191 protein-coding genes, 5 tRNA genes and 1 riboswitch (2 of these 197 running past the window's edge) are annotated in these 230,686 nt (G+C 72.1%); of the genes, 129 read left to right on the forward strand and 67 right to left on the reverse strand.

The features are described 5' to 3' along the window. Together OG392_RS25245 and OG392_RS25250 are read left to right on the forward strand one after the other, a co-directional pair. A protein-coding gene (locus OG392_RS25245; protein ID WP_329283166.1) for an ATP-dependent 6-phosphofructokinase crosses the window boundary here: on the forward strand, nt 1–580 show its 3' portion. Its footprint begins 446 nt before the window's first position; the window shows 580 of its 1,026 coding nt (coding positions 447–1,026); its start codon lies off the left edge, out of view; it ends in the stop codon at nt 578–580. Between the two features lie 339 nt (nt 581–919). Continuing rightward, a complete protein-coding gene (locus tag OG392_RS25250; protein ID WP_329283168.1) occupies nt 920–2,029 on the forward strand; it encodes an RICIN domain-containing protein in 1,110 nt (369 codons plus the stop codon). A 61-nt stretch (nt 2,030–2,090) separates the two neighbouring features. On the opposite strand, the gene OG392_RS25255 is transcribed toward OG392_RS25250, so the two are convergent. The 4 genes from OG392_RS25255 to OG392_RS25270 form a co-directional block, all read right to left on the reverse strand. Next, nucleotides 2,091–2,831 carry a tyrosine-protein phosphatase gene (locus OG392_RS25255; RefSeq protein ID WP_329283170.1) on the reverse strand — a complete coding sequence of 247 codons (741 nt, stop codon included), beginning with the start codon at nt 2,829–2,831 and terminating at the stop codon, nt 2,091–2,093. Between the two features lie 71 nt (nt 2,832–2,902). Next, nucleotides 2,903–3,514, reverse strand: coding sequence for a helix-turn-helix domain-containing protein (locus tag OG392_RS25260; protein ID WP_329287444.1), 612 nt, complete (start codon nt 3,512–3,514; stop codon nt 2,903–2,905). A gap of 190 nt (nt 3,515–3,704) precedes the next feature. After that, nucleotides 3,705–4,400, reverse strand: a complete 696-nt coding sequence (locus OG392_RS25265) for a response regulator (protein ID WP_329283171.1) — start codon at nt 4,398–4,400, stop codon at nt 3,705–3,707. Further along, a complete protein-coding gene (locus tag OG392_RS25270; RefSeq protein ID WP_329283173.1) occupies nt 4,397–6,271 on the reverse strand; it encodes a sensor histidine kinase in 1,875 nt (624 codons plus the stop codon). Before OG392_RS25270 ends, OG392_RS25265 begins: the two co-directional genes overlap by 4 nt. A gap of 144 nt (nt 6,272–6,415) precedes the next feature. Between OG392_RS25270 and OG392_RS25275 the strand changes: the two genes are divergently transcribed. After that, complete coding sequence (locus OG392_RS25275; RefSeq protein WP_443054865.1) at nt 6,416–7,831, forward strand: cation:dicarboxylate symporter family transporter; 1,416 nt, start codon at nt 6,416–6,418, stop codon at nt 7,829–7,831. A 485-nt stretch (nt 7,832–8,316) separates the two neighbouring features. Here OG392_RS25275 and OG392_RS25280 read toward each other — a convergent pair whose 3' ends face one another. Together OG392_RS25280 and OG392_RS25285 are read right to left on the reverse strand one after the other, a co-directional pair. Beyond that, nucleotides 8,317–9,186 carry an aldo/keto reductase gene (locus OG392_RS25280; RefSeq protein ID WP_329287446.1) on the reverse strand — a complete coding sequence of 290 codons (870 nt, stop codon included), beginning with the start codon at nt 9,184–9,186 and terminating at the stop codon, nt 8,317–8,319. A gap of 11 nt (nt 9,187–9,197) precedes the next feature. Then, nucleotides 9,198–10,121: an NAD-dependent epimerase/dehydratase family protein gene (locus OG392_RS25285; RefSeq protein WP_329283178.1), complete on the reverse strand. Its 924-nt coding sequence runs from the start codon at nt 10,119–10,121 to the stop codon at nt 9,198–9,200. A gap of 81 nt (nt 10,122–10,202) precedes the next feature. Between OG392_RS25285 and OG392_RS25290 the strand changes: the two genes are divergently transcribed. The 4 genes from OG392_RS25290 to OG392_RS25305 all read left to right on the forward strand — a co-directional run bounded on the left by OG392_RS25290 (nt 10,203) and on the right by OG392_RS25305 (nt 13,973). Beyond that, entirely contained in the window at nt 10,203–10,727 is a 525-nt protein-coding gene (locus tag OG392_RS25290; protein ID WP_329283180.1) for an Lrp/AsnC family transcriptional regulator, read from the forward strand. Nucleotides 10,728–10,769: 42 nt separating this feature from the next. Beyond that, nucleotides 10,770–11,204: a MerR family transcriptional regulator gene (locus OG392_RS25295; RefSeq protein ID WP_329283182.1), complete on the forward strand. Its 435-nt coding sequence runs from the start codon at nt 10,770–10,772 to the stop codon at nt 11,202–11,204. Further along, complete coding sequence (locus OG392_RS25300; protein WP_329283184.1) at nt 11,201–11,539, forward strand: thioredoxin family protein; 339 nt, start codon at nt 11,201–11,203, stop codon at nt 11,537–11,539. The genes OG392_RS25295 and OG392_RS25300 overlap by 4 nt, the downstream gene beginning before the upstream one ends. Before the next feature lie 187 nt (nt 11,540–11,726). Further along, nucleotides 11,727–13,973 (forward strand): HelD family protein, encoded by a 2,247-nt coding sequence (locus OG392_RS25305; RefSeq protein ID WP_329283186.1) that lies wholly within the window; start codon nt 11,727–11,729, stop codon nt 13,971–13,973. On the opposite strand, the gene OG392_RS25310 is transcribed toward OG392_RS25305, so the two are convergent. From OG392_RS25310 to OG392_RS25335, 6 genes are all read right to left on the reverse strand, one after another. Continuing rightward, entirely contained in the window at nt 13,951–14,838 is an 888-nt protein-coding gene (locus OG392_RS25310) for a ScbA/BarX family gamma-butyrolactone biosynthesis protein (RefSeq protein WP_329283189.1), read from the reverse strand. The genes OG392_RS25305 and OG392_RS25310 overlap by 23 nt on opposite strands. Nucleotides 14,839–14,982: 144 nt before the next feature. Then, complete coding sequence (gene glgB / locus OG392_RS25315) at nt 14,983–17,265, reverse strand: 1,4-alpha-glucan branching enzyme (RefSeq protein WP_329283190.1); 2,283 nt, start codon at nt 17,263–17,265, stop codon at nt 14,983–14,985. A gap of 205 nt (nt 17,266–17,470) precedes the next feature. After that, nucleotides 17,471–18,820, reverse strand: coding sequence for a maltokinase N-terminal cap-like domain-containing protein (locus OG392_RS25320; protein ID WP_329283192.1), 1,350 nt, complete (start codon nt 18,818–18,820; stop codon nt 17,471–17,473). 246 nt (nt 18,821–19,066) lie between these two features. Then, nucleotides 19,067–20,779 carry a maltose alpha-D-glucosyltransferase gene (gene treS / locus OG392_RS25325; RefSeq protein ID WP_329283194.1) on the reverse strand — a complete coding sequence of 571 codons (1,713 nt, stop codon included), beginning with the start codon at nt 20,777–20,779 and terminating at the stop codon, nt 19,067–19,069. Next, nucleotides 20,776–22,761 carry an alpha-1,4-glucan--maltose-1-phosphate maltosyltransferase gene (locus tag OG392_RS25330; protein ID WP_329283196.1) on the reverse strand — a complete coding sequence of 662 codons (1,986 nt, stop codon included), beginning with the start codon at nt 22,759–22,761 and terminating at the stop codon, nt 20,776–20,778. Before OG392_RS25330 ends, treS begins: the two co-directional genes overlap by 4 nt. A gap of 375 nt (nt 22,762–23,136) precedes the next feature. Further along, nucleotides 23,137–24,063 carry an SDR family oxidoreductase gene (locus tag OG392_RS25335; RefSeq protein WP_329283198.1) on the reverse strand — a complete coding sequence of 309 codons (927 nt, stop codon included), beginning with the start codon at nt 24,061–24,063 and terminating at the stop codon, nt 23,137–23,139. Between the two features lie 118 nt (nt 24,064–24,181). On the opposite strand from OG392_RS25335, the gene OG392_RS25340 reads away from it, so the two are divergent. The 6 genes from OG392_RS25340 (at nt 24,182) to glgP (ending at nt 33,590) form a co-directional block, all read left to right on the forward strand. Then, entirely contained in the window at nt 24,182–25,165 is a 984-nt protein-coding gene (locus OG392_RS25340; protein ID WP_329283201.1) for an AraC family transcriptional regulator, read from the forward strand. Nucleotides 25,166–25,382: 217 nt separating this feature from the next. After that, on the forward strand, nt 25,383–26,813 hold the full coding sequence (locus OG392_RS25345; protein ID WP_329283203.1) for a 4-hydroxyphenylacetate 3-hydroxylase family protein: 1,431 nt from the start codon (nt 25,383–25,385) through the stop codon (nt 26,811–26,813). Beyond that, nucleotides 26,810–28,252: an MFS transporter gene (locus OG392_RS25350; protein WP_329283204.1), complete on the forward strand. Its 1,443-nt coding sequence runs from the start codon at nt 26,810–26,812 to the stop codon at nt 28,250–28,252. The genes OG392_RS25345 and OG392_RS25350 overlap by 4 nt, the downstream gene beginning before the upstream one ends. A 123-nt stretch (nt 28,253–28,375) precedes the next feature. Next, nucleotides 28,376–29,482, forward strand: coding sequence for a monodechloroaminopyrrolnitrin synthase PrnB family protein (locus OG392_RS25355; RefSeq protein WP_443055098.1), 1,107 nt, complete (start codon nt 28,376–28,378; stop codon nt 29,480–29,482). 22 nt (nt 29,483–29,504) lie between these two features. Further along, nucleotides 29,505–30,884 (forward strand): FAD-dependent monooxygenase, encoded by a 1,380-nt coding sequence (locus tag OG392_RS25360; protein ID WP_329283207.1) that lies wholly within the window; start codon nt 29,505–29,507, stop codon nt 30,882–30,884. 129 nt (nt 30,885–31,013) lie between these two features. Next, the gene (gene glgP / locus OG392_RS25365) at nt 31,014–33,590 is read left to right on the forward strand and encodes an alpha-glucan family phosphorylase (protein WP_329283210.1); all 2,577 of its coding nucleotides are present in this window, start codon (nt 31,014–31,016) and stop codon (nt 33,588–33,590) included. Between the two features lie 64 nt (nt 33,591–33,654). Here the strand turns inward: glgP and OG392_RS25370 are convergent, their stop codons facing one another. From OG392_RS25370 to OG392_RS25385, 4 genes are all read right to left on the reverse strand, one after another. After that, nucleotides 33,655–35,199 (reverse strand): sensor histidine kinase, encoded by a 1,545-nt coding sequence (locus OG392_RS25370; RefSeq protein WP_329283212.1) that lies wholly within the window; start codon nt 35,197–35,199, stop codon nt 33,655–33,657. Then, the gene (locus tag OG392_RS25375) at nt 35,192–35,848 is read right to left on the reverse strand and encodes a response regulator transcription factor (protein ID WP_329283214.1); all 657 of its coding nucleotides are present in this window, start codon (nt 35,846–35,848) and stop codon (nt 35,192–35,194) included. Before OG392_RS25375 ends, OG392_RS25370 begins: the two co-directional genes overlap by 8 nt. Nucleotides 35,849–35,983: 135 nt before the next feature. After that, nucleotides 35,984–38,014 (reverse strand): M4 family metallopeptidase, encoded by a 2,031-nt coding sequence (locus OG392_RS25380; RefSeq protein ID WP_329283217.1) that lies wholly within the window; start codon nt 38,012–38,014, stop codon nt 35,984–35,986. 204 nt (nt 38,015–38,218) lie between these two features. Then, the gene (locus tag OG392_RS25385; RefSeq protein WP_329283219.1) at nt 38,219–39,139 is read right to left on the reverse strand and encodes a TetR/AcrR family transcriptional regulator C-terminal domain-containing protein; all 921 of its coding nucleotides are present in this window, start codon (nt 39,137–39,139) and stop codon (nt 38,219–38,221) included. A 124-nt stretch (nt 39,140–39,263) separates the two neighbouring features. Between OG392_RS25385 and OG392_RS25390 the strand changes: the two genes are divergently transcribed. Further along, complete coding sequence (locus OG392_RS25390; RefSeq protein WP_329283222.1) at nt 39,264–40,751, forward strand: MFS transporter; 1,488 nt, start codon at nt 39,264–39,266, stop codon at nt 40,749–40,751. A 48-nt stretch (nt 40,752–40,799) separates the two neighbouring features. On the opposite strand, the gene OG392_RS25395 is transcribed toward OG392_RS25390, so the two are convergent. From OG392_RS25395 to glgX, 3 genes are all read right to left on the reverse strand, one after another. Continuing rightward, nucleotides 40,800–42,635 carry an ABC transporter ATP-binding protein gene (locus OG392_RS25395; protein ID WP_329283225.1) on the reverse strand — a complete coding sequence of 612 codons (1,836 nt, stop codon included), beginning with the start codon at nt 42,633–42,635 and terminating at the stop codon, nt 40,800–40,802. Continuing rightward, nucleotides 42,632–44,527, reverse strand: coding sequence for an ABC transporter ATP-binding protein (locus tag OG392_RS25400; RefSeq protein ID WP_329283227.1), 1,896 nt, complete (start codon nt 44,525–44,527; stop codon nt 42,632–42,634). The genes OG392_RS25395 and OG392_RS25400 overlap by 4 nt, the downstream gene beginning before the upstream one ends. Nucleotides 44,528–44,986: 459 nt before the next feature. After that, nucleotides 44,987–47,188, reverse strand: coding sequence for a glycogen debranching protein GlgX (glgX, locus tag OG392_RS25405; RefSeq protein ID WP_329283229.1), 2,202 nt, complete (start codon nt 47,186–47,188; stop codon nt 44,987–44,989). Between the two features lie 143 nt (nt 47,189–47,331). Here glgX and OG392_RS25410 point away from each other — a divergent pair, with 143 nt between their 5' ends. The 6 genes from OG392_RS25410 (at nt 47,332) to OG392_RS25435 (ending at nt 53,796) form a co-directional block, all read left to right on the forward strand. Then, nucleotides 47,332–48,570 carry an Ig-like domain-containing protein gene (locus tag OG392_RS25410; RefSeq protein ID WP_443054869.1) on the forward strand — a complete coding sequence of 413 codons (1,239 nt, stop codon included), beginning with the start codon at nt 47,332–47,334 and terminating at the stop codon, nt 48,568–48,570. A 195-nt stretch (nt 48,571–48,765) separates the two neighbouring features. Beyond that, nucleotides 48,766–50,031, forward strand: coding sequence for a L,D-transpeptidase (locus OG392_RS25415; protein ID WP_329283234.1), 1,266 nt, complete (start codon nt 48,766–48,768; stop codon nt 50,029–50,031). 85 nt (nt 50,032–50,116) lie between these two features. Further along, nucleotides 50,117–50,884, forward strand: coding sequence for an enoyl-CoA hydratase/isomerase family protein (locus OG392_RS25420; protein WP_329283237.1), 768 nt, complete (start codon nt 50,117–50,119; stop codon nt 50,882–50,884). Nucleotides 50,885–50,964: 80 nt separating this feature from the next. Beyond that, nucleotides 50,965–51,471, forward strand: coding sequence for an ATP-binding protein (locus OG392_RS25425; protein ID WP_329283239.1), 507 nt, complete (start codon nt 50,965–50,967; stop codon nt 51,469–51,471). 391 nt (nt 51,472–51,862) lie between these two features. Continuing rightward, nucleotides 51,863–52,627 carry a polysaccharide deacetylase family protein gene (locus OG392_RS25430; RefSeq protein WP_329283241.1) on the forward strand — a complete coding sequence of 255 codons (765 nt, stop codon included), beginning with the start codon at nt 51,863–51,865 and terminating at the stop codon, nt 52,625–52,627. Then, on the forward strand, nt 52,627–53,796 hold the full coding sequence (locus OG392_RS25435; protein ID WP_329283242.1) for a YncE family protein: 1,170 nt from the start codon (nt 52,627–52,629) through the stop codon (nt 53,794–53,796). The genes OG392_RS25430 and OG392_RS25435 overlap by 1 nt, the downstream gene beginning before the upstream one ends. A gap of 35 nt (nt 53,797–53,831) precedes the next feature. On the opposite strand, the gene OG392_RS25440 is transcribed toward OG392_RS25435, so the two are convergent. Further along, the gene (locus OG392_RS25440) at nt 53,832–54,470 is read right to left on the reverse strand and encodes a GNAT family N-acetyltransferase (protein WP_329283244.1); all 639 of its coding nucleotides are present in this window, start codon (nt 54,468–54,470) and stop codon (nt 53,832–53,834) included. A 74-nt stretch (nt 54,471–54,544) separates the two neighbouring features. Between OG392_RS25440 and OG392_RS25445 the strand changes: the two genes are divergently transcribed. Together OG392_RS25445 and OG392_RS25450 are read left to right on the forward strand one after the other, a co-directional pair. Further along, complete coding sequence (locus OG392_RS25445; protein ID WP_329283246.1) at nt 54,545–54,760, forward strand: EF-hand domain-containing protein; 216 nt, start codon at nt 54,545–54,547, stop codon at nt 54,758–54,760. A gap of 650 nt (nt 54,761–55,410) precedes the next feature. Next, nucleotides 55,411–55,671 carry a hypothetical protein gene (locus tag OG392_RS25450; RefSeq protein WP_329283248.1) on the forward strand — a complete coding sequence of 87 codons (261 nt, stop codon included), beginning with the start codon at nt 55,411–55,413 and terminating at the stop codon, nt 55,669–55,671. 61 nt (nt 55,672–55,732) lie between these two features. Here OG392_RS25450 and OG392_RS25455 read toward each other — a convergent pair whose 3' ends face one another. After that, nucleotides 55,733–56,716 (reverse strand): helix-turn-helix transcriptional regulator, encoded by a 984-nt coding sequence (locus OG392_RS25455; RefSeq protein WP_329283251.1) that lies wholly within the window; start codon nt 56,714–56,716, stop codon nt 55,733–55,735. Between the two features lie 149 nt (nt 56,717–56,865). Between OG392_RS25455 and OG392_RS25460 the strand changes: the two genes are divergently transcribed. Further along, nucleotides 56,866–57,393, forward strand: coding sequence for a hypothetical protein (locus OG392_RS25460; protein ID WP_329283253.1), 528 nt, complete (start codon nt 56,866–56,868; stop codon nt 57,391–57,393). 105 nt (nt 57,394–57,498) lie between these two features. Further along, nucleotides 57,499–58,104: a response regulator transcription factor gene (locus tag OG392_RS25465; RefSeq protein ID WP_329283255.1), complete on the forward strand. Its 606-nt coding sequence runs from the start codon at nt 57,499–57,501 to the stop codon at nt 58,102–58,104. Nucleotides 58,105–58,199: 95 nt separating this feature from the next. Here the strand turns inward: OG392_RS25465 and OG392_RS25470 are convergent, their stop codons facing one another. From OG392_RS25470 to OG392_RS25485, 4 genes are read right to left on the reverse strand one after another with little or no spacing between them, the layout of a single operon-like run. Next, on the reverse strand, nt 58,200–59,315 hold the full coding sequence (locus OG392_RS25470) for a 3-dehydroquinate synthase II family protein (RefSeq protein WP_329283257.1): 1,116 nt from the start codon (nt 59,313–59,315) through the stop codon (nt 58,200–58,202). Beyond that, complete coding sequence (locus tag OG392_RS25475; protein ID WP_329283259.1) at nt 59,287–60,270, reverse strand: 2-amino-3,7-dideoxy-D-threo-hept-6-ulosonate synthase; 984 nt, start codon at nt 60,268–60,270, stop codon at nt 59,287–59,289. The genes OG392_RS25470 and OG392_RS25475 overlap by 29 nt, the downstream gene beginning before the upstream one ends. Then, on the reverse strand, nt 60,267–62,003 hold the full coding sequence (locus OG392_RS25480) for a class I adenylate-forming enzyme family protein (RefSeq protein WP_329283262.1): 1,737 nt from the start codon (nt 62,001–62,003) through the stop codon (nt 60,267–60,269). Before OG392_RS25480 ends, OG392_RS25475 begins: the two co-directional genes overlap by 4 nt. Nucleotides 62,004–62,047: 44 nt before the next feature. Next, nucleotides 62,048–63,508, reverse strand: coding sequence for a multicopper oxidase family protein (locus OG392_RS25485; protein ID WP_329283264.1), 1,461 nt, complete (start codon nt 63,506–63,508; stop codon nt 62,048–62,050). A 444-nt stretch (nt 63,509–63,952) separates the two neighbouring features. Between OG392_RS25485 and OG392_RS25490 the strand changes: the two genes are divergently transcribed. The 3 genes from OG392_RS25490 to OG392_RS25500 all read left to right on the forward strand — a co-directional run bounded on the left by OG392_RS25490 (nt 63,953) and on the right by OG392_RS25500 (nt 66,014). After that, nucleotides 63,953–65,488, forward strand: coding sequence for a SagB/ThcOx family dehydrogenase (locus OG392_RS25490; protein ID WP_329283267.1), 1,536 nt, complete (start codon nt 63,953–63,955; stop codon nt 65,486–65,488). Between the two features lie 142 nt (nt 65,489–65,630). After that, nucleotides 65,631–65,807 carry a thiazolylpeptide-type bacteriocin gene (locus tag OG392_RS25495; RefSeq protein WP_073912617.1) on the forward strand — a complete coding sequence of 59 codons (177 nt, stop codon included), beginning with the start codon at nt 65,631–65,633 and terminating at the stop codon, nt 65,805–65,807. A 36-nt stretch (nt 65,808–65,843) separates the two neighbouring features. Then, the gene (locus tag OG392_RS25500; RefSeq protein WP_015036315.1) at nt 65,844–66,014 is read left to right on the forward strand and encodes a thiazolylpeptide-type bacteriocin; all 171 of its coding nucleotides are present in this window, start codon (nt 65,844–65,846) and stop codon (nt 66,012–66,014) included. A gap of 156 nt (nt 66,015–66,170) precedes the next feature. Here the strand turns inward: OG392_RS25500 and OG392_RS25505 are convergent, their stop codons facing one another. Further along, a complete protein-coding gene (locus OG392_RS25505; RefSeq protein WP_329283269.1) occupies nt 66,171–66,734 on the reverse strand; it encodes a DUF7010 family protein in 564 nt (187 codons plus the stop codon). A gap of 234 nt (nt 66,735–66,968) precedes the next feature. Here OG392_RS25505 and OG392_RS25510 point away from each other — a divergent pair, with 234 nt between their 5' ends. The 6 genes from OG392_RS25510 to OG392_RS25535 are packed head-to-tail and all read left to right on the forward strand — an operon-like array spanning nt 66,969 to nt 77,172. Beyond that, a complete protein-coding gene (locus tag OG392_RS25510; protein WP_329283271.1) occupies nt 66,969–68,189 on the forward strand; it encodes a hypothetical protein in 1,221 nt (406 codons plus the stop codon). Continuing rightward, nucleotides 68,186–70,921, forward strand: a complete 2,736-nt coding sequence (locus tag OG392_RS25515) for a hypothetical protein (RefSeq protein ID WP_329283273.1) — start codon at nt 68,186–68,188, stop codon at nt 70,919–70,921. Before OG392_RS25510 ends, OG392_RS25515 begins: the two co-directional genes overlap by 4 nt. Next, the gene (locus OG392_RS25520) at nt 70,918–72,693 is read left to right on the forward strand and encodes a hypothetical protein (RefSeq protein WP_329283276.1); all 1,776 of its coding nucleotides are present in this window, start codon (nt 70,918–70,920) and stop codon (nt 72,691–72,693) included. The genes OG392_RS25515 and OG392_RS25520 overlap by 4 nt, the downstream gene beginning before the upstream one ends. Next, nucleotides 72,683–74,623, forward strand: coding sequence for a TOMM precursor leader peptide-binding protein (locus OG392_RS25525; RefSeq protein WP_329283278.1), 1,941 nt, complete (start codon nt 72,683–72,685; stop codon nt 74,621–74,623). Before OG392_RS25520 ends, OG392_RS25525 begins: the two co-directional genes overlap by 11 nt. After that, nucleotides 74,620–76,185 (forward strand): nitroreductase family protein, encoded by a 1,566-nt coding sequence (locus OG392_RS25530; protein WP_329283280.1) that lies wholly within the window; start codon nt 74,620–74,622, stop codon nt 76,183–76,185. Before OG392_RS25525 ends, OG392_RS25530 begins: the two co-directional genes overlap by 4 nt. Nucleotides 76,186–76,197: 12 nt before the next feature. Then, the gene (locus OG392_RS25535) at nt 76,198–77,172 is read left to right on the forward strand and encodes a thiopeptide-type bacteriocin biosynthesis protein (protein WP_329283282.1); all 975 of its coding nucleotides are present in this window, start codon (nt 76,198–76,200) and stop codon (nt 77,170–77,172) included. 80 nt (nt 77,173–77,252) lie between these two features. Here OG392_RS25535 and OG392_RS25540 read toward each other — a convergent pair whose 3' ends face one another. Then, nucleotides 77,253–78,086 (reverse strand): ABC transporter permease, encoded by an 834-nt coding sequence (locus tag OG392_RS25540; protein ID WP_329283285.1) that lies wholly within the window; start codon nt 78,084–78,086, stop codon nt 77,253–77,255. Further along, entirely contained in the window at nt 78,083–79,072 is a 990-nt protein-coding gene (locus OG392_RS25545; protein WP_329283287.1) for an ABC transporter ATP-binding protein, read from the reverse strand. The genes OG392_RS25540 and OG392_RS25545 overlap by 4 nt, the downstream gene beginning before the upstream one ends. A gap of 220 nt (nt 79,073–79,292) precedes the next feature. Here OG392_RS25545 and OG392_RS25550 point away from each other — a divergent pair, with 220 nt between their 5' ends. Next, nucleotides 79,293–80,615 (forward strand): FAD-dependent monooxygenase, encoded by a 1,323-nt coding sequence (locus OG392_RS25550; RefSeq protein WP_443054872.1) that lies wholly within the window; start codon nt 79,293–79,295, stop codon nt 80,613–80,615. Between the two features lie 239 nt (nt 80,616–80,854). Here the strand turns inward: OG392_RS25550 and OG392_RS25555 are convergent, their stop codons facing one another. From OG392_RS25555 to gcvT, 4 genes are all read right to left on the reverse strand, one after another. Beyond that, entirely contained in the window at nt 80,855–82,225 is a 1,371-nt protein-coding gene (locus OG392_RS25555) for an L-serine ammonia-lyase (protein WP_329283291.1), read from the reverse strand. A 166-nt stretch (nt 82,226–82,391) separates the two neighbouring features. Continuing rightward, entirely contained in the window at nt 82,392–83,660 is a 1,269-nt protein-coding gene (gene glyA, locus OG392_RS25560) for a serine hydroxymethyltransferase (protein WP_329283293.1), read from the reverse strand. A 24-nt stretch (nt 83,661–83,684) separates the two neighbouring features. Next, a complete protein-coding gene (gene gcvH, locus OG392_RS25565; protein ID WP_329283295.1) occupies nt 83,685–84,062 on the reverse strand; it encodes a glycine cleavage system protein GcvH in 378 nt (125 codons plus the stop codon). A 77-nt stretch (nt 84,063–84,139) separates the two neighbouring features. After that, nucleotides 84,140–85,264: a glycine cleavage system aminomethyltransferase GcvT gene (gene gcvT / locus OG392_RS25570; protein WP_329283298.1), complete on the reverse strand. Its 1,125-nt coding sequence runs from the start codon at nt 85,262–85,264 to the stop codon at nt 84,140–84,142. A 169-nt stretch (nt 85,265–85,433) separates the two neighbouring features. After that, nucleotides 85,434–85,532: riboswitch (glycine riboswitch) on the reverse strand. Between the two features lie 151 nt (nt 85,533–85,683). Between gcvT and OG392_RS25575 the strand changes: the two genes are divergently transcribed. The 11 genes from OG392_RS25575 to OG392_RS25625 all read left to right on the forward strand — a co-directional run bounded on the left by OG392_RS25575 (nt 85,684) and on the right by OG392_RS25625 (nt 97,970). Then, complete coding sequence (locus OG392_RS25575) at nt 85,684–86,346, forward strand: AAA family ATPase (protein ID WP_329283300.1); 663 nt, start codon at nt 85,684–85,686, stop codon at nt 86,344–86,346. A gap of 171 nt (nt 86,347–86,517) precedes the next feature. After that, nucleotides 86,518–87,258 carry an enhanced serine sensitivity protein SseB gene (locus OG392_RS25580; protein WP_329283302.1) on the forward strand — a complete coding sequence of 247 codons (741 nt, stop codon included), beginning with the start codon at nt 86,518–86,520 and terminating at the stop codon, nt 87,256–87,258. 84 nt (nt 87,259–87,342) lie between these two features. Then, entirely contained in the window at nt 87,343–88,134 is a 792-nt protein-coding gene (locus OG392_RS25585) for an enhanced serine sensitivity protein SseB C-terminal domain-containing protein (RefSeq protein WP_329283304.1), read from the forward strand. A 363-nt stretch (nt 88,135–88,497) separates the two neighbouring features. Further along, nucleotides 88,498–89,517 (forward strand): ABC transporter permease, encoded by a 1,020-nt coding sequence (locus OG392_RS25590; RefSeq protein ID WP_329283306.1) that lies wholly within the window; start codon nt 88,498–88,500, stop codon nt 89,515–89,517. 109 nt (nt 89,518–89,626) lie between these two features. Next, on the forward strand, nt 89,627–91,390 hold the full coding sequence (locus tag OG392_RS25595) for an ABC transporter substrate-binding protein (protein WP_329283308.1): 1,764 nt from the start codon (nt 89,627–89,629) through the stop codon (nt 91,388–91,390). A gap of 114 nt (nt 91,391–91,504) precedes the next feature. Then, nucleotides 91,505–92,503 (forward strand): ABC transporter permease, encoded by a 999-nt coding sequence (locus tag OG392_RS25600; RefSeq protein WP_329283311.1) that lies wholly within the window; start codon nt 91,505–91,507, stop codon nt 92,501–92,503. Continuing rightward, nucleotides 92,500–93,603 carry an ABC transporter ATP-binding protein gene (locus tag OG392_RS25605; RefSeq protein WP_329283313.1) on the forward strand — a complete coding sequence of 368 codons (1,104 nt, stop codon included), beginning with the start codon at nt 92,500–92,502 and terminating at the stop codon, nt 93,601–93,603. Before OG392_RS25600 ends, OG392_RS25605 begins: the two co-directional genes overlap by 4 nt. An 8-nt stretch (nt 93,604–93,611) precedes the next feature. Continuing rightward, entirely contained in the window at nt 93,612–94,781 is a 1,170-nt protein-coding gene (locus OG392_RS25610; RefSeq protein ID WP_329287447.1) for an ABC transporter ATP-binding protein, read from the forward strand. 164 nt (nt 94,782–94,945) lie between these two features. Continuing rightward, complete coding sequence (locus OG392_RS25615; protein WP_329283315.1) at nt 94,946–95,623, forward strand: trimeric intracellular cation channel family protein; 678 nt, start codon at nt 94,946–94,948, stop codon at nt 95,621–95,623. Nucleotides 95,624–95,646: 23 nt separating this feature from the next. After that, the gene (locus tag OG392_RS25620; RefSeq protein WP_329283316.1) at nt 95,647–96,528 is read left to right on the forward strand and encodes a thioesterase family protein; all 882 of its coding nucleotides are present in this window, start codon (nt 95,647–95,649) and stop codon (nt 96,526–96,528) included. Between the two features lie 278 nt (nt 96,529–96,806). Then, the gene (locus OG392_RS25625) at nt 96,807–97,970 is read left to right on the forward strand and encodes a cysteine desulfurase family protein (RefSeq protein ID WP_329283318.1); all 1,164 of its coding nucleotides are present in this window, start codon (nt 96,807–96,809) and stop codon (nt 97,968–97,970) included. Nucleotides 97,971–98,009: 39 nt separating this feature from the next. Here the strand turns inward: OG392_RS25625 and OG392_RS25630 are convergent, their stop codons facing one another. Continuing rightward, nucleotides 98,010–98,705, reverse strand: coding sequence for an N-acetylmuramoyl-L-alanine amidase (locus OG392_RS25630; RefSeq protein ID WP_329283320.1), 696 nt, complete (start codon nt 98,703–98,705; stop codon nt 98,010–98,012). A gap of 61 nt (nt 98,706–98,766) precedes the next feature. Between OG392_RS25630 and mnmA the strand changes: the two genes are divergently transcribed. Then, nucleotides 98,767–99,912 (forward strand): tRNA 2-thiouridine(34) synthase MnmA, encoded by a 1,146-nt coding sequence (mnmA, locus tag OG392_RS25635; protein ID WP_329283322.1) that lies wholly within the window; start codon nt 98,767–98,769, stop codon nt 99,910–99,912. 19 nt (nt 99,913–99,931) lie between these two features. On the opposite strand, the gene OG392_RS25640 is transcribed toward mnmA, so the two are convergent. Continuing rightward, a complete protein-coding gene (locus OG392_RS25640) occupies nt 99,932–100,720 on the reverse strand; it encodes an alpha/beta fold hydrolase (RefSeq protein ID WP_329283324.1) in 789 nt (262 codons plus the stop codon). Between the two features lie 97 nt (nt 100,721–100,817). Here OG392_RS25640 and OG392_RS25645 point away from each other — a divergent pair, with 97 nt between their 5' ends. The 9 genes from OG392_RS25645 to gatB all read left to right on the forward strand — a co-directional run bounded on the left by OG392_RS25645 (nt 100,818) and on the right by gatB (nt 111,412). Next, nucleotides 100,818–101,357 carry a TIGR00730 family Rossman fold protein gene (locus OG392_RS25645; RefSeq protein ID WP_329283326.1) on the forward strand — a complete coding sequence of 180 codons (540 nt, stop codon included), beginning with the start codon at nt 100,818–100,820 and terminating at the stop codon, nt 101,355–101,357. 7 nt (nt 101,358–101,364) lie between these two features. Next, nucleotides 101,365–102,063 carry an SDR family oxidoreductase gene (locus tag OG392_RS25650; protein WP_329283328.1) on the forward strand — a complete coding sequence of 233 codons (699 nt, stop codon included), beginning with the start codon at nt 101,365–101,367 and terminating at the stop codon, nt 102,061–102,063. 2 nt (nt 102,064–102,065) lie between these two features. Then, a complete protein-coding gene (locus tag OG392_RS25655; protein ID WP_329283331.1) occupies nt 102,066–103,082 on the forward strand; it encodes a methionine synthase in 1,017 nt (338 codons plus the stop codon). Nucleotides 103,083–103,114: 32 nt separating this feature from the next. Next, nucleotides 103,115–105,295 (forward strand): NAD-dependent DNA ligase LigA, encoded by a 2,181-nt coding sequence (gene ligA / locus OG392_RS25660; protein ID WP_329283333.1) that lies wholly within the window; start codon nt 103,115–103,117, stop codon nt 105,293–105,295. A 330-nt stretch (nt 105,296–105,625) separates the two neighbouring features. Continuing rightward, nucleotides 105,626–107,740: a putative bifunctional diguanylate cyclase/phosphodiesterase gene (locus OG392_RS25665; RefSeq protein WP_329283336.1), complete on the forward strand. Its 2,115-nt coding sequence runs from the start codon at nt 105,626–105,628 to the stop codon at nt 107,738–107,740. 106 nt (nt 107,741–107,846) lie between these two features. After that, complete coding sequence (gene gatC / locus OG392_RS25670; RefSeq protein ID WP_015036350.1) at nt 107,847–108,143, forward strand: Asp-tRNA(Asn)/Glu-tRNA(Gln) amidotransferase subunit GatC; 297 nt, start codon at nt 107,847–107,849, stop codon at nt 108,141–108,143. 5 nt (nt 108,144–108,148) lie between these two features. After that, the gene (gene gatA / locus OG392_RS25675) at nt 108,149–109,645 is read left to right on the forward strand and encodes an Asp-tRNA(Asn)/Glu-tRNA(Gln) amidotransferase subunit GatA (protein ID WP_329283339.1); all 1,497 of its coding nucleotides are present in this window, start codon (nt 108,149–108,151) and stop codon (nt 109,643–109,645) included. A gap of 5 nt (nt 109,646–109,650) precedes the next feature. Then, nucleotides 109,651–109,884 (forward strand): hypothetical protein, encoded by a 234-nt coding sequence (locus OG392_RS25680; protein WP_329287449.1) that lies wholly within the window; start codon nt 109,651–109,653, stop codon nt 109,882–109,884. A gap of 16 nt (nt 109,885–109,900) precedes the next feature. Next, nucleotides 109,901–111,412 carry an Asp-tRNA(Asn)/Glu-tRNA(Gln) amidotransferase subunit GatB gene (gatB, locus tag OG392_RS25685; RefSeq protein ID WP_329283342.1) on the forward strand — a complete coding sequence of 504 codons (1,512 nt, stop codon included), beginning with the start codon at nt 109,901–109,903 and terminating at the stop codon, nt 111,410–111,412. A 75-nt stretch (nt 111,413–111,487) separates the two neighbouring features. Here the strand turns inward: gatB and OG392_RS25690 are convergent, their stop codons facing one another. After that, nucleotides 111,488–113,362: a protein kinase domain-containing protein gene (locus OG392_RS25690; RefSeq protein WP_329283344.1), complete on the reverse strand. Its 1,875-nt coding sequence runs from the start codon at nt 113,360–113,362 to the stop codon at nt 111,488–111,490. Between the two features lie 239 nt (nt 113,363–113,601). Between OG392_RS25690 and OG392_RS25695 the strand changes: the two genes are divergently transcribed. The 6 genes from OG392_RS25695 (at nt 113,602) to OG392_RS25720 (ending at nt 122,765) form a co-directional block, all read left to right on the forward strand. Then, nucleotides 113,602–115,701, forward strand: coding sequence for a phosphocholine-specific phospholipase C (locus OG392_RS25695; RefSeq protein ID WP_329283346.1), 2,100 nt, complete (start codon nt 113,602–113,604; stop codon nt 115,699–115,701). A 202-nt stretch (nt 115,702–115,903) separates the two neighbouring features. Next, on the forward strand, nt 115,904–118,162 hold the full coding sequence (locus OG392_RS25700) for an MMPL family transporter (RefSeq protein WP_329283349.1): 2,259 nt from the start codon (nt 115,904–115,906) through the stop codon (nt 118,160–118,162). Beyond that, nucleotides 118,140–118,700: a GNAT family N-acetyltransferase gene (locus OG392_RS25705; protein WP_329283351.1), complete on the forward strand. Its 561-nt coding sequence runs from the start codon at nt 118,140–118,142 to the stop codon at nt 118,698–118,700. Before OG392_RS25700 ends, OG392_RS25705 begins: the two co-directional genes overlap by 23 nt. A gap of 48 nt (nt 118,701–118,748) precedes the next feature. Beyond that, a complete protein-coding gene (locus OG392_RS25710; protein ID WP_329283353.1) occupies nt 118,749–119,333 on the forward strand; it encodes a hypothetical protein in 585 nt (194 codons plus the stop codon). A 170-nt stretch (nt 119,334–119,503) separates the two neighbouring features. After that, nucleotides 119,504–119,701, forward strand: coding sequence for a hypothetical protein (locus tag OG392_RS25715; protein ID WP_329283356.1), 198 nt, complete (start codon nt 119,504–119,506; stop codon nt 119,699–119,701). Between the two features lie 7 nt (nt 119,702–119,708). Further along, the gene (locus tag OG392_RS25720; RefSeq protein WP_329283358.1) at nt 119,709–122,765 is read left to right on the forward strand and encodes a helix-turn-helix transcriptional regulator; all 3,057 of its coding nucleotides are present in this window, start codon (nt 119,709–119,711) and stop codon (nt 122,763–122,765) included. On the opposite strand, the gene OG392_RS25725 is transcribed toward OG392_RS25720, so the two are convergent. The 3 genes from OG392_RS25725 to OG392_RS25735 all read right to left on the reverse strand — a co-directional run bounded on the left by OG392_RS25725 (nt 122,649) and on the right by OG392_RS25735 (nt 125,254). Next, a complete protein-coding gene (locus OG392_RS25725) occupies nt 122,649–122,975 on the reverse strand; it encodes a DUF6191 domain-containing protein (RefSeq protein ID WP_329283360.1) in 327 nt (108 codons plus the stop codon). The two genes, OG392_RS25720 and OG392_RS25725, sit on opposite strands and share 117 nt — an antisense overlap. Before the next feature lie 8 nt (nt 122,976–122,983). After that, on the reverse strand, nt 122,984–124,120 hold the full coding sequence (locus OG392_RS25730) for a PQQ-dependent sugar dehydrogenase (RefSeq protein WP_329283363.1): 1,137 nt from the start codon (nt 124,118–124,120) through the stop codon (nt 122,984–122,986). Nucleotides 124,121–124,231: 111 nt separating this feature from the next. Continuing rightward, nucleotides 124,232–125,254: an aldo/keto reductase gene (locus tag OG392_RS25735; RefSeq protein WP_329283366.1), complete on the reverse strand. Its 1,023-nt coding sequence runs from the start codon at nt 125,252–125,254 to the stop codon at nt 124,232–124,234. Nucleotides 125,255–125,329: 75 nt separating this feature from the next. Between OG392_RS25735 and OG392_RS25740 the strand changes: the two genes are divergently transcribed. The 7 genes from OG392_RS25740 (at nt 125,330) to OG392_RS25770 (ending at nt 136,202) form a co-directional block, all read left to right on the forward strand. Next, nucleotides 125,330–126,295, forward strand: a complete 966-nt coding sequence (locus OG392_RS25740) for a 2-hydroxyacid dehydrogenase (RefSeq protein ID WP_329283368.1) — start codon at nt 125,330–125,332, stop codon at nt 126,293–126,295. An 815-nt stretch (nt 126,296–127,110) separates the two neighbouring features. After that, nucleotides 127,111–129,951 (forward strand): putative bifunctional diguanylate cyclase/phosphodiesterase, encoded by a 2,841-nt coding sequence (locus tag OG392_RS25745; RefSeq protein WP_443055099.1) that lies wholly within the window; start codon nt 127,111–127,113, stop codon nt 129,949–129,951. Between the two features lie 215 nt (nt 129,952–130,166). After that, a complete protein-coding gene (locus OG392_RS25750) occupies nt 130,167–132,017 on the forward strand; it encodes an acetolactate synthase large subunit (RefSeq protein WP_329283370.1) in 1,851 nt (616 codons plus the stop codon). A gap of 41 nt (nt 132,018–132,058) precedes the next feature. After that, nucleotides 132,059–132,586, forward strand: a complete 528-nt coding sequence (ilvN, locus tag OG392_RS25755) for an acetolactate synthase small subunit (RefSeq protein WP_266897003.1) — start codon at nt 132,059–132,061, stop codon at nt 132,584–132,586. A gap of 133 nt (nt 132,587–132,719) precedes the next feature. Continuing rightward, nucleotides 132,720–133,721, forward strand: coding sequence for a ketol-acid reductoisomerase (gene ilvC, locus OG392_RS25760; protein ID WP_189830848.1), 1,002 nt, complete (start codon nt 132,720–132,722; stop codon nt 133,719–133,721). A gap of 238 nt (nt 133,722–133,959) precedes the next feature. Continuing rightward, a complete protein-coding gene (gene serA / locus OG392_RS25765) occupies nt 133,960–135,549 on the forward strand; it encodes a phosphoglycerate dehydrogenase (RefSeq protein WP_329283375.1) in 1,590 nt (529 codons plus the stop codon). 77 nt (nt 135,550–135,626) lie between these two features. After that, nucleotides 135,627–136,202 (forward strand): TetR/AcrR family transcriptional regulator, encoded by a 576-nt coding sequence (locus OG392_RS25770; protein ID WP_329283376.1) that lies wholly within the window; start codon nt 135,627–135,629, stop codon nt 136,200–136,202. Nucleotides 136,203–136,252: 50 nt separating this feature from the next. Here OG392_RS25770 and OG392_RS25775 read toward each other — a convergent pair whose 3' ends face one another. Genes OG392_RS25775 through OG392_RS25785 form a run of 3 tightly spaced genes read right to left on the reverse strand, consistent with a single transcriptional unit; the run spans nt 136,253 to nt 139,746 of the window. Beyond that, a complete protein-coding gene (locus OG392_RS25775; protein ID WP_329283378.1) occupies nt 136,253–137,425 on the reverse strand; it encodes a DUF1266 domain-containing protein in 1,173 nt (390 codons plus the stop codon). Beyond that, nucleotides 137,422–138,570, reverse strand: coding sequence for a DUF1266 domain-containing protein (locus OG392_RS25780; RefSeq protein ID WP_329283380.1), 1,149 nt, complete (start codon nt 138,568–138,570; stop codon nt 137,422–137,424). The genes OG392_RS25775 and OG392_RS25780 overlap by 4 nt, the downstream gene beginning before the upstream one ends. Nucleotides 138,571–138,624: 54 nt before the next feature. Further along, a complete protein-coding gene (locus OG392_RS25785) occupies nt 138,625–139,746 on the reverse strand; it encodes a PucR family transcriptional regulator (protein WP_329283382.1) in 1,122 nt (373 codons plus the stop codon). Nucleotides 139,747–139,929: 183 nt separating this feature from the next. Between OG392_RS25785 and OG392_RS25790 the strand changes: the two genes are divergently transcribed. The 3 genes from OG392_RS25790 to OG392_RS25800 all read left to right on the forward strand — a co-directional run bounded on the left by OG392_RS25790 (nt 139,930) and on the right by OG392_RS25800 (nt 142,906). Continuing rightward, entirely contained in the window at nt 139,930–140,856 is a 927-nt protein-coding gene (locus OG392_RS25790; protein WP_329283384.1) for a proline dehydrogenase family protein, read from the forward strand. Between the two features lie 30 nt (nt 140,857–140,886). Further along, nucleotides 140,887–142,527, forward strand: coding sequence for an L-glutamate gamma-semialdehyde dehydrogenase (pruA, locus tag OG392_RS25795; RefSeq protein ID WP_329283386.1), 1,641 nt, complete (start codon nt 140,887–140,889; stop codon nt 142,525–142,527). Between the two features lie 142 nt (nt 142,528–142,669). Next, nucleotides 142,670–142,906: a hypothetical protein gene (locus OG392_RS25800; protein WP_329283388.1), complete on the forward strand. Its 237-nt coding sequence runs from the start codon at nt 142,670–142,672 to the stop codon at nt 142,904–142,906. Here the strand turns inward: OG392_RS25800 and OG392_RS25805 are convergent. The 3 genes from OG392_RS25805 to OG392_RS25820 all read right to left on the reverse strand — a co-directional run bounded on the left by OG392_RS25805 (nt 142,896) and on the right by OG392_RS25820 (nt 145,138). Next, nucleotides 142,896–143,789, reverse strand: a complete 894-nt coding sequence (locus tag OG392_RS25805; RefSeq protein WP_329283390.1) for an alpha/beta fold hydrolase — start codon at nt 143,787–143,789, stop codon at nt 142,896–142,898. The genes OG392_RS25800 and OG392_RS25805 overlap by 11 nt on opposite strands. A gap of 267 nt (nt 143,790–144,056) precedes the next feature. Next, nucleotides 144,057–144,800, reverse strand: coding sequence for a hypothetical protein (locus OG392_RS25815; protein ID WP_329283393.1), 744 nt, complete (start codon nt 144,798–144,800; stop codon nt 144,057–144,059). Further along, nucleotides 144,797–145,138, reverse strand: a complete 342-nt coding sequence (locus tag OG392_RS25820) for a PadR family transcriptional regulator (protein WP_329283395.1) — start codon at nt 145,136–145,138, stop codon at nt 144,797–144,799. The genes OG392_RS25815 and OG392_RS25820 overlap by 4 nt, the downstream gene beginning before the upstream one ends. 308 nt (nt 145,139–145,446) lie before the next feature. Here OG392_RS25820 and OG392_RS25825 point away from each other — a divergent pair, with 308 nt between their 5' ends. The 3 genes from OG392_RS25825 (at nt 145,447) to OG392_RS25835 (ending at nt 148,046) form a co-directional block, all read left to right on the forward strand. Continuing rightward, a complete protein-coding gene (locus tag OG392_RS25825; RefSeq protein ID WP_329283397.1) occupies nt 145,447–145,578 on the forward strand; it encodes a hypothetical protein in 132 nt (43 codons plus the stop codon). Between the two features lie 80 nt (nt 145,579–145,658). Continuing rightward, nucleotides 145,659–146,699 carry a 3-isopropylmalate dehydrogenase gene (locus OG392_RS25830; RefSeq protein ID WP_329283399.1) on the forward strand — a complete coding sequence of 347 codons (1,041 nt, stop codon included), beginning with the start codon at nt 145,659–145,661 and terminating at the stop codon, nt 146,697–146,699. Nucleotides 146,700–146,957: 258 nt separating this feature from the next. After that, entirely contained in the window at nt 146,958–148,046 is a 1,089-nt protein-coding gene (locus OG392_RS25835) for a branched-chain amino acid aminotransferase (RefSeq protein ID WP_329283401.1), read from the forward strand. A gap of 3 nt (nt 148,047–148,049) precedes the next feature. Here the strand turns inward: OG392_RS25835 and OG392_RS25840 are convergent, their stop codons facing one another. Next, nucleotides 148,050–149,471, reverse strand: coding sequence for a cytosine permease (locus tag OG392_RS25840; protein ID WP_329283403.1), 1,422 nt, complete (start codon nt 149,469–149,471; stop codon nt 148,050–148,052). Between the two features lie 371 nt (nt 149,472–149,842). Here OG392_RS25840 and OG392_RS25845 point away from each other — a divergent pair, with 371 nt between their 5' ends. From OG392_RS25845 to OG392_RS25865, 5 genes are all read left to right on the forward strand, one after another. Then, nucleotides 149,843–150,859 (forward strand): agmatine deiminase family protein, encoded by a 1,017-nt coding sequence (locus OG392_RS25845; protein ID WP_329283405.1) that lies wholly within the window; start codon nt 149,843–149,845, stop codon nt 150,857–150,859. A gap of 147 nt (nt 150,860–151,006) precedes the next feature. After that, a complete protein-coding gene (locus OG392_RS25850; protein ID WP_329287453.1) occupies nt 151,007–151,552 on the forward strand; it encodes a TetR/AcrR family transcriptional regulator in 546 nt (181 codons plus the stop codon). Between the two features lie 109 nt (nt 151,553–151,661). Then, nucleotides 151,662–153,011 (forward strand): MFS transporter, encoded by a 1,350-nt coding sequence (locus OG392_RS25855; RefSeq protein WP_329283407.1) that lies wholly within the window; start codon nt 151,662–151,664, stop codon nt 153,009–153,011. A 325-nt stretch (nt 153,012–153,336) separates the two neighbouring features. Continuing rightward, nucleotides 153,337–154,953, forward strand: coding sequence for a citramalate synthase (cimA, locus tag OG392_RS25860; RefSeq protein WP_329283409.1), 1,617 nt, complete (start codon nt 153,337–153,339; stop codon nt 154,951–154,953). A 63-nt stretch (nt 154,954–155,016) separates the two neighbouring features. After that, nucleotides 155,017–156,369 (forward strand): hypothetical protein, encoded by a 1,353-nt coding sequence (locus OG392_RS25865; protein ID WP_329283411.1) that lies wholly within the window; start codon nt 155,017–155,019, stop codon nt 156,367–156,369. 77 nt (nt 156,370–156,446) lie between these two features. Here OG392_RS25865 and dnaN read toward each other — a convergent pair whose 3' ends face one another. Further along, the gene (gene dnaN, locus OG392_RS25870) at nt 156,447–157,547 is read right to left on the reverse strand and encodes a DNA polymerase III subunit beta (protein WP_329283413.1); all 1,101 of its coding nucleotides are present in this window, start codon (nt 157,545–157,547) and stop codon (nt 156,447–156,449) included. Between the two features lie 127 nt (nt 157,548–157,674). On the opposite strand from dnaN, the gene OG392_RS25875 reads away from it, so the two are divergent. Continuing rightward, on the forward strand, nt 157,675–158,874 hold the full coding sequence (locus OG392_RS25875) for a serine hydrolase domain-containing protein (RefSeq protein WP_329283414.1): 1,200 nt from the start codon (nt 157,675–157,677) through the stop codon (nt 158,872–158,874). Between the two features lie 131 nt (nt 158,875–159,005). On the opposite strand, the gene OG392_RS25880 is transcribed toward OG392_RS25875, so the two are convergent. Beyond that, a complete protein-coding gene (locus OG392_RS25880) occupies nt 159,006–159,617 on the reverse strand; it encodes a YceI family protein (protein WP_329283415.1) in 612 nt (203 codons plus the stop codon). Nucleotides 159,618–159,884: 267 nt separating this feature from the next. Here OG392_RS25880 and OG392_RS25885 point away from each other — a divergent pair, with 267 nt between their 5' ends. The 4 genes from OG392_RS25885 to OG392_RS25900 all read left to right on the forward strand — a co-directional run bounded on the left by OG392_RS25885 (nt 159,885) and on the right by OG392_RS25900 (nt 166,506). Next, on the forward strand, nt 159,885–160,394 hold the full coding sequence (locus OG392_RS25885; protein WP_329283417.1) for a hypothetical protein: 510 nt from the start codon (nt 159,885–159,887) through the stop codon (nt 160,392–160,394). Between the two features lie 132 nt (nt 160,395–160,526). After that, nucleotides 160,527–164,426 carry an endo-alpha-N-acetylgalactosaminidase family protein gene (locus OG392_RS25890; RefSeq protein ID WP_329283419.1) on the forward strand — a complete coding sequence of 1,300 codons (3,900 nt, stop codon included), beginning with the start codon at nt 160,527–160,529 and terminating at the stop codon, nt 164,424–164,426. Nucleotides 164,427–164,704: 278 nt separating this feature from the next. Beyond that, nucleotides 164,705–166,288, forward strand: coding sequence for an acyl-CoA carboxylase subunit beta (locus OG392_RS25895; protein WP_078944794.1), 1,584 nt, complete (start codon nt 164,705–164,707; stop codon nt 166,286–166,288). Nucleotides 166,289–166,302: 14 nt separating this feature from the next. Then, the gene (locus tag OG392_RS25900; RefSeq protein ID WP_329283422.1) at nt 166,303–166,506 is read left to right on the forward strand and encodes an acyl-CoA carboxylase subunit epsilon; all 204 of its coding nucleotides are present in this window, start codon (nt 166,303–166,305) and stop codon (nt 166,504–166,506) included. A 202-nt stretch (nt 166,507–166,708) separates the two neighbouring features. On the opposite strand, the gene OG392_RS25905 is transcribed toward OG392_RS25900, so the two are convergent. From OG392_RS25905 to OG392_RS25940, 8 genes are all read right to left on the reverse strand, one after another. After that, a complete protein-coding gene (locus tag OG392_RS25905) occupies nt 166,709–167,290 on the reverse strand; it encodes a GTP-binding protein (protein WP_187623077.1) in 582 nt (193 codons plus the stop codon). Beyond that, entirely contained in the window at nt 167,271–167,825 is a 555-nt protein-coding gene (locus OG392_RS25910; RefSeq protein ID WP_319319729.1) for a DUF742 domain-containing protein, read from the reverse strand. Before OG392_RS25910 ends, OG392_RS25905 begins: the two co-directional genes overlap by 20 nt. 92 nt (nt 167,826–167,917) lie before the next feature. After that, nucleotides 167,918–168,331 carry a roadblock/LC7 domain-containing protein gene (locus OG392_RS25915; protein ID WP_026057603.1) on the reverse strand — a complete coding sequence of 138 codons (414 nt, stop codon included), beginning with the start codon at nt 168,329–168,331 and terminating at the stop codon, nt 167,918–167,920. Nucleotides 168,332–168,338: 7 nt separating this feature from the next. Further along, nucleotides 168,339–171,623 carry a sensor histidine kinase gene (locus OG392_RS25920; RefSeq protein ID WP_329283426.1) on the reverse strand — a complete coding sequence of 1,095 codons (3,285 nt, stop codon included), beginning with the start codon at nt 171,621–171,623 and terminating at the stop codon, nt 168,339–168,341. A 339-nt stretch (nt 171,624–171,962) separates the two neighbouring features. Beyond that, nucleotides 171,963–172,544: a GTP-binding protein gene (locus tag OG392_RS25925; protein ID WP_055602619.1), complete on the reverse strand. Its 582-nt coding sequence runs from the start codon at nt 172,542–172,544 to the stop codon at nt 171,963–171,965. After that, nucleotides 172,525–172,929, reverse strand: a complete 405-nt coding sequence (locus OG392_RS25930; RefSeq protein ID WP_017235980.1) for a DUF742 domain-containing protein — start codon at nt 172,927–172,929, stop codon at nt 172,525–172,527. Before OG392_RS25930 ends, OG392_RS25925 begins: the two co-directional genes overlap by 20 nt. A gap of 159 nt (nt 172,930–173,088) precedes the next feature. After that, nucleotides 173,089–173,502 (reverse strand): roadblock/LC7 domain-containing protein, encoded by a 414-nt coding sequence (locus tag OG392_RS25935; RefSeq protein WP_030325548.1) that lies wholly within the window; start codon nt 173,500–173,502, stop codon nt 173,089–173,091. 9 nt (nt 173,503–173,511) lie between these two features. After that, nucleotides 173,512–177,318 carry a sensor histidine kinase gene (locus OG392_RS25940; protein WP_329283429.1) on the reverse strand — a complete coding sequence of 1,269 codons (3,807 nt, stop codon included), beginning with the start codon at nt 177,316–177,318 and terminating at the stop codon, nt 173,512–173,514. A 571-nt stretch (nt 177,319–177,889) separates the two neighbouring features. Here OG392_RS25940 and OG392_RS25945 point away from each other — a divergent pair. The 10 genes from OG392_RS25945 to OG392_RS25990 all read left to right on the forward strand — a co-directional run bounded on the left by OG392_RS25945 (nt 177,890) and on the right by OG392_RS25990 (nt 182,600). Further along, the gene (locus tag OG392_RS25945) at nt 177,890–178,093 is read left to right on the forward strand and encodes a hypothetical protein (RefSeq protein ID WP_329283431.1); all 204 of its coding nucleotides are present in this window, start codon (nt 177,890–177,892) and stop codon (nt 178,091–178,093) included. A 128-nt stretch (nt 178,094–178,221) separates the two neighbouring features. Then, nucleotides 178,222–179,016 carry a fumarylacetoacetate hydrolase family protein gene (locus OG392_RS25950; protein WP_329283434.1) on the forward strand — a complete coding sequence of 265 codons (795 nt, stop codon included), beginning with the start codon at nt 178,222–178,224 and terminating at the stop codon, nt 179,014–179,016. After that, complete coding sequence (gene gltX / locus OG392_RS25955) at nt 179,009–180,484, forward strand: glutamate--tRNA ligase (protein ID WP_329283436.1); 1,476 nt, start codon at nt 179,009–179,011, stop codon at nt 180,482–180,484. The genes OG392_RS25950 and gltX overlap by 8 nt, the downstream gene beginning before the upstream one ends. 81 nt (nt 180,485–180,565) lie before the next feature. Further along, nucleotides 180,566–181,246, forward strand: coding sequence for a DUF4241 domain-containing protein (locus OG392_RS25960; RefSeq protein WP_329283439.1), 681 nt, complete (start codon nt 180,566–180,568; stop codon nt 181,244–181,246). Further along, nucleotides 181,243–181,965, forward strand: coding sequence for an HAD family hydrolase (locus OG392_RS25965; protein WP_329283440.1), 723 nt, complete (start codon nt 181,243–181,245; stop codon nt 181,963–181,965). Before OG392_RS25960 ends, OG392_RS25965 begins: the two co-directional genes overlap by 4 nt. 93 nt (nt 181,966–182,058) lie before the next feature. Next, nucleotides 182,059–182,130 (forward strand) — tRNA-Gln (locus OG392_RS25970). A 41-nt stretch (nt 182,131–182,171) separates the two neighbouring features. Beyond that, nucleotides 182,172–182,244 (forward strand) — tRNA-Glu (locus tag OG392_RS25975). A gap of 84 nt (nt 182,245–182,328) precedes the next feature. After that, nucleotides 182,329–182,401, forward strand: a tRNA-Glu gene (locus tag OG392_RS25980). Nucleotides 182,402–182,415: 14 nt separating this feature from the next. Then, a tRNA-Gln gene (locus tag OG392_RS25985) sits at nt 182,416–182,487 on the forward strand. A gap of 40 nt (nt 182,488–182,527) precedes the next feature. After that, nucleotides 182,528–182,600, forward strand: a tRNA-Glu gene (locus tag OG392_RS25990). Between the two features lie 125 nt (nt 182,601–182,725). On the opposite strand, the gene ndgR is transcribed toward OG392_RS25990, so the two are convergent. Next, a complete protein-coding gene (gene ndgR / locus OG392_RS25995) occupies nt 182,726–183,442 on the reverse strand; it encodes an IclR family transcriptional regulator NdgR (RefSeq protein ID WP_015036427.1) in 717 nt (238 codons plus the stop codon). 140 nt (nt 183,443–183,582) lie between these two features. On the opposite strand from ndgR, the gene leuC reads away from it, so the two are divergent. The 4 genes from leuC to OG392_RS26015 all read left to right on the forward strand — a co-directional run bounded on the left by leuC (nt 183,583) and on the right by OG392_RS26015 (nt 186,784). After that, entirely contained in the window at nt 183,583–185,007 is a 1,425-nt protein-coding gene (gene leuC, locus OG392_RS26000) for a 3-isopropylmalate dehydratase large subunit (RefSeq protein ID WP_329283442.1), read from the forward strand. Nucleotides 185,008–185,013: 6 nt separating this feature from the next. Then, nucleotides 185,014–185,607 (forward strand): 3-isopropylmalate dehydratase small subunit, encoded by a 594-nt coding sequence (gene leuD / locus OG392_RS26005; protein ID WP_329283444.1) that lies wholly within the window; start codon nt 185,014–185,016, stop codon nt 185,605–185,607. Nucleotides 185,608–185,711: 104 nt separating this feature from the next. Beyond that, nucleotides 185,712–185,939, forward strand: a complete 228-nt coding sequence (locus tag OG392_RS26010; protein ID WP_030325570.1) for a hypothetical protein — start codon at nt 185,712–185,714, stop codon at nt 185,937–185,939. Nucleotides 185,940–186,082: 143 nt separating this feature from the next. Next, entirely contained in the window at nt 186,083–186,784 is a 702-nt protein-coding gene (locus OG392_RS26015) for an HU family DNA-binding protein (RefSeq protein WP_329283446.1), read from the forward strand. Between the two features lie 90 nt (nt 186,785–186,874). On the opposite strand, the gene OG392_RS26020 is transcribed toward OG392_RS26015, so the two are convergent. Next, the gene (locus OG392_RS26020) at nt 186,875–187,084 is read right to left on the reverse strand and encodes a hypothetical protein (protein ID WP_329283448.1); all 210 of its coding nucleotides are present in this window, start codon (nt 187,082–187,084) and stop codon (nt 186,875–186,877) included. Between the two features lie 10 nt (nt 187,085–187,094). Continuing rightward, nucleotides 187,095–187,742, reverse strand: coding sequence for a 2-phospho-L-lactate guanylyltransferase (gene cofC, locus OG392_RS26025; RefSeq protein ID WP_329283450.1), 648 nt, complete (start codon nt 187,740–187,742; stop codon nt 187,095–187,097). A gap of 127 nt (nt 187,743–187,869) precedes the next feature. Here cofC and OG392_RS26030 point away from each other — a divergent pair, with 127 nt between their 5' ends. The 3 genes from OG392_RS26030 (at nt 187,870) to OG392_RS26040 (ending at nt 190,827) form a co-directional block, all read left to right on the forward strand. Then, a complete protein-coding gene (locus OG392_RS26030) occupies nt 187,870–188,622 on the forward strand; it encodes a lysophospholipid acyltransferase family protein (protein WP_329283452.1) in 753 nt (250 codons plus the stop codon). Beyond that, on the forward strand, nt 188,619–189,620 hold the full coding sequence (locus OG392_RS26035; RefSeq protein WP_329283454.1) for an NAD(P)H-dependent glycerol-3-phosphate dehydrogenase: 1,002 nt from the start codon (nt 188,619–188,621) through the stop codon (nt 189,618–189,620). The genes OG392_RS26030 and OG392_RS26035 overlap by 4 nt, the downstream gene beginning before the upstream one ends. 67 nt (nt 189,621–189,687) lie before the next feature. Continuing rightward, on the forward strand, nt 189,688–190,827 hold the full coding sequence (locus OG392_RS26040) for a D-alanine--D-alanine ligase family protein (RefSeq protein WP_329283456.1): 1,140 nt from the start codon (nt 189,688–189,690) through the stop codon (nt 190,825–190,827). A gap of 54 nt (nt 190,828–190,881) precedes the next feature. Here OG392_RS26040 and OG392_RS26045 read toward each other — a convergent pair whose 3' ends face one another. Both OG392_RS26045 and OG392_RS26050 read right to left on the reverse strand, forming a co-directional pair. Beyond that, the gene (locus OG392_RS26045) at nt 190,882–191,361 is read right to left on the reverse strand and encodes a DUF3515 domain-containing protein (protein WP_329287458.1); all 480 of its coding nucleotides are present in this window, start codon (nt 191,359–191,361) and stop codon (nt 190,882–190,884) included. Between the two features lie 23 nt (nt 191,362–191,384). Continuing rightward, nucleotides 191,385–191,618, reverse strand: a complete 234-nt coding sequence (locus tag OG392_RS26050; RefSeq protein WP_015036438.1) for an Lrp/AsnC family transcriptional regulator — start codon at nt 191,616–191,618, stop codon at nt 191,385–191,387. Between the two features lie 233 nt (nt 191,619–191,851). On the opposite strand from OG392_RS26050, the gene OG392_RS26055 reads away from it, so the two are divergent. Then, on the forward strand, nt 191,852–192,814 hold the full coding sequence (locus OG392_RS26055; RefSeq protein WP_329283459.1) for a thiamine-phosphate kinase: 963 nt from the start codon (nt 191,852–191,854) through the stop codon (nt 192,812–192,814). Further along, a complete protein-coding gene (thiD, locus tag OG392_RS26060) occupies nt 192,811–193,611 on the forward strand; it encodes a bifunctional hydroxymethylpyrimidine kinase/phosphomethylpyrimidine kinase (protein ID WP_329283460.1) in 801 nt (266 codons plus the stop codon). Before OG392_RS26055 ends, thiD begins: the two co-directional genes overlap by 4 nt. A 127-nt stretch (nt 193,612–193,738) precedes the next feature. On the opposite strand, the gene rpmB is transcribed toward thiD, so the two are convergent. Then, nucleotides 193,739–193,924 (reverse strand): 50S ribosomal protein L28, encoded by a 186-nt coding sequence (gene rpmB, locus OG392_RS26065; protein ID WP_015036441.1) that lies wholly within the window; start codon nt 193,922–193,924, stop codon nt 193,739–193,741. A 277-nt stretch (nt 193,925–194,201) separates the two neighbouring features. Between rpmB and OG392_RS26070 the strand changes: the two genes are divergently transcribed. The 9 genes from OG392_RS26070 (at nt 194,202) to mutM (ending at nt 203,207) form a co-directional block, all read left to right on the forward strand. Continuing rightward, entirely contained in the window at nt 194,202–195,818 is a 1,617-nt protein-coding gene (locus tag OG392_RS26070) for a DAK2 domain-containing protein (protein WP_329283462.1), read from the forward strand. 59 nt (nt 195,819–195,877) lie between these two features. Beyond that, entirely contained in the window at nt 195,878–198,085 is a 2,208-nt protein-coding gene (gene recG / locus OG392_RS26075; protein ID WP_329283464.1) for an ATP-dependent DNA helicase RecG, read from the forward strand. A 67-nt stretch (nt 198,086–198,152) separates the two neighbouring features. Further along, nucleotides 198,153–198,737, forward strand: coding sequence for a 16S rRNA (guanine(966)-N(2))-methyltransferase RsmD (rsmD, locus tag OG392_RS26080; RefSeq protein WP_319319774.1), 585 nt, complete (start codon nt 198,153–198,155; stop codon nt 198,735–198,737). Between the two features lie 26 nt (nt 198,738–198,763). After that, nucleotides 198,764–199,243: a pantetheine-phosphate adenylyltransferase gene (coaD, locus tag OG392_RS26085; protein WP_187284142.1), complete on the forward strand. Its 480-nt coding sequence runs from the start codon at nt 198,764–198,766 to the stop codon at nt 199,241–199,243. A gap of 110 nt (nt 199,244–199,353) precedes the next feature. Further along, the gene (locus OG392_RS26090; protein WP_329283467.1) at nt 199,354–200,415 is read left to right on the forward strand and encodes a cell division initiation protein; all 1,062 of its coding nucleotides are present in this window, start codon (nt 199,354–199,356) and stop codon (nt 200,413–200,415) included. Between the two features lie 88 nt (nt 200,416–200,503). Then, complete coding sequence (locus OG392_RS26095) at nt 200,504–201,220, forward strand: YceD family protein (protein ID WP_443055100.1); 717 nt, start codon at nt 200,504–200,506, stop codon at nt 201,218–201,220. A gap of 2 nt (nt 201,221–201,222) precedes the next feature. Then, on the forward strand, nt 201,223–201,396 hold the full coding sequence (rpmF, locus tag OG392_RS26100; protein ID WP_015036448.1) for a 50S ribosomal protein L32: 174 nt from the start codon (nt 201,223–201,225) through the stop codon (nt 201,394–201,396). Between the two features lie 20 nt (nt 201,397–201,416). Continuing rightward, entirely contained in the window at nt 201,417–202,229 is an 813-nt protein-coding gene (rnc, locus tag OG392_RS26105) for a ribonuclease III (protein WP_329283469.1), read from the forward strand. A gap of 117 nt (nt 202,230–202,346) precedes the next feature. After that, the gene (mutM, locus tag OG392_RS26110) at nt 202,347–203,207 is read left to right on the forward strand and encodes a bifunctional DNA-formamidopyrimidine glycosylase/DNA-(apurinic or apyrimidinic site) lyase (protein WP_329283471.1); all 861 of its coding nucleotides are present in this window, start codon (nt 202,347–202,349) and stop codon (nt 203,205–203,207) included. Between the two features lie 74 nt (nt 203,208–203,281). Here mutM and OG392_RS26115 read toward each other — a convergent pair whose 3' ends face one another. Continuing rightward, nucleotides 203,282–203,668, reverse strand: a complete 387-nt coding sequence (locus OG392_RS26115; RefSeq protein WP_329283473.1) for a winged helix-turn-helix transcriptional regulator — start codon at nt 203,666–203,668, stop codon at nt 203,282–203,284. Nucleotides 203,669–203,796: 128 nt separating this feature from the next. On the opposite strand from OG392_RS26115, the gene OG392_RS26120 reads away from it, so the two are divergent. Continuing rightward, nucleotides 203,797–204,381 (forward strand): flavodoxin family protein, encoded by a 585-nt coding sequence (locus OG392_RS26120; RefSeq protein WP_329283475.1) that lies wholly within the window; start codon nt 203,797–203,799, stop codon nt 204,379–204,381. 77 nt (nt 204,382–204,458) lie between these two features. On the opposite strand, the gene OG392_RS26125 is transcribed toward OG392_RS26120, so the two are convergent. After that, nucleotides 204,459–205,409 (reverse strand): CAP domain-containing protein, encoded by a 951-nt coding sequence (locus OG392_RS26125; RefSeq protein WP_329283477.1) that lies wholly within the window; start codon nt 205,407–205,409, stop codon nt 204,459–204,461. A 202-nt stretch (nt 205,410–205,611) separates the two neighbouring features. Between OG392_RS26125 and OG392_RS26130 the strand changes: the two genes are divergently transcribed. The 4 genes from OG392_RS26130 to OG392_RS26145 all read left to right on the forward strand — a co-directional run bounded on the left by OG392_RS26130 (nt 205,612) and on the right by OG392_RS26145 (nt 211,945). After that, nucleotides 205,612–205,893 (forward strand): acylphosphatase, encoded by a 282-nt coding sequence (locus OG392_RS26130; RefSeq protein WP_187623050.1) that lies wholly within the window; start codon nt 205,612–205,614, stop codon nt 205,891–205,893. Nucleotides 205,894–206,283: 390 nt separating this feature from the next. Further along, entirely contained in the window at nt 206,284–206,502 is a 219-nt protein-coding gene (locus OG392_RS26135; RefSeq protein WP_015036455.1) for a hypothetical protein, read from the forward strand. Nucleotides 206,503–206,747: 245 nt separating this feature from the next. After that, nucleotides 206,748–210,311 carry a chromosome segregation protein SMC gene (gene smc / locus OG392_RS26140; RefSeq protein WP_329283481.1) on the forward strand — a complete coding sequence of 1,188 codons (3,564 nt, stop codon included), beginning with the start codon at nt 206,748–206,750 and terminating at the stop codon, nt 210,309–210,311. A gap of 200 nt (nt 210,312–210,511) precedes the next feature. Continuing rightward, nucleotides 210,512–211,945, forward strand: coding sequence for a sugar porter family MFS transporter (locus tag OG392_RS26145; protein WP_329283483.1), 1,434 nt, complete (start codon nt 210,512–210,514; stop codon nt 211,943–211,945). A gap of 89 nt (nt 211,946–212,034) precedes the next feature. Here the strand turns inward: OG392_RS26145 and OG392_RS26150 are convergent, their stop codons facing one another. Together OG392_RS26150 and OG392_RS26155 are read right to left on the reverse strand one after the other, a co-directional pair. Beyond that, nucleotides 212,035–213,006 carry an LLM class flavin-dependent oxidoreductase gene (locus tag OG392_RS26150; protein ID WP_329283485.1) on the reverse strand — a complete coding sequence of 324 codons (972 nt, stop codon included), beginning with the start codon at nt 213,004–213,006 and terminating at the stop codon, nt 212,035–212,037. Between the two features lie 58 nt (nt 213,007–213,064). Next, nucleotides 213,065–214,531 (reverse strand): cytosine permease, encoded by a 1,467-nt coding sequence (locus OG392_RS26155; protein WP_329283486.1) that lies wholly within the window; start codon nt 214,529–214,531, stop codon nt 213,065–213,067. A gap of 85 nt (nt 214,532–214,616) precedes the next feature. On the opposite strand from OG392_RS26155, the gene ftsY reads away from it, so the two are divergent. Next, a complete protein-coding gene (gene ftsY, locus OG392_RS26160; protein WP_329283489.1) occupies nt 214,617–215,840 on the forward strand; it encodes a signal recognition particle-docking protein FtsY in 1,224 nt (407 codons plus the stop codon). Nucleotides 215,841–215,903: 63 nt separating this feature from the next. Here the strand turns inward: ftsY and OG392_RS26165 are convergent, their stop codons facing one another. Beyond that, entirely contained in the window at nt 215,904–216,557 is a 654-nt protein-coding gene (locus OG392_RS26165) for a bifunctional DNA primase/polymerase (protein WP_329283491.1), read from the reverse strand. A gap of 425 nt (nt 216,558–216,982) precedes the next feature. On the opposite strand from OG392_RS26165, the gene nsdA reads away from it, so the two are divergent. The 6 genes from nsdA to ftsH all read left to right on the forward strand — a co-directional run bounded on the left by nsdA (nt 216,983) and on the right by ftsH (nt 226,735). After that, nucleotides 216,983–218,458, forward strand: coding sequence for a transcriptional repressor NsdA (nsdA, locus tag OG392_RS26170; RefSeq protein WP_329287462.1), 1,476 nt, complete (start codon nt 216,983–216,985; stop codon nt 218,456–218,458). A gap of 324 nt (nt 218,459–218,782) precedes the next feature. Further along, on the forward strand, nt 218,783–220,129 hold the full coding sequence (locus OG392_RS26175; RefSeq protein WP_329283493.1) for an ammonium transporter: 1,347 nt from the start codon (nt 218,783–218,785) through the stop codon (nt 220,127–220,129). Further along, nucleotides 220,126–220,464, forward strand: coding sequence for a P-II family nitrogen regulator (locus tag OG392_RS26180; protein ID WP_015036464.1), 339 nt, complete (start codon nt 220,126–220,128; stop codon nt 220,462–220,464). The genes OG392_RS26175 and OG392_RS26180 overlap by 4 nt, the downstream gene beginning before the upstream one ends. A gap of 42 nt (nt 220,465–220,506) precedes the next feature. After that, nucleotides 220,507–222,972 carry a [protein-PII] uridylyltransferase gene (locus OG392_RS26185; RefSeq protein ID WP_329283496.1) on the forward strand — a complete coding sequence of 822 codons (2,466 nt, stop codon included), beginning with the start codon at nt 220,507–220,509 and terminating at the stop codon, nt 222,970–222,972. Nucleotides 222,973–223,090: 118 nt separating this feature from the next. Then, nucleotides 223,091–224,644, forward strand: coding sequence for a signal recognition particle protein (gene ffh / locus OG392_RS26190; RefSeq protein ID WP_329283498.1), 1,554 nt, complete (start codon nt 223,091–223,093; stop codon nt 224,642–224,644). A 168-nt stretch (nt 224,645–224,812) separates the two neighbouring features. Further along, nucleotides 224,813–226,735 carry an ATP-dependent zinc metalloprotease FtsH gene (ftsH, locus tag OG392_RS26195; protein ID WP_329283500.1) on the forward strand — a complete coding sequence of 641 codons (1,923 nt, stop codon included), beginning with the start codon at nt 224,813–224,815 and terminating at the stop codon, nt 226,733–226,735. A gap of 47 nt (nt 226,736–226,782) precedes the next feature. On the opposite strand, the gene OG392_RS26200 is transcribed toward ftsH, so the two are convergent. Continuing rightward, nucleotides 226,783–227,508 (reverse strand): class I SAM-dependent methyltransferase, encoded by a 726-nt coding sequence (locus tag OG392_RS26200; protein ID WP_329283502.1) that lies wholly within the window; start codon nt 227,506–227,508, stop codon nt 226,783–226,785. Between the two features lie 361 nt (nt 227,509–227,869). On the opposite strand from OG392_RS26200, the gene OG392_RS26205 reads away from it, so the two are divergent. The 5 genes from OG392_RS26205 to trmD form a co-directional block, all read left to right on the forward strand. After that, nucleotides 227,870–228,463, forward strand: a complete 594-nt coding sequence (locus OG392_RS26205; protein ID WP_073912906.1) for a hypothetical protein — start codon at nt 227,870–227,872, stop codon at nt 228,461–228,463. A 155-nt stretch (nt 228,464–228,618) separates the two neighbouring features. Then, nucleotides 228,619–229,062, forward strand: a complete 444-nt coding sequence (gene rpsP / locus OG392_RS26210; RefSeq protein ID WP_327164433.1) for a 30S ribosomal protein S16 — start codon at nt 228,619–228,621, stop codon at nt 229,060–229,062. Between the two features lie 2 nt (nt 229,063–229,064). After that, a complete protein-coding gene (locus OG392_RS26215; RefSeq protein ID WP_003980229.1) occupies nt 229,065–229,304 on the forward strand; it encodes an RNA-binding protein in 240 nt (79 codons plus the stop codon). A gap of 116 nt (nt 229,305–229,420) precedes the next feature. Next, on the forward strand, nt 229,421–230,035 hold the full coding sequence (gene rimM, locus OG392_RS26220) for a ribosome maturation factor RimM (RefSeq protein WP_329283507.1): 615 nt from the start codon (nt 229,421–229,423) through the stop codon (nt 230,033–230,035). Beyond that, nucleotides 230,032–230,686: the 5' portion of a tRNA (guanosine(37)-N1)-methyltransferase TrmD gene (trmD, locus tag OG392_RS26225; RefSeq protein WP_319319880.1), read on the forward strand. The gene runs 167 nt beyond the window's last position; the window shows 655 of its 822 coding nt (coding positions 1–655); it begins with the start codon at nt 230,032–230,034; its stop codon lies off the right edge, out of view. Before rimM ends, trmD begins: the two co-directional genes overlap by 4 nt.

Here is a 230,686-nt window from a genome sequence, read left to right on the forward strand (position 1 = left end):
GATGGACCGCCTCAAGACCACCGCCGAGTCCCACCAGCGGGTGATGGTCGTCGAGGTGATGGGCCGCCACGCCGGCTGGATCGCCCTGGAGTCCGGCATGGCCGGCGGCGCGCACGGCATCTGCCTCCCCGAGCGGCCCTTCGAGGTCGACGACCTGGTCAAGATGGTCGAGGAACGCTTCGCGCGCGGCAAGAAGTTCGCCGTCATCTGCGTCGCCGAGGGAGCCCATCCCGTCGAGGGCTCGATGGAGTACAAGAAGGGCGAGATCGACCAGTTCGGCCACGAGCGCTTCCAGGGCATCGGCAACCAGCTCGCCGTCGAGCTGGAGCGGCGCCTCGGCAAGGAGGCCCGCCCCGTCATCCTCGGCCACGTCCAGCGCGGCGGCACGCCGACCGCGTACGACCGGGTGCTCGCGACCCGCTTCGGCTGGCACGCGGTGGAGGCCGCGCACCGCGGCGAGTTCGGCAGGATGACGGCGCTGCGGGGCACGGGCGTCGAGATGGTCCCGCTGGCCGAGGCGGTCACCCGCCTCAAGACCGTCCCGGAGGACCGCATCCGCGAGGCGGAGTCCGTCTTCTGACGTCCGTGACCTGACGCCCGTCCTCTGACGCCCGTCCTCTGGCGTGCGTCTTCCGGCGTGCGTCCTCCGGCGTCCAGCGGGCTCGTCCTGCGCCGTCCGCGCGGGGCGGCCCGAACGGCCCCCCCGTCGGGACCTCCGTCCCGACCCGTCCCGGATTCCCTCCGGGACCCCGCACCACCCGAGTGGCCCCGACCGTCCCCCCGTGGACGGTCGGGGCCACTCCGCTGTGCTCGGCATCACCCGTGGAAATGCCGGGTTCCACTCTTGAGCCGGAGCCCGAGATCAACAAGGCTTGGGGCTTGTCCCGGACATGTCCCAACCCCCGTCCGGGAGAGTTCGGTGGGTTCGGTCGAAGGGGAAGAGGCGCGGATGGCACCGGGGCGGCACACCCCTGACCCACGGGAGGCACGCACCCCCGCCGAGTTCCTCGCGCTCCTCCAGGCCCTCAAGGACTGGTCGGGCCTCACCTATCGCGAACTCTCGTCCCGTGCGGAGACCGACGGGGACGTGCTGCCCCGGTCCACCGTGGCGAACATGCTGGCCCGCGCGACCCTGCCCCGCGAGGAACTGCTGACCGCCTTCGTCCGCGCCTGCGGGGTGACACCGGCCGAGCTGGAGGAATGGCGGACGGTACGGGCAGAGCTGGCGGGACGGGGGGCGTACGGACCCGCCGTCGCGGGCGCGGATCCGAGTGCGGACGCGGATGCCGGTCCCGAGACGGTGGGGCCGGAGGCGCCCGACGCTCCCGTGACGGCCGGTCCGCCACCCTCCTGGCCCGGGCACGGACACGGGCCCGAGGACGGGGGCGACGCTGGGACCGGGCCGCACGGCGACGGGGCCGGCACCTCGTCCCGCATACGGCGCGCGCTCGTCTCCACCGTCGCCGTGGCCGGGCTCGTCCTCGCCGGGGTGAGCGTGGTGGCCCTCCTCCGCGACGGCGGCACCGGACCCGCGGGTCACCCGCCCCGAACCCCCACCGCCGTGGCGCCCGCCGCCGGGGACGTACGCATCCGGGTGGCCGGCACCGACTTCTGCCTCGCGGAGCGGCGCGGGACCCGCACCGGGCAGGTCCATCAGGTCCCGTGCGCCGAAACGGACTTCCCGCTGTACTCCCTCGCCGAGGTGGGCGGCGGCCGGTGGAGGATCGTCTCCGACCACCCCGACTTCGGCCCCGGCTGCTCCGGCATACCCTCCGGCGGCCGGATACCCGGCTCCGCGTACGAGGACTCCGAGTGCGGGGACCCCAGCCGGGTCGAGGCCTTCGTCCTGGAGCCGTACGGCACTCCCGAGGGCCCGGTCCGCGGCTACCGGATCGTCCCGGTCGGCTCCGCGACCCCCGGCACCTGCGTCACCGTGGGCGGCGACCGGGAAGCCGCCTGGGCGAAGCTGGCCCAGGCGCCCTGTACGCCGGACGCGGCGGGCCAGCTCTTCTCCTTCGAGCGGCGCTAGAACGCTGTCGCCGACCTCCGTCCGCCCCGCGGGCGACGACGCGGGCCTGACGACAGGGCACCTAGTCCGTCTTCACCAGGCGGGTTCTGAGCGCCGTCACCACCGCCGGGTCGAGTCCGACGTGGCCGGTGACGTATCCGTCCACGGAGCCGTACCGCGCGCGCAGGTCCCCGAGGAAGAGCCGCATGATGTCGGCCGGGGCCCGGCCGTAGCCCGGCCAGCGGAGTTCGCGGCCGGGGTGGGAGGCACGCCAGTCGGCGATCAGCCGCTCGGTGGCCAGCTCGGTGAGCGCGAAGTCCGCGAGGATCTCCTCGTCGGGAACGCCCACGAGGGCGAGGACGACGGCGGCCAGCAGCCCCGTACGGTCCTTGCCGGACGCGCAGTGGAAGACGACCGGGCCGTCGGCGGCGGCGATGACCTCCAGGGCCGTGCGCAGTTCCACCGCGCCGTCCTCGGCGACCTCGGCGAACCGGTCGGCGAGGTAGCGCCAGGGGTCGAGCGCGGGGTCGATCTCCGCCTGGTCGTAGGGGCGGTGCTCGATGGAGAGGTTGTGCCAGGAGACGTCCTCGGTCTCCGGAAGGCGGCCCTTGGCGGCGATCTCCCACGGGTAGCGCAGGTCGATCACCGTGGTCACGTCGAGCGCCCGGAAGCGCTCCAGATCGACGGGGTCGGCGCCCGCGAGCTTGGCGAGGGAGTCGGAGCGGTAGAGGGTCTCCCACCGGACGGTCCCGCCGTCGGCGGTCCGATAGCCGCCCAGGTCACGGAAGTTGTGGAGCCGTTCGAAGGGTATGTGTCGTCTCACGGCGCCAGCGTACGGGCCGGAATGAGGTGGCCCGCGGACGACGCGGGTCATGCAGGATCGGGAAGAGAGACCTAGGCGCCGACGGCGGCCCAGAAGTGTCCGGTGATCTCGTCGAGGTAGGCGCGGCCTTCGTCGCCGGTCCCGGCCGAGGCGCCCCAGCTGCTGGTCGCCGCCATCCGTGCGTGGTACTCGGTGTGCAGTCGCTGCAGGGCGTGCTCCAGGGTCTTCCTGGGCAGCGGCAGCATCTTCACGGCCGGTTTCACGTAGGCCTGCCAGCGATGGGTGGTGGCGGCGTCCCGCAGCAGCTCCGCGAGGGGCTCGTCGCCGCCGGTGGCGGTGATCAGGGCGCGCGGGCCGAGACCGAGCACCTCGGCGAGGGCGGCCGTCTGCCGCTCGGTGCCGCGCCAGCGGCCCTCGTCCTCCATGCGCTGGTACGCCTGGGCCGAGACGCCGACCCGCCGGGCCAGCTCCTCGGGGGCGATGCCGCGTGCCATCCGGTGCTCGCGGAGGGTGGAGGCGGCGGCGATGAGCTCGGCCGGGGCGCACCACAGGACGCCCGCGAGGGCGGTGAGCTCCTGTTCGTCGGGGAGGGCCCGGCCGCGTTCCCAGGCGACGACGGTGTCCGGGGTGACGAGGAGGCTGTACTGCGCGCGCAGGCCGTAGGCGACGTGACCGGGGGTCATGCCGAGCCCCTCGCGCAGGCGCCGCGCGGCCAGGGCGTTGAAGGGTGGTGAGGGTTGGTGCACCCGGTCAACGTAGGTGCGGAGGGTGACGGCTGGATACGGTGCGTTCCCCCAACATGCGATGTTCGTAGGAACATGGGAACCGATCGGTAACCGCGGGTGCGGCGGGGAAGACGATCAGTGACCGCGATCAGTGACCGCGGGCGGTGCCGTCGAGCCAGCGGTACTGGAGCTCCGGCCGTCCGATCTGACCGTACTGCGGGGCGCGCACGGCCCGGCCCTCGGTCACCAGGTGTTCAAGATAGCGGCGCGCGGTGATCCGGGAGATCCCGACGGCCGTACCGGCCTCGGCGGCGGTGAGTCCGGCCGGGGTGGACCGGAGGGTCCGGGTGACCGACTCCAGGGTGGGCGCGCTCAGGCCCTTGGGGAGGGTGCTGGGGTGCGGGGCCCTCAGGGTGGCGAGCGCCCGGTCCACCTCGTCCTGCCCGGAGGCCTCGCCGGCGGTCGCCCGGAACTCGGCGTACCGGGCGAGCCGGTCCCGCAGGGTCGCGAAGGCGAAGGGCTTGAGGACGTACTGGACGACGCCGAGCGAGACGCCCTCGCGGACGACGGCCAGATCGCGGGCGGAGGTGACGGCGATGACGTCGGCGGAGTGCCCGGCGGCGCGCAGCGCGCGCAGCAGCTGGAGGCCGTGGCCGTCGGGCAGGTAGAGGTCGAGCAGGATCAGGTCGACGGGCGTCCGTTCGAGCAGGCGCACGGCGGCGGCCCGGGAGTGGGCGACCCCGACGACGGTGAAGCCGTCGACGCGGCCGGCGTAGAGGGCATGGGCGTCGGCGGCGACGGGATCGTCCTCGACGACGAGCACCCGCAGGGGAAGCGCGGTCACGAGACCACCTCGGAAGCGCCGATGGAGGGAGAGGTGCCGTCGCGCGGCCCGGAGGCCGGACGGCCGGGGGAGCCGGTGACGTGGACGGGGGCGGGGGCCGACTCGGCCGGGCCGCCGACCGGGGGAGGACCCGCCTCCGGAGTGCCCTCCCGCTGAGCCGGAGTCGGGGTCGGGGCCGCAGCCGGAGTCGGGGTCGGGGCCGCAGCCGGGGTCGGAGTGGACGTCGGGGCTGGAGTCGGGGTCGGAGTGGACGTCGGAGCCGGGGCCGGAGCTGGAATCGGCGTCGGCAGCGGCAGGCGCACCGTGAACGTCGCCCCGCCCCCCTCCGCGTCCGTGACGTCCAGCGTGCCCGTCGCGCGGGACACCGCCTGGCCCACCAGTGCCAGGCCCAGCCCTCGGCCCGGGCCCCGGGTCGTCCAGCCCCGGCCCAGGACCGCGTCACGGTCGGCCGGGCGGACGCCGGGGCCGGTGTCGGCGACTCGGAGGAGCAGTTCGCCGTCTCCTGTGCGCGCCGCGACCGTGACGGTCACGCGCGCGTGCGGGGTCCCGCCCACCGCCTCCACCGCGTTGTCGATCAGGTTGCCGAGGATCGTCACCAGGTCCCGGGACGGCAGCGCCGCCGGCACCAGGCCGTCGTCGATGCGGCTGTCCTCCGTCAGGACCAGCTCCACGCCCCGCTCGTTCGCCTGCGCCGCCTTGCCGAGCAGAAGCGCCGCGAGCACCGGCTCCCCGACGGCGTCCACGACGCGGTCCGTGAGCGCCTGGGCCAGCTCCAGCTCCGCCGTCGCGAACTCCACCGCCTCCGCCACCCGGCCCAGTTCGATGAGCGACACGACCGTGTGCAGCCGGTTCGCCGCCTCGTGCGCCTGGGAGCGGAGCGCCTCCGTGAACCCCCGCTCCGAGTCCAGCTCGCCCGACAGCGCCTGGAGTTCGGTGCGGTCCCGGAGCGTGGCGACCGTGCCGCGCCGCTCTCCGCCCACCACCGGACGGGTGTTGACCACAAGCACCCGGTCCGCCGTCAGATGCGTCTCGTCGACCCGTGGCTCCGAGGACAGCAGCGCGCCGGTCAGCGTCGCGGGGAGGCCGAGCTCCGCCGCCGGACGGCCGACGACGCCCTCGTCCAGGCCCAGCAGCTCCCGGGCCCCGTCGTTGATGAGCGCGATCCGCCGCCGCCCGTCGAGCATCACGAGCCCCTCGCGGACCGCGTGCAGCGCGGCCTCGTGGTAATCGTGCATCCGGCTCAGCTCCGTCGCGTTCATGCCGTGCGTATGGCGTCGCAGTCGTGCGTTGATCACGTACGTCCCCGCCCCGCCGAGCGCGAGCGCCGCGCCCGCCATGCCGAGCAGAGCGGTGACCTGCTCGCGTACCTGCTCGCTGATCTTGTCGATCGTGATGCCCGCGCTCACCAGGGCGACGACCCGGCCCCCGCCGTCGAAGACCGGGGCCACGGTCCGTACCGAAGGACCGAGCACGCCCAGATGGGTCTCGGAGTGCGTCCGGCCGGCCGCCGCCTCCTCGATGTGCCCGAGGTACGTCCGGCCGATCTGCTCCGGCTCGGGGTGGGTCCAGCGGGTGCCGTCCGGCGCCATGATCACCACGAAGGCGACGCCCGCGTGGCGGCGCAGCGCCTCGGCGTACGGCTGGAGCACCGCCGTCGGGTCGGCGGACCGCGCCGCGGCGACCACGGACGGGGAGTCGGCGACGGCCGCGGCGGTCGCGGTGGCCTGGCGCCGCGCGGTCTCCTCGGCCTGCACCCGGTCGGTGACGTATGCGAAGACCGCGCACCCGGCCACGACGACGGCCACGAGCACGACCTGCATCGCGAAGAGCTGGCCGGCCAGGCTGCGGGGGCGGGGGAGGTGGAGACGCATGCGGGTAAGTGTGCACGTGGGACGGTCCGGCGACGCATGCGCGTTCCCGAATCGTTCCCTCGCCGCCCGCCTCGTCCGGCCCCTCCGCACGCTTCGGTCGTGAACGAAACGTACGTAACGGTGACCCCGGTCACAGGCTGATGGATGCTCTCGGAGTCCACCGGGACGTGGACAACCCATCAGCACGAGGAGGACCCCGTGGCCGCACGACGGGACCGTACGCACTATCTGTATCTGGCCGTGATCGGAGCCGTGGTGCTCGGCATCGCGGTCGGATTCCTGGCGCCCGGCGTCGCCGTCGAGCTGAAGCCGCTGGGCACCGGCTTCGTCAATCTGATCAAGATGATGATCTCGCCGATCATCTTCTGCACGATCGTGCTCGGCGTCGGGTCGGTCCGGAAGGCCGCGAAGGTCGGCGCCGTCGGCGGTCTCGCCCTCGGCTACTTCCTCCTCATGTCGACCGTCGCCCTCGCGATCGGCCTCGTCGTCGGCAACGTCCTGGAGCCCGGCTCCGGGCTGCACCTCACCAAGGAACTGGCCGAGGCCGGCGCCAAGCAGGCCGAGGGTGCGAGCGAGTCCACGCCGGACTTCCTGCTCGGGATCATCCCCACGACCATCGTCTCCGCCTTCACCGAGGGCGAGGTCCTCCAGACCCTCCTCGTCGCCCTGCTCGCGGGCTTCGCGCTGCAGGCCATGGGTCCGACGGGCGAACCGGTTCTGCGCGGGATCGGGCACATCCAGCGCCTCGTCTTCCGCATCCTCGGCATGATCATGTGGGCCGCCCCGGTCGGCGCGTTCGGAGCGATCGCGGCCGTCGTCGGCGCGACCGGCGTCGACGCGCTGAAATCACTCGCCGTCATCATGATCGGCTTCTATCTGACCTGCGCGATCTTCGTGTTCGTGGTCCTCGGGACGCTCCTGCGGCTGGTCGCCGGGCTCAACATCTGGTCCCTCCTCAAGTACCTGGGCCGCGAGTTCCTGCTGATCCTCTCGACCTCCTCGTCCGAGTCCGCGCTGCCGCGGCTCATCGCGAAGATGGAGCACCTGGGTGTCAGCAAGCCGGTCGTCGGCATCACCGTGCCGACCGGCTACTCCTTCAACCTCGACGGCACCGCGATCTACCTCACGATGGCCTCGCTCTTCGTCGCCGAGGCGATGGGCGACCCGCTCTCCGTCGGAGAGCAGATCTCCCTCCTCGTCTTCATGATCATCGCCTCGAAGGGTGCGGCGGGCGTCACCGGTGCCGGTCTCGCCACCCTCGCGGGTGGGCTCCAATCGCACCGGCCCGAGCTGGTCGACGGGGTGGGCCTGATCGTCGGCATCGACCGCTTCATGAGCGAGGCGCGCGCCCTGACCAACTTCGCGGGCAACGCGGTCGCGACGGTGCTCGTCGGCACGTGGACGAAGGAGATCGACAAGGAGCGCGTGGCGGAGGTGCTGGCCGGGCGGGTTCCGTTCGACGAGAAGACGCTGGTGGACGACCACGCGCCCGCCGATGAGGCGCCGGTGCCGGACCAGCGGGCGGAGGAGGGCGAGGAGAAGGCGCGGGCGGGGGTCTGACGGCGCCGGGCCTGTTCTCCGGCCCGTCCGGCGCGTGACCACCGAGGTCCGGGGCGGAGCCCCGTTCGGGAAGGGGCGGGGCGGGGAAGAACCCACGGGGAGCGGCCCCACCCCGGGCCCGCCGCACCGCCTCGCACCGCCTCGCACCGCCTCGCACCGCCGCACCACCCGGGACCTGCCGCACCACCCGGGGCCCCTCGCACCACCCGGGACCCGTCGCACCACCCGGGACCCGGAACACCCCGGCCCGCCGCCCCACTCCGCACCCGTTCCCCCCACGCCCCCCCCACCCACCCCCGAACACCCCCACAGTCAGGTCCCGGGCCTTGAGCCGGATCCGGGGCCCGAGGGAAAGGCGCCTCCGCAAGGGGGCGCCCTTCCTGCGATGCCGGGCCCCCGGCCCCCCCCCGGATCTCCCGGCGCGCCCCGGACCTCCCGACCCCCATGCCCCCCCCGGATCTCCCGATCCCCACCCCTCCCGGACCTCACTCCCCGTCCAGCTCCGCCACCTCCGCCCCCGTCAGCACCAGAGCACCCGCCGCCGCCGAGTCCCGCACCGACTCCGGCCGGCTCGCTCCCGGGATCGGCAGGACGGTCTCCGTGCGGGCGAGCAGCCACGCCAGTGCCACCCGCTGCGGGCTCACCCCCCGCGCCCGCGCCACCCGGTGGAAGGCTCCGAACGCCGGGTCCTCCTCCTGGGCGGAGGCGCCGTCCAGGGAACTGCGCGAGATGCCGCCCAGGGGGCTCCACGGCAGGAAGGCCAGCCCCAGCTCCGCGCAGAGCCGCAGCTGCGCCTCGCTCGTGCGGACCGCCGGTGAGTAGCGGTTCTGCACGGAGACCAGCCGGTCGCCCAGGATCTCGCGGGCGAGCAGGATCTGTGCGACGTCGACGTTGGAGATCCCGGCCAGCCGGACCGTGCCCGCGTCGAGCAATTCCCTTATCGCGCCCAAGGATTCGGCGTACGGGACAGCCGGGTCCGGCTTGTGCAGCTGGTAGAGGCCGATCGGCGTCGCGCCGAGCCGGCGAGCCGACGCCTCCGCCGCCCGCCGCAGGTGCGCGGGCCGGCCGTCGACGGTCCAGCCGCCGTCCGGCGTGCGGCCCCGCCCGCCCTTCGTCGCCACGAGTACGCCGTCCGTGCCGCCCCCGTACGAGGCGAGCGCCCGGGCCACGAGCAGTTCGCCCTCGCCGGGCGTGCCGGTCGGCGGGTGGTAGGAGTCGGCGGTGTCGAACAGGGTCACGCCCGCGTCGAGGGCGGCGTGCACGGTGGCCACGGCCCGTGCCCCGTCGGGCCGGCCCTCGACGGAGAGCGGCATGGTGCCGAGCCCGACGGCCCCGACCCGCACATCGCCCAGCATCCGGAAGAGGGTCACTTCGACACCTCGCCGACCGTCTCGGCCACGGCGTCGGAGAGCCAGTCTGAGGAATGGGAGAACGGATAACCGAGGCCCACCGCGCGGGAGTTGTCCATTCCGTACGAGCGGGTGAACGAGAAAGGCGAGATCTCGCCGACCTCCACCTCCCGGAAGACGGTCCGGCCGCCGACGCGGCTCTCGATCGCGGCGCAGATCTCGGCCGTGGTCAGCGGTCCGTGGGAATGGGCGTTCACCGGGCCGGTGAAGTCGGACCCGACCGCGGCCCAGGCGAGAAACGCGGCGATCTCCTCGACGTACACATAGGTCGCCGGACGGTTCGCGACCGGTACGGCGATCGGTTCGCCCGCCCGGATGCGCCGCGCGTAGTGGTCGAGCCGGCCGGTGAAGTCGTCCGCTCCGCCCAGCACATGGGCCACCCGCACCGACGCCCACGCGAACGGCGGACCGGCGCCGTCGTCGGCCGCGCCCGCGAAGACCGCCTCGGCCTGCCGCTTGCCCTCCCCGTAGTGCGCCTCGCGGAACTCCGGGTCCTCCCAGGCCGCGCCGGTGTCGACGGTGACCGACCCCAGGTCGAGGGCGTCCTCGGCGACGGGCGTGACCGAGTCCTCGTACGCGTACACCTCCACCGTCGACGTCATCACATAGCGCCGGGTCCGCGTCGCGAAGACGCGCCGGGCGATCGCCGCCTGGCGCGGGGTGTAGCAGACCTGGTCCACGACGACGTCGAAGGACCGTCCCGCGAGGGCGGATTCCAGGGCGGCCTCGTCGTCGCGGTCGGCGACGAGATGCCCGATTCCCTCCGGCGCGCCGGAGGAGCCCCGATTGAGGATCGTCACCCTGTGCCCGGATTCTCTCAGGAGAGCGATGAGCCGCTTTCCGAAATAGCGATTCCCGCCGATGACCAGAACGTTCCGCATTTCCATCCCCGTCCCACTCCCAACTCCCTTGCGCTGCCCCCCAAGTGTTACGTTCGTCGTTCGCCGTATGAAGGGGGAGACATGGGAGTGCAGGCAGTCGGGCCGAAGGAACCACGGCATTCGCGCTCGGCCACCGAAGAAACCTCGGCGACCGTTTTCGACGCCGTCGACCGGCAGATCGTGGACCTCCTCCAGAGCGACGGCCGCATCAAGCTCAGCGAGCTCGGCCGCCGCGTCCGGCTCAGCCCGGCGGCCGTCACCGAACGGGTCCGGCGCCTGGAGGCGAGCGGCGCGATCACCGGGTACGGCGCCCATGTCTCACCGGCCCGCCTCGGGTACGGCATCCAGGCCTTCATCCGGGTGAACCCGCACGGCGGCTACACCTTGAAGCACCCGCGGACCCTGGAACTGATCGCGCGCCCCGAGATCCTGGAGGTCCACCACGTGGTGGGCGAGGACTGCTGGATCCTCAAGGCCGCCGTCACCGACACCGTCCACCTCGAGGACGTCCTGGAGCAGACGTCGGCGCTGGGCCGGACGACCACGTCGATCGTGCTCTCGTCCCCGGTGGAGCGGAAACCGCTGCTGCCGCACGCCCGCCCCTGACTCCTTGCCTTGACGTGGGCGTCAAGGCATACGGTCGCGGACATGCGCATCGGAGAGCTCGCCGAGCGGGCAGGAACGACCACACGGACTCTGCGCTACTACGAGTCCCGAGGCCTGCTGGCCGCCCGGCGCACGGAGAACGGCTACCGCACGTACGACGAGGACGACCTGCGCCTCCTCCAGCAGATCATGACCCTGCAGGACTTCGGGTTCGAGCTGGAGGAGACGCGGCCGTTCGTCGACTGCCTGCGCGCCGGGCATCCGGCGGGGGACTCCTGCCCGGCGTCGATCGCCGTCTACCGGCGGAAGGTCGCCGAGCTGGACGGGCTGATCGCGCAGCTCCAGGCGGTACGCGCGGAGGTGGGCGCCCAGCTGCTCCGGGCCGAGGCGGAGCTGCCGCACGGCCCGGAACCGCGGTGCGAGCTCGGTGCGGAGTGGGACACGGAAGCGGATACGACGGAGGGGCGGCAAAGATGAGGACGTACGCGGAGGGCGTGGCCGAGGTCACCGACGAGGACTTCGGAGCGAAGGTGCTGGCCGCCGAGCTGCCGGTCCTGGTGAAGTTCACGGCGGAGTGGTGCGGGCCGTGCCGGCAGCTGACGCCGGTGCTCGCCGCCATGGCCGCGGAGGAGGCGGAGCGGCTCCGGATCGTCGAGATCGACGTCGACCGGAACCCGGAGACGACGGTGCGGTACGGGGTCCTCGCGACGCCGACCCTCATGGTCTTCCGGGCGGGCGAGCCCGTGAAGTCGATCGTCGGCGCCCGTCCGAAGCGCCGCCTCCTGCAGGACCTGGAGGACGTCCTCGCCTAGGGCCTGTCTCGTCGATCGGCAAGACCCCCAGGCGGGGCCCGCGGCACTTCGCCAGGGCATACAGAAATACCCCGACTACAATTGACAGTCGGGGTATTTCATCGCGTATATTGATGGATTCTGCGCCCGGAAAGACCACGGACGCAGGGAAGTTCAATAAACGCACTGTATCGCGCCGGGAGTCGAATTGTCAACCGAGGAATTTCGGAACGAACAGCAATTCATCACCGATCTGTACACACGACTCGACGATCTGAGGGACCAGGCCGAGGCCGCCGTCGAGCGGGCCCTGCGTACCCCGGGGGTCGGCGGCAACCAGGGCCGGCTCGAACGCGACGTCATGGTCGCCGAACAGTCCGGGCTGCTCGCCGCGCTCAACGCGGGGGAGAGCGGGCTCTGTTTCGGCCGGCTCGTCTTCAAGGACGGGCGCGACCACCACATCGGCCGGCTCGGCATCCGAGAGGACGACCCGAACCGCACCCCGCTGGTCGTCGACTGGCGCGCCGAGGTCGCCCGGCCCTTCTACCTCGCCACCGGGTACGAACCCATGGGCCTCTCCCGCCGCCGGCACATCAGCACCCTCGGCCGGACGGTCACGGGACTCCACGACGAGGTGCTCGACCTCGGCGACGCCACCCGCACCGGGCACGAGAGCCGCGACGCCGACGAGGTGCTGCTCGCCGCGCTCGACGCCGCCCGCACCGGCCGGATGCACGACATCGTGCAGACCATCCAGGCCGAGCAGGACGGCATCATCCGCTCCCCGCACCGCGGGGTCCTGGTCGTCGAGGGCGGCCCCGGCACCGGCAAGACGGCGGTCGCCCTGCACCGCGCCGCCTACCTGCTCTACGCGCACCGCGAGCAGCTCGCCAAGCGGGCCGTCCTCATCGTCGGCCCCAACCCCGCCTTCCTCGGCTACATCGGCAACGTCCTGCCCTCGCTCGGCGAGACCGGCGTCCTCCTCGCCACCCCCGCCGAACTGTTCCCCGGCGTCCGCGCCACCGGCACCGACACCCCCCGCGCCGCCGCCGTCAAGGGCTCCGCCGCCATGGCCGGGGCGCTCGCCGCGGCCGTACGGGACCGCCAGCAGGTCCCCGAGCGCGGCGAGCCGCTGACCGTCCCGCACGAGGACGGCGACCTGGTCATCGACTGGGACATGGCCCTGGAGGCCCGCCACAAGGCCCGCGAGACGGCCCTCCCGCACAACCTGGCCCGCCCCTACTTCGTCTTCCGGATCCTCGACGCGCTCGCCGAACAGCTCGCCGACCGGATCGGCGCCGACCCGTACGGCGGCCCCAACTTCCTCGGCCCCGACGACATCGCCCTGCTCGCCAAGGGCATCGCGGGCAACCCCGAGGTGTACGCGGCGATCGACACCCTCTGGCCCGCGCTCACCCCGCACGACTTCCTCGCCGACTACCTGGCCGAACCCACCCACCTCGACGACCCGGACGACCTCGGGGCGATCCGGCGCGACGGCGGCGCCTGGACGCCCGCCGACGTGCCGCTGCTCGACGAGGCCGCCGAACTCCTCGGCGAGGACGACTCCGCGGCCCGCGCCGCCGAGGAGGCCGAACGGCAGAAGCAGATCCAGTACGCGCAGGGCGTCCTCGACGTCTCCTACGCCTCCCGCACCTACGAGTTCGAGGACAAGGAGGAGCAGGACAAGGACGCCTCCGAGGTCCTGTCGGCCCACGACATCATCGACGCCGAGCGGTTCGCCGAGCGTCACGAGGAGGCCGACCACCGGACGGCCGCCGAGCGCGCCGCCGCCGACCGCACCTGGGCCTTCGGCCACATCATCGTCGACGAGGCGCAGGAGCTCTCCGCGATGGCCTGGCGACTCCTCATGCGCCGGAGCCCCACCCGCTCGATGACCCTGGTCGGCGACCCCGCCCAGACCGGCGACCCGGCCGGCGTCGGAGCCTGGGAGCGGATCCTCGCCCCGTACGTCGAGGACCGCTGGGAGCTGGTCCGCCTCGGCGTCAACTACCGCACGCCCGCCGAGATCATGGCCGTCGCCGCCGAGGTGCGACGAGCCGCCGACCCGGGGTTCGAACCGCCGAGTTCGGTACGGTCCACCGGGGTGGAGCCCTGGGACCGCACGGTGGACGACCCGGTCAAGGAGGCCGCCGACGCGGTGGCGACCGAGCAGCGCGAGGAGGGCAGGATCGCCGTCATCGCCCCGCCGGAGCTGCACCCCGGACTGGTCGCGGCGCTGCCCGAGGCCGCGTACGGTCCGGCTCCCGACCTCACCCGGCCGGTCGTCCTGCTCGACCCCCGGCAGGCGAAGGGCCTGGAGTTCGACACCGTGCTCGTCGTCGACCCGGAGGCCATCGTGGCCGGGGCCGTGCACGGGACGAACGACCTGTACGTGGCGCTGACCCGGGCGACCCAGCGCCTCGGGATCATCAGGTCCGCAGCTCGCAGGTGAAGAGCCGCGCGCCGTCCTGGTGGCCGGTGACCTCGAACTCGCCCGCCGTGCGCCCGGGCTCCGCCCGGATCAGGCAGGGGCCGCCGTCGAACTCGGCGTACCGGTCGAAGACGATCCGCACGGCGGCGGGCAGCCAGGGGCGGGGCCAGGCGGCGGCGGAGGCGGCCTGCCGGGCCGCCTCCAGGAAGAGCATCCCCGGTATGTGGTCGTTGGGACGCTGGAAGAGGGTGGGGTGCCCGGTGTCGACGACCAGCTCCCACTCCCCCTCCCGCCCGCCGGGGGCCAGCAGGACGTCCTCGGTCCTGGCCCGGCCGGTAAGGGGCGCGGGCGCCCTGCGCACCCGGGGCCCGGGGCGTACGGACCCGGCCTGGACGTGCCCGCCGCGCAGCCGGAGGTAGGCGGCGGGGCCGGCGAAGCGGGCGCGGGCGGCGCCGGTGGCGACCGTGCGCGTCCCGCGCCGCACGGTCCAGTCCACCCGCATGGAGGTCAGCTGGCCCCCACGGCGGAGGAGCTCCGCGAAGCCGACCTCGATGTCGGCCCCCTCGCCGGTGACGGCCAGCCCCGAGGGGTCGCAGTCCAGGGAGATCTCGCCCAGCAGGATGTGCCGGTCGAGCGGCAGTCCGTGGGCGTCGTGGAGCAGCGCCATCGTGGACTGCCGCAGCGTCTCGACGATCAGGAGCGGGTCGTGACACCGTTCCCCGCCCCGGCGGACCGGGGCGAAGAACGGATGGTCGGCGGGCCAGGCCGCCCGCACCGCGAAGCGGTCCTTCCCGTCGAGCGGTCGCCACTCGACGGGAAAGGTGTCCTCGCCGCGCACCCGATGGCAGAGTTCCGGCGACAGGCGCCGCTCCACGGTGTCCCGCATGATGTCCCCGCTCGACTGGACCGGTCGGCTTGATCCGGAGAGCGAAGATATCCGAACGACGCGCGGACCGCCCGAACGGATGAACGGTCAATCTTTCGGGCGGCACTTATCGGACAGGTGAAGACCTCTGTCCGCCTCCCGGTCTCACGCGGGCCGCAGCCAGACCGTCGCGAGCGGCGGCAGCGTCATCCGGACGCTGGCCGAGCGCCCGTGGTGCGGAACCGACTCCGCCTTCAGCGGATCCCGCCCCACCACGTCCCCGCCGCCGTACCGGCCGGCGTCCGTGTTCAGGACCTCCGACCAGGCCACCACGTCGTCCGGCACACCGAGCCGGTAGTCGTGCCGGACGACCGGCGAGAAGTTCGAGACCGCGAGCAGCGGCGAGCCGAACGCGTCGAAGCGCAGGAAGGCGAAGACGTTGTCCTCGGCCGCGTCCCCGACCACCCACTGGAAGCCCTCCGGCGCGGTGTCCCGCTCCCAGAGCGAAGGCGTCGCCTGGTACACCGTGTTCAGGTCCCGGACGAGATCCCGCACACCGCGGTGGTCCGGCTCCGCCCCGTACGCCGGGTCGAGCAGCCACCAGTCCGGCCCGTGATCCGCCGACCACTCGGCGCCCTGTGCGAACTCCTGTCCCATGTAAAGCAGTTGCTTGCCCGGATGGGCCCACATGAAGCCGAGATAGGCGCGGTGGTTGGCGCGCTGCTGCCACCAGTCGCCCGGCATCTTCGACACCAGCGACCGCTTGCCGTGCACCACCTCGTCGTGCGAGATCGGCAGGATGTAGTTCTCGCTGTACGCGTACACCATCGAGAACGTCATCTCGTGGTGGTGGTACTTCCGGTGCACCGGCTCCTTCTGCACGTACTCCAGCGAGTCGTGCATCCAGCCCATGTTCCACTTCATGCCGAAGCCCAGTCCGCCGAAGCCGCCCGGCCCCACCTGGTCCGTCGCGCGTGTCACCCCGTCCCAGGCCGTCGACTCCTCCGCGAACGTCACGATCCCCGGGCAGCGCCGGTACACCGTCGCGTTCATCTCCTGGAGGAAGGCCACCGCGTCCAGGTTCTCCCGGCCGCCGAACTCGTTCGGCAGCCACTCGCCGTGCTCCCGCGAGTAGTCCAGGTAGAGCATCGACGCCACCGCGTCCACCCGCAGCCCGTCGATGTGGAACTCCTGGCACCAGTACACGGCGTTCGCCACCAGGAAGTTCCGCACCTCCTTCCGGCCGTAGTCGAACTCCAGGGTGCCCCAGTCGGGATGGTGCGAACGGCGCGGGTCCTCGTGCTCGTACAGCGGCCGCCCGTCGAACTCGGCCAGCGCCCAGTCGTCCTTCGGGAAGTGCGCCGGCACCCAGTCCATCAGGACTCCGATGCCGGCCCGGTGCAGCGCGTCCACCAGGAACCTGAAGTCGTCCGGGGTGCCCATGCGGGCCGTCGGCGCGTAGAAGCCCGTCACCTGGTAGCCCCACGAGCCGCCGAAGGGGTGCTCGGTGACGGGCATCAGCTCCACATGGGTGAAGCCGAGGTCACGGACGTACGCGGGCAACTGCTCCGCCAGCTGCCGATAGGTCAAACCCGGCCGCCAGGACGGCAGATGGACCTCGTAGACGGAGATCGGCGCCTCGTGCGGCGCACGCGTCCCGCGCCGCGCCATCCACTCGGCGTCGTCCCAGGTGTAGTGCGAGGCGGTGACGATCGACGCGGTGTTCGGCGGGCACTCGGTACGGCGGGCCATCGGGTCCGCGCGGACGGTGTGCGACCCGTCGGGCCGCGTGATGTCGTACTTGTAGAGGGCGCCCTCGCCGATCCCCGGCACGAACAGCTCCCACACACCCGTCGAACCCAGCGAGCGCATCGGCAGCCCCGTGCCGTCCCAGTGCGTGAAGTCACCGGTGACGCGGACACCGCGGGCGTTCGGCGCCCAGACCGCGAACCGGGTGCCGGCGACCCCGTCGTGGGTCATCGTGTGGGAGCCGAGGGCCGTCCACAGTTCCTCGTGCCGGCCCTCGCCGATCAGATGCAGGTCGAGGTCGCCGAGGGAGGGCAGGAAGCGGTACGGGTCGTGGACGGCGAGCTCGTCGGCGTCGGGGCCGTCGTCGTACCGCACGCGCAGCTCGTAGGCGGGAACCTTGCGGAGCAGGGGCAGGAGCCCGGAGAAGAACCCGTCGCCCTCGCTCCGGAGCGGGATCCGCCGGCCCTTCGCCAGGACGGTGACCTCCTTGGCCCAGGGGCGCAGCACCCGGACCACCACGCCGCCGCGCACCGGATGCGCGCCGAGCACGCCGTGCGGGTCGTGATGCTCCCCGGCGAGCAGGCGCGCCCGGTCACCGGGGTCCAGCGGCGGGGCCTCGCGGGGGGCGGGGGGCTTGGTGGGAGTCCTGCCGTTCTTGGTGCTGCTGCGGGCCGACTTGCCTGCGGGGCGGGCGGTCACCGGGATGCCTCCTGGGGGGTACGGGGGGTATGACTGCGCAACGGTGAGGTACGGGGCCGGGACACTCGGCCGAACGGGCGGTGCGTGGGGTGCCGCGCGGCGGCACGTGCGAGGGGTGCCGCCGCCGTGGCCGTTCGATCCGGGGCGGAGCCCGCTCCAGCGGCCGGCGGCCCTGCCCGTCGGCACCCGCTCCGCCGGGGCGGAGTCATCGGGAGGCCGACAGGCGCTCGATGGCGGACATGGGGACCGGGAGCCAGTCCGGCCGGTGCCGGGCCTCGTACACGACCTCGTACACCGCCTTGTCCGTCTCGTAGGCGCGGAGCAGCGCCGGATCCGTCCGGGGATCCGCGCCCGACGCCTCCGCGTACCCCGTGCAGAACGCCGCCCGGCTCCGCGCCGCCCAGTCCGCGTTCCACGGCCGGTGCGTGCGGGCCGCGTAGTCGAAGGAGCGGAGCATGCCGGCGACGTCGCGGACCGTGGGCTGCGGGCTGCGCCGTTCGTCGAGCGGTTTCGCCGGCTCGCCCTCGAAGTCGATGACGGCCCAGCCGCCGTCGGACCCCCGCAGCGTCTGCCCGAGGTGCAGGTCGCCGTGGATCCGCTGGACGAACCCGCCGCCCGACGTGCCGCTCGCCGCCTCGAAGACCGCGCGCAGGCCGGGGACGAACGGCAGCAACGCCGGTACCGCCTGCGCCGCCGCGTGCAGCCGGCGGTCCATCGCGGCCGCCAGCTGCTCGGTCTCGGCGCGGCCGAGCCGGCGGGTCGGCAGCGCCTCCGCGAGGGCGAGGTGGACCTCGGCCGTCGTCCGGCCTAGTGCCCGCGCCTCCGCGGTGAAGTCCCGTCCGTCGGCGAGCGCGTCGAGCGCGAGCCGCCATCCGTCGCGGGAGTCCCGGAGGTACGGCTGGAGGACGCCCAGGGTCGCCGCCCCGCTCTCGAACCAGGCGACCGGCGCCGGGACCCGGGAGCAGCCCGCTCCCGCGAGGGCGAGCGGCAGCTCCAGGTCCGGGTTGGCCCCCGGGCTGACCCGGCGGAAGATCTTGAGGATGAACGAATCTGCGTACACCAGGGACGTGTTGGACTGCTCGGCGTCCAGCATGCGGGGGGCCAGGGCGGGCGGGAGTGCCGTCGTGGCGTGGAAGTGCAGGGGGCCGGTCCGGCCCGGGGTGCGCAGTCGCTCGTAGAGGAGGCCGGCGAGCCGCGGGTCGCGCAGCCCTTCGTACACGGCCCGTCCGGCGAGCGGCCCCTGCCGGATCCGCCCGATCAGGGCGGGGGCGAGGCGGGGCGGGAGCTGGGTCCGTACGCCCAGGAGCAGTTGGTAGCAGTCGGCGGGCGTGTCGGCCGGGCGGCCCGGCTGTTCGACCCGTACGAGCAGATGGAGGAGGCCGGGGCCCGCGCCGTCCAGGGGCAGCAGCTCGGTGGCCGCGTCCAGCGTGAATCCGGTGACCCGGCGGCCCTTGCCCGCGAACCAGCGCTGCCGTGGCAGCCATTCGTGGAGCAGGGGGGCGAGGGACGGAAGGAGGGCGTCCGGGGCCCGGGTGGTGGATGCGGTCTCCGGCATGGCATCGCGTCCTTTCCCCGGGGCGCGCAGTTGGCTGTCGTATGCGTTCAAATGCGCAGAGTGTCCCGGATGGCGGCTGGGGCTGTCCGGATGTGCGGGACGTGTCGGAGGGGGAAGATCCGTATGGGCCCGGCAAGAAGGCCCGTATGGACCTGAATCGTGCGCTGGAAGGTGTGTGGGTCACAGTGCCCAGAGTGGGACGGGAGGAAACCGTCCCACCCCGGACGAATCCGAACCGACCGTCGGTCAGCCCTTCTTGAGACGGAACCAGTAGAAGCCGTGTCCCGCAAGGGTCAGGAGGTAGGGGAGCTGGCCGATGGCCGGGAATGTCACCCCGCCGATCAGCTCCACCGGCTGCGCGCCGTCGAAGCGGCGCAGGTCGAGTTCGGTCGGCTGCGCGAACCGCGAGAAGTTGTTCACGCAGAGGACGAGATCGCCGTCCATCCCCTCTTCGGGAGCGGTCTCCCTCAGGAAGGCGAGCACCGCCGGGTTGGACGCCGGGAGTTCGGCGTACGTCCCGGTCCCGAACGCCCGGTTCTGCTTACGGATCTCGATCATCCGCTTCGTCCAGTGCAGCAGCGAGGACGGCGAGGCCATCCCCGCCTCGACATTCGTCACCTGGTAGCCGTGGACCGGGTCCATGATGGCCGGAAGGTAGAGCCGTCCCGGGTCGCAGGAGGAGAAGCCGGCGTTCCGGTCGGGGGTCCACTGCATCGGGGTGCGGACGCCGTCCCGGTCGCCCAGCCAGATGTTGTCGCCCATGCCGATCTCGTCGCCGTAGTACAGCACCGGCGAACCGGGCAGCGAGAAGAGCAGCGCGGTGAACAGCTCCATCTGCTTGCGGTCGTTGTCCAGGAGCGGGGCGAGACGGCGCCGGATGCCGATGTTGGCCCGCATGCGCGGGTCCTTGGCGTATTCGGCGTACATGTAGTCGCGCTCTTCGTCCGTGACCATCTCGAGCGTGAGCTCGTCGTGGTTGCGCAGGAAGATGCCCCACTGACAGCCGGAGGGGATCTCCGGGGTCTTCGCCAGGATCTCGGAGACCGGGTAGCGCGACTCGCGCCGTACGGCCATGAAGATCCGCGGCATGACCGGGAAGTGGAAGGCCATGTGGCACTCGTCGCCGCCGGAGCGGAAGTCGCCGAAGTAGTCGACGACGTCCTCCGGCCACTGGTTGGCCTCGGCCAGCAGCACCGTGTCCGGGTAGTGGTCGTCGATCTCCTTGCGGACCCGCTTGAGGAAGGCGTGGGTCGCAGGGAGGTTCTCGCAGTTGGTGCCCTCCTGCTGGTACAGGTAAGGCACCGCGTCGAGCCGGAAGCCGTCGATCCCCAGGTCCAGCCAGAACTTCAGCGCGGACAGGATCTCCTCCTGCACCGCCGGGTTCTCGTAGTTGAGGTCGGGCTGGTGGGAGAAGAACCGGTGCCAGTAGTACTGCTTGCGGACCGGGTCGAAGGTCCAGTTCGAGGACTCGGTGTCGACGAAGATGATCCGGGCGTCCGCGTACTGCTTGTCGTCGTCGGCCCAGACGTAGTAGTCGCCGTACGGCCCCTCCGGGTCGCGGCGCGACTCCTGGAACCACTCGTGCTGGTCGCTCGTGTGGTTCATGACGAAGTCGATGACCACGCGCATGCCGCGCTGGTGGGCCGCGTCGACGAACTCCACGAAGTCGGCCAGGTCGCCGAACTCCGGCAGCACCGACGTGTAGTCGGCGACGTCGTAGCCGCCGTCCCTCAGGGGGGACTTGAAGAACGGCGGCAGCCAGAGGCAGTCCACGCCCAGCCACTGGAGGTAGTCCAGTTTGGAGGTGATGCCCTTCAGGTCGCCGACGCCGTCCCCGTTGCTGTCCTGGAAGGAGCGGACGAGGACCTCGTAGAAGACGGCCCGCTTGAACCAGTCGGGATCGCGGTCCTTGGCGGGGGTGTCCTCGAAGGTGTCGGGGACGGGCTCGTTGACAGTCATGATGTGGGTGACCCTCCGGTCTGCGGGGACGGTCGCAGGACGAGGACGTGCGCGGGTGTGACACCCGGCTCTAGGCGCACGTAGCTGGTCCTGCCCCAGTGATAGGTCTCGCCGGTGAGCTCGTCGCGCACCGGCACGGTCTCGTGCCAGTCGAGGCCGAGTTCCGGCATGTCCAACGAGAGCGTCGCCTCCTGGGTGTGGTGCGGGTCGAGGTTGACGACCACCAGAACGGTGTTCGAACCCGAACGCTTGCTGTACGCGATCACCTGCGGGTTGTCCGTGTCATGGAAGGTGAGGTTCCGCAGCCGGCGCAGGGCCGGGTGGCGGCGCCTGATCCGGTTCAGGGCGGTGATCAGCGGAGTGATCGTCGCCCCGGACCGCTCCGCCGACTCCCAGTCGCGCGGCCGCAGTTGGTACTTCTCCGAGTCCAGGTACTCCTCGCTGCCGTCCCGCAGCGCGGTCCCCTCGCACAGCTCGTACCCGGCGTACATGCCCCACGAGGGGGACAGCGTCGCCGCGAGCACCGCGCGCGCCTCGAACGCCGGCCGGCCGCCCTCCTGGAGGTAGGCGTGCAGGATGTCCGGGGTGTTCACGAAGAAGTTCGGCCGCATCTGCGCGGCCGTCTCGCCGGACAGCTCCGTCAGGTACTCCGTGAGCTCGTCCTTGGTGTTCCGCCAGGTGAAGTACGTGTACGACTGCTGGAAGCCGATCGCGCCGAGCGTCCGCATCATCGCCGGCCGGGTGAAGGCCTCCGCCAGGAAGATCACGTCCGGGTCGGCGGCGTTGATCTCGCCGATCACCCGCTCCCAGAAGACGACCGGCTTGGTGTGCGGATTGTCGACGCGGAAGATCCGGACCCCGTGGCCCATCCAGTGCCGGAGGATCCGCACGGTCTCCGCGACGATGCCGTCCATGTCGGCGTCGAAGGCGATCGGGTAGATGTCCTGGTACTTCTTCGGCGGGTTCTCGGCGTACGCGATCGAACCGTCCGGACGGTGGTGGAACCACTCCGGGTGCTTCTCCACCCACGGGTGGTCCGGGGAGCACTGGAGCGCGAAGTCCAGGGCGATCTCCAGACGCAGCTCCCGGGCCCGCGCCACGAAGGCGTCGAAGTCCTCGAAGGTCCCCAGGTCCGGGTGGAGCGCGTCGTGACCGCCCTCGGGCGAACCGATCGCCCACGGCACGCCCACGTCGTTCGGCGCCGCCGAGAGGGAGTTGTTGGGTCCCTTGCGGTGGGTCTCGCCGATCGGGTGCACCGGCGGCAGGTAGACCACGTCGAAGCCCATCGCCGCGACCGCCGGGAGCCGCTCCGCGGCGGTGCGGAAGTTCCCCGGGACCGTACGGCCCTTGACCTTCCGTACGCCCTCCGAGCGCGGGAAGAACTCGTACCAGGAGCCGAACAGGGCCCGCTCCCGCTCCACCTGGAGGGGCAACGCGGGCGAGGACGACAGGAGTTCCCGCAGCGGATGACGGTCGAGGGACTCGACGACCCGGGGGTTCAGGGCCGCCGCGAGCCGCACCGCGGCCGGCCGGGACGCGTCGCGCAGCGCGTCCGCGGCGGCGAGCACGGCCTCCCGGGCGCCGCCCTTCTTCGGGACGCCACCGGCGGCCCGCTCGTGCAGCGCCGCGCCCTCGGCGAGGACCGGCTCGGAGTCGATCCCGGCCGGGATCTTGATCTTCGCCGTATGGCGCCAGGTGGCCAACGGGTCGCTCCACGCCTCGACGGTGTACGTCCACAGGCCCTCGGCGTCCGGGGTGACCTCGGCCCCCCACCGGTCGGTGCCGGGGGCCAGTTCACGCATCGGGGTCCAGGGGCCGGGGCGGCCCGACGGGCCGTGCAGCACGACATTGGCGGCGACCGCGTCGTGGCCCTCGCGGAAGACGGTCGCGGTCACCTCGAAGGACTCTCCGGCCACCGCCTTGGCGGGGCGCCGGCCACATTCGACCAGCGGGCGTACGTCCAGTACGGGAATGCGTCCCATGAGCGGATTCACAGCATCACCTGACGGTTTACGGGGGTGCGGGTGGTGGTTGTGCGCTCTTTCTAGCTCCGTCGACGGCCGGCGGGTTGCGGGCATGGCCGCTCCTGTCCGCGTTCACTCGGATGGGGGGTCCACAGGGATGAACAAAGGGCACGGGGGGAGAGGTTCGAGGGGTACCGCAGGAGCCTTCCACGGTCTTCGGGCGGGCAATCCAGGCGCTTTGTTAACTACTAGGGCGTAGCCGAAGCGGCAAGCACAGGACCCGGACAAAGAAAAGGCCCCGCCCTTGTGGGGCGGGGCATGTCTCTCGTGGTGCGGACGGCTGTGCGGCGGCTGCGCCGACCCCGCCCGCCCGGTGCCGCGGACCGGCCGCGGTCAGTGCCGCGGCGAGGTGTCCGAGGACCAGACCTGCCAGGGCTGACGGGCCACCCACTCCTCCACCGGGGGCGGCTCCAGGGCCAGGACCTCCGTCGACACGCCGTCGTCGTCCGCCATCAGGAGCGGATCGGCGCCGCTCGCCATGAAGTGGTAGATCCCGGCCACCCCGGCCGCCGTCTCCGGACCGAGCAGCTGGGCGAGACTCCGCTCGAAAGCGGCCGGATCCAGCTCCTCGTACCGCACCGACCGGCCGAGCCCCCGGCCGAACGCCGCCGCCAGCTCACCGCCCGTCAGGGAGCGCTCGCCGCCGATGTCGAACGTCCGGCCCTCCAGGTCCTCCCGGGTGAGCGCCGCGAGCGCCGCGTCCGCCAGCCCCCGGTGCGACAGCCACGCCGTCCGCGCCGCCGCCGGCAGCGGATAGGCGAGCACGCCGTCGTCGACCAGGGCCGGCCCGTTCCACGGCGAGAACAGGTTGTCCAGGTAGACCGGCGGCCGGATCACCACCAGCGGCACCCCGCTGTCCCGCAGCACCCGCTCCGCCAGCCGGCGCGTCTCGAAGGCGGCGACGTCCGTCGGTCCCAGCGGGATCCGGGTGTTGGCGTTGAAGACCAGCCGCTCCGTGCCCGCGTCCAGGGCCGCCTCCGCGACGTTCCGCGCGTACGCCTCCACCCGCTCGCTCTCGTACACCAGCGGCATCGTCATGAACGCGTGCGTGGTGCCCTCGAAGAGCTCCCGCACATCGTCCGGCCGCCCCAGATCGCCGGCCAGGAAATAGGCCCCCGGAAGCGGCGGCCGGTCCGCCGACGGCCGCCGCGTCAGGGTACGCACCCGGTGCTGCCGCTCGGCCAGCAGACGGGCCACCGCACCCCCCTGGAACCCCGTCGCGCCCACGACCGCCACCCGCATCGGATTCTCACTGGACATGTGTGTCTGAGGCCCTTCGATAGACTTTCCCGGATGTCGTGTCGGCGTCCTTCCAGGCTCGCCGCCCCGGCTTCGGCCGTTCAATTAACAAACCGGGGCGGAAGTTGAAGGATCGTCCATGGCAATCGTGGGAACCGACCGTCACGCACTGCAGCCCGAGCAGGAAGAGCAGGACGACCTGCTGAGCGAACTGCTCAAACCCCTCAGGCTCACCGGCGTCTTCGACAGCCGCTGGCACGTCCGCGCCCCCTGGGCCATCGAGGGCGACGCCGAACGCAGCTGCGCCGTCCTCCACTACGTCGTCGAGGGCGACTGCTGGATCACCACCGAGGACGAGGCCCCGGTCGAACTGCACGCCGGCGACCTCGTCGTCTTCCCGACCGGCGCCGCACACCGCCTCTCCGACCGGCCCGAACGCCAGGGCCTCCCGCTCAAGGCCGTCCTGCCCGAGCGGCATCCCGGCACCTCCGGGGAGATCGTCATCGAGGGCAGCGGTCCCGAGAGCCGGCTGCTCTGCGCCGGGCTGCACTACGACGCCAGCGCCGCCACCGGCCTCTACACCTCGCTGCCCTGGGCACTCGTCCTCGACGGACCGCAGGTCGACCGCGAACCGCTGCTCCGCGACACCCTGCGGCTGCTCGCCGCCCCGGACCGGCCCGTCGGCCCCGGCGACCGGCTCATCACCCTGCGCGCCTTCGAGATGGCCCTGGTCCTGGCGCTCCGGCCGCTGCTCCGCGAACTCGCGGGCAACCCGGCCTCGCTGCCGCTGCTCCGGCACCCCGGGATCAGCCGGGCCGTCGTCATGATGGCCACCCGGTTCGCCGATCCCTGGACCATCGACTCCCTCGCCCGGGAGGTCGGCATGTCCCGCTCCGCCTTCACCGCCTCCTTCCGGGACCTGGTCGGCGAGTCCCCGGCCCGGTACCTCTCCGCCCGCCGGATGCAGGAGGCCGGCAGGCTCCTCACCGAGACCTCCCTCCCGCAGTCCGCGGTGCCCGCCCGCGTCGGCTACCAGAGCGCCGTCGGCTTCCACCTCGCCTTCCGCAAATGGTTCGGGGTGACCCCGGGGGAGTACCGCTCGGGAGCCGACCGGGCCGCCTGAGAGGCGGCCGAGCGGTCCTCCGGAAGGGCCGGCGGACGGCCGTCCGGGAGCGGCCCCCCGGACGTCCGCGCCGATCCGCGCCCACCGACCTGACATCTTCGGGATTCCCTGGCCGGTTCTTAAGGACCCCTGGACGGACGCTCATTGTCCGGACGGGCCGCCCCGGACAGGCTCGGGACCGGCACAGCCGTGACACCCGAGGAGAGGCGATACACCGGTGACGAGGTCCGGGCAGGAGTATCTGGAGGGGCTGCGCGACGGGCGCGAGATCTGGCTCGACGGGGAGCGGGTCGAGGACGTCACCGCCCACCCCGCCTTCCGCTCCACCGCGGCCTCCTTCGCCGGGCTCTACGACCTCGCCGACGACCCCGTCCACCACCCCGTCCTCGTCCAGGGCGGGGTGCGCCGCGCCTCCACCGTGCCCCGTTCGTACGAGGACCTCGTCGCCCGCCGCCGTGCCTTCCGCGTCACGGCCCGCGCCGGCTTCGGCTTCCTCGGCCGCACCCCCGACTACATGGCCGCCGGCGCGGCCGGGTTCGCCGCCGCGCCCGCCGTCTTCACCGGCGGGACCTTCGACGGCGCCGAGCACGCCCTCGCCTTCCACCGCCGCCTCTCCGAGGGCGATCTGCACTGCGCGTTCACCCTCGGCAACCCGCCCCCCGGGCACGGCGGGGAGGACCTCGCCCTGCGGGTCGTGGCGGAACGGGACGGCGGGATCGTCGTCCGCGGCGCCAAGACCGTCGGCACCGGCGCCGTCTTCGCCGACGAGATCCTCGTCGGCACCATCGAGCCGCTCGCCGCCGACGACACCGAGCACGCGCTGACCTTCGCCGTACGCCTCGACACCCCCGGCCTGAAACTGATCTCCCGCACCTCCTACGAGGAACGCTCCCGGTCCGTCTTCGACCACCCGCTGTCCTCCCGGTACGACGAGAACGACGCGACGCTGGTCTGCGAGGACGTCTTCGTGCCCTGGGAACGGGTCCTCACCCACCGCGACCCGGCCACCACCGGCGCCGTCTGGTGGCAGACCCCCGCCTACCTCAACTTCGTCCACCAGTCCGCGACCCGGTTCTGGACCAAGCTGGAGTTCCTCACCGGACTCGCGATCCTCCTCACCCGCTCGAACGGGACCGAGGACCTCCCGCCCGTCACCCAGGCCGTCGGCAGGCTCCTCGGCATGGTCGCCCAGGCCAAGGCCTTCGTGCTCGCCGCCGAGGCCTCGTACGAGGAGGTCGACGGCGGACGCGGCGGCGTCCGCCCCGGGCAGGACATCTCCTTCGCCCAGCGGATCATGGCGGGCGAGCTCTACCCGCGCGCCGTCCAGGACATCAGGCTCCTCGCGGGCGGCGCCCTCCTCCAGCTCCCCGCCAGCGGCCGTGACCTCCTCCACCCCGAACTCGGGCCCCTGGTCCGCCGCTACTTCGGCACCACCGGCCACCCCGCGGAGGACCGCGTCAAACTCCTCAAGCTCGCCTGGGACGCCCTCGGTTCCGAGTTCGCCGGACGCCACGAGCAGTACGAGCGCTTCTACCACGGCGCCCCGCACGTCTACCTGACCATGCAGACCTGGGCCGGCGCCGCCGACGACTGCGAGCACCTCGCCCAGGCGTGCCTCGACGGCTACGGCCTCGGGACGACCCGGTGACCACGGCACCGGCACCACGGCGCGGGGCGCTCGCCCTGCTCGCCGCCACCCAGCTGCTGCTCATCATGGACACCGCGATCGTCAACGTCGCACTGCCGACCGTCGGCGAGGACCTCACCACCGGCTCCGCGGGCCTCTCCTGGGTCGCCAACGCCTACCTCATCACCTTCGGCGGACTCCTCCTCCTCGGCGGCCGGATCGCCGACCTCCTCGGCCACCGGCGGGTCTTCCTCGGCGGCCTCGGCCTGCTCGCCGTCGCCTCCGCCGCCGGTGGTGCCGCCCCCGGCGCCGACGCCCTCGTCGCGGCCCGCGCCGCCCAGGGCGTCGGCGCCGCGCTGGCCGCGGCCGCCGCCTTCGCCCTGCTCCTGCTGCTCTTCCCCGACGGGCCCGTCCGGCACCGGGCCCTCGGCGTGTTCGCCGCGATGGGCGGCCTCGGCGGCGTCCTCGGCACGGTCCTCGGCGGCGTCCTCACCGACCTGCTCGGCTGGCGCTCCACGCTCTGGCTGAACGTGCTGCTCGCGGCGGTCCTCGCCGTCGCGGCCCGCCGCGCACTCGGCGGCTCCGACCGCCGCACCGGACCCGTCCGGCACGGCGGCTTCGACCTCGCCGGGGCCCTCACCGCGACCGCCGGCCTCGGACTCGTCGCCTTCGCGCTCGTCGGCGCGGCCGACGCCGGATGGCTGTCCGCCCGGACCCTCGGCGCCGCGGCGGCGGGCCTCGCGCTGCTGCTCGCCTTCGCCGCCGTCGAGGCCCGGGCCGCCGCGCCGCTCGTCCCGCCGTCCGTGCCGGCCCGGCCCGCGCTCCGGCTGGCCAACACCCTGGCGGCGCTCGCCCAGACCACCCTGTTCCCGATGTTCTTCCTGGTCAGCCTCCACCTCCAGAACGTCCTCGGGTACTCGCCCCTCGGCGGCGGCCTCGGCCTGCTGCCGCTGTCGCTCGTCGTCGTCGCGGTCGCCCCGCAGACCGGCCGGCTCATCTTCCGGATCGGCCTGCACCGGACGATGACCCTCGGGTTCGTCCTGCTGTGCGCGGGGACCCTGTGGCTGGCCCTGGCCCTCACCCCCGACGGCGGCTTCGCGAGCACCGTCCTCGCCCCGAGCCTGGTCCTGGGCGCCGCCCTGCCGCTCGTCATGGTCACCACCAACGTGGCCGCGACGGCGGAGGCCGCGCCCGAGGAGACCGGACTCGCCTCCGGACTCGTCAACACCAGCCAGCAGTTCGGCTCCGTCCTCGGCCTCGCCGTCCTGGTGGGCGTCGCCACCGGCCGTACCGAAGCCGTCGACGCGGCCCGCGCGACCGCCGAGACCTCCGGCCACCGCGCCGCCCTCCTCACCGGCGCCGCCGTCGCCGCCGCGGCCGCGCTGCTCTCCTTGCGCCTCCACCCGCCGAGACGGGCGCCGGAGGGCTCCCCCGCGAAACGGGTCCCGGACCGCCGCTGACCCGCCCCCGTACCCGACCGGACCCGAACCGGCCCGCACCCACCCGAACCACTGCCCACGACCACCGGCGAGTGAGCCGTGCCTCTTCGGCGAACCGAGCCCCGAACAAGAGGAGCCCCCGTGCTGTTGGGCGATCCGCGTCACCGCACCGAGGACATCCGCGCCGCCGACCCGCTCGGCGCCGACGGCCTGCTCGCCGCCGTACCCGCGATGAACGCCGACGCCGACGTCGCCGCGCTCACCGTCGCGCTGCGCGCCCTCGTGCCGGACATCGACCGGGCCGCCCAGTGGAGCGTCGGCCACGCCCTCGCCGCGATGCGGGACCTCGGCATCCTGCTGGGCTCGCTGAAACGGCACGGCGTACAGCCCCTCCACGCCGTGCCCGAGGCGCTGCCCGTCCTCGAACTCCTCGGCCGCCGCACCGACATGGTGCCGAGGGACACCGTGCACCACTACACGACCTGGAACCCGCCCGGCCCCCGCCGCCGCACCTACACCGGCGATCCGACGGAGGTCCGGCTCCAGGACGCGGTACGGATGGTCTTCCCCGGCCTCGTCGCCGCCCTCGACGACTGTGGCCGGGTCGCCCGCCTCGAACCGTACGACCCGGGCTTCGCCACCGCCCTCGACCGGGTGGCCCGTCATGTGCGGGCGATGGTCGACTCCATCGACCTCACGGTGGCGCAGGTGTCCCCGGAGTACTTCGCGGTCGTGCTGCGCCCCTACTTCGAGGAGGTCGAGGTGGACGGCCGGGACTATCTCGGCCCGGCCGCCGCTCAGGTGCCGCTCTGGCTGGTCGACCTGACACTGTGGCAGTGCGACCGCTCCGACTCGGCCTACGAGGCCTTCCTCGCCGAGTCCGTGCCGTACGCGCTGCCGGCCTGGCGCGCCTTCCACACCCGGCACCGGGGCGGGGTCTCGGCGGTGAGCAAGCTGTCGGCCGCCGTCAGCTGGGAGGGCGCGGACCGGCTGCCGCCCTCCCTGGCCGCGTCCGCGGAGGCCCTCGGCCGGGTGCTGCGCCTCCTGAAGACCTTCCGCGCCCGGCACCTCGGCATCGCCCGCAAGGCGTACAGCGAGGAGACCCGGCTGTACGAGGAGGGCAGCGGCGGGGCCCCGGTCGCGCTGCTGCGCTCGATCCTGGATCTGACCAGGGAGAACGAGACCATGGTGCGCCGCGCGACCGTGCGGCGCCGTCCCGCAGGGGCCCCCGTCGGGCCGTCGGCCGCGTAGCGGCGCCGAAGGAGCAGTCGTCATGTCCCCCCACACCCCCTCCGCGTTCCTCCCGGTCCGCCGCCGCCGTCCGGCGCCGGACTACGGGCAGAGCCCGCACGTCGTGATCGCCGGCGGCGGCATCGCCGGCCTCACCACCGCCCTCTCCCTGCACGCCGCCGGCTTCGAGCGGGTGACGGTCGTCGAGACGGCGCCCGCGATCCGCCCGGTCGGCGCCGGGCTCAACCTGATGCCGAACGCCGTCCGCGAACTGGACGCCCTCGGCCTGCTCGACGCCCTGGAGCCGGGCGCCCTGCGCACCCGCGAACTGCGCTACTACCACCGCTCCGGCGGGCTGATATCCCGGGAGCCGCGCGGCCTCGGCGCGGGCTACCTCTGGCCGCAGCTGTCGGTCCACCGGGGGCACCTCCAGCAGGTACTCGCCGGCGCGGTACGGGCGAGGCTCGGTCCCGCCGCCCTGGTCACCGGAGTCCGGGTGAGCGGCGTGGAGCCGACACCGGACGGGCGGCCCCGGCTGAGGCTCGAACACCGGGAAGGCGCCGTGCACGGCCGCGCCTCCCTCGAACCGGACGTGCTCGTCGGCGCGGACGGCATCCGCTCGACCGTACGAGCCGCCCTGCACCCAGGGGAGGGCGGGCCGCCGTGGAACGGGATGCTGGTGTGGCGAGGAGTGTCCCGGATGCCGGCCAAGGCGGTCGGCTCGTTCATGCTCATCGCCGGCGACGACCGGCAGAAGGCCGTCGTCTACCCGATGGGCCGGCCGACCGGGCCCGACCGGGAGGTCCTGGTGAACTGGGCGCTCGCCCGCCCCGCCGAGCGCACCTGCGCGTCCGGCACGGTGGCGGAGGAGGAACGGTTCCTCGGCGACTGGAACCGGTCCGTCCCCGTCGAGACCTTCCTCCCGTTCTACGAGGGCTGGGAGTTCGACGGCGTCAGCGTCCCCGACATCCTGCGCGCCGCCGACTCCGCGTACGAGTACCCGATGGTCGACCGCGAGCCGCTCGACCGGTGGACCCACGGCCGCACCACCCTCATCGGCGACGCCGCCCACGCCATGTACCCGATCGGCTCCAACGGGGCGACCCAGTCGATCGTCGACGCGCGCGCCCTCGCCCACGCCCTCGCCCGGCACGCCGACCCCGAGGACGGCCTCGCCGCCTACGAACGGGACCGCCGCCCCGTCACCACCGCGCTCCAGCGGGCCAACCGCGAACTCGGCCCCGAGGTCGTCATCGACCTCGCGCACGCGCGCGCCCCGCACGGCTTCACCGACATCCACGAGGTCATCCCCGCCGAGGAACTCGCCGCCATCGCCTGCCGGTACGCCGCCACCGGAGCCTTCGACCCGGCGACCGTCAACCAGGGCTCCCCGTACGAGGTCCCCCTCCCGGCCATCGGCTGACACGCGCCCCACCGCTCCCCGTGCGCCGTCGCACGGGGGGAGCGGTGTGCCCTAACGTCTGAGCGGAACGACGGACGCACAGCGTGGTGCGTCCACTCCGCTCCGTACTCGCCTGCGAAGGTGGAACGCGTGAAGGCAATCCGTCGATTCACCGTGCGTCCCGTCCTCCCCGACACCCTTCGACCCCTCGCCGACCTCGCGCACAACCTGCGCTGGTCCTGGCACGAACCCACCCGCGCCCTCTTCGAGTCCCTCGAACCCCCCGGCACGTCGACCCCGTCCGGCGGCACCGACCCCGTCCGGATCCTCGGCGCCCTCGAAGCCCCGCGGCTCGCCGCGCTCGCCGCCGACCAGGACTTCCTGACCCGGCTCCGGACCGCCGCCGAGGACCTCGACACCTATCTCCACGCCCCCCGCTGGTACCAGCGGGCCGCCGGGCGAACAGGCGACGCGCCCGCCGCCCTCGCCTACTTCTCGCCCGAGTTCGGCGTCACCGCCGCCCTGCCCCAGTACTCCGGCGGCCTCGGCATCCTCGCCGGCGACCACCTCAAGTCCGCCAGCGACCTGGGCGTCCCGCTCATCGGCGTCGGCCTGCTCTACCGGCACGGCTACTTCCGCCAGTCCCTCGGCCGGGACGGCTGGCAGCAGGAGCAGTACCCCGTCCTCGACCCCGGCGAACTGCCCGTCACCCTGCTCCGCGAGGCCGACGGCGCCCCCGCCCTGATCACCCTCGCCCTCCCCGGCGGGCGCAGTCTCCACGCCCACCTCTGGATCGCGCGGGTCGGCCGCGTCCCGCTCCTCATGCTCGACTCCGACGTCGAGGAGAACGCCCCCGGCGAACGGAGCGTCACCGACCGGCTGTACGGCGGCGGCAGCGAGCACCGGCTCCTCCAGGAGATGCTGCTCGGCATCGGCGGCGTCCGGGCCGTCCGTACGTACACGCGGCTCACCGGCACCCCCGCGCCCGAGGTCTTCCACACCAACGAGGGCCACGCAGGCTTCCTCGGCCTCGAACGCATCCGCGAACTCCAGGGCGAGGGACTCGACTTCGACAGCGCCCTGGAGACCGTGCGCGCCGGGACCGTGTTCACCACCCACACCCCCGTCCCGGCCGGCATCGACCGCTTCGACCGCACCCTGGTCGCCCGCCACCTCGGCGGGGACGGCGCGCTCCCCGGCGTCGACACCGGCAAGGTCCTCGCCCTCGGCGACGAGACCCCGCTGGGCGGCGAGCCCGGCGTCTTCAACATGGCGGCCATGGGGCTGCGCCTCGCCCAGCGCGCCAACGGCGTCTCCACCCTCCACGGGGCCGTCAGCCGGGCCATGTTCGCCGGGCTCTGGCCGGGCTTCGACGCCGACGATGTGCCGATCACCTCCATCACCAACGGCGTCCACGCCCCCACCTGGGTCGCCCCCGAGGTCGGCCGGCTCGGTCCCGACCCCGCCGACCGCGAACTGTGGGAACTCCGCCGCACCCTGCGCGAACGTCTCGTGGCCGACGTACGGGAGAGGCTGCGGGCGTCATGGCGGCAGCGCGGAGCGGCGGCCGCCGAACTCGGCTGGACCGACTCCGTCCTCGACCCCGACGTCCTCACCATCGGCTTCGCCCGCCGGGTCCCCTCGTACAAGCGGCTGACCCTCATGCTGCGGGACAAGGACCGGCTGCGGGCCCTGCTGCTGCACCCCGAGCGGCCGGTGCAGCTGGTCGTCGCGGGCAAGGCCCACCCCGCCGACGACGGCGGGAAGCGGCTCGTGCAGGAACTCGTCCGGTTCGCCGACGACCCCCGGGTCCGGCACCGGATCGTCTTCCTGCCCGACTACGGCATGGCGATGGCCCGCGGCCTCTACCCGGGCTGCGACGTCTGGCTCAACAACCCCCTCCGCCCCCTGGAGGCCTGCGGCACCAGCGGCATGAAGGCCGCGCTCAACGGCTGCCTCAACCTCTCCGTCCTCGACGGCTGGTGGGACGAGTGGTTCGAGCCGGACTTCGGCTGGTCCATCCCCACCGCCGACGGAGCCGCCGCCGCGGACGAGGACCGCCGCGACGACCTGGAGGCCGCCGCCCTCTACGAGCTGATCGAACGCCGGGTCGCCCCCCGCTTCTACGACCGGGGCCCCGACGGCGTCCCGGCCGGCTGGACGGCGATGGTCCGCCGCACCCTCACCGACCTCGGCCCGAAGGTGCTCGCCGACCGCATGGTCCGCGAGTACGTCGAGCGGCTGTACGTCCCCGCCGCCGCCGCCCGCCGGGCGCTCACCCCGGACCGGGCGCGGGAGCTCGCGGCCTGGAAGGCGCGGGTCCGGGAGGCCTGGCCCAAGGTGACCGTCGACCACGTCGAGGTCGGCGACGACCTCGCGGACGACCTCGCCGACGCGGAGCTCGGCGCGACCCCGGTCGTCCGGGTCCGGGTCGCCCTCGGCGCCCTCGCCCCCGACGACGTCGAGGTGCAGGCCGTCACCGGCCGGGTCGACGCCGACGACACCCTCACCGACACCCGTACCGTCCCGCTGAAGCCGGCCGGAGGCCCGGACCTGGAGGGCCGGCAGCCGTACGCGGGCACCCTGGCCCTCGACCGCACCGGCTCCTTCGGCTGCACGGTACGGGTGCGCCCCTCCCACCCGCTCCTCGCCCACCCGGCGGAACTGGGCCTGGTGGCCGTGCCGGAGGAGACGACGGGGGAGGGGGCGGGGGTCCTGCTCCGGTAGGCCCGACCACCGGTGCCGGGCTCACCGGTGCCGTGCCCACCGGTGCCCTGACCGCGTCCCGGCCCTAGGGCACCTCGGCCTTGTCGGCGAGGTGCCCGGCGACGAAGCACAGCCGGTACACCGGCACGGCGGCCAGCATCGTCGAGCGGTAGTACCGGCACTCGTCCATCCCGCGCGGCTCCGGCGGAGCCACCTGCGGTGCGCTGTCCAGCGGGTGCTCGGGCCAGTCGTCGATGCTCTCGTCGAGCTGCGCGGGCGTCTGGCCGATCCGGATCCGCGCGTAGTCGTCCGGCTCCAGGTACGACTGGGCCTGCGTCCAGGCGGCGACCCCCAGCATCAGCGCGCCGAGCGCGGCGAGGAGCGCGAGCGGGATCCAGATCGCCCGTGCCAGGCCCTTGCGGACCTCGCGGCGCGCCAGGTCCAGCTCCCGGGCCGAGGTGGGAGCGGCGGGCAGCGGCGCGGGGGCCCTGCGGGGCAGCACGGCGGTCAGGGCGAAGCCGCCGTCCTCGGTGGCACGGTGGCCGAGGGTGCCGCCGGCCAGGCGGACGCGCTCGCCGAGGCCGACGAGGCCGGTGCCGCCGGAGCCGGAGCCGAGGGAGGGCCCGCCCGTGCCGGGGCCGCTGACCACCTCGACCCGCACCGTGGCCGCCTCGTCGTCCTCCGGGGCGACGGCGATCGAGACCGCCGCGCCGGGCGCGTGCTTGGCCGCGTTGGTGAGGCCTTCCTGCACGATCCGGTGCAGGGCGAGCCCCGACATCCCCGGCAGCGTCGGCACGGGTGTCGTGGTGAGGGTGACCGTGAGCCCCGACGCGCGGGCGCGGGCCGCCAGTTCCTCGACCGTCTCGCCGGCCGGGCTCGTCGGCGCCGCCTCGTCCTCCTCGCGCAGGACGCCGATGATGTCCCGCAGCCGGGCCGTCGCGTCCGCCGCTGCGCGGCGCAGCTCGCCCGCCGCCAGCTGCTGGTCCGGGCCCAGGTCCGGGGAGACCTCCAGGGCGCCCGCGCGGATCGCGATCAGGGCCAGGTCGTGGCCGAGCGAGTCGTGCATGTCACCCGCGATCCGGGACCGCTCCCGCAGCCGCTCCCGGTCGGCCACCGCCGCCTGCTCGCGCTCCATCCGGTCCGCCAGCTGCCAGCCGCTCCGCACGAGACGGTCGTACTGGCGCACGTACCGGCCGATCAGCCAGGGCGCGACGACGGCGAGGGCGAGCGCGAGCAGCAGCGTGAACCACTGGCCGAGCGAGGTTCGGGTGACCCAGGTGAGGACGAGCCCGGCGGCCGCGATCGCGCCGAACAGCCAGAGCGCCGCCCGGGTGTGCTCCTGGCGCCGCCCCGCCAGGTACCCGAAGGCGACCAGCGCCAGGCTGTACGAGGGGGTGAACAGCTCCAGGGTGGCCGGCAGGCTCGCCGCGACCGCGGCCGCGAGCGACACCAGCGGCCACCTCCGGCTCACCGCGACGCAGCCCGCGAGGACCGTCACGCCCACCGCGACCCGGGTCCAGCTGCCGCCGTCGTTCGGGTCCGACTTCAGCAGCACGGGCACGCAGAGCAGCAGCCACAGGATGAGGTCGAAGAGACGCTCGCGGAACGGCTCGCGCGGCGCCTCACGCATCGGTCACCAGGCCGGCCTCGTACGCCAGGATCGCGAGCTGGACCCGGTTGCGCAGCCCCAGCCTGCCGAGGACGGCGCTCACATGGGCCTTGACGGTGCCCTCGACGACGTACATGCGGTCCGCGATCTCCTGGTTGGAGAGTCCGGCGCCGAGCAGGCCGACGACCTCCCGCTCCCGGCCGGTGAGCCGGTCGAGGCGGGCGCGCGCCGAGGCCGCGCGGGTGAGGCGCTCGCCGCCGAGGGTGTCGATGACCCGGCGGGCGACGGTGGGGGAGAGAGCGGCACCGCCGCCGGCCACGGCCCTGACCCCGGCGATCAGTTCGCGCGGGTCCCCGGACTTGAGCAGGAAGCCGCTGACGCCGCTGCCGAGGGCGCGCGCGATGTACGCGTCCTCGGAGAAGGTGGTGAGCATGACGACGGCCGCGCCCGGGACGGCCCGGCGCAGCTCCTCGGCCGCGCCGAGTCCGTCGAGCCGGGGCATCCGGATGTCCAGGAGGACGACGTCGGGGCGGTGCTCGCGGGCGAGTTCGACGGCCTCGTGACCGTCGCCCGCCTCGGCGACCACCTCGATCCCGGGGTCGGTGGCGAGGATGGCCCGCACTCCGGCCCTGATCATCGTCTCGTCGTCGGCCAGCAGCACCTTGATCATGCGTCCCAGGGTACGGAGGGCCGGTGCGGGTCCGGGGAACGCACGGACGCCCGGAGGGAAGGATCCCTCCGGGCGTCCGGCACTTGTGACTCGGGGTTACTCACTCACCGGCTTGCCGATGGCCCGCTCGCGGGCTTACGGGAAGGTGAGCTTGAAGCTGTTGATGTAGCCGGTGTCGACCGCGGCCTTGTCCTGGACACGGAGCTTCCAGGCACCGTTGGCGACCTCGGAGGAGGCGTTCACGGTGAAGGTCTGGACGATGTTGTCGGCGCTGCCGCCCGACCGGTTGGACAGGCTGTAGACCGAGCCGTCCGGGGCGACGAGGTCGACGATCAGGTCACCGCGGTAGGTGTGGACGATGTTCACGTCCACCTTGAGGGTGGAGGGCGCGTTGCCCGTGACACCCGTGACGTTGACCGTCGAGGTCACCGCGGCGCCGTTGTCCGGGATGGACACGTCGGCGGTGTTCTCGAAGACCTTGCCCGGCTGCGGCTCGCCGCCGCCCGGGCGGGAACCGACGGCGATGGCGGCCCAGGCGTTCTCGACCGCGAGCACCTCGGGGCTGCCGGCGCCGTACAGCTCGGTGGCCACCGCGACGGTGCCCGTGCGGGCCCCGGCGTAGTTGGTGTTCGAGCTGAACTTGGTGGTGAGCGCCTTGAACCAGATCAGCGAGGCCTTGTCCCGGCCGATGCCGGTGACGGGCAGGCCGTCGGAGGTAGGCGAGTCGTAGTTCACGCCGTTGACCGTCTTGGCACCGCTGCCCTCGGAGAGCAGGTAGTACCAGTGGTTCGCCGGGCCCGAGGAGTAGTGGACGTCGATGCCGCCGAGGCCCGAGTACCACGCGTCCTTGGACGAGCCGTCCTTGCTCGGCTTGTCCATGTAGCGCAGCGGGGTGCCGTTGCCGCGGATGTCGATCTTCTCGCCGACGAGGTAGTCGCCCTTGTCCTGGGCGTTGTTGGCGTAGAACTCGACGGCCGCCGCGAAGATGTCCGAGGTGGCCTCGTTGAGGCCGCCGGACTCGCCGCTGTAGACCAGGCCCGCGGTGTTGGAGGTGACGCCGTGCGTCATCTCGTGCGCGGCCACGTCGATGGAGGTCAGCGGCTTGGTGTTGCCGGAGCCGTCACCGTAGGTCATGCAGAAGCAGGAGTCGGACCAGAACGCGTTGACGTACGCGTTGCCGTAGTGGACGCGGGAGTACGCGCCGACGCCGTCACCGCGGATGCCGGTGCGGCCGTGCACGTTCTTGTAGTAGTCCCAGGTGAGCGCGGCACCGTAGTGCGCGTCGGCGCCGGCGGTCTCCTTGTTGGCGGGGAGACCGTTGCCCCAGGTGTCGGTGGTGTTGCTGAACAGCGTGCCGGTGCCGGACGTACCGCCGTTGAGGTTGTACGTCTTGTGGCCGCCGCGGCCCGTGTCCGTCAGGGTGTACGACGGGGCGGTGCCGAGGGTGACCTGGCCGCTGTACATCGTGTTGCCGACGCCGGTCTCGATGGCCTGCCACTCGAAGAGCTTCGCGCCGGTCTTCGCGTCCGTCACGACGTGCAGCTCGTTCGGGGTGCCGTCGTGCTGGAGGCCGCCGACGACGGTCTCGTACGCGAGGACGGGGGTGCCGTTGGCGGCCCAGACGACCTTGCGCGGGGCGCGGTCGGCCTTGGCCTTGGCCGAGCCGTCCGCCTGGGCGAGGCCGACGGCCTGCTTCTCGGCGGCGGCCGGGGCCACGGCGGCGGAGGTGGAGATGTTCTTGAGCTCCGCGCGGGTCGACTTGGTGACACCGGTGGTCGCGCCGGCCTTGGTCTCGGCGACGATCAGGTCGCCGCCCAGGACGGGCAGTCCGGCGTAGGTGCGCTCGTAGCGCGTGTGGGTCGTGCCGTCGCGGTCCTGCACGACGTCACGGACGACCAGCTTCTCCTGGGCGCCGAGGCCGAGCTCCTTGGCCTTGGCGGCCTTGTCGGCGTCGGCCGCCTTGATGAGCGCGGTGCGCTCGGCGGGGGTGAGGTCGGCCGGGAGCTTGCCGGGGTTCGCCGAGGTGCCCTGCTGGGCCTTCGGGGCGATGCTCCAGGGGGCGTCCGCCGCGGTGGCGGCACCCGTCTGGACGCTCACGGCGAGCATGGCGGCGGCAGCGATCAGAGCGCCGGTCGCGGTGGCGCGACGGCTGGGCGTGGATCTCACGCAGACTCCTTCTTGCGAGGGGGGTACCGGCGGACTGGGTCGGCCCATCCGGGCGGAGCAAGCAGAGCTGTGGAGCACGTTCGGGTGAAGCAGCGAACTCTGGTGCGAAGAGCCGGGGAGAGAGTGACAGGAATGACGGGGACCTGTCAGGAGTGCGTCGGCAAGTTGGCCGGAAATCGTTCGCTGCTCGTAAGGCCGTGTTCGTTAAGCGGACGTTTCGTCGATCAAGGCCGCGATGCCGTCCAATGTTCGCGCGAGCCCGAATTCGAAGAGCGTCCGCAGATCGAGACCGAACCCGCCGTCGCTTGTCATCGCGGCCAACTCCGGGTACGTGCGACCCGATTGGATCGCGTCGAAGCGTGGCTCGTTCTGTTCCATCCACTCGCTGTCGGAGATGCCTGAATCCTGTCGCGCCTGCGCCTCCAGATCGTCCGCCATCGACAGCCCCTGGACGTACGCGAAGATCGCCAGATGGGTGTGGAGCTTCTGGGCCGGGGAGAGCGGCGTGCTCCTCAGCGCCCGCAGCACCCACTCCGTGTACGCCATCGCGTTCGGCGTCGCCACCGGCCGCGTGTACGAGGCCATCGCGTGCGCCAGCCACGGGTGCCTGGCGTACACGTCACGCAGCCAGCGCGCCCCCTGCTCCAGGGCCGTCCGCCAGTGCCCCGGCACCGGACCGAGCGGGACCTCCCCGCAGGCCGCGTCCGTCATCAGCCGGACCAGCTCCGGCTTGCCCGGGACATGCCGGTAGAGGGCCATCGTCGACACGCCCAGCACCGTCGCCACCCTGCGCATCGTCAGGGCGGGCAGCCCCTCCGCGTCGGCGAGTCCCAGGGCCGCGGCGACGATCTCCCCCCGCGCGAGGGGCGACGCCGTCCGCGCGTCGCCCGCCGTCCGGGCACCCTTCGCGGAGGGCACGACCACCGTGCCCACCCCCGGCTCCGGCCGGACCAGGCCCTCCTGACGCAGGACCGCGAGCGCCTTCGTGGCCGTCGCCATGGCCACGCCCCACTCGCGGGTGATCGCCCGCGTCGACGGAAGCCTGTCCCCGGGGCCCAACTCGCCCACCTGCACGCGGCGACGGAGCTCGGCGGCGATCGCGAGGTAGGGCGGTTGCGTCGTCATGGCGGGAGTGTACTAGTGCGCCAACAGGGTGTACGCACCTCTGAACTGGCGCTTCGTACCGACCGTTCGAGGTGCACTAGGGCGGGAGTGGCACCGTACGCACACCGCTGCTTCCCTCCTCCCCATGACACTCACCGCCCAGCCCGAGCCCGCCACCGGTCCCGCTCCCGCCGGCCGCCGCGAATGGACGGCCCTCGGCGTCCTCATGCTGCCGCTCCTCCTCGTCTCCATGGACGTCTCCGTCCTCTACTTCGCCATCCCCTCCATCAGTGCCGACCTCCGGCCGGGAGCCACCGGACAGCTCTGGATCCTCGACATCTACGGCTTCGTCCTCGCCGGGCTCCTCGTCACCATGGGCGCGCTCGGAGACCGCATCGGACGCCGCAAGGTCCTGCTCGGCGGCGCGGCGCTGTTCGGCGTCGCCTCCGTCGCCGCCGCCTACGCGCAGAGTCCCGGCGCCCTGATCGGAGCCCGCGCGCTCCTCGGTATCGCGGGCGCCTGTCTCATGCCCGCCACGCTCGCCCTGATCCGGGTCCTCTTCGCCGACCCCGCGCAGCGCGCGAAGGCCGTCACCCTGTGGACCTCCGTGATGGCCAGCGGCATCGCCCTCGGGCCCGTCGTCAGCGGCGCGCTCGTCGAGCACTTCTGGTGGGGATCCGTCTTCCTCGTCAACCTGCCGGCCATGGCCCTGCTGCTCGTCCTGGGGCCGCTGCTGCTGCCCGAGTCCAAGGGGGCCGCCGCCGGACGGTTCGACGTCCTCAGCGCGGCCCTCTCGCTCGGCGCGCTGCTGCCGCTCATCCACGGCGTCAAGGAACTGGCCGAGGACGGCTGGGCGCTGCTCCCGGCGGGTGCCGTGTGCGTGGGGCTGCTCGTCGGCCTCGTCTTCGTCCGCCGCCAGACACGGCTCGCCCATCCCATGGTCGACCTCGCGCTGCTCCGGAACCGGGCCTACGGCGGCTCCGTCCTCGCCAACCTGCTCGCGATGGCGGCTACGGTCGGCTTCGCCGTCTTCCTCACCCAGTACCTGCAGTCCGTCCTGGGCCAGAGCCCCTTCGAGGCCGCGCTCTGGAGCCTCGTGCCGACCGCGGGCGTCCTGGCCGCCGCGCCCACGGCCGCGGCACTGGCCCGGAACACCGACCGGGCCCATGTGATGGCCGGAGGATTCCTCCTGGCCGCCGCCGGCTTCGCCTGGCTGGCCGGCATCGACCGCACCACACCCCTGTGGGTCGTCATCGTGGCGAGCGCCGTCTACGCCGGCGGGCTCGTCTCCGCGATGACCCTCGCCAACGAACTGGCCCTCGGCGCCGCACCGCCCGAGCGGGCCGGCTCCGCCGCCGCCGTCCTGGAGTCGGGAGCCGAACTGGGCGGAGCCCTCGGCATGGCGCTCCTGGGCGCCCTGGGAGCGGCGGTCTACACCGGCGCGATGCCCGCGGCCGCTCCGGCCGCGGCCCGCGAGACCCTGGGCGGTGCGCTGGCCGCCGGCCCCGCGGTGCTGGACGCCGCGCGGACCGCGTTCGTCGACGCGATGGGAACGGTCGCCGTGGGGGCGGCGGCCCTGATGGTGGCCTCGGCCGCGCTGTCCCTCGTTCTGCTGCGCAGGGCACGATCCTGAATCGCGCCCCCGGAACGGCCCCCACGTCACCCCCCCACGGGGCCGGCCTCAGCCCACCAGACTCTCCCGCCACGCCTGGTGCAGACCGGCGTAGTGGCCCTCGTCGCCGACCAGGTCCGACGGCGTACCGTCCTCCACGATCCGGCCCGACTCCATCACCAGCACCCGGTCCGCGACCTCGACCGTGGACAGGCGGTGCGCGATGACCACCGCCGTACGGCCCGCCAGGACCGTGTCCATCGCCCGCTGCACCGCGCGTTCGCCCGGGACGTCCAGCGAGCTGGTGGCCTCGTCCAGGATCAGCACCGCCGGGTCCGCGAGCAGCGCCCTCGCGAAGGCGACCAGCTGGCGCTGGCCCGCCGAGATGCGGCCGCCCCTCTTGCGTACGTCCGTGTCGTAGCCGTCCGGGAGGCCCTTGATGAAGTCGTGGGCCCCGATCGCGCGGGCCGCGTCCTCGATCTGCTCGCGGGTCGCGTCCGGGCGGCCGATCGCGATGTTCTCGGCGACCGTGCCCGAGAAGAGGAACGCCTCCTGGGTGACCATGACGATGCCCCGGCGGAGGTCCGGCGTGCTCAGGTCGCGGAGGTCCACCCCGTCCAGGCGCACCGCGCCGTCGGTGGGGTCGTAGAAGCGGGCCAGGAGCTTGGCCAGGGTCGACTTGCCCGCGCCCGTCGCCCCCACCACCGCGACCGTCTGGCCGGCGGGGACGGTCAGGTCGAAGGTGGGGAGGACCTCGCCGCCCGTGCGGTAGGCGAAGCGGACCGCGTCGAAGGTGACCTCGCGCCCCGGGGAGCCCGTGCGGGCGGGCAGCGTGGCGGGGGCCGTCGTCTCCGGGACCCCGGGCTCCTGGGCGAGGAGGCCCGCGATCTTGGTGAGGGACGCGGCCGCCGACTCGTACGAGTTGAGGAACATGCCGAGCCGGTCGATCGGGTCGTACAGGCGCCGCATGTACAGGACCGCGGCCGCGAGGACGCCCAGTTCGAGGGAGCCCGAGGCCACCCGGTAGGCGCCCCACAGGCACATGCCGGCGACCGCCGTGTTGGCGACGAGCCGCGACCCCACCACGTAGCGGGCCATTTCGAGGAGCGCGTCGCCGTTGCTGCGCTCGTGCCGGTGGTTGAGCGAGGCGAACTCGGCGTTGTTGACCTGCTCCCGGCGGAACGCCCGGACCGGCCGGATGCCGTTCATCGTCTCCGCGAACTTCACGATGACGCCCGCGATGGCCGTGGAGCGCTCGGCGTACACCGCGCCCGCCCGCCGCTGGTAGACGCGCACCAGAAGGAAGAGGGGCAGGAAGGAGGCCACCGCCACCGCGCCGATGCCCAGGTCGAGGTAGAGCAGGATCGCCGAGATCGAGACGAAGGAGAGGACGACGCCGATCAGTTCCTGCAGTCCCTCCGAGAGGAGCTCCCGGAGGGACTCGACATCGGTCGTGGAGCGGGAGATGAGCCGGCCCGAGGTGTACCGCTCGTGGAAGTCGACGCTCAGGATCTGCGCGTGGCGGAAGATGCGGCCGCGCAGGTCGAGGAGGACGTCCTGGTTGACGCGGGCCGCGCCGCGGACGAAGACGTACTGGAGGAGGCCCGACAGCGCCGCGCAGAGGAGGTAGCCGAGGGCCACCGCGACGACGGGGCCGTGGTCGCCCGCGCGGAAGGCGGGGACGCCCGCGTCGATGGCGTACGCGACGAGGAGGGGGCCGGCCTGGACCGCCGCCTCCTTGACGAGGAGCACCAGGGCGGCGAGCGCGACCCGGGCGCGGTGGGCCGAGAGGAGCGAGCGGAGCAGGACGCCTGTCGCCCCGGGGGGTGCCGGGAGGTCGTCGCGGTCGAAGGGGTCGCCGGCCGGCTGCTCCGCCGGTGTCGCCTGTGCCGTCTGCTGTGTCATCGGGATCCGCCCTCGCCGTCGCCGGACATCAGCCAGGCGTACTCCTCGCTGCTCCGCAGCAGTTCGTGATGGGTGCCCACGGCCGCGATCCGGCCCCGGGAGAGCAGGGCCACCCGGTCGGCCAGCATCACCGTCGACGGGCGGTGCGCGACCACGAGGGCCGTGGTGTCCCGCAGGACCTCCCGCAGGGCCGCCTCCACCCGGGCCTCCGTGTGGACGTCGAGCGCGGACAGGGGGTCGTCCAGGACCAGGAAGCGGGGGCGGCCGACGACCGCCCGTGCGAGGGCGAGCCGCTGGCGCTGTCCGCCGGACAGGCTCAGGCCCTGCTCGCCGACCTGGGTCCCGGCGCCCTCGGGCAGCCGCCCGACGAAGCCCTCGGCCTGTGCGACGCCGAGGGCGCGGCGCAGTTCCGGTTCGCCCGCCGAGCCGTCCGTCCCCATCAGGACGTTCTCCCCGACGCTGGCGGAGAAGAGGGTCGGTTCCTCGAAGGCCACCGACACCAGGGACCGCAGCCGGTCGCGCTCCATCAGGGCGATGTCCTCGCCGTCGAGGAGGATGCGGCCGCCCGACGCCTCGTGGAGCCTCGGTACGAGGGCGGTGAGGGTGGTCTTGCCGGAGCCGGTGCCGCCGACCAGGGCCAGGGTCTCGCCGGGGCGGATGTGCAGGTCGATGCCGTCCAGGACGGGAGGGGAGTCCGGCGGCGCGTCCGGGTAGCGGAACGACACGCCCTCGAAGCGCACCCCGCCCGGGCCGCCGGCCGCCTCGGCCGCGGTGGCCGGGGCGGTGTCCGGTTCCTCCTCGGCGTCCATCACCTCGAAGTACCGTTCCGTCGCGGTCGCCGCCTCCTGGCTCATCGCCAGCAGGAAGCCGATCGACTCCACCGGCCAGCGCAGCGCCAGGGCCGTCGACAGGAACGCGACGAGCGTGCCCGCCGACAGGTCGCCGTCCGCCACCTGGATCGTGCCGAGGACGAGGGCGGCGCCGATGGCCAGCTCCGGGACGAAGGTGATGACCGCCCAGATCATGGCGAGCAGCCGGGCCTTCAGGAGCTCGGTGCCGCGCAGCCGGCCGGAGAGTTCGCGGAAGGCCGTCGCCTGGCTGCGGTGGCGGCCGAAGCCCTTGACGATGCGGATGCCGAGGACGCTCTCCTCGACGACGGTCGTCAGATCGCCCACCTGGTCCTGGGCGCGGCGCGCGACCACCCCGTACCGGCCCTCGAAGATCGAGCAGACGATGACGAGCGGGATGACCGGGGTGAGGAGGACGAGCCCGAGGGACCAGTCCTGGGCGAGCAGCAGGACGTAACCCGCGAGGATCGTCACGCCGTTGACCAGCAGGAACGTCAGCGGGAAGGCCAGGAACATCCGGACCAGCATGAGGTCGGTCGTGCCGCGGGAGAGGAGCTGGCCCGAGGCCCACCGGTCGTGGAAGGCGATGGGGAGCCGCTGGAGCCTGCCGTACAGATCGGCCCGCATCCGCGCCTCGACCCCCGACAGGGGGCGGGCGACCAGCCAGCGCCGGTAGCCGAACAGCACCGCCTCGGCGATGCCGAGCAGCAGGAGGTAGAGCGCCCCCAGCCACACCCCGCCCGGGTCCCGGTCCGCGACCGGTCCGTCGACCAGCCACTTGAGGACGAGGGGGATGACGAGCGACAGACAGGACGCGACGACTGCGACGAACGCGGCGGTGAACAACCGCGCCCGCACGGGCCGCACGTACGGCCAGAGCCGGAGCAGCGTCCGCACCGCGGAGCGGTCGGGAGCGTCGGTCGCACCGGACGCGTCGGCGGCGTCCGGCGCGGCGGAGGCGGAGGCGGCCGCGGGGGTGGTGGCGGCCGCGGCGGAGTCGAGGGCCGGGGCGGGGGGCTCTGGGGCGACAGGTTTCTCGGGCATCAGGTCCGACCCTACGGTTCACCACTGACACGTCTCATCCTGTTTTCCGGCCGGGCGGGAGTACGCCCAGGGCGGCCGTGCGTCGTACCGGCCATCGACCGATCGGGCGATGGCCGGGATCCTGGCCCTGGTCGCCCAGGGCGACGCCCACGGGGCCGTCGCCGCCGGGTACGACCGGGGGATCCTGGGCCGCTCCTGAGCCGCCCCCGTCCGACCGGACGACCGGGGGAGGGAAGCGTGCGCGTCCAGCGCATCAGTACCGAGGCGCTGCCCGCTGCCGAGCGCTTCGGGTACTGGCACGACATGACGGCCGCCGCGCTCATCCCGACCGTGACGGGCAGCGAGCACGCGGGGGACTTCCGCGCCGAGGCGGCCGCGGTCGCGGGCCGTGTCACGGCCCGCAGGGGAGCACCCACCTGCTCGGCCACCGCCGTCGCGCCGTGGTGGCCGGGCCGGTGCTCACCCCCGGACCCGGAGCAGGACCGTCGAGCGGGCTCCCACGGCGAGGGTCTCGCCGCCCCGGTGGAGGGTGCCCGGTGGCGTCGACTGGTCCTCCCGCGCGGTGTCGAGGACCAGCTCGTACGTCTCCGCCCACGGTGCCCCCGGGAGGCGGAAGTCCAGGGGGCGGTCGCCCGCGTGGAGGACGGCGAGGAAGCTGTCGTCGGTGATCTGCTCGCCGCGCTCGTCCCGGCCCGGTATGTCGCGGCCCGACAGATAGAGGCCGAGCGTGGCCGTGGGCGCGTACCAGTCGGGTTCCGTCATCTCGGCGCCCGCCGCGGTGAACCAGGCCAGGTCCCGCAGCCCGTCCGCGCCCTGGGGGCGGCCGGAGAAGAAGGCGCGGCGGCGCAGGACCGGGTGGTCGTGGCGGAGGGCGAGCAGCCGGCGGGTCAGGGCGAGGAGCTGGGCCCGGCCGGGGGAGTCCGGCAGGGTCCAGTCGACCCAGCCGATGGGGTTGTCCTGGCAGTAGGCGTTGTTGTTGCCGCCCTGGGTGCGGCCCATCTCGTCGCCGGCGACGAGCATCGGGACGCCGGTGGACAGCAGCAGGGTGGTGAGGAGGTTGCGCTGCTGGCGGAGGCGGAGGGCGTTGATGCCGGGGTCGTCGGTCTCGCCCTCCGCCCCGCAGTTCCAGGAGCGGTTGTCGTGGGTGCCGTCGCGGTTGCCCTCGCCGTTGGCCTCGTTGTGCTTGCGCTCGTACGTGACGAGGTCCCGGAGGGTGAAGCCGTCGTGGGCGGTGACGAAGTTGACGGAGGCGTACGGCCGGCGCCCGCCCCAGGCGTACAGGTCGCTGGAGCCGGAGAGCCGGTAGCCGAGGTCCCGGACGTCGGGCAGCGCCCCGCGCCAGAAGTCCCGTACGGCGTCCCGGTAGCGGTCGTTCCACTCCGTCCAGAGCGGCGGGAAGGCGCCGACCTGGTAGCCGCCGTTGCCGACGTCCCACGGTTCGGCGATGAGTTTGACCCGGCGGAGCACCGGGTCCTGGGCGATGACGGCGAGGAACGGGGAGAGCATGTCGACGTCGTGCATCGACCGGGCCAGGGCGGCCGCCAGGTCGAAGCGGAAGCCGTCGACGCCCATCTCCGTGACCCAGTAGCGGAGGCTGTCGGTGATGAGCCGCAGGACCTGCGGCTGCACGACGTGCAGGGTGTTGCCGCAGCCGGTGTAGTCGGCGTACCGGCGGGCGTCGGACTGGAGCCGGTAGTAGCCGCGGTTGTCGATGCCCTTGAGGGAGAGCGTGGGGCCGAGCTCGCCCGCCTCCGCGGTGTGGTTGTAGACGACGTCGAGGATGACCTCGATCCCGGCCGCGTGCAGGGCGCGCACCATCCGTTTGAACTCGCCGACCTGCTGGCCGGTGGTCCCCGAGGACGAGTAGCCGGCGTGCGGGGCGAAGTAGCCGATGGAGTTGTAGCCCCAGTGGTTGCGCAGGCCCCGCCGCAGGAGATGGTCCTCGTGCGCGAACTGGTGCACCGGGAGCAGCTCCACCGCCGTCACCCCGAGGCGTACGAGGTGCTCGATCGCCGCCGGGTGCGCCAGACCGGCGTACGTGCCCCGCAGATGCTCGGGGATGCCCGGATGGAGCCGGGTGAAGCCCTTCACGTGCAGCTCGTAGATGACGGAGTCCTGCCAGGGCGTCTTGGGCCTGCGGTCGTCCGACCAGTCGTCGTCGTCCTGGACGACGACCCCCTTGGGGACGTGCGGGGCGGAGTCCCGCTCGTCGCGGACGGTGTCGGCCACATGCTGCTGGGGCCAGTCCCGGACGTGCCCGTAGACCTCCGGGGGCAGTGCGAAGTCGCCGTCGACGGCCCGCGCGTACGGGTCGAGGAGCAGCTTCGCCGGGTTCCAGCGGGCCCCCGTCCACGGGTCCCAGCGGCCGTGCACCCGGTAGCCGTACCGCTGGCCGGCCCCGACCCCCGGCACGAAGCCGTGCCAGATCTCGTGCGTCAGCTCCGTGAGCGGCAGCCGCAGTTCGGTGCCGTCCGGGCCGAAGAGGCAGAGCTCGACGGCCTCCGCACCGCCCGCCCACAGAGCGAAGTTGGTGCCGCTCACCCCGTCGGGGCCGACCCGGCAGCGGGCGCCGAGCGGCGTCGGCGCGCCCGGCCACACAGGTGGCCCGGCCCGCTCCGGGGCATGGTCAGGTACCGCCTCCTGCTCGGCTGCGCTCGTCACCGTCCCGGCCTCCAGCGGCTCGTCGGGCCCGCACGCCGGGGAGCGGCGGCGTCCCGGCCGTCGCTCCCGCGCGTGGTTCTCCCCCTGTTCTGCCCGAACGGCCCGGCTCCCAACATGACCCGCACGCACGTTTCCCCTGGAGGGTGGCTGTCGTTGGGCCGAGCGTGACCTTTGTATGGAAGCGGGCGAGGTACGCCCTCGCGGTGGCGGGACTGTTGGCGGGCCTCGTGGGCTGCACGGCGCCGGACGGTGAAGGCGGGATCGGCATCGGCCTGCCGGGCAAGGCGCGGGCCCCCGGTGATGTCATCCGGGTCAGCCCGGAGGACGGCAGCCGGGGGTTGCCGGCCGAGGGCCCGGTCGAGGTGAAGGTGGACAGCGGGCGGCTCGAACGGGTGAGCGTCGTCCAGGTGGAGGACGGCAGACGGACCCAGGTGGCCGGGGAGATCTCCGCCGACGGGCTGCGCTGGCGGCCCCGGCCGGAGACCCGGCTCGCGCTGGCCGCGAAGTACAGCGTGGACGCGGTCGCGCTGGACGCGCACGGCCGCCGCTCGGCCCGGCACACCACCTTCACCACGGTGGTGCCCGAGAGCCGGTTCATCGGGTACTTCAAGCCGGAGAACCGTTCCACTGTCGGCACCGGCATGATCGTCTCCTTCGGCTTCAACATGCCGATCGAGAATCGCGCCGAGGTCGAGCGGGCCATCCGCGTCACGTCCGTGCCGCCGGTGGAGATCGTCGGCCACTGGTTCGGCAAGGAGCGGCTCGACTTCCGTCCCGCCGCGTACTGGCGGCCGGGCACCGAGGTCACCGTGGAGCTCGGCCTTCGGGACGTCGAGGGGGCACCCGGCGTGTACGGCATCCAGCGCAGGACCGTCGGGTTCACCGTCGGCCGCTCCCAGGTGTCCGTGGTCGACGCCGCCGCCCACACCATGGAGGTCCGGCGGGACGGCGACGTCCTCGCCACCGTGCCGATCACCGCGGGAGCGCCGAAGACCACCACGTACAACGGGAAGATGGTCGTCACCGAGATGTACGACGTGACCCGGATGAACGGGGCCACGGTCGGCTTCGGCGGGGAGTACGACATCAAGGACGTGCCGCACGCCATCCGTCTCACCGACTCGGGCACCTTCCTGCACGGGAACTACTGGGCCGATCCGAGCACCTTCGGCTCCGCCAACGTCAGCCACGGCTGTGTCGGGCTCCGGGACGACAAGGGCGGCAGCGCCGAGTCCCCGGCGGGCTGGTTCTTCGAGCGGACCCTCGTCGGCGACGTGGTCGAGGTGGTCAACTCCCGTGACCGTGAGGTCGCTCCCGACAACGGGCTCGGAGGCTGGAACATGGAGTGGAGCGGGTGGAAGGCGGGCTCCGCGCTGAGCTGACGCTCCCGTCCCCCTCGTACCGCCCGGCGCTTTCGGCCTCTTTCGTTGTCTTAGCAGGTCGATCGGGACGGAACGGTGACATTCGCGAGGATCTTTCGTGTCCTGCGGTGTGATTATCTAGCGCCGTGTGCGCGAGTGGATGCGCACGGGGGTGGGGCCGGGCGGTGCCGGGCCGTGCGAGGGGAGAAGACCACAGTGAACGGGCAGCCGATATCGGGGGCATCGGTCGGAGCGACGGGGCGGCGCGGCCGACGCGGGGGCGTCAGGCTGCAGGCCCTGGCGGCGGGAGCGCTGCTTCTGGTGCTCACCGCCTGCGGCGGCGGTGAGACGGCGAACGGCGGGGGCACGGGGGGCCAGGGTCCGGCCGCCCAGGGCGGCGGCAAGCAGGAGAACGCGGCCTCCCAGGCGGTCGTGTCGATCCTGCCGAAGGACGGCGCCGACTCGGTCGCCACCAGCGGGATCCTCAAGGTCACCGCGGCGCAGGGCAAGCTGACCACGGTCACGGTCGCCGACTCGAAGGGCACCGCGGTCGAGGGCAGGATCGCGGCGGACGGGGCCAGCTGGTCGCCGACCGCGCACCTCGCCGCGGCCACGCAGTACAAGGTCCACGCGATCGCGAAGGACGCCGAGGGCCGCGAGTCGGCGAAGGACACCACCTTCACCACCCTCGTCCCGAAGAACACCTTCATCGGCCAGTACACGCCGGAGGACGGTTCGACCGTCGGCGTCGGCATGCCAGTGTCCGTCAACTTCACCCGGGGCATCACCGACCCGGAGGCCGTCGAGAAGGCCATCAAGGTGACGTCCGAGCCGTCCGTGCCGATCGAGGGCCACTGGTTCGGCAACGACCGCCTCGACTTCCGCCCGGAGAACTACTGGGCCGCGGGCACCAAGGTGACCGTGCACCTCAACCTGGACGGCGTCGAGGGCCGCCCGGGTGTCTACGGCAAGCAGAAGAAGACGATCACCTTCACCATCGGCCGCCGCCAGGTCTCCACCGTCGACGCGAGCGCCAAGACGATGAAGATCGAGCGCGACGGCAAGATCATCAAGACGATCCCGATCACCGCGGGCGCGCCGTCCACGACCACGTACAACGGTCAGATGGTCATCAGCGAGAAGTACAAGGTGACCCGCATGAACGGGGCCACGGTCGGCTTCGGCGGGGAGTACGACATCAAGGACGTGCCGCACGCGATGCGTCTGTCCACCTCGGGCACCTTCGTACACGGCAACTACTGGGCCTCGTCGGACACGTTCGGCTCCGCCAACGTCAGCCACGGCTGCGTCGGCCTCCAGGACGCGCGGGGCGCGGGCGACAGCTCGAAGCCGGCCGCCTGGTTCTACGACCGCTCGATCATCGGTGACGTGGTCGTCGTGAAGAACTCGAAGGACAAGCAGATCCAGCCGGACAACGGCCTCAACGGCTGGAACATGGACTGGTCGGAGTGGATCAGGTAGTCCACCGCTCGTACGTCCGAGGGACCCGGTGCTGTGAGCAACAGCACCGGGTCCCTTCGCGTTAACGGACACTAACCTTCCTCCCATGACTGTGAACCTCGAAGTCGCCGAAGGCGTCGGCACGATCCGCCTCGACCGCCCCCCGATGAACGCGCTGGACATCGCCACCCAGGACCGGCTGCGCGAGCTCGCCCAGGAGGCGACCGACCGCGACGACGTGCGGGCCGTGATCATCTACGGCGGCGAGAAGGTGTTCGCGGCCGGCGCGGACATCAAGGAGATGCAGGTCATGGACCATGTGGCCATGGTCAAGCGCTCCCGCGCCCTCCAGGACTCCTTCACCGCCGTCGCCCGCATCCCCAAGCCGGTCGTCGCGGCCGTCACCGGCTACGCCCTCGGGGGAGGCTGCGAGCTCGCGCTCTGCGCCGACTACCGGATCGCCGCCGCCAACGCCAAACTCGGCCAGCCGGAGATCCTGCTCGGCCTGATCCCCGGCGCCGGCGGCACCCAGCGGCTGGCCCGGCTCGTCGGCCCCTCCAAGGCCAAGGACCTCATCTTCACCGGCCGGATGGTCAAGGCCGACGAGGCCCTGACGATGGGTCTGGTCGACCGGGTCGTCCCCGCCGACGAGGTGTACGAGCAGGCGCACGCCTGGGCCGCCAAGCTGGCGCAGGGCCCGGCCGTCGCGCTGCGGGCCGCGAAGGAGGCGATCGACCAGGGTCTGGAGGCCGACATCGACACCGGTCTCGCCATCGAGCGGACCTGGTTCGCGGGTCTGTTCGCGACGGAGGACCGCGCGAACGGGATGCGCAGCTTCGTCGAGGAGGGCCCGGGGAAGGCGAAGTTCGCCTGAGGTGACAGACGTCCCTTCGTGGGGGGCCGATTCCACCGGAACGGCCCCCGCGATCGGCTCCGTGCGGCCATGATGGGGGCATGGCGGGCCTGGAGGGTAGGGAACAACCGTGGCAGCGCACTGGCGCCGCCGCACCGCGGTGGTCACCGGCCGCGGACGACGAACAGGCCGCCGACGCAGTCGAGTTGTACGGTAATCCGGCCGAGGAGGATGTCCGGCTGCCGTCCCGTCCCGAATCCGCGTGGGTGGCCCGCAGACTCACCCAGCACGTCGTGCTGCGGCAGTGGGCGCTCGGTCCGCAGATCGCCGAGCACGCGGTGCTCCTGGTGTCGGAGCTCGTCGGGAACGCGGTCCGGCACACCGGTGCGCGGGTCTTCGCGCTGCGGCTGCAGCGGCGGCGGGGCTGGATCCGGATCGAGGTGCGGGACCCCTCGCGCGGGCTGCCCTGTCTGATGCCGGTGCACGAGCTCGACACGAGCGGCCGGGGGCTCTTCCTGGTCGACAAGCTCTCGGACCGATGGGGTGTGGACCTGGCGCCCCGCGGCAAGACGACCTGGTTCGAGATGCGGGTCGCCGACCGCCCCTGAGGCCCGACGGCCGCCCCCGGACGCACGGAAGCCCCCGTGCGCCGTGGTGGGGCGCGTGGGGGCTTCCGTGTGATGCGCCGTGGACGGGGGGGTGTATCCACGGCTGCTATGTCGACCTGGCCCGGGTCAATGGGGGTCGTGCCACCGACTATGGCAGACAGGGGGCCATACCGCCAAAAGTCCCTACTGGGGCAAACAAGGCCAAAAGCGGACACTTTAATAGTGAATCGTTGGTGACGTGTGGCACTCACCTTGCAAACAATGAATGACTATGCGGTTCGATGATTGTTCCTCGGGGTCGTCCGCATGCTGGACGCCCTCTCGTGGCTCGCAAACGTCCTGAATTGGCCTAATCGTAATAAATCGGGCGCCATCGCCCTTAAATGGTCGCGTGAAGCCGATCGACCGCCGCGGAGCCCTCCGGGCCGGTGCGGCCGCCGCCCTCGCGGGAGCCCTCACCACCGCCTGCGGCACGACCCCCCGCCCCGCCGCGCCCGCGCCCCGCCGTCCCGCCGCCGCACCCGTCGCGGCCCCCGCCCCCCGGCGCCTCCCCGGGCAGCCCGCCGAGATCACCCACGGCCCCCGCGACCGGCCCCGGGTCGCGCTCACCTTCCACGGCCAGGGCGACCCCGCCCTGGCCCGGAGGCTCCTCGGCCAGGCCGAGAAGGCCGGCGCCCGCGTCACCGTCCTCGCCGTCGGCAGCTGGCTCGACCAGCACCCCGACCTCGCCCGCCGCATCCTCGACGGCGGCCACGACCTCGGCAACCACACCCAGCGCCACATCGACGTCAACACCATGACCGAGACCGAGGCCCTCGCCGAGATCGAGGCCTGCGCCACCCGGCTGCGCCGGCTCACCGGCTCCATCGGCACCTGGTTCCGGCCCTCCCGCACCCAGCACGCCGCCCCCGCCGTCCTGCGCGCCGCCCGACGCGCCGGATACCCGCACGTCCTCTCGTACGACGTCGACTCCCTCGACTTCACCTCGCCCGGCGCCACCACCGTCGTCCGCAACGTCACCGGATCCGTCCGCGCCGGATCCGTCGTCAGCCTGCACTTCGGCTACCCGGACACCGCCGACGCGCTGCCCCTCCTCCTCGCCGACCTCGACCGCCGCGGACTGCGCGCGGTCACCACCACGGAGCTGCTGACCTGATGGCACACCGCACGCAGACCCTCCTCGCCGCAGTCCTCCTCGCCGCGCTCGCCGGCTGCGGCGGCGGGGACCCGGGCGACGGCGCCGCCCCGGTGAAGAAGGCCGCCCCCGTCCGCCCCGAGCCCGCCGCGGCCCCCGCCGGACTCCCCGGCATGCCGCCGGTCCTCGACCCGAAGGACGTCTACGCCGCCGACCGGCCCGACCGGCTCTCGCCCGTCGTCAAGAACTTCCCCTCCCGGGTCTACGTCCCCAACACCAACTCCAACACCGTCTCCGTCATCGACCCGGCCACCTACCAGGTCGTCGAGACCATCCCCGTCGGCAACCAGCCCCAGCACGTCGTCCCCTCCTGGGACATGAAGACCCTCTGGGTCAACAACAACCGGGGCCACACCCTCACCCCCATCGACCCGGCCACCGGCGTCGCCGGCAAGCCCGTCGAGGTCCACGACCCGTACAACCTGTACTTCACGCCCAACGGCAAGTACGCCGTCGTGATGGCCTCGCTCGACCGCGAACTCGTCTTCCGCGACCCGCACACCATGGAACGGAAGAAGACCGTCCCGGTCAGCTGCTACGGCGTCAACCACGCCGACTTCTCCGCCGACGGCCGCTACTTCGTCGTCTCCTGCGAGTTCTCCGGCGAGCTGCTCAAGGTCGACACCGAGCGGATGGAGGTGACCGGCCGGCAGAAGCTGCCCTTCGAGGGCGCCATGCCGCAGGACGTGAAGCTCTCCCCCGACGGCAGGACCTTCTACATCGCCGACATGATGGCCCACGGCATGTGGGTCCTCGACGGCGAGAAGTTCACCACCCCCGCCCTGATGCCCACCGGCAAGGGCGCCCACGGGCTCTACATCAGCCGGGACTCCCGCGAGATGTACGTCCCCAACCGCGGCGAGGGCTCCATCTCCGTCTTCGACTTCGAGAAGAACAAGCTGACGAAGAAGTGGTGGCTGCCGGACGGCGGATCCCCCGACATGGGAGGCGTCTCCGCCGACGGCAAGGTCCTCTGGCTCTCCGGCCGCTACGACTCCGAGGTGTACGCGATCGACACCGCGACCGGGAAGCAGCTGGCCCGCATCCCCGTCGGCGGCGGCCCCCACGGCCTCGCCGTCTACCCCCAGCCGGGGCGCTACTCGCTCGGCCACACGGGAGTCTTCCGCTAGGGCCTGTCGTGTCGAACAGGCCCGCGAGCGGCTGGTCAGCCGGCGACCAGGAGGGCCTCCGAGGCCACCGGGCGGTAGCCCGCCGCCTGGAAGGCCCGGACGCTGCGGGCGTTGCCCGGGGACTGCTGGGCCCAGACCACGGCGTCCGGCGTGAGATGCCGCGCCGCCGTGGCCAGGGCGCGGCCCAGCCCCCGGTGGCGTACCTCCTCGTCGACCTCGACCGCCGCCTCCCAGCGGCCCGCCACACCCCGGCCCAGGACCACGAGACCGCCGTCCGCGGCCCACACCCGGACGTCGTCGCGGAACTTCAGCGCCCGCGCGACCCGGGGGTGGTCCGGGTCCACGATCTCCCGGAGCTCCAGCGGGGGAGCGCCCGGCAGCGCGTCGGCGACCGTGAGCAGGTCGATCGTGTTCATGTGCCGGCCGGTGCGGGCCATCAGCGCCATCAGGAATCCCGGGTTCATGCTCGCCGCCAGCGGGTCGCTCGACGTGGCCGCGAGCGCGTCCCGCACCCACTCCGGGCCGGCGTCGGTGAAGACCACCGAATGGGCGGTGAAGGCGAGCACCCCGGCGTCCCGGGGACCGGGCTGCGGCACGACCGTCGTCGTCCCGTCCGGGGGAGGGAAGTCCCCGCGCGCCGCCGCCGCCAGGATCCGTGCCACCTCGTCGCTCATACCCCCATCATCCGGCAGCTCCGGGCCAGCTAATCTGAGCCCCGTCAGTGAAGCACCAAGAAGGGGCGGAAGCAGTGGCGGACATCGACTCGGCACGCACGGCATTCAACAAGTTCGACGTGGACGGCGACGGCTTCATCACGGCCGCGGAGTACAAGAGCGTCATGGCGCAGCTGGGCGACTTCCACGTCACGGAGACGGTCGCCGAGGCCCTCATCAAGCAGCGTGACGACAACGGCGACGGCCGGCTGTCCTGGGACGAGTTCTGGGGCCACCTCAGCAAGGCCTGATCCTCCCGCCCCGACGGGCGGTGCGACATCGCGTCGCCGCCCGTCCGGGGCCCGGTGCCCGATCGTCCGGTGACGCTTCCCGGACCCCTGGGCACCTCTCCGAGCCGTGTGACGGCGGCGGCCCTCATCGTCTCCCCGCCGGGCTCCCCGCCGGCCTCCCCGCCGGGCTCCCCGCCGGTTCCGGCGTCCCGGGGCGGCCGTCCTGCCGCTCGCCCCCGTCGTCGGCCTCGCCCGCGTCCACCGCACCGCCGCCCCTCTCCGGCGGGTGCGCTCCGGTACGTGCCGTACGCCGCGCTCGCGGCCCCCACCGGCGCCCTCACGACCCGTGCCGGTGGCAACTCGCTGCACCACATGCCAGTGGCCGGATCCCCGCCCGGCGCGCGAACGATCTCCCCGGCGCCCCCCACCTGGCCTTTTGGCCGGAATCAGAGGGTCCGCCCAGGGCCTGCCCCCCTGCTTTCCCGCAGGTTGTGAGGCAGCTCGCTGCCAGGCAGCTTCCTGGCCTGTCCGGAAGCGGACAGCCGGGGCCCCCCGGTGATTTCCTCTAGGTGTGCGGACGGGACGGCTGAAAAGCCACCGGCCGCCAAGGACCTCCTGAGACGCACGTACGCCGCACCCGTACCGCATCCGCACCCGGAATGGAGACCCATATGTCCTGTCGCTCGCGCCGCGTAAGCAGTGTCCTCGCCGCCGTCGCCGCCGCCGTCCTCGGCGGTCTGGTGACCGCCTCCCCGGCCGAGGCCGCCCCCACCGCCCCGCACCACGTCGCCCAGCGCGGTGACGACTTCGTCTGGCCGACCCCGCCGCACCCGCAGATGCCGGACTTCCCCTGCGTCCCGACGCTCCCCGGACTGCCCTGCGTCATCGACATCCCGGACGACTTCGTCTGGCCGATCGCCCCCAGGAACTGACCCTCATGAACGTCACGACCGCCGCCACGGCCGCCGCCCCGCTCCGGCTGTACTCCCGGCCTCAGATCCACTCCCGGCGGGTCGCCTGCACCCCCGCCTCGAACCGGCTCGACGCACCCAGCCGCTCCATCAGGTCGGCCACGATCCGCCGCTCCGTCCGCACCCCGATGCCCAGCGCACGCGCCACGGCCTCGTCGGTCAGACCGCTCGCCAGGAGCTGGAGCAGTTTGCGCTCCTGCGGGGTGAGCCCACCGGGCAGGGCGTCCCCCGGGCCGTTCAGCGGCGAGGCGTGCTCCCAGTAGGCCTCGAAGAGGGCGCGCATGGCCAGGACCACCGGCTGGCTGCTGAAGAGCAGCGCGGACGGCTGGGCCTGACCGGGCAGCCCGGCGACCACCGCCGCCGTCGTGTCCACGATGAGCAGTCGCATCGGCAGAGTCGGCGAGGTACGGATCTCGCTGCCTCGCTCCGCCATCCACTGGGCGTGCGCCCGGGTGACCCGGTCACCCGCGACGCTGTCCAGATAGATGGTCCGGAAGCGGACGCCCCGCTCCATCGCCCGCTCGTTCAGGGGCCGGCCGGCCTCGACGGACTCCTCCGTGAGGGCCTTGCCGGGATGGAAGGCGAGGGACTCGCGCGTACAGGACTCGGCGAGGGACTCCAGGCGGGTACGGATGTCGTCGACGTTGTCGAGGTGCTCCGCCCCGTCGAGACCGCCCGAGCGGCCCGACGCCGTGTACTCGGCCGCGAGAGCGGCGAGGGCGGCACGATTCTGCTCGATCCGCTGCTGCCGCGAGGCGAGTTCGCGCTCCTCGCGCTGGAGCAGCACCTTGAGGCCGAGCGACGGGTTCACCGCGCGCATCCGGCCCGGACTGTCCCGGGACGGCGCGAGCAGGGAGAGCCGCGTCAGCAGGTCGAGTGCCTCCTCCACCCGTTCCGTCGTACAGCTCAGCAGTTTCGCCAGGCGCTCCGGATCGTGCTCCTTGTGGAACAGGATCGCGCGGTACACGCCCAGCGTGTGTTGGTCGAGCGACGAGACCTCGTCCACGGTGTCCCCCAATGGTCGTACCGCCCCAGGGTCGTTCGGGGCGGAGTTCCGAACCGGGCTCCGCGCTCCAGCGCCCGAGCGACCCGATTCACCCCATTCACACGATCATCACGCTACTCGTTCGACGATCTCCTCGAAAGGGACGTCACGTGCTCCAGACCGGTTCCTCCCCGCCGCGGCTCGACGGTCTCGTCGTCCTCGTCGTCGACGCCACCACGGGCATCGGCCGGGAGCTCGCGACCCGGCTGAGCGCCGCGGGGGCGATCGTCGCCGTCGTCGGCGCCGGTCACCCGGACCGTGGCGACGACGCCGCCACCAACGCGGCCTTCCTCTGCAAGGCGCTCAACGACGCGGGTCTGCTCGCCCTGCCGTACCGGATCGACATCCGCGATCCGGCCGAGGCGGGCCGGCTGCCCGGCCAGATCGCCGCCGACGCGGGCCCGGTGAACGCCGCGGTCGTCGTGCTGCCGGCGCCGGACGCCCCCGGTGAACTGCTGCGCGCCTTCCGCGCCGTGTCGGCCGCCCTCGCGGTCGCGCTGCCGCCCGGCGCCCGGCACATCGAACACACGCCGGGCGGCGCGACCGGACCGGACACGACGACGGCCGGGGACCGCGGCTGGCTCCGCTCCGTCGTCGACGGCCTGGCCGCCGACGCGGCGCGGGCGACCAGCCACTGAGGCCGACGGCCCGCGAGGGCCGTCGGGACGGAAGCCGCAGAGCACTCACCACAGAGAGCACTCACCACACAGAAGGCACCACAGAAGTCACCACGGGGGAGAGAGATGTCCATTCGCGTCGTCGTGGCCGGTGACCACCAACTGGTCCTGGAGGCCTTCGCCGAGACCCTCAACGGCACCAACGGCCTGGACGTCGTGGGGCTCGCCACGACCTTCGAGGCGGTGCTCCCGGCCGTCCAGCGGCACCGGCCCACGGTGCTCCTGCTCGGCGAGAGCACCATGGGAGGCAAGGCGCTGCACGCGGCCACCGAGGTGCGCTCGCACCATCCGAGCTGCGGAGTGGCGCTGATGGTCGGTTCGGCCACCCCGTCCGTGGTGGACCGGGCGGTGGCCGCCGGCGCACTCGGAGTCGTACCGAAGACCGCCCGGCTGCCGCAGCTGATCACCACCCTCGTGGGGGTCGCGGGGGGTTGCCTCACCGTCGACCCGGGGCTGCTGCGGACGCCGACGGCGGGGGAGAGGGTGCTCAGCGTCCGGGAGACGGACGTCCTGCGGCTCACCGCCGGCGGGGCGACCGTCAAGGAGATCGCGGGCGAGCTCTACCTCGCGGCGGGGACGGTACGGAACCTCACCTCGGCGGCGATCAAGAAGCTCGGCGGGCGCAACCGGTTCGACGCGGCGCGCATCGCGGCGGAATGCGGGTTGCTGTGAGGGCGGTGGGGGCGTCCGGACGTGCGCCGGCCCCGGCACGAGGCGTGCCGGGGCGGGGCTTCACGACGTGGTGGAGCAGGGCGCTCCGTGCGCTCCTACTTCTCCAGGCAGAACTCGTTGATCGGGTATCCGACATGGCGGTCGGCCGTCGGCAGATGACCCAGGATGCGGTCGCCCGGCTTGAGTTCGGTGCTGTTGAGCACCGAGGCGCCGGGGCCGAGGACCCGCACGTGCCAGTCGTCCTGGAGGATCAGGTTGACCGTCTGCCCGCTGGGCGCGACCGCGTCGATGGAGATGAGCGGACGCGTCTCGATCTTCACCCGGCCGACGCTGACGGGCCGGGTACGGCCGTCGACGTCGACCGCCAGGACGGAACTGCCGGCGTGCAGCTCGCTCAGGTAGTGGGTGCGGCCGTTCTGCCCCACGGTGTACGAGTGCAGCGCACCCGCGTTGACGCGGAACGGACGGGTCGGCATGTACGGCAGCGGGTGGGTCTCGCTGACGCACAGGACCATGCCCTTGGAGTGGGACCCCACCAGGATGCCCTCGTCCTTGCGGAAGTGGGTCGTGGTGTCGACGCAGGCACGCTCGCCCATGCCGATGTGCGTGGTCGCCGTGACCTCCAGCTCGACCAGGGAGATCTCCCCGCCGTGCGCGGTCGCCGCGGTCCGCAGGGCCGTCGCGTCGCCGACCGTGCGGCCCCGCATCAGGACCCCGTCGGAGCCGTGCTCCAGGACGCCGTACAGGATCTCGGCCTCCTCGGTGTCGGCGGCCGTCGTCACGATGGAACCGGGCGCGCCGGAGGCGGCCGCGATGACGATCTCCAGCGGGATCTTCGTCGGGTCGCGGAAGTCGAGGACGCTCCACGCCTCGAGGCGCGCCGCCAGGCAGGCGTCCTCCAGGGTGTCGGCGTCGACGATCTCCACGTACCGTCCGAACCGCACGTCCGGGTGGGCCGCTTCGAGCTCGGCCCGGCCGTCCTTCGGGCCGGGGACGATCACGACGTCGGCACCGCCCAGGTCGGCGGGCACGGTGGCGGCGCCGTTCTCGAAGAGCAGGATCTTGCGGACGGTGGGCGGCAGACCGGCGAAGACGGCCGGGTCGGCGGCGACGATGCCGTCGATCTTCTGGTGCACGGCCTCCTCGAGGACGGCGGCGGTGGCGGCGCCGGCCTCACGGATGTCAAGCCAGCACAGTTTGGCGTCCGTCATGATGCGGACCTCCTGTCAGATGGTCGAGAGACGAGCCGTCGAGCGACGGGCCGTGGGTGTCGTCGTGGTGCGGGTCCTCGAGCGGCGTGCCGTCGAGGTGGTCCGGGGTGAGGCGTTCGCTGTGAAGCCGCTCCCGGCCGCCCGACTCGCTGAACGGGCCGGTGGTGAAGTGCTGTTCGGGGAAGTGGTGGACGATCCTCGCGACCTTGGCCGCCAGCGCGCGCGGATCCTTGGCCTGGAAGATGTTGCGGCCCATGGCCACCCCGCCCGCCCCTCCGGCGATGGCGTCCCTGACGTACGCCAGGACGTCCTCCTCCTTCTCCAGGGCGGGTCCGCCGGCGACGAGCACCGGCACCGGGCAGGCCGCGGTCAGGTCGAGCATCTCCGCGGTGGATCCGAGGAAGACGGTCTTGACCAGGTCCGCGCCCAGGTCCGCGGCGATCGTCACGGCGTGCGCGACGACCGCCGGGTCCCGGGGGTCGCTGATCCGCGGCCCGCGCGGGTACACCATCGCGAGCAGCGGCAGGTTCCAGCGGTCGCAGGCGTCGGCGATCCGGCCGAGGTCACCGATCTGCTGCCGCTCGTCGTCGGAGCCGAGGTTGACGTGGACGCTGACCGCGTCCGCGCCGAGGCGCAGGGCCTCCTCGACGCCGGCGACGACGTACTTGGCGTTGGGGTCGAGCGCCTGGCTGGTGCTCGCGTTGAGGTGGATGATCAGCGACATCGCGGCGAACCGCTCCGGGCTGATGTGCCGGACGCTGCCCTTGTGCACGACGACGGCGTCGGCGCCGCCGGCCGCGATCCGGGCGGCGAGCTGGTCGAGCGTGGTGCCCTTCGGCACCACGGGACCGTCGTGGATCGAGTGGTCGAGAGGGGTGATCATCAGGCCGGCCGTGCTGTGGCGGTAGAGCCGCCGTAGCCGCAGCGACCGGGCGAAGTGGCCGAAACCGGTCATGGAACGCCCTTTCTGGTTCGCGAGGAGGCGTGATCGGGCTGGTGACCCGCGCCGCTCACGCGGACGGGGTCGTCCCGCGCGGTGGCTCCGCGCGGGGAGCTGAGGGCCGGCCCGCCGGCGCCGCGGTGGGCGGTGGCGGCCGCGGCGCCCGCGGTGGCGTTCGGAGCGCCCGCGCCCGTGGCGCCCCCGGCGGTGGCGTGGGCGGCCGACGCGGCGGGGTCCGGTGGCGAGACGGAGCGCAGATAGGCGCGGTCCGGTTTGCCCGAGGGCGTGAGCGGCAGCCGCGGCCAGACCGAGACGCGTACCGGAGTGTGCTCCGGAGTCAGCGCCGAGGCCACGTATCCCCGCAGGTCGCAGGAGGTCTGCCCGGCCCCCGAGTAGAGCTCGACGGCCGCGTGCACCTGCTCCACCCAGTCCCGGTCGCGCACTCCGAACACCGTGGCCTGGCGCACCTGTGGATGGCGCATCAGCGCCTCCTCGATGGCCGCCGGGTCCAGCTTGAGCCCGCCGTGCTTGATCACGTCGCCCACCCGGCCGTCGAGCCGGAGGTAGCCGTACCGGTCCCAGTGCCCCAGGTCGCCGGTGCACAGCCAGCCGTCGCGGAAGACGGTCCCGGTGCGTTCCTCGTCGCCGAGGTAGCCGGCCGTGACCGTCGGCGAGCTGATCCAGATCTCGCCCGACACCCCCCGCTCCAGCTGGGGGCCGTTGCCGGGGCCGCGGATCTCCACCCGCACCCAGGGGAACGGGCGGCCCGCCGAGCCGAGCAGTTCCGGCTCGCGGTGGTCCAGCGGGTTGAGGCTGCTGATGCCGCCCGCCTCCGTCGTCCCGTACACCTGGATGAGCACGTCGCCGAAGAGTTCCACCGCCCGCGCCACCCGGGCCGGCGCCGCCGGGGTGCCGCTGTACGTGATGCGGCGCAGCGACGACAGGTCGGTGAGCGGGGCGGCCGGGTGGTCCAGGAGCCGGTAGAGGTGGGGGACGGCGAGGTAGACGTCGGTGACCCCGTGCCGCTCGAAGGCGTCCAGGACGTCGCCCGCGTCGAACTCGTCGTGCAGCACGACCCGTCCGCCGCTCGCGAGCACCGCGTCGGCCATCGGCGCGGTCGTGTGGCTGATCGGCGTGACGGACAGCAGCGTCGCGGGTCCCCGGGGATCGAGGCCATGGGCGAGGCGGCTGACGAGCTCCTCACGTGTGTCGTACCGCTGGGCGACCATCTTCGGCCGTCCGGTGCTCCCGCTGGTGAACTCGACGGTCGCGAGGTCGTCCGGGCGCGGCTCGGGGAGTCGCGCCGGCAGCGGTTCGGTGGATCCGGCGGCCGCCCCCCAGGGGACGGTCAGCACGGTGACGGCCGGGACGCGGCGGGTGAGCCAGTCGCCGCGCTCGGCGCTCTCGTCGTCGACGAGCAGCACCGACACCCGCAGGTCCTCCAGGAGTTGAGCCTGGGTGGCGACCGAGAAGGTCTCCGTGTCGGTACGCGGATTCATCGACCGTACGTACACGGAGGTGGCGCCCAGCAGATGGACGGCGTACCGGGCGCCGAGCATCAACGGCCGGTTGGGGCCGGTCAGCACGGCGACGGTGTCACCGGGGCGGACGCCGCGGGAGCGCAGCAGGGCCGTCGTGGCCCGCACCGAGCCGGCGAGCCGGCCGGCGGTGACGGCCTCGTCGGCGCGGTGGATCACCACGCGCCCCGGGTCCTTTCCGAGAGCGTCGAGAATGCGGCGTACGTACATGGTTCCTCCTTTCCGGAACGAGGAGTCGAATGGTGCGGAAGAATTCAGGAGATGCGCATCTGCGCCATCATTCCCATGGCGCTGTGGTCGATCATGTGGCAGTGATAGGGAAAGACCCCGCGGTGGGTGTCGAAGGTCAGCTGGAGTTTCGCGGTCTGTCCCGGGAAGAGAAGGACGGTGTCCTTGAGACCGGCCTCCGCCGGATAGACCGGCATTCCGTCCCGTTCGAGAATCCGGAACTGCACCAGATGGGTGTGGAAATTGTGCGGGACGGTCGTGCTGGTGTTCTTGACCGTCCACACCTCGGTCGAGCCCCAGGCGATCTCGGTGTCGATCCGGTCGTGGTCGAAGGTCTTCTCGTTGATGTACGCGAGGTGGCCCGTGCCCGGCTCGTCCATCCGCAGTTCGAAGCTCCGCTCCACGGTCGGCGCGGGCAGCGGCGGCAGGGTGGTGAGGACGTCCGGCACCCGGCTGGTGTCGGCCACCTTCTCCTCGACGTCGAAGCGCATGATCTGCCCGACGAGCTCGGTCGGCCCGGGGCCCAGCATGTTCGCCAGGGTGACCTGGGTGCCCGGCGCGTACCGCGAGAAGTCGACGACGAAGTCGGCGCGCTCGCCGGGGGAGAGGACGATCACCGGCGAGGGCGCGGGCGCCGGCAGCAGACCGCCGTCCGAGCCGACGTGGATGACCGGGCTGCCGTCGGAGAGCGCCATCACGAAGATGCGCAGGTTGCAGGAGTTGACCATCCGGAAGCGGTACTTGCGGGCCTTGACCTTCATGTACGGCCACGGGGCCCCGTTGACGAGGAGGGTCGTGCGGTTGAGCGCGTCGTCCATCGTGTAGAGCATCTGCCCCGCCGCGTCGAAGTGCGCGTCCCGCAGGATCAGCGGCACCTCGTACGGCCCGGAGGGCAGTCCGAGCGCGTCCTCGGCCTCGTCGCCGAGGAGGTAGAGCCCGGAGAGGCCCCGGTAGACGTGCTCGGACTCCAGGTGGTGGGCGTGGTCGTGGGTCCACAGCGTGGCGCCCACCTGACGGTTGGCGTACACGTAGGTCTTCGACCGGCCCGGCTGGATCAGGTCCATCATCCCGCCGTCCTGGTCCTGTGGGTTGTTCCCGCCGTGCAGGTGGACCGAGGTCGGCGCGGAGAGCGCGTTGATCTGCCTCACCACGGCCGTGCGTCCGCTGCGGGCCCGGATGGTGGGGCCGGGGAAGGTGCCGTCGTAGGTCAGGACCTCGGTCCGGAGGCCGGGCAGGATCTCGACCCGCGCCCTGCGCATGGTGACCGCGTAGTAGTCGGCCGACCGGGTCCGCCGGTACGGGGCGAGAACCCGCGGCCGGGGCAGCGGCACGGTGAACGGGGTGACCGCCGGCGGGCCGGCGGGCGGTTCGGCGGCCACCGCCTGCGTACCGGAGGTGAGGCTCTGGAACACCCCGCCGGCCGCGCCGACAGCGCCGACGGCACCGGCGGTGAGTCCGAGTCGTATCGCGTTGCGGCGAGAGAACACAGCGGATTCCTAACGTGACGGTTTCTGCGGAACGGTGGTTCGGGCGGTGGTCCGATTCGCGTTGTCCGCCTCGGGCGGTGCGTCGGGACGGTGCGTCGGAACGGTGATGAATTCGCTCTCCGAGCATGGGCGCGAACGGCCGGAACTCCGAGCCCGTTCGCCCCGGTTCTTGCATGTGTCACGCGATCGATGACCTCGGTCATTTCCGCCGGTGGGTACGGGAATCACGTACTCCGGGATGACGGGAGTCACGGTGGGGAATGCCGTGCGTCACGACCCGTCCCGGAAATGTCACCGATTCGGGCGGGCGTCGATCGGGGGCCGATTCCCCGCGCGAGAGTGGGGCCCGGCGTCTGCCCTGCGTGCGGCGCCTTCCCGTCCGCCGGCCTCCGGGGCCGCACGGCCCCGGCGCCGGACCGTCATCCTCGCGCCCACGGAGGCACCGTGCAGACCACGCAGACACCCTCGGACACCGGCCCCCGACCCCTCGAACCCGCCCTGGCCGTACCGGCGTTCACCGGCGGAGTGCGCGTCTTCTTCGCCTCCGGCGGCGACGTCGCCACCCTCGCCGGACCCGCCACCTCGCTCGCCCTCCGCCCCGTCCGGGGCGGCGTCCGGACCGCCCTGGAACGGCTCGCCGAAGGGCCCCTGCCCGCGGCGGAGCTGTACGAGGGGCTCCGGCCCGCCGAGCGGGTCCAGTTCGAGCGGGTCCTCGACCGCGCCCGGCACCTGGTGGCCCACGCCGTCCTGGCCAGGGGCGGCAGCCGTGAGCTGCTCCGGCTGGAGCCGGTGGCGCGCGACGCCGCCCATGTGCCGGTCCGCGTTCCCGCCGACGCGACCGTACGGCTCTCCCGCTTCGCCTTCTGCCGAAGCCGCGAAGGCGCCCTCGTCCTGGAGTCGCCGCTGGTCAAGTACCGGGCGGTGCTCACCGATCCCGCGGCGCGGACGCTGGCCGCCGCGCTCGGGGAGCCCGGCACCTCCGACCGCCTCGGCGCGGCCGCCGGTCTCGACGAGGCCGGCACCGCCGATGTCCTCGGTCATCTCGTCGGCGCCGGATTCGCCGAACTCGCCGACGAGGAGGGGGTCTTCGCCTCGGACGGCGAACCCGTCCTGCGCCAGTGGGACTTCCACGACCTCCTCTTCCACTCGCGCGTCCGCTCCGGCCGGTACGACGAGGTGTTCGGCGCCGTCTACCCCCACCGGGGCGCCATCGAGCCGCGGCCGGCGGTACGGCCCGTCCCCGAGGGCCCCTCCGTACCGCTCCACCGGCCGACGCGGGAGGAGATCGCCGCGCACGATCCGTCCCTCACCACGGCGATCGAGACCCGGCGGTCCATCCGCGGCTACGGCGACCAGGAGATGACCGCCCGCCAGCTCGGCGAGTTCCTCTACCGCGTGGCCCGCGTCCGCGCCCACTACACCCCGGAGCCCGGCAGCGACCGTGACGAGGTCGTCTCCCGCCCCTACCCGAGCGGCGGCCAGGGGTACGAGCTGGAGCTGTACGTCACCGTGCGGCGCTGCGAGGGACTGGCCCCCGGCATCTACTACTACGACCCCGTCGGCCACCGCCTCGTCCTGCGGAACGAGGACGAGGCCGACCGCGAGTCCCTCTTCCACGTGGCCTCCCGGGCCACCGGCATGGAGGCGCGCCCCGACGTCCTCGTCACCGTCACGGCCCGCTTCCAGCGCATGTCGTGGAAGTACCGAGCCATCGCCTACGCGACGACGCTCCGGCACACGGGCGTGCTCTACCAGACGATGTACCTGGTCGCGACGGCCCTCGGTCTGGCCCCCTGCGCGCTGGGCAACGGCGACGCCGACATGTCCGCGCGGGTGCTCGGCCTCGACTACCTCCAGGAGTCCTCGGTGGGCGACTTCCTGCTCGGCAGCCGGCGCCCGGACGACTCCGTCGCAGGTGAGCCGGGGGAAGGGTGGCGGATGCTCAACAGCCCCGAGTGGTCCCTTCCCGGTAACCCCTGAGCCCTTCCGGCATGACGCCGGTTATTCCGGGCGTGATAAACGTCAGGCGGAACTCGGAAAGTCTGGTGCGGGGCGGGGTCGGTCAGCATTATTGGTGTTGCAGCCGAACGGTTGCCGAGAAGAATTCGGAAAGGAATTCAGAATGAGCATCGACGACATCAAGCAGGGCCAGGACGCGGACAAGGCGTTCGAGAACTTCGACGTCGACGAGCTGGAGACCCTCGAGGTCGCCCAGGGCGTGGCCCTCCCGGAGATGGGTGCCTCCAGCGGCTCGATCGGCACCTCGTCCTCCTCGTCCTCCACCTGCTCCGCCTGCTGAACATCCCCCAACCGAAACGCTGAAAGGAAACACACCATGAGCATCGACGACATCAAGAACGGCGACGACGCGGCCTTCGACAACTTCGACGTCGCGGAGCTGGAGACCCTCGAGGTCGCCCAGGGCGTGGCCCTCCCGGAGATGGGTGCCTCCAGCGGCTCGATCGGCACCTCGTCGTCGTCCTCCTCCACCTGCTCGGCCTGCTGACCGAGTAACCGGAGCTGAACGCACGACGCACGAAGGATGCGACCGCCCGGCCCAGGCCGGGTGGCGCATCCTCGCGTGCGTTGCGGTGCTTCCCGGGCGCTCCCGCTTCCGAGGCGCTGGTCGGGAGCCGCCGAGAGGCTTCGGGGCTGCGGGCCGTCAGCCGCGCAGGGCCACGTGGAAGGACGAGGCCCACAGCACGACCGCGGCGCCCAGGCCGACCACCGTGCGGATCGTCTCCGCCGTGGTGCCGGCCGCCAGGACGACGAGTCCCACCAGCGCGACCGCGGTCAGGAAGATCGCGGTCCACTTGTACTGCCCCTGGTCGAAGAGGCGCGCGAGCGGGAAGAAGTGCAGGCCCACGACCAGACAGATCCCGACCGGGATGAACTCGGGGTGGCCCGAGGCGTTCGACACGGCGATCACCGCGAAGATCGCCACCAGCTCGGCCATGTTGACCAGGCCGACCCCCCGGTTCCACTTCTCCGGCAGGCGGACCATGCGGGTCACCGGACCCGCGGTGCCCCGGAAGGCGAACACCACCGCGCCGGCGGTCACGACGGCGGCGACGACGCCGACCGCGACGGACACGGGCACCGCCGCTATTCCCGAACCGCCCGCGAAGGCCCATACGAGGGCGAAGACGGCGAGGACGATCGCGCCGCGACGGCGCAGATTACGCGTGAGTGCCAGGCACTCGGCGTCGGTGGTTTCCGTAGTCATGGCGCGGACCTTACAACGACGCTCCGCGATGATCCGACTGCGTTGTCTATTTTCAGCCAGTCCGACTCGGACCCGTCTCGAACCGAGCCATGGCCCGAGCGTCACGGAAAGGGTGACACATGTCAGCCCGGAACCCTTTCCCCTATCGCCCCGCAATTCCCCGGCACATGATTACGGCCGGAAGCGAAAGAAAGCCCAGGACGTTGTTCTCGAATTCTCGGAAGGTGCGAAAGCATGGGGGTTGATGCGCTGGAGCGCACTGCCGTGAAGCCGGATTCCGACGGCCTGACGGGAGTGCGGCTGCACACACGGATGCCGGTCACACCGGCCTGGCTCGCCCGGTACGTCGTACCGGTCGCCCGCGCGCTGAACGAGGCGGGCGCTCCCGCCGTCCAGCTGCGCCGCGGGTGGCTCCACGGGCCGCACGTCGACATCCTCGCCCGCGACGCCACCGGCGTCCCGGGCGGCGGCCCCGACTGGGACGGCGTCGCCCGGGCCCTGGACGCCGGCCCGCTCGACCCGCCCCGGGCCCTCACCGAGGAGACCTACCTCGACCAGGCCCGCGAGTTCGGCCGCCTGGAAGCCGTCCAGCCGCCCTACCTGCCGCTGCGCGAGCACGGCGCCGTCGAGCGGATCGGCGGCGCCGACGGCGGACCCTCCGCGGCCACCGCCCGCGACCCCCGCCTCGGCCGCTTCCGCACCGTCGTGCACGGGGCCCTGACCCCCGCGCTCCTCCGGACGATCGACGGCCTCGCCGGCGAGCCGGGCACCGGCACGCTCCGGCTCGCCGAGGCCTTCGTCGCGCTCGCCGACACCCACACCCTCGGCCTCGGATACGGGGTCTTCTCGCCCCGCTCCCACGTCGAGGCCTTCCTCGCCTGGGCCGCGCCCACCAAGGACGTACGCCCCGTCTTCCGGCAGCGCCTCGCCCAGGACGCGGCCGCGCTCCGCCGGGTCGTCGAGCAGCGGCTGAGCGGCGAGGTGTCCGCCACCGCCGCCGCCTGGCGCACCGGACTCGCCTACGGCGCGGGGGCGCTGGAGAGCGCGGTCGCCGCCGGCACCCTCACGCTCGACCTGCTCGACGGTGCCACCGCCGGGCTCGACCGCTCCGAGATGGGGCCGCCCGGGGCCACCACCGTCGTCCCGCAGGGCGAGCAGCCCGACAGCGACTTCCACCGGACCGTCGGCGAGGCCGGCGTGACCTCGGCCCCCTCCCCGTGGTTCGCCTCCTTCCGCCTCCTCACCAACCTCTTCTACGAGCAGCTGCCGCTGCTCACCGTCTCCCCGATGCAGCGCTACTACACCTGCTTCGCCGTCGCCGAGACGGTCGACGAGGTCCTCGGCGTCTCCTGGCGCGAGCGCATCGCAGCGAACGCCCCCGCCGGGGGCACGACTTCCGCCGCCTCCGCCCCGAGCGCCGCTCCGGGCACCGCCCCCGAGGGAGCCCTTCGATGACCGCCCCCGTGATCGGCACCCCGACGGACCTGCCCGGGACCGCACAGTCCGGCCCGGCGCCCGCGCCCGTGGGCGTACCGACGCCCGGCCCGGCGCCCGTGCCCGTGGACGTACCGACGCCCGCACCGAAGCCCACACCCACGTCCGCGCATGCCGCGCCCGCCCCCGAACCCCTCTGGTTCCTGCGGGTCAACCCGCTGCGCCGGGCCCGGCTCGCCGACGCCGGGCTGCGCCGGCAGCTCGTCCTCCTCACCGCCGCCGAGCAGACCCTCGCCGAGGCCTCCGCGGCCGCGTCCGACGAGCTGTACGAGCGGATCGGCGCCGCGACCGACGACGCCGAACGGCGTGAACTGATCGCCCTGCGCCGCGCCGTGAACAGCGGCAAGGCACCGAAGAAGGCGCCGGGGCCCGCCACCCCCGTGCTCGACGCCTGGCTCGCGGCCCGCCGGGAACGCGAGCGGATCCGCGAGGAGCTCGTCACCGGCTACCCCGACGCGGCCGAGCGCGAGCGCGGAGTCCTCGCCGAACTCCTCGGCGACCCCGACCTGCTGCGCTCGCTCGCCCTCGTCGCCCCCGAGGTCCACCAGGAGGCCGAGCGCTACCGCGCCGCCGTCCGGGCCCCCGGCAGGGTCCCCTCCAAGTCCCGCAAGTCCGAGCGCGGCCTCATCCAGTACGTCACCCGCGCCATGGTCCGTACGAGCCCGCTCGCCCGCTTCACGGCCGTCGGGATCGCCGAGCCCGACCCGGCCGCCCCCGGCCCCGACGAGGCGGGCTTCGGCGGCGCGACCGCCTTCCCCGGCCTCGACCGCGTCATGCTCAACTATGTGCTCGGCGGACTGCCCGACCCCGCCGACCGGGCGATCGAGGACCTGTGGATCGGCCTCCCGCCGACCTCCGCACCCGACCCCGCCGCCGGGAAGCTGTTCTTCCTGAAGCCCGCCCCCGAGGGGATGCGCCGCGCCGCCGTCTCCCTCGACGGCCCCGCCGGAGACCTCCTCGACGCGGTCTCCATGGGCCCCCGCCCCTTCGCGTCCGTCGTCGCCCATGTCGCCGAACGCTCCGGCATCGCCGCCGGGGACGCCGACCAGAAGGTCCGGGGCGCCGTCGCCCAGGGTCTCCTCTGCACCTTCCACGACGCCGAGGACGGCTCCACCGACTACGACGTCCTCCTCACCCCCGACGACCCCCGCCCGGTGACGAAGCGGCTCACCGACCGCGTCAAGGCCGGCATGCCCGCCTTCACCGCCGCGCCCGCAGCCGAACGCGGCGACGCGCTGGCCGAGTTGCGCGGCGCCCTCGGCGAACTCAGCCACGCCGCCGGCCGCCCCGCGCACGTCACGGTCGAGGAGGACTACGTGATGCCGCCGCTCAAGGTGGCCACGGAACCCTGGAAGGAGTCCCTCAAGGACCTCGGCCCGGCCGTCGAACTCCTCACCGTCTTCGACTGGCTGCACGACGTGCGCGTCCTCATGACCGCCGCCTTCGTCGAGCGCTTCGGCCCCGGGGCGAACGTCCCCCTCGCCGCCAACGCCCCCTTCGTCGTCGGCGAGGTCTCGCGCCGCGCCGCCGCCATGGCCGCCGTGTACGGCCCCGACGGCCCCGGCGACCCGACCGCGCTCAAGGGCATCGGCCCCGCCGACGGCTCCCTGGAGCGCATCTACGAACTGCGCCGCGAGGTCACCGAGGCGCTCCACGCCCTCATCGGCCAGGCCGTCGAGCGCGGCGACGACACCCTCCGCATCAGCCCGGAGCAGGTCGCCGGCCTCACCGGCGACCTGCCGGAACGCTTCCGCCGCGACCCGCTGATCTACGGCATCCTGCTCCAGCGCGGCGACGGCCACCTCGTCCTCAACGACGGACTGCCGGGCCACGGCATGCTCTACGCCCGCTTCCTGGAGGCCGACCGGCGCCTCGGCGGCCGCGCCCTGCCCCGCCTCGCCGACCACGTACGCCGGGTGTACGGCCACGACGGCGCCCGTGTCACCGAGGACCTGGGCCTGCACCGCCTCAACGTCAACGCCCACACGCCGATCCTGCCCGGCGGCCTCACCCCCGACGACTGGTTCGGACTGCGGCTCGCCCACGACCCCGAGACCGACTCGCTGCGCGTCGAGGACGCCGAGGGCGCCCCCCTGCGGGTCCTGCCCCTCGGCACCGGCCACCCCGGCCTCTTCCCGCCGCCGTTGTCCGTCGCCTCCGGCCTCGCCATCAGCGGCCGCCTCTTCAACGCCCTCCCCAACAGCTGGCACGCCGCCACCCCCTGGGACCGGGCCACCACCCGCACCGCCCCGCGGATGGCCGTCGGCGACGTCCTCATCGGCCGCCGCCGCTGGTACGGAGGAGAGGAGCTCGGCGCCGCCCTGGCCGCCGGGCCCGAGGAACACGAACGGCTCCTCGCCCTCAACGCCTGGCGCGCCAAGTACGGCGTCCCCGAGGAGGTCGTCGTCAAGACCGTCCCCGAGGACGAGGGCCCGCTCTCCGTCGGCGCCCCCGACATCCAGTCCAAGCGCCTCCAGCAGAAGCCCCAGTACGTGGACCTGAGCAGCGCGCTCGGCGCCCGCGTCCTGCCCCGGATGCTGGAGCGCCGCGGCGCCGACACCGGAGGCAGCTACCTGGAGGAGGCGCTGCCCGGCGTCGTCGACGGCACCCACGCCACCGAGTGGGTCGTCGAGGTCGGCCGGACCGCCGGCGGCCGCTTCACCTACCACCCGACCACCGAGGAGGAGCGATGACGAGGCCCGCGGCGGCGCTCAGGACGCGCCCCGACCTGCACTACGCGCCCGTCCCCGGCGGGGTCTACTTCAGCGGCGCCCGCGCCCGGTTCGTGCTGCGCGGCTCCGAGGTCCTGCACGCCGTCGCCCAAGGCTGCGTCCCGCTCCTGGAGGACGGCACCGACGAGGACGCGCTCGTCGCCGAGATCGGCACCGAACGCGCCCGCCCCGCCGTCCGCCTCCTCGTCGACACGCTCCGCGAGAACGGGCTGCTCCTCGACCCGACCGCGCACACCGCGCCCGAACCGCCCGCCGACGTACGGCAACGGCACGCCGAGTCGCTCGCCCGCCTCGAAGGCCTCCTCGACGACCCGTACGGCGCCTTCGCCCGGCTCCGTACCGCGACGGTCCTGGTCACCGGCCCCGCGGCCGCGGCGGGCCCGGCCGTGCGCGGACTGCGCCGGGCCGGGGTCGGCACGGTCCTCACGCCCGACGACGGCCCCGCCGGCAGCCCCGACGCGGTGCTCGACATCCGCGAGGACGACGGGACGCCCGGACCGGCGGCCGACGTGCCCCTCGTCGTCCCCGTCCTCCTCGGCGGCACCGGCGTCACCCTCGTCGGACCCGCCCTCACCGGACCCGGACACCCGGCCGTCCGGGCCGCGTTCCACGACCGGGCCCGTGTCTGGGCCGCCGCCGAGTCCACCGCGCCCGCGCCCCGCCCCATGGCGGACGCGCTCGCCGGAGCCCTCGGCGCGCAGCTCCTCATCGACACCCTCACCGGTACGGCGGACACGGGCGAGGCCCATGTCGTGCACGGGACGGACCTGGTCTCCGACCGGGTCACCGTCGAGGGAGCCCACCAGGCGGCCGCGACCGGCCGACCGGGCTCCCTCACCGAAGGCCCCCTCACCCTCGGCGACGCGCCCGCCGACCCCCGCCCCGAACCGGACGAGGCACGCGAGGCGGCGACCCCGCTCGCCGCGCGCTGGACCGGACCGCTCGCCCTCACCGAGGGCGCCGACCTGCCGCAGATGCCGCTCGCCCTGCGCGCCGCCGAGCTCCGCGCCGCCGGCCGCCCCACGACCACGGTCCTCGCCTGGGCCGCCCATCAGGAGACCGCCACCGTGGCGGCCACCCTGCAGGCCCTGCGGGCCCTCATCCCCGGGGCTCCCACCCCGGCGGCCGGTCCGCACGCCCACATCCCCGGGGCTTCCACCCCGGCGGCCGGGCTCACGAGGGAACACTGGCTCCTCGACGGCGCGTTGCGCCTGCTCGCCGAGGAGACGGCGCCCCTTCCGGCGACGACCGCCACCCCGCACGTGCCGCCCGCGGCCCTCCCGGCGGGCGCTCCCGCCGCGGCCGCGGGCGGCGTGGCGTGCGAGGACCTCGACGCGGAGGGCCTGCGGATCCTCGCCGGACTCCGCGACCTCCTGCCGAACGAACCCGCGATCCGGCTCCACGGCGTGTCCGGCCTCGACTGGCGGCTCGCCGAGGTGACCGCCGACGGCGTCACCCTCGGCCGCGCCTGGGGCGCCGACCCGGCGGAGGCCGCCCGGAACGCCCTGTGCACCGCGCTCGCCCACGTCCAGACCGCGGCCGGCCCCGGCACCGTCGACCCGCTCTCCACCGACGCCCTGCTCTTCGCCGACCGCGCCGCCCTGGACGCCCTCCGCGCCCGACTGGCCGCCCGCACCGGCACCACGTACCGGGGCGAGGCCCTCCGCCACGACCCCGTGCTCGGCGAGCTACCCCTCTGGTACGGCCCCGTGGAGGCCCACGATGCCCACTGACACACTCACCCCCGTCCCCGCCCCGGCCCTCGCCCGCGGCCCCGGGCTCGACGCCCGCCCCGCCGACGAGGCCTGGCGCTCCGCGCTCGACGTCCTCGCCGACCTCCTCCCCGAGGGCACCGTCGCGGTCGACCGCGGCTGGCACCTCGACTGGGAGCGGGCGCGGTTCGACGAGGCCGTCGCCGCCGGCCGGGCCCATCTCTCCGTCCGCCTCCTGGGCGACGAGGTCCTGGTGGGGCCGCTCTGGCGGCCCGGCACCGACGCGGGCTGCGCGGGCTGCGCGGAGGTCCGCGACCGCACCGTCCCCGACCACCCCCTCGTCGGCGACCTGCGGCACGCGACCGCAGCCCCCGGGCCGGGCGCGCCGCTCCTCCCCGAACTGCTCCGGGCGACCCTGGAGCACCTGGTGAGGCGGCCGCTCGGGCCCGGCGAACTCTTCTCCGTCTCACCGCGCGGCCTGCGCCGGCACCGGATCGCCCGCAGCTTCCACTGCCCGCTCTGCGGACCGGCGTACGAGCGGCTCGACGGCATGGAGGCCCCGGCGCCGCTCACGCCGGCCGACCGGCCCGCGTTCCCGGACGACTGCACGCGCACCGCCGCCAGCCGGCTCGTCGAGCGCGGGGTGCTCCAGGAGCGCCTGGTCGACGACCGCTTCGGTCCCGTCCGTGCGCTCCTGCGCGAGTCCCGCGCCCCGTTCGCGATGAGCATGGCCGTCGTGCCGGACGCCCCGGCGATGGGCCACGGCCGCGCCCGGACCTTCGCCGAGACCGGACCCGTGGCGATCCTGGAGGCGTACGAGCGCCTCGCGGGCTTCCCGTACGACATCCCCGTCCTCACCCACCGGCCGTACGCCGAGGTCGCGGAGCACGCCGTCGACCCGGCCGGTCTCGGGCGGTACACGGCCGAGCAGCTCGCCCACCCGACCAGCAGGGCCACGCCGTTCGACACGGACACGCCGATGGACTGGGTGTGGGGCCACGACCTCGACGACGGGCGCGCCCTGCTCGTCCCCGCCGACCACGCCTTCTACCAGTACGAGTACAACCACCGCCGCGACCGCAGGGCCGCCCGCGCCGCCGGGACGCCCGGCCGCAAGCACTACTTCTACGAGTCGTCCAGCGGCTGCGCCGTCGGCGCCAATCTCGAAGAGGCCGCCCTGCACTCGCTGTTCGAGCTGGCGGAACGGGACGCGTTCCTGCTCTCCTGGCACCGGGCCGCCCCGCTGCCGACCATCCCGAACTCCTCCCTCACCGACCCCACCAGCCGCGCCATGATCGAGCTCATGGAATCGCGCGGCTTCGACGTGCACCTCCTCGTCGCCACCCAGGACATCGGCCTCCCGGTCGTCTGGGTGCTCGCGGTGAACCGGCTCAACCCCTTCCCCGCCACCTTCTCCTCGGCCGGCTCCGGCGCCGACCCGCAGTCCGCGATCCGCGGCGCCCTGCGCGAGGTCGCCCAGCTCGTCACCAACCCGGTCGACTGGACCCGGGAGACCGTCGAACCGATGGTCGAGAACCCGTGGCTGGTCCAGGAGCTGGAGGACCACGTCCGCTTCTCCTCCCTGCCCGAGACCGCCGTCCGCGCCACCGCGGCGCTCGGCGGCCCCCGGGTCACGCTCGACGAGGCCTTCCCCGACTGGCCGGGCCGCATGGAGCGCGGCTCCGGCGGGGACGTGCGCGGCGCCCTGGACTTCGTGCGCGGACTGTTCGCCGAGGCCGGGCTCGACCGGATCGTGCTCGTCGACCAGACCAGCCGCGAACACGCCGACGCGGGCATCCACGTGGCCCGCGCGGTCGTTCCCGGCATCGTCCCGATGTGCTTCGGCCACGCCCAGCAGCGGCTGGCCGGACTGCCCCGGCTCACCGCCGCCCTGCGCGGCACCGGGCAGGAGCACCGGGCGATCCCCCTCGACCCCCACCCGTTCCCGTGACGGCGCCGACGGCCCCGCGCGTGGCGGACGCGGGCGCCGGGGTTCCGCCCCGGCGCGGCCCGGTCGACCTGCCCGGCCCCGAGGGCGACAACAGCATCGCCCGCGAACCCCTCTGGTACGCGTACGGGGCCGGGGACGACGAACCGGAGGCGCCCCCCTGGACCTGGGTACCGCAACCGCCGCCCGACACCCACGTCCCGCCCCCGCCGCCGCGCGGGGGCGGCCCGCGCCGGACCCTGCCGCTCGGCACCCACGACCGGCTCGCCGCCCTGCCCTACCCGGCGCCGCCACCCCGCGGCGCCGGGGGCGGGGGCGCGGCCGAACCGGTCGAGGACCGGCTCGGCCGCGCCCTCGTCACCGCCTTCGGGCCCCAGCGCAGGGAGCCCGAGAACCCCTACAACGACCACCGGCCGTACGCCTCGCCACGCTGCCTCTTCCCCGTCCACGCCTTCGTGGACGGGGGCGCGGGCATGCCGTGGCGCCTTCTCGAACCCGACCGGCACGCCCTCACCGGCACCCCGGCGGCCCCCGCCCGGAACGTCGTCCTCACCGGCCGGTACACGAGCGTGCCGCCCGCCTACCAGTGGTTCCGCGGCTCGCTCATCGCCATCGAACTCGGTTTCGTCCTCCGGGCGTTGAGCCTCGGCCTCGAACTCTTCGACGTATCCGCGCGACTCCGGCTCCCGGGCCCGGACGCCCACGCCCTGCTGCCCGCCCTGGGACTCGACGACGCCTGGGCGTGGTCCCTGCCGTTCGTCGTGGAGCTGGGCGACGAGGGGGCGGGGGAGACCCCGCGGGCCCCCGCGCCGGAGCCGCCGGCCCACCTCACCCGTACCGACCCCGCCCTCGCCGCGCTGATCCGCGTCAACCGGGAGCAGACGTACGAGGGCGCACCCGTCCCGCTCACCACCGCCGTCCCGGACGGCCTCGGCCCCTCGGCGACCGTGCCGGACTGGGCCGAGCTGCTGTGGCGCCGCCACTCCGGGCGCATGCCCCGCGCCCTGCACGGCATGAGCGGCCGGCGCGGGACGGTGCCTGCCGAGGTGCTCGACAGCGCCGCCCGCTGGCTCTCCGTACCGCCACCCGGCCCGGAACTCGGCACCGCCTTCGGGGCGTTGAACGTCACCGCCGTCGTCCGGGGCGTCGAAGGACACGTCGACGGCGTCCACCGGATCCGGGACGGCGCCATGCGCCTGGAGCGCGCCGACGCGACCGCCGCCGAGCGCCTCGAGGAGCAGTACGGCTACGGCGTCTCGCCCGTCAACGGCTGCGGCATCCGCCACGCCCCGCTCACGGTGTTCCTGTCCGTCCGGACCCGGGAGCTCTTCGAGCGCCTCGGCACCGCCGGCTGGGGCGCCGTCCAGCACGCCGCCGGCTGGGCCGCGCACGGGCTCTGCCTGTCCGCCGCGGCCTCCGGCCTCTTCGCCCGCCCCGTGCGGGCCTTCAAGGAGATCCCCACCCAGCGCGTCCTCGGCCTGGACCCCGACGAGATGATCGTCCTGTCCGTGGTCGTGGGAGTACCGCAGGACACCGGCGGCGCGCTGCTCGACCTCAGACTCTGAAGGAGCGTCCCCGTGACCCCGACGACGACCCCGACCCCGACCCCGACGACGACCACGACGGCGACGCCGGCCCCGCCCCCCACGACAGGGGCGACCGAATGGACCGCCTGGCACCTCCACCTCGGTACGACGGCCCGGTCGGCACACGACCGGGCCGTCACCGATGTCATCGGTCCCACGATCCGCGAACTGGCCCCCGGCACACCGTGGTTCTTCATCCGGTACTGGCAGTCCGGCCCGCACCTCCGGCTCCGCGTCGGCGACCTCGACACGGCCGCACGCGCGCGTGTGGCGGCCGCCCTCACCGAGCGCCTGGCCGTGGCCGGCGCGCCCGCCCCGGGCGAGGAACCGCTCGACCCCGCCGCCTATCGCAGCGGGGCCGAGCGGCTCGCCGCGGCGGGCGAGACCGGCGAGAACACCTCCGTGAAGGCCCTGCTGCCCCCCGGTGTCCACCCGGCCGTCTACGAGCCGGAGTTCGACCGCTACGGCGGCCGGGCGCTGATGCCCGCCGCCGAGTCCCTCTTCACCCTGTCCAGCAGCCTCGTGCTCGCCGCCCTGCCCAAGGTGGGCAGCGAGCGGCAGCGCGCCGTGCTCGCCCTGCGCGGCACCGTCGCGGTCGCCGCCGCCCTCGGGGACCCGGCGGACCGCGCGTACTACTTCGCCCATGGTCTCGGCGCCTGGCGCGCCTGGGCCGCGGAGGCCGGCCACCCGGCCGCACTCCTCGACACGATCACCCGGGTCGAGGGGGCGGTGACCCTCGACCCGGGCACCCACGGCCCCTTCGCAGGCTGGCACGCCCGCATCGCCGCCCACGCGGACGAGATCCGCGAGCAGTCGCCGGCCCACCCGGGCATGGTCCTCTTCTCACACGCGCACATGCTCCACAACCGGCTCGGTCTGAGCCTCCTGGAGGAGCTGCGCACCTACGCGGTGCTGGCCCATGCCTTCCCCGTACCGGAGAACACCCCCGTACCGCAGAACGTCTGACCCCCAGACCCCCCCCACGGGGATCACGAAAGGCCCGGCCGGTCTCCCGGTCGGGCCTTTTCGTGGTGCGCGTCCGACGGCTACTCGGGGCGCGGGTCCCAGCGGAAGCTGCGGACGGCGATCAGGGCGCCGATGACACCCCAGGCGGCGAGGACCGCCAGGTCACGCCACTGGAAGCCGGCGTCCTGGGTGAAGAGCGCCAGCATGGCGTCGTTGAACGGCTTCACGGGCAGCAGACCCGCGATGGTGTTGAGGAGCTCCGCGTGGATCGGGAAGTAGCTGCCCGAGATGAAGACCAGCGGGAACTGGATGAACTGCACGACGGCCGGGGCCGCCTCGGAGTTCTTGATCAGTGAGGCCACGCCGACACCGAGCGCGCAGAAGCTCGCCGCGCCCAGGACGAGCGTGAGCAGGACCGCGCCCCAGTGGGTGGGCAGATCGACGCCGTAGAGCGCGCCGATGCCGAAGACGAGCGCGACGTCGACGATGCTGACGACGACGCAGTGCACGAGCAGACCGGCGAAGTAGACCCAGGCCGGCAGCGGCGTGGCGTGCAGCCGCTTGAGGATCCCGGTCTGCCGGCGCATCGCGAGCACGATCGCCAACTGGCCGTAGCAGGCGCCGAGTACGGACACCGCGGCGATCACCGGCGTGTAGTACTGCATGCCGGTCAGACCGAAGAAGAAGTCCTGGCCCTCGCTGCCGCTGAACACGGCGCCGAAGATGCCGATGATGACGATCGGCAGCACGAAGGTGAAGACCATCGACTGCGGGTTGCGCCAGAACGACAGCTGCTCGTAGCGGATCTGATGACCCAGCAGGGCCAGCGGGTTCCGCGCGGGCGGGGCGTCCGCGCGGGCCGCCGGGGCCGCCGGAGCGGTCGTCTCGGCGGTCGGGGGGATCAGGGTGGTCATGAGCGGCTCCGTCCGGGTCGGCGGCCTCGTCCGGCGGGCGCCTTGCGCTCCCGCGCGGACGACGGCGAGGAGGCTTCCTGCTGTACGTACTCGCTGGTCAGGCTCAGGTAGACGTCCTCGAGCGTGGGCTGCTCGACGGTCAGCCGGTCGAGCGGCGTGCCCCGGTCGAGGGCCCAGCCGGTCAGCCGGTGCAGCGCGGTCGTCGGCTCGGTCGTCTCGGCCGTCACCAGACCGTCCTCCACATCGCTCACCGGCAGCGGTACGTCGGCGAGCGCGGCGCCCGCCGGCAGCGCGAAGCGGATCCGGGTCTGGGCGCTGTCGCGGCCGCCCAGGGTGTCCGGGGTGCCCGAGGCGACGATCCGGCCCTCGGCGATGACCACGACCGAGTCGGCCAGCGCCTGCGCCTCGTCCATGTAGTGGGTGGTGAGGACGATGGTGGTGCCGTCGTCGCGCAGATTGCGCACGACGTCCCAGGCGCCGCGGCGCGCGTTCGGGTCGAAGCCGGTGGTCGGCTCGTCCAGGAACAGCAGCCTGGGCCGGCCGACGACGCCGAGCGCCAGGTCGAGCCGGCGCTTCTGGCCGCCGGACAAGTCCTTGACCTTGGCGCCCTTCTTCTCGTTCAGGCCGACGAGGTCGAGCAGTTCGTCGACGTTCCGCGGGTCCGGGTAGTAGCCGGCGTTGCGGGCCACGGTCTCCCGTACCGACAGATAGGGCTCCACGGCGATGTCCTGGAGGACGAGTCCGACCTGGCCGCGCAGCCAGTGGCCGTCGGCCTTGACGCCGGGGTCGCGGCCGAGGACCTCGACCCGCCCGCCGTCGCGCTCCCGGAAGCCCTCCAGGATCTCCAGGGTGGTGGTCTTGCCCGCGCCGTTCGGCCCGAGCAGGGCGAAGATCTCGCCCTCGGCGACGCTGAAGTCGACGCCGCGCACGGCCTCGTGGTCGCCGTACCGCTTCTGCAGGCCTTCCACGGCCACCGCGGCGGTCACCGCGGTCCCTCGGCTCGTGTCACTGTGTGCCTCCCGGCGTGGTGGTGGGACGTCGTGGGGTCGTCGCCCGCAGACGGACTCCGGGGCGCAGCCTCGACGTTAGGTCCGGGCCGGTGGGCCCGGCCGGGCCCGCGGGGGCGGCGGTGACGGACGTCATGGAAGCCGCGACAGTTGTCAGAGGGGCGCGTGACCCGCGTTGCCGGGGGCCGGTGGGCGACCCATGCTCGGGGTGCGGCGGACGGCAGGGCTGCGGGAGACCGCGGCCGGCGACGCCGACGGTGCCGACACAGCAGCGACGCGGAAGGCGGTCTCAAAGGTGCGGTTCGGGGATCTGGACGAGTGGGGAGCGGAGGAGCGGCCGCACGTCTCGGTGGTCGGTGCCGGCATCGGCGGACTGACGCTGGCCGGTGCGCTCTCCTCCATGGGCATTCCGTACACGGTGTACGAACAGACGCGGCGGCTCGCGGAGGTGGGGGCGGGAGTGCAGCTCTCGCCCAACGCGGTCAGGCCGCTGCTGCGGCTCGGCCTCGGCCCTGCCCTGCGCGAGCGGGCGGTGGCGATCGAGGCCATGGAGGTACGGGGGTGGAGCGGGCGGCCGATCGCCCGGACGCCTCTCGGCGCGGAGTGCGAGCGGATGTTCGGGGCCCCGTACTACACGGTGCACCGGGCGCATCTCCACGACGCGCTCCTCACCCTCGTCGACGAGGGCAGCCTCAAGCTGGGCGAACGCCTCAGCGAGGCGCGGGAGACAGGAGCGTCGGGTGACGGTGTCCGGCTGACCTTCGAGGACGGGACCGTCCGCGGGGCGGAGCTGGTGGTGGGAGCCGACGGCATCCACTCCACGGTCCGCGAGGCGTTCCGGCGCGACGAGCCGGAGTTCTCGGGGCTCGGCATCTACCGGGGTCTGGTGCCGATGGACCGGCTCCCGGACGACGCCCGCGCGCCACTGGTGCGCCTCTGGCTCGGCCCGGGCGGGCACTTCGTGTGCTACCCGGTCGCGGCGGGGGAGTACCTGAGCTTCGCGGCGACGGTGCCGATGGCGCAGTCCCCGGGCGAGTCCTGGTCGGTCCCGGGCGATCCGGAGGCGCTGCGCCGCGTGTTCGGCGGCTGGACCGGTCTGGTCGCGGACGTCGTGGGTGCCGTCGAGACGACCCTGCAGTGGGCGCTGCACGACCGCCCGCCGCTGGACGTGTGGTCCTCGCGCCGGCTGACCCTGCTCGGCGACGCCGCGCACCCGATGCTGCCGTTCATGGCGCAGGGGGCGAACCAGGCGGTCGAGGACGCGATGGACCTGGCGGCCTGTCTGGCCGGCCCGGCGCCGTCGACGACCGCGGCCCGGCTGGACCGCTACCAGTCGCTCCGGATCCCGCGCACCGCGGAGATCCAGCGCGGCTCGCGCGGCAACGCCGGCATCCTGCACCTGCCCGACGGTCCGGCCCAGCGCCGCCGCGACGCCCGCATGGCCGTCCACGCGGCCCTCCGTGACCGGGCGATGCTGTACGCCCACGAGACGGGCAGGAGCGTGGTGCCGACTCCGGCGTGACGACGGCCGGGGCGCACGAGCCCCGCCCATTGGCCTAGACCTATTATGTGACCCTGCCCGCGACGGTACGTTCGTCCCCGGCTGCGCAGCGGCACATTCCGCACCGCATCGCACCGCAACGCTCCACATCGCATCGTCACGCACTCCGCCGGGGCATCCCGGCGGTGCGCTACTGATCCGGCCCCCGGCCCGGGCGGCGGCGGCCGCCCGGCCCGGGGACCGTCATGTGAACAATCGATTCAGCACTCGATGATGTTCACCGCGAGACCGCCGCGCGCGGTCTCCTTGTACTTCACGCTCATGTCCGCGCCGGTCTCCTTCATGGTCTTGATGACCTTGTCGAGGGAGACCAGGTGGCTGCCGTCGCCGCGCATCGACATCTTCGCCGCCGTGACGGCCTTGACCGCCGCCATGCCGTTGCGCTCGATGCACGGGATCTGGACCAGGCCGCCCACCGGGTCGCAGGTCAGGCCCAGGTTGTGCTCCATGCCGATCTCGGCCGCGTTCTCCACCTGCTCCGGCGTGCCGCCGAGGACCTCCGCGAGGGCGCCCGCCGCCATCGAGCAGGCCGAGCCGACCTCGCCCTGGCAGCCGACCTCGGCGCCGGAGATCGAGGCGTTCTCCTTGAAGAGCATGCCGACCGCGCCGGCCGCCAGCATGAAGCGGACGATGCCCTCGTCGTCGGCGCCGGGCACGAAGTTCGTGTAGTAGTGCAGGACGGCGGGGATGATGCCGGCCGCGCCGTTCGTCGGGGCGGTGACCACCCGCCCGCCCGCCGCGTTCTCCTCGTTCACGGCCATCGCGTAGAGGGTGATCCACTCCATGGCGTGCATCTTCGGGTCGCCCTCGGAGCGCAGCTTGCGGGCCAGGTTCGCGGCGCGCCGGCGGACCTTGAGGCCGCCGGGCAGGATGCCCTCGCGGGACATGCCGCGCGAGACGCAGGACTGCATGACCCGCCAGATCTCCAGCAGGCCCGTGCGGATCTCGTCCTCGGTGCGCCAGGCCTTCTCGTTCTCCAGCATCAGCGCGGAGATCGAAAGACCGGTCTCCTTCGCGAGCCGGAGCAGCTCGTCGCCGGTGCGGAAGGGGTACTTCAGGACGGTGTCGTCCGGGACGATCGGGTTCTCGCCCTGGACGGCGTCCTCGTCCACGACGAAGCCGCCGCCGACCGAGTAGTACGTCTTCTCCAGGACCAGGCCGCCCTCCGCGTCGTACGCGAAGATCGTCATCCCGTTGGCGTGGTACGGCAGGGCCTTGCGCCGGTGCAGGATCAGGTCGGCGTCGAAGTCGAAGGGGATCTCGTGCGCGCCGAGCAGGTTGATCCGGCCGCTCGACTTGATCCGCTCGACCTCGTCGTCCGCCGTCTCCACGTTCACCGTGCGCGGTGAGCTGCCCTCCAGGCCGAGGAGGACGGCCTTCGGGGTGCCGTGGCCGTGGCCGGTCGCGCCGAGCGAGCCGTACAGCTCCGCCCGGACGTGCGCGGTGTGGGCGAGCAGTCCCTCGTTCTTGAGGCGGCGGGCGAACATCCGGGCCGCGCGCATCGGTCCCACCGTGTGGGAGCTCGACGGACCGATGCCGATCGAGAACAGGTCGAAGACCGAGATGGCCACGGAGGACTCCTTGTGGGGGCTAGACGCCGTTGTCTGCCGGGGTGGAGCAGAAAAGCGCGGAGAAGAAGGACGTACGGAACAGCGCGAGGACATGGGGTGGGGCACCGCGCTCACTGTCCAGTGTGCGCGGTGCCCCGAAGGTCCGTGCGAACAAAAGGGTACGAAATTACTTCAGGCCGGGGTACAGCGGGTGCTTGTCGGCGAGCGCCGTCACCCGGGCCTTCAGCGAAGCGGCCTTGTCGGCGTCGAAGCCGGGCTTCAGGGTCTCCGCGATGATGTCGCCGACCTCGGTGAAGTCCTCTGCCTGGAAACCGCGGGTCGCGAGCGCCGGCGTACCGATGCGCAGACCCGAGGTGACCATCGGCGGGCGCGGGTCGTTCGGAACGGCGTTCCGGTTGACCGTGATGCCGACCTCGTGGAGACGGTCCTCGGCCTGCTGGCCGTCCAGCTCGCTGTCGCGCAGGTCGACGAGGAGCAGGTGGACGTCCGTACCGCCGGACAGGACGGAGACACCGTGGGCGGTGACGTCGTCCCGGACCAGGCGCTCGGCGATGATGCGGGCGCCGTCCAGGGTGCGCTGCTGGCGCTCCTTGAACTCCTCCGAGGCCGCGACCTTGAAGGAGACGGCCTTGGCCGCGATCACGTGCTCCAGCGGGCCGCCCTGGAAACCGGGGAAGACCGAGGAGTTCAGCTTCTTGGCGAACTCCTTCTTCGCCAGGATGATGCCGCCGCGGGGGCCGCCGAGCGTCTTGTGCGTGGTGGAGGTCACCACGTCCGCGTGCTCGACCGGGTTCGGGTGCAGACCGGCCGCGACCAGACCGGCGAAGTGGGCCATGTCGACCCACAGGTAGGCCTCGACCTCGTCGGCGATCCGGCGGAACTCGGCGAAGTCCAGCTGACGCGGGTAGGCGGACCAGCCCGCGATGATCACCTTGGGGCGGTGCTCCTTGGCGAGGCGCTCGACCTCGGCCATGTCGACCAGGCCGGCCTCGTCCACGTGGTACGCGACCACGTTGAACTGCTTGCCCGAGAAGTTCAGGCGCATGCCGTGGGTCAGGTGACCGCCGTGCGCCAGGTCAAGGCCCAGGATCGTGTCGCCGGGCTGGGCGATCGCGAAGAGGGCGGCCTGGTTCGCGGAGGCACCGGAGTGCGGCTGGACGTTGGCGTACTCGGCGCCGAACAGGTCCTTGATCCGGTCGATCGCGATCTGCTCGGCCACGTCGACGTGCTCGCAGCCACCGTAGTAGCGGCGGCCCGGGTAGCCCTCGGCGTACTTGTTGGTGAGGACGGAGCCCTGCGCCTCCATGACGGCGACCGGAGCGAAGTTCTCCGAGGCGATCATCTCGAGCGTGGACTGCTGACGGCGGAGCTCGGCGTCGACGGCGGCGGCGACGTCCGGGTCCAGCTCGTGGAGAGGAGTGTTCAGAAGCGACATGAATCGATCCCTAGGGGTCTCGGGTTAGCCGGCGGTGAAGGCGGCGTACTCGTCGGCGGTGAGCAGGTCCTCCGGCTCGCCCGTGAGCCGTACCTTGAACAGCCAGCCACCCTCGAACGGAGCGGTGTTCACGAGGGACGGGTCGTCCACGACGTCCTGGTTGGCCTCGACGATCTCGCCCGTCACCGGGGCGTACAGGTCGCTGACCGACTTGGTGGACTCCAGCTCGCCGCAGGACTCGCCCGCGGTGATCGTGGACCCGACCTCCGGGAGCTGGGCGTAGACGACGTCACCGAGCGCGTTGGCGGCGAACTCCGTGATGCCGACGGTCGCGACGCCGGCCTCGGCGTCCGACAGCCACTCGTGCTCCTTGGTGTAGCGCAGCTGCTGGGGGTTGCTCATGACCTGATTCTCCTGGATCGAGGGAGTACTGATGAACGTGGGTCTTGCGGGGTGAGACGCGAAGTGAGACGGATACGTCACTTCTGGCGCTTGTAGAACGGCAGCGCCACGACCTCGTACGCCTCGTGGGTGCCTCGGATGTCCACACCTACACCCTGGGTGCCGGGCTCGGCGTGCGCCGCGTCCACGTACGCCATGGCGATCGGCTTTCCGAGGGTCGGGGACGGGGCGCCGGAGGTGACCTCGCCGATCACCACGCCGTCCTTGACGACGGAGAAGCCGGCGCGCGGCACCCGGCGGCCCTCGGCGACCAGACCGACGAGCTTGCGCGGCGGGGCGGTCTCGGCACGCTCGGCGGCCTTCTCCAGCGCCTCGCGGCCGACGAAGCGGCCGTCGTTCGTCGTCTTCTCGAACTTCACGACCCGGCCCAGGCCCGCGTCGAAGGGCGTCAGCGCGGTGGTCAGCTCGTGGCCGTACAGCGGCATGCCCGCCTCCAGGCGGAGCGTGTCACGGCAGGACAGGCCGCAGGGGATCAGCCCGACCGGCGCGCCGGCCTCGGTCAGCGCCCGCCAGACGCCCTCGGCGTGCTCGGGCTTCAGGAACAGCTCGAAGCCGTCCTCGCCGGTGTAGCCGGTACGGGCGATCAGCGCGGGTACGCCGGCGACCGTGCCGGGCAGGCCTGCGTAGTACTTCAGACCGTCGAGGTCGGCGTCGGTGATCGCCTTCAGGATGCCGGGGGACTCCGGGCCCTGGACCGCGATCAGGGCGTACGCGTCACGGTCGTCCCGCACCTCGGCGTCGAAGCCGGCCGCGCGCTCCGTCAGCGCGTCCAGGACGATCTGCGCGTTGGAGGCGTTGGCGACGACCATGTACTCCGTCTCGCCGAGGCGGTAGACGATCAGGTCGTCGAGGATGCCGCCGTCCTCCTGGCAGATCATCGTGTAGCGGGCGCGGCCGACGCCCACCGTGGAGATGTTGCCGACCAGGGCGTGGTCGAGGAGCTCGACCGCCCGCGGGCCGGTGACGGTGATCTCGCCCATGTGGGAGAGGTCGAAGAGACCGGCCTTGGTGCGGACGGCGATGTGCTCGTCCCGCTCGCTGCCGTACCGGAGCGGCATGTCCCAGCCGGCGAAGTCGGTCATGGTCGCGCCCAGCGAACGATGCAATGCATCGAGGGCGGTCAGACGGGGGGCAGTGCTCATGGGGTGGCTCCCGGGTCCCAAGGGCGTGATCGGTGACGAAACACATGACGGCGAGGACGTCCTCCCCATCTGTCATGGAACCTGAGAGGTTCACCGAGAGCATCTCGTCGCCGAGAGATCGGTTTGCACCTTGGGTGGGGACACAGGGTGTCCCGCTTTTCAGATCTGCCTCATCCACGCGGTACGGGGCCTGAGAGATTCAAGGGAGGGTCTTGCTCCTTCGGCGTCCGGACACGCCTGGTGTCCGGAACTCTCCCGCGCGGATTCGAGCGGCCGGTATGCGATTGTGTGGCGACTGTGCGCGCCTGGCGCGCACATCATTGCACGCGCGGTCGGCGGGGCACATCGCTTGTGTCCCATTACCGCTTCTTTACACTTTGTGGGCAAGGGTCTTCCCAGGCCCGGCAGGGGGAGAAGCGATGAGGTTCCAGCACACCGGCGCGTACGCGCCGAGTACCGGCATACCGTCCCAGCGAGCCCGTGCCAGGACCCGCGGCCGCGGGCGGATCCTGCGTGACCTGCGCGAGCGCGGCGGCCGCGGCCCCCGCGCCCTCACCTACGCCGCCGGCGACCTGGTGGTCGTCTCCGGGCTGCCCGGCAGCGGCAAGTCCACCCTCATGCGGCGCGCCGCCGAAGGCGCCGGCATCGACTCGCAGGACACCCGGGAGCGCTGGGACGCCCGGATGCCCCGCCTCCTGCCGTACGCCGTCTACCGCCCGCTGGTCCGGATCGCGCACTACGCGGGGCTGCGGCGCGCCCTGCGTTCCGGCGCCGGAGTGGTCGTCCACGACTGCGGCACCCAGTCCTGGGTGCGGGGATGGCTCGCCCGCGAGGCCCGCCGCCGCGGCCGGTCCCTCCATCTGGTCCTGCTCGACGTCGAGCCCGGCACCGCCCGTGAGGGGCAGCGGTCCCGTGGCCGGGGGGTCTCGTCGTACGCCTTCGCCCGGCACCGGCGGGCCGTCGCCCGGCTCGTCGCGGCGGCGGAGTCCGGCCGGCTGCCGCACGGCTGCGCCTCCGCGACCCTGCTCGACCGGGACGCGGCGGACATCCTCCGGAAGATCGGATTCCGCGAGGCGGCCTGACCCGGGCACCCACGACGTACGCGGGGCGGCCCGAGGCGGGTCGCTGTGACGCACGCCCCCTGTCCGGGAGTGCCCGTACACCTTCTTTTGGCCACGGCGGCGCCGGGGCGGCGTTAGGGTGCTGCCGGGGCGGCCGGTACGGCAGGCCGTGCGAGAAGGGGAAACGGGACCGTGGACGTGACGTGGCCGGGCAACGAGCTCGAAGAGGTCCTTGCCGCCTCCCTCGGCAACCCCTCGGCGGGCGCCCGCCTGGTCGAGGTCCTCGGCCGCAGCCGGGTCTGGGTGCCCCTGCCCAACGGCGGTGGACCCGACAGCCCGAATCTGGACCTCGCCACCATGGAGATCGACGGCGCGGCGTACGTCCCCGTTTTCAGCTCCGAGGAGCAGTTCCTCGCCTGCGTCGGCAGCCACATGTCGTTCACCGTCGCCCCGGCCCGTGACTTCGCCCGCGGCCTGCCCCCGCAGCTCGGCATCGCCGTGAACCCGGGCGGCGCCGTCGGCGTCCCGCTGCCCCCGCCGGCCGTCGCCGAGCTCTGCCGCGTCGGCCGCACCCCGCTCGACGGGCCCGCCACCGGCGGCCGCGTCCGGCTCTTCGAGCCCGACTGGCAGGACGACCCCGTCGACTTCCTCGCCGCCGCGTCCGCCGAGTTCGAGGCCACCGGGGTCGTCACCACCGCCCGCCGGGCGCTCGCCAGCGTCGAGGGCACCGAACCCGCCCTCTTCGTCGGCGTCCAGCTCGTCGCCTGGGACGGCGTCGACCGCAACGCGCCGCTGGACGCCCTCGGCCGGGCCCTCGGCCGCGTCGAATGCGCCTGGCCGGTCAACCTCATCCTGCTCGACATGGCACAGGACCCGGTCGGCGACTGGATGCTGGAGCGCGTGCGCCCCTTCTACCAGCGCGCCGCCGTGTGACGGACGGCCTGTTTAAGCTGAACTTCTCGACAGCAGGACAGACGTCGGAACAGACACGGTGACGGAAGAGGGGCGGGACCCAGGGTGAGCGCGTCAGGCACCGCGGCGACCGGACAGGTCGAGCACATGCTGCGCCAGGTGGCACCCGGACGCTACGACGCGTACGAGCAGCTGCTGCACGCCCTCGCCGACGGCGAGCTCTGGATGCTGCTCTGGCACGGTTCGCCCGGCTCGTCCGACGCCCAGTACGGGAACATGGAGGTCGACGGCTTCGGCTACGCGCCCTGCGTCACCTCCGCCCAGGAACTCGCCGCCTCCGGCTGGCACCGCGCCCATGAGCTCGTCACCGGCCGGGAGATCGCCCGCGCCCTCTACCCCGACCGCTGGGGCGTCTGGCTGAATCCGCACGCCCCCGGCGGTGGCGTCGGCATCCCCTGGGCCGACCTGCGCCGGATCGCCACCGGCCTGGACCGGATGCCCGCCGGGCCGCTCCGGGTCACCGAGCCCGCCCTGGAGATCCCGCAGTTCTACGCCCTGCTCACGCAGAACGCGCACCGCACCCCGGCCGTCCGGGCACTGCGACGCGGCTGGGTGCAGCCCGCGCTCGGCTCCCCGTACCTCGCCATCGGCCTCGATCTGTACGACACCTCGCCTGCGGCCGTCGACGCCGTCCGGACGATGATGCGCCAGTCCATCGGATCCGTACCCGAGGGGCTGCCCGTCTCGACGGTCGCCCTCTCGGACGCGTACGACCCGGTGGCCCTCTGGCTGCGGGCGAACGGCCGCCCGTTCTACGACCGCGAGGCGCACGCCGGCCGCGGCGCGGCGCCCGTTCCGGGCTACGGATACCCGCCGCCGGCGCCGTCCGGATACTGAGACGTACCCCTTCTCGCGTTCTGCCCCACGAGCCTCCGGAGTTCGCTCCGGAGGCTTTCGTTCGTCCCTATTAAGGGGCTCGAACGCCCAGTTGAGAGGACATGCCCGATTGGGGGGAAGAGGCCCCGAGATGGTCCGCTCACGTGATCGCGACGTCCGGATAACGGAAGTCGCAGCACCGCATCACGTTTGAGCAAACATTCCTCGTCAGGGCTGGCGGGTGATCACAAGCGCATTGAAGACTCCCCGGAACACCGGGCGTTCGGCTCCTTTCGAGCAGGTGCCCAGCAGGTTGTTCCACCGAGCCGCTACCCGCGGCGGGCAAGGGCCGGCTACCGGCGGCCGAGAGGGGTCCTCACCACGATGACGGCACCACTGCACGAGAAGAGTGCGGGCGAGGCGACCGCCACCGTCGATGGCGCGCCCGACGCCCCCGGCATTCCCGGCGTCCCCGGCAAGGCGATCGAGGGCCGCTCGCCCTGGCAGATCGCCTGGACCCGCCTCAAGCGGGACAAACTGGCCCTCGCGGGCGCCTTCATCGTCGTCTTCCTCGTCCTCGTCGCGATCTTCGCGCCGGTCATCGTGGGCCTCCTCGGCCACCCGCCGGACGAGTTCCACGAGGACCAGATCGACCCGCTGTTCGGCACCCCGATCGGCTCCTGGGGCGGCGTCAGCTCCGACTTCCTCTTCGGAGTCGAGCCGGTCAACGGCCGCGACGTGTTCAGCCGCATCGTCTACGGCGCCCGCATCTCGCTGCTCGTCGCCTTCCTCGCGGCGGTCTTCGCCGTCGTCCTCGGCACGATCCTCGGCATCATCGCCGGCTACTTCGGCGGCTGGATCGACGCGGCCCTCAGCCGGGTCATGGACGTGATGCTCGCCTTCCCGCAGCTGCTCTTCACGATCGCCCTGGTCTCCGTCCTGCCGAACGAACTCCTCGGACTCGACGGCTCCGGCGTCCGCATCGCCGCCCTGGTGCTCGTCATCGGCTTCTTCGGCTGGCCGTACGTGGGCCGCATCGTCCGCGGCCAGACCCTCTCGCTGCGCAACCGCGAGTACGTCGAGGCCGCCCAGAGCCTCGGCGCCGGCCGCCTCTACATCCTGCGCCGTGAGCTGCTGCCCAACCTGATCGCCCCGATCACGGTCTACGCGACCCTCATGATCCCCACCAACATCCTCACCGAAGCGGCGCTCAGCTTCCTCGGCGCGGGCGTGAAGCCGCCCACCGCCTCCTGGGGACAGATGCTGTCGACGGCCATCACCACCTACGAGTCGGACCCGCTGTTCATGGTGATCCCCGGCTTCGCGATCTTCATCACCGTTCTGGCGTTCAACCTCTTCGGCGACGGCGTGCGTGACGCGCTCGACCCGAAGGGCTCCCGCTGACCGTTCGCCGACGACCCGCACGACCCGCCCCTGCCGCTGGCGACAGGAGGCTGAACCCCAATCGGCGGACCGCCGTACGGCCGCCACTATCCCGGAGGTTGCTGGAACCATGCTGAAGAGCTCTCAGCGCAGAATCGCCGCGGGCGCGCTGCTCGCGGCGGCCACGATGGTCGTCACCACCGCCTGCGGTGGCGGCAACGGCGACAGCGGCGACAAGGGCAAGGGCGGAGCGCCCGGCTTCAACGCCGGTGTGAACAAGGTCGCCAACGCCTCCGACAAGAAGGGCGGCGAGCTCAAGTTCATCGGCTCGCAGGAGGCCGACTCGTGGGACCCGCAGCGCGGGTACTACGGCTTCGTGTGGGACTTCGCGCGCTACTACACGCGTCAGCTGGTCACCTTCAAGGCCGAGCCGGGTGCCGCCTCCACCGAGCTCGTCCCGGACCTCGCCACCGACGCCGGCAAGGTCTCGGCCGACGGCCTCACCTACACCTTCACGCTGAAGGACGGGGTGGCCTGGGAGGACGGCAAGCCGATCACCTCCAAGGACATCAAGTACGGCATCGAGCGCATCTGGGCCCAGGACGTCATCTCCGGCGGCCCGATCTACCTCCAGCAGGTCCTCGACCCCAAGGGCGAGTACAAGGGTCCCTACAAGGACACCTCCGCGGACAAGCTCGGCCTGAAGGCGATCGAGACCCCGGACGACAAGACCATCGTCTTCAAGCTGCCGGTCGCCAACGGTGACTTCCTGCAGATGCTGGCCATGCCCGCCGCCTCCCCGGTCCGCCAGGACAAGGACACCAAGGCCAAGTACGGCCTGAAGCCCTTCTCCTCCGGCCCGTACAAGTGGCAGTCGTACACCCCGAACAAGTCCATCAAGCTCGTCCGCAACGACAAGTGGGACGCCAAGACGGACACCGTCCGCAAGGCCCTGCCGGAGAGCGTCAGCGTCACGTTCACCACGAACGCCGACGACATGGACAACCGTCTCGTCGAGGGCGAGTACGACCTCGACATCAACGCGACGGGCGTCGGCGCCTCCGCGCGCCAGAAGGTGCTGCAGCAGCACAAGGGCAACGTCGACAACCCGCAGACGGGCTTCATCCGCTACGCGGTCTTCCCGCAGACGGTCACGCCCAACATCGAGTGCCGCAAGGCCATGATCTACGCGGCCGACTCCAAGTCGCTGCAGACCGCCCGTGGCGGCCCGCAGGCCGGTGGCGACATCGCCTCCAACATGCTGCCGCCGGCGATCAAGGGCGCCGACCCGAAGGCCGACCCGTACGGCAAGCTCGGTGGCGCCCCGGACCTCGCCAAGGCCAAGGAGGCCCTGGCGAAGTGCGGTAAGCCGAACGGCTTCAAGACCACGATCGCGGTCCGCAACAACAAGAAGATCGAGATCGCGACCGCCGAGTCCCTCCAGCAGTCGCTGCTGAAGGTCGGCATCGACGCCCAGATCGACCAGTTCGACGGCGCCCAGACGTCCGGCATCATCGGTTCGCCGAAGGTCGTCAAGGACAAGGGCTACGGCATCATCATCATGGGCTGGGGCGCCGACTTCCCGACCGGTCAGGGCTTCCTCCAGCCGCTGGTCGACGGCCGCTTCATCCTCCAGAGCGGCAACAACAACTTCTCCGAGCTGAACGACAAGTCCGTCAACGGGCTGTTCGACCAGGCGCTGAAGGAGACCGACCCGGTCAAGGCCGGCGAGCTCTACAAGCAGATCAACACGAAGGTGTCAGAGGCCGCGGTCTACCTGCCCTTCACCCACGAGAAGAACATCATCTGGCGCAGCTCCCGGCTGACCAACGTCTACACGGCGGACGCCTACAACGGCCGCTACGACTACGCGTCGCTCGGCGTCGTCAAGTAATCCGACCCGCTTCACCGGCGCACCACCCGCCGCCAGGTCCGAAGGGCAGGTGATGGCCGAGGGCGGCGGCCGGGGGACCCGATCGGGTCCCCCGGCCGCCGACCGGCCGACCGCATGCTTGCATACATAGTCCGGCGACTCTTCGCAGTCGTCGTGATGCTGCTCGTCGTCACGCTCGTGACGCTCAGCATCTTCTTCCTCATCCCCAAGATGACCGGCAGCGACCCTGCCGCGATGTTCGTCGGCAAGCAGGCGGATCCGGCATCCATCGAAGCCGTCCGGCAGAAACTGGGCCTGGACGAGCCGATCCTGGTGCAGTTCTGGCACTTCGTCTCCGGCATCTTCGTCGGCCGTGACTACACGGGCGGCGGCGACACCATCCACTGCGCGGCGCCCTGCTTCGGCTACTCGTTCCGCACCGAGCAGGACGTCTCGTCGATGCTGGTCGACGCCTTCCCCGTCACCCTCTCCATGGTCATCGGCGCCGCCGTGCTCTGGCTGATCCTGGGTGTCTCCACCGGCGTCCTCTCCGCGCTCAAGCGGGGCACGATCATCGACCGGGCGGCCATGATCACCGCGCTCGCCGGTGTGTCGCTGCCCATCTTCTTCACCGCCATGCTGGCGATGCTGGTCTTCCGTACCCAACTGGGCTGGCTCAACGCCTCGTACACGCCGATCACCGAGTCCGTCGGTGGCTGGTTCGGCGGCCTGCTGCTGCCCTGGGTGACCCTCGCCTTCCTGTACGCGGCCATGTACGCGCGGCTCACCCGCGCGACCATGCTGGAGGTCCTCGGCGAGGACTACATCCGCACCGCACGGGCCAAGGGCCTCCCGGAGTCGGTCGTGCTCGGCAAGCACGCCATGCGCTCCACCATGACCCCCATCCTGACCATCTTCGGCATGGACCTCGGCGCCCTCGTCGGCGGCGCGATCCTGACCGAGACCGCGTTCAGCCTCCACGGCCTCGGCGGACTCGCCATCAAGGGCGTCAGCGAGCGCGACCTGCCGCTGATCCTGGCCGTCACGCTGATCACCGCGGCGTGCGTCGTCATCGCCAACCTCGTCGTGGACCTGCTGTACGCCGTGATCGACCCCCGAGTGAGGCTCGCATGACGGACAAGCTGACGAAGACCGGTGCGGCGGTGGGCGAACCCGTCGCCACCGGGTCCGCCCCCTCCGGCGCCTTCCTCGACGTGCGCGACCTGAAGATCCACTTCCCGACCGACGACGGTCTGGTCAAGTCGGTCGACGGTCTCAGCTTCCAGCTGGAGAAGGGCAAGACCCTCGGCATCGTGGGCGAGTCCGGCTCCGGCAAGTCGGTCACCTCGCTCGGCATCATGGGCCTGCACACGGTCGGCCAGTACGGCCGGCAGAAGGCGAAGATCTCGGGCGAGATCTGGCTCGACGGCCGGGAGCTGCTCTCGGCCGACCCGGACGAGGTCCGCAGGATGCGCGGCCGCGACATGGCGATGATCTTCCAGGACCCGCTGTCCGCGATGCACCCGTACTACACGGTCGGCAACCAGATCGTGGAGGCGTACCGCGTCCACCACGACGTCGACAAGAAGACGGCGCGCAGGCGGGCCGTCGAACTCCTCGACCGGGTCGGCATCCCCGAGCCCGCCAAGCGGTTCGACAACTACCCGCACGAGTTCTCCGGCGGCATGCGCCAGCGCGCGATGATCGCCATGGCGCTCGTCAACAACCCCGCGCTGCTCATCGCCGACGAGCCGACCACCGCGCTCGACGTGACCGTGCAGGCCCAGATCCTCGATCTGATGCGGGACCTCCAGAAGGAGTTCGGCTCCGCGGTCGTCATCATCACCCACGACCTCGGCGTCGTCGCCGAGCTCGCCGACGACATCCTCGTGATGTACGGCGGGCGCTGCGTCGAGCGCGGACCGGCCGAGTCCGTCTTCTACGAGCCGCAGCACCCCTACACCTGGGGCCTGCTCGGCTCGATGCCGAGGATCGACCGCGACCAGACCGAGCGGCTCATCCCGGTGAAGGGCAACCCGCCCAGCCTCATCAACATCCCGAGCGGCTGCGCCTTCAACCCCCGCTGCCCGTACGCGGACGTCCCCAAGGGCGGCATCACGCGCACCCAGCGGCCGGAACTGGCGCCGGCCGGGGACCGCCACTTCTCGGCCTGCCACATGCCGCAGGAGGAGCGGACCCGTATCTGGACCGAAGAGATTGCGCCGAAACTGTGAGCGAGACCATGGAACCCCTCCTCAAGGTCACCGGCCTGAAGAAGCACTTCCCCATCAAGAAGGGGCTTCTCCAGCGGCAGACCGGCGCGGTCAAGGCGGTCGACGGGATCGACTTCGAGGTCCTGCCCGGTGAGACCCTCGGCGTCGTCGGCGAGTCCGGCTGCGGCAAGTCCACGATGGGCCGTCTGATCACCCGGCTCCTCGAACCGACGGGCGGTACGGTCGAGTTCCAGGGCAAGGACATCTCGCACCTCGGCGTCTCGGGCATGCGCCCGTTCCGCCGGGACATCCAGATGATCTTCCAGGACCCCTACGGCTCGCTGAACCCGCGTCACACCGTCGGCACGATCGTCTCGGCCCCCTTCAAGCTCCAGGGCGTGGAGCCCGAGGGCGGCGTGAAGAAGGAGGTCCAGCGCCTGCTCGGCCTGGTCGGCCTCAACCCGGAGCACTACAACCGCTACCCGCACGAGTTCTCCGGCGGTCAGCGCCAGCGCATCGGCATCGCCCGCGCGCTGGCCCTCAAGCCGAAGCTCGTGGTGGCGGACGAGCCGGTCTCGGCCCTGGACGTCTCCATCCAGGCCCAGGTGGTCAACCTCCTGGACGACCTCCAGCAGGAGCTCGGCCTCACGTACGTGATCATCGCGCACGACCTGTCGGTCATCCGGCACGTCTCGGACCGCATCGCGGTGATGTACCTGGGCAAGATCGTGGAACTCGCGGACCGCAAGTCCCTCTACGAGAACCCGATGCACCCGTACACCCGCGCGCTCATGTCGGCGGTCCCGATCCCGGACCCCCGCCGCCGGGGCGCGAAGAGCGACCGCATCCTCCTGACCGGCGACGTCCCGTCCCCGATCGCCCCGCCGCCGGGCTGCCGTTTCAACACGCGCTGCTGGAAGGCCACGGACCTCTGCCGGACGCAGGAACCGCCCCTGGTCGAACTCCGCCCGGGCCAGCGAGTGGCCTGCCACCACCCGGAGAACACGGAAGTGCTGACGATCCCGGGAGCGAGGCAGTCGGTGGAACTCACCCCCTCGACGAAGGCCCCGGAGCCGGAGAAGCAGCCGGAGCCGGAGAAGCCGTCCGAGCCGGAGTCGAAGCCGGAGCCGGAGTCGAAGCCGGAGCCGGTGGAGACGCCGGACGAGGCCGCCGCCGAGGACGACGCACCGAAGGCATGAACCAGAGGAGGCCCCCGCCGCCGAAAGGCACGGGGGCCTCCGTGCGTACGGGGGCGGCGGGCGGTCGGGGATCGGGGGGTCCCCCCCCGGGTCCGGCCGCCCCCGGCGGCCCCGGGACGGGGAGCCCCCGCAGGCCCCACGGGAACTACCGGCACAATTGGTCGGTGCTCCACGACCTGTTCACCCCCTCCGTCCAACACGCCCTCGATCTCGTCGGCATCTTCGTCTTCGCCATCTCCGGCGCCCTCCTCGCCGTCCGCAAGAACTTCGACGTCTTCGGCATCGCCGTCCTCGCCGAGGTCACCGCCCTCGGCGGCGGCCTCTTCCGCGACCTGATCATCGGCGCCGTGCCGCCCGCCGCCTTCACCGATCTCGGCTACTTCCTCATGCCCCTGATCGCCGCGGGCCTCGTCTTCTTCCTCCACCCGGAGGTCGAGCGCACCCAGAACGCCGTGAACGTCTTCGACGCCGCCGGCCTGGGCCTCTTCTGCGTGACCGGTACGACGAAGGCGTACGACTACGGCCTCGGCCTCACCTCCTCCGCCGCGCTGGGTCTCGCGACGGCCGTCGGCGGCGGTGTCCTGCGGGACGTGCTCGCCAACGAGGTGCCGTCGCTGCTGCGCTGGGACCGGGACCTGTACGCCGTCCCCGCCATCGTCGGGGCCGGGATGGTCGCCCTGTGCATCCGTTTCGACATGCTCAACGGCTGGACCAGCGGCGCCGCCGTCCTCACCGCGTTCCTGCTGCGCCTGCTCGCGATGCGCTACCACTGGCGCGCGCCCCGCGCCTGGAACCGGCGGTCCTCCGCACGCGAGCAGCCGGAAAAAGCTACCGCTCAGTAGCTTCCTGGGGTACCGTCGGAAACATGAGCACGAGCATCGAGACCCCCGTCGCGACGAGCGAGCGCGAGGGCGAGCGCGACGAGCGCACGTACGAGTTCGACCGCGACACCGCCGTCACCCTCCGGGAGCCCGGCGTCTACGACGCCGACCTCTCCGCGGGCTGGACGATCATCCACGCGGTCAACGGCGGCTACCTCCTCGCTCTGCTCGGCCGCGCCCTCGGCGAGCACCTCCCGCACCCCGACCCGTTCACGATCTCGGCCCACTACCTCACGCCGTCCGTGCCGGGCCCCGCGGTGATCAGGACCGAGACCGTCCGCACCGGCCGCACGCTCTCCACCGGCCAGGCCTCCCTCTTCCAGTACGCGGAGGACGGCACCGAGGTCGAGCGCATCCGGGTCCTCGCCTCGTACGGCGACCTCGCGGCGCTCCCCGACGACGTCCGCACCACCGCGACGCCCCCGGCGATGGCCGCCATCGAGAACTGCTTCGCCGCCTCCGACGGCCCGACCCCGGCGATTCCGGGCTCCTCGGCCATCGCCGACCGGCTCGACCTGCGCCTCGACCCGGCCTGCGTGGGCTGGGCGATCGGCGCGCCGTCGGGCAAGGGCGAGATGCGCGCATGGTTCGGCCTCGCGGACGGCCGGGAGCCGGACGCGCTCTCGCTGCTCCTGACCGTCGACGCCCTGCCGCCGACCTCCTTCGAGCTGGGCCTGAAGGGCTGGACCCCGACCGTCGAGCTCACCACCCACGTCCGCTGCCGCCCGGCCCCCGGCCCGCTGCGGGTCTCCATCACCACCCGCAACCTCGCCGGCGGCTTCCTGGAGGAGGACGCCGAGGTCTGGGACAGCGCCGGCCGACTGGTGGCACAGTCCCGCCAGCTGGCCCGCGCGCCGCGCGCCTGACGCGCTTCCGGCTCCGACCCCGAGCCGGAAAGCGCCGACCGGCGCCGAGAGGGGCGTACGCACCCCGGGGCCCGCACTCCCCGGGGTACGTACGACCCGTACGGCCCTGAGGCGGCCCCGCCGTCCGGGAAGGCCCCGGGAGCGCGCCGCCGGCCCAGGTCACGGGCCGCCGCCCGCCCGGCCGGGGCACGGCCCCGGCCCCGGCACCCGCCGCGCTCGGCGGCGTAAACCGGCCACCCGCCAGGGCCGGGAGCACGGGCTCGTAGAATCGACCCACCATGGCTTACCTCGACCACGCCGCGACCACGCCCATGCTGCCCGAGGCGATCGAGGCGATGACCGCCCAGCTCGCCGTCACGGGCAACGCCTCCTCCCTGCACGCCGCCGGACGGCGCGCCCGGCGGACCGTCGAGGAGGGGCGCGAGACGCTCGCCGCCGCGCTCGGCGCGCGGCCGAGCGAGGTCGTCTTCACCTCCGGCGGCACCGAGGCGGACAACCTCGCCGTGAAGGGCCTCTACTGGTCCCGCCGCGACGCCGACCCCCACCGCACCCGCGTTCTCGCCAGCCCGGTGGAGCACCACGCCGTGCTCGACGCCGTCGACTGGCTCGCCACCCACGAGGGTGCCGACGTCGAGTACCTGCCGGTCGACCGGTACGGCCGCGTGCACCCCGAGGCCCTGCGCGAGGCGATCGCCCGCGACCCCGGTTCCGTCGCCCTCGCCACCGTCATGTGGGCCAACAACGAGATCGGCACCGTCATGCCGGTCCGTGAACTGGCCGACGCAGCAGCCGAGTTCGGCGTACCGCTGCACGCCGACGCCGTCCAGGCCGTCGGTCAGACCGAGGTCGACTTCGCGGCCTCGGGCCTCGCCGCGATGACCGTCTCCGGACACAAGATCGGCGGCCCGTACGGCATCGGAGCCCTGCTCCTGGGGCGCGAGCACACCCCCGTACCCGTCCTGCACGGCGGTGGCCAGGAGCGGCACGTCCGCTCCGGCACCCTCGACGTGCCGGCCGTCGCCGCCTTCGCGGTCGCCGCCCGGCTCGCCACCGAGCGGCGAGAGGAGTTCGCCCGGGAGATCGGCGCGCTGCGCGACGAGCTCGTGGCCGAGGTCCGGGCGCTCGTCCCCGACGTGATCCTCGGCGGCGACCCCGTCGAGCGGCTCCCCGCCAACGCCCACTTCACCTTCCCCGGCTGCGAGGGCGACTCCCTGCTCCTGCTGCTCGACGCGGCCGGCATCGCCTGCTCCACGGGCTCCGCCTGCACGGCGGGCATCGCCCAGCCGAGCCATGTCCTCCTGGCGACCGGCACCGACCCGGACCTGGCCCGGGGCACCCTGCGCTTCTCGCTCGGCCACACCTCCACCAAGGAGGACGTCGCGGCGGTCGCGGACGCGATCGGCCCCGCCGTGGAACGGGCCAGGACCGCGGGCCTCAGCTGACCGGCGCGGGAGGCCCGCGCGCGAGCGTGCCGAAGGCGCTCAGGCCCGGGCCTTCGACGCCTCCCGCACCAGCTTGAGATAGCGGTCCCAGTCCCAGTGCGGACCGGGGTCGGTGTGGTCGGTGCCCTCGACCTCGACGTGCCCGATGATGTGCTCCCGGTCCACGGGTATCCCGTACCGGGCGCATATGTCGGCCGTCAGCCGCGCCGAGCCCGCGTACATCGCCGCCGTGAAGTCCTGCGGCCGGTCGACGAAGCCCTCGTGCTCGATGCCGATGCTCCGCTCGTTCATGTCGCGGTTCCCGGCGTGGAAGGCGACGTCGAGCTCCCTGATCATCTGCGCCACGTGCCCGTCCTCGCGGACCACGTAGTGCGCGGCGGCCCCGTGCCCGGGGTCCTTGAAGACCTTGAGGGCGGTGGCGTAACTGCCCTGGACGACATGGATCACGACCCGGTCGATCCGGTAGTCGTCCGGCCGGTCGGCCCGTCGCCAGTTCGCCCGCGACGCCGAGGTCCACTCGGCGGCCTTGTGGTCGAGCTCGCCCTCGACCCGCTTCTTCTCCATCCCCGGCAGCCGCCACCAGGCACGCGCCAGCTCGTCCCTGGCCAGCGCCGCCGTCCCCAGGACGGCGACCCCGCCGCCGAGCAGCACCGCGCGCCGCCCCACCCGTCTGCCGGAACCGCCGGACTTTCCCGAACCGCCGGCCCCGCCCGCACCACTCGCCTTGCTCCCCATGCCTCCGAGAACGCTTACTACCGCGACTGTGGTTCCCGGCGCCCCGTACCCTGGTAGGGCTATGACTCAGACTCCGCCCCCGCGCCCCCAGAGCCGTCCCCTCCGGGTCCTTGCCGCCATGTCCGGCGGAGTGGACTCCGCCGTCGCTGCCGCCCGTGCCGCCGAGGCCGGTCACGACGTCACCGGTGTGCACCTCGCCCTCTCCGCGAACCCGCAGTCCTTCCGTACCGGAGCGCGCGGCTGCTGCACGATCGAGGACTCCCGCGACGCCCGCCGGGCGGCCGACGTCATCGGCATCCCGTTCTACGTGTGGGACCTCGCCGAGCGCTTCCGCGAGGACGTCGTGGACGACTTCGTCGCGGAGTACGAGGCCGGCCGCACGCCCAACCCGTGCCTGCGCTGCAACGAGAAGATCAAGTTCGCCGCGCTGCTCGACAAGGCGCTCGCCCTCGGCTTCGACGCGGTCTGCACCGGTCACTACGCGACGGTCGTCCTGAACGAGGACGGCACCCGTGAGCTGCACCGCGCCTCCGACATGGCGAAGGACCAGTCGTACGTGCTCGGCGTGCTCGACGAGAAGCAGCTCGCGCACGCGATGTTCCCGCTGGGCGACACGCTCACCACCAAGGACGAGATCCGGGCGGAGGCCGAGCGGCGCGGGCTCGCGGTCGCGAAGAAGCCCGACAGCCACGACATCTGCTTCATCGCCGACGGCGACACCCAGGGCTTCCTCGCCTCCCGCCTGGGCAAGGCGGAGGGCGACATCGTCGACGAGGCCGGTACGAAGGTCGGCAGCCACGAGGGCGCGTACGGCTTCACCATCGGCCAGCGCAAGGGCCTGCGGATCGGCCACCCGGCCGCCGACGGCAAGCCGCGCTACGTCCTGGACATCTCGCCGGTGAACAACACGGTCACGGTGGGCCCCGTCGAGGCGCTGGACGTCACCGCCCTGACCGCGATCAAGCCCCGCTGGTGCGGCACCGCGCCGGAGGGCGAGGGCCGCTACACGGCCCAGCTCCGCGCCCACGGCGGCGAGACCGAGGTGACGGCGTCCCTGACGGACGGCGAACTCACCGTCGCCTTCGACGAGCCGGTCCGCGGCGTGGCCCCGGGCCAGGCGATCGTCCTGTACGACGGCACGCGCGTGGTCGGCTCGGCCACGATCGCCACGACCTCCCGCCGCGCGACGGCACCGGCGAGGGCCTAGGGTCCCCGGGACAGAACACCTAGGCCGCCTCCGCGGGCTCCCGCTCCTCCGTCAGGAACTCCTCCAGGACCGGGGCCAGGACGTGCGGTGCCACCTGGTACGTCTGGCCCGTCAGCGTGCGGTGCCGCCCCCGGGGGAGCGCCTCCGTCAGCGTGCGGGCCGCCTGCCGGGTGCTCACCGGGCTCGCGCCCCCGTCGACCACGAGTACGCGCGCGTGCACCCGGGCCAGAAGCCCCTCCGGCACCGTGCCGTCCCCGAGGACGGCGAAGTCGTACGCGAGGGTGCGGGCCTCCTCCGCCGTCCCGGGCCGCAGCCCCGCGTGCGCCGTCGGCTCCGCCAGGAACAGGTCGAGCGCCTCGGCCCACCGCCCCTCGCCGAGCGGCACGGCCACCCGCCGCCGCAGCTCGGCTGCCTCGGCCGAGTACGGCGGCTCGTACACCGACACCGCCCCGGCAGGCACCCCGGCGGCCACCGCGGCGAGCGCCAGCGCGCCCCCCGTGCCCGTCCCGTGCAGCGCCGCACCCGGACCCGCCTCCCCGGCCACCGCGGCCAGGTCCTCGATCTCCCGCTCCACCGCGTACGGCCCCGTGTCGCCGCTGCCGCCGCGGCCCCGCCGGTCGTACGCGACGACCGAGAAGCGCCGGGCCAGTAACCCGCCCAGCGCCCGCTCGCCCGCGGCCGTCCCCAGCGCGCCGCTCACCAGGACGAGCGGCGGCCCCTCCCCGTACCGCTCGTACGCGATCGGCGTCCCGTCCCCCGACGCGACCCGTCCCCGGACCCTGCTCAGCGTGGTGCTCACCTCGTCCATGGCAGGGGAGACCGGACCCGTCACCGGAACTCATCGCCCCCCAGCGGGATTTCTCGTAAAAAGATCGACGTCGCTGGTCAGGGCCTACGGTGGGGCCATGAACATCTGTGTCTTCCTCTCCGCCGCGGACCTCGACGAGCGCTACACGACCCCCGCCCGCGACTTCGCGCGGCTTCTCGGCAAGGCCGGCCACACCCTGGTCTGGGGCGGTTCCGACACCGGTCTGATGAAGGTCGTCGCCGACGGAGTCCAGGAGGCCGGCGGCCGGCTCGTGGGCGTCTCCGTCGACTTCCTCGCCCACAAGGCCCGTCCGAACGCCGACGAGATGGTCGTCGCCAGGGACCTGGCCGAGCGCAAGGCCCTCCTCCTCGCCAAGTCCGACGCCGTCGTGGTCATGGTCGGCGGCACCGGCACCCTCGACGAGGCCACCGAGATCCTGGAGCTGAAGAAGCACGGCAAGCACTCCAAGCCGGTCGTCCTGCTCAACACGGAGGGTTTCTACGACGGACTGAAGACCCAGTTCCGCCGGATGGAGGAGGAGGGCTTCCTGCCGATCCCTCTCGCCGACGTCGTCCTCTTCGCCGACGACGCCCCCACGGCCCTCACCCACCTGGAGGAGAACATCGCCGCCCGCTGATGCGAGCATGGTGACCATGGCTACACATGTGATCACCGGAGCCGGTTCCGGCATCGGCGCCGCCGTCGCGCGCCGCCTCCACGCGCGCGGGGACGACCTCGTGCTCCACGCGCGCGACGCGGGGCGGGCCAAGGAGCTCGCCGCGCGGTTCCCCGGCGCCCGGACCCTCGTCGGCGACCTCGCCGACCCGGACCGGCTCTCCTGGGCGTTCTCGCACCAGACCATGCCGGAGCAGGTGGACAGCCTGCTGCACATCGCGGGCGTCGTCGACCTCGGTCCGATCGGGGACCTCACCCCCAAGACCTGGCACCACCAGCTCAACGTCAACCTCGTCGCCCCGGCCGAGCTGACCCGGCACCTCCTGCCCCAGCTGCGGGTCTCCCAGGGCCACGTCGTCTTCGTGAACTCGGGCGCCGGCCTCGCCGCACACGCCGAGTGGGGCGCGTACGCCGCCTCCAAGCACGGCCTCAAGGCCCTCGCCGACTCCCTGCGCCACGAGGAGCACGCCAACGGCGTGCGGGTGACCTCGGTCTACCCGGGCCGCACCGCGAGCCCCATGCAGGCCAAGGTCCACTCCCAGGAGGGCAAGGAGTACGACCCGTCGAGGTGGATCGACCCCGAGTCGGTCGCCACGGCGATCCTCACCGCCGTCGACCTCCCGCGCGACGCGGAGATCAACGACCTCACCGTTCGTCCGGGACGCTAGACATGAGCGAGACGCAGGCCGAGGACGACCGTGTGCTCTGGGGGCCCGCCACCGGCGTCGGCTCCATGCCCGGCGGCGACGCCCGGGAGACCGCGAGGACCGTCACCGGGTCCTTCGAAAACTTCCCGTTCCTCGCGGAGCTGCCCGCCCGCGGCCCAGGCGCCGACATGATCGGCCGGACCATCGGGATGCTCGTCGACCTCTACGCGCACGTGGAGCCGAGCGGCTGGCGGATCAGCGACCGGCCCGGCCGCGACACCAAGCGCGCCCGGTCCTGGATGGGCGAGGACCTCGACGCCCTGGAGGAGTTCACCCAGGGGTACGAGGGACCGCTCAAGGTGCAGGCCGTGGGCCCCTGGACGCTCGCCGCCGCCCTGGAGCTGCGCGGCGGCGAGGCCGCCCTCGGCGACGCCGGCGCCTGCCGCGACCTCGTCGGCTCGCTCGCGGAGGGCCTCCACGAGCACCTCGCCGGCCTGCGCAAGAGGATCCCCGGCGCCCGGATCGTCCTCCAGCTCGACGAGCCCTCGCTCACCGCCGTCCTGCGCGGCCACGTCCGCACCGCCAGCGGCTACCGCACCTACCGGGCCGTCGACCGGCAGGTCGTGGAGAGCGCCCTGCGCGAGGTGATCGCCGTCCACGAAGGCCCGGCGGTCGTCCACTCCTGCGCTCCCGACGTCCCCTTCGCGCTCCTGCGACGGGCCGGCGCCTCGGGGGTCTCGTTCGACTTCTCCCTGCTCACCGAGCGTGACGAGGACACGATCGGCGAGGCAGTGGAGGCCGGCACGAAGCTCTTCGCCGGTGTGGTGGCGTCCACCGACGGCCCATTGTCCGACCCGGGCGGTAGCGTCATGGGTGTCAGGACGCTGTGGCGCAGGCTGGGGCTGAATCCGGGGACTCTCGCCGAGTCCGTGGTCGTCACTCCCACGTGCGGGCTCGCGGGCGCTTCGCCCGCCTACGCCCGCGCGGCCCTCGCTCACTGCGCCCGGGCGGCGAGATCGCTCGCGGACAACCCAGAGTGACCGGGTTTCGAGGCACGGGAGGACGGACGAAGGTGGCAGTCGAACAGGGGGCCCTGCCCGCCGAGGCACGGGAGAAGCACGCCGATCTGGCCGAGCGGGTCGAGGAGCACCGCTTCCGGTACTACGTGAAGGACCAGCCGGTCATCAGCGACGGCGACTTCGACAAGCTCCTGCGCGCCCTGGAGGTGCTGGAGGAGGAGTACCCGGAGCTGCGGACGCCGGACTCGCCGACGCAGAAGGTCGCGGGGCAGTACGAGACCGAGTTCACCTCCGTCGAGCACCGCGAGCGGATGCTCTCCCTCGACAACGCCTTCGACGACGAGGAGTTGGCCACCTGGGCCGATCGGGTCGGGCGGGACGTCGGTACCCCCGACTTCCACTACCTGTGCGAGCTCAAGGTCGACGGCCTCGCGGTCAACCTGACGTACGAGCGCGGGCGGCTGACCCGGGCCGCCACTCGCGGCGACGGCCGCACCGGCGAGGACATCACGCCCAACGTGCGGACGATCGCCGACATCCCGGAGCGCCTGCACGGGGACCGGATCCCGGACCTCGTGGAGATCCGCGGCGAGGTCTACTTCCCGATGGAGGCCTTCGAGGGGCTCAACGCCCGCCTGGTGGAGGCCGGCGACAAGCCCTTCGCCAACCCGAGGAACGCGGCGGCGGGCTCGCTCCGCCAGAAGGACCCCAAGGTCACGGCCTCCCGCCCGCTCCACATGGTCGTCCACGGCATCGGCGCCCGCGAGGGCTTCGACATCGACTGCCTCTCCCACGCGTACGAGCTGCTGCGCGAGTGGGGCCTGCCCACCGCCCGGCACCACAAGGTGGTCGCCTCGCTCGCCGAGGTGCGGGAGTTCATCGCGTACTTCGGGGAGAACCGTCACTCCGTGGAGCACGAGATCGACGGCGTCGTCGTCAAGCTCGACGAGATCCCCCTCCAGGGCCGGCTCGGCTCCACCGCGCGCGCCCCGCGCTGGGCCATCGCCTGGAAGTACGCCCCGGAAGAGGTCAACACCAAGCTGATCGACATCAAGGTCGGCGTCGGCAGGACCGGCCGCGTCACGCCGTACGCGCAGGTGGAGCCGGTGACCGTGGCCGGCTCCGAGGTCGAGTTCGCCACCCTCCACAACCAGGAGGTGGTGAAGGCCAAGGGCGTGCTGATCGGCGACACCGTCGTGCTGCGCAAGGCCGGTGACGTCATCCCGGAGATCCTCGGGCCCGTCGCCGACCTGCGGGACGGCAGCGAGCGGGAGTTCGTGATGCCCGCCGAGTGCCCCGAGTGCGGGACGCCGCTGAAGGCGATGAAGGAGGGCGACATCGACCTCCGCTGCCCGAACGCCCGGACCTGCCCGGCCCAGCTGCGCGAGCGCCTCTTCTTCCTCGCGGGGCGTCAGTGCCTGGACATCGAGAACTTCGGCGCGGTGGCCGCGGCGGCGCTCACCCGTCCGCTGGAGCCGGCCGAGTCGCCGCTGCTCGACGAGGGCGACCTCTTCGACCTCACCATCGAGCGGCTGCTGCCGATCAAGGCGTACGTCCTCGACCCGGACAGCGGGCTGCCCCGGCGGGACCCGAAGACCGGCGAGGAGAAGATCGTCACGGTCTTCGCCAACCAGAAGGGCGAGCCGAAGAAGAACGCCCTGGCGATGCTGGAGAACATCGCGGCGGCGAAGACGCGCCCGCTGGCCCGCTTCATCAACGGGCTCTCCATCCGGCACGTGGGGCCGGTCGCGGCCGAGGCGCTGGCCCGTGAGTTCCGCTCCCTGGAGCGGATCGAGCAGGCGAGCGAGGAGGAGCTGGCCGCCGTCGACGGGGTCGGCGGGATCATCGCGACCGCCGTGAAGCAGTGGTTCTCCGAGGAGTGGCACCGCGAGATCGTGCGCAAGTGGCGCGCGGCCGGGGTCACTCTGGAGGACGAGGGCGCCGGGGAGGATGTCGGACCGCGTCCGCTGGAGGGCCTCACGGTCGTGGTGACCGGCACGCTGGAGAAGTTCACCAGGGATGGCGCAAAAGAGTCCCTCCAGAGCCTCGGAGCGAAGGTGACCGGTTCCGTTTCGAAGAAGACCGCCTTCGTGGTCGTCGGTGAAAACCCTGGTTCGAAGTACGACAAGGCGATGCAGCTGAAGGTTCCGGTTCTCGACGAGGACGGCTTCTCGATCCTGCTCGAACAAGGGCCCGACGCCGCTCGGGAGGCCGCGGTGCCCGTCGCGGAGTAGTCACCCGCACCCCGTCCGACGACCGTGCGACGGTCACCCGTTCGGCGCATACCAGATCGTTACGGGTGGCCAGGTCGCATTCGGGCAAGACAGGGAGAGCGCTGCCCGTCGACGCCCTCGGCGGCCTAATGTGGTGACCGTGCGCCCAGTCCTGCACGATCGCGCGAGGGCCCTGCCGGTCGTGGCGTCAGGACGACGGCCCCGTGGCACGACGTACGACCGGCACAGCCCGCGGTCGTCCGACGCACGACGGACGGCCGGACGACGGGCGGCCGCCTGACCGCGGCCCATCGCACACCGACGGCACCGCCGCCTGTGAGAGGGACGGGAATGGAACCGACCGAGAGCGCCGCCCCGGTCCCACGGCCGCACGGCCGTGTGGTGTCCCTGGGTTTCACCTCCCGGCTGCCCGCAGCCGTGGTGGGCATCGCCGCCGTCGTCCTCGTCGTCGGGCTCCAGCAGGGCCTGAGCGCGGGCAGCGGCCTCTTCCCCGGCGGGGTCACCGGCTGGTCCCTCGCGGTCCTCACCGGCCTCATCGTCGGCCATCTGGTCGCCCTCGGCCGCGACCGCTGGTGGGGCGGCACCGGTTCGGGCGCCGCCCTCACCCTCGCCGTCCTGCTGCTCTACGGCTGGGTGCCGGCCGGACTCGTCTCGATGACCGTCGTCACCCTGGTCGGCGCCGCCCGCAGGCACCGCTGGCGACAGGGCCTGCTGCACGGCGCCGCCGACGTCCTCGGGGTCGGCGCCGCCGCCCTCGTCCTCGCCCTCTTCGACGACGTCCCCACGGTCGACCACCCCTGGCAGCCCCTCGACTGGACGATCGGGGACCTCCCGGAAGTCGTCCTCGCCGCCGCCACCTACCTCGTGGTGACCCGGCTCCTCCTGTGGTACACGCTCGCCCCGCAGAGCCGCGGCCTGCCCACCGTCGCCCGCACCGCGCTCCTGAGACAGGGCCTCGTCGCCGTCGCCCTGCTCGGCATCGCCCCGCTGATCTGCGTCGTCGCCGCCACCCGGCCCGTCCTGCTGCCGCTCTTCGCCGTCCCCCTCATCGCCCTCGACTCCACCCTGTGGATCGCCCGGGCCCGCGCCGAGGAACAGCTGCGCGACCCGCTGACCGGACTCCCCAACCGCCAGTGGCTGCTCGAACGGGCCTGGACCGCCCTGGAGGAGGCCGAAGGCGAAGGAGCCCGCGCCGCCCTCGTCCTGATCGACCTCGACCGCTTCCGATCGGTCAACGACACCCTCGGGCACCTCGCGGGCGACCGGCTGCTCCTCCAGATCGCCGACCGGCTCCGCCTCGCCCTGCCCCGCGGCGCCGAGGCCGCGAGGCTCGGCGGCGACGAGTTCGCCGTCCTGCTGCCCACCGCCGACTCCACCACCAGCGCCCAGCGGGTCGCCCGCCACCTCGTCGCCGAACTCTCCTCCCCGCTCGACCTCGACGGCCTCACCCTCGTCCTGGAGGCCAGCGCGGGCGTCGCCGTCTTCCCCGACCACGCCCTCGACGCCGAAGGCCTGCTGCGCCGCGCCGACGTCGCCATGTACCAGGCCAAGCGCGACCGCACGGGCGTCGAGGTCTACGAGTCCAAGCGCGACTCCAACACCCCCGACCGGCTCGGCCTCCTCGGCGACCTCCGCCGCGCCCTCGACGCCGGCGAGGTCGAACTCCACTACCAGCCCAAGGTCCAGTTCGACGGCCAGGTCGCCGGACTCGAAGCCCTCGTCCGCTGGGTCCACCCCGAGCGCGGCAAGGTCCCGCCGGACGAGTTCATCGCCATCGCCGAGTCCTCCGGCCTGATGCCGCACCTCACCGAGTACGTCCTGGAGACCGCCCTCGCCCAGGTCGCCCGCTGGCGCGCCCAGGGCCTCAACGTCCCGGTCGCCGTCAACGTCTCGCCCCGCGACGTGCACACCCCCGGCTTCGCCGGCGCCGTCGCCGCCCGGCTCGCCCGCCACGGCGTACCGGCCGGCGCGCTCCAGCTGGAGATAACGGAACACGTCCTCCTGGAGGACCCCCAGCGCGCCGCCGACACCCTCAACGGCCTCACCGGCCACGGCGTCAAGATGTCCCTCGACGACTTCGGCACCGGCTACTCCTCCCTCGTCCACCTGCGCCGGCTCCCCGTCAGCGAACTCAAGATCGACCGTTCCTTCGTCGCCCGGCTCGCCGTCGACACCGAGGACGCCGAGATCGTCCGCTGCACCGTCGACCTCGCCCACTCCCTCGGCCTCCTCGTCGTCGCCGAGGGAGTCGAGGACGACGAGACCTGGGAGCGCCTGCGTGACCTGGGCTGCGACGCCGTCCAGGGCTGGCTCGTCGCCGCCGCGATGCCACCCGGCGAGGCCACGGCCTGGCTGCTCGCCCGCGGCGAGCACGGCTGGCGCCGACCCGCCGACATCGCCGCCGCACTCGACGTGGACCACCCCTCCGGCCAGGTCGTTCAGTAGGCCGTGCGCACCCCGGGAGACGACCCCGGGCAAACCGTTTCACGGGCAGCGGCACCGGCCCCATAGGATGGCCCCACACCATCAAGCTCACCCCGTGAGGATCCGCATGCCTGGCATCACGCGCGAGGAGGTCGCCCACCTCGCACGGCTGGCGCGTCTGGAGCTGAAGGGCGAAGAACTCGATCACTTCGCCGGCCAGCTCGACGACATCATCGGCGCGGTCGCCCGCGTCTCCGAGGTCGCCGACCAAGACGTACCGCCGACCTCCCACCCGCTGCCGCTGACCAATGTCATGCGCGCGGACGAGGTCCGTCCGTCGCTCACCCCCGAGCAGGCGCTCTCCGGCGCCCCGGCCCAGGAGCAGCAGCGTTTCAAGGTGCCGCAGATCCTGGGGGAGGACTAACAGTCATGACGGACATCATCATCAAGCTCACCGCGGCCGAGATCGCCGGGAAGATCGCCGCCGGCGAACTGACCGCCGTCGAGGTCACCGAGGCGCACCTCGCCCGCATCGAGGCCGTCGACGAGAAGGTCCACGCCTTCCTGCACGTCGACCGTGAGGGCGCGCTCGCCCAGGCCCGTGCCGTCGACGAGAAGCGCGCCCGCGGCGAGAAGCTCGGCCCGCTCGCCGGTGTGCCGCTCGCCCTCAAGGACATCTTCACCACCGCCGGCATGCCGACGACCGTGGGCTCGAAGATGCTCGAGGGCTGGATCCCGCCGTACGACGCGACGCTGGTCAAGAACCTCAAGGCCGCCGACGTCGTCATCCTCGGCAAGACCAACATGGACGAGTTCGCCATGGGGTCCTCCACCGAGAACAGCGCCTACGGTCCGACCGGCAACCCCTGGGACCTGACCAGGATCCCCGGCGGCTCCGGCGGTGGCTCGTCCGCCGCCCTCGCCGCGTACGAGGCGCCCCTCGCCATCGGCACGGACACCGGCGGCTCGATCCGCCAGCCCGCCGCCGTCACCGGCACCGTCGGCGTCAAGCCGACCTACGGCGGCGTCTCCCGCTACGGCATGGTGGCCTTCTCGTCCTCCCTCGACCAGGGCGGCCCCTGCGCCCGTACGGTCCTGGACGCGGCCCTCCTGCACGAGGCGATCGCCGGGCACGACCCGCTCGACTCGACCTCCATCGACGCCCCGGTCCCGCCGGTCGTCGAGGCCGCGCGCAACGGCTCGGTCGCCGGCATGCGCGTCGGTGTCGTCAAGCAGTTCCGCGGCGAGGGCTACCAGGCCGGTGTCGTGCAGCGCTTCGACGAGTCCGTCGAGCTGCTCAGGTCGCTGGGCGCCGAGATCGTCGAGCTGGACTGCCCGACCTTCGACCTCGCCCTCTCGGCGTACTACCTGATCGCGCCTTCGGAGTGCTCCTCCAACCTGGCCCGCTTCGACGCCATGCGCTACGGCCTCCGGGTCGGCGACGACGGCACGCGGTCCGCCGAGGACGTCACCGCCCTCACCCGTGAGGCCGGCTTCGGCGACGAGGTCAAGCGCCGCATCATCCTCGGTACGTACGCGCTGAGCTCCGGCTACTACGACGCGTACTACGGCTCGGCCCAGAAGGTCCGGACCCTGATCACCCGCGAGTTCGAGAAGGCCTTCGAGGAGGTGGACGTGATCGTCTCCCCGACGACCCCCACCACCGCCTTCCCGATCGGCGAGCGTGCCGACGACCCGATGGCGATGTACCTCGCGGACCTGTGCACCATCCCGACCAACCTGGCCGGCAACGCCGCCATGTCGCTGCCCTGCGGCCTGGCGCCCGAGGACGGTCTGCCGGTCGGCCTGCAGATCATCGCTCCCGCCATGAAGGACGACCGGCTGTACAAGGTCGGCGCCGCCGTCGAGGCCGCCTTCGTGGAAAAGTGGGGGCACCCGCTGCTCGAGGAGGCTCCGTCGCTGTGAGTGCCATGGCAAAGAAGGCCAAGAACTTCAAGAAGTCGAAGACCGGCGTCTACGTCTCGCTGGCGACCACCGCGTTCGGCGCCATCAGCGTCGCGAAGCAGGCCAAGCTGGCCCGCAACGACAACGACGTGCTGCGGCTGATCGACTCCGCCGTGTCCGCCGCCGCCATCGTTACCGGCCTGGCGATCCTCTACCGGGAGCTCAAGCGCCTGGGCGACGACGACGTCCTGCTGGGCTGAGAGGGAAAGTCTCACCGTGACTGTCACTGAACTGCTGTCGTACGAAGCGGCGCTCGCCGAGTACGACCCCGTCATGGGCCTGGAGGTCCATGTCGAGCTCGGCACGAAGACGAAGATGTTCTGCGGCTGCTCGACCGAGCTGGGCGCCGAGCCGAACTCGCAGACCTGCCCGACCTGCCTCGGTCTGCCGGGCTCGCTGCCCGTCGTCAACGCGATCGGCGTCGAGTCCGCCATCAAGATCGGCCTCGCGCTGAACTGCGAGATCGCCGAGTGGTGCCGCTTCGCCCGGAAGAACTACTTCTATCCGGACATGCCGAAGAACTTCCAGACCTCCCAGTACGACGAGCCGATCGCCTTCAACGGCTACCTGGACGTCCAGCTGGAGGACGGCGAGATCTTCCGCGTGGAGATCGAGCGCGCCCATATGGAGGAGGACACCGGCAAGTCGCTGCACGTCGGCGGCGCCACCGGTCGTATCCACGGCGCGTCCCACTCGCTGCTCGACTACAACCGGGCCGGCATCCCGCTCATCGAGATCGTCACCAAGCCGATCGAGGGCGCGGGCGAGCGGGCCCCCGAGGTCGCCAAGGCGTACGTCGCCGAGCTGCGCGAGCTGATCCGCGCGCTCGACGTGTCCGAGGCGCGCATGGACAAGGGCCAGATGCGCTGCGACGTGAACCTGTCGCTGCGTCCGCACGGCACCGCGAAGTTCGGCACCCGCTCGGAGACGAAGAACGTCAACTCGCTCCGTTCGGTGGAGCGTGCGGCCCGCTTCGAGATCCAGCGCCACGCCGCGGTGCTGTCCTCCGGCGGCACGATCGTGCAGGAGACCCGTCACTTCCACGAGGACGACGGCTCCACCACCTCCGGCCGCATCAAGGACAACGCCGAGGACTACCGGTACTTCCCGGAGCCCGACCTCGTCCCCGTCGCCCCGGCCCGTGCCTGGGTGGAGGAGCTGCGGGGCACGCTGCCCGAGCTGCCCCGGGTGCGCCGCAACCGGCTGCGCGAGGAGTGGGGCGTGTCCGAGCTGGACATGCAGTCCATCCTCAACGCCGGCGCGGTCGACGCGATCGTCGCCACGATCGAGGCGGGCGCGGACGCGGCCTCGGCCCGCAAGTGGTGGATGGGCGAGCTCGCCCGCAGCTCCAACGAGCAGGGTGTGTCCCTGGAGGAGCTTGCGATCACCCCGGCGGACGTGGCCCGGGTCTCCGCCCTGGTCGCCGCCGGTGACCTCAACGACAAGCTCGCCCGTCAGGTCATCGAGGGCGTTCTCGCCGGCGAGGGCACCCCGGACGAGGTCGTCGAGAAGCGAGGCCTGAAGGTCGTCTCCGACGACGGCGCGCTCGGCACGGCGGTCGACGAGGCCATCGCGGGCAACGCGGCCATCGCCGACAAGATCCGCGGCGGCAAGGTCGCCGCGGTCGGCGCCCTGGTCGGCGCGGTCATGAAGGCCACCCGCGGCCAGGCGGACGCGGCGCGCGTGAAGGACCTGATCCTGGAGAAGCTGGGCGTCAGCGAGGGCTGATCCCCTTCTCGTACGCGTACACGAGCGGCCCCGCACCGGAGTTCCGGTACGGGGCCGCTTCGTGTGCGTGCGGGGTCAGCGGCGCAGGGTCGGGGCGGCGATGACGCCGCTGCCCGAGTCGGTGCAGGTCTCCTCGACCTTGAGGCGCAGCCGCAGCGCCCCTTCGACCTTCAGCGTCTTGGTGATCGGCTTGCCCAGGTCGACGGTCTCGTTGAAGAGGGCCGGCTGGTCGTCCACGGAGACGATGATCCGGGCGGTCTCGATGTTCGACCCGTCGTCGATCCCGGCCGTGAAGTCGAACCAGGACCATTCGCGGTTGAGGTCGTACTCGACGTAGGCCCCGTTGTAGCAGTCGCCGATCAGGGCGGCCCCGTACTCCTTGGTGTCGATCTTCGCGGTGCCGACGGAGAAGCGGTCGGGCTCGCTGACGGAGGCGAGCGTGGTCAGATCGGCGAGGGGGGAGTCCGGCACGGTCCCGGGGTCGTCCGTCGGACTCGCCGACTCCTCCGGGCCCGTGGACGCCGGATCGGCCGGCTGCTCGGTGGTCGGCTCGTCCGTGGGCTCCTCGGTGGTGGGGTCGGGCGTGGGGGAGGCGCTGGTCGCGGACGGGGTACCGGCCTTGCCCTCGGTGCCCTTGTCGTCCTTGTCGCCGAGCAGCTGGACGCCGATCACCGCCAGGACGGCGACCACCAGGACCGCGGCGGCGGCCCCGATGATCGGGCCCTTGCGGCGGCGGCGCGGCTCGGGTGCCCGGGGCGGGCCCGTCTCCGCCGCCAGGGAGACCGGGGGCGGCGTCGGCGGACCGAAGCCCGGCGTGGCGACGGTGGGCGGCTCGGTGGAGGGCTGCGGCGCGACGGGCCGGGATACGGGGGGCTGCGCGGCCGCCACGGGCTGCGGGGCGACCGGCTGCGAGGTCGCGTCCGGCGCGGCCGCGGGGGGCGGCGCCACGACCGGCGTGGCCGTGGGCGGTGGGGGTGTCACCGGCAGGGGCGGCGCGGACGGCTTCCGGGGCGGCGCGGCCGGGACCGCGTCCGCGACCGTCGCCGGGCGGGAGGTCGTCGTCGACACCACCCCGTGCCGTACGTCCTTCACCCAGGCCGACAGGGACAGCGGCCGTCGGCCCGGGTCGGCCGCGGCGATGCTCAGCACCCGGTCGCGCTGCTCGGCCGGCAGTCCCGCGACCTGCGGCAGCGCGCCGAGTGAGGTCACCAGCTGTTCGGGGGCGGTCGGCGGGGACTGTCCGCTGAGGAGGAAGTACGCGATGGCACCGAAGGCATAGCGGTCGGTGCCCGGGGTGCGCTTGCCCTCGAAGACCTCGGGGGCCGCGTAGCCGGGGGTGAACCACACCTCGGCCGTCTGGTGGTCGGCGGTCAGCTTGCTGAGGCCGAAGTCGACGAGGGTCGCCTGCCCGTGCTCGTCGACCATGACGTTGCCGGGGGACAGGTCGCCGTGGACGACGATCCGCCCGGACGGTGTGGCCTTGCCGGAGTGCAGCCAGTCGAGGACGTCCGCGAGCTGTTCGAGGGTCCGCATCACCTCGCGCCGCTCGGCGGCCGTGGCGAGGGTCCGTTCGGCCCGCCAGTCGCGCAGGTCGAGGCCGTCGACATGGTTCATGACGAGGGCCAGGGCCCGGCCGGTGATCGTGCCGGATTCACCGGGCCGGTGGATCGGCGGCCCCTGGAAGTGCTCCCGTACGCCGACGACACCGGGCCGGTGGACGAAGCGGAGCAGTTCCGCCTGTTCGTTCCACTTCTGGCTGATCCGCTCGAAGACCTCGGGCGTGAGAGTGGTCTTCGAGTCGAGGACCTTCACGACGACGGGTTCGGTCCCGCCGGCCAGCTCGATCTCCGCGAGATAGAGGACGGCTTCGCCGCCCCGCCCGATGGACCGCAGCAGTCGGTACCTGTCGGGTGTGGAGTCGGGTCCGATGTGGTGTGCCGTGCTGCTCAAATTTCCCCCAGAGCACAGTGGTTGACAGAGAGTCAGCTTGCCGTTCCGATGGGCTCGCGGTCAACGCGGAGGGGGCGGGAGCGGTCGGGGAGGCCGCTTGGACTCCCGTGACGTCCTCTTGGACGTTCACCACCGCGCCCCCGTCGGGTCTTCTTTCCGTCATCCCGTCTCACTACCGTCCCGGGCGTACCACCCAATGGCTCGACGGCGAACCATTGGTCGTCGACTGGAGGTCGGTCTTGTCATCCGAGATGTCCCGCAGAAGGCTCCTCGCACTGGGCGGAGGCGCCCTCGGCGTCGCCGCGGCCGGCTCGTTGCTGCCGCCGTCGTTGCAGGCCGCGATGGCCGCGGAGCCGCCGGCCGGCGGGCTGTCGGCGGTGCGGCACGTGGTGATCCTGATGCAGGAGAACCGTTCCTTCGATCACTACTTCGGCACCCTCCGCGGCGTCCGCGGCTTCTCCGACCGCAACGCCGTCGAGCTGCCCTCCGGCAGGCCCGTGTTCGAGCAGCCCGCCGCGCTCGGCCGGACCGTGCTGCCCTTCCCGATCCGCGGCGCCGCCGAGACGCAGCGGAAGGACCTCCAGTACATCGGGGACCTCGACCACTCCTGGGGCGGCGGCGGCAAGGCCTGGCACGACGGCTGGATGGACGGCTGGGTCACGGCCAAGACCGCCGCGACCATGGCGTACTACGACCGGCAGGACATCCCCCTGCACTACGAGCTCGCCGACACCTTCACCATCTGCGACGCCTACCACTCGTCCATCCACACCTCGACGAGCCCCAACCGCAACCACCTCTGGTCCGGCTGGACCGGCTTCGAGGCGGACGGCAGCCGCGCCGTCACCAACGCCGCGTACGCCGAGGGCACCCACCCCGGCTACGGCTGGCCCACCTACGCCGAGCGGCTCGAAGCCGCCGGGCGCAGCTGGAAGACGTACACCGAGTGGGAGAACTTCACCGACAACAACATCGAGTTCTTCACCAGCTTCAAGAAGATCGCCCGCAAGGCGCTCGCCGGCACCGGCGGGCACACCTTCATGGAGTCCTTCTACGCCGCCGTCCGCGACACCGACGACGCCACCGAGCGCGCCCGCCTCCTCGGTCTCCTGGAGGAGGGCGTGGCGAGCCTCGGCGAGGCCGAGCGCTCCCTCTTCGAGCGCGGACTGCGCCGCGTCGAGAGCGGCACCCTCGCCGAGGCCTTCCGCGCCGACGTCGCCGCCGGCACCCTCCCCGAGGTCTCCTACCTCGTGCCGTCCGCGATCGACTCGGAGCACCCCGGCTCCTCCTCGCCGATCGCCTCCGCGACCCTCGTCTACAAGGTGCTCGACGCCCTCGGCGCGCACCCGGACGTCTGGCGCCACACCGTCGTCCTGATCAACTACGACGAGAACGACGGCTTCTTCGACCACGTGCCGCCGCCGGTCCCGCCGGGCGAGAACACGGACGAGCGCTGGAAGGGCCAGCCCACCGGCCTCGGCATCCGCGTCCCCCTGCTCGTCGTCTCCCCCTGGTCGGTCGGCGGCTACGTCTGCTCCGAGACCTTCGACCACACCTCGGTCATCCGCTTCCTGGAGAGGCTCACCGGCATCCGGGAGCCCAACATCACCCCCTGGCGCCGGGCCGTCACCGGCGACCTCACCTCCGCCTTCGACTTCCAGCGGGGCCGCCGGCAGCCCGAGGTCGACCAGCCGGGCCCGGTCCCGCCGTTCAGCGGGCGCTGGCGTCCGCAGCCCCCTGCCGTGCAGCGGATGCCCGTCCAGGAGCCGGGAGTCCGCCGCGCCCGCCCGCTGCCGTACCAGCCGGACGCCTCGGCGGCCTCCGGGGCCGGCTCCGTCCGGGTCGCGCTCAGCAACGGGGGGAAGGCGAGCGCGCACTTCGCGCTCTACCCGTACGCGGGCGAGTTCGCGGTCCCGCAGCACCAGGACGTCAGGGGGACGGGGGAGTGGACCGTCCCCGTTCCGGGTGATCGCTACCGCTTCACGATCACCGGCCCCAACGGCTTCCGCCGCGAGTTCGAGGGACCCGCGGCGGGCGGCGCCGAACTCGCCTCCCGTATCGACCATCATGACCGTGACCTGCATCTCACCGTACGGAACACGGGCCGGTCGCCGGTCTCCTTCACCGTGCGGCCGCTCGGGTACGTCGACCGCGAGGACTCGGCCGCCTCCGGGGGCTGGACCCGTACCGTCACCGTGAAGCCCGGGAAGACCCGTACCGTCGTGCACTCGGCCGCCGACGCGCACGGCTGGTACGACGTCGAGGTGACCGCGCCCGGTGGCTTCCGCCGCCGGCTCATGGGGCACATCGAGAACGGCCGCGCCAGCGTCTCCGGCTGAACACCCACGGTGAGCCGTTGTGCCCGGAGGTCGGGACCGAGGTCCCGGACCTCCGCCCCGACCCTCCGGGCATGCCTGTGAGCATCGACACGAAACGGACAAACGATCACGTTTGGCTGCCAGAGTGGGCCCACGTAGGTCAAGCGTTCTTTTTCGGGCTGTTCCCGCTGAAGATCCTCGAACCACCCAGGGAGCACGTCCTTTGGCAGCCATCGCACGGTGGTGCATCAAGCACCGCCTCGTCGCCGTCCTGCTGTGGCTCGTCGCCCTCTGCGGGGTCGGCACGGCGGCCGTCGTCGCCGGCAGCGCGTACTCCAACGACTACGAGGTCCCCGGCACCGAGTCCGGCCGCGCCACCGCCCTCCTGGAGCGCGGGTTCCACGGCCTCGGCGGTGACAGCGACACCATCGTCTGGCACACCGACAAGGGCAGCGTCCGCGCCGACGCCGTCGAGCGCCGCATGACCGCAATGCTCGACGAGGTCGCAGGACTCCCCGGCATCGCCACCGTGACCTCCCCGTACGGCGACACCCGGGGCCAGGTCAGCGAGGACGGGCACACCGCCTACGCCACCGTCACCTTCCACGAGCAGGCCGACGACATCCCCGAGGCGCAGGCCCGGGCGCTCGTCGACACCGCGAAGGCCGCCGGGAACGACAGCCTCTCGGTCGAGCTCGGTGGCAGCGCCGTCGCCCTCACCGAAGCCCCCGGCGGACACATCGCCGAAGTCGTCGGCGTCGCCGTCGCGGCCGTCGTCCTCTTCCTCGCCTTCGGCTCCCTCGCCGCCTCCGCGCTCCCCATCGCGACCGCGCTCGTCAGCGTCGGCATCGCCTACTCCGGGATCGTGCTCCTCGGCCATCTGATGACCGTCGCCGACTTCGCCCCCATGCTCGGCATGCTCGTCGGCCTCGGCGTGGGCATCGACTACGCCCTCTTCATCGTCACCCGGCACCGCAGAGGCCTGAAACGCGGGCTCTCCGTCGCCGAGGCCGCCGAGACCGCCGTCGCCACCACCGGCCGCGCCGTCGTCTTCGCCGGAGCCACCGTCTGCATCGCCCTGCTCGGCATGCTGATCCTGCGGCTCAGCTTCCTCAACGGCGTCGCCATCGCCGCCTCCCTCACCGTCGTCCTCACGGTGGCGGCCTCCGTCACCCTCCTCCCGGCGCTGCTCTCCCTCATCGGCATGCGGGCCCTGTCCCGGCGCGAACGCCGGACGCTCGCCGAGCACGGACCGCAGCCCGAGCTGCCCACCGGCTTCGCCGCCCGCTGGTCCGCCTTCGTCGAACGCCACCCCAAGCTCCTCGGGATCGTCGCCGCCGTCGTCATGGGCGTCCTCGCGCTGCCCACCCTCTCGCTCCACCTGGGAACCTCCGACCAGGGCAACGGCCCGGCCACCGCGACCACACGGCAGGCGTACGACCTGATCGCCGACGGCTTCGGCCCCGGCGTGAACGGCCCCCTCACCCTGGTCGCCGGGCTCGACGGCGCCGACGACCGGGTCGCCCTCGATCGGCTGCCGGCCGCCCTGACCGCAACCAAGGGCGTCGCGTCCGTCTCCCCGGTCACGTACAACAGCTCCGGCGACACCGCCGTCCTCACCGTCGTCCCCGACTCGTCGCCCCAGTCCAAGGCCACCAGCGAGCTCGTCGACCGGCTCCGCGCGGACGTCCTCCCGGAGGCCGGGAGCGGCACCTCGCTCGAGGTGCACGTGGGCGGCGTGACCGCCTCGTACGACGACTTCGCCGAGATCATCATCGGCAAGCTCCCGCTCTTCGTCGGTGTCGTCATCGCGCTCGGCTGTCTGCTGCTCCTGGTCGCCTTCCGCTCCCTCGGCATCCCCCTCAAGGCCGCCGTCATGAACGTCGCCGCCGTCGCCGGTGCCTTCGGCGTCGTCGTGGCGATCTTCCAGTGGGGCTGGGGCAGCGAGCTCCTCGGCCTCGGCAGCGCCGGGCCGATCGAACCCTTCCTCCCGGTGATCATGGTCTCGGTCCTCTTCGGACTCTCCATGGACTACCAGGTCTTCCTGGTGAGCCGGATGTACGAGGAGTGGCTGGAGACCGGCGACAACCGGCGGGCGGTCCGGGTCGGCCTCGCCGAGACCAGCCGCGTCATCAACTCCGCCGCCGTGATCATGATCGCGGTCTTCCTCGCCTTCGTCCTCTCCGGCGACCGGGTCATCGCGATGTTCGGCATCGCGCTCGCGGCGGCCGTCGCCCTCGACGCCTTCGTCCTGCGGACCCTCCTCGTCCCCGCCCTCATGCACATGCTCGGCGGGGCGAACTGGTGGCTGCCGAAGTGGCTCGACCGGATCCTGCCCCGGATCAGCATCGAAACGCCGGAGTCCCGCGAGGCCGCCGACACGCGTGGGAAAATACCCGCTCAGCGTGTGACCGCTGTGACCGCGACCGCGGCTTCCGCCGCGGAGGAGAGGAACGACCATGTTCGCGATATCGCTGGGTGACGACGGCGCCGAGCTGCGGCCCCTGGAGCCCTCGAAGGCCGAGGAGTTCCTCGCCCACATGGACCGCGGACGCGAGTTCGTCGGCGAGCACATCGTCCTCCCCGACGTCGTCGCGGACATCGACTCCGCCCGCTCCTTCCTCGTCTCGTACGCCGAGAAGGCCGCGCACGACACCGGACGCATCTACGGCATCTGGACCGCCGGAGGCACGCTCGTCGGCGGCGTCCTCTTCCGGACCTTCGACGCCGCGTACGGCACCGCCGAGGCGGGCTGCTGGCTGGAGCCCTCCGCCGCCGGGAAGGGCCTGATCACCCGCGCCTGCCGGGTCATCATCGACTGGGCGATCGAGGAGCGCGGCATCCACCGCGTCGAATGGCACGCCTCCGCGAAGAACGGGCCGAGCATCGCCGTCGCCCGCCGCCTGGGCATGACCCGCGAGGGCGTGCTGCGGGAGAACTACCCGCACCGCGGCGTCCGCGCCGACACCGAGGTCTGGGCCGTCCTCGCCCCGGAGTGGCGCGCGGCGAAGGCCTCGTGACCCGCTTTCCTCATACGGTTCTCATCCGGGACGCCTAGCGTGCCGCGCATGGACACGAAGACGACGACAGAGAAGACCGGCGAGAGCGCGGACGCCGCCACGACCGCCGAGGAGACGCCCGCGGTCGCGCTCGACAAGCGGGAGGCCGAGCCGGCCGATGCGCTGATCGACGCGGACCCGACCGAGGCCGGGAACGACGACGTGGACGGCGACGAGGACGACGAGCTGTTCGCCGAGGCGGCGGCCGCCCCCGTCTCCGCCGGCATCGGCGGCGCCGCCGCGGCCGTGGTCTCCGCCGCTCTCGGCGCCGTCGCGCTCACCGGTACCTGGACCGGCAAGGTCGTCTCCGAGCGCGAGACCCTCCTCGGCCAGATCAAGACCTCCGGGTCCGGCACCCCCGCCCAGCAGATCTCCGAGATCTACGGCGACGCCTGGCACAGCACCGCCCTGGTCAACGGCGTCTTCGCGCTGATCGCCCTGCTCGTCGCCGTCCTCGTGCTCGTCCTCCCGGGCCGTCCCGCCTGGGTCCGTTCGGTCGCCGTCGCGGGCGCCGTCCTCGGCGGCCTGGGACTGCTCCTGTCGGTCGGTACCTACTTCGACCTGTTCCTGAGCCTGCCCACCGCCGGGTCCTGACATGCCCTAGGGCGGTTCACGGCGAGGCCTAAGTCCTCCCGGGACCCGCCTAAGGCCCCCGGTACCCCGAACATGCGGCACACGCCCGATGTGGCCGCACCCCCTGGGAAACGACAGTAGAGGCATCGCAAGGAGCGATACCGAAACCGGCAGGAACCAGGGAGCACCCCATGTTCGAGTACGAACTCCACCGCATGAACCACGCCCAGCTCGTCCGTGAGGCCGCCGCCCAGCGACTGTCCCACGAGGCCGCCGAGACGGCCGGCTCCGCCCGGGGCCTGCGCCGTCCCGGCCGCCGGAGCGGCGACCAGGACGCGGAGGGGCGGGTGAGCGGCGGCGGGCGCGGTCGCTTCGTCAGGGCCGCGTGAACCCCGTATGAGCGATGGCATGGACGGCTGTGCGATGCTCGGCGCCGTGGAGACCAGGTCAGTCAGTCCCGTGTTCGTCGGCCGCGCCGGCGAACTCACCGCCCTCACCGAGGCGCTCTCCCGCGCGACCGCGGGGGAGCCCCAGGCCCTGCTCATCGGGGGCGAGGCGGGGGTCGGCAAGACCCGGCTCATCGAGGAGTTCCTCGACACGGCCTGCGCCCAGGGCGCCGTCGTCGCGCTCGGCGGCTGCGTCGAGCTCGGCGCCGACGGCCTGCCCTTCGCCCCCTTCGCCACCGCCCTGCGCTCGCTCCGCCGGCGCCTCCCCGAGGAACTCGCCGCCGCGGCCGAAGGCCAGCAGGCGGAACTCGCCCGGCTGCTCCCCGAACTGGGCGACCCCGGCAGCCACGAGCCCTCGGACGAGGACTCCACCGCCCGTCTCTTCGAACTGACCGTACGGCTCCTGGAACGGCTCGCCGCCGACCGGACCGTCGTGCTCGTGCTGGAGGACCTGCACTGGGCCGACGCCTCCACCCGGCACCTCCTCACCTACCTCCTCCGCACCCTGCGCCGCGGCCGCATCGTGGTCGTCGCCAGCTACCGCGCCGACGACATCCACCGCCGCCACCCCCTGCGCCCCCTCCTCGCCGAACTCGACCGGCTCCGCACCATCCGCCGCATCGAACTCGCCCGCTTCACCCGCACCGAGGTGCACCGCCAGCTCACCGGCATCCTCGCCGCCGAACCCGACCCCGGCCTCGTCGAGGAGGTCTTCGAACGCTCCGACGGCAACGCCTTCTTCGTCGAGGAACTCGTCGTCTCCCACGAGGCAGGCTGCGCCGCGGGACAACTCAGCGACTCCCTGCGCGACCTCCTGCTCGTCCGGGTCGAGACGCTCCCCGAGGACGCCCAGCGGATCGCCAGGATCGTCGCCGAGGGCGGCTCCACCGTCGAGTACGGACTGATCGCCGCCGTGGCCCGGCTCACCGAGGACGAACTGATCGAGGCGCTGCGGGCCGCCGTCGGCGCCAACATCCTGCTCGCCGTCCCCGACGGCGACGGCTACCGCTTCCGCCACTCCCTGGTCCGCGAGGCCGTCAGCGACGACCTGCTGCCCGGCGAACGCTCCCGCCTCAACCGGCGCTACGCCGAAGCACTGGAGGCCGAGCCCGGGCTCGTCCGCGCCGACGAGCGCGCCAACCGGCTGGCCACCTACTGGTACCACGCGCACGACCCCTCCAAGGCCCTGCCCGCCGTCCTCGGCGCCTCCGTCGCCACCCGCAAACGCCACGCCTACGCCGAGCAACTGCGTCTCCTCGAACGGGCCATGGAACTCTGGGACGAGGTTCCCGCCGAGCTGCGCGGGTCGCTGCGGCCCATGGACTACGCCGAGGCCTACCCGGCCTGCGGCTGCGACCCCGAGACCGCCGCCCTCGGCTACCTCGACCTGCTCGCCGAGGCAGCGGTCGCTGCCCGGCTCAGCGGCGACCGCGAACGCGCCCTGAAGATCGGGAAGACGGCGCTGCGCCTCCTCGACGACGCGGAGTCCGGCGACCCCCTGCGCGCCGCCTGGTTCTGGACCGAGCGGGCCCGCCTCCAGTCCAACCTCGGCCGGGGCGACGGCTGGGAGGAGATCGCCCGCGCCCAGGAACTCGTCAAGGGCCTCCCGCCGTCCGCCGTCCACGCGGTCGTCCTCGTCGGCGCCGCCGGCTGGGGCATGCTCCGCAACCCCGGACCCGACGCCCTCGCGGCCGCCGAACGCGCCGTCGAGTACGCCCGGCTGGTCAAGGCCGAGTCGATCGAACTCAACGCCCGGCTCACCCTCGGCACCCTCATGACCGCGGCGGGCGACGTCGAGGCCGGTCTCGACGAGATGCACGCGGTACGGGAACGCACCCAGGCCCTCGGCCAGTTCACCGAGACCGCCCGCGCCCACATCAACATCTCCTCCGCCCTGGAGTCCCTCGGCCGCTCGGCGGAGGCCGTCGAACTCGCCGACACCGGCATCCGCGTCGCCCGCTCCTACGGACTGGTCGAAAGCGTCGGCTGGGTCGAGGCCAACCGCGCCGAGTCCCTCTTCTCCCTCGGCAGCTGGGACGAGATCGGAGAGATCGCCGCACGGCTGCTCCGCTCGGCCACCAGCAGCAAGCCCCGCGGCTCGGCCTCCCTCCGACTCGCCCAGCTCGCGGTCGCCCGCGGCCAACTCGACGCGGCGCGCGGTCACCTCGCCGACGCCCGCGCCGCCTACGGCAGCCGCGACTCGATCCCCCAGTACGTCCTGCCCATGGCCCAGGTCGAGATCTCCGTGGCCGCCGCCGAAGGACGTGTCGGGGACGTCCGGACCCAGCTGGCCGCCGCCGAGGCGTCGGGCTTCCCGCCCGGCACCCACCGCTACGGCTGGCCCCTCGTCCTCACCGCCGCCACCGCCGAGGCCGACAGCCGGGGACTGCCCGCCGCCGACGAGGGCCGCGCCGAGGCGCTCGCCGCCGTCCGCCGCAGCGTCCGCGGCCTCGCCACCCCGGCCCCGGTCTGGGAGGCCTACTCCCGGCAGGTCTCCGAGGAGATCGCCCGCGCCGAGGGCCGAGAGACCGCCGCCCGCTGGGCCGAGGTCGTCGCCGCCTTCGAGCCGCTCGAACGCCCGCACCAGCTGGCCCGCGCCCGCCACCGCCTCGCCGACGCCCTGCTCGTCGAGGGCGGCCGCCGGGAGGAGGCCACGGCCCTGCTCCGGGAGGCCCACGCCACCGCGGTCCGGCTCGGCGCCCGCCCGCTCCGCGAGGACGTGGAGCTCCTCGCCGCCCGCGCCCGCCTCTCCCTGACCGAGGAGAGGAGGGTCCCGGCACCCGCGGAGCCGGGGGACGACACCTTCGGCCTCACCCCCCGCGAGCAGGACGTCCTGCGCCTCGTCGCGGCCGGCCGCACCAACCGTCAGATCGCCGAGGAACTCTTCATCTCACCCAAGACGGCCAGCGTCCACGTCTCCAACATCCTCGCCAAGCTCGGCGTCGCCGGCCGGGGCGAGGCCGCCGCCCTGGCCCACCGCCTCCACCTCCTCGGCACGGCCCTCTGACCCTCCGGTCCCGCCGCCGCCCGCCCCGTCCCCCGCCGTCGTGCGGCGGGGGGCCCGTATCGTCACCCGCCCCGAGGTGAGGTCTATCGGACCCCGCGACGGATCGGCGTCCCCCGGATCCTCCCGAGTCAGCGCCTGCCGACGCAGCTCCTCCTCGGTGTGCCTGCGGCCGGGTGCGAACAGCTCCGCCAAGGGGTCGAACACGGTCACCAGCTCCTTCAGCTCACCTCCAGCCGGAGAATCCTGTCGTCCCCGGGCCCGGGGGAACCCCGGCCGTCGGTTTCGCTGGTCACCAGCCAGAGCCGCCCGCCGCCCCCCGCGAGGACCGTGCGCAGGCGTCCGTACTCCTCGGAGAGGAACGCTTCGGGGGCCCCCGAGCGTTCCGCCCCGGAGAGCGGGACCCGCCACAGCCGCTCGCCTCTGAGCCCGGCCATCCAGATCGCGCCCCGCGCGTACGCGATCCCACTCGGGGAGGCCTCCGAGGTCGGCCACTGGGCCACCGGGTCCGTGAATCCGGCCTTCCCGGCCCGCCCCTCGGCCTCCGGCCAGCCGTAGTTCCTCCCGGGCTCCACCAGGTTCAGCTCGTCCCAGGTGTTCTGCCCGAACTCGGCCGCCCACAGACGGCCCTCGTCGTCCCAGGCGATGCCCTGCACATTGCGGTGCCCGTACGAATAGACCACCGACCTGGGGAAGGGGTTGCCGGGCGCCGGCCCGCCCTCCGGCGTCATCCGGAGGATCTTCCCGCCGAGCGACCCCCGGTCCTGCGCCAGACCGGTCCGGCCCGTCTCGCCCGTCCCCGCGTAGAGCATCCCGTCCGGCCCGAACGCGATCCGACCGCCGTTGTGCACGGTCCCCTTCGGGATGCCGGTCAGCACCGGCTGGGGGACACCGAGCCGGTCGCCCTCCGCGCCGCCGTACCGCATGCGCACGATGCGGTTGTCCGACGCTGCGGTCAGATACGCGTACACCCAGCCGTCCCGCACGGCGAGGCCCATCAGCCCGCCCTCACCGCCCGGCACCACCCCCGGCACCTCGCCGAGCGGGGTCCTCGCCCCGGTCCGTCCGTCGACCTCGGTGATCGTCCGCTCGTCCCGCGAGGAGACCAGCAGATCCCCGTCGGGCATCTCGGCGAGTCCCCAGGGCGACTTCAGCCCCTCGGCGAGCGTGCCCGTCACCGCCACCCGCCCTCCGGCGGGAGCGGCGGCGGACGCGGACGGGCTCGCCGGGGCGGTGGCCGAGGCCGACGTCGGCGGAGCCGTACCCGGCCGGTCCTCCGTACCTCCCGAGGAGCAGCCCGCCACCAGGACCAGCACGGCGGCGCCCCACAGGGCCTTCACAACTGCAGGACGGCTCATGGCACGGTCCCCTTCGACGAGTCGAGCGGCATCCCTTCACCCTTGATACACCGCTCGACGCGATCAGGTTCCCGACCGCGGCGACACCCGTGCCCCGGTCCCGCGAGGCCCTCAGTCCCAGGACCCCCGGGCCGCCGGAAGACCCGCGATCTCCGCCAGGTCCGCCCCCGTCAGCCGCAGCCCGGCCGCCCGGGCGTTCTCCACGGCCCAGCACTCCCGCTTCGTCCCCGGCACCGGCACGACGTGCCGTCCCCGGCCCAGCACCCAGGCGAGCGCCACCTGCGCCGGGGTGACCTCGGCCCCGTGCCGCGCGGCCACCCGCCGCAGACCCGCCACCAGCGGCTGGTTCGCCGCCATCATCTCCGCCGTGAACCGGGGGTGCCGGGCCCGCGGATCGTCCGGCTCGAAGCCGCCGCCCGGGGTCAGCGTCCCGGTCAGGAAGCCGTTCCCGAGCGGCATCGCCGCCAGGAAACCGACCCCGCGCGCCGCACACCACGGCAGCAGCCGCACCAGCGCCTCCTGGGACCACACCGACAGCTCGGCCTCCACCGCCGCCACCGGGAACACCTGCTGGATCCGGTCCAGTTGGCGGATCGTTCCCTCATACCCGTCACGACTGACCCCGGTCGCGCCCCGGCGGGCCGAGCGGCTGCCGACGGCGCAGAGTCCGAGCGCCCGCACCTTGCCGGCCGAGACCAGATCGGCCATCGCCCCCCAGGTCTCCTCGACCGGCACCTCGGGGTCCGCCCGGTGCAGCTGGTACAGGTCGATCACATCGGTCTGGAGGCGCCGCAGCGAGGCGTCGCAGGCCCGGCGGACGTACCCCGGCCTGCCGTTGGCGACCACGTGCCGGCGCTCGCCGCCGTCGCCGACGAGCAGTCCGCACTTCGTCGAGACGAAGGCGTCCGCCCGGCGCTCCTTCAACACCCGCCCCACCAGCAGCTCGTTGGTGAACGGGCCGTACATGTCGGCGGTGTCGAGCAGGCTCACCCCGGCGTCCAGCGCCGCGTGCACGGTCCGCAGCGAGCGGTCACCCCGCTGTTCCGAACGGCTGTACGCCCAGTTCATCGGCATGCACCCCAGGCCGATCGCACCCACGTCGAGCGCCGTCGCCCCGATAGTCCTGCGCTCCACCTGCCGGTACCCCTCCCTGTGCCGTCCCCCAAAGTAACCAATGGCGCACGGGATTCTTCGCATAGCCTCCCGCACATGAGATTCGAGAACACCGCCGCTGACGTGTGGCTTCCGATTCCCGCGGACGAGATCGACGATCTCCCCGAACCGGGCGCGTCGGGCCTCAACTACCGCTTCTGGGACGGCGGGCCGGACTTCCCGGCCGACCCGGCGCACTGCGCCTTCTACGTCGTCCCGTACATGAAGGGCTCCGAGATCGCCGTACGTCCGCTGGCGGCCATGACCTCGCTGCGGGTCGTGCAGACCCTCTCCGCGGGCATCGACCACGTCACCCCCGGCATCGGCTCGCTGCCTCCGGGCGTCGCCGTCTGCAACGCGAAGGGCGTCCACGAGGCCAGCACCGCCGAACTCACGCTCGCGCTGATCCTGGCCTCGCTGCGCGGCATCCCCGGCTTCGTGCGCGGCCAGGACGCCGAGGAGTGGCGGGCCGGCTTCTATCCGGCGCTCGCCGACAAGTCCGTCCTGATCGTCGGGTACGGATCGATCGGCGCCGCCATCGAGGACCGGCTCGCGCCCTTCGAGTGCGCGCGGGTGGCGCGCGTCGCACGCTCCGCGCGCACCACAGCGCGCGGCGAGGTCCACCCCCTGACGGAGCTGCCCGCACTGCTTCCGGATGCCGATGTCGTCGTGCTCTCCACCCCGCTCACGCCCGCGACCAGGCATCTCGCCGACGCCGGGTTCCTCGGCCGGATGAAGGACGGGGCTCTCCTCGTGAACGTCGCCCGGGGGCCGGTCGTCGACACGGCGGCCCTGCTCAAGGAGGTCGAGAGCGGCAGGATCACGGCGGCGCTCGATGTCACCGACCCGGAACCGCTGCCGGCCGGGCATCCCTTGTGGCACGCTCCGGGTGTCCTGATCAGCCCGCACGTCGGAGGTTCCACTTCGGCCTTCATGCCGCGGGCGAAGCGGTTGATCGCGGGGCAGTTGCGGCGTTTCGCGACGGGTGAGGAACAGGCCAACGTCCTGCTCACCACCGGTTGAGCGGCGGTGATGGGCCGGGCGGGTGGTACGCGCCCCCGACACGCGCTGCCTGCGAACCTCTCGGCCGTCACGGAGAGTACTGCGACCCTGTCCCTGAGTGACCGTCCTGGTGTATCGTCCCGGAGCGGGGGGACTGCGTCGAGTACGGGCTGACGCTGGGGAGCGAAGTGACGGGTCATCAGATTCCGAGGGGGGCGACGGGTGAAGCACGGCCGGAGGACCGACGATCCGACGCGGCGACGCCGCCGTCGGCGGGCCTTCCGCACCTCGCCACGGGCCTCGCACGTTCCGTGCCGGACCAGGCCGTGCCGCACCGCGCGCCCCACGCCGCCGATCCACCGGACACCGGACCGGAGGCCGGGACGGACTCCGGTCCGACTCCCGGGCGGGGCGCCGGACCACGCCCCGGACCGGACCGCCGAGCCGAGGGGTGCGGTGCCGAACCACCGGGCACGGCCGCTCGCCCCGGCGACGCGACGGCCCCGGCCGCCCGCGCCGACGCCCCGTGCGGCGGCCCCGCGGGCCACGGCGGCCGCTCACCGCATGGCGACTTCACGCCACACAGCGCGTGTGAGGCCTGCGGCGGCGCCGCCCCTGAGCGGCCCGCCCCGGACGGACGGAGGCGGAGCGCCGCCCCGGAGCCGGCCGCCCCTGCCGCAGGGAAGCGGGGCGCCGCACCGGAGCGGGTCGTGCCGGTCGTACGGGACCCCGCAGGCCCCCACGACTGCGACGGGCACGCTCCCGGCGGCGCCGACGAGCCGCTGGCGCGCCCGCACGACGCGGCCGGGTGCGGTGGCGCGGCGCCGGAGGCCCCGGTGAGCGCCCCCGGGGCGGTCCTCGCGCGGCGCCCCGTCGGCGGAGGGGGCGACCGTGGACACCCGGGCCCCGGACGCCCCGGCTTCGGCTCGCTCCTCGCCCAGATCGCCCTGGTGGTGATCTGCGCGGGGTACACGACCGGCGCCTCGCTCGGCTGGGGATCGCCGGAACTCGCGCTCTTCATGGGCGACTTCGGACTCAGCGTCGCCGCCCTCGTCGCAGCGGTCTCCTGCTTCCTCTACGGGCGCGTCCATCGCGGGAGCGCCCGCCCCGCCTGGCTGCTCTTCGCGTTCTCCTCGTTCATGGCCTCCGCGGGGAACGCCGTGTGGGGCTGGTACGAGGTGGTGCTCCGCACGGAGGTGCCCGACTCCTCCATCGCCGACCTCTTCTTCTTACTCTTCGCTCCGCCGGCCATCGTCGGCCTGCTCGTCCTGGCCAAGAAACCCGTCACCCGGGCCGGCTGGGTCTGTCTGGCGCTCGACGCCTGGCTCATCGGGGGCTCGCTGCTCACTCTCTCGTGGAGCCTGGCCCTCGCCCGTACCGCCCACTTCCAGAACGAGCCGGTCGCCCAGGCGGCACTGTCGCTCGCGTATCCGTTGCTCGACATCGTCCTGGTGAGCATGGTCCTGGTGCTGCACTTCCGGCGCTCACAGGCGAACCGCTCGGCGACCAACACCGCGATCGCCGCCCTCGCCCTGACCGTGCTGTGCGACGCCCTGTTCACCTCGCCGCTGCTGCGCGAGAACTACGCCTCGGGCCAGCTGCTCGACGCCGGCTGGTTCGCCGGCTCCCTGCTGCTCGCCTACGCGCCCTGGGGGGTGCGCCGCGTCCCGGACAGCGCCGCCGCGGTCGCGCGCGGGCAGTGGCTGCACAGCCGCCCGGTCGCCGGCTCGCTCGCCGCCCTCACGCCGTACCTCGCCGCCGCGGTCTGCACCCTCGGCATCCTGTACAACGTCGTGGAAGGGCGCAGGGTCGACCGCGTCGTCGTCCTCACCGGCTGCACCGTGGTCCTCGCCCTCGTCGTGCGACAGGGCATCATGCTCCTCGACAACATCGCCCTGACCCATGAACTGGCCCAGAAGGAGAACCACTTCAGGTCGCTCGTGCAGGGATCGAGCGATGTCATCATGATCGCCGCGCCGACCGGGATACTCCGCTACGTCAGCCCGGCCGCCTCCGGGGTGTACGGACGGGACGCCGAGGAGCTGATCGGCTCCGAGCTCGCCTCGCTCATCCATCCCGAGGACCTCGGCGCGGTCGTCCACGAGGTGCGGCGCTTCCTGGCCGTCTCGCCCGCCGAGGAGCCCACCACCCGGATCGAGTGCCGTTTCCGCTCGGGCCGCGGAGACTGGCTGAACGTCGAGTCCACGGTCAACCGGCACCAGGGGGGACTGATCTTCAACAGCCGTGACGTCACCGAACGCGTCCGGCTCCAGGCCCAGTTGCAGCACAACGCCGAGCACGACCCGCTCACCGACCTGCCCAACCGGGCACTCTTCACCCGCCGGGTCCGGCAGGCCCTCAGCGGCCGTCGCGCCTCCGACCCCGGCACCGCCGTGCTCTTCATCGACCTCGACGGCTTCAAGGGCGTCAACGACCGGCTCGGCCACCAGGCGGGCGACGACCTCCTCGTCCAGGCCGCCCGCCGCCTCCACGACTCGGTGCGCGCCGGGGACACCGCCGCCCGGCTCGGTGGCGACGAGTTCGCCGCCCTCATCCTCGGCGACGGCGGCCGCGACCAGGCGGCCCGCCAGAAGCAGGTCCAGGAGATCGCCGACCGGCTCCGGCTGACCCTCTCCCGGCCGTATCGCGTCGACGGGGGCAACGAGGTGCGGGTCGCCGCCTCCATCGGCGTCGCCTTCGCCGAGCCCGGCATCGAGGCCGGCGACCTCCTGCGCAACGCCGACCTCGCCATGTACCGCGCCAAGGCGGCCGGCAAGGACCGCGTCGAGCTCTACGCGCCCCAGATGCAGGCCGAGGTCGTCCGCCGGACGGAACTGGCCGCCCGGCTGCGCACCGCCCTCCACGACGGCGAGTTCGCCCTGCTCCACCAGCCGGTCGTCGATCTCGCCACGGGCCGGATCTCCGCCGTCAGCGCCCAGGCGCGCTGGCGGTCCGCCCAGGGCATCCTCTTCACCCCCGCCGAGTACCTCCGGGTCACCGACGACAGCGAGCGCACCGCCGAGCTGGGCCGCTGGCTGCTCGAAGAGGCCGTCGAGCAGGCCGCCGAGCGCGCGGGAATCGGCCATCGTGCACCCGTGTCCATCCGGCTCTCCGCCCGTCGCCTCCTGGACCGCTCGCTGCCGCTCGGCTCGATCGAGTCCCTGCTCGCCCGGCACGGGCTGCCGTCCGGTTCGCTGATCGTCGAACTCGCCGACAGCGACCCCCGCATCCCGCTCGACGAGCTGGAGCAGCGCCTGGTCGCCCTGCGCCGGCTCGGGGTGCGCATCGCGCTCGACGGATTCGGCAGCGGACATGTGGCGATCAACGCACTTCGCAGGCTTCCCGTCGACATACTGAAGCTGGACCGGGGCCTGGTCGAGGGCGTCGTCGAGTCGGCCCGGCTCCGCAAGATCACCCGCGGGGTGCTCCGTATCGCCGATGAACTCGGTATGCAGACCGTCGCCGAGGGGGTCGACGTACCGGAGCAGGTCATCGCCCTGCGGGCGATGGGCTGCAGTCACGCCCAGGGCATGGCGTTCTCGGGCCCGCTCGACGAGTACCGGCTGCGCAGGGCGCTCGTACGGGACGAGTACCCGCTGCCCGGAGCGGTCCCCGTACGTGTCGGAAACCGTCCCCCGTTCCGCTCAAATACTGAGACGTCCGTCCCACCCACTTGACAGTGGCGAGGGCTGAGAGGGAGGGTCATTGCCATGCGCACCCGAATTCTCGTACTTGGAAAGCGCGTCGGCTGAAGCAGGGCCACGGCAGGCCCCGCTTGAAACGCACCCGACGCGCTCCCCTCGCTTGCCTCACGGCACGAGGGGTTTTTTGTTGCACTGACTCACCCCAAATTCGTCCCAAACCCTCGTAAAACCCTCTGCTTCGAGAAGAGATGCTGATGACCGACCAGGCCACCGGGCACCATCCGCAGCCGCGGCCCCGTAGCGGCGCTCAGGCCGCCACCGCCGTCGAGCACGTCACGGGCGCGCAGTCCCTCATCCGTTCTCTCGAAGAGGTGGGCGCGGACACCATCTTCGGTCTCCCCGGCGGCTGCATCCTCCCGGCCTACGACCCGCTGATGGACTCGAAGAAGGTGCGCCACATCCTGGTCCGCCACGAGCAGGGCGCGGGCCACGCGGCCACCGGCTACGCCCAGGCGACCGGCAAGGTCGGCGTCTGCATGGTGACCTCGGGACCCGGTGCGACGAACCTCGTCACGCCGATCGCCGACGCGCACATGGACTCGGTCCCGCTCGTCGCGATCACCGGCCAGGTCGCCTCGAAGGCGATCGGCACGGACGCCTTCCAGGAGGCGGACATCTGCGGCATCACGATGCCGATCACCAAGCACAACTTCCTGGTCACCAAGGCCGAGGACATCCCGCGGACGATCGCCGAGGCCTTCCACATCGCCTCCACCGGCCGCCCCGGCCCGGTCCTGGTCGACATCTCCAAGGACGCCCTGCAGGCGAAGACCACCTTCAGCTGGCCGCCGCAGACCGACCTGCCCGGCTACCGCCCGGTGACCAAGCCGCACGCCAAGCAGATCCGCGAGGCCGCCAAGCTGATCAGCGCGGCGAAGCGCCCCGTCCTGTACGTCGGCGGCGGTGTCATCAAGGCCGGCGCCACCGCCGAGCTGAAGATCCTCGCCGAGCTGACCGGCGCCCCGGTCACCACGACCCTGATGGCGCTCGGCGCGTTCCCGGACAGCCACCCGCTGCACGTGGGCATGCCCGGCATGCACGGCGCGGTCACCGCCGTCACCGCCCTGCAGAAGTCCGACCTGATCGTCGCCCTCGGCGCCCGCTTCGACGACCGCGTCACCGGCAAGCTCGACAGCTTCGCCCCGTACGCCAAGATCGTCCACGCGGACATCGACCCGGCCGAGATCGGCAAGAACCGCACCGCCGACGTGCCGATCGTCGGCGACGCCCGCGAGGTCATCGCCGACCTGGTGCAGGCCGTCCAGGCCGAGCAGAGCGAGGGCAACAAGGGCGACTACACCGCCTGGTGGAGCGACCTGAACCGCTGGCGCGAGACCTACCCGCTCGGCTACGACCTGCCGGAGGACGGCAGCCTCTCGCCGCAGCAGGTCATCCAGCGCATCGGCCAGCTCGTCCCCGACGACACGATCTTCGCCGCGGGCGTCGGCCAGCACCAGATGTGGGCCGCCCACTTCATCGACTACGAGCGCCCGGCCACCTGGCTGAACTCCGGCGGCCTCGGCACGATGGGGTACGCGGTCCCCGCCGCGATGGGCGCCAAGGCCGGCATGCCCGACCGCCCGGTCTGGGCGATCGACGGCGACGGCTGCTTCCAGATGACCAATCAGGAGCTCACCACCTGCGCCCTGAACAACATCCCGATCAAGGTCGCCATCATCAACAACGGCGCCCTCGGGATGGTCCGCCAGTGGCAGACCCTCTTCTACAACCAGCGTTACTCGAACACCGTCCTGCACTCCGGTCCGGACGACATCCAGGCGAACAAGGGCACGCGCGTCCCCGACTTCGTCAAGCTGTCCGAGGCCATGGGCTGTGTCGCCCTGCGCTGCGAGGACCCGGCCGACCTGGACAAGGTCATCGCCGAGGCCAACGCCATCAACGACCGTCCGGTCGTCATCGACTTCATCGTCCACGAGGACGCCCAGGTCTGGCCGATGGTCGCCGCCGGCACCTCGAACGACGAGGTCATGGCCGCCCGGGGCGTCCGCCCCGACTTCGGCGACGGCGAAGACGACTGAAGCGCGGAACGAAGCAGAGCGAAAAGGAAGAGACCCAGACCATGTCCACCAAGCACACGCTCTCCGTTCTCGTCGAGAACACGCCCGGCATCCTCGCCCGGATCGCCGCCCTGTTCTCGCGCCGCGGCTTCAACATCGACTCCCTCGCCGTCGGCATCACCGAGCACCCCGACATCTCCCGGATCACCATCGTGGTCAGTGTCGAGGACCTGCCCCTGGAGCAGGTGACCAAGCAGCTCAACAAGCTGGTCAACGTCCTGAAGATCGTCGAACTCGAGCCCAGCGCCGCGATCCAGCGCGAGCTCGTCCTGGTGAAGGTCCGCGCCGACAACGAGACCCGCTCCCAGATCGTCGAGATCGTCCAGCTGTTCCGCGCCAAGACCGTGGACGTCTCGCCCGAGGCGGTCACCATCGAGGCCACCGGTTCGAGTGACAAGCTCGACGCGATGCTCAAGATGCTGGAGCAGTTCGGCATCAAGGAGCTCGTGCAGTCCGGCACGATCGCCATAGGGCGTGGTTCCCGGTCCATCACGGACCGGTCCCTCCGGGCCCTCGACCGCAGCGCCTGAGAACCATCGCCTCAGAGTCATCGACGGTCGACCGGTGGTCCATCCGCCGGTCCGACTGACGAGACCCGAAAACTTTCCTCCCGCTCCCCGCCGTACGGTGGGACGCAACACCAGCACCTCAAGGAGATACCCAGTGGCCGAGCTGTTCTACGACGATGACGCCGACCTGTCCATCATCCAGGGCCGTAAGGTCGCGGTGATCGGATACGGCAGCCAGGGCCACGCCCACGCGCTGTCGCTCCGTGACTCCGGTGTCGACGTCCGCGTCGGTCTGCAGGAGGGCTCGAAGTCCAAGGCCAAGGCCGAGGAGCAGGGCCTGCGCGTGGTCTCCGTCGCCGAGGCCGCCGCCGAGGCCGACCTCATCATGATCCTGACCCCGGACCCGATCCAGGCCCAGGTCTTCGAGGAGTCCATCAAGGACAACCTGAAGGAGGGCGACGCGCTCTTCTTCGGCCACGGTCTGAACGTCCGTTACGGCTTCATCAAGGTGCCCGAGGGCGTCGACGTCGCCCTGGTCGCCCCGAAGGGCCCGGGCCACCTGGTCCGTCGTCAGTACGAGGAGGGCCGCGGCGTTCCGTGCATCGCGGCCGTCGAGCAGGACGCGACCGGCAACGCCTTCGCGCTGGCGCTCTCGTACGCCAAGGGCATCGGCGGCACCCGCGCCGGCGTCATCAAGACGACCTTCACCGAGGAGACCGAGACCGACCTCTTCGGCGAGCAGGCCGTCCTCTGCGGTGGCACCGCGGCGCTGGTCAAGGCGGGCTTCGAGACCCTGACCGAGGCCGGCTACCAGCCGGAGATCGCGTACTTCGAGTGCCTCCACGAGCTGAAGCTCATCGTCGACCTCATGTACGAGGGCGGCCTGGAGAAGATGCGCTGGTCGGTCTCCGAGACCGCCGAGTGGGGCGACTACGTCACCGGCCCGCGGATCATCACGGACGCCACCAAGGCCGAGATGAAGAAGGTCCTCGCGGAGATCCAGGACGGCACCTTCGCCAAGGAGTGGATGGCCGAGTACCACGGCGGCCTGAAGAAGTACAACGAGTACAAGACCCAGGACGAGAACCACCTCCTGGAGACCACCGGCAAGGAGCTGCGCAAGCTCATGAGCTGGGTGAACGACGAGGAGGCGTAAGCCTTCGGGACAGGGGTCGGACGGTGCGTCCGACCCCTGTCCCCATCGTTGGACACCCCGTCCAACCACGGACGGGTGATCCTTCCAACGAGGCGCATGATCGGCGCCGACTCAGCACTACACTGCTCAACAACATTCGCGTTCAGGCCCACAGCGTCGTGCGCTTTCACGCGGCAAGCCCCCTCCACCGCCTGCGGCCGTCGGGACGGCCGTCCGCACTGGATCTGTGAGGACTCACGTGAGCTCGAAACCCGTCGTACTCATCGCTGAAGAGCTGTCGCCCGCCACCGTCGACGCCCTGGGCCCGGACTTCGAGATCCGGCACTGCAACGGCGCGGACCGCGCCGAACTGCTGCCCGCCATCGCCGACGTGGACGCGATCCTGGTCCGTTCCGCGACCAAGGTCGACGCCGAGGCCATCGCCGCCGCCGGCAAGCTGCGGGTCGTCGCCCGTGCCGGTGTCGGCCTGGACAACGTCGACGTCTCCGCCGCCACCAAGGCCGGCGTCATGGTCGTCAACGCCCCCACGTCGAACATCGTCACCGCCGCCGAGCTCGCGTGCGGTCTGCTGGTCGCCACCGCGCGCAACATTCCGCAGGCCAACACCGCGTTGAAGAACGGCGAGTGGAAGCGCTCCAAGTACACGGGCGTCGAGCTGAGCGAGAAGACCCTCGGCGTCGTCGGCCTCGGCCGCATCGGCGTCCTGGTCGCCCAGCGCATGTCGGCGTTCGGCATGAAGATCGTCGCGTACGACCCCTACGTGCAGCCCGCCCGCGCCGCCCAGATGGGGGTGAAGCTGCTGGCCCTGGACGAGCTCCTGGAGGTCGCCGACTTCATCACCGTCCACCTGCCGAAGACCCCCGAGACCCTCGGTCTCATCGGCGACGAGGCGCTGCACAAGGTCAAGCCCTCCGTCCGGATCGTCAACGCCGCGCGCGGCGGGATCGTCGACGAGGCGGCGCTGTACTCGGCGCTCAAGGAGGGCCGGGTCGCCGGCGCCGGTCTCGACGTGTACGCGAAGGAGCCCTGCACGGACTCCCCGCTCTTCGAACTCGACCAGGTCGTCTGCACCCCGCACCTCGGCGCGTCCACGGACGAGGCCCAGGAGAAGGCCGGCATCGCCGTCGCCCGCTCGGTGCGCCTGGCGCTCGCCGGTGAGCTCGTGCCGGACGCGGTCAACGTCCAGGGCGGCGTCATCGCCGAGGACGTCAAGCCGGGTCTGCCGCTCGCCGAGAAGCTCGGCCGGATCTTCACCGCCCTCGCGGGCGAGGTCGCGGCCCGTCTCGACGTCGAGGTCTACGGCGAGATCACCCAGCACGACGTGAAGGTGCTCGAACTCTCCGCGCTCAAGGGCGTGTTCGAGGACGTGGTCGACGAGACCGTGTCGTACGTCAACGCCCCGCTGTTCGCGCAGGAGCGCGGTGTCGAGGTGCGCCTGACGACGAGCTCCGAGTCGCCCGACCACCGCAACGTGGTCACGGTGCGCGGCACGCTCTCGAGCGGCGAGGAGGTCGCGGTCTCCGGCACGCTCGCCGGGCCCAAGCACCTCCAGAAGATCGTCGCCGTCGGCGACTACGACGTGGACGTGGCGCTCGCCGACCACATGGTGGTGCTGCGCTACGACGACCGTCCGGGTGTCGTCGGCACCGTCGGCCGGATCCTCGGCGAGGCCGGTCTGAACATCGCGGGCATGCAGGTGGCGCGCGCCGAGGAGGGTGGCGAGGCGCTCGTCGTCCTCACCGTGGACGACACGGTCCCGGCTCCGGTGCTCGCGGAGATCTCGGCCGAGATCGGCGCCGCCTCGGCCCGCTCGGTCAACCTGATCTGACGGACCCCGAGGTCCCCGTACCCGGTCGCTAGACGCTCGTCTTACACAAGCGTCTAGCGGCCGGGTACAGTGCTGTCATGGGACACAAGGAAGACCTGCTCGAAGGCGCCAAGCGCTGCCTCCTGGAGAAGGGGTACGGGCGGACCACGGCCCGCGACATCGTCGCCGCCTCCGGCACCAACCTGGCCTCCATCGGCTACCACTACGGCTCCAAGGACGCCCTGCTCCAGCAGGCCTTCCTCGCCCTCACCGAGGAGTGGGGCGAGGCGGTCGGACCCGCCGGCGGGGAGGAGCGGCGTGAGCTGCCGGCCGACCCGTACCGCCGCTTCCACGCGGTGTGGGAGCAGGTCATCGCCGCGGCCGGGGCCAGCAGGCCCGTCTGGAAGCTCCAGACCGAGATCGTCACCCGGCTCGACGACGACGAGAAGCTGCGCGAAGCGATCAAGGAGCCGCAGCGCGAGGGGCGGCTCGGCATGGCCGAGGGCTTCCTCGGCATCGACCCGGAGGCGGACCCCGAGAGGGCCCGGGTGGCCGGACTGCTGTGTCAGGCCCTCGCCACCGGAGTCATGATCCAGTGGATGGTCGACCCGGAGACGGCACCGAGCGCCGACGACCTCACGGAGGGCCTCAAGGTCCTGATGGGGGAGCGATAGGGCCGGATACGGCCGCAGTCGCCGCGTCCGGTGGGGCGGGTCCCCGGGTCTCAGCGCCAGGGCAGGTTCCGCCAGGGGCTGCCCTCGTGTTCCGTCAGGACGCGGTGGGCGGCCACGTTCTGTTCGTGGAACGGGCCGTACTCCTCCCCGTCGAAACGCAGCACCCGCCCCAGCGCGTACCCCGCCGAGTACTCCTGCCAGGACCCGTGCGCCGACCGGGCCAGCGCCCCCGCGTGGACGATCGCCTGCTCGGCCTCGGGGGGCGCGCAGAAACGTGCCGACAGGCCCCAGCGGGCCAGGTTGACCGCCCGCCCGTAGTCGTAGGCGACCGTCCTGCGCACCCGGTCGTCCGGTGCGAGCAGCCCGTCGGCACGGAACCTCGCCTCGTAGCGCACGATGCGGCGGACGAGGTCCTCGATGCGCCGCACCGCAGCGGGGCTCGCGCCCAGGTCCTGGGCGTGTCCGGCGGCCGTCTCGCGCCACTCGTCGGGTGAGGGCGGCGCACCGCGGGCGATCCGCAGCTCCTCGCGGACCTTGAGGGCGAAGTCCGGCTCGGGCGGGCTGTTGCGCCCGTCCAGGAGGGCGTTCAGCTGCTTACGCCACTCCGCCCGGTCGGTGATGCCCCAGCCGTCGCGGAGCGTGTCGAGTTCATGGGTGTACCCCATGTAGACCGAGCCGACATCGTTCCACGGCACGCCGTTGGCGAACGCCAGATGGGTGCCGCAGGCGAGGCCGAAGGCGAGCGGGCCGTGCAGGGGGCCGTGCCGCAGGGCGGCGAAACGGTCGCCCGAGACCCGCTCCCGCTCGCTGTACGCGCGCAGCCAGCCCGCGCGGTGCTCGGGCGTGGTGGGCAGCAGCAGCTGCGCGGGGGTGCCGGCGTTGACGGCGAGGAACAGCCGTGGGTCGCGCCAGGTGAACGCGGCGACCCAGCGGAGGGTGACCGCGTGGAACACCCAGTCCGGGTGCCATGGCGGCAGCATCCCGCGGGTGAGGACCTGCCGGACGAGGAGCCCCTTGGCCGTCTGCCCGGTCGGCCAGTGGACGTTGTCCGGAGCCGCGTCCACCTCGGCCCTGGGGGCGGCGATGAAGAGCTCGGCGTCGGCGAGGACACGTACCTGGGCCGGGAAGTCGCCGCGCAGTCCCGCCTCCCGCAGCCGCTGCTCGGTCTCGGACGGCGGGGTCCAGGCGGGCTCGGGGAAGGCGGGGCGGTTGCGGGAGTTCATGACCACGGGATGTTCCGGTAGGGGCTCGACGGGTCCTGGGCGAGGGTCCGGTGGATGGCCACGGACTCCTGGTACATCGGCTCGGGGTCGCCCTCGTCGAAGTGGATCAGCCGGGCGAGCAGATAGCCGAGCGAGAACTCCTCCCAGGAGCCGTACGTCTGCCGGGCGGCTTCGAGGACCCTGAGCACGGACTCCTCGGCCTCCTGCGGGCCGCAGTACCGTGCGCCGAGCGCGAGGCGTACGACGTTCACGGCGCGGCCGTGGTCGAAGGCGGCGAGGGTGTCGACCCGGCCGTCCGGCGGGAGGAGCCCGTCGGCGCGGAACCGCTCCTCGTAGTGGGTGATCCGGCGCAGGAACTCTGCGGCCTCGGCGGGGTCCTCGCCGTACCGCTCGTCCCGCTCGAACGCGGCGGAGACCGCCGTCGCCCACTGCTCGCGGCCCGGGGCGGCGCCCAGTCGTGCGGTGAGAGTGCGCCGGACGCCCAGGACGGACTCGGGGATCCGGCCGACCAGCCGGGTGGCGATCAGGAGCCGCAGCCTGTCCCGGAAGTCGGCCCGGTGGTGGACGGCCCAGGGCCGGCCCAGCCGGGAGACGTCGGTGGGGTAGTCCTCGTACTGGGCGCCGAGGCCGTTCCACACCAGGCCGTTGAGCACGGCGAGGTGCGCGCCGAGCGCGAGGGCGTGCGCGACCGGGCCGTGCAGCGGTCCGCCGGCATGGGTGAGCAGACGGAGCCGTGCGGGTCCGCCGCCCCGGGTCCCCGCCTCCTCCCAGGCCCGCCGGTCGGCGGCCCGGGCGGGGAGGGCGGCCTCGAAGGGGGTGTCCGGGTTGACCGCGAGCCACCACCGGTCGTTCGGCCAGGCCGCGGCGAGCCGGGGGAGGGTGGTCTGCTTGAACACCCAGTCGGGGTGCCACTCCGGCAGCATGCCCTCGGTCAGCACCGGTACGACGGTGCGCCGGGCGGCCTTGTCACGCCGCGAGGGGAGGGGCGGCGTGTACCCGGGGGCGTCCGCGTGCACCCGTGCCTGCAGGACGTAGAGACGGGTCCGTCCGAGGGCGTCCAGGACGGCCGCCCGGTCGTCGCGCGCCGCCGCCTCGTACAGCAGCCGTTCGGTGTACGTGGGTGGTGTCCAGGTCCCCGTGGTCATGGCGAGATCCTACAAACCGGCCCGGAGGGGCGGTCGTTCGGACCGGGTGGGCGATCAGAGCCGCGCCGACTTCAGGGACATGTGGAGCAGCAGCCGGTCCTCGCCGTCGTCCAGGTCCAGGCCCGTGAGCTGCTCGACCCGCGACAAGCGGTAGTAGAGGGTCTGGCGGTGGATGCCGAGGGCGGCGGCCGTGCGTCCCGCCTGGCCCGCGTTGTCGAGGAACACCTCGGCGGTGCGCGCCAGTTCGGCGTGGGCGGGGGCGACGAGCGGGGCGACGGCGGGGTCGACCTCGGGGTGGTAGAGCGCCGCGAGCAGACGGTACGGGCCGATCCCGGCCCATTCGGCGACCGGGCCGAGGCTCGGCTGGGCGGTGGCGGCGCGGGCCGCCGTGTTGGCCTCGCGCCAGGCCGCGGGGAGGTCCGTGAGGCCCCGGCGGGGGGTGGCGATGCCGGCCGGGGCGGCGGCGCGCAGCCGGTCGGCGGCCGTGCGGGCGGGGGAGAGGTCCTCGGGCGTGCGCAGCCGTACGAGGACGGCGAGGGACTCGCCGGACTCGCCCTCGGGGAGGACCGCGACGGCCGCCGCCCCGGGGACCGACCGGATCGAGGGAGCCTCACCCTGCCAGGGGGACACACAGACGACGGTGTGCAGACCGTCCGCGCTGGGGCCGAGGGCCACCCGGAGGGCCGCGACGGCCATGTCGCTCTGCCAGCCGCGCCCGGCGGTCAGTGCCGCCGCGAACTCGCGCGAGAGGTCGGCGTCCGCGCGCTCCTCGTCGGCGAGGAGGTCGCCGATCCGGGCGGCGACCTCCATGGCGGACGTGAGCCGGGAGGGCGTGGGGGCGGGCTCGGCGTCGAGCAGCCAGACGTACCCGAGGACGACCCCCCGATGGCGTACGGGCAGACAGATGCGGTCCCGCAACACGCCGGCGTCCGGGGCGGCCGGGATGCGGACCGGGCCGGTGGCCCGGGTGATGCCGAAACCCTCGAACCAGGCGCGGACCGCGGGGGTCGACTTCCGGGTCAGGATCGACCGCGTCCGGACGGGGTCCATCGCGGTGTCGTCGTCGCTGTCGTGGGCTCCGAAGGCGATCAGGCCGAAATCGCGGTTCTCCAGCGTCGCCGGCGCGCCGAGCAGCGCGGAGATCTCGTCCACCAGTTCTTGGTAATCGCCCTTCACAGCGCCATTCTCGCACCCTCTCAGACATATGTATGAGATGCCGCGCACGGATGCGTGACAGCTGTAGATGGCGGACGATCGGAGCGATCCCTAGGTTTCACGGTGGTTCTTCGTGCTGTTCCCGGATTCTTACGAAAGATCGGGTACAGCCCCCTTCGTCACCCTGTCCTTCTGGAGGTCCCCGTGCTGGGTCCCGTGATCCTCGCCGCGTCGCGCAGCGACAAGATGCGCCGTTTCGTGTCGGCCGCCCCCGGGACCAAGCAGGTCGTCGCCCGCTTCATCGCCGGCGAGTCGGTCGAGGACGTCGTCCCGATCGTCCAGGAGCTGAGCGACCGCGGCCTGGAGGTCACCCTCGACGTCGTCGGTGAGGACATCACCACCGTCGAGCAGTCGTACGCCGCCCGCGACGCCTACCTGCAGCTCATCGGCCGCCTCAAGGAGCTGGGCCTCGGTGAGCGCGCCGAGATGTCCGTGAAGCTCTCGATGTTCGGCCAGTCCCTGGAGAACGGCCACGAGCTGGCCCTCGCGAACGTCCGTCCGGTCGTCGAGGCCGCCGCCGAGATCGGCACCACGGTCACCCTGGACGCCGAGGACCACACCACCCTCGACTCGATGTTCGCCATCCACGAGGAGCTGCGGAAGACCCACCCGCAGACCGGCTGTGTCATCCAGGCCTACCTCTTCCGCACCGAGGACGACGCCCGTCGCCTCGCCGCGAACGGCTCCCGCGTCCGGATCGTGAAGGGCGCCTACAAGGAGCCCGCCTCCGTCGCCGTCCAGGAGAAGTCCGAGATCGACAAGGCGTACGTCCGGATCATGAAGATCCTGATGGACGGCGAGGGCTACCCGATGATCGGCTCCCACGACCCGCGCCTGATCTCCATCGGCCAGGAGCTCGCCCGCCGTGCGGGGCGCAAGCTGGACGAGTACGAGTTCCAGATGCTGTACGGCATCCGCAGCGAGGAGCAGCACCGGCTGGCCGCCGAGGGACACCGCATGCGCGTGTACACCGCCTACGGAACCGACTGGTACGGCTACTTCATGCGCCGCCTCGCGGAGAAGCCGGCCAACCTCCTCTTCTTCGTCCGCTCCATCCTCACCAAGGGCTGAGCCCACCTCTCACAAGGAGTCACGAGACTTATGGACGCTGTCACCCAGGTCCCCGCTCCGGTCAACGAGCCGGTGCACAGCTACGCCCCCGGCTCCCCCGAGCGCGCCCGCCTCGAGATCAAGCTCAAGGAGCTCTCCGAGAACCCGCGCGAGCTGCCGATGACCATCGGCGGCGTGAAGCGCCTCGGCGGCGGCGAGGAGTTCAAGGTCGTCCAGCCGCACAACCACCAGGCCGTCATCGGCACCTTCCGCGGCGCCACCACGCAGGACGCCCAGGACGCCGTCGACGCGGCCCTGGCCGCGGCTCCCGCCTGGCGCGCGATGGCCTTCGACGACCGTGCCGCGATCATCCTGCGCGCCGCCGAGCTGCTCGCCGGCCCGTGGCGCGAGACGCTGGCCGCGTCCACCATGCTCGGCCAGTCGAAGACCGCCCAGCAGGCCGAGATCGACACCCCGTGCGAGCTCGTCGACTTCTGGCGCTTCAACGTGGCGTACGCCCGTCAGATCCTGGCCGAGCAGCCGCCGGCGAACTCTCCCGGTGTGTGGAACCGTCTGGACCACCGCCCGCTCGAGGGCTTCGTCTACGCGATCACGCCGTTCAACTTCACCGCCATCGCGGGCAACCTGCCCACCGCCCCCGCCCTCATGGGCAACGTGGTGGTCTGGAAGCCGTCCCCGACGCAGACCCACTCCGCCGTGCTCCTCATGGAGCTCCTGGAGGAGGCCGGCCTGCCGAAGGGCGTCATCAACCTGGTGACCGGCGACGGCATCGCCGTCTCCGAGGTGGCCCTGAACCACCGCGACCTGGCCGGCATCCACTTCACCGGTTCGACCAGGACCTTCCAGCACCTGTGGAAGACGGTCGGCACCAACATCGAGAAGTACCGCTCGTACCCGCGGATCGTCGGCGAGACCGGTGGCAAGGACTTCGTCGTCGCGCACCCCAGCGCCGACCGCGCCATCCTGAAGACCGCGCTGACCCGTGGCTCCTTCGAGTTCCAGGGCCAGAAGTGCTCCGCGTCCTCGCGCGCCTACGTTCCGGCCTCCATCTGGAACGACGGCTTCAAGGAGGAGTTCGCGGCCGAGGTCGACGGCATCACCATGGGTGACGTCACCGACCTGTCGAACTTCATCGGCGCCGTCATCGACGAGCGCTCGTTCGCCAAGAACAAGGCCGCGATCGACCGTGCCGCGGCCGACCCGACCTGCACGATCATCGCCGGCGGCACGTACGACGACTCGGTGGGCTACTTCGTCCGTCCGACCGTCATCGCCTGCACCGACCCGGAGAACGAGGTCTTCAAGGCCGAGTACTTCGGCCCGATCCTCGCGATCCACGTGTACGACGACAGCGCCGCCGACGGGTACGACGCGATGCTGACCCAGATGGAGTCGGTCTCGGACTACGCCCTCACCGGCTCGGTCATCTCCGGTGACCGCGCGGCGGCCGCGTACACGATGGAGAAGCTCCGCTTCGCCGCGGGCAACTTCTACATCAACGACAAGTCGACCGGTGCCGTCGTCGGCCAGCAGCCCTTCGGCGGCGGCCGTGCCTCGGGTACGAACGACAAGGCCGGCGCCCCGCAGAACCTGATGCGCTGGACGCTGACCCGCGCCATCAAGGAGACGCTGGTCCCGCCGACCGAGTACGGCTACCCCCACATGGGCTGACGCCCCCCGCCTCCACGGAGGCCCGCCGCGCGAGCGGCCCCTGATCACCGCCCCCCTCCCCGGTCCCCCAACCGAGGACGGGGGCGGTTCTCATGCGGCGGGCTTACGCTGCTGGGAGGGGGCTTCGGTGAGGAGGCACGACATGCCTGGTTCGACGACGATCCGGCCGGGGCACGGGGTCGACGGGGTCGAGCACCTCGACGCGCTCCGGATGACGTCCCTGATGAAGGAGCTGGGCCGGCTGCTCACGGCTACGGGACCCGAGCGGATCACCGACACACAGGTGGCCGCCCTGTACGGCGGCGAGGCCGGCCGTCGGGAGGACCTCACCGACTGGGTGGAGCGCGTCGCCCGCGATCTGGAGAAGGCTACGGCCTGACCGGAACGCGCCGCGCGAGGAAGTCGCCGATCAGCGAGGCGATCCGCGGTGCGTGGGTCTCCAGGGCGAAGTGGCCCGTGGGGAGCAGGTGGATCTCGGCGTCCGGGAGGTCACGGCGGAAGGCTTCGGCGCCCGCCGGGACGAAGACCTGGTCGCCTTCGCCCCAGACCGCGAGGAGCGGGACCCGGCTGGTGCGGAAGTACTCCTGGAAGGCCGGGTAGAGGGCGAAGTTGGAGCCGTAGTCGGCGATCAGCCCGAGCTGGATCTCGTCCTGTCCCGCGCGGGCCATCAGGGCGGCGTCGTGGTGCCAGGCGTCGGGGTCGAGGAGGTCGCGGTACTCGGCCGGCACGCCCGTCTCGTACTGCCAGCGGATGCCGTCCAGGGAGCGGATGCCGCGCACCGGCTCCTCGGTCTCGGGGGTTCGCTTCTCGATCAGGGCGAGGACCGGCGCCCAGGCCTCGGCGCCGAGGCCCTCCTCGTACGCGTTGCCGTTCTGGCTGATGATCGCGGTGATCCGCTCCGGGTGGGCGAGGGCGAGGCGCAGGCCGATGGGGGAGCCGTAGTCCTGGATGTAGAGCGCGAACCGGTCCAGGCCGAGTGCATCGGTGAACTCCGCCGTGAGCGCGGCCAGTTCGGCGAAGGTGTAGTCGAAGTCGGCGGCGGAGGGGGCCGCGCTGCGGCCGAAGCCCAGGTGGTCGGGGGCGATCAGACGGTACCGGTCGGCGAGGAGCGGGATCAGGTCGCGGAACATGCGCGAACTGGTGGGGAAGCCGTGCAGCAGCAGAACCACGGGGGCGTCGGCGGGCCCGGCCTCCCGGTAGGCGATCTCGTGGTCGCGGACCGTCACGGTGCGATGGTGCGTCGGCAGCACGGCGCTCGTCATTTCTAACCCCTCAAGTTCGCGTCACTGGTTATGAGATGACTCAACCAGGTGGCAGCTAACCTGTCAATGGCGTTTTAACGGTTAGGAATGGGTGTGCGGGCCTGGGCGCGTGACCGTGAGGATCGCGCCCACCCGTGAACTCGGGGCCGACCGGCTGAGGGGCACGTCTTCCTGCGCCCGGCGGCCGGACGGACGCTGCCCGATCCGGCCGCGGCGCTCGTCTTCGACTGGAGGGACGGCGACGTGATGTGAGGGGAGCGGGGAGGGTCAGGAGGCCTTCGGGCGGTCCTGGTCCACCCGGCCCTTGGCCGTCTCCAGCTGGGAGGTGAACAGCGCGGAGAACATCGAGGCCAGGGCGATGGTGAGCGCGAGTCCGCCCGTCCCGAGCGTCCCGATGAAGCACGCCGCCGCCGCGCCGCCGACGACCACGGTCCACACCGCGAGCGCCACCTTGCCGCGGCGGCTGAGGAACAGCCACCGGTGCGGGGCGTCCGGCCGGGCCTCCAGGGCGCCCGCCGGTCCCGCCGTCGCCGCGCGCGGCCGCTTGAAGTAGCCGTACACCAGCCACTCGCCGCACAGCTCCCAGCCCTCGGGCTCCAGTTCGGCCAGGACCTTGGCGCGGCGCCGGGCGCCGATGATCTCGCGGCGGTACTCCCAGCGCAGTGCCGCCGTCGCGGAGCGGCGGCAGACGAACCGGCCGAGGGAGTCCAGGGACTCCACCTCCCAGCCCTGGTCGCCGTGGACGGTGAGCATCCGGCGGTCGTTGAAGAGGTCCGCCGTCCAGGTCCAGCTCTCCGCCTTCCCGTCCGGCTCGCCCGGCAGCGGTGCGAGCCCGCCGAGCTGGGCGGCGAAGGCGGTGGCCGGCCCGAACTCCTCCTCCGGGCGCGTCCCGGTCCCGGAGAGGTGTCCGCGCAGGTCCTCGACGGTGGCGGCGATCTGCTCCTCCGGCACGCCCGTGGTGCGCAGCGCGTCGGAGAGCTCGGTGAAGTAGCGGTCGGATTCCGTGGTCATGCGGTGGTTCCCCCTGGGTGGAGCGTGGTCTCGACGGCGCGGTGGAAGCGCAGCCAGTCGCGGCTCTCGGTGGCGAGGTGCTCGCGCCCCCGCGTGGTGAGCCGGTAGTAGCGGCGTCCCGGGCCGCGTTCGGCGGCGCGGAACTCGGCCTCCACCAGACCCGCTTCCTCCAGGCGGTTCAGTACGGGATAGAGCGTCCCGCCCTTGATCTCGCCGAGACCCGCCTCGGCGAGCGCCTTGGCGATCTCGTACCCGTAACTCTCGCCGTCGGTCAGGCGGGAGAGGACGAGCAGGTCGAGGACTCCCTTGAGCCAGCTGGATCTGCGGTCTGCGGCCATGGACGCATTGCAGCACCAGCTAGGTAGGAATGCAAGCTAGATAGGTCGGCCGTGTCATCAGGGGCTGACGCACCGTCCCGCGCCGTCTCAGATAGTAGGAAGTCCGAGTAATTGTGGAGACAGATGAGAGGACCTGCCCTAGCTTTGTAGAAGCCGAACGTCTCGCTACATCAGCGAATGGCGGTCGAGAGCGCGACGCCCCTGTGCAGGCAACCCCTGCGGCGGCGCTCCCCGCCCCTGCCGGCACCTTCGATCACCACTGATCTCCGCACGTCGGATCACCACTGATCTCAAGGAGTCGATCCCTCATGGCAACTCAGACCGCCCCCCGCGTCCGCCACTCCGCCAAGCGTCCCAGCGACGAGGCCCGCCAGAACGCGGCCGCCGCCCTCCAGCGCGCCCTCGACCGCCGTGACAACGGCGGCTCCACCGGCCACTGACACACCTTCACCCGGATGGCGCTTCGTCCACATGATGGACGTTACGTGTCAGACGATGGGACGAAGAGTAGGGTGCCGACATGTCTCACAGCATCAATCTCGCAGTCATTCCCGGCGACGGCATCGGCCAGGAGGTCGTGGCCCAGGGCCTCAAGATCCTCGCGGCCGTCCTTCCCCAGGACGTGAAGCTGGAGACCGAGGAGTACGACTTCGGCGCCAAGCGCTACCACGCCACCGGTGAGACCCTCACCGACGCCGACCTCGACTCGCTCAAGAAGCACGACGCCATCCTGCTCGGCGCCATCGGCGACCCGTCGGTGCCCTCCGGCGTGCTGGAGCGCGGCTTCCTCCTGAAGCTCCGCTTCGCCTTCGACCACCACGTGAACCTGCGTCCCTCGAAGCTGCTCCCCGGTGTCGCGACCCCGCTCGCCGGGCAGCCCGAGATCGACTTCGTCGTGGTCCGCGAGGGCACCGAAGGCCCGTACACCGGCAACGGCGGCACCATCCGCAAGGGCACTCCACACGAGGTCGCCACCGAGGTCTCGGTCAACACCGCCTTCGGCGTCGAGCGGGTCGTCCGTGACGCCTTCGCCCGTGCCCAGGCCCGCCCGCGCAAGAAGCTCACGCTGGTCCACAAGAACAACGTGCTGACCTTCGCCGGCCACCTGTGGACGAACATCTTCACCAAGGTCGCGGCCGAGTTCCCCGAGGTCACCACCGACTACCTGCACGTCGACGCCGCGACGATCTTCCTCGTCACCGACCCGGCCCGCTTCGACGTGATCGTCACCGACAACCTCTTCGGCGACATCATCACCGACCTCGCCGCGGCCGTCTCCGGCGGCATCGGCGTCGCCGCCTCGGGCAACATCAACCCGAGCGGCGAGTTCCCGTCCATGTTCGAGCCGGTGCACGGCTCCGCACCGGACATCGCGGGTCAGGGCAAGGCCGACCCCACGGCCACCGTCCTCTCCGTCGCGCTCCTGCTGCGCCACCTCGGCTACGAGACCGAGGCCGTCCGGGTCGAGGAGGCCGTCGCGGCCGACCTCACCGAGCGCGGCGACAGCGTCCGCACGACGGACGAGATCGGCGACGCGCTCGCCGCGCGAGTAGCCAGCTGACCCGGCCGGACTGACATTCCACAGCAGCCGCCGGGTCGCCACAGCGCCCGGCGGCTGACTTCTGCGCGGCCCCGGGTGCCCCCATCGAACCCAGGACCGTGTTCACCCGTTTCCCGCACCGGTCCCCGCGAGCGATAATCGGACGTGGGGCCGTGCCATGCGGGCATGCTCGGACGTCCACTCGTCAGGGACAAGCTGTCTCCGAGAGCGGCGTTCGCGCGCGGTCCTACCCACACAACCGGTGAAGGACACGCACTCATGACGACGCCCACGATCGAGCTCAAGCCCTCCTCCAGCCCGCTGTCCGCCGCGGAGCGCGAAGCGATCCTGGCCAACCCGGGATTCGGCCGCCACTTCACCGACCACATGGTCACCATCCGGTGGACCGAGGGCCGTGGCTGGCACGACGCCCAGCTCGTGCCGTACGGCCCGCTCGCGCTGGACCCGGCCACCAACGTCCTGCACTACGCGCAGGAGATCTTCGAGGGCCTGAAGGCCTACCGCCGCCCCGACGGCTCGGTCGCCAGCTTCCGTCCCGACGCCAACGCCCGCCGCTTCCAGGCCTCCGCCCGGCGGCTCGCCATGCCCGAGCTGCCCGTCGAGACCTTCGTCGAGGCCTGTGACGTCCTCGTCCAGCAGGACAAGGCGTGGGTCCCGGCGCACGGCGGCGAGGCCTCGCTCTACCTGCGTCCGTTCATGATCGCCACCGAGGTCGGCCTGGGCGTCCGCCCGGCCAACGAGTACCTCTTCGTCGTCATCGCCTCCCCGGCCGGCCCGTACTTCCCCGGCGGCGTGAAGCCCGTCTCCATCTGGCTCTCGGAGAACCGCGTCCGCGCCGTCCCCGGCGGCGTCGGCGACGCCAAGACCGGCGGCAACTACGCGGCCTCGCTGCTCGCGCAGGCAGAGGCCGCCGAGAAGGGCTGCGACCAGGTCGCCTACCTGGACGCCGTGGAGCACAAGTGGGTCGAGGAACTCGGTGGCATGAACCTGTACTTCGTGTACGGGAACAAGCTCGTCACCCCGACGCTCACCGGCTCGCTGCTCGCCGGCATCACCCGTGACTCGCTGCTCAAGCTGGCCGCGGACCTCGGTCTGGAGCCGGAGGAGGGCCGTGTCTCCATCGACCAGTGGCAGGCCGACAGCGCGAACGGCACGCTGACCGAGGTCTTCGCCTGCGGCACCGCCGCCGTGATCACCCCGGTCGGCACGGTCAAGTCCGAGCGGGGCGAGTGGCGGCAGTCGGACGGCGAGCCCGGCGAGGTCACGATGAAGCTGCGCGACGCGCTGCTCGCCGTCCAGACCGGCAAGGCCGAGGACGTCCACGGCTGGATGCACGAGCTGGGCTAGTCCCTACTCGGCGCGCACCAGGGCTTCCGGGGCCGTGACGGTCCCGGAAGCCCTGTTCGGCGTCAGGATCGCGTACAGCGTGCCGCCCACGAGCCCCGACAGCACGAAGCTGCAGTCGATCCCGCCGGTCAGGGCGAGCAGCGGTGCGTCGTACAGCGGCGTCGACACGGCGGCGAGGCCGACCGCCGCGCCGATCGCCCACGAGGCGGTGGCGCGCGGGTGCCAGCCCGCCGAGAACCAGTAGATCCCGCCGCGCGAGCGCCGGTTGTAGACCTGGAGCGCCTCCGGGTCGTACGACCCTCCGCAGCGCACATGGCCGATCAGGGTGATCACCGCCCACGGCGTGCCGATCGCCGTGAGGAGCAGCACGAACGAGGTCATCGCCGACTGCGCGTCCGAGGCGAAGTGGCCGAGGAAGACGAAGACCGTCGCCACCGCCGCGACCACGAGCGTGGCGCGGGCCCGGGTGGCCCGGGGCAGGATCGCGTCCAGGTCGAGGCCCATCGAGTACAGCATCAGTCCGGCGTTGCCGACGGAGCCGGCGGTGGCCGCGACGAGTAGCGGGACCAGGTACCAGGCGGGCGAGGCAGCGACCAGCGGTCCCGCGTAGTCGAGCCCGCCGCGGGCGGCGAGCGCCGTGAACGTGCCGAAGAGCTGGGGGACCAGCAGCCCGACGACCAGGCCGAGACAGGTGGCCCGCCGGACGGAGCGGATGCTGTGCCGCTCGGGGGAGACGTACCGGGTGTAGTCGCCGAGCAGGGTGATGAAGGCGACCGGTCCGCTGAGGCCCGCCGCCACCGCCGAGAGCACCCAGGTCGGCCAGAACGAGCCGAGCAGGTACGGGGTGTCCGGCACCGCCGCGGTCGTGAAGTCCCCGGCGTACGCGAGGAGTCCGATGGCCAGGAGTACGGTCATGACGACGGCGAGCGCCTTGCTCAGCTTGAGCAGCAGCCGGTAGCCGTACACCGCGGCGACCGCCGTGCAGGCGGCGAGCAGCGCGTAGACGACGGCGTGCGTGGCACCGCCGGCCGGCAGGCCGACCAGCCGGGCGAGCGTCCCCACCATCACGTCGCCGCCGATCCAGAGGGTCAGCGCGGTGTACCCCAGCGAGAGCAGCAGGCCGACCACCGAGCCGACCAGCCGGCCCCGCACGCCGAAGAAGGCGCCGGAGGAGGTGGAGAGGTTGGTGGCGGTACGGAGCGACACCAGGGCCAGCGGGGCGGTGACGGCGACGCCGACGAGGGTGCCGGTGACGACCGAGGTCAACGAGGCCCAGAGCCCGAGCCCGAAGGAGACCGGGAGCCAGCCGAAGACGATCACCCCCAGGCAGAGGTTGGACCCGAGCAGGATCGCGACGAGATCCCGGGGACCGCTGGTGCGTTCGGCCTCGGGGACGGTGTCGACTCCGCGCTGTTCGATCGGCATGGGGCCTCCTGGGGGCGGCAGTGGCGAGAGATTTAGAGTGGCGCTCAATGTGACCTGTGGCAGTGCCTCGCGTCAATCCTTGGAGAAGCGCGTCTCAACATTTAGAGTGTCGCTCAAACAGGAGGTGATGCGGACGTGCGACCGACCCCCGCGGAGTGCGACCGGCGGCCGCTCCACGGCGCCGCCGGGCTCGCCCGTGCCCGCCGGGCCCGTGGTCCGCGACGGCGAGGCGGTCCGCGACGGCGAGCGACCCGCCCGGCCGATCGAGTCCGCCCGGCCCCGGTCCCCGCGCCCTCCGTCCCCCCGGTTCCCTTCGTCCCCCTGCCCCCGCCGTTCCCCGGCTCCCTCTAGTGCCTCTAGGACCCGAGACCATGACCTACCGCATGCCCGCCGAATGGATGCCGCACGAGCGCACCTGGATGGCCTGGCCCAGCCCGAACCCCACCTTCACCAACGCCGACGAACTGGCCGAGGCCCGTACGGCCTGGGCGTCCGTGGCCCGGGCCGTACGCCGCTTCGAGCCGGTCACGATGGTGGTGGCGCCCGGCGACGCCGAGTCGGCCCGCGCCCTCGTGGGTGAGGACGTCGACCTGGTCGAGCGGGATCTCGACGACGCGTGGATGCGGGACATCGGCCCCACCTTCGTCACCGACGGCACCGGACTGGCCGCCGTGGACTGGGTGTTCAACGGCTGGGGCGGCCAGGACTGGGCCCGCTGGGAGCACGACTCGAAGATCGCCCGGCACGTCGCGGACGCGGCGGGAGTCCCCGTCCTCTCCTCGCCCCTCGTGAACGAGGGCGGCGCGATCCACGTCGACGGCGAGGGCACGGTCCTGCTGACCGACACCGTCCAGCTCGGCGCCGGCCGCAACCCCGGGTGGACCCGTGAGCAGGTCGAGGCCGAGATCCACGCCAAGCTGGGTACGACGAAGGCGATCTGGCTCCCGCACGGCCTCACCGGCGACTACGGCCTCTACGGCACCCAGGGCCACGTCGACATCGTCGCCGCCTTCGCCCGCCCCGGCACGGTCCTCGTCCACAGCCAGCAGGACCCGGCCCACCCCGACTATGAGCGCTCCCGGATGTACGCCCACATCCTGCGCGGCCGGACCGACGCCCAGGGCCGCCCCCTGGAGGTCGTCGAGATCCCGGCCCCGACCGTCCTCAAGGACGAGGAGGGCGACTGGGTCGACTACTCGTACATCAACCACTACCTGTGCAACGACGGCGTGGTCCTCTGCGCCTTCGACGACCCGCACGACGAGCTGGCGGCCGAGATCTTCCGCCGCCTCTTCCCGGAACGCGAGGTCGTCCTGGTCGACGCGCGCACGATCTTCGCAGGTGGGGGCGGTATTCACTGCATCACACAGCAGCAGCCGAGGATCTGAGGCAGGGAGGGGATGAGGTAGAACGTACGAGTGACCCGTATGGACCCCTCCGACCCCTCCCGCCTCTCCGGGGCCGCCGCCCCGGCCTCCCCGCCCCGTCGGCGCAACCAGGCCGCTCCCCCGCGCGGGGAGCTGCTCGCCGCCGCCATGGGCACCATCGCCGAGCGCGGGCTCGACGGGCTGACCATGGCCGGGCTCGGGCGGCAGGTCGGGATGAGCAGTGGGCACCTGCTCTACTACTTCCGCACCAAGGACGAGCTGCTGCTCCAGACCCTGGAGTGGAGCGAGGGGCGCCTCGGTGCCGAGCGGAGTGCGCTGCTCTCCCGGCCGGGGACCGCGCGCGAGCGGCTCGACGGGTACGTCGACGTGTACGTGCCCGACGGGCCGCGCGATCCCCACTGGATCCTGTGGCTGGAGGTCTGGAACCGGTCCCAGAACGCCGACGCCGACGGCCGGATCCGCATGGCGGCCATCGAGGGGGCCTGGCACCGGGACCTGGTCGCGATCCTGGCCGAGGGCGTCTCACGCGGCGAGTTCCGGGCCGTCGACCCGGACCGCTTCGCCACCCGTACGCGAGCGCTCCTGGACGGTTTCAGCGTGCACGTGGCCGTCGGCGTACCCGGGACCGGCCGGGAGCAAGTCCTGGAGCACGTGCGCGAGTTCATCGAGCAGGACCTGCTGGCGCGAGGGTGACCGCACGGGGCCCGGTCCCGTGCCGCGACCACAACGCACGTAAGTACACGAGATCGTTGTCCTCTGCACCCTTGTTGGCCCGGCGTCACCTCCGGCACGGTTCCGGTCCATGGGACGAGAGCACTGGAAGAAGATCTGGGTCGGCTCCGCCGGCAACATGGTCGAGTGGTTCGACTGGTTCGTGTACGCGAGCTTCGCCACCTACTTCGCGGGGGCCTTCTTCCCCGAGGGCAACGACACCGCCAAACTCATGAACACCGCCGGCATCTTCGCCGTCGGCTTCTTCATGCGGCCCGTCGGCGGCTGGCTCCTCGGCCGGGTCGGCGACCGCAAGGGCCGCAAGGCGGCCCTCACCCTCACCGTCACCCTGATGTCCGCCTCCGCGCTGCTCATCGCGATCGCGCCCACCTACTCCGTCGCCGGATACGGCGGCGCCGCGGTCCTCCTGGTCGCCCGGCTCCTCCAGGGGCTCTCCGTCGGCGGCGAGTACGCCGCCAGCGCCACCTACCTCACCGAGGCCTCCGCCCCGGAGCACCGCGGCTTCGCCTCCAGCTTCCAGTACGTGTCGATGACCGCGGGCCAGATCCTCGGCCTCGGGCTGCTGCTCGTCCTCCAGCACACCCTGTCCGCCGAGGCCCTGCACAGCTGGGGCTGGCGCATCCCGTTCGTCCTCGGTGCCCTCGGCGCGGCCGTCGTCTTCTACCTGCGCCGCACGATGCTGGAGACGGAGGTCTACGAGACCACCGCCGACGACGGCGTCGCGAGCGAGCAGAAGGGCACCCTCAAGGCCCTGTGGGCGCACCGGCGCGAGGCGTTCCTCGTCATGGCGCTCACCATGGGCGGGACGGTGGCGTACTACACGTACACCACCTATCTCACCAAGTACCTCTCCAACTCCGCCGGTCTTCCCAAGCAGACCGCGACCCTCGTCTCCTTCTGCGCCCTCATCGTCTTCGCCTGCCTCCAGCCGCTGGCCGGCCGCCTCTCCGACCGCATCGGCCGCCGCCCGCTGCTCATCACCTTCGCGGTGGGCTCCACGCTCCTCACCGTGCCGATCCTGACGATGCTGAAACACGCGGGCTCCTTCTGGCCGGCCCTCGGGCTCTCCCTGCTCGCGCTCGTCGTCATCACCGGCTACACCTCCATCAACGCCTGTGTGAAGGCCGAACTCTTCCCCACCGGCATCCGCGCCCTCGGCGTCGCCCTGCCGTACGCCCTCGCCAACGCGCTCTTCGGCGGCACCGCCGAGTACGTGGCCCTCTGGTTCAAGGACGCGGGCATCGAGTCGGGCTTCTACTGGTACGTGGCCGGCTGTGCGGCCGTGTCCCTGGTCGTCTACCTCACGATGCGGGAGACCAGGGACATCGACCTGGGCCGGGTCGGGACGGGCGACGCCGGGGTGCCCGGGCAGCGGCGCGGCCAGGCGGGAGGCTCGCCGGAGCGGCTCCCCGTGTCATGAGTCCGCGGGCGGCGGGTCTCCCGAACGGCTGCCCGTATCGTGAGACCCCCGTCCCGACGGGACCGTACCTGTGTCAGACTTCCGGCGTGCTTGCTACCACGATGATTATCGGCAGCAGCGCGCCGGTCCGCAGTGGCCACTGATTCGCGGCACGACCCCCGCGGCAGTGGACACCGTGCCTCAGACCCGCGCGCAGACCTCTCGCACCCGCGAGGGGTTTTTTCGTTTTCCGGCCCCACCCACGCCGGAAGCGGACGTCGCGTGAGAATGGGGGCAAGTGGATCCAGACCTTCCGGAGCCACATCCGACAGGAGCCATCACAGTCATGACCACGGAGAACGCCGAGAGCCAGCGCCTCGACGACAGCTTCCATGTCTTCGACACGACGCTGCGCGACGGGGCGCAGCGTGAAGGCATCAACCTCACCGTCGCGGACAAGCTGACCATCGCCCGGCACCTCGACGAGTTCGGCGTGGGCTTCATCGAGGGCGGCTGGCCCGGAGCCAACCCGCGCGACACGGAGTTCTTCGCCCGCGCCCGCCAGGAGATCGCGTTCAAGAACGCGGAGCTCGTCGCCTTCGGCGCCACCCGCAGACCGGGCGGCGACGCCGCCGCCGACCCGCAGGTCAAGGCTCTCCTCGACTCCGGCGCCCCGGTCATCACGCTCGTCGCCAAGTCCCACGACCGGCACGTCGAGCTCGCCCTGCGCACCACCCTCGACGAGAACCTGGAGATGGTCCGCGACACCGTCTCCCACCTGGTCTCCCAGGGCCGCCGCGTCTTCGTCGACTGTGAGCACTTCTTCGACGGCTACAAGGCCGACCCCGACTACGCCAAGGCCGTCGTCCGCGCCGCGCACGAGGCCGGCGCCGACGTCGTCATCCTCTGCGACACCAACGGCGGCATGCTCCCCGCCCAGATCCAGGCCGTCGTCGCCACCGTCCTCGCCGACACCGGCGCCCGCCTCGGCATCCACGCCCAGGACGACACCGGCTGCGCCGTCGCCAACACGCTGGCCGCCGTCGACGCCGGCGCCACCCACGTGCAGTGCACCGCCAACGGCTACGGCGAGCGGGTCGGCAACGCCAACCTCTTCCCCGTGGTCGCGGCCCTGGAGCTCAAGTACGGCAAGAAGGTGCTGCCGGACGGCGCCCTCGCCGAGATGACCCGGATCTCGCACGCCATCGCCGAGGTCGTCAACCTCACGCCCTCCACCCACCAGCCGTACGTCGGCGTCTCCGCCTTCGCGCACAAGGCCGGGCTCCACGCCTCCGCGATCAAGGTCGACCCCGACCTCTACCAGCACATCGACCCCGAGCTGGTCGGCAACACGATGCGGATGCTGGTCTCCGACATGGCGGGCCGTGCCTCCATCGAACTCAAGGGCAAGGAGCTCGGCGTCGACCTGGGCGACGACCGCGCCCTCATCGCCCGCGTCGTCGAGCGGGTGAAGGAGCGCGAGCTCCAGGGCTACACGTACGAGGCCGCCGACGCCTCCTTCGAGCTGCTGCTGCGCGAGGAGGTCGAGGGCCGGGCCCGCCGCTACTTCCGTACGGAGTCCTGGCGTGCGATCGTCGAGGACCGCCCCGACGGCACCCACGCCAACGAGGCCACCGTGAAGCTCTGGGCCAAGGGCGAGCGGATCGTCGCCACCGCCGAGGGCAACGGCCCCGTCAACGCCCTCGACCGCGCGATGCGCCTCGCCCTGGAGCGGATCTACCCGCAGCTCGCCAAGTTCGAGCTGGTCGACTACAAGGTCCGCATCCTCGAGGGCCGCCACGGCACCGAGTCCACCACCCGCGTCCTGATCACCACCAGCGACGGCAACGGCGAGTGGTCGACGGTCGGCGTCGGCGAGAACGTCATCGCGGCCTCCTGGCAGGCCCTGGAGGACGCCTTCACGTACGGAGTCCTGCGGGCCGGCATCGACCCCGCCGAGTAGTCAGGCCGCTGCCGGGAGCGGCGGTCTATGTCTTGTTTGTCGCGCTTCGGGTAGCGTCGAACCATGAGGACCAGGCCGCTCTCCGTACTGTCGGCCCTCGGCGGGCTGATACTGCTGCTGCTCCTGGTCCTGGCTCCCTCCGCGGGTGCCAGGGCCACGGGGATCTCCGACGCGGCCGCCGCCCTGGAACAGGGCCCGGTGTACGTCGACCCGGGCGCCGCCGACCAGCTGTCGAAGTCCCAGGCGGACGCCCTCGCCCAGAAGATCAAGGCCGCGGACAAGCCGCTGTTCGTGGCGGTCCTGCCCGCGAACGCGCAGTTCCCGCCGGAGAACCTCCTCCAGAACCTGCGGACCCAGACCGGAATCACCGGCCTGTACGCGGTCCGCCTCGGCACCGGCTTCGACGCGGGCGCCGACCGCGCGGTCATGTCCCAGCAGGCCGTGCGGAACCTCGTCACCTCCGTGAAGCAGCCGGGGGTCGACGCGGCCACCGAACTCGACGACTTCGTCGACCAGGCCCTGCCCACCCTGCGCGGCTCCGCCCCCGCGAGCTGGGGCTCCGTCGGCACCGACGACGGCGTCCCCGTCGCCGGCCTGGTGACCCTCGGCGCCGTGGTGGTCGCCGGAGGCGCGGGCGCCTACGCGGTCGTCCGCCGCAACCGGCTCCGCAAGGAGGCCGAGGAGCGCGCCGCCCTCGACAAGCTCCGGGTCGTCGTCGACGAGGACATCACCGCCTTCGGCGAGGAACTCGAACGCCTCGACTTCCACCCCGCGGAGGCGGGCGCCGACGACGCCATGCGCGGCGACTACGAACGCTCCCTCGACTCGTACGACAAGGCGAAGTCCCTGATGGCCTCCGCCGGCCGGCCCCATGACGTCCGCGCGGTCACCGAGGCCCTGGAGGAGGGCCGCTACGCGCTCGCCGTCCTGGCCGCCCGCCGTGAGTCCCGGCCGCTCCCCGAGCGCCGCGCCCCCTGCTTCTTCGACCCGCGTCACGGCCCGTCCACCGAGGACCGCACCTGGACCCCGGCCGGCGGCACCGCCCGCGAGGTCCCGGTCTGCGCCGCCGACGCGTCCCGGCTCGACGACGGCCTGGACCCGATGGCCCGCACGGTCGACGCGGACGGCGTCCGCCGCCCGTACTGGGAGGCGGGCCCGGCCTACGGCCCCTGGGCCGGCGGCTACTTCGGCGGCGGCATCCTCCCCGGCCTCCTCCTGGGCACCGTCCTCGGCTCGATGCTCTCCACCCCGGCCTACGCGGCCGAGTACGGCGGCGGCGACTTCCAGGGCGGCGACTTCTCCGGCGCCGACTTCAACTCCGGCGACTTCGGCGGCAGCGGCTTCGGCGACGGCGGCGGCTTCGGCGGCGGCGACTTCGGCGGGGGTGGCGGATTCGACGGCGGGGGCGGGTTCTAGGGAGTGTCCTGTCGCTCAGGCCGGGCTCGCGCCGTCCCTGATCCGGCCCGATCGACGAGACATCCCCGGGCGGTCCCTCAGACCAGTGGCTTCACCGACATCAGCAGGTGGCGGTGGGCCGGCTCCGGGCCGTCGGTCAGGAGGGCCCGCTGGCCCGGGCCGAGGAGACGGAAGTGGACCTCCGGGCTGTCCAGGGTGGTCAGGGCGTCCAGGAGGTAGCCGGGGTTGAAGGCGACCGTGAGGGTCTCCGGGCCCGTGAGGGTGGCCGGGAGGTGCTGGGAGGCCACGTCGTCCTCGTAGCCCGCCCGGAGGTGGATCGAGCGGGGGGTGAAGGTGAGCTGGACCGGGCTGTCGCCCTCGGCGACGACCGCCACCCGCTTCACGGCCTCCGTCAGCGGCACCCGGTCGGTGGCGGCCAGGGCGTGCTCGCCGAGGGTGAAGAGCTTGTCGTGGCGGGGGAGCCGTCCGTCCAGGAGGCGGGTGGTGGTGCGCAGGCCGTCGCTCTCGAAGCCGATCGAGCCGCTGTCCAGGGCGAGCCGGGCCGGGCCGGTGCCCGTCAGGGAACGGGCGATCTCGGTGAGGCGCCTGGCCGGGACGACCACGTCGGCCGGTTCGCCGCCGTCCGCCTCCGGCCTCCACTCCAGGGTCCGGACCGCGTAGCGGTAGCGGTCGGTGGCCGCGAGCGTCATGGTCGTACCGTCCAGGGCGAGCCGTATCCCGGTGAGGACCGGCAGCGAGTCGTCCCGGCCCGCCGCCACGGCCACCTGGCCGACCGCCGAGGCGAAGGCGTCCCCGTCCACCAGGCCGCGGACCTCGGGCAGCGCGGGCGGGGCGGGGTAGTCGTCCAGGGGCAGCAGGGAGAGGCCGAAGCGGGCGTCTCCCGAGGTGACCGAGAGACGGGCGCCCTCCACGGCGAGCCCGGTGACGCCCCGGGGGAGCACCTTGCAGATGTCGAGCAGCCGCCGGCCCAGGACCAGGGCGCTGCCCTCGACGTCCGTGTCGGCCTCGACCTCGATCCGGGCCGAGGCCTCGTGGTCGAGGCCGGAGACCCGCAGCCGGCCGTCCGCCGCCTCCAGGAGCAGACCGCCGAGGACGGGCATGGGGGAGCGGGCCGGCAGGACGCGCGCGGCCCAGGCCACGGCATCGGTCAACACGCCGCTGTCGATACGGAATTCCATGCCGCCGACGCTAGAGGCCGCCACTGACAACGCCGGTGACCTGCGAATCCGGGAACCCGGGAAGGGAATCGCTCCCCCGTTCGTTGGAGTCGATCAAAGGTCGACGACGTTCAGGGGGAGCAGCGCCATGAGCCACGGTCACGTCCAGGTGGAGGTCCACGGGACGGTGGAGCCCGGATTCGAGTCCGTACGGGAGGAGTTCGCCACGGTCGTGGCGAACGAGGCGCGCGACGGCGGAGCCCAGCTCGCCGTCCATCACCGCGGCCGGCTCGTCGTGGACCTCTGGGGTGGTGACGGGGTCGACGGGGACTCGCTCCTCGGCCTCTACTCCTCCTCCAAGGGGGCGATGGCCCTGGTCGCCGCGCTGCTCGTCCAGGACGGCGTGCTCGATCTCGATCGCCGGGTCGCCTCCTGGTGGCCCGAGTTCGCCGCCGAGGGCAAGGGGGAGCTGACCCTGCGGCAGCTGCTCGCCCACCGGTCCGGAGTGATCGGCGTCGACGGCGGCCTCAGCCCCGGGGAACTCGCCGACGACCGGGCGGCCGCCGCACGGCTCGCGGGCCAGCGGCCGTTCTGGGAGCCCGGCACCGCCCACGGCTACCACGCCCTCGTGATCGGCGCCCTCGTCGGCGAGGTCGTCCTGCGCGCCACCGGACGCACGATCCAGGAGCTGTTCGAGGAGCGGGTCCGCGCCCCGTACGCGCTCGACTACTACCTGGGCCTGCCCGAGGAGCTGGAACCCCGCTTCCGTACGGCCCTGCCGCTGCTGCCGACGCCCGCCGAGCAGGCCCTCCTCGCGGAGAACCCGATCGCCCCGGACAGCCTCATGGCCATCGCGTTCAACCTCCACGCGGACCCGCCGTTCGACGACGTCGAGTACGCCAACTCCCGTACGGTCCGTGCCCGGGCACCGCTCTCCGGCGGAGGCATCGGCTCCGCGCGCGGCCTCTCCCGGATGTACGCGGCGATCGCCGGCGAGCTCGACGGCCGCGCCCCGCTGCTGAAGCCGGACACGCTGGCGGAGTTCGCCCGGATCCACTCGTCCGGCCAGGACATGGTGACCGGCTCGACGAACGCCTTCGGCCTCGGCTTCGTCCCGCTGGCCACCCGCCACCCGGTGCTCGGCCCGGGCGCCGTCGGCCACAGCGGTGCCCCCGGCTCCCAGTCCTTCGCCGACCCGGCCACCGGCCTCGCCTACAGCTACGCCCGGCGGCGCTTCGGCTTCGCCGCGGGCCCCGGGGCCGTCGAGAACGACCGTCTGATCCCGGCGGTCGTCGCGGCGGCCGCGCGCCGGGACGAGATTCCGGGGGCGGCCGGAGCAGCCGTCTGATGTGATCGTCCCCGGCGCGACGCCGAGGGGCGTCCCACGCCGAGCGCCCGCCTTCCGCTGTCGCGGAGGGCGGGCGCGCTCGTGTCGCTCGGATGCGGGACCCGGGTCCGGGACCGTATCGCTTTCCGGGATCAGGCGGCGTTCTTGATCGCGGAGATGTCGAAGTTCAGCTTGACCTTGTCGCTGACCATCACGCCGCCGGTCTCCAGGGCCGCGTTCCAGGTCAGGCCCCAGTCGGAGCGCAGGATCTCGGCGGAGCCCTCGAAGCCCACGCGCTCGTTGCCGTAGACGTCCGTCGCGGAGCCGTTGAACTCCAGGTCGATCGAGAGCGGCTTCGTGACGTCCTTGATGGTCAGGTCGCCGGTGATCCGGTACGTCTCGCCGCCGAGCTGCTCGGCCCGCAGGGAGCGGAACGACATGAGCGGGAACTGCTCGACGTCGAAGAAGTCGCCGCTGCGCAGGTGGCCGTCGCGGTCCGCGATCCCCGTGTCGATCGAGGCGATCTTGACGTCGATCGAGGCCGTGGAGGCGCCCGGGTTCGCGCCGTCCAGCGTCAGGAGGCCCTCGTGCTCGGCGAAGGTGCCGCGGACGTTGGTGACCATGGCGTGACGGACGGTGAAGCCGATGCTGCTGTGGGCCGGGTCGATGGTGTAGTCGCCGGTCAGGGCGGTCAGGGCCGGGTCCACGGGGAGGGTGGCGACGGCGACGGCGGACTCGTTGCTCTTGCGGTTGAAGATACCCATGACTGACGGCTCCTTGATCGGGATGTGTGTCGAGCGGTTCTTGTTGAATCTTCAACGAGATTGACTGTAGACGCATTCCGTTCAACTTTCAACATCTCTGGAAGATGTTCACCGGAACGGTGCCGTCAGGGTGCCGACGCCCTCTGGCGGACGCGCGTAGATCTGCGGCACCATCTCCCTGCGCGAAGAGCACCAGAGCACCAGAGCACCAGAGCACCACCTGCACCACCGTCCCCACCGTCACGGTCACCAGCAGGAGGCAACCCCATGAAGCTCCGCTCCGTCGTCACCGCCCTCGCCCTCGTCCTCGGCGCACTCTTCGCGCCGGGCATCGGCGTCCTCACCGCCGCGGGCGAGGCCCACGCCGTCACGAAGATCAGCCACGCGACCGCCACCTCGATGTTCCGGTCCTCCGGGATCACCTGGTCCTCGTCCGGTGGCTGCTCCAACCGCAACGTCGCCACATGCACGTCCTTCGACCAGCTCAACCTGGCCACCGCCCAGGGCGCCCAGACCCTGCGGAGCGCCAGCGGCTGCGCCCTCAACATCACGGGCGGCACCGAGACCGGCCACGCGAGCGGCACGTACTCCCACTGGAACGGCTACAAGCTCGACTTCGGCAGGACCACCTGCGTCACCAACTACGTGAAGAACACGTTCACGTACATCGGCGTCCGCGGCGACGGAGCCCCGCAGTGGAAGTCCGGCGCCGGCAACGTCTACGCCGACGAGGGCAACCACTGGGACGTGACGTTCTACAACTGCGGCGGCTGCTGACCGGCGGTTCCGCTCCGGAAGAGCCCTCTTCGGCGGTCACTTGGACTAACCGAAGGGGGTTCTTGGACTGGAGGGGCCCGCGCGGCGCGATCTCGTTGACGGTGCCGCCGGGGCGGGGGCCAACTAGTGCGCATGTCCCTCCCCCCTTCGCGAAGAATCCGTGCGGCCTGTGCGCTCGCCGTCGCTTCCTCCGCCGTGTTCGCCCTGGCCGGGCCCGCCCTGGCCGAGGGCGCCACGGCCGGGGGCGCGGCGGCCACCCCCGCGGCCACCGGCACGGCGGCGTCCGGCGCCGCGGCCACCGACGGCCCCGTCATCGCCTCCAGCCGGCTCTCGGTCGCCGTCGCCGAGGACTTCCCCCGGGTCCTCTCGTACACCGACCGCGCGAGCGGCGCGCGGCTCCTCGGCAGTACGGCCCCGGTCACGCAGATCGTCCTCAACGGCACCGCCCGCGCCGTCCGGACCAAGGGCGCCCCCGTCCTGACCGCCTCCTCCGCCGCGTACACCCTCACCTTCCCCGACCTGCCCGGCGTCGAGATCGACGCACGGCTGAGCGTCGACGGGCGGGCCACCACGTTCCGGGTCACCGCCGTCCGCGACACCGAGGGATTCCGCGTCGGCACTCTCGACATACCGGGCCACGACCTGGTCTCCGTCGGTTCCTCGGACGCCGGCGCCGCGACCGCCTTCACCCGGCTCGACCCGGACTCCACCCGTACCGCCGACGTCTTCGCACAGGTCACCGACGCCACCGCCGCCGAGACCGCCCCGGTGGGCGCGAGCTACGCGATCGTCAGCACCGGGCGGCTCGCCGCCGCCGTCGAGTCCAACTCCAGCTACGACAAGCCCGCCGGTGCCTCCGCCCGCGACGGCGCCCGCTTCTGGCACCAGGCCCGCAAGCAGGCCACCGCCACCGGCACCGAGACCCGCGTCGGCGTCTGGTCCGGCCAGTGGACCTACCGGGGCGAAGGATCCCCGAAGCCCGCGAGCGGCGACGGCCTGCCCTGGGCCAAGGTCGTCGTCACCCCCGACGCCAACGCCGACGGCACCACCGACTGGCAGGACGGCGCCGTCGCGTTCCGCACGATCGGGATCAAGGCCCCGGGCAGCGAGGACACCCCCGACCGGGTCGTCGCCCACATCCCGTTCAACTTCGCCTCACAGGCCACCCACCCCTTCCTGCGCACCCTCGACGACGTCAAGCGGATCTCGCTCTCCACCGACGGACTCGGCCAGTTCGCGCTGCTCAAGGGGTACGGCTCCGAGGGCCACGACTCCGCCCACCCCGACTACGGCGGCAACTACAACAAGCGGGCCGGCGGCCTCGCCGACCTCAACGTCCTCCTCAAGGAGGGCCGGAAGTGGGGCGCGGACTTCGGCGTCCACGTCAACGCCACCGAGTCGTACCCCGAGGCGAAGAACTTCAGCGAGACCCTCGTCGACCGGACCAAGCCCGGCTGGAACTGGCTCAACCAGAGCTACTACATCGACCAGCGCCGCGACATCAACAGCGGTGACCTCGCCCGCCGCTTCCAGCAGCTGCGCGACGAGACCGACCGCAACCTCTCCACCCTCTACATCGACGTCTACTACACCCACGGCTGGATCGCCGACGAGACGATGCGGGCCGTCCAGAAGCAGGGCTGGAACGTCGCCACCGAGTGGTCCGAGAAGTTCGAGCGGGCCTCCCTCTGGTCCCACTGGGCCAACGACCTCGACTACGGCGGCGCCACCAACAAGGGCCTCAACTCGCAGATCGTCCGCTTCATCCGCAACGGCGAGAAGGACGTCTGGAACAACCACCCGGTCCTCGGCCAGACCGCCCTCGTCGACTTCGAGGGCTGGACCGGCGAGACCGACTGGAACGACTTCACCGCCAACATCTGGCAGCGGAACCTGCCCGCCAAGTACCTCCAGCAGCAGCGCATCACCCGCTGGAACGGCAACGACATCACCTTCACCGGGGGAGTCCGCGGCACCGTCGAGAACGGCGTCCGCACCTTCTACGACGACGGCCGCAAGGTCCTCGACGGCGAGGCGTACCTGCTGCCCTGGGACGACGGCAAGAAGCTGTACCACTACAACAGGACCGGTGGCGCCACCAGTTGGGCCGTCCCGGCCGGCACCCGCTCGTACTCCGTGTACAAGCTCACCGACAACGGGCGCGTGAAGACCGCCACCGTGCGGCCCGCCGACGGGAGGATCACCCTCGACGCCGTCGCCGGACAGCCCTACGTCCTCCACCCCGACAGCGCGCCCGCACAGCGCGCCCCCAGGTGGGGCCAGGGCACCCCGGTGAAGGACCCCGGCTTCAACGACGCGACGCTCGGCGCCTGGACCCGGACCGGCACCGTCGCCCGCGACACCGACGAGCAGGGCCGCAACAGCGCGAAGCTCTCCGGCACCGCCGTCGCCGCGGTCGGCCAGTGGATCACCGGCCTCACCCCGGGCACGCGGTACACCGCCTCCGCCCTGATCGAGGTCCAGCCCGGCGCCACCCGGCCCACCACCCTCTCCGTCGGTGGGCGGTCCGTCACGGTCGAGCGGTCCGCGCTCCAGGACCGGGTCGCCGCCTCCGACTGGAACGGCACCCGCCTCCAGCGCGCCAAGGTCACCTTCACCGCCCCGCGCCACGGCGGCACCACGTTGAGGATCGAGGCGGCGGGCGGCAGCGCCGCCACCGTCCGGATCGACGACGTCCGCGTCGTCGCCAACGCCCCCGCCACCCGGGACGGGACCGTGGTGTACGAGGACTTCGAGGCCGTCGACCAGGGCTGGGGCCCCTTCCTCAAGGGCGACGCGGGCGGCACGACCGACCCGCGCACCCACATCGCCCAGCTCCACGCCCCCTACACCCAGGCCGGCTGGAACGGGAAGCTGATCGACGACGTCATCGGCGGCGCCGAGTCCCTCAAGTCCCACGACGAGAACAGCGGACTCGTCTACCGGACCGCGCCCTGGACCGTCCCCATGAAGGACGGCCGCACCTACCGCGTCGCGTACGACTACCGGTCGAGCCACGCGGGCGCGTACGAATGGATCACCGGCTACGACCGGACGGACGGGACCTCCGTGGAGACCCGCCGCACCCCGATCGGGCAGCAGAGGGACAGCGGGCACTTCTCCGAGACCGTCACCGCCGGCTGCGGCGACACCTGGACCGGGCTGCGCAAGCGCGGTGACGCCCCGGACGGCGCCGACTTCGTCCTCGACGCCTTCACCGTCACCGACCTCGGTCCGGCCGCCGAGCGCGCCGCCTGCGGCACGCTGACCGTCACCGCGCCCGAGACCCTGGAGCCCGGCCGCCCGAACCAGGTCACGGCCACCTTCGCCAACGACGAGGCCACCGAGGTCTCCGGCGCCCTGGCCGCGCTCGCCCTCCCGGCCGGCTGGACCGCCGAACCGGCCGCGCCCGTCACCCTCGACGCGGTCGCGCCGGGCGCGAAGGCCACCGCCACCTGGCAGGTGACGCCCCCGGTGGACGCGGCCTACCGGCCGTACACCCTCGACGCCTCCCTCACGTACCGCCTCGGGGGAGGGGAGCGGAAGCTCACCACCGCCACCACCGTCCGCACGCTGCCCCCGCCGCCCACCGCCGACAGCTGGGCCAGTGATCTCGACTGGACCTCGTCGAGCAACGGCTGGGGCCCCGTCGAGCGTGACCTCTCCAACGGTGAGACCGGCACCGGCGACGGCTCCCCGCTGCGGATCGGGGGAGTGACGTACGCCAAGGGCCTGGGCAGCCACGCACCCGCGAAGGTCCGCTACTACCTGGGCGGCCGTTGCACCTCCCTCACCGCCGAGGTCGGGGTGGACGACGTCCAGACCAGCCGGGGCAGCGTCCGGTTCAGCGTCCTCGCCGACGGCGCCGAGCGGGTGAAATCCCCGGTGCTCGGGGCCATGGACACCGCCTGGTCGCTCACCGCCGACGTGACCGGCGCCACCTGGGTCGACCTGGTGGTCTCCGACGGCGGCGACGGCAACGGCAACGACCACGCGGACTGGGGCGACGCCCGCTTCCACTGCGGAGCCTGACCGCCGTACGGGACACGGGCCCGCGACCCTCCGGGGGCGCGGGCCCCTTCCGCGCCCCCGGAGGGCCGCCCGGTGGGCCGCGGCGCGAGGCCGACGCGGGCGCGGACGGATGCGGGCCCACCGAGGTCTATGTTGAACTCCTACAAACACGAGGGGTACCTGGCTGTTGACTCGTGCTGAACGGTTCCTCGTTCTGTCCAGCCCCACCAGGAATCGACACGCGAGACTGTACGGAGTCGACGGCGGGGTTTTCTTGTCCGACTTCGTAGGGTCGGTACATGACCGTTGTGGACCAGATCCCGAGCGAGCCCGCTGACGCCCGTGGCCGAGTGGCCGAGCTGCACGTCCTGCGCGAGCAGGCTCTCCGCGGCCCGAGCGACCGCGCGACCGAGGCCCAGCACGCGAAGGGCAAGCTGACGGCGCGTGAGCGCATCGAGCTGCTGCTCGACCCTGGTTCCTTCAGCGAGGTCGAGCAGCTCCGCCGGCACCGTGCCCAGGGCTTCGGCCTGGAGGCGAAGAAGCCGTACACCGACGGGGTGATCACCGGATGGGGCACGGTCGAGGGCCGGACGGTCTTCGTCTACGCGCACGACTTCCGGATCTTCGGCGGCGCGCTGGGCGAGGCCCACGCCACGAAGATCCACAAGATCATGGACATGGCCATCGCGGCCGGTGCCCCGCTGGTCTCCCTGAACGACGGCGCGGGCGCCCGTATCCAGGAGGGCGTCTCGGCGCTCGCCGGCTACGGCGGCATCTTCCAGCGCAACACCCGCGCGAGCGGTGTCATCCCGCAGATCTCGGTGATGCTCGGCCCGTGCGCCGGCGGCGCGGCCTACAGCCCGGCGCTGACGGACTTCGTCTTCATGGTCCGTGAGACCTCGCAGATGTTCATCACCGGCCCGGACGTCGTGAAGGCGGTCACCGGCGAGGAGATCACCCAGAACGGCCTCGGCGGCGCCGATGTCCACGCGGGTGTCTCCGGTGTCTCCCACTTCGCGTACGACGACGAGGAGACCTGCATCGCGGAGGTCCGCTACCTCCTGTCGATGCTCCCGCAGAACAACCGCGAGAACCCGCCGACCGTCGCCTCCGAGGACCCGGCGGACCGCCGCTCCGAGGTCCTGCTCGACCTGGTCCCGGCCGACGGCAACCGCCCGTACGACATGCACAAGGTCATCGAGGAGCTCGTCGACGACGGCGACTACCTGGAGATCCACGAGCGCTGGGCCCGCAACATCATCTGCGCGCTCGCCCGCCTCGACGGCCAGGTCGTCGGCATCGTCGCCAACCAGCCGCAGACGCTGGCCGGTGTCCTCGACATCGAGGCCTCCGAGAAGGCCGCCCGCTTCGTGCAGATGTGCGACGCCTTCAACATTCCGATCATCACTCTTCTGGACGTACCCGGCTTCCTGCCGGGCGTCGATCAGGAGCACGGTGGAATCATCCGGCACGGCGCGAAGCTGCTGTACGCCTACTGCAACGCGACCGTGCCCCGGATCTCGCTGATCCTGCGCAAGGCGTACGGCGGCGCGTACATCGTCATGGACTCCCAGTCCATCGGCGCCGACCTGACGTACGCCTGGCCCACCAACGAAATCGCGGTCATGGGCGCCGAGGGAGCCGCCAACGTGATCTTCCGCAAGCAGATCGCCGAGGCCGAGGACCCCGAGGCCATGCGGGCCCGCATGGTCAAGGAGTACAAGGCCGAGCTGATGCACCCGTACTACGCGGCGGAGCGCGGCCTGGTCGACGACGTCATCGACCCCGCCGACACCCGCCAGGTGCTCATCAGGTCCCTCGCGATGCTCCGTACCAAGCACGCCGACCTGCCGTCCCGCAAGCACGGCAACCCGCCTCAGTAAGAGGAGTCATCCACGTGACAACCCCTGCCAATCTTCTCCGTGTGGAGAAGGGCCAAGCCGACCCCGAGGAGCTGGCGGCCATCACGGCCGTCCTGCTCGCCCGTGCCGCCGCCCGGTCCGACGAGGACACCGCCGCGGGCCACCGCGGCCGCACCACGGCCGGCTGGCGCCGCCTGGAGCGCGAGCACGGCTTCCGCGCGCCGCACAGCTGGCGCTGAGCGACCGGAAGAGGGCCTGAACCCGGGTGACACCGGGTTCAGGCCCTCTTTCGTGCCCCAGGGCCCTCACACGCCGTTCTGAGGCCCTGACTCGCCGTAGGGCCCCCGGCCCCGGCACGGGGGAGCAGAGCGGCCCGCGCACACGCCGAAGGCCGCGTCCCCGGGGGAACGCGGCCTTTCGGTACGGGGCGCCGGGGGACAGCTACCGCAGGCGGGCCATGAGGGCGTGCTCGACCAGAGTGATCAGCGCGCTCTTGGCGTCGGCGCGGTGCCGGGCGTCCGTGGTGATGATGGGGGTGTCCGGGCCGATCTGGAGGGCCTCGCGGACCTCCTCCGGCTGGTACGGCTGGCTGCCGTCGAAGCCGTTGAGGGCGATGACGAACGGCAGGCCGCTGTTCTCGAAGTAGTCGACCGCGGGGAAGCAGTCGGCGAGACGGCGGGTGTCGACCAGGACGACGGCGCCGATGGCGCCGCGGACCAGGTCGTCCCACATGAACCAGAAGCGGTCCTGGCCCGGCGTACCGAAGAGGTACAGGATCAGGTCCTGGTCCAGGGTGATGCGGCCGAAGTCCATGGCGACGGTCGTCGTCGTCTTGTCGCCGGTGTGCGTGAGGTCGTCGATGCCCGCGGAAGCGGACGTCATGACGGCCTCGGTACGCAGCGGGTTGATCTCCGAGACGGCGCCGACGAACGTGGTCTTGCCCACGCCGAAGCCACCCGCCACCACGATCTTCGCGCTGGTGGTTGAACGGGCCGCGCCGCCGCTAGAGCTTGCGAAGTCCACTGAGCACCCTTTCGAGCAGTGTCACGTCTGGCTGACCGCCGGCGGCCTCGTCGCCGCCCGGCTGGTGGATGGCGACGAGCCCGGCCTCTGCCAGGTCGGCCACGAGGATTCGGGCGACGCCGAGGGGAATGGAGAGAAGGGCCGAGATCTCGGCGACCGACTTGATCTCGAAGCACAGCCGGCAGATCCGCTGGTGCTCGGGCAACTGCCCCTGCAGCCGGGACGGATCGGCCGTCGTGCTGACCAGCGCCTCGATGGCGAGCTGGTAGCGCGGCCGGGTCCGGCCGCCGGTCATCGCGTACGGACGTACCAGCGGGTTGTGCGAGCCGCCCGAGCTGCTGGAGCCCGCGGCGGACTGGGCGCGCGAGGAGCCCTGCGCACCCGCGGGCTGAGCGTGAGGCTGCCGATAGGGCTGCGAAACGCCCTGTCTGCTCGGGGTGGAGGGAAAGTTGAACCGGTTCTGCGCGGTCTCGCCGAGCGGTGCCTGGTGCGCGTCATAACCGTTGTACGGGCTTGAGCCCGGTGGTGTTCCCACGTCTCCTCCTCCGACTGCCTCGCGGTCCATGTCCCTTGGAACCGCGCCACCGCACCTTACGGGGCGGTGGCGCGAAACGCACTGTCTGTCTGTTAGTTGAGAAGACTTCCCTGAAGCTCCGCCCGGAGGTCAGGAGTCAGGACGGTGCCCGCGCGGTCCACGAGGAGTGCCATCTCGTAGCCCACGAGACCGATGTCGGCCTCGGGGTGAGCGAGCACGGCCAGCGAGGAGCCGTCCGAGATCGACATGATGAAGAGGAAGCCGCGCTCCATCTCCACCACGGTCTGATTGACCGCACCACCCTCGAAGATCCGGGACGCGCCCGCGGTCAGCGAGGTCAGTCCGGAGGCGACGGCCGCAAGCTGGTCGGCGCGGTCCCGGGGGAAACCCTCGGACATCGCCAGCAGGAGTCCGTCGGCGGAGACCACCACCGTGTGCGACACCCCGGGGGTGTTGTCCACGAAGTTGGTGATCAACCAGTTCAGATTCTGCGCCGCCTGGCTCATGCTCACACTAACGCTCCTGGTTGTAGGTACTGCCCGGGCCGAGGCCCGATCCGTTCGTGTCCGTTCCCGCGCTGCGTCCCTGCTGGACGCCGCGGCGCAGGTTGCTCAACCTGCCCCGCACGTCCTCGGGTGCGCGGGAGACCTGGGGGCCGCCCTGCGGGGTCTGCTCCGCCGTGCCCTCGACCAGGTTGGCCTTCGGGACCCGGCGGGGGAGACCGGACGAGGTGACCCCGCCCGCCTTCGGGTCCTTGAGCTTCCCGGCCCGCTGCCAGCGCTCGTCGTTGGTCGAGCGCCATTCGTCGGTGGGGTCGGCGTCGTTCTGCTGCTGCTCCTGCGCCGGCTGCGCGGGCTTCGCCTGCTGCGGTGCCTGCTGCTGCGGCGCCTGCTGGGTCGGCGAGGCGACGCTGCCGCGGCGCGGCAGTCCGGCGTCGGTCAGCGCGTGACCGGCGTCCGGGGCGGCACTCGGGGTCGGACCCGGACGGTCGAAGCCTACGCGCTCGTGGGCCTGTTCGGGAGCGCTCGGAGCAGATTCCGATTCCGCTCCGAACGGCTGCTGGTAGCCGCCCTGGTAAGCGCTCTGATCCTGCCAGTCTCCCTGGTGGGACTGGGTTTCGAACGCATTGCCGTACTGCTGGTGTTCGGTTCCCGGGGTCTCGTACGAAGCTTCCGCATAGCCCTGCTGCGGGTACGCCTCGTAGCCCTGCTGCGGGTACGCGTAGCCGTCCTGCTGCTGCGGGAAACCGGCCGCGTACTCCTGGCCGTATCCCTGCGACTGCTGGGGCTGCTGCTGTCCGTACTCCTGCGCCGGGGCGTACTGCTCGGCGGGGTAGTCCTGCCCCTGCCGGCCGTACTCCTGACCCTGGCCGTACTCCTGGCCCTGCTGCCCGTACTCCTCCGGCTGCTCCGCCTCGTCGCGGAAGAGCGGCCGGTCGTCACCCTGCGCCTGGGCCTCCAGGGCGGCACGCCGCCCCTCGCGCTTCAGCGAGCGGTCGACCGGGTCGAGCTGACGCTCCTCATCGACCGGCTGGTCGTAGCGCGAGTCGTCGAAGCCGAGGTCGGCGGCGGTCAGCATCGGCTGCTGCTGCGGCGGGGCGCTCTCGAAGGCGTTCTGCTGCGGCTGCTGCTGCTGCGGAATGATCTGCGAGACCGTGAAGTCGTCCTGGAGCGGCTGCTCGCCACCGCCACCGTGCGTGATCGCGTCCGGCAGCATGACCAGCGAGGTCGTACCGGCCTGCTCGCCCGAGGGGCGCAGCTGGACCCGGATGCCGTGGCGGTCGGCGAGCCGGCCGACCACGAAGAGGCCCATGCGCTGCGAGACGGCCGCGTCGACGGTCGGCGGGTTGGCCAGCTTGTGGTTGATGTCCGCGAAGTCCTCGGCGGTGAGGCCGATGCCCTTGTCGTGGATCTCGACCATCACACGGCCGTCGGGGAGACGGGTCGCGGTGACGCGGACCTTGGTCTGCGGGGAGGAGAACGTGGTGGCGTTCTCCAGGAGCTCGGCGAGGAGGTGCACGAGGTCGGTCACGGCCTGGCCGTGGATCTCGGCCTCCGGCACGCCGGCCAGCTCGATGCGCTCGTACTGCTCCACCTCGGAGGAGGCGGCCCGCATGACGTCGACCAGCGGGACCGGCTGGTCCCAGCGGCGGCCCGGCTCCTCGCCGGCGAGGACGAGGAGGTTCTCGCCGTTGCGGCGCATACGGGTCGCCAGGTGGTCCAGGCGGAAGAGGTTCTCCAGCTGGTCCGGGTCGGCCTCGTTGTTCTCCAGGTCGGTGATGAGGGTCAGCTGGCCCTCGATCAGCGACTGGTTGCGGCGCGAGAGGTTGGTGAAGATCGCGTTGACGTTGCCCCGGAGCATGGCCTGCTCGGCGGCGAGCCGGACGGCCTCGCGGTGGACCTGGTCGAAGGCGCGGGCGACCTCGCCGATCTCGTCCTGCGTGTCGATCGGGATCGGCTGCACGCGGGTGTCGACGCGGCCGGGCTCGGTACGGGACAGCTGGTCGACCAGCATCGGCAGACGCTGCTCGGCGATGCCGAAGGCGGCGGTGCGCAGCTGCTGCATCGCGCGGCTCATCTGGCGGGCCATCATCCCGGCGAGGATGAAGGCGGCGAGGAGGGCGATGACGACGATGCCACCGTTGACCCAGGCGTCCGTCTTGGCCTCGTCGGAGATCTTGATCGCCTCGGCCACGGCCTTGTCGACCAGGGCCTTCTCGACCTCGCTGTAGCCGTCGAACTTGGCGGTGGCGACGGCCATCCAGCTGTCGGCGGTGATGCCCTTGGTCTTGAGGGCGGCGAGGGCCTCGGGGTTCTTGGCGCTGCCGATCTGGCCGGCGACACCGGAGAAGACCGAGCCGTCCTTGCCCTTGGGCAGGTCGAGGCCGGCGGCCTGCATCTCCTTGGCGCCCTCGGTCGCCTTGGTCTTCATGACCTTCTTGAGCAGTTCGACGTCCTCGGGCAGACCACCGGAGGAGAACTCGCCGAGGGCGATCTGTTCCAGGTAGTTGTACGAGTTGAACGCCACGGACTGCTGGGCGAAGACGCCTTCGGCGCGGCTGGGCCGGACCAGGAGCTGGGTGCCGATGGAGCGCTGGAGGGACTCCGCGCCCTTGGCCAGCTGGACGGCGTAGACGCTGCGGCCGTAGGTGGTGATGTTGCCGGTGCCGAGGCCGAGCTCGTTGGAGAACTCGGTCAGGTAGTGCTGGACCCCGGTGTAGCCACGCTGGGTGTCGACCGGGTCGAGACCGCCGGTGTACGCGATCTCGCGCAGCGCGGTGAGCTTCGGCTCCTCGTCCCGGAAGAGGTTCAGCCGGCGCTCCAGGCCCTGGCCCGAGGGCAGGTTCTTGGCGGCCTCGTCGAACTTCAGCTTGGCGGCGTCGGTCGCGGCGTACGCCTTCGTGACCTCGTCGCTCTTGCGGTCCTCGCGGGTCCTCACCCTCAGGAGCGGAGCCGCGGTGAGGTCGCGCTCGTTGAGGAGGGCGGTGCTGTACTCCGAGGCGGCGCGCACGATGAGTGCCGTCTTCTCGGCGTCCTGCGCCTCCTGCCAGGTGTCGATCGATCCCTTGACCTGGAAGCCGCCCATGACGAGGCCGACCAGCACGGGTATGCAGAGGATCGCGTTCAGCCTGGTGGGAACCCGCCAGTTGCGGGGCGAGAGCTTGCTGGAGCTTCCCGGGGCGGGGGCCACGTCGGGCTGCGTCACGGGCACGTCCGCGGGCGACATCGCCGTGCGCGACGGCGGGGTGAAGTTGCCCCGTGTCTCCTGCTCCGCGGAGCTTTCCTTGCTGCGCCTCACTCGACCAACAACCTCTCGGCGTCGGCACCTACGTTGTGCCGGTGTTTCGTTCAGGGCCGTACTACTCGGGAGTTCATGAATTGCAGCACGTGAAGGGGGTCGGTTCCAAACAGTGGGATGCGGCCGGTTTCACGGGCCCGAGCCTCGTATAAAACGGGCATAAAGAGCGAGCCCCGTCAAAAGACGGGGCTCAGGTGAGCGCAGCGACACCGATCGGATGCGTCGGGTGTCCGAGGCGCCCCAATTCTCTGTCGAAATGTTATGAACGCGCGGGCGGTCGTGTCGAACGACACAGACCGCCCCTGGCGGTGGCATATGACCGCCGCTCCGGTCGTCGGACTACTTGAGCCGGGCCATGAGGGCGTGCTCGACCAGAGTGATCAGCGCGCTCTTGGCGTCGGCGCGGTGCCGGGCGTCCGTGGTGATGATCGGGGTGCCGGGACCGATCTGGAGGGCCTCGCGGACCTCCTCCGGCTGGTACGGCTGGCTGCCGTCGAAGCCGTTGAGGGCGATGACGAACGGCAGGCCGCTGTTCTCGAAGTAGTCGACCGCCGGGAAGCAGTCGGCGAGACGGCGGGTGTCGACGAGCACCACGGCGCCGATGGCGCCGCGGACCAGGTCGTCCCACATGAACCAGAAGCGGTCCTGACCGGGCGTACCGAAGAGGTACAGGATCAGGTCCTGGTCCAGGGTGATGCGGCCGAAGTCCATGGCGACGGTCGTCGTCGTCTTGCCACCGGTGTGCGTGAGGTCGTCGATGCCCGCGGAAGCGGACGTCATGACGGCCTCGGTACGCAGCGGGTTGATCTCGGACACGGCGCCGACGAACGTGGTCTTGCCCACGCCGAAGCCACCCGCCACCACGATCTTCGCGCTGGTGGTCGACCGGGCCGCACCGCCGCTAGAGCTTGCGAAGTCCACTGAGCACCCTTTCGAGCAGAGTCACGTCCGGCGTGCCGCCGGTCTCTCCGTTGCCCGGCTGGTGGATCGCCACCATGCCGGCCTCCGCCAGGTCGGCGACGAGGATGCGGGCGACGCCGAGGGGCATCGACAGCAGCGCCGACACCTCGGCCACCGACTTGACCTCACGGCACAGGTGGCAGATCCGCTGGTGTTCCGGGAGGAGCGTGGCGAGATGCGCCGGGTCGGCCGTGGTGCTGACCAGCGCCTCGATGGCGAGCTGGTAGCGCGGCCGGGTCCGGCCGCCGGTCATCGCGTACGGACGCACCAGCGGCTGGTCGCCCTCATGTCCGTACTCGTCGACTGAGGCGCCGTACGGATCGTGAGAGGCGGGGGGCGGGGTCATGAATCCTCCGGGCGTGACAGCAAACCTTCTGCCGTCTGATGGGGCCGGTGGGGGGCCGGGTGGGGCGGCCGGACGGATAACGGTGCCAGGGCGGTACGGAGGGGCGTACCGCCCTGTCGATCGGTCGTGCGGTGGGGTCCGGTCCGGAAAGCGAACCGGCTAGTGGAGCAGGCTTCCCTGGAGCTCCGCGCGGAGATCCGGGGTGAGGACGCTGCCGGCCCGGTCGACCAGCAGCGTCATCTCGTAGCCCACGAGGCCGATGTCGCACTCGGGGTGTGCGAGCACGGCCAGCGAGGAACCGTCGGAGACCGACATGAGGAAGAGGAAGCCGCGCTCCATCTCCACCACGGTCTGCGCGACGGGGCCCCCCTCGAAGATCCGGGAAGCACCCGCGGTCAGCGAGGTCAGTCCGGACGCGACCGCCGCCAGCTGGTCGGCACGGTCGCGGGGGAATCCTTCGGACATGGCCAGCAGGAGTCCGTCGGCGGAGACCACCACCGTGTGGGACACCCCAGGGGTGTTGTCCACGAAGTTGGTGATCAACCAGTTCAGATTCTGCGCCGCCTGGCTCATCGCGTTCAACTAACGCTCCTGCTGATGGTTCGGACCGAGGTGGTGATTACCCGTGGTCGAGTTACCTGCCTGACGGCCCTGCTGGATACCGCGGCGCAGATTGGTCAGCCGGCCGCGGACGTCATCGGGTGCACGCGAGACCTGGGGGCCGGCGCTGTGCGCCTGCTCCTGTGCGGTCCCGGGTACGAGGTTGGCCTTCGGCACACGCCGGGGAAGGCCTGAGGTGGTGACACCGCCGGCCGCGGGCTTGCGCACCCGCTCGGCCTGGCGCACCAGCTCGTCGTTGGGCGAGGTCCGCCAGGCGGCCCCGCCGTTCTGGCGGCCGTCGGCCGGGTCACCGGCCGGGCGCTGCCCCGGAGCGGGCTGCTGCGGCGCGACCGGGGGCTGCGCCTGCTGCTGCGCCTGCTGGGCCTGCTGCTGAGCCTGCTCCTGGTGGAACCAGTTGGTCTCGAGCGTGTCGTACAGCGGCGTACGGCCGTCGCCGGCGCCCGCCGGCGGCAGCGCCTCGGGACGCCGCGGCTGCTGGAGCTGCGGCTGCTGACCCTGTGGCTGCTGCCCCTGCGGCTGACGCTGCTGGGGCTGGACCGGCTCCGGGCGCGGGGCGCCGAAGTCGCCGTTGCCACCGCCGGTCCGCTGACGCGGGGCCGGCGGCTGCTGTGCCTGCTGCTGTGCCTGCGGTACGAAGGGCTGCCGGCCGAACTGCTGCTGCTGGCCGCCCTGGTAACCCTGCCCCTGCGGGGCCTGCTGCGGGCCGTCGAAGTCGGGACGCGCGAACTGACCGGTGGAACCGGGGCCCTGCGGGGCACCGAAGTCGGGGCGCGGGAACTGCGCCGTCGACGCCGGGTCCTGGACACCGCCCTGGTACACCTGCGGCGCCTGCTGCTGCGGGACCTGCTGCGGGCTGTTGAAGTCGGGCCGCGCGAACTGGCCGGTGGAACCGGGACCCTGGGGAGCCGGCGCCGCGAACGAGCCGGTCGTCTCCGGGTCCTCGTGACCCCGCGGGGAGTCCAGCGGGGACATCTCCTGCTGCGGGCGGGGCACCGGCTGCCGGCCCTGCTCGTTGCCCCAGCTCGCCCCCTGCGGACGCTGCTGCTGGGGGTTGCCCCCGGGCAGCTCGGCGCGCGGGAACTCGTATCCACCGGTCTGCTGGGCACCCTGACCCTGACCCTGCGGTGCGTGCTGCGGCGCGCCGGGTCCGGCCTGCGGGGAGCCCTGGCTGCCCCACACGTCCGTACGGGACGGGATGGCGCTCGCGGCGCCGCCGATGAGACCGCCACCGGGGCCCGGCCGCAGCGGGTCGCCGCTCTGCGGGGCCTGGGGGCCCTGCGGAAGCTGACCGGTCCGGTCGAGCGAGGCGTTCTGCGGCTGCGGGGTACGGGACTGCGGGCCACCGGCGAGCGGCGCGCCGTCACGGGCGGGCAGCGCGGCCCGGGGACCGCCCGTACCGACCTGGCCGCGCGGAGCGCCGCCGCCGAGCAGGCCGCCCGACGACGACGGGGCGCCACCCTGGCCCGGACGTCCGCCGGGACCACCGGCCGCGCCGGGACCGGCGGGGAGCCGGCCGCCCGGGGCGGAGGCGCCGGGCGGCATCGCGCCCTGGCCACCGGCACCCGGCTTGGGCATCGGCTTCTTGCCGCCCTGGGCGACGTCGACCGGCAGCATGACGAGCGCGGTGGTGCCGCCCGAGTCGGAGGGGCGCAGCTGGATGCGGATGCCGTGTCGCAGGGACAGGCGGCCGACCACGAAGAGACCCATGCGGCGGGAGACGGAGACGTCCACGGTGGGCGGCGAGGCGAGCCGCTCGTTGATCGCGGCGAGGTCCTCGGGGGAGAGGCCGATGCCGGTGTCGTGGATCTCGACGAGCACCCGGCCGTCGGGCAGGGCGTGACCGGTGACCCGGACCTTCGTCTGCGGCGAGGAGAACGAGGTGGCGTTCTCGAGCAGCTCGGCGAGGAGGTGGACGAGGTCGTTGACGACCCGGCCGGCGACCTCGGTCGCGGGCACCGAGGCGAGTTCGATGCGCTCGTACTGCTCCACCTCGGAGGCGGCGGCACGGAGCACGTCGACCAGCGGGACCGGGCGGGTCCAGCGGCGGCCGGGCTCCTCGCCGGCGAGGACGAGGAGGTTCTCACCGTTACGGCGCATACGCGTCGCGAGGTGGTCGAGCTTGAAGAGCGAGGACAGCTGGTCCGGGTCGGCCTCGCGCGACTCCAGCTCGGAGATGAGCGAGAGCTGACGCTGGATGAGGCCCTGGGAACGGCGCGAGAGGTTGGTGAACATCGCGTTGACGTTGCCCCGGAGGAGGGCCTGTTCGGCGGCGAGTCGGACGGCCTCGCGGTGCACGTCGTCGAAGGCCGCGGCCACCTGGCCGATCTCGTCCCGGGAGTGCACACCGACGGACTCGACGGAGGTGTCGACGTCCTGCGGGTCGGACTCGGAGAGCTGCTTGACGAGCTCGGGCAGACGTTCCTGGGCGACCTTGGTCGCGGTGTCCTGGAGCCGGCGCAGCGAGCGGATCATGGACCGGGCCACGACGAAGGCGCCGATGAGCGAGACGCCGAGGACGAGGAGGATCAGCGCACCGTTGACGATGGCGTCCCGCTGCGACTCCTGGCGGAGCTCACGGGCCAGGGTCTCCATGTCGCCGAGCAGACCGCGCTCGATGCGGTTCATGGTGGCGATCTTGGTGCCGTACTCGTCGGTGAAGTTGAGGTGACCGCGCCGGACGCCGGTCTTCATGGCGTTGTCCATGTTGAGGACACGCTCGGCGTACTTCTCGGCGGCGGTGATCGACGGGTTGCCGGAGTTCAGGGACGCGGTCCGCTCGTTGGCGTCGCCACCGGTCGACTCGTAGATCGCCTGGAAGGACTGGAGCTCGCGGCCCTCGGAGTTGAGCGCGGCCTCACCGTAGAGGCGGTCACCCTGCTGGATGTCGCCGGCGGTCCGGTCGCTCGGCGGCAGCGCCGCGGCGATGATCGCCTGCTGGATGGAGGCGTACTCCTTGGCGGACGAGAACGCGGCGAGCGCGCGGGTCCGCTTGATCATCTCGGGGTTGCTGGTCGCCTGGGCCATGTCCTGGGACAGGCTGAGCAGCGAGCGGATGAGACGGCTGTACGCCTCGACCGTCACCGAGTGGGAGACGTCCTTCTCGTAGGCGTTGCTCCGGATCGTGTGCAGACCGCTGACCTGCGAGGCGATCTGGTTGACGTTCTGCCGGATGCTGCGCAGCGCCTCGTCGCCCTCGGTGGCCGGGATGGCCTCCGTGGCCTGGAGGAAGGCCTTGTACTCCAGGTCCGTCTTCCGGCGCGGGTTGGCGACCTGGTAGTCGCTGACCGGGCGGCCGTTGGCGAGCGGACCCGCGGAGAGGTCGCGTTCGGACTGGAGGGCCTGCGCGAGGTCGGTGGCCTCACGGGTGAGCTTGGTGAGCAGCTGCATGTGGTCGAGCTGCTCCATGTCCTGGAGCGACTCGCTGATGCGGATGCCGCCCAGGGTGGTCGCCGCGACCACGGGGAGGGTGAGGAGCGCGACCAGGCGCGTGGAGATGCGCCAGTTGCGCAGGGCTATTCGAGGACCGACCTCGTTCTCGGCCCGGACCTTGGGGGGTGCGTCGGACGGCTCGGCGGCCGCGGCCGCGGCGCTCGTGCGCCTGCCGCCGTCACCGCCCTCGCCGGACGGCCCCTTTCCCTGGTTCGGGGTGTGCGAGGCCGAGGGACCGCGGTCGGTCCCGGCACGCGGTTCCTGCTCCGCCGGAGCATCCGCTCGGCCCTGACGGGCCTGGGGAGACCCCGAGCCATCCCTCTTGAAACGTCCCTGCACTAGCGTCGCAACCTCTGGACCAGGCGTCCTTCCGGATGAACGGAGAGGACGGTGTCGGTGTCAATCGGGGTGCGTGGAGGGCACCCCAGGTGGTCGTCGGTGACCGGCGCAGCTCCCCCTTCCCCGCCACTAGGCCGGCGCTGCGTTGCGCCCCCTGCGCGCCGGCTTGAAACCCGCGGCGGTGCGTGGAATTCCAGCACAGTGCCGGACCTCCAACAAGAGCTGCGTGTCGCGCCGCGGGAGCCATGACAACCCGTGCGCAGAGCGTCACCCCATGTAGAAGATGATCGCGGAGGATTCGGACTTTTCCTCTCCAATGACTGCGCGTACCCGTGTGTCCCAGTCGCCATGATCAGGAGCGGAATAGAGCATTCAGTGACGGAATGTCCCTTTCCGTGGCGACAGGCGACGGTCCGTAATGCCCGGTATATGTCACCCGTGGTGAGCAAACTCACACGATGATCGATGTCTTAGCCATGCATTCGAAGGGAATCGCATGTTTAGCCTGACGCTTTACACCCCCTCGCGCCCGAACGCGGCGCCCGTTCCGGAACAAGGTCAGATCACCGCGATGAAGACGACGACGCCCGGCACCACGGCCAACCCCCGCCGTTCCACCCTCGTCCACCTCTCGGACGCCGCAGACCTCGGCCGGGTCGCCCTGCCCGAGTACACGGCCGTGCTGCCGGCGAAGACGGCCAACCCGCGCCGCACCGTCCTCATGCAGCCCCCGGCCCCGTACCAGCCCCAGCCGTACGCCTCCGCGTCCCGCTGACGCCACCCCCGGAGCCACCCGCGTCATCCTTGTCACGGCCCCGGTGACATCGCCGGTCGGCCGCCCCGCGCCGCGTTAGCCTGGAGCGTCAGACTCCAGCCAGCACCAAGTGAGGGGCGACAGCACTCGTGCGCATCGCCAGATTCTCCATCGACGGCAATGTGGCCTTCGGCGCCGTCGAGGGCGAGGGAACCGTCGAATCCGGCGGCCTCGTCCTCGACATCATCAAGGGCATCCCGTACACCGACTTCGAGCTCAGCGGCACCAAGGTCCCGCTGAGCAAGGTACGGCTCCTGCCGCCCGTGCTCCCCAACAAGGTCGTGGCCATCGGCCGCAACTACGCGGAGCACGCCGCCGAACTCGGCAACGAGGTCCCCGACGTCCCCGTCGCCTTCTTCAAGCCCACCACCTCGGTGATCGGCCCCGGCGACGCCATCGAGTACCCCTCCTTCTCCGACGAGCTGCACCACGAGGCCGAACTGGCCGTGGTGATCGGCCGGATGTGCCGCGAGGTGCCCCGCGAGCGCGTGAAGGACGTCATCTTCGGCTACACCTGCGCCAATGACGTCACCGCCCGCGACGCCCAGCGGCGCGAGAAGCAGTGGGCCCGCGCCAAGGGCTTCGACACCTCCTGCCCGCTGGGACCCTGGGTCGAGACGGACCTGAGCATCGCCGACGCCGGCGACCTGACCGTCCAGGCCACGGTCAACGGCGAGCAGCGGCAGCTGGGTCGGACGGGCGACATGATCCGCTCCATCGAGGACCTGGTCGTCCACATCACCGAGGCCATGACGCTGCTCCCCGGAGACGTCATCCTCACCGGCACCCCCGCCGGGGTCGGCCCCCTCAACGTCGGCGACGAGGTCGCCGTCACCATCGAAGGCATCGGCACTCTCACCAATAGGGTGATCAAGCGTGGCTAACGCGAATATCCGCGTCCGTTTCTGTCCCTCGCCGACCGGCAACCCCCACGTGGGCCTGGTCCGCACCGCTCTCTTCAACTGGGCCTTCGCCCGGCACAACGAGGGCACCATGGTCTTCCGCATCGAGGACACCGACGCGGCGCGCGACTCCGAGGAGTCGTACGGCCAGCTGCTCGACTCCCTGAAGTGGCTCGGCCTCGACTGGGACGAGGGCCCGGAGATCGGCGGCCCGCACGCGCCCTACCGCCAGTCGCAGCGGATGGACATCTACAAGGACGTCGCCGACAAGCTGCTCGCGGGCGGCTACGCGTACCCCTGCTACTGCACCACCGAGGAGCTCGACGAGCGCCGCGCCGCCGCCCGCGCCGCAGGCCGCCCCTCCGGCTACGACGGCCACTGCCGTGACCTCACCGACGAGCAGAAGGCCGCGTACGAGGCCGAGGGCCGCGCGTCGATCGTCCGGTTCCGGATGCCCGACGAGCCCATCACCTTCACCGACCTGGTCCGCGGCGAGCTCACCTTCACCCCGGAGAACGTGCCGGACTACGGCATCCTCCGGGCCAACGGCGCCCCGCTCTACACCCTGGTCAACCCGGTCGACGACGCCCTGATGGAGATCACCCACGTCCTGCGCGGCGAGGACCTGCTCTCCTCCACCCCCCGCCAGGTCGCGCTCTACAAGGCGCTCATCGAGCTGGGCGTCGCCAAGGAGATCCCCTCCTTCGGCCACCTGCCGTACGTGATGGGCGAGGGCAACAAGAAGCTCTCCAAGCGCGACCCCGAGGCCTCCCTCAACCTCTACCGGGAGCGCGGCTTCCTCCCCGAGGGGCTGCTGAACTACCTCTCGCTCCTCGGCTGGTCCTTCTCGGCCGACCAGGACATCTTCACCATCCCCGAGATGGTGGCGAAGTTCGACATCGCCGAGGTCAACGCCAACCCGGCGCGCTTCGACCTCAAGAAGGCCGAGTCGATCAACGCCGACCACATCCGCATGCTCGACGTGAAGGCGTTCGCCGAGGCCTGCGAGCCCTGGCTGCGGGCCCCCTTCGCGAACTGGGCGCCCGAGGACTTCGACCGGACCGCCTGGGAGGCCATCGCGCCGCACGCCCAGACCCGTGTCACCGTCCTCTCGGACATCACGGCCAACGTGGACTTCCTCTTCCTGTCGGAGCCGGTCTTCGACCAGCCCTCGTGGGACAAGGCGATGAAGGGCGAGCCCGCGGCCCTCCTCACCACCGCCCGCGAGAAGCTCGAAGGCGCCGACTGGAGCGACCCCGAGTCCCTCAAGAACGCCGTGCTGGCCGCCGGCGAGGCTCACGGCCTCAAGCTCGGCAAGGCGCAGGCCCCGGTCCGCGTGGCCGTCACCGGCCGCACGGTCGGCCTGCCGCTCTTCGAGTCCCTGGAGATCCTGGGCAAGGAGAAGACTCTCGCCCGCGTCGACGCGGCTCTGGCGAAGCTGGCTGTCTGACGGCTTCCGGTAGGCGACGAGGGGCGGTGGCCGACGAGGCCGCCGCCCCTCGCTGTCGTACCCGCCGCCTAGGCTCGGCCCATGAACGCGACCCCACCGGACTGCGCCCGCTGGTTCACGCCGGGAGCCACCCTCCCGCCCGGGGGCGGCAGGGACGCCGCCCTCACCGTGACGGACCTCGGAGAGCTCGGCCTGCCCACCGGGCGGCTGGTGGCCTGCGACCCGATCGTCCACCTCGGGGACGACGACGAGCGGCCCGCGCCCTTCACCGTCACGGTCCCGCCCGGGAGGTACCCGGTCCAGACCGTCGTGGCCGATGTCGAGCACCCCTTCCGGAACCGCGTGATCGCCGCCGCCCGGCTGCTGGTCCGGGACGCCCCCGCCGCCCACTGGGAGCCCGCCCTGGTCCCCGGCCAGGACCCGGCGGACCTCGCCGACGGAGACTTCTTCGGCTACGGCGTGGACGCCGGCGTCGGCTGCTTCCTCGACGCCTCCGCCCACCACGCCTTCCCCGGCACCGAGGACGAGGAGGGCGTCGTCTGGGAGGCGATGGACGGCGGGCCGCCCGGGCCGACGGCCTTCCTCGCCGAGGGGGTGGAGGGCCACACCGTCGCCGTCTTCGGCTCGGGCTGGGGCGACGGCTGCTATCCGACCTGGATCGGCCGCGCCGCCGACGGCGGGGTCGTCTGTTTCGTCACCGACTTCCGCGTCCTCCGCTTCGCCCCCGCCCGACCCCTCCCGAGCGGTACGGTCGGTCCATGACCATCCGCGCCGTGCTGTGGGACGTCGACGACACGATCTTCGACTACGCCCGCGCCGACCACGCCGGCATGAGCGCGCACCTGACGGCCGAGGGCCTGGTCGACGGATACGCGTCCGTCGACCAGGCCCTCGGCCGTTGGCGGGAGCTCACGGCGATCCACTGGCGCATCTTCGAGGCCGGCGGGGTCGACTTCCAGGAGCAGCGGCGCGAGCGCGTCCGGGACTTCCTGGGGGAGCCGGGCCTGACCGCCGCGGAGGCGGACGGCTGGTTCGAGCGGTACGTCTCCCACTACGAGGCGGCCTGGGAACTCTTCCCCGACGCGCTCCCCGTCCTGGACCTGCTGGCCGATGACTATCGTCACGGGATTCTGTCCAACTCCAGCCTGCACAACCAGGACCGGAAGCTGCGGGTCCTGGGCGTACGGGACCGCTTCGAGGCCGTCCTGTGCGCGGCGGAGCTCGGGGTGGCCAAGCCGGCCCCGGAGGCCTTCCACGCCGCCTGCACCGCTCTTGACCTGCGCCCGGACGAGGTGGCGTACGTGGGGGACCAGCCGGACATCGACGCCAGAGGCGCGGTGGAGGCGGGGCTGCGGGGTATCTGGCTGGACCGCGCGGACATCGGCGGCAGGCCCGAGTTGAACCGGATCACGGACCTCCGCCAGCTCCCGGCCCTGCTCGGCGCGCATACCCGTTTTGGAGCACCGTCCACCTTCGGGTAATGTTCTTCCTGCGCCGAGGGGAACAAGCCGAAAGGCAAGAACCCGGAAAGCGCAAGCCGAGCAAGATCCTCCCTGGTGGGGACGTTGCCCCGGTGGCCTATGGTGTAATTGGCAGCACGACGGTTTCTGGTTCCGTTAGTCTTGGTTCGAGTCCAGGTAGGCCAGCTCGCAGAGCTTTATCTGCAATCGTGGATGGCATCCACAAAGCCCCCGTTGTGTAGCGGCCTAGCACGCCGCCCTCTCAAGGCGGTAGCGCCGGTTCGAATCCGGTCGGGGGTACTGATCCATCCTGTAGATCACTTGGGTAGCTCCCGGTGAATCTACGGTGACATCACCCGGTCTCGACCGGGTGGGATCGCTAGGGCCCCCGTTGTGTAGCGGCCTAGCACGCCGCCCTCTCAAGGCGGTAGCGCCGGTTCGAATCCGGTCGGGGGTACGGTGTAACCACCATGGCCTATGGTGTAATTGGCAACACTACGGTTTCTGGTACCGTCATTCTTGGTTCGAGTCCAGGTAGGCCAGCTCGCAGAGCTTTATCTGCACCGCGGATCTGATCCGCAAGGCCCCCGTTGTGTAGCGGCCTAGCACGCCGCCCTCTCAAGGCGGTAGCGCCGGTTCGAATCCGGTCGGGGGTACAGAACGAAGAAGCCCTTCCCTTCGGGGGAGGGCTTCTTCGCTGTTCGGCGTCCCGGACGCAACTCCGGCCCACCGCTGCGGCGTTGAAGCGGTGGGCCGGTACGAACAGAGGGCAGGGAGAACGTCAGCCGGTGCGGCGGAGAGCCTCGGAGAGACGGGCCGCGGCGTCGATGACGGCCTGGGCGTGCATACGGCCCGGGTGGCGCGTCAGACGCTCGATCGGACCGGAGACCGAGACGGCGGCCACCACGCGGTTCGACGGGCCGCGTACGGGCGCGGAGACGGACGCGACGCCCGGCTCCCGCTCACCGATCGACTGGGCCCAGCCGCGGCGCCGTACGCCCGAGAGGGCCGTCGCCGTGAAGCGGGCGCCCTGGAGACCGCGGTGGAGTCGCTCGGGCTCCTCCCAGGCCATCAGGATCTGCGCCGAGGAGCCGGCCTTCATCGTCAGCGTCGAGCCGACCGGGACGGTGTCCCGGAGGCCCGAGAGACGCTCGGCCGCCGCCACGCAGATGCGCATGTCGCCCTGCCGGCGGTAGAGCTGGGCGCTCTCGCCGGTGACGTCGCGCAGATGCGTCAGCACCGGGCCCGCGGTCGCGAGCAGGCGGTCCTCGCCGGCCGCGGCGGCGAGCTCCGCGAGGCGCGGTCCGAGGATGAACCGGCCCTGCATGTCACGCGCCACCATCCGGTGGTGTTCCAGTGCCACGGCCAGTCGGTGTGCCGTGGGTCGTGCGAGTCCCGTCGCCGCGACCAGTCCTGCGAGGGTGGCCGGACCGGACTCCAGGGCGCTCAGGACAAGGGCTGCCTTGTCGAGAACGCCTACGCCGCTAGAGTTGTCCATGCAACGATATTCGCGTCTCACTCTGTGAAACGCAAGTTCAATTTCCTGCGGAACTTGTCACTCTGGTGAGGCGGCCGCACAACGGCCCGCGAAACGGGTCTCTAGTTGTGCCGGCGTAGACGTCGGCCGGAGGGAAAGCGATGGGTAGGACACTCGCGGAGAAGGTCTGGGACGACCATGTCGTCCGGCGCGCCGAGGGCGAGCCCGACCTCCTCTTCATCGATCTGCACCTGCTGCACGAGGTGACCAGCCCCCAGGCCTTCGACGGCCTGCGCCAGAACGGCCGGCAGGTGCGGCGCCTCGACCTCACCATCGCCACCGAGGACCACAACACCCCGACCCTCGACATCGACAAGCCGATCGCCGACCCGGTCTCCCGCGCGCAGCTGGAGACCCTCCGGAAGAACTGTGCCGACTTCGGCGTCCGCCTGCACCCGCTGGGCGACGTCGAGCAGGGCGTCGTCCACGTGGTGGGACCGCAGCTGGGCCTGACCCAGCCCGGCACCACCGTCGTCTGCGGCGACTCGCACACCTCCACGCACGGCGCCTTCGGCGCGCTGGCGTTCGGCATCGGCACCAGCCAGGTCGAGCACGTGCTCGCCACCCAGACGCTGCCGCTGGCCCGCCCCAAGACCATGGCGATCACGATCGACGGCGAACTGCCCGAGGACGTCACCGCCAAGGACCTGATCCTGGCGATCATCGCCAAGATCGGCACCGGCGGCGGCCAGGGCTACATCCTGGAGTACCGCGGCTCCGCCATCGAGAAGCTCTCGATGGAGGCCCGGATGACCATCTGCAACATGTCGATCGAGGCCGGCGCCCGCGCGGGCATGATCGCCCCCGACGAGACCACCTTCGCCTATCTGGAGGGCCGCGCCCACGCCCCCGAGGGCGAGGACTGGGACGCCGCCGTCGCGTACTGGAAGACCCTGAGGTCCGACGAGGACGCGGTCTTCGACGCCGAGGTCGTCATCGACGCCGCCTCCCTGGCGCCGTTCGTCACCTGGGGCACCAACCCGGGCCAGGGCGCGCCGCTTTCGGCGAACGTCCCCGACCCGGCTTCGTACGAAGACGCTTCGGAGCGCCTGGCCGCCGAAAAGGCCCTGGAGTACATGGGGTTGACCGCCGGACAGCCGCTGCGCGACATCAAGGTCGACACCGTCTTCGTAGGCTCCTGCACCAACGGCCGCATCGAGGACCTGCGCAACGCCGCCGCCCTGCTGGAGGGCCGCAAGGTCGCCGACGGCGTCCGCATGCTGGTCGTTCCCGGCTCGGTGCGCGTCGCCCTGCAGGCCGTCGAGGAGGGTCTGGACAAGGTCTTCAAGGAGTCGGGCGCCGAATGGCGGCACGCGGGCTGCTCGATGTGTCTGGGCATGAACCCCGACCAACTGGCTCCCGGTGAGCGCTCCGCGTCCACCTCCAACCGCAACTTCGAGGGCCGGCAGGGCAAGGGCGGCCGGACCCACCTGGTCTCGCCCCAGGTCGCCGCCGCCACCGCCGTCCTGGGCCATCTGGCCTCCCCGGCCGATCTGTCCGACGTCGCCACCACCGCGGGGGTCTGAGGAACCATGGAAGCTTTCACCACGCACACCGGCCGGGCCGTCCCGCTGCGCCGCAGCAACGTCGACACCGACCAGATCATCCCGGCGCACTGGCTCAAGAAGGTCACCCGCGACGGCTTCGAGGACGGCCTCTTCGAGGCCTGGCGCAAGGACTCCGAGTTCATCCTCAACCGCCCCGAGCGGCAGGGTGCCTCGGTCCTGGTCGCCGGCCCCGACTTCGGCACCGGCTCCTCCCGTGAGCACGCCGTCTGGGCGCTCCAGAACTACGGCTTCCAGACCGTGATCTCCGCCCGCTTCGCCGACATCTTCCGCGGCAACTCGCTGAAGAACGGGCTGCTCACCGTGGTCCTGCCGCAGGAGACGGTCGACGCGCTCTGGGAGCTGACCGAGGCCGATCCGACCGCCGAGGTCACCGTCGACCTGGAGCGCCGCAAGGTCCTGGCCGCCGGGATCGACGCCGACTTCGAGCTCGACGAGAACGCCCGCTGGCGGCTCCTGAACGGCCTCGACGACATCAGCCTCACCCTTCAGAACGAAGCCGACATCGCGGCGTACGAGGCGTCACGACCGGCCTTCAAGCCCCGTACAATTACGGTCTGAGCAGCGCTTTTCCACGACTGCGCCCCCCACCGCCCGGTGGGGGGCGCAGTCGCTTGTTGAGACCCTGTCGGGCGACAACTCGCCCTAGATGGCACAATCGGTGCATGGAACGCGACAGCCAACTCGAGCTCTACGAGTCAGTCGCCGCCCGATTGAAGGAAGCGCACACAAGAGTGCGCTCACTGCAAGTCCCGGAGGGCGTACGGATGGCGCTGTCCCGGAAGCTGCTGGTCGTGACGGCCGCGGCGAAGCACGATCTCAAGGACGCGGCTACGCGTCTGGACCGGTTGATGAAGGACCTCGACGAGGGCCGATTCCCAGAGGACGACTGACACCAAGAACTCCGCAGCGGATCTTCCGCGTTGCGGCACTAGGGTGATTAGCCCGTTTCGTGTTTGATTTGCGGTATATACATGCCTAACGTGCGAAAAAGCTTGAACACTTTCGTTCTGGCAATGTCTCCGAAGGGGAAGACGTGAACAAGGCGCAGCTCGTAGAAGCGATTGCCGACAAGATGGGCGGTCGCCAGCAGGCCGCCGAAGCCGTCGACCACGTGCTCGACGCCATCGTGCGTGCCGTGGTCGCCGGCGACCGGGTCTCGGTGACGGGTTTCGGCTCGTTCGAGAAGGTCGACCGTCCGGCCCGCTACGCCCGCAACCCGCAGACGGGTGAGCGGGTGCGGGTCAAGAAGACCTCGGTCCCGCGCTTCCGTGCCGGTCAGGGCTTCAAGGACCTGGTCAGCGGCTCGAAGAAGCTCCCCAAGGGCGGCGAGGTCTCCGTCAAGAAGGCCCCCAAGGGCAGCCTGACCGGTGGCGCCTCCGCCACCGTGAAGAAGGCCGCCGCCAAGAAGGCGACCACCGCCAAGCGGGCCGCCGCGAAGAAGGCGACCCCCGCGAAGAAGGTCACCGCGGCCGCCGCCAAGAAGGCGACCCCCGCGAAGAAGACCACCACGGCCGCCGCCAAGAAGGCGACCCCGGCCAAGAAGGCCACCACGGCCGCGGCGAAGAAGACCTCCGCCGCCGCCAAGAAGACCACCACGGCCGCCGCCAAGAAGGCGACCAAGGTCACGGCCAAGAAGACCGCGCCGGCCGCGAAGAAGGCCACGGCGACGAAGGCGCCCGCCAAGAAGACGACGGCGCGCAAGACGACCGCCAAGAAGGCCGCCGCCAAGAAGTAGGACGAGCGGTAGACACCCGCCGGGCCGGGCTCCCCCCAGGGAGCCCGGCCCGCGGCGCGTCCGGGGCCCCGCGGGCGGGGAACGGGAGCGTCAGAACGTCTGGAGCGTCACCAGGGTGATCCGCAGGCCGGCCCCGGACGTGCCCGGCTCCGCCTCGATCCGGACCCGCTGCCCCGGCCGCAGCAGTCGCAGCCCGCCCGCCTCGAAGGCCTCCGCCCCGAACTCCACGGGGGTGCCGTCGTCGAGCAGCACACTGCCGCTGCGGGTCTCGGAGTCGTACGTGAAGGTGGTCGCCTGCATGGACCGCAGCCTATCCGGCCGCCGGCAGCCACCGGGCGGCCGTCCGCGGGCCGAGCCCCAGCGCCCCGGCCGCCGCCAGATCCTCGCCGGTGTCCACGTCCCGGCGTACGGAATCCACGCCCGCCAGCAGGATTTCCACCGCGCCCGAAGACAAATGCCGGAGCCGTGACGCACCTCCGAATGCCGGTTCCAATTCCACCCCGGGAGCCGCCGAGAGGAATGTCGTACCTATTTCGGCGGCATCCGCGAGAAAAGCCCTCGGAAATTTCCCGGCCACGTCCAGGACCCGGGCCAGCTCCTCGGGCCGCAGCGCCGGCAGATCCGCGTTGAGCGCCGCCACCCGCGCCCGCGGCCGCCGGGTCCGCACGGCACGGACCCCGTACGCGAGCGCCGCGTTGAGCCCCGCCGCCGGGGCGTCCGGGACGATCCGCGCGCCCAGCGCGGCGAGCGCCTCGCCGGCCGCCGCGTCGTCCGTGACGACCGCCACATCCCGGACCCGCGGGCAGTTCAGCGCCGCCCCCACGGTGTCCTCGGCGAACGCGAGCGCCAGCCGGGGACGCAGCCGGGACCCGGCCGCCGCGGCCAGTCTGCTCTTCGCTACGGCAAGGGGCTTCAGGGGTACGACCAGGGACCAGCCGTCGTCCGCATGCGTGTTCATCGCGGCCCATTCTGTCCCGCCCACGCGGTCCCCAGGAGGGCCCGGGGCGTACGGTGTCTCTCGACAGAGCAGGAGCATGGGGCGACACTTGACCCCCTGCCAGCCAGTCCCGGAGAAAGGTGTACGAGTGCCCCGCCGCAGAATCGGCTTCTGGTACCGCCTCGCGGCGGTCATCGCCAAGCCCCCCCTGGTGGTTCTGTTCAAGCGGGACTGGCGCGGTATGGAGCACATTCCGGCCGACGGCGGCTTCATCACCGCGGTCAACCACAACTCCTACCTGGACCCGCTGTCCTACGCGCACTACCAGTACAACACCGGCCGCGTCCCGCGGCTCCTGGCCAAGGCGGGACTCTTCAAGACCCCCTTCGTCGGGATGATGCTGCGCGGCACCGGGCAGATCCCCGTCTACCGGGAGACGACCAACGCGCTCGACGCGTTCCGCGCCGCCGTCGACGCCATCGAGCGCGGCGAATGCGTCGCCTTCTACCCCGAGGGCACCCTCACCCGGGACCCCGACATGTGGCCCATGGCGGGCAAGACCGGTGCCGCGCGCGTCGCCCTGATCACCCGGGCCCCCGTCATCCCGGTGGCCCAGTGGGGCGCCAACCTCGCGATGCCGCCGTACGCCAGGGAGAACAAGCTCAGCCTGTTCCCCCGCAAGACGCTGACCGTGCAGGCCGGTCCGCCCGTCGACCTCTCCCGCTTCTACGGACTCGAGCCCACGCCCGAGGTGCTCCGCGAGGCGACCGAGGTCATCATGGCCGCCGTCACCGCGCTCCTGGAGCAGATCCGCGGCGAGCGGGCGCCCGCCGAACCCTACGACCACCGCAAGGCGCGCCTGGAGCAGCGGCGCAGGGCCGCCGAAGGGGGCACCAAGTGACCAAGGCAGCCGTCTTCGGAAACGGATCCTGGGGTACCGCGTTCGCGATGGTGCTCGCCGACGCGGGCTGCGAGGTGAGCCTCTGGGGCCGCCGCGCCGAACTCGCCAAGGAGATCAACGCCTCCCGGGTGAACCCGGACTACCTGCCGGGCGTCGAACTCCCCGCGACCATCACGGCCACCGCGGACCCGGCCGAGGCGGCCCACGACGCCGACTTCACCGTCCTCGTCATCCCCTCCCAGACCCTCCGCGGCAACCTCGCCGCCTGGGCGCCGATGCTGGCGCCCGACACCGTCCTCGTCTCCCTCATGAAGGGCGTCGAACTCGGCACCGCCAAGCGGATGAGCGAGGTCATCACCGAGGTCGCCGACGTGCCCGCCGAGCGCGTCGCCGTCCTCACCGGTCCCAACCTGGCCAAGGAGATCGCCGCCCGGCAGCCCGCCGCCGCCGTCGTCGCATGCGTCGACGAGACGGTCGCCCAGCGCCTCCAGACCGCCTGTATGACCCCGTACTTCCGCCCGTACACCAACACCGACGTGGTGGGCTGCGAGCTCGGCGGGGCCGTGAAGAACGTCATCGGCCTGGCCGTGGGCATCGCCAACGGCATGGGCCTCGGCGACAACTCCAAGGCCACGCTCATCACCCGCGGCCTCGCCGAGACCACCCGACTCGGCCTCGCCATGGGCGCCGACCCGCTCACCTTCTCCGGCCTCGCGGGCCTCGGCGACCTCGTCGCCACCTGCTCCTCGCCGCTCTCCCGGAACAACACCTTCGGCACCAACCTCGGCCGCGGGATGACCCTCCAGGAGACCATCGCGGCCACCAGGCAGACCGCCGAGGGCGTCAAGTCCTGCGAGTCGGTGCTCGATCTGGGCCGCCGCCACGGCGTCGACATGCCCATCACCGAGACGGTCGTGTCGATCGTCCACGACGGGAAGCCGCCGATCGTCGCCCTCAAGGAACTGATGTCCCGCTCGGCCAAGCCCGAACGCCGCTGAGCCGTACGCGCGCGGGGGCAGCGGGGCGCTCAGGAGTTCGGGAGTCGCAAGGTACGCTCATCGCGATATGAGCGAGAACACCCAGAGCCCCCGCAAGCCGCGCGTGGCCGTCGTCTTCGGCGGACGCAGCTCCGAGCACGCCATCTCCGTCGTCACGGCGGGCGCCGTCCTGAGCGCCATCGACCGGGACAAGTACGACGTGCTGCCCATCGGCATCACGACGGACGGGCGCTGGGCGCTCACCGCCGACGCCCCCGAGCGCATGGCGATCGCCGACCGCGCCCTGCCGAACGTCGCCGACCTGGCCGAGTCCGCGGAGGGCGGCGTCGTCCTCTCCGTCGACCCCGCCAACCGCGAGGTCGTCCTCACCGAGCCCGGCGCCGTGCCGAGGGCCCTCGGCGAGGTCGACGTGGTCTTCCCGATGCTCCACGGTCCCTACGGCGAGGACGGCACCCTCCAGGGCCTCCTGGAGCTCTCCGGCGTCCCCTACGTCGGCGCGGGCGTCCTCGCCTCCGCCGTCGGCCAGGACAAGGAGTACATGAAGCGCGTCTTCGTCTCCTTCGGTCTCCCGGTCGGCCCGTACGAGGTCGTCCGGCCGCGCGAGTGGGAGCAGAACCCCGCCGCCGCCCGCAAGAAGATCGTCGAGTTCGCCGCCGAGCACGGCTGGCCGCTCTTCGTGAAGCCGGCCCGCGGCGGCTCCTCCATGGGCATCACCAAGGTCGACGACCTCTCGGGCCTGGACGAGGCCATCGAGGAGGCCCGCCGCCACGACCCCAAGATCCTCGTCGAGTCGCTGCTGCGCGGCCGCGAGATCGAGTGCGGCGTCCTGGAGTTCGAGGACGGCCCGCGCGCCAGCGTGCCGGCCGAGATCCCGCCGGTCACGGACCACGACTTCTACGACTTCGAGGCCAAGTACATCGACTCGGCCTCCGGCATCGTGCCCGCCCCCATCGGGGACGAGGCCACCGCCGAGATCCAGCGCCTCGCCGTCGCCGCCTACGAGGCGGTCTCCTGCGAGGGCCTCGTCCGCGCCGACTTCTTCCTCACCGAGGACGGCGAGTTCGTCATCAACGAGATCAACACCATGCCGGGCTTCACGCCGATCTCCATGTACCCCCGCATGTGGCAGGAGAGCGGCGTGAGCTACTCCGAGCTCGTCGACCGGCTCATCCAGGCCGCGCTGAACCGCTCCACGGGCCTGCGCTGACCCCCGGGGCCGGACGGACGGCCCCCGACACCCCGGAAGACCGTGCCGCCGCCCTCAGAGGCTGGGCGGCACGGTCTTCCGTACGGGATCGGCGAGATCCGCGAGCGGCGTCATGTCGTGCGTGTACCGCTCGCCGAGCGTCACCTCGACGTAGGTCTTCCGGTACGTCGTGGTGAAACGGGGCCCGCCGCCCTCGGGACGCTCCAGCATCCAGTTGACGCCGTTCGCCTCGATGCCCTGCGCCTTGGGATCGCTCATCTTTTCGGGCCGGGGCACCCCGCAGCGCAGTACGATCGCACCGTCACCCCAGCCGGCGGTCAACTCGGAGCCGGGCTCCGGGTCACTCCGTTCCAGCCCCGCCACGGTGCCGGGAAGCTCCTTCGCCAGATCCTGGCAGAGGGCGGCCTCCGCCGCCGGGGGGCTGGGAACCTCGACGGACGCAGCGGCGTCCGGCGAGGAACAGCCGGCGGCGGCCAGCAGCAGCACGGCTGCCGTGACGGCGGCGGGCAGGCCGAAGGGCCGGTGGGAAGAGATCACCGGCCAAGCGTAGACGGGGGCTACAGATGAACGACCGGGCAGGTGAGGGTGCGCGTGATGCCGTCCACTTGCTGGACCTTCGCGACCACCATGCGGCCGAGCTCGTCGACCGTGTCCGCCTGCGCACGCACGATGACGTCGTACGGACCGGTCACGTCTTCCGCCTGGAGCACCCCCGGAATCTTGGAGATGGTGTCGGCGACGGTCGACGCCTTGCCCACCTCGGTCTGGATGAGGATGTACGCCTGAACCACGGAACCTCCAGGGCGACCACGAGGATCTTGTGGGAGAAAGGGACGCCACGGTACCGCGTCGCCGCGGGCCGCGGGGAGACCCGCGCCTCCCGAGGCGCTCGCGGGGTGGCGTACGCAGGACAGAAGTTGACGGTCTACTTGACGGTACCCAGCACGGTGACGGCCCGCGACCCGCGGCGCGAACAGACGCGCCCCCGCCCGCCGGCCGGCACGAAGACACGAGGTGAGGCGCGGTGAAGGGCACAGTCGGAGAGCTGGGCGAGTTCGGGCTCATCAGGGAGCTCACGTCCCGGCTCACCTCCACCCCGGCGGTACGGATCGGGCCGGGCGACGACGCCGCGGTCGTCTCCGCTCCCGACCGGCGTGTGGTGGCCAGCACGGACATCCTCCTCGAAGGACGTCACTTCCGCCGTGACTGGTCGACGGCGTACGACGTCGGCCGCAAGGCCGCCGCGCAGAACCTCGCCGACATCGCCGCCATGGGCGCGGTCCCCACCGCGCTCCTCCTCGGCCTCGTCGTCCCCGCCGAACTCCCCGTCACCTGGGCCACCGAACTCATGGACGGACTGCGCGACGAATGTCAGGTCGCGGGCGCCGCGGTGGTCGGCGGCGACGTCGTCCGGGGCGACACGATCATGGTCTCCATCACCGCGCTCGGCGATCTGCGCAACCACGACCCGGTCACCCGGGGCGGCGCCCAGCCCGGCGACGTCGTCGCCTACACGGGCTGGCTCGGCTGGTCCGCCGCCGGCTACGCGGTCCTCTCCCGGGGCTTCCGCTCCCCGCGGGCCTTCGTCGAGGCCCACCGCAGGCCCGAGCCGCCGTACCACGCGGGTCCCGCGGCCGCAGGTCTCGGTGCCACCGCCATGTGCGACGTCAGCGACGGCCTCATCGCCGACCTCGGGCACATCGCCGAGGCCAGCAAGGTCCGCATCGACCTGCGCTCCGGGCTGATCGACATCCCGACCCAGATGAACGACATCGGCCAGGCCGTCGGCGTCGACCCCATGCAGTGGGTGCTCACCGGGGGAGAGGACCACGCCATCGTGGCCACCTTCCCGCCCGACGTGAAGCTGCCCGCCCGCTGGAAGGTCATCGGCGAGGTCCTCCACCCCTCCGCACTGCCCCAGGTCACCGTGGACGGCGCGCCCTGGCACAGCGTGGGCGGCTGGGACCACTTCGGGGAGACCGAGTGACCTCCCCGCCCCCGCTGGTGCTGACCGTCGCCGGATCCGACTCCGGCGGCGGCGCCGGCATCCAGGCCGACCTGAAGGCGATGCTCGCGCTCGGCGTGCACGGCATGAGCGTGCTCACCGCCGTCACCGCGCAGAACTCGCGGGGCGTCCAGGGCGTCTGGGAGCTGCCCGTGGAGGCCGTACGCGCCCAGTACCGGGCCGTCGTCGACGACATCGGCGTCCAGGCCGTCAAGACCGGCATGCTCGCCTCGGCCGCCCTCGTGGAGACCGTCGCCGAGCTGCTCGGCGACACCGCCGCCCCGGTCGTCGTCGACCCGGTCGGCGTCTCCAAGCACGGGGACTCCCTGCTCGCCGAGAGCGCGCTCGACTCCGTCCGCACGAAGCTGCTGCCCCGGGCCACCGTCGCCACCCCGAACCTGGACGAGGTGACACAGCTCACGGGTGTCCACGTCGTCCACGAGGCCGACATGCGGGTCGCGGCCGAGGCGGTCCTGTCGTACGGGCCGGAGTGGGTCCTGATCAAGGGCGGGCACCTGCCCACCGGCGAGGAGGCCGTGGACCTGCTCACGGACGGCGCCGAGGAGCACTGGCTGCGCGCTCCGCGCCACGACAACCGGCACACCCACGGGACGGGCTGCACGCTCGCCTCCGCGGTGGCGTCCGGGCTCGCGAAAGGCCTCCCGGTGCCGGAGGCGGTACGGGAGGCCAAGGAGTACGTCACGGGGGCGATCGCCGCCGGATTCGCGCTGGGCGCGGGGATCGGGCCGGTCGACCACGGCTGGCGGTTCAGGGACTGAGGGCCCCGTCGTCGGTCACACCGGCGGCCCTGCCGTCCCCGGGCAAGGCAAAAGGCCGGTTCACCTAGGTGAACCGGCCTTTCAAGGCAACCGCAGGGGCTGCGCTACGACAGAACACGCGTCGCAATTAGCGCGAGACCTTGCCGGCCTTGATGCACGAGGTGCAGACGTTGAGCCGCTTCGGCGTCCGACCGACCACGGCACGCACACGCTGGATGTTCGGGTTCCAGCGACGGGGCGTACGGCGGTGCGAGTGCGAAATGTTGTTGCCGAAGCCCGGCCCCTTGCCGCAGACGTCGCAGTTGGCAGCCACGGGTCACTCCAAAGACTTCAGAATTACAGTGAAATCCGGCGCACCGGAATCAGGAGTCTGAAGTGGCTTGCCGGGGGATGGCCCGGTGTGGAACCGGGCAACCGAAGCAGCATACAACGGCTGGCTCGGTGGAACGAAACTACCATGGTCTCGGCGGACCCCGCCCCGGGCCCAGGTCACCGAGGGGTCCCCGCTGCCCGAGCGAAGCCGAGAGCTTGGGGGAGGAACACCCCCGGTCTACCCTGCGGTGAGCTCACCGCCGAAGGAGGACCCCCCGTTGTCGCGAGCCCTTCACCCCTTCGAGGAGCTCGTCGAGCTCGACGCCGAAGCGGTCAGGTCCTGGTGCGCGCGGTCGCTGGACGCCCTCGGCCGGGAGCGCGAGGAGATCGACGCGATCAACGTCTATCCCGTGGCGGACGGGGACACCGGCACCAACCTGTACCTGACGGCGGAGGCCGCCCACCAGGCCGTCGAGGCCGTCTTCGCCGCCTCCACGCCCACCCCCGACACCGCCGAGACCGTACGGGCCATGGCGCACGGCGCGCTCCTCGGAGCCCGCGGGAACTCCGGCACCATCCTGTCCCAGCTCCTCCGCGGCATGGCGGGCGTCCTCGCCGACGGCTGTGACGGTGATCACCTCGCCCGCGCCCTCGGCGAGGCCGCGAGCGCGGCCCGCCGGGCCGTCGCCCACCCCGTGGAGGGCACCATCCTCACCGTGGCGACCGCCGCGGCCGGGGCCTGCGCCGCCGGCGGCGCACTCGTCGACGTGGCCAGGAACGCCCACGACGGGGCCAGGACCGCCCTCGCCGCCACCTCGGGGCAGCTCGACGTCCTCGAACGCGCCGGAGTCGTCGACGCGGGCGGCAGGGGCCTCGTGACCGTCCTCGGGGCCCTCCTGGAGACCGTGACCGGACAGACCCCGCCCCCGGCACCCGAGGCGCGGACCACGCCCGTGCCCCCGGAGGACTGCCCCGCGGCGGACGGGCCCGCCTACGAGGTGATCTACCTCCTGGAGGCCGGGGACGAGGCCGTGGAGCTGCTCCGGTCCCGGCTGGACGCCCTGGGGGAGTCCCTCGTCGTCGTCGGCGGGGACGGGCTCTGGAACGTCCATGTGCACGTCGACGACGCGGGCGCCGCCGTCGAGGCCGGGATCGAGGCCGGACGGCCCCACCGCATCCGCGTCACCCACTTCGCCGCCGACTCGGCCGCCGCCACCGCGCGCGGGGAGCGGGCCCAGCGCGCGGTCGTCGCCGTCGTCCCCGGCGCGGGCCTCGCCGGGCTCTGCGCCGAGGCGGGCGCCACGACCGTGCGGACCCTGCCCGGCGAACAGCCCGCCGGTGACGACCTCCTCGACGCGATCCGGCGAGCCCACGCGCGCGAGGTGGTGCTCCTGCCCAACGACACCGACCTGCGGCAGACCGCGGCCGCCGCCGCCGAACGCGCCAGGGCCGAGGGCATCCGCGTCGCCCTCATCCCGACCCGGGCCGCCGTCCAGGGCATCGCCGCCCTCGCCGTCCACGAACCCGACCGGCGTTTCGACGAGGACGTCGTCGCCATGACGGCCGCCGCCGGAGCCACCCGCTACGCCGAACTCGCCGTCGCCGAACGGCAGTCCTTCACCTCGGCGGGCGTCTGCCAGGCCGGCGACGTCCTCGGCCTCATCGAGGGCGACGTGGCCGTCATCGGCAGCGACCTCGCCGACACCGCCCGCACCGTTCTGGACCGGATGCTCTCCGCCGGCGGTGAACTCGTCACCCTCGTCGTCGCCGACGACACCCCGCCCGGACTCGCCCCCGACCTGGAGGCCCACGTCCGGCGCGGCTACCTGGCCGTCGACACCACCACGTACCACGCGGGAGCGGGCGCTCCGCCGCTGCTCATCGGGGTGGAATAGGTCTTTTTCCCGGTGGTTGTCCACAGCCTCCGGGACGACTGTCGGTCGCGTGGTGTGCAATGGAACGCGTGCCCGCGCTCGACGAACCACTCAAGAAGTCCCTCGGTCCCGCCACCGCCAAGGTCATGGCCGAGGCACTCGACCTGCACACGGTCGGTGACCTGCTCCACCACTACCCCCGGCGGTACGCCGAGCGGGGGGAGCTGACGACCCTCGCCGACCTGCCGCTCGACGAGCACGTCACGGTGGTGGCCCAGGTCGCCGACGCCCGTGTGCACACCTTCAACGGCTCCAAGGGGCGCGGCCAGCGCCTCGAGGTGACCATCACCGACGGCAGCGGCCGCCTCCAGCTGGTCTTCTTCGGCAAGGGCGTGCACAAGCCGCACCACGACCTGCTGCCCGGCACCCGCGCGATGTTCGCCGGCAAGGTCTCGCTCTTCAACCGGCGCCTCCAGCTCGCCCACCCGTCGTACGAACTCCTCCGCGGCGACAGCGAGGATCGCACCGACAGGATCGACGTCTGGGCCGGTGCCCTCATCCCGATCTACCCGGCCACCACCAAGCTGGAGTCCTGGAAGATCGCCAAGGCCGTCGACGCCGTCCTGCCCAGCGCCGTCGACGCCGTCGACCCGCTCCCCGACGCCCTGCGCGAGGGCCGCGGCCTCGCCGAGCTCCCCGACGCCCTCCGGCTCGTCCACCGGCCCCGTACCCAGGCCGACATCGTCACCGCGCGCGAACGCCTCAAGTGGGACGAGGCCTTCGTCCTCCAGGTCGCCCTCGCCCGCCGCCGGCACGCCGACACCCAACTTCCCGCGGTCGCCCGCCGGCCCGTCCCCGAGGGCATCCTCGACGCCTTCGACGCCAAGCTCCCCTTCACCCTCACCGACGGCCAGCGGAAGGTCTCCCAGGAGATCTTCGACGACCTCGCCACCGAACACCCCATGCACCGCCTCCTCCAGGGCGAGGTGGGATCGGGCAAGACCATGGTGGCGCTCCGCGCCATGCTGGCGGTCGTCGACTCCGGGGGACAGGCCGCCATGCTCGCCCCCACCGAGGTCCTCGCCCAGCAGCACCACCGCTCGATCACCGAGATGATGGGCGAGCTCGCCCAGGGAGGGATGCTCGGCGGCGCCGACCGGGCCACCAAGGTCGTCCTGCTCACCGGCTCCATGGGCACCGCCGCCCGCCGGCAGGCCCTCCTCGACCTGGTCACGGGTGAGGCCGGCCTGGTCATCGGCACCCACGCGCTGATCGAGGACAAGGTCCAGTTCCACGACCTGGGCCTGGTCGTCGTCGACGAGCAGCACCGCTTCGGCGTCGAGCAGCGCGACGCGCTCCGCGGCAAGGGCAAGCAGCCCCCGCACCTCCTGGTGATGACCGCCACCCCCATCCCGCGCACCGTCGCCATGACCGTCTTCGGCGACCTGGAGACCTCCGTCCTCGACCAGCTGCCCGCCGGACGCTCCCCGATCGCCACCCATGTCGTGCCCGCCGCCGACAAACCGCACTTCCTCGCACGCGCGTGGGAACGGGTCCGCGAGGAGGTCGGGAAGGGCCACCAGGCGTACGTGGTCTGCCCCCGCATCGGCGACGAGGAGGACCAGAAGAAGAAGGCGAAGGCGACGGCCTCCGCCGAGGACGAGGCCGAGAAGCGCCCGCCGCTCGCCGTCCTCGACGTCGCCGAGAAGCTCCGCACCGGGCCCCTCACCGGACTCCGGATCGCCGTCCTGCACGGCCGCATGCACCCCGACGACAAGGACGACGTCATGCGCCGCTTCGCCGCGGGCGAGCTCGACGTCCTCGTCGCCACCACCGTCATCGAGGTCGGCGTCAACGTCCCCAACGCGACCGCCATGGTGATCATGGACGCCGACCGCTTCGGCGTCTCCCAGCTCCACCAGCTCCGCGGCCGCGTCGGCCGTGGCTCGGCGCCCGGACTCTGCCTCCTGGTGAGCGAGATGCCCGAGGCCACCCCGGCCCGCCAGCGCCTCGCCGCCGTCGCCGCCACCCTCGACGGCTTCGAGCTCTCCCGCATCGACCTCGAACAGCGGCGCGAGGGCGACGTACTCGGCCAGGCCCAGTCCGGCGTCCGCTCCTCGCTGCGGGTCCTCACCGTCATCGACGACGAGGAGGTCATCGCCGCCGCCCGCGAGGAGGCCACCGCCGTCGTCCTCGCCGACCCGGACCTCGACGCCCACCCCGGCCTGCGCACCGCGCTCGACGCCCTGCTCGACAAGGACCGGGAGGAGTACCTGGAGAAGGGCTGACCGCGCGGTGTGGACCGCGGTCATATCCTGAGACGTACGCACTGGACGACGCAGGACGAGGACACCGATGACTCGCGTGATCGCCGGCACCGCCGGTGGGCGCCGCCTGGCCGTGCCGCCCGGCAACGGCACCCGCCCCACCTCCGACCGGGCGCGCGAAGGCCTCTTCTCCACCTGGGGCGCCTTCCTCGGCACCCTCGACGGCGCCAGGGTCGCCGACCTGTACGCCGGCTCCGGCGCCGTCGGCCTCGAAGCGCTCTCCCGGGGCGCCGCCCACGCCCTCCTCGTCGAGGCCGAGCCGCGCGCCGCGCGGACCATCCGCGAGAACATCTCCTCGCTCGGCCTGCCCGGCGCCGAACTCCGCACCGGCAAAGCGGAACAGATCGTGACGGGACCGGCGCCCGCCGACCCGTACGACCTGGTCTTCCTCGACCCGCCGTACGCCGTCACCGACGAGGATCTTCGCGAGATACTCCTCACACTCCGCTCGGGGGGCTGGCTAGCGGACGACGCTCTCGTCACCGTGGAGCGCAGCACCAGAGGCGGAGAATTCGGCTGGCCGGCCGGTTTTGAACCACTGCGGGCCCGTCGTTACGGCGAGGGAACGTTTTGGTACGGTCGCGCCGCCTCTACGTGCGAAGACGCACGATGACCGGACCGGAGAGCGAGGGACCCACGTTGCGCCGCGCCGTCTGTCCGGGGTCATTCGACCCCATCACCAACGGACATCTCGACATCATCGCCCGCGCCTCCAAGCTGTACGACGTCGTACATGTCGCGGTGATGATCAACCAGTCGAAGAAGGGCCTGTTCACGGTCGACGAGCGGATCGAGCTGATCCGCGAGGTGACCGCCGATCTCGGCAACGTCGAGGTGGAGTCCTTCCACGGGCTGCTCGTCGACTTCTGCAAGCAGCGCGACATCCCCGCGATCGTCAAGGGGCTGCGCGCGGTCAGCGACTTCGACTACGAGCTGCAGATGGCCCAGATGAACAACGGCCTCACGGGAGTGGAGACCCTCTTCGTCCCCACCAACCCGACCTACAGCTTCCTGTCGTCCTCGCTGGTCAAGGAGGTCGCGGCCTGGGGCGGCGATGTCTCCCACCTGGTGCCGCCGACGGTCCTTCCCCGGCTCACCGAGCGCCTGGCGCGGAAGTGACGCGCGGCCACCGCCGCTGACGCTCCGTCACCCGGTGTCGGACGGGCGCCGACTGCCCTTACAGTCGTCCCGTCCGTCTCCATCCAGCTGTAGAGAGTGGCGAGCACCCGGTGGACGTACAGAAGAAGCTCGACGAGATCGTCGCGACCGTGCAGGGCGCCCGTTCCATGCCCATGTCGGCATCCTGCGTGGTCAATCGCGCCGAGCTGCTCGCCCTGCTCGAAGAGGTGCGGGAGGCCCTGCCGGGCTCCCTCGCTCAGGCGCAGGAGCTGATCGGCGGCCGCGAGCACATGGTCGAGCAGGCCCGCCAGGAGGCGGAGCGGATCATCGAGGCCGCCCACACCGAGCGCGGCTCGATCGTCTCCGACACCCAGGTCGCCCGGCTCTCGCAGGAGGAGGCCGACCGGATCCTCTCCGAGGCCCGCCGCGAGGCCGAGGAGGTCCGCGCCGAGGCCGACGACTACGTCGACTCCAAGCTGGCGAACTTCGAGGTCGTCCTCAACAAGACGATCGGCTCCGTCGACCGGGGCCGCGAGAAGCTCCTCGGCCGGGGCCCCGGCCTCGACCAGAACGGTTACGCGGACGAGGACGCCCCCGAGTACAGCGCCGACCCGCAGACCCTGATCCACCGGGCCGACGAGTACGTCGACGCCAAGCTCGGCGCCTTCGAGGCGGTGCTCAGCAAGACCCTGGAGGCCGTCGGCCGGGGGCGGCAGAAGCTGCACGGCCGGATCGCCACCGACGCCCTGGGCGAGCACATGGCCGCCCAGGAGGGCCTCGGCGGCGCCGTGCACACCAGCGACTCCGACTACCTGGCCGGGCTCGCGGAGCTCTCGGACCCCGAGCCGGTCCAGATCCCCGCCCAGCCGCAGTCCCAGCCCCAGCCGGACCCGTACGCGGCGTACCAGCAGGCGCAGCAGCAGCCCGACCCGTACGCCGGCTACCAGCAGGTCCAGCAGCAGCCAGACCCGTACGCGTACCAGCAGCAGGCGCAGCACGCCGACCCGTACGGCTATCAGCAGCAGGACCCCTACGCGTACCAGCAGCCCGTCCAGCAGCAGGGGCACCCGCAGGGGCACCAGCAGCAGGGGGCCGCGCTCGACGAGACCAGCTTCTTCGACACGGGCATGATCGATCTGGAGCAGCTGCGCCGCTACGAGCAGGGCCAGTAGACCGGGGCCGGTAAGACCCTCAAGGCCCGGATTGGGCCCTGGGCGAAGCGTCCAGTATCCTGGCTCTTCGGTCGCGCGTATCTCCGCGATCCATGCTGCCCACGTCTGGCAGCCTCCTCGACGCAGCACGAATTCGAAAGCAGGAAGAGCCCTGAGCACGCGCCTCGACCACCGCAACCCCCTCGTGTTCGACACACACGAGCTGGGGCGGCGTCCTGGTGCCCTCCAGAGGATCTCCCGCTCGATCGAGGCCCCCAGGGACCTGGGCGTCGAAGGAGTGATCGGAGTGCCCGAGGGCTCTCCGGTGGAAATCGATCTCCGTCTTGAGTCGGTCATGGAAGGGGTGCTTGTCACAGGCACCGCCCGTGCATCGGCCGAGGGGGAGTGCGTAAGGTGTCTGGAGCCCGTCGAGCTGGAGCTCGATGTGGACTTCCAGGAGATGTTCTCGTACCCCGACTCCGACGACCGGGGCCGCTCCAAGGCGGCCGCGGACGACGAAGCCGAGGCAGACGAGGACATGATCCCCCTCGAGGACGGCATGTTCGACCTCGAACCCGTGCTGCGTGATGCGGTGGTGCTCGCACTGCCGATGCAGCCGGTGTGCCGGGAGGACTGTGCGGGTCTGTGCTCCGAGTGTGGAGCGAACCTGAACGAGAACCCCGACCACCACCATGACGCCGTCGACGCTCGTTGGGCGGCACTGCAGGGACTCGCCGGTTCGCTGGGAACCGATGAGAAGGACAACATGAGCGGCAAAGCCTCTGACGGGGACGTCCGAAGCGCCGCCGAGAAGCAGGAGAAGTAGCCGTGGCTGTTCCGAAGCGGAAGATGTCGCGCAGCAACACGCGCCACCGCCGGTCGCAGTGGAAGGCTGCGGTCCCCACCCTGGTTTCGTGTGAGCGTTGCCAGGAGCCGAAGCTGCAGCACATCGCGTGCCCGAGCTGCGGCACCTACAACAAGCGCCAGGTCCTCTCGGTCTGATTGGGCTGGTGAGAGGCGCAATGTCTGAGTCCCGCAAGACGGACGACAAGACGGACCATGCCTCGTCCCACACGCTTCTGGAAGGGCGGCTCGGCTATCAGCTCGAGTCCGCCCTTCTGGTGCGTGCGCTGACCCACCGTTCGTACGCGTACGAGAACGGCGGTCTGCCCACCAACGAGCGGCTGGAGTTCCTCGGGGACTCCGTGCTCGGCCTGGTGGTCACGGACACGCTGTACCGGACCCACCCCGACCTGCCGGAAGGCCAGCTGGCCAAACTGCGGGCCGCGGTGGTGAACTCGCGTGCGCTGGCGGACGTGGGGCGCGAACTCGAACTCGGCTCCTTCGTCCGGCTCGGCCGGGGCGAAGAGGGCACGGGCGGCCGGGACAAGGCGTCCATCCTCGCCGACACCCTTGAAGCGGTGATCGGCGCGGTCTATCTCGACCAGGGCCTCGATGCGGCGTCCGAGCTGGTGCACCGGCTCTTCGACCCGCTGATCGAGAAGTCCTCGAACCTCGGTGCCGGCCTGGACTGGAAGACCAGTCTCCAGGAGCTCACCGCGGCCGAGGGCCTGGGTGTTCCGGAATACCTCGTCTCCGAAGAGGGTCCGGACCACGAGAAGACCTTTACTGCTGCCGCCCGCGTCGGTGGTGTCTCGTACGGCACCGGCACCGGCCGCAGCAAGAAGGAAGCGGAACAGCAGGCGGCGGAGTCCGCGTGGCGTGCGATTCGCGCGGCCGCGGACGAACGCGCGGCGGCGGCGAAGGCCGCGGCCGAGGCGGGACCGGGAGAGGTCGCCGACCCCTCTCCGACCGCCCACCGGGCGTCGGCCTGACGGCCGCACTCCCGCTTCCCGAGAACCCCGCCCCAGGGCGGGGTTCTCGTCTTTTCCGCCGAAGCCGCGGCGGTAGGGTTGAGGCCGCTGTCGAAGACGTACGTCCGGAGGATTCCCGTGCCCGAGCTGCCCGAGGTCGAGGTCGTACGGCGGGGTCTGGAGCGCTGGGTCGCCGGACGGACGGTGACCGAGGTCGAGGTGCTGCACCCCCGGGCCGTACGCCGGCACCCGGCGGGCGGCGCGGACTTCGCGGCCCGGCTGAAGGGGCAGCGGTTCGAGGTGGCGCGCCGCCGCGGCAAGTACCTGTGGCTGCCGCTCGCCGAGACCGGCACCTCCGTCCTGGGGCACCTCGGCATGAGCGGGCAGCTGCTCGTCCAGCCGGAGGACGCCGCGGACGAGAAGCACCTCCGTATCCGCGTCCGCTTCGACGACGCGGCCGGCACCGAGCTCCGCTTCGTCGACCAGCGCACCTTCGGCGGTCTCTCGCTCCACGACCAGACCCCCGACGGACTGCCGGACGTCATCGGGCACATCGCCCGCGACCCGCTGGACCCCGAGTTCGACGACGCCGCCTTCCAGAGCGCGCTGCGGCTGCGCCGTACGACGGTGAAGCGGGCGCTGCTCGACCAGTCGCTGATCAGCGGCGTCGGCAACATCTACGCCGACGAGGCGCTCTGGCGGTCCCGGCTGCACTACGACCGGCCGACCGCCACCCTCACGCGCCCCCGCTCGGCCGAACTCCTCGGCCACGTCCGCGACGTGATGAACGCGGCCCTGGAGGTCGGCGGCACCAGCTTCGACAGCCTGTACGTGAACGTCAACGGCGAGTCCGGCTACTTCGACCGCTCGCTCGACGCCTACGGGCGCGAGGACGAGCCGTGCCGCCGCTGCGGTACGCCGATGCGGCGCCGCGCGTGGATGAACCGCTCCAGCTACTTCTGCCCGCGCTGCCAGCGCCCACCGCGCGGGACCGCCTGAGCCGCCGGGCTCTGCGACCGCGCGGGACCGCCTGCACCGTCAGGCCGTGCCGCCCGGTGTGACCGACTGGGCCGTCAGGCCGTGACGGGGGTCTCGCGCGCCGCGTCGTAACGTTCCCGGGCCGCCTCGACCTGCGGCATCCGGCCCTCCACCAGCTCGATCAGGCCGATCAGCCGCTCCGCGATCTCGCGGCCGAGCGGGGTGAGCCGGTAGTCGACCCGCGGCGGATTCGTCGGCTGTGCCTCGCGATGGACGAGTCCGTCGCGCTCCAGTGCGTGCAGGGTCTGCGACAGCATCTTCTCGCTCACGCCGTCGACCCGGCGCCGCAGTTCGTTGAACCGGAACGTCCCGTCGTGCAGGGCGCCGAGGGTCAGGCTGCCCCAGCGGCCCGTCACGTGCTCCAGTGTGCCGCGCGAGGGGCAGGCGCGCGCGAACACGTCGAAGGCGAGGTCGTCAGTCATGCCCTCCACCGTACTCCCGCACAGCGCTCACTGCCAGGTGTGCGCTATCGAGTAGGTTGCGCTATCGAAAAGTTAGTGCTCTACTTCTGGACGTCCCCACCGACCCGTTCCCGTCCGAGGAGTCCCTTGTGACCACCCCCGTCGTCTCCATCGCCTACCACTCCGGCTACGGCCACACCGCAGTCCTGGCCGAGGCCGTCCGTGACGGCGCCGTCGACGCGGGCGCCACCGTCCACCTGATCAAGGTCGACGGGATCACCGAGGCCGAGTGGGAGCTGCTCGACGCCTCCGACGCGATCGTCTTCGGCTCCCCGACGTACATGGGCACGGCCTCCGGCGCCTTCCACCAGTTCGCCGAGAACTCCTCGAAGCGCTGGTTCGCCGACACCTGGCTGGACAAGATCGCCGCCGGCTTCACCAACTCCGGTTCCAAGAGCGGCGACAAGCTGCACACCCTGCAGTACTTCCAGATCCTCGCCGGGCAGCACGGCATGCACTGGGTCAACCTCGGCCTCAAGCCCGGCTGGAACACCAGCGAGGCCTCCGAGAACGACCTCAACCGCCTCGGCTTCTTCTCCGGCGCGGCCGGTCAGACCCCCGGCGACCTGGGCCCCGAGGGCGTCCACAAGGCGGACGTCGCGACCGCCGAACACCTCGGCCGCCGTGTCGCCCTGACGGCCCGTACCTTCGCGGCCGGCAAGGCCGCCGCCTGAGTTCCGCTACGTGAAAGGGCCCGTCACCGAGAAGGTGACGGGCCCTTTCACGTCGGGTCGGTGCGCGGACCGACGGCTCAGTAGCCGAAGTCCTGGGTCCACCAGGGGCCGCCGTCGGCGAAGTGGACGCCCACGCCCAGGGTGGTGAAGTCGCAGTTCAGGATGTTGGCGCGGTGGCCGTCGCTGTTCATCCAGGACTCCATCACGGCCGCCGCGTCGGCCTGGCCGCGGGCGATGTTCTCGCCGCCGAGGCCCGCGATACCCGCCTTCTCGGCGCGCGCCCACGGCGTGTTCCCGTCGGGGTCCGTGTGGTCGAAGAAGCCGCGGGCCGCCATGTCCGAGCTGAACGCCCCGGCCAGCGCCGCGAGCCGGGCGTCCGCGCTCACCGGCGAGCAGCCCACCTTGGCGCGCTCGACGTTGACCAGCCGGACGACCTCCGCCTCGGCGGCCACGCCGCGGTCGGCGGTGGAGGGGGCCGCGGTCGTCTCGACCGGAGCCTCGGTCGTCGGGTCGGGCTTGGGCTCGGCCTTCGGCGCGGGAGCCTTCGTGGACGGCGCGGCCGTGGTCCGCTTCGGCGCCGGCTTGGCCGGAGCCTTCGTCGGGGCCTTGGTCGGCGCCTTCGTCGGGGTCGGTGTGGCCTTCGGGGCCGGCTTCGTGGACGGGGTCGCCGACGGCGAGGCCGCCTTGCCCTTGTCCGTGCCCGCGTTCGCCTTCGTGCTGGTCCGCGTGGTACCCGCGTCGCCGGTCGGGGTCTGCGTGGACCCGCCCTGCGTCGTCAGCTCCGGCGTCTGCCGGGACTGGCTCGGTCGCTCGCTCGTGCCCGCGCTGCCGACCGTGAAGGTGTCCCCGCCGGGCAGCAGGCCCGAGGCGACGGCGATGGCGCCCACCGCTACGGCGGCGGAGGCTCCGAGCAGGCCGGTGCGCACGGGGGCGCGCCGCTTGCGGCGGGTACCCCGGTGACGGCGGTCCGAACCGTCCGCGTAGTCTTCTGCGGCGGGTGCGGCTCCGGCGCGACGGTGGCGTCCCATCTGGTCTGCCTTCCTCTTGCTGGTCCTGCTGTGGTCCTGTGCCGGCCCTGCGGCCTTTGCTGATCTTTGCTGTCGGTACCGTTTCGGACCGGCGGTCGAACAGGGCGGGTCCGAACGGGTGAGGCGTGTTCGGTCGGGACTGTAGTCCATGCGGGCCGGGGGCGATGTGCTCATCTGGCAATCCGCCCGTTAGCGTGCAGGCATGAGTGACGACGTTCGGATGACCGCCTGGGTACGCGGCCGGGTACAGGGAGTGGGCTTCCGCTGGTTCACCAGGGCAAACGCTTTGGAGATCGGAGGCCTGGTGGGCTTCGCCCTCAACCTCGACGACGGCAGGGTGCAGGTCGTGGCCGAAGGGGCGCGTGAGAATTGCCACCGTCTGCTCGCCTGGCTCCACTCCTCCGACACACCCGGGCGCGTGGACGGCGTCACTGAGATCTGGGCCACCCCGCGCGGTGGCTACGACGGCTTCGCCATCCGCTGACGATCACTCTCCGACACCCTCTCCGGTGACCGAACGGGGCCTCGAAAGGACGCGCGGTAACAGCCGGGTGACGGGGAAACCGCCTGGTGGTTGCCAAGGAGCGGCCGTCATGGAAGGCTGCCGGGTAAGGATGATCGCGACGCCCTGAGGCACCGAGTTCATGAGGCCCCGCCGCCCGCTGAGCGGCCCGGGACTCCTCGGTCGGCCCTTCAAACGGGGCGTGATCGTGTTGACCGTCAAACTTTTTGGTGAGACTCTGGAATCCCCGCGCACCTTAGCTGTTTGGCAGTGGAACCGGCACGACGAGCAGTACTGCCGAGCACCGCGGGTGCGAAATCCCTCACGACCCAACCGCTACGGTCGGTCACTCATTGTGGAGGACCACTCATCATGGCAAAGGCGCTTCTCGGTTACGTCGGCGGCTCCGACCCGCGACTCCTCGCCGAGATGCGACGGCTTCAGCAGCGCGTCCAGGACCTGGAATCCGAGCTGGTACGGATCCAGTCCGAGAACGACTCGCTCGCCGCGGCCGCCGCTCAGCACCAGGGAGAGTCACTGCTGAACAGCATCGACCTCGACGTACCCCAGGCGGAGCCTGCGCTCACCTGACAACCCAGCCCCGAGGGGCCAGGTGGGAACCACTCGCGCCGGACTCACGTCGGCACAGCCGCATGGACACCCATGCCGGTGGAGCCTAGTGAACACTCACGCCGGCAGAGCAGACATGCAAGGGGCGCTTCGGCGTCCCTTCTTTCTTTCACCCGCCGTTCCCCTCCCGTCCCACCCCTCCTCACCCGAGGATCTGCCCTACACCTTCGCGGGTGAAACGCACGAGCCCCGGTAGAGTCCCGGGCGTGCACCTCAAGGCCCTGACGCTCCGCGGATTCAAGTCGTTCGCCTCGGCCACCACGCTGCGGTTCGAACCCGGAATCACCTGTGTCGTGGGCCCCAACGGATCGGGCAAGTCCAATGTCGTGGACGCCCTGTCCTGGGTCATGGGCGAGCAGGGCGCCAAGTCGCTGCGCGGCGGCAAGATGGAGGACGTCATCTTCGCCGGCACGACCGGGCGCCCCCCGCTCGGCCGTGCCGAGGTGTCCCTCACCATCGACAACTCCGACGGCGCGCTGCCCATCGACTACGCCGAGGTCACGCTCACCCGCATCATGTTCCGCGGCGGCAGCAGCGAGTACCAGATCAACGGCGACACCTGCCGGCTGCTCGACTTCCAGGACCTGCTCTCCGACTCCGGCATCGGGCGCGAGATGCACGTCATCGTCGGCCAGGGGCAGCTCGACTCCGTGCTGCACGCCGACCCGATGGGCCGCCGCGCCTTCATCGAGGAGGCCGCCGGAGTCCTCAAGCACCGCAAGCGCAAGGAGAAGGCGCTGCGGAAGCTCGACGCGATGCAGGCCAACCTCGCGCGCGTGCAGGACCTCACCGACGAACTGCGCCGCCAGCTCAAGCCCCTCGGCCGGCAGGCCGCCGTCGCCCGCCGCGCCGTCGTCATCCAGGCCGACCTGCGCGACGCCCGGCTCCGTCTCCTCGCCGACGACCTCGTCCACCTCCAGCGGGCACTCACCGCAGAGGTCGCCGACGAAGCGGCGCTGCTCGCCCGCAAGGAGGCCACCGAGGCCGAACTGCGGACCGCGCTGGCCCGCGAGGCCGCCCTGGAGGCCGAGGCACGCGCGCTCGTGCCCCGGCTCGAACGCGCCCAGCAGAACTGGTACGCCCTCTCCCAGCTCGCCGAACGCGTTCGCGGCACGGTCTCGCTGGCCGACGCGCGCGTGAAGAGCGCCACCGCCGCACCCGCCGAGGAGCGCCGCGGCCGCGACCCGGAGGACCTGGAGCGCGAGGCGGCCCGCGTCCGCGAGCAGGAGGCGGAGCTGGAGGCCGCGCTGGAGGCCGCCGAGCGCGCCCTGGAGGACACCGTCACCCACCGCGCCGGACTCGAACAGGCGCTGGCGTCCGAGGAGCGCCGTCTCAAGGACCTGGCCCGCGCCCTCGCCGACCGCCGCGAGGGCCTCGCCCGTCTCCACGGCCAGGTCAACGCGGCCCGCTCGCGCGCCGCCTCCGCCCAGGCCGAGATCGACCGGCTCGCCGCCGCCCGCGACGAGGCGGCGGAGCGGGCGGTCACGGCCCAGGAGGAGTACGAGCAGCTCAAGACCGAGGTCGACGGCCTCGACGCCGCGGACACCGAGCACGGCGAACGGTACGAGGCCGCCCGCCGCGGACTGGCCGACGCGGAGGCGGCGCTCGGCGCCGCCCGTGAGACCGCCGCCACCGCCGAACGCCGCCGTGCCGCCACCCAGGCCCGGCACGAGACCCTCGCCCTCGGACTGCGCCGCAAGGACGGCACGGGCGCCCTGCTGACCGCCGGACTCAGCGGACTCCTCGGCCCGGCCGCCGAACTCCTCACCGTCACCCCCGGATACGAGATCCCCGTCGCCGCCGCCCTCGGCGCCGCGGCCGACGCGGTCGCCGCCACCGGCCCCTCCGCCGCCGCCGAAGCCCTCCGCCTGCTGCGCAAGCAGGACGCCGGCCGCGCGTCCCTGCTGCTGACCGGGGCCCCCGGACCGGATCGCTCCGGAGAGACCGGGGCCGCCGCCGGGCACCCGTACGCCGCCGACCTCGTCCGCGGACCCGACGAACTCATGGGAGCCGTCCGCCGGCTGCTCGCCGGGATCGTCGTCGTCGACGACCTGGACCAGGCCGCCGAGCTCGTCAGGACCAGGCCCGCGTCGACCGCCGTCACCCTGGAGGGAGACCTGCTCGGGGCGCACTTCGCCCAGGGCGGCTCGGCGGGCGCGCCCAGCCTCCTCGAAGTCCAGGCCTCGGTCGACGAGGCCGCCGCCGAGCTCGACGAACTCGCCGTACGCTGCGAGGAGCTGGCGGCCGCCGAGCGCGGGGCCGACGAGCGGCGCCGTACCGCCGCCGCGCTCGTCGAGGAACTCGACACCCTTCGCCGTACCGCCGAACGGGAGAAGTCCGCCGTCGCCCAGCAGCTCGGCCGGCTCGCCGGCCAGGCCAGGGGAGCTGCCGGGGAGGCCGAGCGCACCGCGGCCGCCGCCGCCCGCGCCCAGGAGGCCCTGGAGAAGGCGACCGCCGAGGCGGAGGAACTCGCCGAACGTCTGCTGGTGGCCCAGGAGGCCGCGGCGTTCGGGGAGGGCGGGGACGAGGAGCCCGACACCGGCACCCGCGACCGGCTCGCGATCGACGGATCCAACGCGCGCCAGACCGAGATGGAGGCCCGCCTCCAGGTCCGTACGCACGAGGAGCGGGTCAAGGGGCTCGCCGGCCGGGCCGACTCGCTCGACCGGGCCGCCCGCGCCGAACGGGAGGCACGCGCACGTGCCGAACAGCGCCGCGCCCGGCTGCGCCACGAGGAGCGGGTCGCGGGCGCGGTCGCCGCCGGCGCCCGCGGCCTCCTGGCCCACATCGAGGTGTCGCTCGTCCGCGCCGAGCGGGAGCGGGTGGTGGCGCAGGCGGCGCGGGCCGACCGGGAGGAGGGCCTGACGGCGGCCCGGACCCGGGGCCGCGACCTCAAGGCCGAACTCGACAAGCTCACCGACTCGGTGCACCGGGGCGAGGTGCTCGGCGCGGAGAAGCGCCTGCGGATCGAGCAGCTGGAGTCGAAGGCCCTGGAGGAGTTCGGTGTGGAGGCGACCGCGCTGGTCGCCGAGTACGGACCGGAACAGCCCGTGCCGCCGTCGCCGGCCGTCGAGGGAGCGGACGGCTCGGACTCCCCGGAGGCCGACGAGCCGCGTCCCTTCATCCGTTCGGAGCAGGAGAAGCGCCTCAGGGCAGCCGAACGGGCGTACCACCAGCTCGGCAAGGTCAACCCGCTGGCCCTCGAGGAGTTCGCGGCCCTGGAGGAGCGGCATCGCTTCCTCTCCGAGCAGCTGGAGGACCTGAGGAAGACCCGGACCGATCTGCTTCAGGTCGTGAAGGAGGTCGACCTGCGGGTCGAGCAGGTCTTCACCGAGGCGTACCGGGACACGGCCCGGGAGTTCGAGGGTGTCTTCTCGCGGCTCTTCCCGGGGGGAGAGGGGCGGCTGATCCTGACCGACCCCGACAACATGCTCACCACCGGAGTCGAGGTGGAGGCCCGCCCGCCCGGCAAGAAGGTCAAGCGGCTCTCGCTGCTCTCCGGCGGCGAGCGTTCGCTGACGGCCGTGGCGCTGCTGGTCTCGATCTTCAAGGCCCGGCCCAGCCCGTTCTACGTGATGGACGAGGTCGAGGCGGCGCTCGACGACACCAACCTCCAGCGGCTGATCCGGATCATGCAGGAGCTCCAGGAGTCCTCGCAGCTGATCGTGATCACCCACCAGAAGCGGACCATGGAGGTCGCGGACGCGCTGTACGGCGTGTCCATGCAGGGGGACGGCGTCTCGAAGGTGATCAGCCAGCGGCTGCGCTGAGCCGACAGCGTGTACCCCGAAACTTCAAGTTCAAGTGTTGAACTCAAGCCACGTCATAGTGCTGATTAAGTCACACGACATCACCTATTGACTTAGAAACTTGAAGGCATAGTCTCTGCAACGTTGCTTTTACCTTCACGTGGTGGGCGGCGTGATGTTGTGCGCCACTGGAAGGGCTTGCCCCCCACCGAGGAGTCCATGTGCCCCACACCGCGCAGGCGCCCACGCCGCCGCCTTCCGAAGGCCGAGCCGCCCACCCGGACCACCTCGGCCACGTCATCTTCATCACGGCCTCCGCCGCGATGGGCGGATTCCTCTTCGGGTACGACAGCTCCGTCATCAACGGCGCCGTCGAGGCGATCCGCGACCGCTACGACATCGGCTCCGGAACCCTCGCCCAGGTCATCGCCATCGCCCTGATCGGCTGCGCCATCGGCGCCGCCACCGCCGGCCGGATCGCCGACCGCATCGGCCGCATCCGTTGCATGCAGATCTCCGCGGTGCTCTTCGCGGTCAGTGCCGTCGGCTCCGCCCTGCCCTTCGCCCTCTGGGACCTGGCGCTCTGGCGGATCATCGGCGGCTTCGCCATCGGCATGGCCTCCGTCATCGGCCCCGCCTACATCGCCGAGGTCGCCCCCGCCGCCTACCGCGGCCGCCTCGGCTCCTTCCAGCAGGCCGCCATCGTCATCGGCATCGCCATCTCGCAGCTGGTCAACTACGGCATCCTGCAGCTCGCCGACGGCGACCAGCGCGGCGAGATCGGCGGCCTCGAAGCCTGGCAGTGGATGCTCGGCGTGATGGTCGTCCCCGCCGTCCTCTACGGCATGCTCTCCTTCGCCATCCCCGAGTCGCCCCGCTTCCTCATCTCCGTCGGGCGGGTCGACCGGGCCAAGGAGGTCCTCTCCGAGGTCGAGGGCAAGGGTGTCGACCTGGACCACCGCGTCGCCGAGATCGCCGCGGCCATGCGCAGCGAGCACAAGTCCACCTTCAAGGACCTGCTCGTCGCCGGCTCCCGCTTCCGGCTGCTGCCCATCGTCTGGGTCGGCATCGGGCTCTCGGTCTTCCAGCAGCTCGTCGGCATCAACGTCGCGTTCTACTACTCCTCGACGCTCTGGCAGTCCGTCGGCATCGACCCGTCGAGCTCGTTCTTCTATTCGTTCACCACGTCGATCATCAACATCATCGGCACCGTGATCGCGATGGTCCTGGTCGACCGCGTCGGCCGCAAGCCGCTCGCCCTCGTCGGCTCCGTCGGCATGGCGATCGCCCTCGCCGTCGAGGCCTGGGCCTTCTCCGCCGACCTCGTCGACGGCAAACTGCCCGAGACGCAGGGCGTCGTGGCGCTCGTCGCCGCCCATGTCTTCGTGCTCTTCTTCGCCCTCTCGTGGGGCGTGGTGGTCTGGGTCTTCCTCGGCGAGATGTTCCCCAACCGGATCCGCGCCGCCGCGCTCGGTGTCGCCGCCTCCGCCCAGTGGATCGCCAACTGGGCCATCACGGCCAGCTTCCCGTCCCTCGCGGACTGGAACCTCTCCGGCACCTACATCATCTACACGGTCTTCGCCGTGCTCTCGATCCCCTTCGTGCTCAGGTACGTCAAGGAGACCAAGGGCAAGGCGTTGGAGGAGATGGGCTAATCCCCGCTGCCCCGCTCCTCACCCACGGAACTGCCCCGGTCCGAGGCCGCACGCCCCGGACCGGGGCAGTACGCCGTGGCCCGCCGCCCTCAGGCCGTGAGCCGCGGCAGGACGGCGTCACAGAACAGCCGCACGCTCCGCCACCCCTCCTCCAAGGGCATTCCGCCGCACAGCGGATGCAGCACGAGGCTCTCCACGCCGAGCGCCAGGCACTCCTCCGGAGTGACGACCCGGTAGACCCCCTCCGCGCGCAGCTCCGCCACCGTCGTCGCGGCCGACCGCACCGCCGAGCGGATGTCCTTCGACTGCCAGGAGGCGTACGTCCGCGCCTCGTGCAGGAAGTGCTCCCCGTACTCCGCCCAGGTCCGGTCCGGGTCCTCCGACAGATGCAGCAGCGGCGTCACCTCGGCCGGCATCATCGTCCAGCCCTCCGTGCCGTACTCGGCGCACCGCTCCTGGTAGTACGCCTCCAGCTCCGGCAGGTGCGCGCTCGGGAAGAACGGCAGCCCGAGCCGGGCCGCCCGCCGCGCCGCCGCCCGCGACGAACCCCCGACCAGCAGCATCGGATGCGGCTGGGTGAAGGGCCGCGGGGTGACCCGTACCGTACGGCCCTGATACGTGAACGGCTCCCCGCTCCAGGCCGTGAGCAGGGTCTCCAGGAGCAGGTCCTGGAGCTTCCCGCGGCGCCCCCAGTCGACCCCGCGCTCCTCGTACTCCTCCGGGCGGTAGCCGATCCCCGCCACCGTCACCAGCCGTCCGCCGCTCAGCAGGTCGAGGACGGCGATGTCCTCGGCGAGCCGCAGCGGGTCGTGCAGCGGTCCGATGATCGCGGAGACGGTGACGGCGATCCGCCGCGTCGCGCCGAAGACCGCCCCGGCGAAGGCGAAGGGGGACGGCAGCCAGTTGTTGTCGACCCCGTGGTGCTCCTCCGTCTGCACGGTGTCGACCCCGTGGGCGTCGGCGTACGCGGCCATCTCGACGGCGGCCCGGTAGCGGGCGGAGAGGGATTCGGGGGTCGCGCGGGGATCGACGAGGTTGAACCGTACGACGCTGAACGGCATGGGAAGTCCCCCTCCGCTGGTGGGATACCGGCGAAGGGGGACGCTATCTGACGTTACGTCAGATGGAAACGGTCTCGCGGGCCTCGGCGGAGTCCGCCGACCCGACGGGCTCCGGGGCCGGCGTGCGCGGCAGCACGGCGTACAGCACGCCCGCCACCACGATCGTCGCCGCCCAGCCGAGGCCGTTCTCGCCGATCCAGGAGGAGGCGAGCGGACCGGAGAACCAGTCGACCTTGGTGAAGAGAAGCCCCGCCAGCAGCGCGACCGCCCAGCCCGTCATCGCCTGCCAGGCGAAACCGCCCCGGTACCAGTACGCGCTCGTCCGCGTGGTGTCCATGAGCGCCACCGCGTCGTACGGCCGGCGTCGCAGCATGTCCACGCCGAAGACGCCGATCCAGGCCGAGAACGCCACCGCGAGCAGGGTCAGGAAGGAGATGAACGAGCCGATGAAGCTGGTCGCCACCACCATGAGCAGGAAGCCGAAGACCAGGCTGATCACCGCGTTGACGCTGACGGCTGCCGCGCGCGAGACCTTGATGCCCAGGGTCTGCGCGGTGAACCCGGCCGAGTACATCGACATCGAGTTGATCAGCAGCATGCCGATCAGGGCGATCACCAGGTACGGCACCGAGATCCACATCGGCAGCAGCTCACCGATGAAGGACACCGGGTCCTGCGCCGAGGCCAGGTCCGGCGTCGACACCGCCATGACCGCGCCCATCAGGACCATCGGCAGGACGACGATCCCGGCGCCGCCCACCGTCGAGCCGACCATCGCCTTCGACGAGGCCGTACGGGGCAGGTAGCGGGTGAAGTCGGGACCCGAGGGGACCCAGCTGATGCCGCCGGCCGCGATCGTGCCGATGCCCGCGATCATCATCGCCGTCGAACCGGCCGGCTTGTCGAAGACCGCCGACCAATCGGTGTTCGCCACGAGATAGACCAGGACGAGCACCGAGAAGGCGCCGAAGAGATACGTGGACCACTTGCTGCACACGCGCAGCGCGTTGATCCCGAGCCCCGAGACGAGGAAGGTGCAGGTGACGAAGAGGAGCAGCGTCACGACGATCAGGAGCGTGTTCGACCTCACGCCGAAGAGCAGGTCGAGCACGGTCAGCACCGCGTAGGCGCCGGTGACCGCGTTGATGGTCTCCCAGCCCCACCGGGCCACCCAGATCAGCGCACCGGGAAAAAGGTTTCCGCGCTGGCCGAACACCGCACGTGACAGCGCCATCCCCGGGGCGCCGCCCCGCTTGCCCGCGATCGAGATCAGGCCGACGATCCCGTAGGAGAGGACCGGCGCGGCGACCGCCACGGCCAGGACCTGCCAGAAGTTCAGGCCGTTGAAGACGATCAGACCGGCGCCCATCGTGAGCAGCAGCACACTGATGTTGGCCGCGACCCAGGTCGGGAAGAGCTCGCGGACCCGGCCGGTCCGCTCGGCGTCGGGGACGGGCTCGAGACCGCGGGTCTCCATCGCGCCGTCGTGCGTCGCGCCTGCGGCTTCGGAGGCGTCGTGGGGCATGGGGGTACTCCGTACAGATGTGGGGGGACCCACCCAGCGTACGTGCTCCTTCTTCCGCCGCTTCGTGGCCGATACTGGTCGAGTTATGGAACTCATCCTTGCTGTAGTCATCGCTCTGGTCGTCGCGGTCGCCGTGACGAGCGGGCTCGTGATCAGCGGTCGCAAGAAGAAGCAGCTGCCGCCGGCCGAGCCGCCGTCCACCACGCCGACCATCACCGCTCCGCCCGCCGAACCGCATGTCGGCGAGGAGGCGGAGACGCCGCGGGAGGAACCACGCCGCACGGTCGAGGAGGTCGAACTCCCCGCCGAGGAGGCCGTCGAGACGCCGGCCGCCGTCGAGGACCCCGTCGTCGCCGAGCCCGCGGCCCCCGAGATCGAGGTCCCGGAGCCCACCGCCGGCCGTCTCGTACGGCTCCGGGCCAGGCTCGCCCGCTCGCAGAACTCGCTCGGCAAGGGGCTGCTCACGCTCCTGTCCCGCGAGCACCTCGACGAGGACACCTGGGAGGAGATCGAGGAGACCCTTCTCACGGCCGACGTCGGCGTCGCCCCCACCCAGGAGCTCGTCGAGCGGCTGCGCGAGCGGGTCCGGGTGCTCGGCACCCGCACCCCGGAGGAGCTGCGCGCGCTGCTCCGCGAGGAGCTCGTCGTCCTGCTCGGCCCCGACCTCGACCGCACGGTGCACACCGAGAGCCCTTCGGACGTGCCGGGCGTGGTCATGGTCGTCGGGGTCAACGGCACCGGCAAGACGACGACCACCGGCAAGCTGGCCCGGGTCCTCGTCGCCGACGGCAAGTCCGTCGTCCTCGGCGCGGCCGACACCTTCCGTGCCGCCGCCGCCGACCAGCTCCAGACCTGGGGCGAGCGCGTCGGGGCCCGGACCGTCCGCGGACCGGAGGGCGGCGACCCGGCGTCGATCGCCTTCGACGCGGTCAAGGAGGGCATCGCGGAGGGCGCCGATGTCGTCCTCATCGACACCGCCGGCCGGCTCCACACCAAGACCGGTCTCATGGACGAGCTCGGCAAGGTCAAGCGCGTCGTCGAGAAGCACGGCCCGCTCGACGAGATCCTGCTCGTCCTCGACGCCACCACCGGCCAGAACGGACTGATCCAGGCCCGGGTCTTCGCCGAGGTGGTCGACATCACTGGCATCGTGCTCACCAAGCTCGACGGCACCGCCAAGGGCGGCATCGTCGTGGCCGTCCAGCGCGAGCTGGGCGTCCCGGTCAAGCTGATCGGCCTGGGCGAGGGTCCGGACGACCTGGCGCCCTTCGAGCCGGGCGCCTTCGTCGACGCCCTGATCGGCGACTGACGCCTCGTACGACACGCGGAAGGGCCCTCGCCACCCGGCGAGGGCCCTTCCGCGTACCGGGGCTCAGAAGTGGGTGCGGTGGCAGATGTACGCCAGCGTGCCGAGCAGCAGCCGTGCCTGCGGCGGCGCCCCCGCCGTGTCCAGCGTCGGTGGCCGCAGCCAGCGCACCGGACCCAGCCCGCCCAGGTCCGACGGGGGAGCGGTGACATGGCTGCCGGGCCCCATGCAGTGCAGATCCAGATCGGCGTCGTCCCAGCCCATCCGGTAGAGCAGCTGCGGCAGCTCCGCCGCCGCTCCCGGCGCCACGAAGAAGCGCGCCCGGCCGGTCGGCGTCGCGCACACCGGGCCCAGCGGCAGCCCCATGCGCTCCAGGCGGACGAGCGCGCGGCGGCCCGCGGCCTCGGCGACCTCGATCACGTCGAAGGCCCGGCCCACCGGGAGCAGCAGGGCCGCGCCGGGGTACCGCGACCACGCCTTGGTCGCGTCGTCGAGGCCGGCGCCGGCCGGGACCGGATCCGCGAAGGAGAGGGGATGCGCGCCCGGGGCCGCGCACGCTCGATCCCCGCAGGAGCACTGGCCGGAGACGGCCCGCGCTCCGGGCACCACGTCCCAGCCCCACAGTCCTGTGTACTCGGCCACCGCTGTGCACTCCGTGGTGCGAACGCGGCGGCGTGCGCCGGACCGCATCTCACGAATGCCGCCGATCGTGAAACCCATGTCCCCTCCAACGGGTCGAGCGCGCCGGTGGTTACGACCCGGAGCACCCTCGTCACCCTTCGTCACGGTCCGTCGCCGAGGGTGGCGTGCGGTCGTGTGTGGGGTGGTGCGGGCCGGTGCGCGCGCCTCTCCGTGCATCCGTCCGCCGACTCCGGTTCGTCGCATGTCAAGTGAATCGCGTTCCACCGGCGGGGAGTTCATTCGAAGGGGTGGCGAATGGTGGCGTTTCTTGAATCGCCCTCGTGGAGGGGTGATCGTAGGATTACTTTCGGTACTCGAAGCCCGGGGTGGCTTGCGCACGCGGGTATGCCGGAGGCAACCCGGTTTCCAGTTCGAAGGAGCGCGAACGCCGGACGGGTGCCGCGAGACGCGGCATTCTGGTAAGGGTTCGCATGACAGGCAATCAGGTGGATGGGGGCGTTCCAGTGGGCGGCAACGGCGCAGACAGTACGACTGCCGGCAAGCGCCCCAACGAGCAGCTGGGTTCGTGGTTCGTGCGCAGCGGCTGGTCGAAGGGCGAACTCGCGCGCCAGGTGAACCGCCGGGCGCGCCAGATGGGCGCGCACCACATCTCCACCGACACCTCCCGCGTGCGCCGCTGGCTCGACGGCGAGCAGCCGCGCGAGCCCATCCCGCGGATCCTCTCCGAGCTGTTCTCCGAGCGCTTCGGCTCCGTCGTCGCCGTCGAGGACCTCGGGCTGCGCACCGCCCACCAGTCGCCCTCCGTCTCCGGCGTCGACCTGCCCTGGGCCGGACCGCAGACGGTCGCCCTGCTCGGCGAGTTCTCCCGCAGCGACCTCATGCTCGCCCGCCGCGGATTCCTGGGCTCCTCCCTGTCGCTCGCCGCCGGACCCGCCCTCATCGAACCGATGCAGCGCTGGCTCGTCCCCACCCCCGCGGGCGACCTCGCGGTCCCGGACCCGCTCGCCGACGCCCGCCGCCCCAACCGGCTCTCGGAGATCGAGCTCGACCTCCTCGAATCCACCACCGCCATGTTCCGCAAGTGGGACGCCCAGTGTGGCGGGGGGCTGCGTCGCAAGGCCGTCGTCGGCCAGCTCCACGAGGTCACCGACCTGCTCCAGGAGCCCCAGCCTGCCGCCACCGCCAAGCGTCTCTTCACCTGCGCCGCCGAACTCGCCGAACTCGCCGGCTGGATGAGCTACGACGTGGGCCTCCAGCCCACCGCCCAGAAGTACTTCGTGCTCGCCCTGCACGCCGCCAAGGAAGCCGGCGACAAGCCCCTCGGCTCGTACATCCTGTCCTCGATGAGCCGCCAGATGATCCACCTGGGCCGGCCCGACGACGCCCTCGAACTCATCCATCTGGCCCAGTACGGCAGTCGGGACTGCGCCACCGCGCGCACCCAGGCCATGCTGTATGCGATGGAGGCCCGCGCCTACGCCAACATGGGGCAGCCCTCCAAGTGCAAGCGGGCCGTCCGGATGGCCGAGGACACCTTCGCCGACGTCGGCCTCGACGGCGAGCCCGAGCCCGACTGGATCGGCTTCTTCTCCGAGGCCGAGCTCAACGGCGAGAACTCCCACTCCTACCGCGACCTCGCCTACGTCGCCGGACGCTCCCCGACGTACGCCTCGCTCGCCGAACCCGTCATGGAGCGGGCCGTCGAGCTCTTCGAGAAGGACCCCGACCATCAGCGGTCGTACGCCCTGAACCTCATCGGCATGGCCACCGTCCACCTCCTCAAGCGCGAGCCTGAGCAGTCCGTCGTCCTCGCCGAGAAGGCCCTCGGAGTCGCCCGCAGCATCCGCTCCGAGCGGGTCAACACCCGACTCCGCAAGACCGTCGACCACGCCGCCCGCAACTACAGCGACGTCGCCGAGGTCGTGCACCTCACCGACCGGCTCACCCAGCTGCTCCCCGAGGCCGCCGAAGCGGTCTGAGCCGTCCGGCGCCCCGGCGCCCCCGTACTCCGGCCGCGCCGGACGTCCCGTACTGCCCGACTCGGCTCCCCCGCCGCAAGGTCACACGGACGCCAGGCGCGGCCGGTTCTCATGTGCGGAGGATACGGGCGTTACCTCGCTGTGATGCGGCCGTTCACGGTCGCGTAACACGCCCCACCCCTTCGTCACCGCTCGGAAACATCGAGCGGCATCGGCGGAAACGGCCCTGCGCGAATCTCTGGCCCATAACCGGCCACCCCTCACGGCCGCAGCCGCCCTCCGGCCCCGCCCCCGCACAGGCCGCACGACGACGAGGAGACGCCGATGGCACCAGCCATCACGACCCTGGCAGCAGACGCCCCCGAGCTGTCCGCCGCCAACACCGGGTTCATGCTCATCTGCTCCGCCCTGGTCATGCTGATGACCCCGGCACTCGCCTTCTTCTACGGAGGCATGGTCCGCGTCAAGTCCACCCTCAACATGCTGATGATGAGCTTCATCAGCCTCGGGATCGTCACGATCCTCTGGGTGCTCTTCGGCTTCAGCCTCGCCTTCGGCACCGACGCGGGCTCGATCATCGGCTGGTCCTCCGACTACGTCGGCCTCAGCGGCATCGGCGTCACCGAACTCTGGGACGGCTACACCATCCCGGTGTACGTCTTCGCCGTCTTCCAGCTGATGTTCGCCATCCTCACCCCGGCCCTGATCAGCGGCGCCCTCGCCGACCGCGTCAAGTTCACCGCCTGGACCCTCTTCATCACCCTCTGGGTCACCGTCGTCTACTTCCCCGTCGCCCACTGGGTCTGGGGCGCCGGCGGCTGGCTCTTCGAGATGGGCGTCATCGACTTCGCCGGCGGCACCGCGGTCCACATCAACGCCGGCGCCGCGGCCCTCGGCGTCATCCTCGTCATCGGCAAGCGCGTCGGCTTCAAGAAGGACCCGATGCGCCCGCACAGCCTCCCGCTGGTCATGCTGGGCGCCGGTCTCCTCTGGTTCGGCTGGTTCGGCTTCAACGCCGGATCCTGGCTCGGCAACGACGACGGCGTCGGCGCCGTGATGTTCGTCAACACCCAGGTCGCCACCGCCGCCGCCATGCTCGCCTGGCTCGCGTACGAGAAGGTCCGCCACGGCTCCTTCACCACCCTGGGCGCCGCCTCCGGCGCGGTCGCCGGCCTCGTCGCCATCACCCCGTCCGGCGGCGCCGTCAGCCCGCTCGGCGCGATCGCCATCGGCGTCATCGCCGGTCTCCTCTGCGCCATGGCCGTCGGACTCAAGTACAAGTTCGGCTACGACGACTCCCTCGACGTCATCGGCGTCCACCTCGTCGGCGGTGTCCTCGGCTCCCTCCTCGTCGGCCTCTTCGCCACCGGCGGCGTCCAGTCCGAGGCCAAGGGCCTCTTCTACGGCGGCGGCCTGGAGCAGCTCGGCAAGCAGGCCGTCGGCGTCGTCGCCGTCCTCGCCTACTCTCTGATCGCCTCCGCGATCCTCGCGCTGATCATCGACAGGACGATGGGCATGCGGGTCAGCGAGGACGACGAGGTCTCCGGCATCGACCAGGTCGAGCACGCCGAGACCGCGTACGACTTCAGCGGAGCCGGCGGCGGCTCGTCCTCGCGCTCCACCGCCGCCCCCGCCCCGGCCGTCACGGAGAACAAGAAGGTGGACGCATGAAGCTCATCACCGCGGTCGTGAAGCCGCACCGGCTCGACGAGATCAAGGAGGCCCTCCAGGCGTTCGGCGTCCACGGCCTCACCGTCACCGAGGCCAGCGGCTACGGCCGCCAGCGCGGCCACACCGAGGTCTACCGGGGCGCCGAGTACACGGTCGACCTGGTTCCCAAGATCCGCATCGAGGTCCTCGTCGAGGACGAGGACGCCGAACAGCTCATCGACGTCGTCGTGAAGGCCGCCCGAACCGGCAAGATCGGAGACGGCAAGGTGTGGAGCGTGCCGGTCGAGACCGCCGTACGCGTCCGCACCGGCGAACGCGGTCCGGACGCCCTGTAGACAGCGGTCCGGACGCACCGTGAGCAACGAAGGAGCCGCCGGGTGACGAGCCTCGAAGTCAGCGAAGAGACCGAAGATTCGGGACCCGGCGGTTACGCGGCGGCCCGGCTGCTCCTTCTCCACGAGAAGGAGCGGTCCGGGCCGCCGCGCCGTGCCGCCCTCGCCCGGCTCACCGACGAATGGCTGTCCGCGCTCTTCGCGGCCGCCGCACCACCCCGAGGAGTCGCCCTCGTCGCCGTCGGCGGCTACGGCCGCGCCGAGCTCTCCCCGCGCAGCGACCTCGATCTCCTCCTGCTCCACGACGGCAGCGCCGACAAGGCCGCGATCGCCGCCCTCGCCGACCGCATCTGGTACCCCGTCTGGGACCTCGGGCTCGCCCTCGACCACTCCGTCCGCACCCCCGCGGAGGCCCGCGCCACCGCCGCCGACGACCTCAAGGTCCACCTCGGCCTCCTCGACGCCCGGCCCCTCGCCGGCGACCACGGACTCGTCGCCGCCCTGCGCACCACCGTCCTCGCGGACTGGCGCAACCAGGCGCCCAAGCGCCTCCCCGAACTCGACGCCCTCTGCCGCGAACGCGCCGAACGCATGGGCGAGCTGCAGTTCCTCCTCGAACCCGACCTCAAGGAGGCCAGGGGCGGTCTCCGCGACGCCCAGGCCCTCCGCGCCGTCGCCGCCTCCTGGCTCGCCGACGCCCCCCGCGAGGGCCTCGACAGCGCCCGCCGCCGCCTCCTCGACGCCCGTGACGCCCTCCACCTCACCACCGGCCGCGCCACCGACCGGCTCGCCCTCCAGGAGCAGGACGCCGTCGCCGCCGAACTCGGCCTCCTCGACGCCGACACCCTGCTCCGCGAGGTGTACGAGGCCGCCCGGACCATCTCGTACGCCACCGACGTCACCTGGCGCGAGGTCAACCGCGTCCTCAAGGCCCGCTCCGCCCGGCCCCGTCTCCGCACCCTCCTCGGGGGCCGGGGCGGCGGCAGGGCCGCCACCGGGAAGCCGCCCGTCGAGCGCACCCCGCTCGCCGAAGGCGTCGTCGAGATGGACGGCGAGGTCGTCCTCGCCCGCACCGCCCGCCCGGAACGCGACCCCGTCCTGCCCCTGCGGGCAGCGGCCGCGGCCGCCCAGTCCGCCCTGCCGATCTCCCTGCACGCGGTACGCCGCCTGGCCGCCACCGCCACCCCGCTGCCCGTGCCCTGGCCCGCCGAAGCCCGCGAGGAACTCGTCACCCTGCTCGGCGCCGGCGAGGCCACCGTTCCCGTCTGGGAGGCCCTGGAGGCCGAGGGGATCATCACCCGGCTGCTGCCCGACTGGGAGCGGGTCCGCTGCCGTCCCCAGCGCAACCCCGTCCACACCTGGACCGTCGACCGCCACCTGGTCGAGACCGCCGTCCGCGCCTCCTCGCTCACCCGCCGCGTGGGCCGCCCCGACCTCCTCCTGGTCGCCGCCCTCCTCCACGACATCGGCAAGGGCTGGCCCGGCGACCACTCCGTCGCCGGCGAGACCATCGCCCGCGACCTCGCCGCCCGCATCGGCTTCGACCGCACCGACGTCGCCACCGTCGCCACCGCCGTCCGCCACCACCTGCTCCTCGTCGAGACCGCCACCCGCCGCGACCTCGACGACCCCGCCACCGTCCACGCCGTCGCCACCGCGGTCGGCACCGTCGGCACCCTGGAGCTCCTGCACGCCCTCACCGAGGCCGACGCCCTCGCCACCGGACCCGCCGCCTGGTCCGCCTGGCGCGCCTCCCTCGTCGCCGACCTGGTCAAACGGGTCGCCGGAGTGCTGGCGGGGGAGACCCCGCCCGACCCCGAGGCCGCCGCCCCCAGCGCGGAACAGGAGCGGCTCGCCGTCGAGGCCCTGCGCACCGGCGAACCCGTCCTCGCCCTCCACACCGAACCGGTCGTCGCGGAACCCGCGGCACCCGAGCCGGTCGGCGTCGAGCTCGTCATCGCCCTGCCCGACCAGCCCGGCGTCCTGCCCGCCGTCGCCGGCGTCCTCGCCCTGCACCGGCTCACCGTCCGCGCCGCCGACCTCCGCGCCGTCGAACTCCCGCTCGACCTCGGAGCCGGCTCGGGACCCGTCCTCGTCCTCGACTGGCGGGTAGCCGCCGAGTACGGCTCCCTGCCCGAGGCCGCCCGGCTCCGCGCCGACCTCGTCCGCGCCCTCGACGGCTCCCTCGACATCCCCGCCCGGCTCGCCGAGCGCGAGGCCGCCTACCCCCGCCGGCGCGGTCTCACCGCCCCGCCGCCCCGGGTCACCGTCGCCGCCGCGGACTCCCGCCTCGCCACCGTCATCGAGGTCCGCGCCCAGGACGCGCCCGGCCTCCTCCACCGGATCGGCCGGGCCCTGGAGGGCGCGGACGTACGGGTGCGGAGCGCGCACGTGTCCACGCTCGGTGCCAACGCCGTCGACACCCTGTACGTGACCCGGCCCGACGGCTCCCTGCTGCCCGACGAGGAGGCGATCGACCTGGCGCGGGCGCTGGAGTCGGCGCTCCGCTGAACCCCGGTCCCCGCCGCTCCCGCGCGCCGGTTTCGGCGGGCGGGGGCACACACTTCGAGCGGCCCGATACCCTGGAGGGCAATCCGACCGCCCCCGACACCGAGGATCCGCGACCGCCGTGTTCGATACCCTCTCCGACCGCCTTGCAGCGACCTTCAAGAACCTCCGCGGCAAGGGCCGTCTGTCCGAGGCGGACATCGACGCCACCGCGCGCGAAATCCGTATCGCGCTGCTCGAAGCGGATGTCGCCCTGCCGGTCGTCCGGTCCTTCATCAAGCAGGTCAAGGAGCGCGCCCTCGGCATCGAGGTCTCGCAGGCCCTGAACCCGGCCCAGCAGGTCATCAAGATCGTCAACGAGGAGCTCGTCGGCATCCTCGGCGGCGAGACCCGGCGCCTGCGGTTCGCCAAGACCGCGCCCACCGTGATCATGCTGGCCGGCCTCCAGGGTGCCGGTAAGACCACCCTCGCCGGAAAGCTCGGCCTCTGGCTCAAGGGCCAGGGCCACTCGCCGCTGCTCGTCGCCTGCGACCTCCAGCGCCCCAACGCCGTCACCCAGCTCGGTGTCGTCGCCGAGCGCGCCGGAGTGGCCTTCTACGGCCCGCAGCCGGGCAACGGCGTCGGCGACCCGGTCCAGGTCGCGAAGGACTCCATCGAGTTCGCCCGGACCAAGATGTACGACGTCGTCATCGTCGACACCGCCGGCCGCCTCGGCATCGACCAGGAGCTGATGCAGCAGGCCGCGGACATCCGCGACGCCGTCAGCCCCGACGAGGTCCTCTTCGTCGTCGACGCCATGATCGGTCAGGACGCGGTCAACACCGCCGAGGCCTTCCGCGACGGCGTCGGCTTCGACGGCGTCGTGCTCTCCAAGCTCGACGGCGACGCCCGCGGTGGTGCCGCGCTCTCCATCGCGCACGTCACCGGCAAGCAGATCATGTTCGCCTCCAACGGCGAGAAGCTGGACGAGTTCGACGCGTTCCACCCGGACCGCATGGCGTCCCGCATCCTCGGCATGGGCGACATGCTCTCCCTCATCGAGAAGGCGCAGCAGACCTTCGACGAGGAAGAGGCCGCCAAGATGGCCTCGAAGCTCGCGTCGAAGAAGGGCCAGGAGTTCACGCTCGACGACTTCCTGGCGCAGATGGAGCAGGTCCGCAAGATGGGCTCCATCTCGAAGCTCCTCGGCATGCTCCCGGGCATGGGCCAGATGAAGGAGCAGATCGCCAACATCGACGAGAAGGATGTCGACCGCACGGCCGCCATCATCAAGTCGATGACCCCGGGCGAGCGCCACGACCCGACCATCATCAACGGCTCGCGCCGCGCCCGTATCGCCAAGGGCTCCGGCGTGGAGGTCAGCGCGGTCAAGGGCCTCGTCGAGCGGTTCTTCGAGGCCCGCAAGATGATGTCCCGCATGGCCCAGGGCGGCGGCCTCCCCGGTATGCCGGGCATGCCGGGCATGGGCGGTGGGCCCGGCCGGCAGAAGAAGCAGGTCAAGCAGGCCAAGGGCAAGCGCAAGAGCGGCAACCCGATGAAGCGGAAGGCCGATGAGCAGGCCGCCGCGGAGCGCCGCGACCAGGCGCAGCAGGGCGGGGCCTTCGGTCTGCCGGCGCCGGGGCAGGCCCCGAAGGACTTCGAGCTGCCGGACGAGTTCAAGAAGTTCATGAGCTGACCGCGGTCGGCCGGCGGCCCGCCGTCGATCCGGCCTCGACCGCGTGGTGAGGGGCCCGGGGTGGTGCGAAACCGCCCCGGGCCCCTTTTCATCCCTCCGGACCGTCCGCGATGCCGGGTTCGTCCCGCTCTTCGATACTGGGGCCACAGCCGCCCCGAGGAGAGCCCTGTGGCCAACCCCGTACCGCCGCGCGACCGGACCGACCAGCCCTGGCGCTCGGAAGGGGCACCGCCGCCCCCGTCCCCGAAGCGGAAGATGCCGGGCGGCTGGGGCGGCCTCATCCTCACCGCGCTCGTCGTGTACCTGATCGCCAACATCGTGCTGTCGTTCTTCAACGAGGGCGACGGCCCGACGATCTCGTACACCGAGTTCGACAAGCAGGTCGCGGCCGGGAACGTCACCAAGATCTACTCCAAGGGCGACGCGATCCAGGGCCAGCTGAAGAACAAGCAGCCCGTCCCGGACGGCGACGGCGACTACACCAAGTTCACCACCCAGCGCCCCGCCTTCGCCGACGACGACCTGTGGGCACAGCTGACCAAGCAGAACGTGGTCGTCACCGCCGAGCCGGTCGTGCAGGAGCGCAGCTTCCTCGCCAACCTCCTGATCTCGCTGGCGCCGATGCTGCTGCTCGTCGTGCTGTGGGTGTTCATCGCCCGCCGCATGAGCTCCGGCATGGGCGGCGCGGGCGGCATGCTCGGCCGCAAGGCCCCGCCCAAGCCCGTCGAGCTGGAGGCCGGTGCCACCCGCACCACCTTCGAGGACGTCGCCGGCATCGACGAGGTCGAGGGCGAGCTCAACGACGTCGTGGACTTCCTCAAGAACCCGCAGGCCTACCGGGAGATGGGCGCCAGGATGCCGCGCGGCGTCCTCCTCGCCGGCCCGCCCGGCACCGGCAAGACCCTGCTCGCCCGCGCCGTCGCCGGCGAGGCCGGAGTGCCGTTCTTCTCCGCCTCCGCGTCCGGGTTCATCGAGATGATCGTGGGCGTCGGCGCCTCCCGGGTCCGCGAGCTGTTCGCCGAGGCCCGCAAGGTCGCCCCCGCGATCATCTTCATCGACGAGATCGACACCATCGGCCGGGCCCGCGGCGGCGGCTCGGGCATGGGCGGCCACGACGAGCGCGAGCAGACCCTCAACCAGATCCTCACCGAGATGGACGGCTTCACCGGCTCCGAGGGCGTCATCGTCCTCGCCGCCACCAACCGCGCCGACGTCCTCGACCCCGCGCTGACCCGGCCCGGCCGCTTCGACCGGATCGTGCACGTCAACCCGCCCGACCGGGGCGGCCGCGAGGCCATCCTCAGGATCCACACCCGGGATATCCCGCTCGCCAAGGACGTCGACCTGGAACACGTGGCCCGCACGACCCCCGGCATGACCGGCGCCGAACTCGCCAACCTCGCCAACGAGGCCGCCCTCCTCGCCGTCAAGCGCGACCAGAGGGCCGTCACCCGGTCCGACCTCTCCGACGCCCTGGAGAAGGTCCAGCTCGGCGCCGAACGCCCGCTCGTGATGCCCGCCGACGAGCGGCGCCGCACCGCGTACCACGAGAGCGGCCACGCCCTCCTCGGCATGCTCCAGCCCGGCGCCGACCCCGTACGCAAGATCACCATCGTGCCCCGCGGGCGCGCCCTCGGGGTCACCCTCTCCACCCCCGACGCCGACAGGTACGCCTACACCGAGGACTACCTGCGCGGCCGGATCATCGGGGCCCTCGGCGGCATGGCCGCCGAGCAGGTCGTGTTCGGCGTCGTCACCACCGGCGCCGAGAGCGACCTGGAGCAGGTCACCAACATCGCCCGCGGAATGGCGGGACGCTGGGGCATGAGCGAGCGCGTCGGCCGCCTCACCGCCATCCCGGGCGACGCCCAGCAGGCGTACGGCCTCTCGGCGGCCCCCGCGACCCTCGACACCGTCGACGCGGAGATGCGCCGCATCGTCGACGAGTGCTACGAGAGCGCCGTGCGGCAGCTCCGCGAGCACCGAGGACGGCTGGACGCGCTCGCCGCCGCGCTCCTGGAGAACGAGACCCTGGAGGAGGCCGCCGCCTATCGCGCGGCGGGCATCGCCCGCCCGGTCCGGGAGGACTGAGCCGGCCGCCACGGGCCGGCCCCCGGTGTCCTTCCGCGTTCCGCCCTCTACGGCACCCGGGCGACGACGTACCGGAAGACGTTCGGCATCCACACCGTGCCGTCCGCGCGCACGTGCGGGGCGAGCGCCTCCTCGATCTCCTTCTCGACCTGCGCGAGCTCCGTCGCCCGCACGGCCTCGTCGAACGCACCCGTCGACAGCAGCCCGCGCACCGCGCTGCCCTCGTCGGCGTACCCGAACGGACAGGCCACCCGGCCCGAACCGGCCGGCCGCAGCCCCGCACCGGCCGCCAGCGCCTCCAGGTCCGTCCGCAGGCCCGGCCGGCGGTCCGCGAGCCGTGCCGCGACCCGCAGCACCGCCTCCGTGGCGCACCGCTCCGGCGGCCCCCAGCCGGCGAGCACGACCGTCGCGCCCGACTGGGCCGTACGGGTGAGCGCCGCGAGTTCCGGCAGGAGCGCGTCCGTCGTGTGGAAGGCCGTGATCACGTCGTACGTGTCGCCCTCGGGGGGCTCCTCCGAGACCGTCACGCCGTCGGGGAGCCGCTCCCTGGCCAGCTCCAGGCGCGCGTGGTCCCGGTCCGCGCCGGCCACCCGGGCGCCCCGCGCCGCCGCCATGAGAAGCGCCAGGCCCGAGCCGCAGCGGAGGCCCAGGACCCGGGTTCCGGCGCCCACGCCGAGGCGGTCGTACACCGCCTCGTAGAGCGGGGCGAGCATCCGTTCCTGGATCTCGGCCCAGTCACGCGCGGGGTGGTGCGGGACGAGCGTAGGTGTCATGGAAAAGTGCCCCAATCCGTGCTCGGACGACGACCCCCCGTAGTCAGGGAACTGCGCATCCCGTGCCGCGTCCAGTGCTCGCACCGCACCGATTCGTCCGGAAGAGAGGCGACCCGGTAATGTCCCTGTCAGGCTTCCCGGTACGCCCGGGAGCCGTTCCCCGAAGAGGCGCGCGCACCGCGGCCGCCCGCCGGGGCGTATGCGCCACTACGCACCAGCTTGACGCCCCCTGCGTGAGTTCTCCGCAGATCTGCGCACTGGCCCTCGTCACGACCCATCGACGGCAACTGACGGGTACGTGCAAAATATTTGGGATGCCCCGGAATGGAACCCGGGGGCACTTCGGCTCGTTGTACGCGACGTGAGCACGACACCACCTGTTCTCGCCGCAGAGCTGGCACAGGCGTGGGCCGACATTCAGCGGCACCACCCCGAGCTGCCCGATCTTGCCGCGCCCGAGTCCCTGATCGGAGAGTCCTCGTCCGCCTGCGGCGCCGAGCTCTCCTTCGAACGACTGCTCCACGAGGCAGTCCACGGCATCGCCGCCGCCCGGGGTGTCCGCGACACCTCCCGCGCCGGCCGCTATCACAACCGCAGATTCCTCGCGATCGCCGAGGAGATGGGCCTCGACCACCCCGAGGAGCCGCACGCCAGCAGCGGCTTCTCCCTGGTCACGCTCAACCCCGAGGCGAGGCGGCGGTACCGCCCCACCATGGAGCGGCTCCAGCGCGCCCTCAAGGCCCACACGGTCGCCACGGCGGCCGACACCAAGCGCTCCTTCCGCGGACCGGCCGCCCGGCACGGCTCCTCGGGCGGTGGTGTCCGCGTCAAGGCCGTCTGCGACTGCGGACGGAACGTGCGCGTGGTGCCCTCGGTGCTCGCCCAGGCCCCGATCGTCTGCGGCGGCTGCGGCAAGCCCTTCCGCATCCCGGAGACCGTGGGCGCCGCGAGCTGACCTCGCGGTGTGTGGCACAATGGCTAGCTGTACTCGACAGTCGCACAGGACCCCTCTCTCCTCCGGCTGACGCGTCCATCGGGCATCCGAGTACCGCAACCCCACGTGGCATCTCAAAGTGCCCAACCACGTCAAGACCAGGAGACACCACTCCAGTGGCAGTCAAGATCAAGCTCAAGCGCCTCGGCAAGATTCGCCAGCCGCACTACCGCATCGTCGTCGCCGACTCGCGCACCCGCCGCGACGGCCGCGCGATCGAGGAGATCGGCCTCTACCACCCGACGTACAACCCGTCGCGTATCGAGGTCGACTCCGAGCGTGCGCAGTACTGGCTGTCCGTCGGCGCCCAGCCGACCGAGCCGGTCCTCGCCATCCTGAAGCTCACGGGCGACTGGCAGAAGGCCAAGGGCCTCCCGGCCCCCGAGAAGGCTCTGCTCGTCCCCGCGACGAAGGAGGCCAAGCGCGCCTCGTTCGACGAGTTCGCGAAGGCCCTCGAGAGCGGCGACGACAAGGGTGAGGCCATCACCCCGAAGGCCAAGAAGGCCGACAAGAAGGCGGACGAGGCCGAGGCCGCGTCCACCGAGTCGACCGAGGCCTGATCATGCTCGAGGAGGCTCTCGAGCACCTCGTGAAGGGCATCGTCGACAACCCCGACGACGTGCAGGTTGCCTCGCGCACCCTGCGCCGCGGCCGTGTGCTGGAGGTCCGGGTCCACCCGGACGACCTCGGCAAGGTGATCGGCCGCAACGGCCGCACCGCACGCGCGCTGCGTACCGTCGTGGGCGCCATCGGCGGCCGTGGCATCCGGGTCGACCTCGTCGACGTGGACCAGGTCCGCTGAACAGGCCGGCAGCATCACCTTAGTTGTGCCGGCACGGGCCGGGGAGGGCTTACGAGCCCGCCCCGGCCCGTTGTCGTTCGCGTCGTACGAGCTGTGTGACAGGAGAGTGTGGAGCAGTGCAGTTGGTAGTCGCGCGGATCGGCCGCGCCCACGGGATCAAGGGCGAGGTCACCGTCGAGGTACGCACGGACGAGCCCGAACTCAGGCTCGGCCCCGGTGCCGTACTGCGCACCGACCCGGCCTCCGCCGGGCCGCTGACCATCGAGACCGGCCGGGTGCACAGCGGCCGGCTGTTGCTGCGCTTCGAGGGCGTCCGCGACCGCACCGGCGCCGAGGCCCTGCGCAACATCCTCCTCATCGCCGAGGTCGACCCCACGGAGATGCCCGAGGAGGAGGACGAGTACTACGACCACCAGCTCATGGACCTGGACGTGGTGCTCGCCGACGGCACCGAGATCGGCCGCATCACCGAGATCTCCCACCTGCCGTCCCAGGACCTCTTCATCGTCGAGCGCCCCGACGGCACCGAGCTGATGATCCCGTTCGTCGAGTCGATCGTCACCGAGATCGACCTGGAGGAGCAGCGGGCCGTCATCGATCCGCCGCCCGGCCTGATCGACGACCGCGCCGAGATCGTCTCCTCGCGCGACGAGTCCGGTGACTCCGACGAGGACTCCGGTGCGGAGTCCGGCGACGCGTCCGCCGACGAGTCCGGTGAGGACCAGGCATGAGGCTCGACGTCGTCACGATCTTCCCCGAGTACCTCGAACCGCTGAACGTCTCCCTCGTCGGCAAGGCCCGCGCGCGCGGACAGCTCGACGTCCACGTCCACGACCTGAGGGACTGGACGTACGACCGGCACAACACCGTCGACGACACCCCGTACGGCGGCGGTCCCGGCATGGTCATGAAGACCGACCCCTGGGGCGACGCGCTCGACCAGACGCTCGCCGACGGCTACGAGAGCGGCGCCCACGGGCCCGTCGTCGTCGTCCCGACCCCCAGCGGCCGGCCCTTCACCCAGGAGCTCGCCGTCGAACTCTCCGAGCGGCCCTGGCTGATCTTCACCCCGGCCCGCTACGAGGGCATCGACCGCCGCGTCATGGACGAGTACGCGACCCGGATGCCCGTCTACGAGGTCTCCATCGGCGACTACGTCCTGGCCGGCGGCGAGGCCGCCGTCCTCGTCGTCACCGAGGCCGTGGCCCGTCTCCTGCCCGGCGTCCTCGGCAACGCCGAGTCCCACCGGGACGACTCCTTCGCCCCCGGCGCCATGGCCAACCTCCTCGAAGGCCCCGTCTACACCAAGCCCCCCGAGTGGCGGGGCCGGGGCATCCCCGACGTCCTCCTCAGCGGGCACCACGGCAAGATCGCCCGCTGGC

It is taken from the genome of Streptomyces sp. NBC_00691, from assembly GCF_036226665.1.
GTDB lineage: Bacteria > Actinomycetota > Actinomycetes > Streptomycetales > Streptomycetaceae > Streptomyces.

What these genes read in the sequence shown, in the direction of transcription:
- OG392_RS25260 (WP_329287444.1), bottom strand. Translation starts at nt 3,514, where the DNA reads ATGACCCCCGGTCACGTCGCCTACGGCCTGCGCGCGCAGTACAGCCTC.
- OG392_RS25270 (WP_329283173.1), bottom strand. Translation starts at nt 6,271, where the DNA reads ATGCGTCTCCACCTCCCCCGCCCCCGCAGCCTGGCCGGCCAGCTCTTC.
- OG392_RS25275 (WP_443054865.1), top strand. Translation starts at nt 6,416, where the DNA reads ATGCTCTCGGAGTCCACCGGGACGTGGACAACCCATCAGCACGAGGAG.
- OG392_RS25280 (WP_329287446.1), bottom strand. Translation starts at nt 9,186, where the DNA reads ATGCTGGGCGATGTGCGGGTCGGGGCCGTCGGGCTCGGCACCATGCCG.
- OG392_RS25285 (WP_329283178.1), bottom strand. Translation starts at nt 10,121, where the DNA reads ATGCGGAACGTTCTGGTCATCGGCGGGAATCGCTATTTCGGAAAGCGG.
- OG392_RS25290 (WP_329283180.1), top strand. Translation starts at nt 10,203, where the DNA reads ATGGGAGTGCAGGCAGTCGGGCCGAAGGAACCACGGCATTCGCGCTCG.
- OG392_RS25295 (WP_329283182.1), top strand. Translation starts at nt 10,770, where the DNA reads ATGCGCATCGGAGAGCTCGCCGAGCGGGCAGGAACGACCACACGGACT.
- OG392_RS25300 (WP_329283184.1), top strand. Translation starts at nt 11,201, where the DNA reads ATGAGGACGTACGCGGAGGGCGTGGCCGAGGTCACCGACGAGGACTTC.
- OG392_RS25310 (WP_329283189.1), bottom strand. Translation starts at nt 14,838, where the DNA reads ATGCGGGACACCGTGGAGCGGCGCCTGTCGCCGGAACTCTGCCATCGG.
- OG392_RS25320 (WP_329283192.1), bottom strand. Translation starts at nt 18,820, where the DNA reads ATGCCGGAGACCGCATCCACCACCCGGGCCCCGGACGCCCTCCTTCCG.
- treS (WP_329283194.1), bottom strand. Translation starts at nt 20,779, where the DNA reads ATGACTGTCAACGAGCCCGTCCCCGACACCTTCGAGGACACCCCCGCC.
- OG392_RS25330 (WP_329283196.1), bottom strand. Translation starts at nt 22,761, where the DNA reads ATGGGACGCATTCCCGTACTGGACGTACGCCCGCTGGTCGAATGTGGC.
- OG392_RS25335 (WP_329283198.1), bottom strand. Translation starts at nt 24,063, where the DNA reads ATGTCCAGTGAGAATCCGATGCGGGTGGCGGTCGTGGGCGCGACGGGG.
- OG392_RS25340 (WP_329283201.1), top strand. Translation starts at nt 24,182, where the DNA reads ATGGCAATCGTGGGAACCGACCGTCACGCACTGCAGCCCGAGCAGGAA.
- OG392_RS25360 (WP_329283207.1), top strand. Translation starts at nt 29,505, where the DNA reads ATGTCCCCCCACACCCCCTCCGCGTTCCTCCCGGTCCGCCGCCGCCGT.
- OG392_RS25370 (WP_329283212.1), bottom strand. Translation starts at nt 35,199, where the DNA reads ATGCGTGAGGCGCCGCGCGAGCCGTTCCGCGAGCGTCTCTTCGACCTC.
- OG392_RS25375 (WP_329283214.1), bottom strand. Translation starts at nt 35,848, where the DNA reads ATGATCAAGGTGCTGCTGGCCGACGACGAGACGATGATCAGGGCCGGA.
- OG392_RS25385 (WP_329283219.1), bottom strand. Translation starts at nt 39,139, where the DNA reads ATGACGACGCAACCGCCCTACCTCGCGATCGCCGCCGAGCTCCGTCGC.
- OG392_RS25390 (WP_329283222.1), top strand. Translation starts at nt 39,264, where the DNA reads ATGACACTCACCGCCCAGCCCGAGCCCGCCACCGGTCCCGCTCCCGCC.
- OG392_RS25395 (WP_329283225.1), bottom strand. Translation starts at nt 42,635, where the DNA reads ATGACACAGCAGACGGCACAGGCGACACCGGCGGAGCAGCCGGCCGGC.
- OG392_RS25400 (WP_329283227.1), bottom strand. Translation starts at nt 44,527, where the DNA reads ATGCCCGAGAAACCTGTCGCCCCAGAGCCCCCCGCCCCGGCCCTCGAC.
- OG392_RS25420 (WP_329283237.1), top strand. Translation starts at nt 50,117, where the DNA reads ATGACTGTGAACCTCGAAGTCGCCGAAGGCGTCGGCACGATCCGCCTC.
- OG392_RS25425 (WP_329283239.1), top strand. Translation starts at nt 50,965, where the DNA reads ATGGCGGGCCTGGAGGGTAGGGAACAACCGTGGCAGCGCACTGGCGCC.
- OG392_RS25435 (WP_329283242.1), top strand. Translation starts at nt 52,627, where the DNA reads ATGGCACACCGCACGCAGACCCTCCTCGCCGCAGTCCTCCTCGCCGCG.
- OG392_RS25440 (WP_329283244.1), bottom strand. Translation starts at nt 54,470, where the DNA reads ATGAGCGACGAGGTGGCACGGATCCTGGCGGCGGCGGCGCGCGGGGAC.
- OG392_RS25450 (WP_329283248.1), top strand. Translation starts at nt 55,411, where the DNA reads ATGTCCTGTCGCTCGCGCCGCGTAAGCAGTGTCCTCGCCGCCGTCGCC.
- OG392_RS25465 (WP_329283255.1), top strand. Translation starts at nt 57,499, where the DNA reads ATGTCCATTCGCGTCGTCGTGGCCGGTGACCACCAACTGGTCCTGGAG.
- OG392_RS25470 (WP_329283257.1), bottom strand. Translation starts at nt 59,315, where the DNA reads ATGACGGACGCCAAACTGTGCTGGCTTGACATCCGTGAGGCCGGCGCC.
- OG392_RS25475 (WP_329283259.1), bottom strand. Translation starts at nt 60,270, where the DNA reads ATGACCGGTTTCGGCCACTTCGCCCGGTCGCTGCGGCTACGGCGGCTC.
- OG392_RS25480 (WP_329283262.1), bottom strand. Translation starts at nt 62,003, where the DNA reads ATGTACGTACGCCGCATTCTCGACGCTCTCGGAAAGGACCCGGGGCGC.
- OG392_RS25495 (WP_073912617.1), top strand. Translation starts at nt 65,631, where the DNA reads ATGAGCATCGACGACATCAAGCAGGGCCAGGACGCGGACAAGGCGTTC.
- OG392_RS25500 (WP_015036315.1), top strand. Translation starts at nt 65,844, where the DNA reads ATGAGCATCGACGACATCAAGAACGGCGACGACGCGGCCTTCGACAAC.
- OG392_RS25505 (WP_329283269.1), bottom strand. Translation starts at nt 66,734, where the DNA reads ATGACTACGGAAACCACCGACGCCGAGTGCCTGGCACTCACGCGTAAT.
- OG392_RS25510 (WP_329283271.1), top strand. Translation starts at nt 66,969, where the DNA reads ATGGGGGTTGATGCGCTGGAGCGCACTGCCGTGAAGCCGGATTCCGAC.
- OG392_RS25515 (WP_329283273.1), top strand. Translation starts at nt 68,186, where the DNA reads ATGACCGCCCCCGTGATCGGCACCCCGACGGACCTGCCCGGGACCGCA.
- OG392_RS25520 (WP_329283276.1), top strand. Translation starts at nt 70,918, where the DNA reads ATGACGAGGCCCGCGGCGGCGCTCAGGACGCGCCCCGACCTGCACTAC.
- OG392_RS25525 (WP_329283278.1), top strand. Translation starts at nt 72,683, where the DNA reads ATGCCCACTGACACACTCACCCCCGTCCCCGCCCCGGCCCTCGCCCGC.
- OG392_RS25540 (WP_329283285.1), bottom strand. Translation starts at nt 78,086, where the DNA reads ATGACCACCCTGATCCCCCCGACCGCCGAGACGACCGCTCCGGCGGCC.
- OG392_RS25550 (WP_443054872.1), top strand. Translation starts at nt 79,293, where the DNA reads ATGCTCGGGGTGCGGCGGACGGCAGGGCTGCGGGAGACCGCGGCCGGC.
- glyA (WP_329283293.1), bottom strand. Translation starts at nt 83,660, where the DNA reads ATGTCGCTTCTGAACACTCCTCTCCACGAGCTGGACCCGGACGTCGCC.
- gcvH (WP_329283295.1), bottom strand. Translation starts at nt 84,062, where the DNA reads ATGAGCAACCCCCAGCAGCTGCGCTACACCAAGGAGCACGAGTGGCTG.
- gcvT (WP_329283298.1), bottom strand. Translation starts at nt 85,264, where the DNA reads ATGAGCACTGCCCCCCGTCTGACCGCCCTCGATGCATTGCATCGTTCG.
- OG392_RS25575 (WP_329283300.1), top strand. Translation starts at nt 85,684, where the DNA reads ATGAGGTTCCAGCACACCGGCGCGTACGCGCCGAGTACCGGCATACCG.
- OG392_RS25590 (WP_329283306.1), top strand. Translation starts at nt 88,498, where the DNA reads ATGACGGCACCACTGCACGAGAAGAGTGCGGGCGAGGCGACCGCCACC.
- OG392_RS25595 (WP_329283308.1), top strand. Translation starts at nt 89,627, where the DNA reads ATGCTGAAGAGCTCTCAGCGCAGAATCGCCGCGGGCGCGCTGCTCGCG.
- OG392_RS25600 (WP_329283311.1), top strand. Translation starts at nt 91,505, where the DNA reads ATGCTTGCATACATAGTCCGGCGACTCTTCGCAGTCGTCGTGATGCTG.
- OG392_RS25605 (WP_329283313.1), top strand. Translation starts at nt 92,500, where the DNA reads ATGACGGACAAGCTGACGAAGACCGGTGCGGCGGTGGGCGAACCCGTC.
- OG392_RS25610 (WP_329287447.1), top strand. Translation starts at nt 93,612, where the DNA reads ATGGAACCCCTCCTCAAGGTCACCGGCCTGAAGAAGCACTTCCCCATC.
- OG392_RS25620 (WP_329283316.1), top strand. Translation starts at nt 95,647, where the DNA reads ATGAGCACGAGCATCGAGACCCCCGTCGCGACGAGCGAGCGCGAGGGC.
- OG392_RS25625 (WP_329283318.1), top strand. Translation starts at nt 96,807, where the DNA reads ATGGCTTACCTCGACCACGCCGCGACCACGCCCATGCTGCCCGAGGCG.
- OG392_RS25630 (WP_329283320.1), bottom strand. Translation starts at nt 98,705, where the DNA reads ATGGGGAGCAAGGCGAGTGGTGCGGGCGGGGCCGGCGGTTCGGGAAAG.
- mnmA (WP_329283322.1), top strand. Translation starts at nt 98,767, where the DNA reads ATGACTCAGACTCCGCCCCCGCGCCCCCAGAGCCGTCCCCTCCGGGTC.
- OG392_RS25640 (WP_329283324.1), bottom strand. Translation starts at nt 100,720, where the DNA reads ATGGACGAGGTGAGCACCACGCTGAGCAGGGTCCGGGGACGGGTCGCG.
- OG392_RS25645 (WP_329283326.1), top strand. Translation starts at nt 100,818, where the DNA reads ATGAACATCTGTGTCTTCCTCTCCGCCGCGGACCTCGACGAGCGCTAC.
- OG392_RS25650 (WP_329283328.1), top strand. Translation starts at nt 101,365, where the DNA reads ATGGTGACCATGGCTACACATGTGATCACCGGAGCCGGTTCCGGCATC.
- OG392_RS25655 (WP_329283331.1), top strand. Translation starts at nt 102,066, where the DNA reads ATGAGCGAGACGCAGGCCGAGGACGACCGTGTGCTCTGGGGGCCCGCC.
- OG392_RS25665 (WP_329283336.1), top strand. Translation starts at nt 105,626, where the DNA reads ATGGAACCGACCGAGAGCGCCGCCCCGGTCCCACGGCCGCACGGCCGT.
- gatC (WP_015036350.1), top strand. Translation starts at nt 107,847, where the DNA reads ATGCCTGGCATCACGCGCGAGGAGGTCGCCCACCTCGCACGGCTGGCG.
- gatA (WP_329283339.1), top strand. Translation starts at nt 108,149, where the DNA reads ATGACGGACATCATCATCAAGCTCACCGCGGCCGAGATCGCCGGGAAG.
- OG392_RS25680 (WP_329287449.1), top strand. Translation starts at nt 109,651, where the DNA reads ATGGCAAAGAAGGCCAAGAACTTCAAGAAGTCGAAGACCGGCGTCTAC.
- OG392_RS25705 (WP_329283351.1), top strand. Translation starts at nt 118,140, where the DNA reads ATGTTCGCGATATCGCTGGGTGACGACGGCGCCGAGCTGCGGCCCCTG.
- OG392_RS25710 (WP_329283353.1), top strand. Translation starts at nt 118,749, where the DNA reads ATGGACACGAAGACGACGACAGAGAAGACCGGCGAGAGCGCGGACGCC.
- OG392_RS25715 (WP_329283356.1), top strand. Translation starts at nt 119,504, where the DNA reads ATGTTCGAGTACGAACTCCACCGCATGAACCACGCCCAGCTCGTCCGT.
- OG392_RS25720 (WP_329283358.1), top strand. Translation starts at nt 119,709, where the DNA reads ATGAGCGATGGCATGGACGGCTGTGCGATGCTCGGCGCCGTGGAGACC.
- OG392_RS25730 (WP_329283363.1), bottom strand. Translation starts at nt 124,120, where the DNA reads ATGAGCCGTCCTGCAGTTGTGAAGGCCCTGTGGGGCGCCGCCGTGCTG.
- OG392_RS25740 (WP_329283368.1), top strand. Translation starts at nt 125,330, where the DNA reads ATGAGATTCGAGAACACCGCCGCTGACGTGTGGCTTCCGATTCCCGCG.
- OG392_RS25750 (WP_329283370.1), top strand. Translation starts at nt 130,167, where the DNA reads ATGCTGATGACCGACCAGGCCACCGGGCACCATCCGCAGCCGCGGCCC.
- ilvN (WP_266897003.1), top strand. Translation starts at nt 132,059, where the DNA reads ATGTCCACCAAGCACACGCTCTCCGTTCTCGTCGAGAACACGCCCGGC.
- OG392_RS25770 (WP_329283376.1), top strand. Translation starts at nt 135,627, where the DNA reads ATGGGACACAAGGAAGACCTGCTCGAAGGCGCCAAGCGCTGCCTCCTG.
- OG392_RS25775 (WP_329283378.1), bottom strand. Translation starts at nt 137,425, where the DNA reads ATGAACTCCCGCAACCGCCCCGCCTTCCCCGAGCCCGCCTGGACCCCG.
- OG392_RS25780 (WP_329283380.1), bottom strand. Translation starts at nt 138,570, where the DNA reads ATGACCACGGGGACCTGGACACCACCCACGTACACCGAACGGCTGCTG.
- pruA (WP_329283386.1), top strand. Translation starts at nt 140,887, where the DNA reads ATGGACGCTGTCACCCAGGTCCCCGCTCCGGTCAACGAGCCGGTGCAC.
- OG392_RS25800 (WP_329283388.1), top strand. Translation starts at nt 142,670, where the DNA reads ATGCCTGGTTCGACGACGATCCGGCCGGGGCACGGGGTCGACGGGGTC.
- OG392_RS25805 (WP_329283390.1), bottom strand. Translation starts at nt 143,789, where the DNA reads ATGACGAGCGCCGTGCTGCCGACGCACCATCGCACCGTGACGGTCCGC.
- OG392_RS25815 (WP_329283393.1), bottom strand. Translation starts at nt 144,800, where the DNA reads ATGACCACGGAATCCGACCGCTACTTCACCGAGCTCTCCGACGCGCTG.
- OG392_RS25820 (WP_329283395.1), bottom strand. Translation starts at nt 145,138, where the DNA reads ATGGCCGCAGACCGCAGATCCAGCTGGCTCAAGGGAGTCCTCGACCTG.
- OG392_RS25825 (WP_329283397.1), top strand. Translation starts at nt 145,447, where the DNA reads ATGGCAACTCAGACCGCCCCCCGCGTCCGCCACTCCGCCAAGCGTCCC.
- OG392_RS25830 (WP_329283399.1), top strand. Translation starts at nt 145,659, where the DNA reads ATGTCTCACAGCATCAATCTCGCAGTCATTCCCGGCGACGGCATCGGC.
- OG392_RS25835 (WP_329283401.1), top strand. Translation starts at nt 146,958, where the DNA reads ATGACGACGCCCACGATCGAGCTCAAGCCCTCCTCCAGCCCGCTGTCC.
- OG392_RS25840 (WP_329283403.1), bottom strand. Translation starts at nt 149,471, where the DNA reads ATGCCGATCGAACAGCGCGGAGTCGACACCGTCCCCGAGGCCGAACGC.
- OG392_RS25845 (WP_329283405.1), top strand. Translation starts at nt 149,843, where the DNA reads ATGACCTACCGCATGCCCGCCGAATGGATGCCGCACGAGCGCACCTGG.
- OG392_RS25850 (WP_329287453.1), top strand. Translation starts at nt 151,007, where the DNA reads ATGGGCACCATCGCCGAGCGCGGGCTCGACGGGCTGACCATGGCCGGG.
- OG392_RS25855 (WP_329283407.1), top strand. Translation starts at nt 151,662, where the DNA reads ATGGGACGAGAGCACTGGAAGAAGATCTGGGTCGGCTCCGCCGGCAAC.
- cimA (WP_329283409.1), top strand. Translation starts at nt 153,337, where the DNA reads ATGACCACGGAGAACGCCGAGAGCCAGCGCCTCGACGACAGCTTCCAT.
- OG392_RS25865 (WP_329283411.1), top strand. Translation starts at nt 155,017, where the DNA reads ATGAGGACCAGGCCGCTCTCCGTACTGTCGGCCCTCGGCGGGCTGATA.
- dnaN (WP_329283413.1), bottom strand. Translation starts at nt 157,547, where the DNA reads ATGGAATTCCGTATCGACAGCGGCGTGTTGACCGATGCCGTGGCCTGG.
- OG392_RS25875 (WP_329283414.1), top strand. Translation starts at nt 157,675, where the DNA reads ATGAGCCACGGTCACGTCCAGGTGGAGGTCCACGGGACGGTGGAGCCC.
- OG392_RS25880 (WP_329283415.1), bottom strand. Translation starts at nt 159,617, where the DNA reads ATGGGTATCTTCAACCGCAAGAGCAACGAGTCCGCCGTCGCCGTCGCC.
- OG392_RS25885 (WP_329283417.1), top strand. Translation starts at nt 159,885, where the DNA reads ATGAAGCTCCGCTCCGTCGTCACCGCCCTCGCCCTCGTCCTCGGCGCA.
- OG392_RS25890 (WP_329283419.1), top strand. Translation starts at nt 160,527, where the DNA reads ATGTCCCTCCCCCCTTCGCGAAGAATCCGTGCGGCCTGTGCGCTCGCC.
- OG392_RS25895 (WP_078944794.1), top strand. Translation starts at nt 164,705, where the DNA reads ATGACCGTTGTGGACCAGATCCCGAGCGAGCCCGCTGACGCCCGTGGC.
- OG392_RS25915 (WP_026057603.1), bottom strand. Translation starts at nt 168,331, where the DNA reads ATGAGCCAGGCGGCGCAGAATCTGAACTGGTTGATCACCAACTTCGTG.
- OG392_RS25930 (WP_017235980.1), bottom strand. Translation starts at nt 172,929, where the DNA reads ATGACCCCGCCCCCCGCCTCTCACGATCCGTACGGCGCCTCAGTCGAC.
- OG392_RS25935 (WP_030325548.1), bottom strand. Translation starts at nt 173,502, where the DNA reads ATGAGCCAGGCGGCGCAGAATCTGAACTGGTTGATCACCAACTTCGTG.
- OG392_RS25945 (WP_329283431.1), top strand. Translation starts at nt 177,890, where the DNA reads ATGAAGACGACGACGCCCGGCACCACGGCCAACCCCCGCCGTTCCACC.
- OG392_RS25960 (WP_329283439.1), top strand. Translation starts at nt 180,566, where the DNA reads ATGAACGCGACCCCACCGGACTGCGCCCGCTGGTTCACGCCGGGAGCC.
- OG392_RS25965 (WP_329283440.1), top strand. Translation starts at nt 181,243, where the DNA reads ATGACCATCCGCGCCGTGCTGTGGGACGTCGACGACACGATCTTCGAC.
- ndgR (WP_015036427.1), bottom strand. Translation starts at nt 183,442, where the DNA reads ATGGACAACTCTAGCGGCGTAGGCGTTCTCGACAAGGCAGCCCTTGTC.
- leuC (WP_329283442.1), top strand. Translation starts at nt 183,583, where the DNA reads ATGGGTAGGACACTCGCGGAGAAGGTCTGGGACGACCATGTCGTCCGG.
- leuD (WP_329283444.1), top strand. Translation starts at nt 185,014, where the DNA reads ATGGAAGCTTTCACCACGCACACCGGCCGGGCCGTCCCGCTGCGCCGC.
- OG392_RS26010 (WP_030325570.1), top strand. Translation starts at nt 185,712, where the DNA reads ATGGAACGCGACAGCCAACTCGAGCTCTACGAGTCAGTCGCCGCCCGA.
- OG392_RS26020 (WP_329283448.1), bottom strand. Translation starts at nt 187,084, where the DNA reads ATGCAGGCGACCACCTTCACGTACGACTCCGAGACCCGCAGCGGCAGT.
- cofC (WP_329283450.1), bottom strand. Translation starts at nt 187,742, where the DNA reads ATGAACACGCATGCGGACGACGGCTGGTCCCTGGTCGTACCCCTGAAG.
- OG392_RS26040 (WP_329283456.1), top strand. Translation starts at nt 189,688, where the DNA reads ATGAGCGAGAACACCCAGAGCCCCCGCAAGCCGCGCGTGGCCGTCGTC.
- recG (WP_329283464.1), top strand. Translation starts at nt 195,878, where the DNA reads ATGGAACGCGTGCCCGCGCTCGACGAACCACTCAAGAAGTCCCTCGGT.
- rsmD (WP_319319774.1), top strand. Translation starts at nt 198,153, where the DNA reads ATGACTCGCGTGATCGCCGGCACCGCCGGTGGGCGCCGCCTGGCCGTG.
- rnc (WP_329283469.1), top strand. Translation starts at nt 201,417, where the DNA reads ATGTCTGAGTCCCGCAAGACGGACGACAAGACGGACCATGCCTCGTCC.
- OG392_RS26115 (WP_329283473.1), bottom strand. Translation starts at nt 203,668, where the DNA reads ATGACTGACGACCTCGCCTTCGACGTGTTCGCGCGCGCCTGCCCCTCG.
- OG392_RS26125 (WP_329283477.1), bottom strand. Translation starts at nt 205,409, where the DNA reads ATGGGACGCCACCGTCGCGCCGGAGCCGCACCCGCCGCAGAAGACTAC.
- OG392_RS26130 (WP_187623050.1), top strand. Translation starts at nt 205,612, where the DNA reads ATGAGTGACGACGTTCGGATGACCGCCTGGGTACGCGGCCGGGTACAG.
- OG392_RS26135 (WP_015036455.1), top strand. Translation starts at nt 206,284, where the DNA reads ATGGCAAAGGCGCTTCTCGGTTACGTCGGCGGCTCCGACCCGCGACTC.
- OG392_RS26150 (WP_329283485.1), bottom strand. Translation starts at nt 213,006, where the DNA reads ATGCCGTTCAGCGTCGTACGGTTCAACCTCGTCGATCCCCGCGCGACC.
- OG392_RS26155 (WP_329283486.1), bottom strand. Translation starts at nt 214,531, where the DNA reads ATGCCCCACGACGCCTCCGAAGCCGCAGGCGCGACGCACGACGGCGCG.
- ftsY (WP_329283489.1), top strand. Translation starts at nt 214,617, where the DNA reads ATGGAACTCATCCTTGCTGTAGTCATCGCTCTGGTCGTCGCGGTCGCC.
- OG392_RS26165 (WP_329283491.1), bottom strand. Translation starts at nt 216,557, where the DNA reads ATGGGTTTCACGATCGGCGGCATTCGTGAGATGCGGTCCGGCGCACGC.
- OG392_RS26175 (WP_329283493.1), top strand. Translation starts at nt 218,783, where the DNA reads ATGGCACCAGCCATCACGACCCTGGCAGCAGACGCCCCCGAGCTGTCC.
- OG392_RS26180 (WP_015036464.1), top strand. Translation starts at nt 220,126, where the DNA reads ATGAAGCTCATCACCGCGGTCGTGAAGCCGCACCGGCTCGACGAGATC.
- OG392_RS26200 (WP_329283502.1), bottom strand. Translation starts at nt 227,508, where the DNA reads ATGACACCTACGCTCGTCCCGCACCACCCCGCGCGTGACTGGGCCGAG.
- OG392_RS26215 (WP_003980229.1), top strand. Translation starts at nt 229,065, where the DNA reads ATGCTCGAGGAGGCTCTCGAGCACCTCGTGAAGGGCATCGTCGACAAC.